Origin of the sequence: Rickettsia endosymbiont of Nabis limbatus, from assembly GCF_965196655.1 — a bacterium.
In the GTDB taxonomy this organism is placed as follows: domain Bacteria; phylum Pseudomonadota; class Alphaproteobacteria; order Rickettsiales; family Rickettsiaceae; genus Rickettsia.
Genome location: NZ_OZ239771.1, coordinates 57672 through 288357 on the forward strand (window position 1 = coordinate 57672; position 230686 = coordinate 288357).

The window sequence follows — 230686 nt, forward strand, 5'->3', positions numbered from 1 at the left end:
CATACCTTAGGAACTCACAATTTTTAAATATTGCCGAATCATACATGGTAATTAATAACGCTATAAAGCCTGCTACTATAGCTGGTTGTAATGCACATGATAAAGATACTTTTAGCCATCCATCGAAATAACCTTTTGTACGATTAAATAACATCATAGGGATAAATATTGGTGAAACATATGTCATTACATAAATAGTAATCATACAAACTAAATAATGCGTGATAAAATATAAAAGTATAGAAAGGAATATTACTGCAAATACTAAACCACTTATAAGAATAATGACGTTTCCTGCCATGAAGAAACCAAACATAACAGTAAAGAACCTTAAAGACCCTACTGAAGTTAAAGCATTTGGGCTATTTTTATCAGGATCTCCAAGATTTGGAATAGATATACTGCCGCTACTATTACCACCATCACCACGTGCAAAACTTTTCAATATATCGTTTTTATCTACATTATAAAGTAAATCTAAACCAAGATAATAACCTATACGACAATCTATAGAATCCCATAAAGCATAAAATTGATAACCACTTTGGTATTTTGAAGTATCAAATACACATAATCCTTTTGAACCCGCAGCATTAAAAATAATTTGTGCAAATTCCGGTGCTATTCCCGTTAAAAGAGGTAGTCCGTATTTTAACATACCATTCTCTTGAGTTGGCTGACCGCTACTAAAATTTAGAGGACCAAGCCCTATAGAAAAATAAGTAACAAATAAAAGTTTTATTATAAAAAGGGCTATTTTATCTGGATTGCCATATTCTTTATTAAGCACCATATTAAATGCAAAAAACATTACGTACAGAATCAGGGCAGATCCAATAGCATTTTTTAAATATCCTTGAAAGGTAGGAAAAGCAGTAAGATTAATTATTTCAGAACTTTGATCTTGTGAACCGCAATTATTTCCCACAAAAAATATTTTATCAAGAGTTTCTTTTAAACACTGGACAGCAAGACCGGAAAAGTTAATTAATGATTGACTATAATTTGCTCCAGTATAGCAACTTTGCCCTATATTACTACAGCTAGGATCATCAGGGGGAGGAGTAGGTGGAGTGTTACTTAATGCTTTACATGCCACCGGCATTGGTCCTCTTGACGTTGGCATAAGCAAACATATGTCATTTTGCCATGTTTGAACTGTTAAGATTATATTTTTTAATATAGGATTTGCACCAAGATCGGGATTATTATCTTTGCTTAAATCGCTAATTTTTTTAGAATCACCTTGATTTAAAGTATACATAGTACAAGGATCACTACTGCCATCTTTATTCTTAAAGCAAAAAGTTATACCCGGCTTGCTTGCATCACAATTCCCTCCGGTTGCTTTCATATCAATACTACGAATTATGTAACCATACGCCGTATCAGATTCTAAATACCCATCTGTAGTAGTCGGCAACGAGGCACAAGAATCTCCAAAGCCGGCAAAACTAGTTAAAGCAAAACCTTCCAAACAAACGACAATAATAATTTTTATAATATTAAGGATTTTCATCGGAACCGCTATCTATTTTCTTGCTTCTATTTTCAATCGTTCCATCATTTCGCTCGGTCGCTTTATCTTTTGCTCTACCTCCCCCACTACGATATAACTCTTCCGTTTCTTTCTCAAACGCTGCTCTTCTATCACGAATTTGAGCATTTCTCATCTCTTGCTTTACGTATCCTGCCTCACCTATCTTTAACTCATGACTTTCTTGTTCGGTAAATTTTCTATCCTTATCGAGCCCTCTGATAGTACGTGTAACTCCAAGATTTTCATCTAGATTAAGTTCCGGTTCTACCTCAGCAGTATGTTTTACTCTTGGTTCTTTTTGTTCTTCTTTTTGAGATTCAGTTACAGCTTCTTTAATTTCTTTTGTAACATTAAGCTTACCTGATAAATCTTCAAACTTATCTTCGGCAGTACTTCTTACAACTTCTGCTGCACTTACTTTCGGTGGCTCAGTTTTAATAGCAGTATCAATTTGCGTTGAAACTGTCGTTGGTTGAGACACAGGTGCTTCTATAGGTTTTCTATTACTAAAGCTAGTATCAAGCATTTCTTCAGAAGCACTACTTGGTGCTGCTGTGCCGCCTACACTTTTACCAACAGAACTTAGTGCAGAAGATGGAGTTGCAGCCGTACTAGAAGGTTCTATAAGACCACCTGATGTGAAAGAATCACCTCCTTCACTACCACCGCCCCCGCCGCTACCTTTTACTAAATCACCGGCTCTTCCACCTTTAGTGCTGAGTAAATCACCACCGCCACCACCTTTGGTAGCGAATTGGTCAAGACCTTTGGTTGCAGCACCTGCAGCAGCAAGCCCTGCCATTGCGGCTTTAAATATCGCTTGTGGTTTTATGGCAACACTGCTAAGAGCTACCCCTTCCGTCATATCTGCTGCAAAATTAGCTAACTGACTACTAAAATTATACATTAAATATAAGGTAAAACAGGCTGTAACTAGAGCAAGTAAAATATCTTTAATCTTCTCAAAAAGTACCTTAGGAGAAACAAAGAACATTCCAGGACCTAAAATTACTCCTGATAAAAACTGGAATTTAGAAAGGAAACTACTTGTACTACTATCTCCTGGCTTTGGATTACATTTAGTATCTGCATCTGCTGCCTTTGGATCACAAGTCTCATTCGGCTTACTTCCTACTATTTGTTCTACACTGTCTTTGGCAAAGTTAAAAGCTGTTGAAATCGGATTATTTAACATATAGCCTAAGCTATTTTGACAACTAGCTGCGTCATCCTTACTATATTTAGTCCAATCATTATCAACAAAAAATACTAAAACATCCCTTTTAAAAGTTTGTCCTTGTAGGGCACTTTCCACACTATTATGGATCAATTTACTTTCATATTGGCATTTTCCATAAAAACCAAAATCATAAACCGCAAACATAGTAATCATAAAAGTAACTACTACCATAGGCTGAAGCAAAAATGAAATCATTAGCTTAACCCAACTATCAAAATAACCTCGTGTATAGTCAAATAAAAACATTGGCACGAAAAGAGGTGCTAAAATACCAAGTATTACTATAGATACCATACACATAACAGTGGCATTAACCATAAAGGCAGCAACTGAGATCACAAGCAACGGATAGGCAAGAGCTAGTGATACTAACATCATATTACCAGATATTATAGCGGGTATTAGTAAGTAGATATATGGAGGAGCACTAAAGCTAAAAAAGTCAAAATTTGCAAAATTATGGCTTTTATAAGTATTTTCTACTAATAGCGTAGACAACATATCTAACCCCAAATAATGGGCTACACGACAATCTAATGCGTCCCATAAGGCAATATATGCAACACTATTATCATATGAAATATCCGGACCATTAAATTTACATAGCCCAGATGGTGCAGCATTCATAACCCAACTTGCTAATCCGTTTATACCATTAAGCAAGAAAGGAAATGCCCATTGAATCATCCCATCCATACGATCATAAGGGGAAGTACTACCGGGTGTTATGTTCAACCCTATTGAAAAATAAGTTACAAATATTATTTTCAATATAAAGTTTATATACTCATTTTTTGGTGGAACTTGACCTGAAAGAAGTATCTTAGCACCAAAAAGCATAACATATAAAGTTAAGAAAGCCGTAACTATTCTATACATTCCTACCTGGAACTGGAATAAAGCACTAGTCTTCCTTGAAGCTGAATTAACTACTGAGTTTACATCATCAAAGCTACACACATCTTGACTAATTAATAACCTTGCGATCATTTGTCTTATGCATTCTATAAGCGGAGAAGTCATAACTACCGCAGTTCTTGAAGCATTATAAGCTTTTTGATAGCATCCTCCACCTGCTGCACTACAAGAAACTAACGCTAAAGGATCAACAGCTTTATTATTGGGATCGTCAATAAAATTTGTATCGTTTACATCCATAAAGCTATTATACATAGATTTTGGAAATGGCTCTTTTATATATTTACATCCTACTGGTACTACACCCGTAAAACCATATGTCCCAACGCATATACGATCATTATCTTGAACAACTTTCCAAAAAATCGGCACTCCTAAATCCCACATTGTACCACTATCTTCGGGCTTTTGGGTATATGTATTATAATAATCTGCTTTATTGTTTTTCCAAGCTTCCTTTATATCATCCCATGGATCAGTGCCGGTTAATACAGCCTTAGCAATGGCAAGTGCTGAATCTACAACTGCTTTTGCTCTTACCCCTGCAAGTTTTAAATTACTACATAAACTAAAAGTTAATTTAAGATCATTGGGGTCAGCTCTGTTTTCACGCGTACATTGCCCTCCTGGGAATTGTGTACCAAATAATTCATTATCATTTATTCTAAGCTTTAAAAATGTATTCATGTATAAAACAGGAGATACAAGATTCATTATAGCAAAAGTAAAAAATGGAGCGACAATACAGGTTTGAGAAAATTCGGTACGTAATAAGTCGCCGACTCCTTGTGTTTCACAGGTTAAATTTTGTAGTGTATTGACGATAGTATCAAGGGTATCATCGGCATATGATTTGCTTGTAATTCCAAAATTGAGGATAAAACTGACTATTAGAATTTTAAGTAAAGTACAAGGAAATAATTTCATGGCTAATTACTTGCCCTCGTATGTGATAAACGTCATTGCGAGGAAAAATTGAAAATTTTGACGAAGCAATCCAGTAAAAAATTCTAATTTTAGCATTTTTTTATTATTTCTTCTGGATTGCCACGCTCCTTTTAGTCGCTCGCAATGACGATTTTTTAGGCTTACAACAACAAGTAACCATAATACATTAAATCTACAATGTCTTAACTGCTTCATAGAATATAGGCAACCATTTTTCCGGATCATTCCCGTATTTTTCTCTAATTTGATCGAGTAGTATAACAGTTTCCACTCTACCCGATAAAACACTAATTATATTATTCATACCGTCTAAATTTACTTTAGCAACTACTGCATCTACTCCTTGTTTTATTAAAAAGTAACGTGTTGTAGGATCGGTAGTTTTAATTAAAACATATTCTCTCTGACTTAACATAAAAGCACTACGATAAATATCGGTAGCTTTAAGGTTAGGCAGGAAGATTTGCGTAGCCGTCTGCTGAATTAACGTATCACTAATTCTACTTTTTGCTGCATCTTCTACGCTTTGAGTAGCAAATATAACAAAAGTATTTAGTTTTCTCAACACTTTTAACCAATCTTTGATTTTAGGAGCAAATACTGGATTATCAATTAAAGCCCAAGCCTCATCAAGTACTATCATAGTTTTTTGTCCATCCAAAGAAATATTTATACGATGAAAAATATACAACAACACCGGAGCAAGGCTTGTTGGGTCTTTAAGTAATTCAGTCATATCAAAACCAAATACCCTAGCTTTTTGCAAATCAATATCATCTATTTCGTTATCGAATACTTTAGCGTGAGAGCCATTTCCAACCCACATCGCAATTCTACTTGCTATACTATCTGGTGTATCGATGCCAAGAAACGCTACTACATTACTAAGCCGTCTATCTTTTTTCTCCAGCCTAAAATTACCACTCACTGCTTGCGATAATATCTTATTATCTTGTGCTGTTATACTCTCACCATTAGAAGTTACAAGAACCCTTAACCATTCTAAAATAAACGTTCTATTTTCACTAGTGTCTTCAAGCTGCAATGGGTTAAAGTTACATTTTAAACCTGGATCTATAATTGTATAAACACCGTTTAAAGCTCTGATAAATATTTCAGCACCACGATCTTTATCAAAAAAGAACATACGTGGTTTGAATTTTTGTGCTTCAGCACATAAGAAATTCATAAGAACAGTTTTACCGGCACCAGTCGGACCTATGATTAAAGTATGCCCAACATCTCTTACATGGAAATTAAAATAGAACGGAGTACCTGAAGTTGTATCGAGCACTGTGACATATTCGCCCCAATGGTTATCTCGCACTTTTCCAATAGGATAGTTATGTTGAGAGGCAAAACTAGCCATATTAAGGGTATTTATAGTGGATGTACGAACTATATACTCCATATTTCCTGGAAGCTGTCCCCAATAGCTAGGTTCCATGTTAATTTTTTCTCTAACAGGCTGAATTCCTGAATTAGAAAGTTCAACAGATGCCATTGATAATATATCTTCTAAAGCTTTAATACTATTTGCAGAACATAAAAGTGATAGATGATGTTCTCCAAAACCAATATCACCACTAGTTGCCATATCAAGTGCTGTTGATATTTCAGCAATTTGTGAAGTAGCCTTATCACCTGCCTGTATCATTCTATTTTGCTGTAATTGCATTTTACCAATTGCTACGGTTCTGTTAGCAAATATAAAACTTTGAGTCATCACAAACTCAAATGGCATTTGCAAAAATCCATCAAAAATCCCTGCAGAAGTATTAGGTCCATATTCAAGAATACTTATTATTCCAGCATATTTAGTTCCAATCGAACTTCTTGTCTCAATAGTACGAGACTCAAAAAACAAGCGATGTGTTGGTAAATATTCATCAATAGTACCACGCGGTACTGCTACTGGACCTGGTGAGTCGCCGCAATTAACCAAAGATGAGAGAAATTCTAGCATTTCACAATAATTACCTGTAGGAGTTTTACGAACTCCAAGAATCCTAGCCCCATAACTTCTAAATGTATTAACTATTCTGTTTGATATTTCTTGGAGATTGTCTTTCATCTCTTTCATGTCATTTTCCCAAGCATTTTTATTAGATTTTTGTCTAAGCTTCTTTAAAAAATACTCAACTATAGCAGCACCACCAGTATCAGGCTTGTATAAAATACTGACATATAATTCATTAAAAAATGATCTAGCCCCTGCGTGTTTTTTACGCCATTCTGCTCCGAGATACGTAATAAAATTATTTGGTACTTTTACAGTAGGATCATAAGTAAATTCTGTGTCATCAAATATTACTGCTTTACGTCTTCTGATAGTATGGAAATATACCACAATATTTCCTGAAGCCATGTTTTTAAGTAAGGCATTCCGTATATTCTTTTTAATATCTAAATCTTCATCATCGGCTGTTTCAAAAGAAAAGCCGTTTATTTTAATAACTTGTAAAAGCGAATTATCTTTAGTTAAAATGGTATTACTATCCCAATGACATTTATAAGGGATAAAATGTGAAGTAGGTCTATCTTGTTTAGACCTTAATTCTTTAGCGGCTCTAGTTCTAAATAACTTCATTACATAACCTAATTTAACTATTTTGATTTTTGGTTCTTATGATGTCATACTGTGGCTTGTACCTGTGGTATCTTAAGACGGAATCTATAACATAAGATCCCTTGATCAAGTCACGGGGTGACAATAAAATCTAGACTCTGTAGACAAACTACGAAATGCCATCAAATTCAAATTCCGTATGAATTTGCCCCATAATAAAATTTATTAGGACATTGGCTAGTTCTTGACATCTTATTTAAATATAATTCTATAAATCGTGGCTCTTTAAAGCATATAATATAGGCTATTAAATGTAGACCTGCTGCAATGAATAAAATCATAATGCCGTTATTCCAAATAAATACTATCATAGTCATGATCATATTTAACGCCGCAAATTTAATACTCACACCGAATATCATGGGCGGTCTAGTTAGCCCTACAAATAAAAGATCGGTTGCTAATGTTCCTGCCATATACTTTTCCTCTTTTATATTTTTTATTCAATAATAAACATAAACTTAAAAATTATTAATATAAATTTATATTTTTATTTGCAAACATAGTTAATAATATTGAGTTTGGTATTTTACTATTAACAAAATGTACATTATTACCTATACTTTCAATCACCTTAATTGCTATTTTAATTAATTCTTCTTCTAAATAGTGATTACTATCATTTAGCATTGATTTTAATAAATTAGCATTTTGTATTTTCATATTATACTGAAATCCTCTAAATATCTGGGACATTTCATATGGAAATATTAGATGTTCTGCTCCTAAAGTAACAGCAATTGTTGCAGCAGTTAAATTAACATTTAGTAAATGGGTCTTTTCTTGGTCATCATTAGCGAAAGGAGTTATCACAGGTATAATATTACTATCTTCAAAATTTAATAGAATTTCTGGATTAACTATAATAGGCTCGCTTACAAAGCCAATATCTATAACGTCACGATTTGCAACTCTTCTATTTGATAATTTTGATTTTCTTGCTTGTAGTAAATTTGCATCTTTCCCTGAAATACCAACCGCATAACAACCTTTATTATTAAGTTTTGTCACTATAAGCCTGTTGACATAATTTGATAATATTTCCATAATAATAGGATTATCTACGGAACTATTTTCACTTACTTTATTAAATTTTTTACTGAAATTTTTATCTAATTGTGATATTAAAGATAGATTTCCTAAATCTATCTGGTCATGTATTATATAGATTTTAGCACCGCACATCTCAAGCAGTTTGATAGATTCTATAAAAGAGGCAAATAACTTCTCATTAATAATAATATTGATTGGTAACTTTAGAACTATCGCTTGATTTCTAAGCTCATTACTACATGTGATTATATCCCTAATTATAGTAATGTCGCCTAATTCAGAAATATTATCTATTTCTTTACTTTTCAAGTTTGATGCATTTTGCCAAACTAGTTTTAAGTTCTCTTGCACCTTCTTTACTCCTACTACTTACATAAATAAGATTACATGAGTAGTTTAAAGTTGCAAGAAAATTCTGTGCTTCTAGGTTAAGGTTTTTACGATCCGTAGCTTTATCAGATTTTGTAAAAATAATTTGAAAATCTCGCTGATTTGCAAGTAATAACTCTGCTACTTTTTTATCGTTTTCCTTAATTCCCCTTCTTGAATCTATCAATAAGTTAACTAATTTTAGATTGTCACTATTGCGTAAGTAATGATTAATTAATATTTCCCACTGCTCTTTAACTTGATTTGGAACTTCTGCAAAACCATAACCTGGTAGGTCAACTATTATAAGTTTATCTACAAGATTAAAAAAATTAATTTGCCTAGTACGCCCCGGGGTATTAGAAACTTTAGCAAGGTTTTTGTTATTACATATAGTATTTATTAAGCTTGATTTACCAACATTCGATTTACCGACAAAAGCGACTTGTGGCAACGCAAAATTAGGAAGTTGCTTTATATCCATAGCACCAGCTACAAATTTGGCTTGATGACGAAAAAGCTTATTATTACCTACTACTTTTTTATTAATTACTTTTTCATCAATCATAATTTTGCAACCTATATTATATGTCCTGTGTTATCCTGTAGCACGATTGCCGGCGCGGATCAGTTTCTCCGTCATTGCGAAAAGAAACTGTAAGTTTCAACGAAGCAATCTTAAGAATGTTGTATTACTCCATAAGATTGCCAATAGTATCGGGCAATTATTATTCTATGTCATTCCGACTTAAGGCTTGCTTGCGTAGATTGAAAAACGTAGTCGTTGTCATCCTGTGGCGGCATTGCCTGCGTGATTCCGATGTCATTCCTACGAAAGCAGGAATCCAGGAAAAAAAGCATAAATACAGCAAATTTTTAAAATTAAAAGCTTAGGTTATCTCGCTTTATACTAGATTCCTGCTTTCGCAGGAATGACATCCAGGACTTTTTTGATCCACGCAACAATGCCTCCTGTGACTTAGAAACTAGATCCAAAAAATAATAAAAAATACTGATTTTATTAGTATTTTTAATTGGATCTAGTTCATAAATCACGGGATGACAGGGGAAAATGATCTAGGCGGGCAAAGCCAACCCGTTCTACACAACAATTTTACCACAAGGTAACAATAAAAAAATTGAAATAAAAATATGGTAGCGGGGGCTGGATTTGAACCAACGACCTTCAGGTTATGAGCCTGACGAGCTACCGAGCTGCTCCACCCCGCAATAATAGAAAATTGATTACTTTGTTTATTAATGTTGTAAACAAAGATTGATGACATAAATGATTAGAGCAAACTAATCTCTAACATCATAAACTACGCAAATGAAATAAGCGTGGTAGCCTCATAAAGCAGAATTTTTGAAATTGCCTCCACCCTCTACAATGCATCTCCTCGCAATGACGATCTTAACTAGCTTCTTTTTTTTGACTACCGAAAGAAAGACCGGAGAATCTTTTATTAAAATCACTAACGCTTTTGTTAGACTGATTTACTACATTTCCAATATCTTTATTCCATGCTGGGTGTTTTCTGAAATCAACATCCATTAAAATCTCACCTGCAGGATGAGTTGACATTGTTTTAAAAACATCACTTCCAACCTTAATTAAAAACTTTTTATAGTCTGGATGTATCCCATTTTTCATAATGATTTTGCCACCTTAGTCTGAATTATTTTTTTCTTAATAGCTTTAGCTGTAGTGGATAAAGCATCATTATTAGCTTTTAACATATATGCATCAAACCCGCCAGCTTTTTCAACTGAACTTATACATCTAGCACTAACTGATAATCTATATTCTGCGGTTGTTATATCACTTATAAACTTAACCGATCTTAAATTAGGCTCAAAACGCCTTCTAGTTTTACGCTGTGAATGCGATACATTATTGCCATATAGAACACCCACTCCAGTGAGTTCACATTTACGAGACATAAGCTTAACCTATCAAACTTTGACTTATATAATAGATAAAATATAAAGTAATACTTTTATACTGTCAAGAAGTAATTACTAACATTACTTACTTAAATTCAAATAGATAAAGAGAATGAAGCCTTATCTCTTTATCTATATTTGTTCTACAAATTAACTTTTAATTTCACTACCCCTTGACGGCTTTTATATTTTTTATGGGTATAATGATTATACTCAAATATTACATTTATATTCTTCTTCGTCAAAAGGACATTACCTCCAATATTATAACCAAATTTAGGCTGTTTTGATAGAATAATCTTCTCTTTTATTATTTGATCATTTAAAATTGCCTTAGCACTAACTTTTGTATCTTTATTATAAAAATGATTTTCTATACTCCCATACAAGCTTGGCATCAGCGTTATATCATTTAAAATCTTTATCGATTTAAATTCTACCTTACCACCTAAACTAGTTGTTAATAGACGATTTGACTTCTTTTGAATCATTAATTTTTGTACAAAATTATTTCCTTTATAACCACTACTTCTTGAATAATCGTATTTTAATCCAATATTTGGTATTAAGTATAAATCATAATTTGTACGATACTTGTAATTTAATAATGCTTCAAAATTAAAGTTATTATTTTGATATTTACTAATAATATTATTAGCAGTTGTGGCTTTATTTTTAATATAATTATGACCAACAGATGCTATAGCTTGCAATGAAAAGTTTTTCGGTAATTCTTTTAAACCATAGATACTAAATAAATGTCCATTAAGTGCGGTCTTAGCAAACCTCTTATTATATTTAAAATGCGACTCAATTCTTGAATAAGCCATACCTATTACGTCAGAGCTGTTACTAAGCTCTGTATCCATACCGATAGTTACACCGCTAGTGCATCCTTTATATTTCGGTATGCTTCTCCATGCTTTTTGATTGCTTACTCCGTATAAACCACTGATCCATACTCCTCTGTTTATTACATCCTCTTCATCACCACCAGCAATCGCAGCATTAGGCAACAACAATCTACCATGAATACCCATATGAATAGGTTTATTAGTAATAGAAGCCACTTGATTATGCAAAGTAACTTCTTCAGATATTTGTTTTTTTACAATTAAAGATTCTAGGTTTTGAGATTTTGAATCTAATAAACTTAGATCTATTATTATATTCTCATAATCTTCTGGTGGACATTTCTCTAGAAATGCTAGAACATTAGGATCATTAAATATAGTTGGAAATAAATCGGGATGTGTTCTTATTATATTAACAAAATCTGGGATCTCTTTTAAAATTTTAAATATATCTATCAAACTTTGATCAAAAGATATTGATGCATTTTCACCATTATTATTTAAAGCAAATAATCCAGTAATTTTTTTACTTTTTAATTCATCTAATTGTCTTTTTGCATCTTCAAGCTCATTAAGTATATCTAAGTTATTAATGTTATTTTCTAAAAATTCAATTCGAGCTAATAATTCTTTGATTCTTTCATTTTCAGATAAATTATTTGTATTTTTCATTACTTGAGAAAGTGGTATATTTGCTGGTGTTAAATCCCAATTATTTTCAGCCCTTATTAAATTAAATTCTGTATTATCTATATATTCTTCAGAACCATCTTCTTTTACTATTTTTAATCTTTTTCCTTTTATTTTATTATTATCTTCTATTAAAAACCTTGCGATTACAGCTCGTTTTTTTGCTTCATTTACCACTAGTTTTTCGTAATCTTCATAATTTATTTTACTGTTACTACCAGGTTTAGAAACTTGATAACTGTCCCAACTACTTTCTCCAATTTTTTCAAGTATTTCTTCACATTTTTTAATGTATTCTGCGACATTTAAGGTTGATCCATCTAGTTTATCTACCTCTCTCTTGTATAATACTGTTTTTTCTTCATAGGCACGTTTATAACCTAAAGCTTTAGTTATTACGTCTTTTTCATATTTTGTAAAATATTTTTTATAACTATTATCACTTATATTATTATTATAATAGTCATTATACTCTATATTATTACCATAAGCTGATTTTATTAATGATTCAGCTTCTGATTTTATTAAATTATAAACTCTTTCTTGTTCTATTTGCTTAAGTTTTGTTGCATCAAAATTCCTATAAGAATTTCCTTTAGAATCTTTTTCAAAACCTTTAATAATATCAATAATTTCATGGGTGAGATCTTTTTCTAAAATCTCTGTTGGCGTACTATACAAAATTATATATTTATAATTTGGATTAAAATTAGAAATATACGTTGAGTTACTACTAGAGCTATTAAAAATTGGATCTACCTGTATATCACCATTAGCACCTTTGGTATAAACTCCTTTAGCTGAGTTTATTCTTTCTAGTAAATCTACTTTAGAATCAAATGATAAATTCTTATTGTTTACTACATCTTTTACTACTGATAAGCGTTTTTTAGCATCATAAAAATCTCCTAAAAGTAGATTTAATAGGATCCTTGTTTCTTCTTTAGCACCAAGTTTAAAACCATAATTATTAGTCTGCTTTTTAGTTTTCCTTTTTAAGCTACTAAAAAAATCTGTTGTACTAAATTCTCCACCTAATTCATCCTTAATATCTTTTGCTGCTGATTTAGGATCAATAGTAGGCGTTGGAGTTACCGGTGGTGGTGGTGGCGGTGGCGATGGCGGTGGCGGTGGCGGTGGCGGTGGCGGTGGCGGTGGCGGTGGCGGTGGAGTTCCAGCTTCTGCTTTATTATTCAAAGTAAGCAATAATATTCCTGAATTAATTGTCAATAAATTTATTGATATGGCAACAATGAAAGAGTATTTTAACAATTTAGATTTTAGTTTATATGTTAGACTCATCTAGGTTTATCTCATTAATATTAATTTAAAGAGAGGCATTATATAATTTTCATTAACTAGAGTCAACAAAATTTATTAATTCTTATTAACTATTAGATTTTTCAGTTATACTATGGCTAAAAAGCCTCACAATAAGATAAAATTTAATTTTTTATAAATAGGGCAAACCTTATGCAAATTTACTTATTTAGCACCATCACCCAAAACAAAGAACTTTTTAAACCTCAAGATCAGACTAATGTAAAAATGTATGTCTGCGGACCTACTGTTTATGATAACCCACATATAGGCAATAGTAGATCGGTGGTAGTATATGATTTACTCTACCGCATACTTATAGAAATATTTGAAGCTAAATCTGTAAAATATGTACGGAATATTACCGATGTAGATGACAAGATAATTGAGAGAGCAGCAACCTCAGGCATTAGCATTAATGATTTAACAGACAAAGTTACAAAAGAATTTCATACGAATATGGAATATCTATTTTGTTTACCGCCTACTATAGAACCAAAGGCTACACAGCATATTGATGTAATGATCGAAATAATAGAAAAGCTAATTAAATCTGGGCATGCATATATTGCAGATGATCATGTTTATTTTGATGTTTTATCAGCTCCTAATTATACGGAACTATCTAACCGAAAATTAGAAGATATGTTTGAGGGTGTGCGGGTAGAAAATAGTAAAACTAAAAAGCATCCGCAGGATTTCGTTTTATGGAAACCAGCGAAACCAGATGAAGATGCAAATATGAACTTCAAAAGCCCATGGGGACTAGGACGTCCCGGATGGCATATTGAGTGTTCAGCAATGAGCTATAAATATTTAGGTAAAAACTTTGATATTCATGGCGGTGGTGCTGATTTAATATTTCCGCATCATACTAACGAGATCGCACAAAGTAGATGTGCATTTCCAGATTCCAATTACGCAAAATACTGGGTTCATAATGGTTTTTTAACGGTTAACGGCGAAAAAATGAGTAAATCTCTTGGTAATTTTATTACTGTCAGGGATTTAATGGATAAACAAATTAAAGGAGAGATAATGAGATTATTTTTATTAAGTACTCATTATAGGCGTCCTCTTGATTATAACAATAAGGCTATAGAAGATGCTAAAAAAACTCTAGATTATTGGTATAGAGCTGTCCAAAATATAAACATGCGGGGGATAGATCACTTACCAAATAATTTCATGGAAGCACTACTTGACGATATGAATAGTACGCTTGCTATTAAAATAATTAACGACTATGCCAAAGCTATTTTTACAGCTACAAACGACGAAGAAAAGATATCTAATGCCTCTAATCTTATTGCTTGTGCTAATTTTATTGGATTAATGAATGAAACACCTCATGAATGGTTTAATAAAGATGTAGACAAAAATTATATAAGTAATCTTATTAATGAACGCTTAGAAGCAAAAAAGCAAAAAAATTGGCAATTAGCTGATCAAATTCGTAATAAATTATTAAATGAAAAAATTATTTTAGAAGATAAGCCTGATGGCACTACTATATGGAGGAAAGAATAAGGGCTTGTAAATTATGGAATATAGGTATATAATTTGTAGGCTTATATTTTTAAGCAAATTCACACGTAAGATAAATGTTAGTTCATTAAAATAAATAGTGAATAAGTAGACGAGGGTCAATTTCAAAAAGAGCAAAGAGAATGTAAGCCGGGGAACGGAAGCAGCTACTTAATATAGTTTCGTACCAGAGAACTTACAAAGTCGACGCAGCCAATTTTTGAAATTCTACCTTAGTATACATCTTACGGAGGTATAAACTAACAATACTCAGGAGAAATAAATGTCAAAAATACCACCAGTTAGCGTTAAAGATTTATTAGATGCCGGCGTGCATTTTGGTCATAAGACTTCACGTTGGAATCCTAAAATGGCACCTTATATATATGGTGAGCGTGATGAGGTACATATAATTGATTTAAGACAAACAGCATCTTTAATGAATGTCGCTTTAAATGCAATATATGAAACTGTAAAAAATGATGGCAAAGTATTATTTGTAAGTACAAAAATACAAGCAAGCAATATTATAGCAGAATATGCTGAAAAATGCGGACAATACTATGTAAATCATAGATGGCTTGGCGGAATGCTAACTAACTGGAAAACTATTTCAGGTTCTATAGAAAAATTAAATAAATTAGAACAAACTTTAGAAAATGAAGAAGCTTGCATCGGTTATACTAAGAAAGAAATACTTGATATGAACCGCAAGAAAGATAAATTACTTCTATCACTTGCTGGAATCAGAGAGCTACATTCTAAGCCAGATTTAATAGTAATTATCGATACTAATAAAGAACATATTGCAATTAGTGAAGCTGTAAGGCTTAATATACCTATCGTGGCTGTTGTGGATACTAATTCTAATCCTGACCATATAGATTATCCAATTCCAGGTAATGATGATGCAATAAGATCAATTAGGTTTTATTGTAGTTTATTTGCTGATGCTGCACTACAAGGTTTAGAAGAATCAATGAAAGCTTCAGGAGTCGATTTAGGTAGTATCCAAGAACATGGCGATAAAAATTTAGCTCCTAAAAATGTTTCTAAATTAAAACAAGCTAAAAAGTTCTCTAAAACAAAAAATATCAATGAAGAAGCAAATACAGAATTTGAGCAAGCATTAAGTGATGCTGATGAAGATAAAAACTAAATATTCTTGGGATTGTTATATATCATCATTGCGAGCAGCCAAAGTACTTGCGTGGCAATCTAGAAAAAATAATAAAAAATGCTAGCTCATAGTATTTTTAACTGGATTGCTTCGTCAAAACTTACAGTTTTCTCTTGCAATGACGGAAAAACCAAGCCATCCGACAAAATTGCAATTTTTTAAAAAGTATAATTAATTATAGAGATAGGTAAAATATGAGTGAAGTAAATATAAGTGCTAGTGACGTTAGAGAGCTCAGAGAAAAAACTGGTGCCGGAATGATGGATTGTAAAAAAGCCTTAATCGAGACTAAAGGCAATCTTGAAGAAGCTGTTGACTTTTTACGTAAAAAAGGTCTTGCTGCTGCTGCAAAGAAAGCTGGACGTATTGCTGCTGAAGGTTTAACAGCTTCTAAAGTTAACGGATTAACCGGAGTTGTTGTTGAAATAAATTCTGAAACCGATTTTGTCGCAAGAAATGAGCAATTCCAAAGTCTGGTTACAAATATTGCTAATCTTGCAATAAATGTTAAAGATATAGAAGAACTAAAAGCAGCTAAAATGCCAAACGGCAAATCAGTAGAAGAAGACATTGTAGAAAATATTGCTACAATAGGTGAAAACTTAACACTACGCCGTATGGAAGTACTTAAAGTATCCGAAGGAGCGATTGGCTCTTATGTACATAATGAAGTTGTACCAAACTTAGGTAAAATTTCTGTATTAGTAGGTCTACAATCAAGTGCAAAAGATACAGCAAGATTAGAAGCTTTAGCTAAGCAAATCGCTGTTCACGTGGCAGGAAATAACCCACAAAGTATAGATGATTCTGGTTTAGATCAAGCCCTTGTAGAACGAGAGAGAAAAGTATTCTTTGAGAAATCAAAAGAAGAAGGTAAGCCTGACAATATCATCGAAAAAATGGTTGAAGGAAGAATTCGTAAATTCTTTGCTGAAGTTGTACTATTACAGCAAAATTTCTTATTTGATAATAAATTAACTGTTGCTGAAGTAATCAAAAATGCTTCTAAAGAACTTGGTGCAGAAATCCAAGTTACTAAGTTTATCAGATATGAACTTGGTGAGGGTATAAAGCAGGAAGAAAAAAACTTTGCCGATGAAGTAGCAGCTGTGATAAAAGGCTAAATACTTACCTTTTTTATGCAATATCCGTTTTTATTGCATTACGTACAATGTCTTTCCCGCAGAAGTATAATAATATTTTCGCGTAAAATTGTAATATTATTAAAATCGTCATTGCGAGGAGCGAAGCGACATAGCAATCTAGAAAAATAATAAAAAATGCTATGCATTTTACTAGATTGCTTTGCCGAATTACTTTGTAATTCTTCTTGCAATGACGGGAAACATACTAATAAAGTTTATTTTTCCTTAACACTACCCTACTTCTGTGAGAATGATATAAGCGATTCATGTAACAACCCCGATTTGATTGCGTGAGCCAGGATAAGCCAAACTTTTATATTTGTATTTCTTATCACTATAGTAAACTTAGTTGAATTTTGTAACAGGCGTGAGAGTAGAACATATACTAATAGGCGAAACGATGAACAACTTGCTATATGCATTTAAATCAGTTTACTATAACTCCAGTTCACAAGCAGCATTATCATATACATCAAAAAAAATTTTTACTCCACAGTTTATAATTTATAGAAGTCAAGATTTGATCTTACAGGCACTATAAAAATTATATCTGAATATCTGATAAATTATGACTGTCAGATGAGTATTCAAGATATAAGATTTCATTGTTCTTTTCAATAGCTAATTTCTTACTATCCTTAAAAGTTTGCATAGGCGTTTTACCATAACAATATTTTCCTGAATGTGGTCGCTCATTATTGAAATGCTCTAACCAAATATCAAGATCTAATTGTAAATCATCAAGATCAGTGTAGATCTTTTTCCGCATAGCTGTATCAAAGAATTCTTGTTTCATAGTTTTATTAAAACGTTCACACATACCATTTGTTTGAGGAGAATATGCTTTAGTAATAGTATGTTCTATACCTTCGATACTTAGAAATAATTCAAAAGCATGATGCTCTATATTTCCCTTATATTCTGACCCACAATCTGTCAGAATACGAAGTATTGGTATGCCTTGAGTTTCATACCATGGTAACACGCGGTCATTAAGCATATCAGCAGCAGTTAAAGCTGTTTTATCAGTATGGGACTGTTGCGAGATGAGAGGGTAGCAGGTATAATAAAAAAATAAAAAATATGTTTATATGTCAGAGTATCAAATGCTAATGGTAAGTTTAGATGAGTTAGTAAATGCGGATCATCAATATCGTAAATTCAAAAGTTTATTCAAATTCAAAGCAGTTGAAGCTGAGTTATTAGCATTAGAATGCGAAGCTAATTATAAAGGATATGGTATAGAGAGGCTGTTTAAATGTTTGCTGCTACAATTTATGGAAGACTTATCTGATCGGGAATTAGAACGTTATTTAGCTGATAGCACAGCGGCGAAATGGTTTTGTAATTTTGCTCTTACAGAAAAGACACCTGATTATAGTGTATTTAGTAAAATACGTAAAAAAATAGGTACTAATTTACTATCAAAAATATTTACAAAATTCCGCGATCAACTACGAGTACAAGGCTATATGGGTGAAGTATTTACCTTTGTAGATGCTTCTCATTTAATCTCAAAAGCTAATCTCTGGGAGGAACGTGATAAACTAAGAGCACAAAAATATGATAAATTGAATAATGAGACTTTGCCTAAGGTTGCAAAGGATAAACAAGCCAAAATTGGCTGTAAGGGAGGGAATAAATTTTGGTATGGTTATAAAAAACATGTGAGTGTTGATATTCAATCAGGCATGATCAATAAGGTTGCAGTTACCCCTGCAAATGTTACCGATAGCAAAGGTTTTAAGCATGTTATGCCAAGTTCTGGTGCTACATATGTTGATAAAGGTTATTGTACAATCTCTACCAAGAATGCAGCAGCTAAAAAGGGAGTCCATCTTTGTGCAATAAAGAAAAATAATATGAAAGATAAGAATTTTGACCTTGATAAATATTATACGAAAATCAGAGCACCTTTCGAGATGGTATTTTCAAAAGATAATAAGCGGGTTAGATATATAGGAATTGCCAAAAATCAATTCTCCGAATTTATGAATGCCATATGTTTTAATTTAAAACGATTAGTGGTTTTAACAACTTTAATGGCTTAAAGAAATTTATTAATAAAAATTCTAACTCTGTAAACAAATCTCTATTAAATTACTACACTATTGAATAACATTTATCTCTATATTAAACAGAATTTCTTTTTTAAAATATTTATTACCTCCTTTCCTCTTATTTTACTAACGCGAGTTTCGAATTAATATAGCATAGGATTTAGCATATCAAGAGAGATGTAATAGAAGGTTTATTATCAGACATTTGATAATTTATCAGTGCTGCAACCATATGCACAAAGGCATTTGTAACTGATCTATGCCTTGAATGCTCAAACTTCCCCAATAGTTTAATTTTACTAAACACAGATTCTATTAATGCTCTTTTAAGCAATAATATTTTATCCAACATAGACATAAGTTTATTTTTCATATTTTTCTTTACCCTAGTTACCATAAAAATTCCTTGCTCTAAAAGTTGTTGAAATAATTGTTGTGAAATATAACCACGATCTCCGAATACTTTACCAAAAAGATTTTTGATCATCAGTTCCAGCTGTTTTCTATCATCCTTATTGCCAGGGCTAAAAGATGCTTTAACTATACCACCGGCTCTATTAATTATTAGATGTAGTTTAAGTCCATAGAACCAACCTTTTGTTGTCTTACTGCGTGCTGCTATGCCGGCGAACACTTTATTCATTGAAATACGGTATCTCTTACATACCTCTATACTACTTGAATCTACAAAAGAAAGGCCATCACACTGATCCAAAATAGAATTGAATATCAGTACTAATAGTGGTAAATGTGGACCTATTATTTTTATAAATTGACTATAGCTTACTAATTGAAAATCTCTTTGATGATAAATCCATATTTGCTTCAGATAATAATTCTTAAAACAATCATAAGATGACTGCCAGTAGCCTATTATAATTGTTATTACCTCACTTCTGTTAAGTCGACTTTTAGGACCAGATTTGTTGTTATGGTTAGTAATTGAATTTGTATGCTTGTCTAATTCTTGAAAAAAATCATCGACGTAACAAAATATTTCTGTAAAATCCATTATCATAGGTTATTGCTCTTAAAGTTTTTTCAATAACCTATAAACTTTTTTCTTATACTATAAATACCATATTTTAATTAGCAATTTGTATTTTGTACTCACTTTATAACAAAAACAGTATTATCAATATCCCCGTAACCCACTGTTTATCAGCTATACAGCGACTTTTTGAATACGAAACTCGCGTTAAAAGAATAATTAGGATTGAAGTTTTAGAAGGCTCTATAAGTGTACTACTTTCCCACATAATATTTTCTTATTCCTAAAACGTTTTTTTGTCAAATTAATGGAGCAGCGTTAATTAGATTTTACAAGCTGAGTGAGTAGAGGATTGATGTTGTGTAGTATCAATGGAATTAAGTGAACTGTCTACTAAATTATAATATAGTAGACAGTGCAAAAAGACCTTAATTTACTGTACACTAAATCGTAAAAACGTTATTAGTAGACTGATGTCTACTAATCGATATAATATACAATATATTAGAAGAAATATAGATGAAAGTAGTAGTGGATACTACTAGGCTCTGTCCAAATAAGTGTGGAAATTCTAAAATAGGCATTAAATTCGACCCTCAAATTTTATCAAAAAGTGAGCCATAGCCTCGCCCCAATTTTGGATAGGCATAGTCCATTTTCGCGTAATATAGTCAATTGTCAAGTATAAAGTCTTAAATACAGAGTCGTCGTTAGGAAAAACCCTTTTGTTATTAGTCACCTTGCGTAATTGGCTATTTAATCCTTCAATCGCATTGGTTGTATAAATGATACGCCTAATTACCTCTGGGTATTGTAAAAACATTATCAAATTCTGCCAATTATTTTGCCATGATTTTGCAATATGTGGGTACTGTTTGCCCCATTTCATATCAAAATCAGATAAGGCAGTAAGTGCTTCATCCTCAGTGATAGAGCTATATACTAGCTTCAAATCTGCTGAAAGTTCTTTACGATCTTTATAGCTTACATATGACAAACTATTTCTGATTTGATGTACAATGCACAGCTGATGCTCAGTTTGTGGATATACTGCAGATATCGCCTCACTCATGCCCGTTAGATTATCGCTACAAGCAATTAAGATATCTTTTAATCCCCTGTTTTTCATTTCAGTAAAATTATTTAACCAAAATTTAGCACCATCATTCTCGCTAATCCACAAGCCTAAAATATCTTTCCTTCCTGTTCAATCTACACCTAAAGCTACATATACCGCCTTATTGATAATTCTCTTATCTTGACGTACTTTAACTATAAGTGCATCAAAATATACTATAGCATATATGGCTTCCAGAGGCCTATTCTGCCAACTCCTGACCTCATCCATAACATTATCGGTAACCCGACTAATAAGGCTTTCACTGATCTCTGCACCATATAGCTCATGAATCTGAATCTTAATGTCAGAGCGGCTCATCCCTTCAGCATATAAGGATAATATCTTCTGATCTAATCCATCAATCCTAGTCTGACGTTTCGGTATTAGTACAGGAGAAAATTCAGCATTTCTATCACGTGGTACTTCAAGTTCCAATACTCCACCTTCAGTAATTAGGCTTTTTTTGCCTACACCATTTCTACTATTGTCAGTCTCTATCCTGCCATATTTGTTATAGCCAAGATGCTCATCCATCTGAGCTTTTAAGGCCCTTTCAAATATATTTTTAGTTAACTGCTTTAATATCCCGTCTTTGGCAAAAAAACTCGTTAAATCAGTATCTTTATCTATTAGCAAATCTACTGCTTGCTTTATCTTCTCTTGGTTACTGTTACTCATATTATTCCTGATAAATTATATTATTGTTAATATAACCTTTGAGAAATTTGGTGAGTAGGCCAGTAGAATTTTCTTCCCCCTAGCCTCTCTCAAAACCGTACGTAAACCTCTCAGCTTATACGGCTTCCATTAAACAACCACTCTTGTTATCCCTATTTTCCAATGTGCAAATAAATTTGGGTTATGCAACGCAATATTTTGGATATACTTTATTGCTTTAATTTTATGCCTCGTATACCGTTTATATTTTCTCATTGCCCATTTTACTAAGATCTTAGTAAAATGTTGTAAAACCCATGCCAATTCTGATATACCATACTTACCATAATAGTTAATCCAACCTACTAGTTTAGGGTTACATACCCTAGCAATATCTTCTAAGCTTGATCCACTTCTTTTATATATTTGGTAGGTTCTTATCTTTTGGCGTATTTCTTTACAAGACTGTTTGCTAATTGCTGGATTAAATCCAGTAAAAATCCTATTCTCTTTACTATTCTTTACTGTTCTAGGTCTGAAAGTGTATCCAAGAAAGTCAAAAGATATGCTTGGATAATTATCCTTCCGTCTATTATCCTTACAGTAGATTATCTTTGTCTTCTCTAAATTCATTTCAATGCCACACTCTATAAATCTTTCAACTAGCTTAGATAATATTTCTTTCGCTTGATTTTCTGTTTTACAGTGAACAAGACCATCATCTGCATATCGACACCATTCAACTTTTGGATAATTTCTTTCCATCCATTTATCAAATGCATAATGCATGAACAAATTACTTAGCATTGGACTAATTACTCCTCCTTGAGGTACACCACAACTCTTAGTAACTATTTTCCTATCTGATTTTTGCATTGCTGCTTTTAACCATCTTCCTATGTATAATTCTATCCATTTATTATTATTGTGTTTCTTCAATGCGCTCATGATAAGTGCATGCTGTATATTGTCGAATAATCCCTTGATGTCAAACTCCAGTACCCAATTATTTTTCCAGCATCTCTGCCTTGTTACCTCTATAGCTTCTAAGGCTGATTTATTTGGACGATATCCATATGAATCCTTTAAAAAGTGAGGTTCAATTTTTGGTTCAAGTTCTAACTTTACTACCATCTGAGCTATTCTATCTTCTACTGTAGGCACTCCTAAAATTCGTTGATCTCTATTTCTCTTAGGTATGGCTACAGCTTTAACAGGCTGTGGCATATAACTTCCTGAAGACATACGATTCCAGATCTTGTATAAATTCTTTTTCAAGTTTTCTTCAAAATCTTTTATCGTTTGTTGATCAACTCCTGCAGCTCCAGCATTTGCTTTTATAAGCTTGTATGCTTGCAACACTAACAGTTTCGAAATCTTAAATGGTTTCGTCATTACCTCTATCTCATCCCTTTAAAAAAAAGTTGAATATTAGTTAGACAGTTTAATTCACTTCCTTCGCTCCATCGTCATTACAACAACTTCAATACTACTACAAAGTGATCCGCCCCAGTGCACTGCTTTAGTATTCTTTATCTTGCAGTCACCCTGCTTGATATTCTACTTTTACATCAGTACGACTGGTTCCCGCAGTTCCATAAAAGAGCCTAGATTAGATTCATGCCACCTATACACCGAGTACCGCTTACCCAACATCCGAGTAGCCGATAAGCTTATCCCTAGAGAATGTGTAGCCCTAGGTTTTGATACTATTATCATTTACGACGCTTATAGTAGTTCACTCTCATTCATCTCTCTAATCCTTACTTCACCAAAAAGTTTTTTTTGATTTTCCTTAATGCTCACGACCATCGCTCTTAACCACAGCCGCTTAAGGTAGTTTGAGACCAACTCTCGATAACCGATCTCGGTGGACCTACCACCATCTCTTCTATAGCTTTGCTACGGCACACACACACTTATTTGTACAGAGCCTAGGATTGGAGTGTATCCAATACACTGGTCTCATTTGCTATCTCAATTAGCAAAACTTACGCTATGTTTGACAACCACCCCTTAAATCATGGGTTTTTATCAAAAACTTCACTATAAAATATACCTTTTCGCGAAGGGTTTTAGTATATTTGCCATAACATAGCGTAAGTCTTGCTTATTTCCTTAACTTGACGGATATGGTTCTATGAACGTTCTCACAACGGAAGCAAGAGATATAACGCTCCTAAGAATATTTGGGTTCACACCGTCCGTCTCAGCACCCATCCAATCCATGAGTGCTATCTAAGCCGCTCAAATCTGTGTGCTCATCATTATTTAAGAAATGGGAGCAAGATGCAAGTATGGCATCAACCTCTTGCCACATAACACTATAAGTATCTCTATTAGATTGTGGTAACGCTTCAGCAATAGGTATCTCGGATATATCATTTCCTTTTGTGACTACAGCTTGAGGAGACTCTAATTCATCACATTCTGTATTGTGATCATTTGACATATCGCGATCCATACTTTGCTTCGCTGTCTTCTTTAAATTGCTCAGTTGCTTTCGCAATATATCGGGTGTAAGGTGAAAATTATTAGGTACACAGGTATCTTCTGATAACTTATAGTGTTGTTTTTGCGCTGATGCAAGAGTTACAAGATTAAATTTTGAAAATCTAGATACTACATTTATTTGCTGTAGTTCATCTTGAGATAATTCTGTTTTCTGCATGGTCTCTTGTGCATCTGAATCGTCCTCTGGTGATATGCATTTTAGGTGTCTAAAAAATTTGGATTTCATTATTTCTCTTTGTTTAGTTAATAGGATTAATATGGATTATGTAATTAATAAAATTATTATAAATGATGCCAATTCATACTTTTTCCAACAAGTATATCGGTTCCGTCCTTACGTTAATCTAAAATAGCTCCTGTGTTGCCCATAGTGTCTATATTCTCATAGAGTGGTTCTTCTATACTGTGTTCTGCGTTATGCATTTGTATTGCATCTTTAGGAGTGCCTAATACTACCTGTGCGCCTGTCAAAACTGTGAGTTCTTGTAGATCAGTATTGTCATTAGGATTCGGTATACAATATTTTCTTTGTACATAATCTATTATTTTCTGAGTACAATATCCGGTTAAAAAGATTGCCGCTCCTGCAATAACCCCATAAATAAACATGTCACCATTTGAATCATCATCACTAGTAGTATTGTTGCTATAATAGTTATTCGTAACATCGATGTTATTTGTAACATCGAAACTAATACTAGGATTAGCCGTAGTATCAGTAGTATCATGATGACAGAAAGTGCGATCTATGCTTGAGATGAGTTGTTGAGATATGGATAAGATCTCTTGATGATGGTTTGCACGACAGTAATTCGCAGTGTCCGTACAAATATGGTGATATAAGCTCTCCAGCTGACTTGATATCCAATTAGACCACGATTCACTACTACCATGGCATGATACATCTGCTGTATTATTAAAAGCTATGTGTTGATACCCAAAATCTGTATTATTGTACTGTTTCAACATATTAACCATATCATTTTGATCTGAGATGAGTACGGTTCTAGGAAATGGGATTGCATCGATATGTTGCTTTGTGAGCAGGGAACAAGATTTTTCTACAAAAGAATCGAGATAATTATGGTCCTCATGCAACTCTGCCCTATGCTCCTTTATGTCATTGTATATTTCATCGTCACATCGCAATACTCTGTCTTTTGCTACGTCAGCACTATTAAATGTCTTATTGAATAGGATAAGAATAAAATTTTTCATTGATTTTCAGCATATAAATTAATAAAGCGTGCATTATATGCATAATATCTTAAATATCAAATAAATTTTTATAATAGAGCAAGAATGCACCAGTCATTGGAATATCTTACTCCGGAACAGGTGTATTTTATGTAACATGACAAGTGCAGGCCAAATCCGACATCATAGAATATATTTTGGCAATTTTCCTTTTTGTGGCCTATTTTAATCAATCACTTTCATCTGAGAGATGAAAGTGATTGATTTTATATGAAAATGCAGATTCACTTGCATTTTTACTTTTCCTATACCTCCATTCTTTCTCTACATATACTCCCATTATACTTCCGCCTATTTTGACTTTTTATTAACTAAAAATCGTTCTTCACTTTCTTGAATTATTTTCTCTATTTGCTTATTTAATTTTAGTATAAGACCTAGTAAATCTTTGCATACGTTCTTGCCTTCTTGGTCTACTGTGCGACCCTCTCTAATTATTCTATTAATGTTACGCCCTAATGCATTAATTGCATTTCTATTCTCTCTTATTTCACGCATCTCTTCACCGCTTATTTTACCTTTTTTGCTGAGGCTCCCTATTACGCGATATCTTATTTCTTGTGTTAATTTCCATCCGTTTTCTTGTGCGTATTGCTGAAGTATTTGCGCTTCATCTTCGGTAAGTCTTATTCTTTTTTCTATAATCTTTTGTACAGTTTTATTTTGTTTCTCTGTCAGTAACGGTTTGTCTGTAAGGGTTATTTGTTGTTTTAATAACTCTACTACCCCTCTATTTACTGATACGCCACAATTAGACATAGTCGCTTTTAGACTATTATGCAAATCTTCGCTTACTCTTAATTTGATCTCTTTTTTCTTACTCATTCCCTGTCTTTCTGTTGGTGTTTTTTTGTTTTGAAATTTGTATAAACAACTTTGCTCTATCTTTTGTAACGCGAGTTTCGTATTAAGATGCCTAAATTATAGTTAAGGAATTTGCCACAATCCTGATTTTTTAAGGCTTTTGGGAGATTGGATAAGTTTCATACTGTAATAATTGGAGTCAAAAAAGACAAATTGCTGAAAATTTATGCATTTTAAGCCCATTTTATAACAAAAACAGTATTATCAATATCCACCGTAACCCAGTATTTATCAGCTATACAGCGACTTTATGAATACGAAACTCGCGTTTACTATCAAAAATTATCTTTCAACGACCCCAGTATATATAGTTTAGCATCAGCTACTCTGCTATAGCTATCAATAAATACCTGAGAATAAACCTTACCTATACCCTTAAAATTTCCTACATAATATGTATCTTGGCATCCTAGATAACCTGAATGCTGTGTCTCAATCTCGCCATGGGCTTCTTTTTCGCTACGTCGTTTCTCTAGTACTTGTAACTGAGATTCAGTAAGTACAATACCATCCTGAGCCATCCTTGCTTCTAATGCTTTAAGCCTTTTATTGATATTGTTTAAATCATTACGTAACCAAATTGATCTCACTCCTCCAGGTGATACAAGTATACCGCTCTTCTTAAGCTCATTTGATACTCGAATCTGTCCATATGCTGGATATTCTATTGCCATATCCATTACTGCCTTCTCTATCGCTGGATCAACTCTATTCGCTATTATTGGCTTCTTCCGGCTAATCTCATACAACGCTTCTTCACCACCAGTTTCATACAGTTCTTTAAATCTGTAATAACTATCTCTACTATATCACATCGCTTTACATGCTGATGATATGCTACCAAGACTCTTAGCGAGTTCTAGTAATCCTAATTTTGGCTTTATTATTTTTTGATTTAAGTTCATTTCTTATCTCCATTTAATAATTATTTGACCAAAAACAAGATTTGTTACAAAAAAAGAAGAGAAGAATTAAATAGAAGAGTAAAAAGTTTACTTGAGCAAAAGAAGCAAGCCGCAAACACAACAAATTAATCTCTTAGGGTTTAATTCCCCGAAGCTCTGCTTCGTGATATACTAACGCGAGTTTCGAATTAATATAGCATAGGATTTAGCATATCAAGAGAGATGTAATAGAAGGTTTATTATCAGACATTTGATAATTTATCAGTGCTGCAACCATATGCACAAAGGCATTTGTAACTGATCTATGCCTTGAATGCTCAAACTTCCCCAATAGTTTAATTTTACTAAACACAGATTCTATTAATGCTCTTTTAAGCAATAATATTTTATCCAACATAGACATAAGTTTATTTTTCATATTTTTCTTTACCCTAGTTACCATAAAAATTCCTTGCTCTAAAAATTGTTGTGAAATATAACCACGATCTCCGAATACTTTACCAAAAAGATTTTTGATCATCAGTTCCAGCTGTTTTCTATCATCCTTATTGCCAGGGCTAAAAGATGCTTTAACTATACCACCGGCTCTATTAATTATTAGATGTAGTTTAAGTCCATAGAACCAACCTTTTGTTGTCTTACTGCGTGCTGCTATGCCGGCGAACACTTTATTCATTGAAATACGGTATCTCTTACATACCTCTATACTACTTGAATCTACAAAAGAAAGGCCATCACACTGATCCAAAATAGAATTAAATATCAGTACTAATAGTGGTAAATGTGGACCTATTATTTTTATAAATTGACTATAGCTTACTAATTGAAAATCTCTTTGATGATAAATCCATATTTGCTTCAGATAATAATTCTTAAAACAATCATAAGATGACTGCCAGTAGCCTATTATAATTGTTATTACCTCACTTCTGTTAAGTCGACTTTTAGGACCAGATTTGTTGTTATGGTTAGTAATTGAATTTGTATGCTTGTCTAATTCTTGAAAAAAATCATCGACGTAACAAAATATTTCTGTAAAATCCATTATCATAGGTTATTGCTCTTAAAGTTTTTTCAATAACCTATAAACTTTTTTCTTATACTATAAATACCATATTTTAATTAGCAATTTGTATTTTGTACTCACTTTATAACAAAAACAGTATTATCAATATCCCCGTAACCCACTGTTTATCAGCTATACAGCGACTTTTTGAATACGAAACTCGCGTATACTAGATGCATGGAAGAAAGCAGTTATATACATAAAAGTGATAATGTCACAGTACTAATATATCATTTAGTAACACCGGCAAAGTATAGAAGAGTAATATTCAAAGAGGAACTAGACGATTATTTATGTAAAATTTGTGAGGACATAGAAGCTCGTTATGAAATTAGATTTTTGGAAATAGGAGTAGATAAAGATCATGTACATTTTTTACTACAGTCAATACCAATGTATAGCCCAACAAAAATAACTCAAATCATAAAAAGTATTACATCTAAGGAAATGTTTAAGAAATATCCAAATCTTAAAGAAAAATTATGGGGAAGTGAGTTTTGGAGTAAAGGATATTTTATGAGCACAGTAGGTAAACATGGTGATGAGCGGAAATTACGTAATTATGTAAAAAATCAAGGTTCAGGCAAACCTTCTTATAAAGCATTTCAACAAAAACAGTTAAAACTTTTTGGATAGATACCTCGTAGCTCTGCTGCGAGGAGTATCATTAATCTACAAATTTTTCCTTTTCTTTCTACACAATGAATGATTACTTTCGTTAGATCTTCAATATGGATAGGTTGAAATTGTTGTAAACCTTCACCTATTAGAGGAATAAAATACGGTAATGTTGCTAAAGCCCTAAATAATGATGTACCACCATAGCAACCGTTCGCATAAATGAGAGAAGGTTGTAAAACTACCCAATCTATATTTTCTAATTTTTGTAAATATCTTTCTGTTACTTTTTTGGCTAAAGCATAAGCAGTGTTTTTTTCATCATCTATTCCAAGAGCTGAAATATGAATAATTCTTTTTACGTTAGTAATAGTGCAAGCCTTAAATAGAGCTTTTGGATCATTAACATGAACATTTTCAATATTATTAGCACGACTAGACGTTAATACATCTGAGGCATTAATAACTATATCTATTTTCTCTAATTTATTTATCCAATCTTGAGGGCTAAGAGCTGTATTAAAATCACAATGTATAATTTCTGTAGTAGGGAATTTTTTCTAGTGGATTCAATATCCCTAACGGCACATACTACTTTATAATTACTTTTTAATAATGCAGCAGTAATATATGATCAAATAAAGCCGTTAGCTCCAATTACTAATATTCTCATGTTCAATGCCAATTATCTATATCAATTTGTAATTCTTATAAGGTGGAATAAAACTTTTTACGGGATAAATATGATGAAATTTTTTCTGCATAGTTTTGTGGGATCGTTCACATATTCCATTAGTTTGAGGACTATAGGCTTTAAATAAGCTTTATTCTAGTAATTCAAAATTAGTAGATCCTTGTCAATTCTAAAGCCTTTAAAGCGTTCAAGTACTGACATACCAAGAAGAGAAACATCAAGATCACCAAGTCCGATATGTCCACTAACATTCTTAAATTCTTTACCGATTACTACACTATCTAATTTTATAGGAGCAGCTTTATTCTCACCATTAGCAGTTAGATAGGTTCTAGTATATTTTAACTGAGTTAGATCAAATCCTAATTTTTGAGCATCTTCTTTTGTTAAAGCTACATCACTTGCTCCAGTATCAACCATGAAGCTTATCTTAACATTATTCACATCAGCATCAATATAAAAATGTCCATCTCCACTACGAGCTATGATTATTTCGCCAGCTTCTGTAGACCAATTATATGATGGAATCAACACTGATGCTACTCTTTGGTAAGCATAATTTAGCTCAAATCTAAAAGCATAACCGATAATTATAACTAAAAAAACTGCTGCCCAAGCTGCTAACTGCAAGCAAAATTTACGTATTTCATTTTGACTTATAGTGCTATAAATTACACTAAATAATATTAATAACGACGCACAAAAACTTCCGATATTCTGTGGCTCTTTAAAAAACTTTGGATAGTGCTGATTGATATATTTGTATGCTAAGCCAGTTACGAATATAGTACTGCAAATTATAAATATAAGTTTTATGTATTTTCTGTCCATATTGAAAGTATAACAATTAATATAAAAAGTGGAAGTCACCTTTTATTTTTGATACTTTTTGATTTATTCTTTTCCATAAGGAGGTGCAGAAATGCACTTCTTTATAAAAAATCCCCGATATTTTCTAAAAACAACCTAGCCCTATGAGAAGCTGGTTTGTTAAAAAACTCTTGTGCCGGCTGATTTGCTAAAATCTGTCCTTGATCCATAAAAATAATACGATCAGCTATTAGTTTGGCAAATTTTAAGTGATGGGTTACTACTACCATACTCATCTGCTCTTTTAGTAAATTAATATTCTCGATCACATCCTTAATATTTTCAGGATCTAACGCTGAAGTTGGCTCATCGAACAATAAAATTTCCGGCTTCATCATTAAAGCCCTTGCTATTGCAATACGCTGCTTCTGCCCACCTGATAGATTTGCGGGATACGAGTTAAACTTCTGGCTTAGCTTAAACTTTTCAAGCAATTCCTTTGCTTTTGATATAGCTTCATCTTTTGGAATTTTTAAAACATTCACCGGTGTATAAATCAGATTATCACCCACACTTAAATGCGGAAAGAGATTAAAATTCTGAAAAACCATCCCAACTTTTAGCCGCAATTTTCTTCTATCTTTTGGCAATAGCTTTTTGCCATCTACAAGCAAAGTTCCACTAGTTGGCTCTTCTAAATTATTTAAAACACGTAACAAAGTAGTTTTACCACCTCCTGACGGACCAATTATTACAGTGGTTTCTTTAGCAGTAAAACTTAAATCTATATTTTTTATTCCGTAATTTTTGCCGTAACGCTTACAGACTTTTTCTAAAATAATCATATATTAAATTTATAACCATCATAAAGTGGCTTAGCATTATCTGGAAGTATTTTTATAATTTCATGATAATCTATAGTATGCCGCATATTTGTCAATAATATTTGCTCTGGTTTATATTTCTCTTGCCACTCTAAGACCTTATCAAGCCCTGCATGGTTTTTATTTGAAGTAAAATCCATACAATCTAAAATCCATACTTTTATATTTTGTAAAAATTTTTCTGACTCTGGCGGGAAATTAATAACATCAGGCGAATACACAAAATCACCTATCCGTAAACCTAAACTATCAATAGGACCATGATTTTGCCTAAAAAATTGTATTTCAATTGTGTTAATCTTAATCTTGTCAGAAAAATTAACTTGTTTAGTTTCAAATATCTGACCTTGTACAAATAAATCAGAATTAAATAAATAGTCAAATTTCTTATGTAAATTTGCCGCAGTACTCTCGTCTGTATAGATTTCTAGTGCCTTTTTTTCCATAAAAGAAAATATTCGTAAATCATCAATTCCATTAACGTGATCAGAATGATAATGCGTTAATATCGCACAATCAAGTTTATTTACCTTTTCTCTTATTAGTTGATGTTTAATATCAAAACCAAAATCAACTAATATTTGACTATTTTCATCGTTGATATATATTGCTGATCTAGTTCTTTTATTGTACTTTGAATCTGATAGACATACAGAGCAATCGCATCCGATAACCGGTACGCCTATAGATGCTCCGCAGCCCAGTATTGTTACTTGTAACATAAACTAATAAAATAATGTTTGAAGTTTTTTATAATTTTTGCGGCTTAAATCAAGAAATATTCTTATTTTTAAATAAAATTACTAATATTGGGCTATTTGCTTACTTTTTAAGAATAATTTCTTTTTGTTTTAATATCGCTAATTTTGCCATTATATATATTTTATACTGTATATATCTTTATATTCAACTAAAGAAAATTAAAAATGATAATGAGCGACAAAATAAATTTTGGCATAATTATAATAAATTAGTCGAAGTCGGGATAATATACAGCATATTTGGTTTGGTCTTTACTGCTCTTAAATTTACTGTTAATTTACCACGCCCTTATTGCATCCTCCATGAAGGAAGTTTTATCACTATATTAAATACTACAAGTGAAAGATGTTTATCGAGTTTTCCAAGTAGCCATACGGCACTTAGCGTTTTAGTAACGTATTTTATTTGGAATTATATTAAATTACCAGTTAAAATATTAATGATTTGTGTTGTTATATTAGTATCTTTATCTCGCATTAGTCTTGCTATGCACTATCCAAGCGACATAATTTATGGTATTATAACCGGACTTATAACAATATTAATTGGTAAGCTAATTTACCGAATTTTTAAAAATAATGTAATAAAGTGGGTGGGTCGGTTTATTCTTAGTCATTGCGAGGAAAAACTGTAAGTTTTGTACGTGTGCAATCTCAGGAGTTTTGCTTCACGAGATTGCCACGTCGCTACGGCTCCTTGCAAAGCATTGTTGCGTGGATCAAAAAACGCCCTAAGGTAGTCATACCGTGGCTTGACCACGATATCCAGAAAAGCAAATCTTAACACTAACAATTTTAGTATTTTAAGCTGGTTCCCGCTACAAGCTCGCGGGATGACAGAGGAAAAATTGATCCACGCAACAATGCCTCCTCGCAATGCCGGCGATTAAGTCATGGGACGACACACATTTGGAATAAATATATGTTACTATATCGAAAATATTTTATAAAAAATATCCTACCTCTGCTTATAGTCATTACTTTTTCAATGACTAGCTTGGTATGGATTACTCAAGTATTAAAGCTTTTATATTTATTTGACAAAGGTATAAAAGTTATGGATTTCCTGAGTTTAATAATTTTAGTCCTACCTACCTTACTATTTATTTTATTACCCATCATAACAGTTATTACAATAATTTATATTTATAATAACCTAAAAATTGAGAGACAATTAATTATATTACAAACTTCGGGAGTAGGTAACCTACAATTAGCACTACCTGCTTTATATGTAGCATTGATAGTTGCATTACTTGCTTATTACATATCTTCTACCATCATGCCTTTATCTCATATAAATTTAAAATCACGTTTAAGCTTTATAAAGAATAACTATATATCAAGTATGATTGAGGAAAAGACTTTTAACAAAATAACAAAAGATATTACTGTTTATATAGATAAAAAATCTGTAGGGAATGTTATGAAAGGAGTAATCATATTTGATAACCGCAATACTGATAACCCATCCGTAGTATTTGCAAATTCTGGAATACTTGATATATACAAGAATGATCCTATTTTTGAGCTTAGTAAGGGTAGTAGGCAAGAATATGATATAAATGGGAATATAACGCAGCTAACTTTTGATTCATTGATGATAAAGCTACAAAATGATAATCCGTTAATATCACAAAGAACAACACATAATAAAGAAGCAAATGAATATTATATTGACGAATTGCTTGCACCTCCTATTGATCTAAACCCTATGAAAAAAATTAAATTAATTGCCGAAGCCCATCAACGAATCATTTGGCCTTTATATAATTTTGTATTACCATTTTTAGCATTGGCAGTTTTCTTAAAATATCCTTATAGTAAAAAAACAACTTTCATGCCGATATTATTTGCTGCTTTATCAGTATTAATAGCTACTTCTGCTCACTTTACACTACAAAACTTTGCTTCAAAAAATTTAGCTTTTATTACTGCTTGTTACTTGAATATATTCTTTATTTTATCAATAGGATTATATTTATTTACACGTAAAAGAATATAGCTAAAATATATTATTAGTATTTTTAACTGGATCCCGCTACAAGTGAGCTAGATGACAACTGGAAAACTGTTCCACGCAATAATGTCCCCACCGCATGACACAAAGAGTGGTTTTCAAGTTATATGACTCTGTATTTCGTTATTGCCTCCTAAACAATCAACTTCGCTTTGATTAATTGGTGGTATAGCTTAATGCGATAAGGTAGTGACTTTTTTAAGAGCATAGTAAACCGCATCAAAAAAGTGCTCAAATGCAGAAGTCAAGATTTGATCTTACAGACACTATAAAAATTATATCTGAATATCTGATAAATTATGACTGTCAGATGAGTATTCAAGATATAAGATTTCATTGTTCTTTTCAATAGCTAATTTCTTACTATCCTTAAAAGTTTGCATAGGCGTTTTACCATAATAATATTTTCCTGAATGTGGTCGCTCATTATTGAAATGCTCTAACCAAATATCAAGATCTAATTGTAAATCATCAAGATCAGTGTAGATCTTTTTCCGCATAGCTGTATCAAAGAATTCTTGTTTCATAGTTTTATTAAAACGCTTATAATCATCTTCTTTATTTGTATTATCTGGGTTAACTGGGTTGTTTTGATTGCTTTGATTATTTGGATTATTGTCGATGATTTGGCTATGCCTTATCTTTTTGTAATATTCAGAATCTATAGGTTTTAATTTATTTAATTCTGTTACTGTAAATTTTTCTGCATCTGTAGAATTGCTTAATTGACACCCAATTACTGTTTTTCCCACTTCTTCTAGTCCAAATAACATCAATACTTTATCTAAATTTCCTCTCCCGATAATTTCATTATAACTTTCCGTAATAAGCCTAAAAAGTATCCCAGCATTCTTATGTACTTTCTCTTCTAACGCAGAACGTGTTGTATTAACTCGTAAATTTTTACTTTCAATAGTATAGTCTAAATTTTTTTCTTGTAATTTTTTTAGATAAGCATTTATGGCTTCTTTATCAAAAATATTTATTCCGTTATTATTACTTATCCGAAATTTATCTGAAGTATTCTCTATAGAATAAAACTCAATACGATTTTTATATTGATTTGGGAGATGAACTAGTAATTCTTGTAATACTTTATTGTATTCTTTTATATTTAATAAAGTTTTGATTCCAAACGCAGTTATTTTTTCATTGTCTGCTAAAGATAGATGCCGTATCTTATCATTATACCAGAAAATATTTGCAAAATATCTCGCATCTCCATCATCAAAATTACAATATTTTAACACTACTTTTTCAATAGTTATATTATTCCTTAAGCAGTCTGCTAAAAGTTCTCTATCTTCTTTTATTGAGGAATTATAACTAAACTCAAAAGATGTAGCAGAAATAAATTTTTCAATAGCACCAGCTGGTTTTTCTAATTTTTTATTAAACTTATTACGAAAATTATTAAATAACGCGAATAGTGAATTAATAAGAATAAAATAGAGGAGAAGAAAAGGTAGACAGGATAAGTGTTCATAGGCTATTTTCTGGATTTGAAAAATAAAGAGAATAACCTATGAAAACTGATTTTACCGCATTATTTTGTTTTGTCGATGATTTGTTTAAAGACTTTGATAGAAATACTCTAGTAATTAATAGTAGTAAAACTAAACCTGGTCCAAAAAGTTCTTTAACTAAAAGTGAAGTTTTAACCATATTAATAGGCTATTATCAATCATCGTCAGACTGCTTTAAAAACTATTATAAACACATAATTTTACCTATGCATTCTAAAGATTTTAAATTAGTTTGTTATGAACATTTTAATAAATTGATAGGAGAATATCTACCTCATTTAACAATTTTACTAAATCATTTATTTGATAAATGTAATGGTACTTCATTTGTAGATTCAACATCAATTAGCGTTTGTAAAAATTATCGAATTTATTCACATAAGGTTTTTAATGGCTTAGCTGCTCGAGGAAAAACAACAAAAGGATGGTTTTATGGATTGAAATTACATTTAATCATAAACCCAAAAGGTGGTTTAGTAAAGGCATCTTTTAGCTCAGGCAATAAAGATGATCGTAAACATTTTTCTTCTATGGTTAAAGATATTTTTGGTAAGGTGGTTGGTGATCGTGGTTATATAAGTAAAGGGTCATTTAATGATTTATTTGATAAAAATATTCAGCTTATTACACGAATTAAGAAAGGCATGAAAAATATTTTAATGCCTCTGAGTGATAAAGTACTTCTGCTAAAACGAGCTTTGGTCGAAACTGTTATCAGCAAAATAAAATTGTTAAATAAATTTGAGCATTCAAGGCATAGATCAGTTAAAAATGCCTTCTCTCACATGATCGCTTCTCTTATCAATTACCAGTTGCTTCCTATCAAACCTTCTATAGACTCTTTCCTTAATTTTTGATTCATTTTAATTCGCTATTCGCGTTAAATAAATAATTAATAACATCTTTGTTTGCTGGAGGTTTATGAGATATTGATTCAGGAGTTAATATCTTTCTAATATTAATATTTTCTATCCTAGACTGAGCTGTATCATCCTTATTTTTTTCTTTGCTAAATAAATAATTAAAATATTCTGGAAATTCGTCTATATTATTTACTGTTTTCTCTATTTCTGTTTTATGTTCTTGCTTAGGACTTCCAATAAAACTAGTCATCAATTTATACATGGCATTAACTCTAAAATATTTACCATTACAAATAAAATCATCTTTAATCTGTAAGTTGAATAAATAAATATTAACACTACTTAAAAAATTTTCATAAATAAGTAAATTTACAACAAGAATTAGAAAGGTGTCATTGCGAGGAAAGTTTGTTGTCACCTAGTTGCTTGTCCACGGGATGACAACTAGAATGCTGGATTCCTACTTTCGCAGGAATGACATATAAACGTACTAATCCTTAATAGTCTGAAGGGCTAGTTTGATTATTTTTGTGATACCAGTATTGGTATAGGTAGAGATAGGGAAAATTTCTTTACCGGTGATTTTTTGTAACTCAGTTATTTTTGCTTCTATTTCCTCATCAGTTAAAACATCGATTTTGTTAAGGCAAATAATTTGGGTTTTATCTTTTAAATAATCTGAATAAGATTCAAGTTCCGTGCGTACTATATTATAATCAGCCACAACGTCCTCACTACTGCCATCTATTAAATGAATCAGCACGTTACATCTTTCAATATGCTTTAGGCATTTATCACCCAAACCATGCCCTTGACTAGCTCCCTCTATTAAGCCTGGAATATCAGCTATAACAAACTCTTCATCATCAATATACACTACTCCAAGATTCGGCACTAAAGTAGTAAATGGATAATCGGCGATTTTAGGTTTAGCTGCCGATACCACTGATAAAAAGGTAGACTTACCGGCATTAGGAAGACCAACAAGCCCAACATCGGAAAGAAGCTTTAGGCTTAACTGAATCCACATTTCTTCAGCAAATTCTCCCTCTGTTCTACGTCTTGGTGCTTGATTGACGGATGTTTTGAAATGGCTATTGCCAAGACCACCATTTCCGCCTTTAATTATTTCAAAAGTCTGATCATCTTCAGTAAAATCATATAGTAATATATCGCTATCTTCTGCAAAAATTTGCGTACCGATCGGCACATCAAGAGTTAGAGATTTACCAGATTTACCGCTTTTATTTGAGCCTTTACCATTTTCACCACTATCTGCGATAAAATGCTGCTTATATCTATAATTTACTAGCGTATTGAGATGGTGATTGCTTCTAAAAATAATACTACCACCACGTCCGCCGTCACCACCATCAGGACCACCTCGGTCAATAAATTTTTCACGATGAAAACTAACGCAACCATTGCCGCCATTTCCACCTTTTATATATATCTTAACTTCATCAATAAAATTCATATGTTCTTTATTATATCTTGGTGTTGTTGTATTGTTGTGTCATCCCGTGGCTTGTCCACGGGATCCAGCATAAAGCGAGAGAAATCGAGCTTTTAATGTAAATCTTACTATTGTTTGTATGTTTATTTTTCTAGATTCCCGCCTTCGCGGGAATGACATAGAAGACATGTAAAAACGTTCTCTACTCTTCGCAATGACGATACGCTGTTTAAAAACACATTATATCAAAATTTATCTCTCTTTAATAGTCTTATATTCTCGATGAACTTGACCGGTATAAAGCTGCCTTGGTCTACTGATTTTTTGCTCTGGATCTTCATGCATTTCTTTCCATTGTGCCATCCAGCCTACTGTTCTTGGTGTGGCAAAAAGCACTGTGAACATCTGTGGAGGTATACCCATCGTTTTATAAATAATACCTGAATAAAAATCAACGTTTGGATATAATTTTCTCTCAATAAAATACTCATCTTTAAGAGCGATTGCTTCAAGCTCTATAGCAATTTGTAATAACGGATTATTATCTAGCTGCCCAAGTTCTTTTAACACCTCTTTGCAGGTTTCTTTAAGTACTGCCGCCCGTGGGTCATAATTTTTATATACACGATGACCAAAACCCATTAGCCTAAAATTATCATTTTTATCTTTAGCTTTAGCGATATATTTAGGAATGTTCTCTACACTGCCTATTTCTTTCAGCATATTTATCACGGCTTCATTAGCTCCGCCATGAGCAGGTCCCCAAAGCGATGCAATACCAGTGCTGACACACGCAAAAGGATTAGCCCCCGAAGAGCCAGCAATTCTAACTGTTGAAGTAGAAGCATTTTGCTCATGATCAGCATGTAAAATAAATATCTTGTTTAAGGCATTCTTTACCACCGGATTTACTTTATATTTCTCACAAGGTGTTGCAAACATCATATGCAAAAAGTTTTCGGTAAAATCTAAAGAATTATCAGGATAGACAAAGGGTTGACCTATAGAATATTTATAAGACATAGCCGCAATAGTTGGGATTTTAGCTATCATTCTAATAGCTGTAAGCTCATAATCTGCTTCTTTAAAGAAATTCAGTAAATCAGGATAAAATGCAGAAAGAGAACCAACTGCCGCAAGCATAATAGCCATAGGATGCGAAGAGCTGCAAAACGTTTGGAACAAATAATGTAATCTTTCATTAACTAACGCATGATGAGCAACCTTTTTAGTAAAATCATTATACTGCTTACTATTTGGTAATTCTCCATAAATCAATAAATATGCCACCTCTAAAAAGTCGCTTTTTTCGGCTAAATCTTTTATATCATAACCACGATGCCGCAAAATCCCTTGATCGCCATCTATATAAGTTATAGTTGATCTACACGAAGCAGTAGACATAAAACCCGGATCGTAAGTAAAGCAATCCGCTTCAGAATATACTTTACTAATATCAATTACATCCTGCCCAATACTTGCCTTTAATATAGGTAATTTGAATATTTTATCTCTAATCTTTAATTCAGCAAATTCTGTATTATTATTTTCACTGGTCATATATACCCTTAATGTTGTTATATACTAGAAGTATAAACCTACTTTAAGAAAATGAGAAATTATTTTTGTCTTTATGGGATTCTAAAGTATAGTATAAACTAAAAGCCGCAATACTTAAAAAATCATTTTTTATAATTATACCATTATACAATTTTATCTCTTGGTAAGATTTTTTATATATTTGTGTATTAACTAAACCAAGCAGATATAAAGGGACTGTTGCGAGATGAGAGGGTAGCAGGTATAATAAAAAAATAAAAAATATGTTTATATGTCAGAGTATCAAATGCTAATGGTAAGTTTAGATGAGTTAGTAAATGCGGATCATCAATATCGTAAATTCAAAAGTTTATTCAAATTCAAAGCAGTTGAAGCTGAGTTATTAGCATTAGAATGCGAAGCTAATTATAAAGGATATGGTATAGAGAGGCTGTTTAAATGTTTGCTGCTACAATTTATGGAAGACTTATCTGATCGGGAATTAGAACGTTATTTAGCTGATAGCACAGCGGCGAAATGGTTTTGTAATTTTGCTCTTACAGAAAAGACACCTGATTATAGTGTATTTAGTAAAATACGTAAAAAAATAGGTACTAATTTACTATCAAAAATATTTACAAAATTCCGCGATCAACTACGAGTACAAGGCTATATGGGTGAAGTATTTACCTTTGTAGATGCTTCTCATTTAATCTCAAAAGCTAATCTCTGGGAGGAACGTGATAAACTAAGAGCACAAAAATATGATAAATTGAATAATGAGACTTTGCCTAAGGTTGCAAAGGATAAACAAGCCAAAATTGGCTGTAAGGGAGGGAATAAATTTTGGTATGGTTATAAAAAACATGTGAGTGTTGATATTCAATCAGGCATGATCAATAAGGTTGCAGTTACCCCTGCAAATGTTACCGATAGCAAAGGTTTTAAGCATGTTATGCCAAGTTCTGGTGCTACATATGTTGATAAAGGTTATTGTACAATCTCTACCAAGAATGCAGCAGCTAAAAAGGGAGTCCATCTTTGTGCAATAAAGAAAAATAATATGAAAGATAAGAATTTTGACCTTGATAAATATTATACGAAAATCAGAGCACCTTTCGAGATGGTATTTTCAAAAGATAATAAGCGGGTTAGATATATAGGAATTGCCAAAAATCAATTCTCCGAATTTATGAATGCCATATGTTTTAATTTAAAACGATTAGTGGTTTTAACAACTTTAATGGCTTAAAGAAATTTATTAATAAAAATTCTAACTCTGTAAACAAATCTCTATTAAATTACTACACTATTGAATAACATTTATCTCTATATTAAACAGAATTTCTTTTTTAAAATATTTATTACCTCCTTTCCTCTTATTTTACTATCAAAAATTATCTTTCAACGACCCCATAAAGTACTAAGTACTGTTGTCAGAATAATACTATTTGGATTATTTAACAATTTATCCTCAACTAATACTGTAATGGTTGTAGATGCATCTTTTGTTTGAATGATACTCCTCGCAGCAGAGCTACGAGGTATCTATCCAAAAAGTTTTAACTGTTTTTGTTGAAATGCTTTATAAGAAGGTTTGCCTGAACCTTGATTTTTTACATAATTACGTAATTTCCGCTCATCACCATGTTTACATACTGTGCTCATAAAATATCCTTTACTCCAAAACTCACTTCCCCATAATTTTTCTTTAAGATTTGGATATTTACGCGAGTTTCGTATTAAGATGCCTAAATTATAGTTAAGGAATTTGCCACAATCCTGATTTTTTAAGGCTTTTGGGAGATTGGATAAGTTTCATACTGTAATAATTGGAGTCAAAAAAGACAAATTGCTGAAAATTTATGCATTTTAAGCCCATTTTATAACAAAAACAGTATTATCAATATCCACCGTAACCCAGTATTTATCAGCTATACAGCGACTTTATGAATACGAAACTCGCGTGATATTTCTTAAACATTTCCTTAGATGTAATACTTTTTATGATTTGAGTTATTTTTGTTGGGCTATACATTAGTATTGACTGTAGTAAAAAATGTACATGTTCTTTATCTACTCCTATTTCCAAAAATCTAATTTCATAACGAGCTTCTATGTCCTCACAAATTTTACATAAATAATCGTCTAGTTCCTCTTTGAATATTACTCTTCTATACTTTGCCGGTGTTACTAAATGATATATTAGTACTGTGACATTATGACTTTTATATATATAACTGCTTTCTTCCATGCATCTAGTATATCACGAAGCAGACCTTCGGGGAATTAAACCCTAAGAGATTAATACAAAATGCACTAAATCCAATTCGTATAAAAAGCTATAAAACCATTGAAAAACAACTATTTTCATTATTCACTTATGGCTTTGATTTGTAATAGTTGAGATTTTATCTTACATTTAGTAAAATAAATTAATTATTAAATGGAGATAAGAAATGAACTTAAATCAAAAAATAATCAATCACTTTCATCTGAGAGATGAAAGTTTGTTTTATAGCGACTAGAAGTCGCATATCAAGCTAAAGCTTATTCAAGCCGTATGTGAGAGAAATCATGTCTGGTTCATGTACCTCAATATGTCTTTAATCATATAATCGGTACATTACCACTATTAGATCTACAGTCACTGCGTGCACAAACAATTTCTACCACACTGTATGATAAAGACGATAGTAAACTGTTAGGTGATTTCCTGAAGTGTTGAACTCATGGTGCTTATGATGCAATGCATCATGGCGCACATGGCAAGCTAAAGCTTTTCCATCTGGAAGATGGAGGTTTTAACCACCAAAGGGACTATAAAGCCAAAATTAGGATTACTAGAACTCGCTAAGAGTCTTGGTAGCATATCATCAGCATGTAAAGCGATGGGCTATAGCAGAGATAGTTATTACAGATTTAAAGAACTGTATGAAACTGGTGGTGAAGAAGCGTTGTATGAGATTAGCCGGAAGAAGCCAATAATAGCGAATAGAGTTGATCCAGCGATAGAGAAGGCAGTAATGGATATGGCAATAGAATATCCAGCATATGGACAGATTCGAGTATCAAATGAGCTTAAGAAGAGCGGTATACTTGTATCACCTGGAGGAGTGAGATCAATTTGGTTACGTAATGATTTAAACAATATCAATAAAAGGCTTAAAGCATTAGAAGCAAGGATGGCTCAGGATGGTATTGTACTTACTGAATCTCAGTTACAAGTACTAGAGAAACGACGTAGCGAAAAAGAAGCCCATGGCGAGATTGAGACACAGCATTCAGGTTATCTAGGATGCCAAGATACATATTATGTAGGAAATTTTAAGGGTATAGGTAAGGTTTATTCTCAGGTATTTATTGATAGCTATAGCAGAGTAGCTGATGCTAAACTATATACTGATAAAACAGCTTTAACTGCTGCTGATATGCTTAATGACCGCGTGTTACCATGGTATGAAACTCAAGGCATACCAATACTTCGTATTCTGACAGATTGTGGGTCAGAATATAAGGGAAATATAGAGCATCATGCTTTTGAATTATTTCTAAGTATCGAAGGTATAGAACATACTATTACTAAAGCATATTCTCCTCAAACAAATGGTATGTGTGAACGTTTTAATAAAACTATGAAACAAGAATTCTTTGATACAGCTATGCGGAAAAAGATCTACACTGATCTTGATGATTTACAATTAGATCTTGATATTTGGTTAGAGCATTTCAATAATGAGCGACCACATTCAGGAAAATATTATTATGGTAAAACGCCTATGCAAACTTTTAAGGATAGTAAGAAATTAGCTATTGAAAAGAACAATGAAATCTTATATCTTGAATACTCATCTGACAGTCATAATTTATCAGATATTCAGATATAATTTTTATAGTGCCTGTAAGATCAAATCTTGATTTCTACATTTGATTATATTAAAAATGCCTTCTATCAATCTATAATAGCTAAACTCAACTCATAGATACCTTATTACTACCTCCAAAAAAAGAGCTTTTTCACACTCTCAACGCCCCATTACAAAAATTGTAGGGTACTATGCTTCGTAACTTACTAAATCTCTTATAAATTCTATTTTACCAAAAAATATTTCTTCCGAAGCATTAAAATGCACCGAGCCAAAATAACCTTTATAACTTATAAAATCGTTTTTTGTCATATTAACTATTATTGTTATTATTGTCATCCCGTGATGGCATTGCCTGCGTGGATCAAAAAACGTCCTGGATGTCATTCCTACGAAAGCAGGAATCTAGTATAAAGCAAGATAACCTAAGCTTTTAATCTTAAAAATTTGCTGTATTTATGCTTTTTTTTTTCCTGGATTCCTGCTTTCGCAGGAATGACATCGAAACCACGCAACAGTGCCCTCGTGGTAAAGCAAATAGATGACACATTTGTAATCAAAGGTTGAATATACACACCAATTAGTATAAAGCAACTAAAATTAACCAGTTACCAAATTCTTACTTTCAAGATACTCTTTGATCTTCAGCAAATCATACCAAGAGGTGCGTTTTTGGCTAGGTTGTCGAAGTAAATAGGCAGGGTGGAAAATTGCCGTAGTCTGGATAGGAGCGGTTAGATATTTATTGGTGTAAAAATAATATTCTTGTCTAATTTTGGTAATACCGGCATTTTTCCCAAGTAGACTAGTTGCAGCGGTACTACCGACTAAAATAATGAGTTTTGGGTTAACTAAAGCAATATGCTTCTCAACAAAAGGTCTACAAACGTCAACTTCCTCTAAAGTCGGCTGCCTGTTGGCAGGTGGACGCCAAAACACTGTATTGGTAATATAAGCATTATCTTTTCGTGAAATCCCGATTACACGCAGCATATTATCAAGTAAATTACCACTTTCACCGCAAAAGGGTATACCTTTTAAATCCTCATTACTGCCAGGAGCTTCACCTATTAACATAATCTTAGCTGCCGGATTACCATCACCAAAAACAGTATTAGTAGCAAGTTTCTTAAGTTCACAGCCGTTAAAATTTAGTAGAGATTCTTTTAGTTCTGCTATATTATTAGCTTTATCGGCAAGTGATCTTGCAAGACTTATATTATCATGCGTTTTATCATTCATATTGAACTCAATTTCTTTTTGAAGCATAGGTTTTGCTTGTGATTTTTCAACCGGTTTGGTATTATCGCTTGCTTTTAATTTTGGCGGATGCTCTGAGCAATAATATTCAATACCGATTGCATTTAACCATTTAAATGTATCATTCATTATCTTAAATAAAATATGTTAAAATACTCCGTACCTATCGAACTATCTGGCTTAAGGCTTGATAAAGCTTTATCTCAGCTTCTTGAAAATGTATCAAGGAATCAAATCCAAAAAGCAATTAAAAGTTCCTGTGTACAAATTAACAATGTGATTATTCTCGATTCTGATATTTTGGTCAAGGAGAATGATATTATATTATTTTCTTTCAAAGAACCAGAAGAGTTAACAATAGAGGCAGCTGATATAAAACTTGATATAGTTTATGAAGATGAAGATTTAATAGTTATCAACAAAGCTGCCGGTATGACTGTCCACCCAGGAGCAGGACATCATGACGATACGCTTGTTAATGCCCTACTCCACCACACAAGAAATTTATCTGATATCGGCTCATCAGAAAGACCTGGCATAGTGCATCGTTTAGATAAGGACACAACAGGCTTGATGGTAGTTGCTAAAAATAATAAGGCACATATGTTGCTTGCCAATCAGATTGAACAAAGGCAGGTCGTACGGAAATATAAGGCTTTAGTTTGGGGCGTAATTAATCCGCTAGAGGGAACTATTAAGAATAATATAGGTCGTAGTCGAAGCGATCGGCAAAAAATGACAATATTAAAATATGGCGGGAAAGAGGTCGTGACCTACTACAAAACTCTAGAACTATTTTATGGAGGTAGTATTAGTATGGTAGAATGTAAGCTTGCTACCGGCAGAACTCATCAGATTAGAGTGCAGCTAAGCAACCTAAAGCACTCGGTGGTTGGTGATCAAACATACGGCAATAACGATCGAAAAATTAATCATTTACCCTCGGAGCTAAAAGCAAAATTAGTTAATTTTAAACGCCAAGCCCTGCATTCTTGGTACTTAAGCTTTACTCATCCAACCAGTAACGAAGTTATGGAATTTTCTTGCGATTTGCCTGATGATATGGAGGAAATTATAGCTGCCAATACATTGCATAAATTTATTGAGCTTAAAAAACAAGTTCCTTTAGGTAGCGTAGAGGATATTCTAGAGATGAAAAATCTAGGTAGAAAATAATTTCCATGCAATATTCTATACAAGAGTTTCTTAACGAAGGAGCTTATAAATTAAATAAAGTAGGCATTAAATCATCGCAATTAGAAACACGAATTTTATTGCAGCATGCTATAAATAAACCTCATGAATATCTGGTTGTTAATCCTGAAAAACAACTAAACCAGCTAGAAATAGAAACTTTCGAAAAAGCATTAGAAAGAAGGCTAAAGCACGAGCCGATAGCTTATATTTTAGGGACAAAAGAATTCTACTCACATGAGTTCATCGTTAATAAACATGTACTAATTCCAAGAAGTGATACGGAGTTATTGGTTGAAGTATGTATAAAATCGTCATTGCGAGCGACTGCAAGGAGCGTGGCAATCTCGAGAATTCTGCCTGAGATTGCTTCGTCGACACCTATAGTGTCTTCTCGCAATGACGAATATACAAGAATCCTCGAGCTCGGTACAGGAAGCGGCTGTATTGCTATTAGTCTATTGCTTGAGCTACCAAATAGTCAAGTAACTGCAACCGATATAAGCTTTGATGCGATAGAGGTTGCTAGAAGTAATGCAGTAAAGCACAACGTAGCAGATCGCTTAAAGATTATTCACAGTAATTGGTTTGAGAACGTTGAAAAGAGAAAATTTGATTTGATTATTAGCAACCCACCTTATATATCTGAGACCGAAAAATCAGAAATGGCAATAGAGACAATAAATTATGAGCCATATATTGCTTTATTCGCCGAAGAAGATGGTTTGCAGGGCTATAAAATTATTGCAGAGAATGCTAAAAAATTCTTAAAGCAAAATGGTAAAATTATATTAGAACTAGGCTATAAGCAGGCAAAGCAAGTTAGCCAAATCTTTTTAGATCACGGTTATATTATTGATAATATCCATCAAGATTTACAATCACATAATAGAGTAATAGAAATATCTTTAATTCAGCTAAATCGCTCATATGCAAGACGCATCGGGAAGAGCCTGTCAGGAATACAACAAAATTTATTAGATAACGAACTGCCAAAATATTTATTTTCAAAAGAAAAGCTTATTGGTGAAAATTATAACTCCTGTAAAATTAAAAGTAATTATACGAAGTTCAACTTGGAAAAGAGCAAGGAGTCTGTAAGCCGAGGAGCGGAGCGTATAAAAATACGTGAGCATCTGAGGACTTACAAAGAGGACGTAGCCAATTTTTCAAGTTCAACGAGTATATTTCTAGAGATTGGCTTCGGCATGGGCGAGCATTTCATCAATCAAGCTAAAATGAATCCGGATAAGCTTTTTATCGGTGTGGAAGTATATTTAAACGGCGTTGCAAATGTTTTAAAACTTGCAGAAGAGCAAAATATTACAAATTTTTTGTTATTTCCTAACAATCTAGATTTTATATTACATGATTTACCGGATAATAGATTAGACGGAATTTATATTTTATTTCCCGATCCATGGATAAAAAATAGGCAGAAAAAGAAACGTATTTTGAATAAAGAACGCTTAACGATTCTACAAACTAAACTAAAAAATAAAGGTAGCTTGATCTTTGCTTCTGATATTGAAAATTATTTTGAGGAAGTAGTAGAGTTAATTAAACAAAATGGTAATTTTCAAATTACTAATGAGGATAATTATGCAAAACCACACGATAATTATATAATAACGAAATACCACCAAAAAGCTATTAATGAAAGTAGAACACCCCAATTTTTAAAGGCTATATTTTCAAATGTTATTTCTATAAATTGCAGAAGTCAAGATTTGATCTTACAGGCACTATAAAAATTATATCTGAATATCTGATAAATTATGACTGTCAGATGAGTATTCAAGATATAAGATTTCATTGTTCTTTTCAATAGCTAATTTCTTACTATCCTTAAAAGTTTGCATAGGCGTTTTACCATAACAATATTTTCCTGAATGTGGTCGCTCATTATTGAAATGCTCTAACCAAATATCAAGATCTAATTGTAAATCATCAAGATCAGTGTAGATCTTTTTCCGCATAGCTGTATCAAAGAATTCTTGTTTCATAGTTTTATTAAAACGTTCACACATACCATTTGTTTGAGGAGAATATGCTTTAGTAATAGTATGTTCTATACCTTCGATACTTAGAAATAATTCAAAAGCATGATGCTCTATATTTCCCTTATATTCTGACCCACAATCTGTCAGAATACGAAGTATTGGTATGCCTTGAGTTTCATACCATGGTAACACGCGGTCATTAAGCATATCAGCAGCAGTTAAAGCTGTTTTATCAGTATATAGTTTAGCATCAGCTACTCTGCTATAGCTATCAATAAATACCTGAGAATAAACCTTACCTATACCCTTAAAATTTCCTACATAATATGTATCTTGGCATCCTAGATAACCTGAATGCTGTGTCTCAATCTCGCCATGGGCTTCTTTTTCGCTACGTCGTTTCTCTAGTACTTGTAACTGAGATTCAGTAAGTACAATACCATCCTGAGCCATCCTTGCTTCTAATGCTTTAAGCCTTTTATTGATATTGTTTAAATCATTACGTAACCAAATTGATCTCACTCCTCCAGGTGATACAAGTATACCGCTCTTCTTAAGCTCATTTGATACTCGAATCTGTCCATATGCTGGATATTCTATTGCCATATCCATTACTGCCTTCTCTATCGCTGGATCAACTCTATTCGCTATTATTGGCTTCTTCCGGCTAATCTCATACAACGCTTCTTCACCACCAGTTTCATACAGTTCTTTAAATCTGTAATAACTATCTCTGCTATAGCCCATCGCTTTACATGCTGATGATATGCTACCAAGACTCTTAGCGAGTTCTAGTAATCCTAATTTTGGCTTTATTATTTTTTGATTTAAGTTCATTTCTTATCTCCATTTAATAATTATTTGACCAAAAACAAGATTTGTTACAAAAAAAGAAGAGAAGAATTAAATAGAAGAGTAAAAAGTTTACTTGAGCAAAAGAAGCAAGCCGCAAACACAACAAATTAATCTCTTAGGGTTTAATTCCCCGAAGCTCTGCTTCGTGATATACTAGATGCATGGAAGAAAGCAGTTATATACATAAAAGTCATAATGTCACAGTACTAATATATCATTTAGTAACACCGGCAAAGTATAGAAGAGTAATATTCAATGAGGAACTAGACGATTATTTATGTAAAATTTGTGAGGACATAGAAGCTCGTTATGAAATTAGATTTTTGGAAATAGGAGTAGATAAAGATCATGTACATTTTTTACTACAGTCAATACTAATGTATAGCCCAACAAAAATAACTCAAATCATAAAAAGTATTACATCTAAGGAAATATTTAAGAAATATCCAAATCTTAAAGAAAAATTATGGGGAAGTGAGTTTTGGAGTAAAGGATATTTTATGAGCACAGTAGGTAAACATGGTGATGAGCGGAAATTACGTAATTATGTAAAAAATCAAGGTTCAGGCAAACCTTCTTATAAAGCATTTCAACAAAAACAGTTAAAACTTTTTGGATAGATACCTCGTAGCTCTGCTGCGAGGAGTATCATTAATTAATTAATTTATTTTACTAAATGTAAGATAAAATCTCAACTATTACATATAAATAATAAAAAATACTAATCTTATTAGTATTTTTTAGCTGAACCCCGTGGTCAAGCCACGGGTTGACAAGAGGAAAACTGATCTATGCAAGAACGCATAGACGAATTTTTAAGAACGGCTTTGTAGGCTTTGTACTAAAGCATCAAAACCTTGGTCTTTTAAAGTCGAAGTAAAATCTTGTTGTTGAGCACCGATAAGACTTACACCTTCTGTAATAACGTCGGAAACTTTAAATTTTCCATTTTCCATTTTACGCACTAAATATTCTACTTTAATATCTTGTCCTTTATTATTAATATTCATGCTAACCATAGAATCTTTTGGGCTTAAAACACGTACTCCTGTTACTTGAGGTTTTTCACCTTTGTAATCTTTTATCAGATCAGTATAAGCTTTAGTAACATATTTAGAATAAACTTCTGTAAACTTTGCAATTTGTTCATTAGATAAAGTTTGCACCCCATTACGTCCTAATGTATACCTAGCCATCCAATCAAAATCTAGATTATTATGCATTAGTTCATGTGCTTTGGCAACTTTTACATCTTGGGATAAGTTAGGGTTGTTTAAGGTAGTAGAAGCTTCATTTACTAAGTTAGTAACATAATCATTTAAACCCGCAGGTGCATTATCGTCTGCATAAGATGAAAATGTAAAAATCAATAAAAATAAGCTAGTAATAATTTTTTGCATAAGAACCTCTTTTAATTAGAATTTATGTTTTTAGGTTAGGGCATTTAAAGTTTTTGGGATATTGAACAGATGCTTCACGAGCTTGGTGTAATGCCGATCTGATAGTAGCATAAGGGTCTAACGAATTCTTCATAACATAATCACTAAATGATAATACATTATATCTATCATTTATTTTACTAATCGCTAAAACACTTAATTCAAAATCTTTATGGGTATAATACATTAAAGGATTAAGTGCATAATTAGTAAATATTGGGTCAGTCATATCCCTTGCATTAGTACTACCTATTATCGGTAACACCAGATAAGGACCTGGACCTACTCCATAATGTGCAAGAGTATTACCAAAAGTCTGACGATCTGATGTCAGCCCTACTTTACTAGCCACATCAAATAACCCACCAACACCAAGCGTAGTGTTAATAATGAATCGCCATAAGCTTTTCATAGTCTTATCGTAATTAAGCTGCAACCCGTAATTTACAGTAGTAAGAGGCATATCAATATTACCAACAAAACTATTAACCCTTGCTTTCATATAATCATTTGTAAGATTTTTATACCCAACAGCTAAAGGACGTAAGAATATATAATCTAACACTGAGTTAAACGCAAATATTTTACGGTTAAATTTTTCGTATGGATCGTAAACTTCTCGGCAACCATTAATATTACTGCTACCATTATAGGTGTATATGTCATCGTCCACATATTCAAGATCAGCTTTTGCGAATAATGAACATATGATAATCGAAAGTATAATTAGTGTTCTCATGATTTATTTTCAGTTTTCTTATGAAGCTATCTGTAGATATATTTTGATTGATAATTAAAGAGCTTTTTTAGCGAAAATTAATAAGATTTTTGAAGGAATAGTTATTCATATTTCAAAAAAATCTTATAATTTGCAGCAAAAAAGAATTTAATTAGCGTTAAGATATATCTACAGATAGCTTCTTACATACAATAATACCGTATTTATTATTTTCTGCTAGAATTATTTCTTCAGAAGTTAATATAACAAAATTATTTTTTTGTAAAAAATTATTTATTTCATTTAAATTAAAAATAAATTCTTTACGTTTTACTGAAAAGTGCGTATTAGGATTAGTAGGTAAACAAAGAGAAAAATACCCATCTTTATTAAGCGATGAATATATTACATTGAAATATGCAGAAAGATCTTTAGTAAAAGTTAATCCACAAAAGCTTAAAATAATATCAAATTTATTTGAATTTTGTTTTAGAAATTCACTTATGGAAACATTATATATCTGATCATAAATTTTAAGGTTGGCATAATATTCTTCTTGAATATCATTCATTAAATTAGAAATTTCTACAGCTGTTAAAGTAAAGCTCTCCGGAAAACGCTTTTCTAATTCGTATCCGACAAGTCCTATATTACTACCAAGTTCTAGGATAGAATAATCATCTGGCAGGTCAGTTATTTGCTTCAAGCTCTCATTTATAAATCTATAAGGCAAATGAATATTTTTATCATTGTTAAAAATACTTGGATAATTTTTTGCAGTTAAGTCCCTGTATTTTCCCCAAATTTCCACAGGTATTTCGGCAGCATTTTTATAATTTTTTAAAAAATTTATAAAAATTGTTTTATATTTTTCATTTGATTTTTCTAAATATTTTATGGCTTTTGGATAGTCATTTTTTAAAAAATAAGTCCAACCTAATTGGTAATATACTCTAGAATCATTAGGACTAAAAAAGTTATCAACTAATTTAAATCTAAGTAACGCATCGTTTAAATTACCTCTATATAAATGTTCAAGTCCAAGCTCATAATTGGTTTCACTTAAATGATTCATTTTATATTTACAATCATTTAAATATTTTTTAAATTCTAGAATTTTGTTTTTAATAAAATTTGGTATATTTATTATCGTTAAGCAAAAATGTTTGATTTTATCCTTTATTTTACTAAGCATAGCTATTTTTAAATTAAATATTATCCAATATAATAAAGCATATCTTTATAAATTTTTAAATAAAATAATTTTAATATTGATGAAGTTAATATATTATTTCTTTTGGAAAAGTGTTTAATGTCATTCCCAGCAGTGTGTTATTCCTTGGCTTGGAAATTAGATCTGGTAAAATAACTAATTAATTATTAGTATTTTTATTGGCTATATGATTCCGTGGACAAGCCACGGAATGACAATATGGGAGTTTAAGCCATAAGCCTATAATAAAAAACCAAATAATAATCCTAAGTACGGACTAACGTTATGTCAATTATTTCTACTCGATTAAATGCTATAAAACCATCTACAACGCTTGCAGTTGTTAGGAAAACGCTTGATCTTAAAAGAGCGGGCATTGATATTATTGCACTTGGGGCAGGTGAGCCTGATTTTGATACACCTAATAATATTAAAGAAGCGGCTATCAAAGCTATTAAAGATGGGTTTACTAAATATACGAATGTTGAAGGGATGCCAGCTTTAAAAGAAGCAATAAAGGCTAAATTTAAGAGAGAAAACAATATAGATTATGATCTTGATGAAATAATAGTTAGCACCGGTGGCAAGCAAGTTATATATAATCTATTTATGGCATCTTTAAATAAAGGTGATGAGGTTATTATTACTGCTCCTTATTGGGTATCTTATCCAGATATGGTTTTACTTGCTGAAGGTACTCCGGTTTTTGTAAATTGCGGTATTGAAAGTAACTTTAAACTAAGTGGTAAGGCTTTAGAGCAGTTAATTACGCCTAAAACAAAATGGCTTATTATTAATTCGCCTAGCAATCCGACAGGTGCAAGCTATAGCCATTCAGAGTTAGAAAATATTGCTGAGATTTTAAAAAAGCATCCGCATGTAAACGTCATGTCTGATGATATTTATGAGCATATTACTTTTGATGGTTTTAAATTTTATACTTTAGCAGAAATAGCACCTGATTTAAAAGATCGGATATTTACTGTTAACGGAGTATCAAAAGCATATTCTATGACAGGTTGGCGTATAGGTTATGGTGCAGGTTCGAAAGCTTTAATCAAAGCTATGACTATTATTCAGTCACAAAGTACTTCAAACCCCTGCTCAATAAGCCAAGCAGCAGCCGTTGAGGCACTAAATGGCGTGCAAGGTTATATTGTGCAAAATGCTTTAAATTTTGAGAAAAAACGTGATCTTGCTTTGTCGATTCTACAAAGAGTGAAATATTTTGAATGTTATAAACCTGAGGGAGCTTTTTACTTATTTATTAAATGCGATAAGATTTTTGGAGCTAAAACTAAATCAGGCAAAGTAATTAATAATAGTAACGGTTTTGGTGAATATTTACTCGAAGAAGCAAAAGTTGCCGTAGTACCAGGCATTGCTTTCGGATTAGAGGGGTATTTCAGGATTTCTTATGCTACTTCTATGGAAGAGTTGGAAGAGGCTTGTTTGAGAATTGAAAGGGCTTGTAATTCTATAGCGTCATTTCGAGGAGATGTGTAACATCGACGCGACAATCTTATCGAACTTCCTGAGATTGCTTCGTCAAATTACTTTATAATTTTCCTCGCAATGACGTTACAACTACTAAACTAATAAAAAATCAATGCGTAAAGCTTTTAAAAAATTTTTAAAACGTAACAAATTTATACTCAGTTTAATTACTATTTTACTATATTGGTATTTGCGGTTTGTTTATTTCACTTCAAAACAAAAATTTATATTTTACGACAATGGCAATAAAGAAAAGTTTTTAAACGAACAAGGAGCAATTTTTGCTTTTTGGCATAATATGCTTGCATTGAGTCCTGCTATGTTTAAAGGACATAGAGATGTCTACGCATTAATATCTCCGCATTTAGATGGCAAGATTTTAAATGATTTAGTCGGTAAATTTAGCTGCAAAGTTATAGTCGGCTCTAGCAATAAAAATCCGCTTGGAGCATTGCGGAGTATTATCGAAAAGCTTTCTCAAGGTGCAAATGTAATAATTACGCCCGATGGTCCTAAAGGTCCTGTATATAAAGTAAATAGCGGAATTACCGAAATTGCTTATAAATACAACAAAAAACTAATTCCTATCGTTAGCACTACTTCCAGATGTTTTAGGTTAAAAAGCTGGGATAAGCTAATAATACCTTTGCCATTTTGTACGATTAAAATAATAGTAGGGTCACCTTTAAAACTGACAGATAATAAGGTACAAAATCATATGAATCTTGAAAAATATTTAGTTAATTTAACTGAGAACTTAATAAAATGATGCGTTTATATTACTTTTTAAGTTTTTTGTTGTTACCTATTTATTTTATTATAATCTTCATTCGCTTATTAATAGGCAAAGAAGATATAAGACGTGTTAAGGAGCGTTTTGCCATCGGTAAACATAGGCAAGATAATAGATTTTTAGTTTGGATTCATGCGGCTAGCGTCGGCGAATCTATGATTGCTTTAAATTTAGTTGATAATATAAGTAAGCGTTATCCTGATATCCGTTTTTTAGTTACTTCTTGGACACAATCTTCCGCTAAAATATTAAGTAGCAAATTACCTAAAATAGCTATTCATCAGCTACTTCCAATAGATAATATTATTTTCACTAAAATATTTTTAAAAAACTGGCAACCTAACTTAGGTATTTTCATAGAATCGGAATTATGGCCCGCTACTATCAATGAAGCAGCAAAAGAGTGTAAATTACTACTTGTGAATGCTCGTATGTCCGATAAATCCTTTGAATCTTGGAAAAAAAGAAAAGGCTTTTTTCAGCTTATTGTTAAAAATTTTAGTAAAGTTATTGTGCAAAGTGAACGGGATTTACAAAAATTTAATGAGCTTAGAATATCAAACACAACTAATCTGGGTAATATTAAATTTGCCAATGAAAAGCTTCCGGTTAATCAAGAAGAGCTTGTAAAGCTGAGTGAACATCTAAAAGACAAGCGAGTTATTGTATTTGCTAGTACTCATCCGGAAGATGAGGAAATTATTTTACCCATTATAAAAAACTTAAAAAAACAAGTTACAGACTGCTATATTATCTTAATCCCGAGACATCCTGAGCGTATTAAATCAATTCTTGATAACTGCATAGCACAAGATTTATTAGCTACTGCTAAATCACAGAATGACTTACCTGTTTTAACCGATGATCTTTATATAGTTGATAAATTCGGTGAAATGGGTTTATTTTTCTCTGTAGCATCAATTTCATTCATTGGCGGCTCTTTCAAACAAGGCGGGCATAATATTTTAGAAGCGGCACACTTTTCTAATTGTATTATCTTTGGTCCTGACATGAGTAAAAACACTGATATTGCTAAAGGTGTGTTGCAAAGTAAAGCAGCTATTCAAATCAGAAACGATCAAGAGTTATTAAATACACTGGAATATTTGCTTGATCCTAGTAATTCTATAGAGTTAAAAAACTATCAAAAAAATTCACTAAAATTTGTTGAAAGAAATCAAAAAATACTTGATGAATATCTCCAAATAATTACAAAATTTTTCCCACAAATATAACGATAAGTAGAATTTCTAAAAATAATATTTGACTTTTGATTGTTAAATGATTAAATAGCTCTACTTAACTATAAATAGAGGATATTTTATGTGGAGTGCAGCACAATGGGAAAATCATCGCGAACAAGAAAGAGAAAGAGCAAAAATCTACGCTGCTGATGAGCAGCATAGTAGGCAGAGAAATAAATCTTCATCTGGTAGTGATGATGGAGAACTACTTGGGACATTAATAGTAATCGGATGTTATGCAGCATATCAAGGAGCAAAGTTTGCTGGAAAAGCTGCTATAGCAGGCGGGAAAATGGCTGTGGATGGAGGAAAGATAGCAGGTAAAACAGTAATAAATGCTCGTAAATTGCATAAAGGAGAAGTAGAAATTGTAAATACCGATAACCAAGGAAATATTATAGAAAAAGCTCCTGAATATGGTCCTACACTTACTGAATCTCAAGAAAGCCCTACATTTTCTAAAAGAGAAAAAGTAAAAGAATGGATTGGAAAAGGAATTAAAAAGAGTAGATCAGCTAGCGAGCTATTAACAAGTGCTTATAAATTAACTACTAGCACAACAGAAGAAGTTGTTACGGATGCAGGAGATAAAACCAAAGTTATTATTAAACCTAATAATAGTAATACTGTTAATACCGAAGACCATAAGATTAGATGTAGAAGTCAAGATTTGATCTTACAGGCACTATAAAAATTATATCTGAATATCTGATAAATTATGACTGTCAGATGAGTATTCAAGATATAAGATTTCATTGTTCTTTTCAATAGCTAATTTCTTACTATCCTTAAAAGTTTGCATAGGCGTTTTACCATAACAATATTTTCCTGAATGTGGTCGCTCATTATTGAAATGCTCTAACCAAATATCAAGATCTAATTGTAAATCATCAAGATCAGTGTAGATCTTTTTCCGCATAGCTGTATCAAAGAATTCTTGTTTCATAGTTTTATTAAAACGTTCACACATACCATTTGTTTGAGGAGAATATGCTTTAGTAATAGTATGTTCTATACCTTCGATACTTAGAAATAATTCAAAAGCATGATGCTCTATATTTCCCTTATATTCTGACCCGCGATCTGTCAGAATACGAAGTATTGGTATGCCTTGAGTTTCATACCATGGTAACACGCGGTCATTAAGCATATCAGCAGCAGTTAAAGCTGTTTTATCAGTATATAGTTTAGCATTAGCTACTCTGCTATAGCTATCAATAAATACCTGAGAATAAACCTTACCTATACCCTTAAAATTTCCTACATAATATGTATCTTGGCATCCTAGATAACCTGAATGCTGTGTCTCAATCTCGCCATGGGCTTCTTTTTCGCTACGTCGTTTCTCTAGTACTTGTAACTGAGATTCAGTAAGTACAATACCATCCTGAGCCATCCTTGCTTCTAATGCTTTAAGCCTTTTATTGATATTGTTTAAATCATTACGTAACCAAATTGATCTCACTCCTACAGGTGATACAAGTATACCGCTCTTCTTAAGCTCATTTGATACTCGAATCTGTCCATATGCTGGATATTCTATTGCCATATCCATTACTGCCTTCTCTATCGCTGGATCAACTCTATTCGCTATTATTGGCTTCTTCCGGCTAATCTCATACAACGCTTCTTCACCACCAGTTTCATACAGTTCTTTAAATCTGTAATAACTATCTCTGCTATAGCCCATCGCTTTACATTAGTAATCCTAATTTTGGCTTTATTATTTTTTGATTTAAGTTCATTTCTTATCTCCATTTAATAATTATTTGACCAAAAAAATCTTAAAGAAAAATTATGGGGAAGTGAGTTTTGGAGTAAAGGATATTTTATGAGCACAGTAGGTAAACATGGTGATGAGCGGAAATTACGTAATTATGTAAAAAATCAAGGTTCAGGCAAACCTTCTTATAAAGCATTTCAACAAAAACAGTTAAAACTTTTTGGATAGATACCTCGTAGCTCTGCTGCGAGGAGTATCATTTAATTTATTTTACTAAATGTAAGATAAAATCTCAACTATTACAGATTAGACCTCTTATTAATAAACAAAATAAATATTATGGTGAAGTACAAGAAGACACTATAAATACTATGCTGAAATATAAATTTAATGATAAAAAAATTATTGAGGTAACAAAATATAAATCATTTACTATTCCGAGTACCATAACCAGGAGAAAAATTTGAGCTAAATTGTCCTAATGGTGAAAAAATACGTGCAGATGATACTGCTTCTTCAAGTTAACTATTATCTTCAAGTTAACTATGATACGCGAGTTTCGTATTCAAAAAGTCGCTGTATAGCTGATAAACAGTGGGTTACGGGGATATTGATAATACTGTTTTTGTTATAAAGTGAGTACAAAATACAAATTGCTAATTAAAATATGGTATTTATAGTATAAGAAAAAAGTTTATAGGTTATTGAAAAAACTTTAAGAGCAATAACCTATGATAATGGATTTTACAGAAATATTTTGTTACGTCGATGATTTTTTTCAAGAATTAGACAAGCATACAAATTCAATTACTAACCATAACAACAAATCTGGTCCTAAAAGTCGACTTAACAGAAGTGAGGTAATAACAATTATAATAGGCTACTGGCAGTCATCTTATGATTGTTTTAAGAATTATTATCTGAAGCAAATATGGATTTATCATCAAAGAGATTTTCAATTAGTAAGCTATAGTCAATTTATAAAAATAATAGGTCCACATTTACCACTATTAGTACTGATATTCAATTCTATTTTGGATCAGTGTGATGGCCTTTCTTTTGTAGATTCAAGTAGTATAGAGGTATGTAAGAGATACCGTATTTCAATGAATAAAGTGTTCGCCGGCATAGCAGCACGCAGTAAGACAACAAAAGGTTGGTTCTATGGACTTAAACTACATCTAATAATTAATAGAGCCGGTGGTATAGTTAAAGCATCTTTTAGCCCTGGCAATAAGGATGATAGAAAACAGCTGGAACTGATGATCAAAAATCTTTTTGGTAAAGTATTCGGAGATCGTGGTTATATTTCACAACAATTATTTCAACAACTTTTAGAGCAAGGAATTTTTATGGTAACTAGGGTAAAGAAAAATATGAAAAATAAACTTATGTCTATGTTGGATAAAATATTATTGCTTAAAAGAGCATTAATAGAATCTGTGTTTAGTAAAATTAAACTATTGGGGAAGTTTGAGCATTCAAGGCATAGATCAGTTACAAATGCCTTTGTGCATATGGTTGCAGCACTGATAAATTATCAAATGTCTGATAATAAACCTTCTATTACATCTCTCTTGATATGCTAAATCCTATGCTATATTAATTCGAAACTCGCGTTATGATATAAGTGGTAAATTAGTAAAATTAGCTGTACCTAATCAACCTGTAGTTTGTCATAATCCGAGTTATCCTGAACTAATTGCTTATCACAATGAATTATATGTTTTACCGGTAAATAGTGGGCATTATAATTATTTAACATATAAAGTCCATGAAAATGGCGGAGTAGTAGAAATAGGTAATGCCGATCCTGGCTATCACATAGAAGCTATCTCATAGTAACATTAAATATTTAAAATCTGAATATAAAAGGTGGAAAACGACTTCCACTTTTTATATAATTATTCCTAATAAACAAGTACTTTCGTAATTTGCTAACCATAAAATAAAAATTTCTAACCAAATAGCGGATTATTTAATAATTCGCTATTTGCATTATAACTAACTTAACATGAAAATAATAGCCGGCAGTAGTAATAAGCTACTTGCAACACGTTTAGCTATAACGTTAAACATCAAGTATATTGAACCTAAAATCACTTGTTTTAATGATTCAGAAATAAAGGTAGAAATTCAAGAATCGCTACATAATGAAGATATCATCATAGTACAATCTACTTCAAAACCTGTTAATAATCGTTTAATTGAGCTATTTTTACTTGTAGATACTGCAAAAAAAAGCAGGAGCAAATAAAATAATTTTAGTGATGCCTTATTTTGGTTATGCAAGGCAAGATAAAGCATCAAATCAAGCTGCTATGCCAGCACAATTAATAGCTAATTTTCTAGAAAAACTAGGAGTAACTCATTTAATTACCATTGATTTGCATTCTAACAAAATAGAAAAACTTTTTAACCTCCCTATTTCTAATCTCAAACCTATCGAATTATACTTACCATTTTTGCAAAATTATAAAAATTGTATTATAGTTGCACCCGATAAAGGAAGCATACATAAGGTAGAAGCCATTAGAAACTTGTTAAGCATAGATGTAGCTTATATAATTAAAGAAAGGGATATAAACAATAATTGTAATATGATATCTATAGCAGGTAATGTTGAGAGCAAAAATTGTATATTAATTGATGATATTATCGATAGCGGTGAAACTATTTATAAAGCTGCCAATTTCTTAAAGCAACACGGAGCTTTATCGGTCAATGCTTTTATTACGCATGCTGTACTTTCAAGAAGTTATAATATACCAGCAGTATTAGACTGTATTTTTATTACCGATACTATAGAAACAGATGACTTATCTTCTAAATTTCATATAATACCTATACTACCTGTCTTAGTAAAAGAGTTAAAAAATATAATATGAGTTTATGCACTCTTGAAATAAATTTGTCAGCTATAAAAGCTAATTATCGTTTATTAAAAAATATTTGTGAAATGACTGAAGTAGGAGCGGCAGTTAAAGCTAACTCTTATGGACTCGGTGCAATAGAAATTACTAAAGCCTTGCTAGAAGAAAATTGCCGATATTTTTTTGTTGCCTCAAGCAATGAGGGAATTATTTTGCGTAAAGCTATAGGCAACGAAGTAAATATTCTTATTCTTAACGGCGTATTTGAACATGATGCTTTAGAACTTATAGAAGTTAATTTAATACCTGTTCTAAATAACTTAAACCAAATCAAGATTTGGCAAAAATTTAGTAGTCTAAAAAATCAATTACTACCTTGCTACCTGCATTTTAATACTGGTATTAATCGCCTTGGGCTAAACCATAATGAGATAGAACAGCTAATTAATAATCGTGATTTGTTAAAAGGGTTGAATGTGGAATATATCATAAGCCATTTATCAGCTTCTGAGGATAGCGATAACCCTTATAACCTAGAACAACTGAACAAATTTAAAGCTTATTTGGAATATTTCCCAACTGCTAAAGCAAGTCTTGCTAATTCTGGCGGTATATTTTTAGGGAAAGATTATCATTTTAATCTAGTAAGACCTGGTGCTGCTTTATATGGTTTAAATCCTTTAAACAATAACAAACCCAATCCGATGCAAAACCCTGTAACATTAAAAGCACCTATAATTCACTTACAAAAATTGACATATGGGAATCGTATCGGCTATAATATGACTTTTACAACCAAGCGTGATAGTTTAATCGCGACTCTGCCTTTTGGCTATGCTGATGGATTTAGTCGTAATTTTAGTAATCAAGGTACAGTATTTATTAATGGTCGCAACGTCCCAATAATAGGACGAATATCAATGGATTTAGTCAATATTGATGTTACCGATCTACCATCCTCGGATATTTTTCTAGGACAAGAAATAGAAATTATTGGAAATAATTGCACTCCTGATAAAATAGCAGATATTATAGGTACTATAGGATATGAGATATTAACTAGCCTTGGTAATAGATATAAGAGAATTTACACTTGATAATGTTATAACCTTATTGTTGTCTAGTTGCTTGTCCACGGCATGACAGCTAAAATAACATTAATAATTTAAAATATAAAAATGAATAATACACATGTTATTAAATATAGCTAATTCTATTGGTGAACGCACCATAAAACTAGCACAAAGTATCGGCAAATTTTCTATATTTAGCTTAGCTGCCATTACTAGCATTATAAGACCACCTTTATATTTTAGTTTAATTATCAAACAATTATTATTTATTGGCTTTTATTCGCTGCCTGTTGTTGCCATGACTACCTTTTTCTCAGGTGCAGTATTGGCATTACAGAGTTATACAGGATTTTCTCGTTTTTCTGCTGAAAGTTCTATCGCAACTGTAGTAGTGCTATCCTTAACTAGGGAACTTGGACCAGTGCTTGCGGGGTTAATGGTAGCAGGAAGAGTAGGAGCATCAATTGCAGCGGAAATAGGTACTATGAGAGTTACCGAACAAGTAGATGCTTTATATACTCTATCTACAGATTCTATTAAATATCTCGTTTTCCCAAGAGTAATTGCAGCTATTATTACTATGCCTTGTCTAGTTTTAATCGGCGATGTAATCGGGGTTATGGGAGGTTACTTAGTTGGCGTATATAAGCTTGACTTTAACAGCAGCACTTATTTAACTAGTACTTTTCAATATTTAGAGCCAATAGATGTAATATCTGGTCTTGTTAAAGCTGGAGTTTTTGGCTTTATTATTTCTATAATAAGTTGCTATAGTGGTTATTATTCAGGTAAAGGAGCTGAAGGTGTTGGAAGAGCAACTACTTCAGCAGTAGTAAATTCTTCCATTTTAATCCTAATTAGTAACTACTTAATAACCGAATTATTTTTTAAAGTATAAAAAATATATGAGTGTAGAAGAAATAAAAATTAAGATTCGATCGTTATACAAGTCTTTTAATAGCCATAAAGTATTAGACGGAATAGATTTAGATGTTAAAAAAGGTAGCTCTTTAGTCATTTTAGGCGGTTCAGGTAGCGGTAAGTCGGTCCTAATTAAAAATATAATAGGGTTAATTAAGCCTGATCAAGGTAAAATCTTTATTGATAATGCAGAAATTCAAGATATTTCAAGCAAAAAAAGGTTTGAGGTTATGAAAGATATTGGATTTTTATTCCAAGGTGGTGCTCTTTTTGATTCTTTAAATGTACGCGATAATATTACTTTTGATACTAATAAATTATCTAAAAAAGAAAAGAACGATCTTGCCGGAGAAAAACTTAACTCAGTAGGTTTATCACCTAGAATTCTTGAGTTATATCCATCAGAATTATCAGGAGGCATGCAAAAAAGAGTAGCACTTGCACGAGCAATTTGTAGCACTCCATCGATTTTATTCCTTGACGAACCAACAACAGGACTTGATCCTATAATGGCGAATGTTATTAATGAGCTGATTATAAAAATCCAAGAAGAGCTAGGAGCAACTACAATTACTATAACTCATGATATGATTAGTGCTGAAAAAATAGCTAAAGAAATAGCAATGATTTATCAAGGAAAAATTAAGTGGTATGGTAGCAAAGACGAAATGCGTAATAGTAATAATCCTTACTTAAAGCAGTTTATAAACGGCTTAACTACCGGTCCTATTGAGGTATAATATGTTTAAAAATTTATTATTTATACTAACGATTTTAAGTATAAGTTTTAATGTTTATGCCATAAATAATAGAGCTTATACGACATCAGATATAGTAAAAATAGCAATAGTTCTTGGAATTGTTGCTTTAATTTTTAGCCCTGCAAAATTTCGTATTATAGTTATTGGTACTGCTCTAGGTCTAACTCTTGCATATTATACCTATAAATATATAATACCTATCTTTATTTCTTCATTAAACGGTCCTTAATCTATTTTATAACCTGCTAAAGCTTGCTTAAATATTTCTACATCTTTCAGCCAATCATTAGCATCAAGACTTGAAGGTAAAATCATTTGAGGCTTAATAGAGAAATAATTTAACTTAAATCCTCATTTAATTCCTCCAATAACTTTAATAGTTTTATTTTGATGATCTACTTTTACTGCATAAGTATGGGCAGACCAATAAGTTAACGGCTTAGAAAAAAGTGTATAAGACCATAAAGGAGCATCGTAGAAATCCTGCTCCAAAGTATAAAAAGGATGTAATTCTACATTAGTATCTATAAATTTTTGTAATTTTTTATCTAAAGAATCAGTGCGAACGATCTGAAGCCAAGCATTATGCTCTTGCTTAAGCTTAATATGAATAATAGGAAAAGAAGGATTAAAACAATTTTTTTCGGCATTTGGGATATAGGAAACTTTAAATTTCCCTTGCAAAGAATTTAGTTCAAGACTCTTATAATTGCTTTTATATAAACTGTAATAGTTGAGATTTTATCTTACATTTAGTAAAATAAATTAATTATTAAATGGAGATAAGAAATGAACTTAAATCAAAAAATAATAAAGCCAAAATTAGGATTACTAGAACTCGCTAAGAGTCTTGGTAGCATATCATCAGCATGTAAAGCGATGGGCTATAGCAGAGATAGTTATTACAGATTTAAAGAACTGTATGAAACTGGTGGTGAAGAAGCGTTGTATGAGATTAGCCGGAAGAAGCCAATAATAGCGAATAGAGTTGATCCAGCGATAGAGAAGGCAGTAATGGATATGGCAATAGAATATCCAGCATATGGACAGATTCGAGTATCAAATGAGCTTAAGAAGAGCGGTATACTTGTATCACCTGGAGGAGTGAGATCAATTTGGTTACGTAATGATTTAAACAATATCAATAAAAGGCTTAAAGCATTAGAAGCAAGGATGGCTCAGGATGGTATTGTACTTACTGAATCTCAGTTACAAGTACTAGAGAAACGACGTAGCGAAAAAGAAGCCCATGGCGAGATTGAGACACAGCATTCAGGTTATCTAGGATGCCAAGATACATATTATGTAGGAAATTTTAAGGGTATAGGTAAGGTTTATTCTCAGGTATTTATTGATAGCTATAGCAGAGTAGCTAATGCTAAACTATATACTGATAAAACAGCTTTAACTGCTGCTGATATGCTTAATGACCGCGTGTTACCATGGTATGAAACTCAAGGCATACCAATACTTCGTATTCTGACAGATCGCGGGTCAGAATATAAGGGAAATATAGAGCATCATGCTTTTGAATTATTTCTAAGTATCGAAGGTATAGAACATACTATTACTAAAGCATATTCTCCTCAAACAAATGGTATGTGTGAACGTTTTAGGGACTGTTGCGAGATGAGAGGGTAGCAGGTATAATAAAAAAATAAAAAATATGTTTATATGTCAGAGTATCAAATGCTAATGGTAAGTTTAGATGAGTTAGTAAATGCGGATCATCAATATCGTAAATTCAAAAGTTTATTCAAATTCAAAGCAGTTGAAGCTGAGTTATTAGCATTAGAATGCGAAGCTAATTATAAAGGATATGGTATAGAGAGGCTGTTTAAATGTTTGCTGCTACAATTTATGGAAGACTTATCTGATCGGGAATTAGAACGTTATTTAGCTGATAGCACAGCGGCGAAATGGTTTTGTAATTTTGCTCTTACAGAAAAGACACCTGATTATAGTGTATTTAGTAAAATACGTAAAAAAATAGGTACTAATTTACTATCAAAAATATTTACAAAATTCCGCGATCAACTACGAGTACAAGGCTATATGGGTGAAGTATTTACCTTTGTAGATGCTTCTCATTTAATCTCAAAAGCTAATCTCTGGGAGGAACGTGATAAACTAAGAGCACAAAAATATGATAAATTGAATAATGAGACTTTGCCTAAGGTTGCAAAGGATAAACAAGCCAAAATTGGCTGTAAGGGAGGGAATAAATTTTGGTATGGTTATAAAAAACATGTGAGTGTTGATATTCAATCAGGCATGATCAATAAGGTTGCAGTTACCCCTGCAAATGTTACCGATAGCAAAGGTTTTAAGCATGTTATGCCAAGTTCTGGTGCTACATATGTTGATAAAGGTTATTGTACAATCTCTACCAAGAATGCAGCAGCTAAAAAGGGAGTCCATCTTTGTGCAATAAAGAAAAATAATATGAAAGATAAGAATTTTGACCTTGATAAATATTATACGAAAATCAGAGCACCTTTCGAGATGGTATTTTCAAAAGATAATAAGCGGGTTAGATATATAGGAATTGCCAAAAATCAATTCTCCGAATTTATGAATGCCATATGTTTTAATTTAAAACGATTAGTGGTTTTAACAACTTTAATGGCTTAAAGAAATTTATTAATAAAAATTCTAACTCTGTAAACAAATCTCTATTAAATTACTACACTATTGAATAACATTTATCTCTATATTAAACAGAATTTCTTTTTTAAAATATTTATTACCTCCTTTCCTCTTATTTTACTATCAAAAATTATCTTTCAACGACCCCTTTTAATAAAACTATGAAACAAGAATTCTTTGATACAGCTATGCGGAAAAAGATCTACACTGATCTTGATGATTTACAATTAGATCTTGATATTTGGTTAGAGCATTTCAATAATGAGCGACCACATTCAGGAAAATATTGTTATGGTAAAACGCCTATGCAAACTTTTAAGGATAGTAAGAAATTAGCTATTGAAAAGAACAATGAAATCTTATATCTTGAATACTCATCTGACAGTCATAATTTATCAGATATTCAGATATAATTTTTATAGTGCCTGTAAGATCAAATCTTGACTTCTGCATATAAACACTTTCCTATATCTTCAGCTACCTCATTATTTACTTTAGGACTTTGCCATTGCAAAATATAAATAAACAAAAATATACTAATGAATACGATTAATTTGAGGAGGGTTTTAAGTTTTAACACAATTTTTGACCATTAACGCGAGTTTCGTATTCAAAAAGTCGCTGTATAGCTGATAAACAGTGGGTTACGGGGATATTGATAATACTGTTTTTGTTATAAAGTGAGTACAAAATACAAATTGCTAATTAAAATATGGTATTTATAGTATAAGAAAAAAGTTTATAGGTTATTGAAAAAACTTTAAGAGCAATAACCTATGATAATGGATTTTACAGAAATATTTTGTTACGTCGATGATTTTTTTCAAGAATTAGACAAGCATACAAATTCAATTACTAACCATAACAACAAATCTGGTCCTAAAAGTCGACTTAACAGAAGTGAGGTAATGTCATTGTCAAATAAAAAGGGACCAGTAAATTGCACGAAAAAGGGACCACTATATGTAAAAATTTTTATGTCAAATGACCTCCAAATTTATAGTTATTAATACGATAACTTTTACCTGTGATGTTTAGTATATGTGCATGATGTACTACTCGATCAATAATTGCATGAGTTAATAACTCATCAGCAAATATTTCATTCCATCTTTCAAAATCCTTGTTTGTGGTAATAATGGTAGATTTATTTTCATATCGTTTAGCAATAATATTAAAAAAATCATCTACTGAATGTTTTGGTAATTGCTTAAAACCTAACTCATCAAGAATTAATAAGTCAAATGATAAGAGTAATTTAACTTTTTTGTGATAGCTATTATCTGCTCTTGCAATATGTAAATTATAAAGCATATCCGATACCGTAGTAAAATATACAGAGTATTCTCGTGTTAAAGCTTTTAATGCTAATCCAATAGCAAGATGAGTTTTGCCAGTTCCAGAATTACCTATGAATATGACATTGCCCTTAGTATTAATATAATCACAAGTAGATAAATCACTTATTACTTTGGCATCAATACTTGGTTGGAACTGAAAATCAAAGTCTTCTAAATTTTTAGTGACTGGTAATTTAGCAGCACTTTTACGACGACGGTAATTATTATCCTTACGGTGAGATTTTTCATCTTCACATAATAGTGAGAGAAATTCTTTAAATCCTAGTTTATTATTTTGAGCATAAATAATCCTTTCATTTAAGCTATTGACTATACCTGATAATCTAAAACTACGTAGGTCATTAAGCAAGTTCTGCATTCTGACCTCCAAACTCTGGCAATGGTAAGTTTACTGCATTACTATTTAAGATATTTTTAATTTTAGAGTAAGAACTTATACCGTAATGTAATGCTCTATGACAAGCTTTATCTATTAACTCATCATTGTAAACCTTACGTAAAGAAATAATACCTCTAGCACAACGTTGCCAATCATTTACTCGTGTTTGTTGTAATAACTCTAATAATAAACTGCAATTATTTCCTATCTGCTGCATTTGTTGTTGATAATGTTCACTATATTCTATAAAACCTGGGCATAGACGTTTATATTTGGCATAATGAGACGGATTAGTGGTAAATATTCCTTTGCCATCTGTTCTAACGTGCCTTGCTATTAAATCATTTTGGATAGAAAATATTTGAACAAGTTTTGGTGATAATTGTACCAGTACCTCACTGTATATATATTTTGCCGGTACGGAATAATAATTATTATCTATGGTGATATGACAATCTTTTGCTACTTTTCGATTATGCCACGATGACAAATCAAACGTTTCTAATGGTAAAGGCATTAAATTATTACTTTCTTCTTGCTCAAATAGTTCCTGAGGAATTTTTTTAGTAGTACCATGTATTCGGTTATTTGCTTTATTTAACCAGTTAGCAAGATCATGTGTTAATTCTTCATATCTATGAAATTTACGTCCAGCAAAAAAATTATTTTTGACATACTTTATTCCTGATTCTACTTTGCCTTTTTCTTGAGGTTGATATACACGACAAGGAGAAAGTAAAATTCCATAATGATCAGCTAAACGTTTGTATTCCTTCTGATATACGGGCTCATAGAAATTGCTATCTACCACTCCAGCTTTAAGATTATCAAGTTTTATTACTTTTGGACTGCCAGCAAAATAATTAAATGCATTGATATGACATTGTATCCATGTTTGACAACTTTGATCAAACACTACTTCATAATAATCAAGGCGACTATAACTTAAACGCATATTAAATACATATGCTTTAACTCTACGCCCCTTAGAATTATACTGTAAGCCTATGTCACCAAAATCTACTTGTGCTTCCTCTCCTGCTAAAGTATGAAAACGAATGCAACTGTTATTTTGTATCTTATATTTTTTGATATAACGGGTTAGCGAACCATAACTTTTTGTATAACCTTGAATTTTTAACTCTTCAAAAATTCTTATGTAACTTAGATTCTTTTCTAATAACTCAATTATTTGTTCGTGCCAAGAATCCAGTGCTGAAGATCGTTCATAGGGTGCAGGAGATTCTGTACCAGACTCTACATAACGGTTTACTATTTTTCTTACTGTTTTACGGTCTATTCTCGTTAGTTTGGCAATATTTCTTTGACTATTGCCTTGCTTATAAAGGGTGATAATTGTTGTGTACATATTTATTCTTATCATTGTATCACTAGATATTTATTTTAATTAATTATCTAGTGAATATTGCACATTATAACCTTATTAGGTTACACCAAATTCTCTGGTCCCTTTTTCGTGCAATTTACTGGTCCCTTTTACTTTAGCAATGACAGTAATAACAATTATAATAGGCTACTGGCAGTCATCTTATGATTGTTTTAAGAATTATTATCTGAAGCAAATATGGATTTATCATCAAAGAGATTTTCAATTAGTAAGCTATAGTCAATTTATAAAAATAATAGGTCCACATTTACCACTATTAGTACTGATATTCAATTCTATTTTGGATCAGTGTGATGGCCTTTCTTTTGTAGATTCAAGTAGTATAGAGGTATGTAAGAGATACCGTATTTCAATGAATAAAGTGTTCGCCGGCATAGCAGCACGCAGTAAGACAACAAAAGGTTGGTTCTATGGACTTAAACTACATCTAATAATTAATAGAGCCGGTGGTATAGTTAAAGCATCTTTTAGCCCTGGCAATAAGGATGATAGAAAACAGCTGGAACTGATGATCAAAAATCTTTTTGGTAAAGTATTCGGAGATCGTGGTTATATTTCACAACAATTATTTCAACAACTTTTAGAGCAAGGAATTTTTATGGTAACTAGGGTAAAGAAAAATATGAAAAATAAACTTATGTCTATGTTGGATAAAATATTATTGCTTAAAAGAGCATTAATAGAATCTGTGTTTAGTAAAATTAAACTATTGGGGAAGTTTGAGCATTCAAGGCATAGATCAGTTACAAATGCCTTTGTGCATATGGTTGCAGCACTGATAAATTATCAAATGTCTGATAATAAACCTTCTATTACATCTCTCTTGATATGCTAAATCCTATGCTATATTAATTCGAAACTCGCGTATTAGGTACTTTAGGATCAATCGTGATTAAACATATATCATTATTAGAATCAGGAAACCCTATTAATAAAAATTGAGATAAGAAGCCAGCAATATTCTTTTCTCCTAAATTTACACAGCCGACTATGGATTTGCCTATTAATTCTTGAGAGGTATAATGCTTTGTTATTTGTGCGGATGTTTGCAAAATTCCGATTTCTTTACCAAAAATCAGCCCAAACTTTAAATGCCGGCTTTTTGGCTCTTGGAAACTCTTCTACTTTAGTAATTGTTCCTGAATGTAGCTGAACATTCTCAAATTCTTTGTAGGTTATCATTACTGTTTTTCTTTAGTAATTTCATCATATTTTTTGAGCTTTGTAAGGACACGCTCTAAATTATCTAACCTAATCATGCATGGACCATCGCTTGGAGCATTATCCGGATCTTGGTGTACTTCCATATAAAGACCAGCAATCCCTACTGCAACCGCAGCTTTTGCAAGCAATTCTACATATTTACGCTCTCCTCCAGTGCTTCCTCCAAGCCCACCAGGTTGCTGCACAGAATGAGTAGCATCAAAAATTATAGGAGCATTTAGTTCAGCCATTACCGCAAGACTACGCATATCGGATACTAAATTAGTATAACCAAAACATGTACCACGCTCTGTTAATAATATGTCTTTTGCTCCAAACGATTCTAATTTCTTGTGTACATTTTTCATATCCCAAGGAGCTAGAAACTGTCCCTTTTTAACATTTACTATTTTTCCGGTTACAGCTGCTGCCTGAAGTAAATCTGTTTGCCTGCACAAAAATGCTGGGATTTGTAACATATCAACTATTTTAGCTACCTCAGCACATTGGTTTTCACTATGAACATCAGTAACTATAGGACAGTTGAATGCTCTTTTTACTTCTGCTAAAACTTCCAATCCTTTATCAATTCCAGGACCTCTAGCACCGTTTATAGAAGTTCTATTAGCTTTATCAAAAGAAGACTTATATATAAATGGAATATTAAGTTTAGTAGTTAATTTAATAAGTTCTTCTGCCATAAACAAAGCGTGATCTAGCCCCTCAATTTGACAGGGTCCAGCAATCAAAGTAAAAGGTAAATTATTGCCTATTTTTAAATCTTTTAACTTTATTATTTTTTGCATAATTTTTTATTTCAATTTATTTAGCTATAGGCAGACTATTATCTACTTGATTTTCTTCAATTTCATTGATTTTAGATACTAAATCCGGTTTCTTCTGAGAAGAAAGATTAGCAAGTATTATTGCATTTATTAAAAATAATGACGCAAGTATTACAGTGCTCTTAGTAAGAAAATTATTTGCTGTTTTAGCACTGATCACTCCCATATTTCCTCCACCGCTTATACTGCTAATTCCATCTGAACCGCTACGTTGCATTAGAATAACTATAATCAATAATATTGCGATAGTAATATGTACAAAAAGAAGTATGTCTAACATAATATAAAATAACCATTGGTATTGTTTTAAGGAATTATATAATAATTTTATCTTATTTGCAATGCAGCTTTAAGTAATAGATAAAATGAACCAAAAAATGTTGAACTGTATTATTCATTAATATTGTTTAAATCATTATTTATAACTGATTTGACTAATTTATTATACTTTTCTTTCATTGCAGCTAAATTATAGTCACCATCATAGTATCCCTCTATACTAATAATTTTTTGTATGTAGAAATTTAATTGTTCCACTTCTGATGAACCAACATTACTAAAATAAGATTTGATTTGTTTTATTTGCCTAATAAGCATCGGGATATCATCAGGTTTTATTACAAACAATCCTATAAAAAAAACTATTAATGTTTGTGTTAGTGACATATTTAAATTAATTTTTTGTGCTTATATTTTGGATTTAAAGTATTTTCTCCGTTTATTTTTAACATATACTCGTGATAATCCTGATAATTTCCTTCAAACCAAGTGGCATTACCTTTTATATCATACGCAATAATGTGAGTAGCTATCCTATCTAAAAACCACCTGTCATGACTAATTACTAATACACAACCTGCGAAATCTAAAATTGCATCTTCAAGAGCTCTTAACGTGTCAATATCTAAGTCATTAGATGGTTCATCTAACAATATAACATTTGCCCCTTCTTTTAATAATTTTGCTAAATGCACTCTGTTACGCTCTCCTCCAGAAAGCTGTCCAACTTTCTTTTGCTGATCACCTCCTCTAAAGTTAAAAGCTGCACAATATGCTCTACTTTTAACTATTCTGCTACCAAGCTGCAATTCATCTAATCCTTCTGCAATTTCTTCCCAAACAGTTTTATTACCATCCAAATGATCACGCGATTGGTCAACATATCCTAATTTTACTGTTGAACCAATTTTAATAGAGCCTTTATCAGGTTCTACTTTACCTGTAATAATATTAAATAATGTAGTTTTACCTGCACCATTTGGTCCAATTATTCCTACAATCGCTCCACGTGGAACTTTAAAACTAAAATCCGATAAGAGCATTTTATCATTGTATTTTTTGGCTATATGTTCTGCTTCAATAACTAAATCACCAAGACGCGGACCATTAGGTACAATTATTTGAGTAGGATCACTTTTTTGTTCCTGCTGTTTGTTTAACAACTCTTGATAAGCAGTAATACGAGCTTTATTTTTAGACTGCCTTGCTTTTGGAGTTTGACGAATCCATTCTAGCTCACGATTTAATTGTTTTTTTCTAACGTCTTCTTCTTTACTTTCTAGAGCCAATTTTTCTTGTTTTTGTTCCAACCACGAACTATAATTTGACTCCCACGGTACACAATGACCTCTATCTATTTCTAATATCCATTCTGTAACATTATCTAAAAAATAGCGATCATGTGTAATAACTATTACAGTACCTTTATATTCTTTAAGATAGTTCTCAAGCCAAGAAACTGACTCTGCATCTAAATGATTTGTCGGCTCATCAAGTAATAACATATCAGGTTTCTCTAAAAGAAGTTTACATAAAGCAACTCTTCTTTTTTCTCCTCCAGAAATTTCATTAATATTTGCCTCTTTTGATGGGCAACGCAATGCTAGCATTGCAATTTCTATTTCCCGCTCTAAATCCCACGCATCACAATTATCTATTTTTTCTTGTAATTCTGCCTGTTTATTAAAAAGTTGATTCATTTCTTCATCAGAAATTTCAGTAGCTAGCTTATTACTTATTTCATTAAATTCATCGATAAGTTTCTTTTTCTCATGCAGACCTTCCATGATATTATTAAATACATTTTTATTTGGATTAAGATGCGGTTCTTGAGGTAAATAGCCTACTTTTATATTTAGTGCTGCCATTGCTTTACCATCAAATTCCTTATCTATACCTACCATAATTTTTAATAAAGTAGACTTACCTACTCCATTTGGCCCTATTATTCCAATTTTAGCACTTGGTAAAAAAGATAAATTTGTTTCTTTTAAAATTTTTTTACCGTTTATAGTTTTGCTTAAACCATTTATTTCATAAATATATTGAGATGACATAAATTATTTATTTCCTTGTATTAACTTAACTCTAACAAAATTTTATCTAATTCTTTTAAATCTTTATAATGAAATATTAACTTTCCTCCTAAAGAATAATTCTCTATTGTCACTTTTATATTAAATTTTTCTGACAAAACTTTTACTAATGACTGCAAGTCGTCATTTTCTGTTCTTTGTTTAAAAAGACGTTTTCCTAGCTTATTATTATCAGGATACTTCGTATATTCATTTTGAGACCATTGTCTTACTAGTTCCTCTGTTTGACGTACATTTAAATCATTATCTATAACATGATTTGCTATTACTTCTGCATGCTCATGATTTATTAAGCATCTAGCATGACCCATACTAAGTGTATCTTCATCTAATTTTTTTTGGATAGATTGTGGTAAATTATTGAGCCTCAACAAATTAGCTATATGACTACGGCTTTTACCAAGTCTTTCTGCTAGCTTTTCTGCCGTGTAACCAAAATTTTCCACCAAATATTTAAAGCCTCGAGCTTCTTCCATGACTGTTAAATCCGATCTTTGTATGTTCTCAATTAATGCTATTTCCATACTCTCTTTAGCATCTAAATTTTTTATAATTACTGGTATCTCAGAAATTTTTGCTAATTTACATGCACGCCAGCGTCTTTCACCTGCTATAATCTGAAAACTATTATCAATAATAATAGGCTGTAGTAAACCATTATTTAATATAGAATCCGATAATTCTTTTATTTTATCATATTCAAAATGCTTTCTAGGCTGATTTTCATTTGGTTTTATTCTATCAATATTTACGATTTGTACTATTTCTAAATTTTCTTTTTCTATAGATATAACCTCTTCACCTAATAATGAAGACAAGCCTCTACCTAACCCTTTATTTTTCATTATATCTTCCCAAAATTTCTTTTGTAAGTTCCATATACGCCACTGCCCCTGCACATTTATAATCATATATAATAGCAGGTTTTCCATATGAAGGAGCTTCAGATAATTTAATGTTTCTAGGAATTACAGTTTTGAACACTAATTCTCCTAAACAACTTCTTACATCCTCTTCTACTTGCTCAGTTAAACGGTTACGCCTATCATACATTGTAAATAATATGCCTGCAATCTTTATCTTAGGGTTTAATCTTTTTTCTACAATTTCAACTGTCCTTAGCAAGTGGCTTAACCCTTCTAAAGAATAAAAATCACATTGCATTGGAATTAATACCTCATCGCCTGCAACTAAAGCATTTATTGTTAGTAAATTTAATGAAGGAGGACAATCAATAATTATATAATCATATGATAATTTTATTTCTTCTAATAACTTCATTAAAATATATTCTCGTTCTTCTAATTCTATTAAATCTAGTTCAGCAGCAGATAAATTAGTATTTGAGGTTATTATTTCTAAATTTGGAATATTAGTAGAGATTATTGTATCTTTTAATTTGATTATATTTGTTAATGCTTGATATATAGTATTTTTTCGTTGTTGTTGACTAACACCAAAACCAGTACTACTATTGCCCTGAGGGTCAAGATCTATTACCAAAACTTTTTTATCCATAGCTGCAAGAGCAGTAGCTAAATTTACAGTAGTAGTAGTTTTAGCTACCCCTCCTTTTTGATTAACTACAGAAATTACTTTTACAGTCATATTATTTTTGTTAAGTCGCTAATTTCTAAAATTCTACTTTCTTTTGAAGTTATACTTTGGTTTATTAAACAATTAAATAACCATTTTTTTTTAGCTTCTTTTATTTCAGATAAATAGCTTTTTCCTTTTGGAAGCAAAAATTTATTTTGCACCGAGATATTTTTTGTGCAATCAAATATTGTATTTAAATTAGAAAAAGCTCTACAGGTTAATATATTACATCTTATTTCTGTTTTTTCAATTCTTTGATTAATTATTTGTATATTATTATTTGATATTTTTGCTGCTTTCTCTAAAAAGATGCATTTACGTAAATCAGCTTCTATTAAACTTGTCTTTGCTACTCCAGCGATAGATAATATTATACCTGGAAAACCTGCTCCACTTCCTATATCAACTAAATGTATTTCTTTATCGTTAATATACTGTATTAATTGCAAGGAATCTAATATATGACGTTTCCAAAAATTTTGCGTACTATTTTCTGATATAAGGTTAATAGATTTACTCCACTTTTGTACTAATTCCTGAAAAATTTGTAATTTTTCAATTACTTCATGTGGAACTTCTATCATTATATTTAGTCTTCAGATAAATTATAATAGCAGTAATTGCAGCAGGAGTAACACCAGAAATTCGTCGTGCTGCAACAATAGTAATGGGTTTATGATAAGAAAGTTTTTCTTGTATTTCTAATGAAATACTTGGTATTTTAAAATAGTCAATATTTTTAGGAACTAAATGAGCCTCTTCACTTTGGAATAAATTAATGTCTGCATATTGCCTGGCTAAATATGAAGCATATTTAGCTTCAATATAAAGTAGTTGTAAAATATTATTATCTATATCTTTAAGTACAGGAAAAACTTTAATAGCCTGTTCAACATCAAAATTAGGTATTTTAAATAAATCTAACACTGTTTTATGTGCACCATCCTGTGCAACTTGAATCCCAATTTTAGCGAGTTTACTAGTAGTTAAAGATAAAATATTTAATAATGATTTTGTACTTTCTATATTTTTACATTTTATCGTAAATATTTCTTTACGCTTTTCAGATATAACACCAATACTTATTCCCATCTCTGTCAAACGTAAATCAGCATTATCTGCTCTTATAGATAATCTATATTCTGAACGCGAAGTAAACATACGATATGGCTCCAAAGTTCCAAACGACGTTAAATCATCTATCATTACTCCAATATAACTATTTGCTCTTGTTAATACAAAAGGCTGTTGATTTTTTACAGCTAGAGCAGCATTAATGCCTGCTATTATACCTTGCCCTGCTGCTTCTTCATATCCTGTAGTACCATTAATTTGACCTGCAAAATACAGACCTGTTATTTTTTTTGTTTCTAGCGTACTATTTATTTCACGTGGATCAACATAATCATATTCTATAGCATAACCTGGACGTAAAATTATTACATTCTCTAAGCCTGGGATAGTTTTTATTAATTGACGTTGTACTTCTTCAGGTAAAGAAGTAGAAATTCCGTTTGGATAAATTGTATGGTCATCTAACCCTTCAGGCTCTAAAAAAATACGATGCTCTGATTTTGTACTAAATCTAACTATTTTGTCTTCTATAGAAGGACAATAACGTGGACCTTTTCCTTCTATTTGACCAGAATACATTGCGGATTTATCAAGATTTGCTCGGATAATATCATGCGTTTCTATAGTAGTTTTTGTTACAAAACAATTTATTTGAGGAACATTTACAGTATTAGTTAATTCTGAAAAAGGTCTAGGTACTTTATCTCCGGGTTGTGATTCTACTTTACTGTAATCAATAGTACGTCCATCAATTCTTGGAGGTGTTCCTGTTTTTAATCGAGAAAGTTTAAAACCTACTCTCTTTAAGGTATTTGATAACCCATAAGATGGTTCTTCATCTACTCTACCAGCAGGGATTTTTTTTGATCCAATATGAATTAGCCCTGATAAAAATGTACCTGTAGTTAATATAATTTTTTGACACGGTATTTTACTACCATTATTTAAGATAACTGCTTTTATTTCTGAAGATTTAATCTCAATATCTTCTACTTTTGCATATAGTATTTCTAAATTTGGGTAGTTTGTTAGTACTCGATACATTGCTTTTTTATAAAGCTTTCTATCGACTTGTGCTCTAGGTCCCCAAACTGCTGGTCCTCTAGTTTCATTAAGCATTTTATAGTGTATACCAGCTTGATCTATAACATATCCCATTAATCCATCAAGTGCATCAATTTCCTTAACTAATGTACCTTTTGCAATTCCACCAATTGCAGGATTACAGGACATTTCACCCAAATTTTCTGGTTTTGGCGTAATTAATAGAGTAGAAACTCCAAGACGTGCGGAGGCGGCAGCAGCTTCGACACCAGCATGCCCACCTCCTATCACTATTACGTCATATTTTTGCATTAATTATTCTATAATTTCAGATTTTTTAAAGAAAAACTTAATTTCTCTTTTTGCACTATTTTCACTATCAGAACCATGAATACTATTAGCTTCAATTGATTCACCTATATCCTTTCTAATAGTTTCAACTTCAGCTTCTGCTGGATTAGTTGCTCCCATAACTTTACGGTTTAAAGTTATAGCGTCCATACCTTTAAGAACTTGCAGTATTACAGGACCTGAAGTAATATATTCAACTAAACTATCAAAAAATGGTCTTGCTCTATGTTCATCATAGAAACATTCTGCTTCATATTTAGTTAAAATTGTCATTTTTTGAGCTACTATTTTTAATCCAGCATTTTCTAAGTAAGTATTAATTTGCCCTATTTTATTCCTTTTAATAGCATCAGGCTTGATCATTGAGAAAGTATATTGTATTGTCATTTTAACCTATTTATATAATTATTAAATTTATTTCTTTGCCGAACGATTCCATGTTAAAGCGAATAAGCTACTTCCTAAAAGAGCAGAAATACTAAAAAATATAAATACTCCGTCCCATCCATAATTATCACTTATCCATCCAACACCAACTCCTGCAATTGCTGCTCCTAAATAACCAAACAAACCTGATAATCCATTAGCTGTACCAACAGCCCCGCGAGTACTAAAATCAGCCGCAGCAATACCTACAAGTAGTTGTGGACCTGAGACAAAAAAACCAACAAGAGAAAGAATTATTATACTTAGCAACTCGCTTTGGATAGGAAGCTTCCAAAATAAGATTAGCAATAAACTAAGTGCTAGCATACATATTGTACTTACAGGACCTCGTCTTCCTTGAAATAATTTATCTGATAAAAAGCCCGCTATTAATGCTCCTGGAATACTTATCATTTCATATAAACCTATTTGTAAACCGGCATTTAAAAGACTTATACCTTGTAAATCCTTTAAAAATGTGGGTGCCCAATAAATTACTCCTAAACGTATTATATATACAAACATGTTTGCTAAACAAACATACCATATTAACTTATTGCAAAATACTATTTTAAGTAATTCAGTAGTTGGCAATGTACCATAATCACTTATTAATTCAGGAGGGTAGTTTTTATATTCTTCAACTGTAGACAAACCTACTTCTTTTGGAGAATTGCGAAGTCTATTATATAAAAAAATTGATACTACACAAGCAACCACCCCAGGTACAAAAAAAGCAGATCTCCAACCAAACTTATCAATTAGGTAACCACAGCTCACCATAGCAAGAGCACCACCTATTTGGTTAGAAGTTGTTCCCATTGCCCATTTAGTTCCAAGCTCTTTAGAAGCAAACCAATGAGTCAACATTTTTGTAGCAGGAGGCCAACCCATTGATTGAAACCAATTACTTGCTATCCACAAAATACCAATAAGGAATAAAGAATCTGAAAAGCCTATTAGAATAGTGATAATACCAACGAACAGAAGACCCAGAACCATAAATATCCGAGCATTAGTTTTATCACTGATAAATCCGTTACAAAATTTACTAACTCCATACATTATGGAAGAAGCAGTTAATATCCAACCAATTTGAGTTTTTGTAACATCAAAATATTCTCTAATAGCCGGTGTTGCTATATTAAAATTTTGACGACAAAAATAAAAAGTTGCATAACCTATAATGATAGAGTACAGAACCCTTATTCGCCAACTGTTGTATTTCTTAACATATGGTGTTCTTGGAATTTTAACTTCAGATTTTGTACTTCTCATATCATAAATCCTATAATTACAAAGAAAACAAGCCTCTAAAAACCTATTTCTTATATTGATACTATTTTTCAATGATATTCACTAAAACTTGATATTCTTTATTTAACCCTTTAACAGCGTAGACCCATAATATTACTATCACAAAGAATATAGAAGCAAAAAATGGTGTTGCTTCTACAAAGCCTAATGCTGGAAATAAAATAAAGAAAGTGGATTGAATAATAGCACCGCCTGATTTACCGAATCTTCCACCAATAACTTCAACGGCAGCTTGTCCCTTGACTCGTAAATCTTTATCAAGTGGAATATAAGCCATATTTTTAGTAGCATCAAATAAAGAATATTTCACACCTTTACTTAAAACATTTTGAATTGTACCGATCATAACCGCAAGTGCTAAAGGACCTGATGCTAAAATACCTGTTAGATACATAGCAATTACACTATCAAAAAAGATAAACGCAAAAAACGCAATACCAGTAATTAGCATCATTAAAGGCGTAATCATCGCAGCAGTTAACCAAGATACTTTCCTTAAAATATTACTTCCTATAATCATAAAGGCTATAGCAACCCAACCTTGATAAGCTTGAAACTGCCCCATATACATAGTATAAGCTTCTTTTGTCGGGTGTAATTCTTTTAACTTTGATTTCCAAACACCTTCAACTAGATTTACAGAAACTCCATAAGCAATAAGTAGTAATGCAATATAACCTACATATTTAGAAGTAAAGATCATCTTAAAGCTCTCTATTAACGACATCTTAGCTTTAGCCTTTTTCCCTTTTACAAGAGTAGGGTCATAAAGTTTAGGATCTGTTAATACATTTTTATTCATCCATCTATACGTAAGTATTACAGCCAAACTGCTTATTATCATAATAACAAATAATGGGGTAAACTTTAAATGCTCTGCTACTATTTGGGTTTTTTCATGTAAGAAATAACCTATAATAATGGAAGTTACAGGCAATGCTAAATTAGCAAGCAATCCAAACATCGAATAAAAACGTTTAGCTTCATCAGTTTTAGTAATTTGGTTAGCAAATTGCCAAAATAATAAGCTTAGCATTAATGTTCCCCAAAGCTCAGCAATAGTATAGAAAGATGCAAAACTCCATTTCCCTACTATTCTTATAAACCATTTAAAATTAGGATAAGCTAAACTTAAAGATTCTGTAGTATCAGGATTTGGATGAACTAAATCAGGATTAGGGTAAAGAACAAATGCAAATAGTGCAAAATATACTAGGAAAAAAGAAGTAATTACGTAAAATACGTTTTCTTGCTTTAAAATATCGCATAGTTTAACGTAAATTATCATAGCAATTACCGCCGAAGGAAGTACTATATAAGTTTTTAAGAAGCTTATTGCTTCAGCCCCTATATCAGTTACTACAAAACCGTCTTTAATTGAACGAAGTGTTGAGTAATTCAGTAAAATACAAAACATCATAAATGCCATTGGTAAGAACTTTTTATTTTCATACCTTTCAATAGGCCAAATTACTTTTCTTAGTTCCGAGATATAATTATCGCTTTTCGTAGTACTCATAAATTAAATTTTTCTATTTGTTTCAAAGATAGGTATTATACTAAAATATGTTAGAAAAGTCAAACATGATGATTATTTATAATAGACTGCAATCAATATTATCCAAGAATTTTTATGAATTACTTTTTTAATCTCAAAACCTATTTTTTCATAAGCGTTTCTAACCTCTTCTATTTGATTGTCAAGAAAACCAGATAACACTAAATAACCATTTTTATTCATAAGGTTGCTAATCTGAATAGATAACTCAATTAAAGGTAAAGTGTAGAAGTCAAGATTTGATCTTACAGACACTATAAAAATTATATCTGAATATCTGATAAATTATGACTGTCAGATAAGTATTCAAGATATAAGATTTCATTGTTCTTTTCAATAGCTAATTTCTTACTATCCTTAAAAGTTTGCATAGGCGTTTTACCATAATAATATTTTCCTGAATGTGGTCGCTCATTATTGAAATGCTCTAACCAAATATCAAGATCTAATTGTAAATCATCAAGATCAGTGTAGATCTTTTTCCGCATAGCTGTATCAAAGAATTCTTGTTTCATAGTTTTATTAAAACGTTCACACATACAATTTGTTTGAGGAGAATATGCTTTAGTAATAGTATGTTCTATACCTTCGATACTTAGAAATAATTCAAAAGCATGATGCTCTATATTTCCCTTATATTCTGACCCGCGATCTGTCAGAATACGAAGTATTGGTATGCCTTGAGTTTCATACCATGGTAACACGCGGTCATTAAGCATATCAGCAGCAGTTAAAGCTGTTTTATCAGTATATAGTTTAGCATCAGCTACTCTGCTATAGCTATCAATAAATACCTGAGAATAAACCTTACCTATACCCTTAAAATTTCCTACATAATATGTATCTTGGCATCCTAGATAACCTGAATGCTGTGTCTCAATCTCGCCATGGGCTTCTTTTTCGCTACGTCGTTTCTCTAGTACTTGTAACTGAGATTCAGTAAGTACAATACCATCCTGAGCCATCCTTGCTTCTAATGCTTTAAGCCTTTTATTGATATTGTTTAAATCATTACGTAACCAAATTGATCTCACTCCTCCAGGTGATACAAGTATACCGCTCTTCTTAAGCTCATTTGATACTCGAATCTGTCCATATGCTGGATATTCTATTGCCATATCCATTACTGCCTTCTCTATCGCTGGATCAACTCTATTCGCTATTATTGGCTTCTTCCGGCTAATCTCATACAACGCTTCTTCACCACCAGTTTCATACAGTTCTTTAAATCTGTAATAACTATCTCTGCTATAGCCCATCGCTTTACATGCTGATGATATGCTACCAAGACTCTTAGCGAGTTCTAGTAATCCTAATTTTGGCTTTATTATTTTTTGATTTAAGTTCATTTCTTATCTCCATTTAATAATTATTTGACCAAAAACAAGATTTGTTACAAAAAAAGAAGAGAAGAATTAAATAGAAGAGTAAAAAGTTTACTTGAGCAAAAGAAGCAAGCCGCAAACACAACAAATTAATCTCTTAGGGTTTAATTCCCCGAAGCTCTGCTTCGTGATATACTAGATGCATGGAAGAAAGCAGTTATATACATAAAAGTCATAATGTCACAGTACTAATATATCATTTAGTAACACCGGCAAAGTATAGAAGAGTAATATTCAATGAGGAACTAGACGATTATTTATGTAAAATTTGTGAGGACATAGAAGCTCGTTATGAAATTAGATTTTTGGAAATAGGAGTAGATAAAGATCATGTACATTTTTTACTACAGTCAATACTAATGTATAGCCCAACAAAAATAACTCAAATCATAAAAAGTATTACATCTAAGGAAATGTTTAAGAAATATCCAAATCTTAAAGAAAAATTATGGGGAAGTGAGTTTTGGAGTAAAGGATATTTTATGAGCACAGTAGGTAAACATGGTGATGAGCGGAAATTACGTAATTATGTAAAAAATCAAGGTTCAGGCAAACCTTCTTATAAAGCATTTCAACAAAAACAGTTAAAACTTTTTGGATAGATACCTCGTAGCTCTGCTGCGAGGAGTATCATTAATTAATTTATTTTACTAAATGTAAGATAAAATCTCAACTATTACAGCTTATGACCAAATCAAACTTACTATTCAAAACTTACGCTATGAGTGGAAGAGTGATAAATTATTGTAAGAATAATTAAACATGTCAAAGAGGAACAGATTGCAAGCAATACCAATTAATAGAACAGATTACTGTCAATTTTTAACAATTAGCCAAAAGAATTATAGTTTAACCTACTACGCTGAACATGCCAAGAAATGTAGCCATGATGTTATTAATAGATTTTTAGAAAATGAAAAATATACTCCTTCTTTGTTATGGGAACACATTAAGAATGATGTTATCTTTTCATCTAACGGATATACAATATTTGATGATACGGTGTTAAACAAAAGGAACACAAAGAAAATAGAGGTTGCTAGATCGCAGTATAGTGGAGCTACAGGTGGAGTTACTACCGGTATAGGAGTAGTGAGTCTTGTATATTATAACCCCGATATTGATAAGTTTTGGGTAATAGATTATCGCATTTTTTCACCTGATCATGATGGAGCGACGAAACTAGATCACCTACTAAAGATGTTCAATAATGCTGTTTATAGTAAAAAGATTCCTTTTCAAACTGTACTTTTTGACACATGGTATGCTACACACAAAATTATGCAACATGTTGACTCCTTGGGCAAATATTATTATGCCCCTATTAAAGCCAATAGAAATGTTAGTAAAACGTGTGATTACGAGCCTTATAAAGCTGTTAGCAAGTTGACGTTTTCAGATGAAGAAATTAAGAATGGAATGGAGATTCATATAAAAGGATTTGCCAAAAATAAGCATGTTAATTTGTTTAACATTTACTGTTTCTACCAACAGAGTTGATTATGTTGTTACCAATAACAAAACTCAAAAATCTTCTAAAGCTGCACAAGATGAGTTTGGCTTGCGATGGGTAATTGAGAGCATGCATAGAAAAATTAAGCAACTGACTGGTATAGAACGTTGCCAATGCAGAAAACAGCGTATCCAACGTAATCACATTAGTTGTGCATTTCTAGTTTGGGCTTTTCTCAAAAGAACTGCAAATAAAATAGGTAAAACGGTCTACCAAATAAAGTTAGGGCTTTTAGATGACTATATGCAACAACAGCTTCGTTCTCCATCTTTACGATATTTAGAACCAAACATAGCGTAAGTTTTGTATTATAATAACTATTTGATAAAATATTTTCAGAAGTGTTTTGATAGAATTGTACATAAGAATCATTAAAGCCAGCATTTTCTTTTGCAATCTCTACTGATGCATTATCAATATCACAAGCTAAAATATCTGCCTCATTCCATAATTTTTCAGCTATAAATGAAAGAATTCCACTACCAGTACCTATATCTAAAATTTTATCTGCCTTAATAGCTTTAAGATATTCTAAAGCCTCTATACATCCTGATGTAGTCTCGTGAGTACCAGTGCCAAAAGCTCTAGAAGCTTCAATTAATATAAGTATTTTATCTTTAGGGCATTTATCTTGATGTAATGTTGTACAAATAAAGAAACTACCTGTTTGAATTGGTGCTAATTGGTTTTGATAAAGTGCTACCCAATCTTTATTTTCAATTTTTTTACTAATTATGTCACTAATGATTTCTATATTGTTTAATTTTGCTAATTCCTGCACTTCTTTTTTTAAAGAAATCAGATTTATTTCATCATCACAATAAATTTCAAAACACCAAATATCTTCAGATTGTGATTCTAAAGTTTTTGATTTTATTTCATAAACAGAAGTAGCACTTACTTTTTCTGTAAAAAATTCTTCAAGTATATTTATATCCTTATATTGAATATTAAATGAAATTTTAAAAATATCTTTTGATTGACTATCAGATTTAAACATGATCTACTTATGTGATAAAATTTTAATAAGGTCTATATGATAAGAACTATAATTATTACTATTTCTGCAATATTATTGTTAACTTCAAACAGCTTTGCAGATGATACTATACCTAATACTTCAAAAAAAGATACCACAACAGATAGTACAACACAAAAAATTCTAGATGAATTTTATTCCTATGCTGGTACTATTAAGCCAGAAATACGTGAAGAAATACAAAAATATAGAATAGAAGTAGTTAACATTAATAAAAAGAAACGTGAACTATATGACAAGCTTTCTAAAGAAGCACAAAATTTTTTAGCAAAAGAACAAGAATATAAACAAAGATTATCTTCCTCCAGCATGGCTACCGAAGATAGTAAAGATAATATGTAGAAGTCAAGATTTGATCTTACAGACACTATAAAAATTATATCTGAATATCTGATAAATTATGACTGTCAGATAAGTATTCAAGATATAAGATTTCATTGTTCTTTTCAATAGCTAATTTCTTACTATCCTTAAAAGTTTGCATAGGCGTTTTACCATAATAATATTTTCCTGAATGTGGTCGCTCATTATTGAAATGCTCTAACCAAATATCAAGATCTAATTGTAAATCATCAAGATCAGTGTAGATCTTTTTCCGCATAGCTGTATCAAAGAATTCTTGTTTCATAGTTTTATTAAAACGTTCACACATACAATTTGTTTGAGGAGAATATGCTTTAGTAATAGTATGTTCTATACCTTCGATACTTAGAAATAATTCAAAAGCATGATGCTCTATATTTCCCTTATATTCTGACCCGCGATCTGTCAGAATACGAAGTATTGGTATGCCTTGAGTTTCATACCATGGTAACACGCGGTCATTAAGCATATCAGCAGCAGTTAAAGCTGTTTTATCAGTATATAGTTTAGCATCAGCTACTCTGCTATAGCTATCAATAAATACCTGAGAATAAACCTTACCTATACCCTTAAAATTTCCTACATAATGTCATTGTCAAATAAAAAGGGACCAGTAAATTGCACGAAAAAGGGACCACTATATGTAAAAATTTTTATGTCAAATGACCTCCAAATTTATAGTTATTAATACGATAACTTTTACCTGTGATGTTTAGTATATGTGCATGATGTACTACTCGATCAATAATTGCATGAGTTAATAACTCATCAGCAAATATTTCATTCCATCTTTCAAAATCCTTGTTTGTGGTAATAATGGTAGATTTATTTTCATATCGTTTAGCAATAATATTAAAAAAATCATCTACTGAATGTTTTGGTAATTGCTTAAAACCTAACTCATCAAGAATTAATAAGTCAAATGATAAGAGTAATTTAACTTTTTTGTGATAGCTATTATCTGCTCTTGCAATATGTAAATTATAAAGCATATCCGATACCGTAGTAAAATATACAGAGTATTCTCGTGTTAAAGCTTTTAATGCTAATCCAATAGCAAGATGAGTTTTGCCAGTTCCAGAATTACCTATGAATATGACATTGCCCTTAGTATTAATATAATCACAAGTAGATAAATCACTTATTACTTTGGCATCAATACTTGGTTGGAACTGAAAATCAAAGTCTTCTAAATTTTTAGTGACTGGTAATTTAGCAGCACTTTTACGACGACGGTAATTATTATCCTTACGGTGAGATTTTTCATCTTCACATAATAGTGAGAGAAATTCTTTAAATCCTAGTTTATTATTTTGAGCATAAATAATCCTTTCATTTAAGCTATTGACTATACCTGATAATCTAAAACTACGTAGGTCATTAAGCAAGTTCTGCATTCTGACCTCCAAACTCTGGCAATGGTAAGTTTACTGCATTACTATTTAAGATATTTTTAATTTTAGAGTAAGAACTTATACCGTAATGTAATGCTCTATGACAAGCTTTATCTATTAACTCATCATTGTAAACCTTACGTAAAGAAATAATACCTCTAGCACAACGTTGCCAATCATTTACTCGTGTTTGTTGTAATAACTCTAATAATAAACTGCAATTATTTCCTATCTGCTGCATTTGTTGTTGATAATGTTCACTATATTCTATAAAACCTGGGCATAGACGTTTATATTTGGCATAATGAGACGGATTAGTGGTAAATATTCCTTTGCCATCTGTTCTAACGTGCCTTGCTATTAAATCATTTTGGATAGAAAATATTTGAACAAGTTTTGGTGATAATTGTACCAGTACCTCACTGTATATATATTTTGCCGGTACGGAATAATAATTATTATCTATGGTGATATGACAATCTTTTGCTACTTTTCGATTATGCCACGATGACAAATCAAACGTTTCTAATGGTAAAGGCATTAAATTATTACTTTCTTCTTGCTCAAATAGTTCCTGAGGAATTTTTTTAGTAGTACCATGTATTCGGTTATTTGCTTTATTTAACCAGTTAGCAAGATCATGTGTTAATTCTTCATATCTATGAAATTTACGTCCAGCAAAAAAATTATTTTTGACATACTTTATTCCTGATTCTACTTTGCCTTTTTCTTGAGGTTGATATACACGACAAGGAGAAAGTAAAATTCCATAATGATCAGCTAAACGTTTGTATTCCTTCTGATATACGGGCTCATAGAAATTGCTATCTACCACTCCAGCTTTAAGATTATCAAGTTTTATTACTTTTGGACTGCCAGCAAAATAATTAAATGCATTGATATGACATTGTATCCATGTTTGACAACTTTGATCAAACACTACTTCATAATAATCAAGGCGACTATAACTTAAACGCATATTAAATACATATGCTTTAACTCTACGCCCCTTAGAATTATACTGTAAGCCTATGTCACCAAAATCTACTTGTGCTTCCTCTCCTGCTAAAGTATGAAAACGAATGCAACTGTTATTTTGTATCTTATATTTTTTGATATAACGGGTTAGCGAACCATAACTTTTTGTATAACCTTGAATTTTTAACTCTTCAAAAATTCTTATGTAACTTAGATTCTTTTCTAATAACTCAATTATTTGTTCGTGCCAAGAATCCAGTGCTGAAGATCGTTCATAGGGTGCAGGAGATTCTGTACCAGACTCTACATAACGGTTTACTATTTTTCTTACTGTTTTACGGTCTATTCTCGTTAGTTTGGCAATATTTCTTTGACTATTGCCTTGCTTATAAAGGGTGATAATTGTTGTGTACATATTTATTCTTATCATTGTATCACTAGATATTTATTTTAATTAATTATCTAGTGAATATTGCACATTATAACCTTATTAGGTTACACCAAATTCTCTGGTCCCTTTTTCGTGCAATTTACTGGTCCCTTTTACTTTAGCAATGACAATTAATTGGTATTGCTTGCAATCTGTTCCTCTTTGACATGTTTAATTATTCTTACAATAATTTATCACTCTTCCACTCATAGCGTAAGTTTTGCTAATTTATTAAGCAATCTTGATATCGTACTTGCAGATACTTTTTGACTCCAGTTGTTAGCTAGTTCCATGGTGGTTTTATCAAAATTTAATTCTATAAATTTTTTAAATCCCTCTATGTCTCTTATTATTCTACGATGTCCTGTATGATAACCACTCTTTGCTTTGATATCGCCGGTTTGTTTCTTTAATTTTTTCCATTCTATTATAGTCTTCCTACTAATAGAGTATATCTCAGAAGTCTCTTTTATTGTTTTACCATCTGTTAAACTTTTTATTACTCGTATTCTTAAATCGTATGAATATGCCTTTGCCATAAGTTTTTCATTTAGTATAATCTAACTCATACTCTAAGTCACTATCTTATCGCATTAAGCTATAGATAAATTCGCAAGTGAACGCTTAAAGCAACGTCGTATTGCAATAGGTCTTAGTCAAAAAGAACTCGACGAAACTTTAGACATTAGTGCTATTCAAATAAAAAAATATGAAGAGGGAATAAGTACTATACCAGTAAGTAGATTATATGTTTTAGCAAAAGTTTTAAATACGCCGTTAAAGCATTTTTTCAACGCTTCTATTTCCGAAGAAGAAAAATTAAATATTGATGATAATATTTTTGATAATGTGTAATAGTTGAGATTTTATCTTATATTTAGTAAAATAAATTAATTATTAAATGGAGATAAGAAATGAACTTAAATCAAAAAATAATAAAGCCAAAATTAGGATTACTAGAACTCGCTAAGAGTCTTGGTAGCATATCATCAGCATGTAAAGCGATGTGATATAGCAGAGATAGTTATTACAGATTTAAAGAACTGTATGAAACTGGTGGTGAAGAAGCGTTGTATGAGATTAGCCGGAAGAAGCCAATAATAGCGAATAGAGTTGATCCAGCGATAGAGAAGGCAGTAATGGATATGGCAATAGAATATCCAGCATATGGACAGATTCGAGTATCAAATGAGCTTAAGAAGAGCGGTATACTTGTATCACCTGGAGGAGTGAGATCAATTTGGTTACGTAATGATTTAAACAATATCAATAAAAGGCTTAAAGCATTAGAAGCAAGGATGGCTCAGGATGGTATTGTACTTACTGAATCTCAGTTACAAGTACTAGAGAAACGACGTAGCGAAAAAGAAGCCCATGGCGAGATTGAGACACAGCATTCAGGTTATCTAGGATGCCAAGATACATATTATGTAGGAAATTTTAAGGGTATAGGTAAGGTTTATTCTCAGGTATTTATTGATAGCTATAGCAGAGTAGCTGATGCTAAACTATATACTGATAAAACAGCTTTAACTGCTGCTGATATGCTTAATGACCGCGTGTTACCATGGTATGAAACTCAAGGCATACCAATACTTCGTATTCTGACAGATTGTGGGTCAGAATATAAGGGAAATATAGAGCATCATGCTTTTGAATTATTTCTAAGTATCGAAGGTATAGAACATACTATTACTAAAGCATATTCTCCTCAAACAAATGGTATGTGTGAACGTTTTAATAAAACTATGAAACAAGAATTCTTTGATACAGCTATGCGGAAAAAGATCTACACTGATCTTGATGATTTACAATTAGATCTTGATATTTGGTTAGAGCATTTCAATAATGAGCGACCACATTCAGGAAAATATTGTTATGGTAAAACGCCTATGCAAACTTTTAAGGATAGTAAGAAATTAGCTATTGAAAAGAACAATGAAATCTTATATCTTGAATACTCATCTGACAGTCATAATTTATCAGATATTCAGATATAATTTTTATAGTGCCTGTAAGATCAAATCTTGACTTCTACAAATAATGAAACTGAATATTTATCTAACGAAATAGGCGAAAATCTCTTAAGTAACGTGACTGAAGAAGATGCGGAGTATGAATATAATATTCCTTTTAATAGAGAAGACTTAACTAGAACTTTAGAAAGAGAAATCCTATCATTAACTAGAGCGTTTACTAAAATACAGAATCCAGATGTTAGAAAAATAATCATTGAACTTGTTAGATCACTCGCTATTTGCGTATAAGTATTTTTACCCTGCATTGCTTATTGCAAGAAAGCGTTGTAATATGAATCGATTCTATTCCGTGATGGGGTTGTTACGTGGATACCAAGTCGTCATTGCGAATGAGTGAAGCGAATGTGGCAATCCAGGAAAAATAATAAAAAATACTATAAATTAGCATTTTTTAGCTGGATTGCGTACCTACAATTACTTCATAATTTCCTTAGCTCAGACGGAAAAAATGATTCACTAGGGCAATGCCACCACGGCATGACAAGGATTGAACTGAATCATCCAACAACATTAATTTTTTCTTGTAATAAGAGGAAAACAACCCACATAGGCAATAAATCTTTATCTATAATCTATATTATGCTAAAATGCTGTCTTTAATACTTAAAATAAAAGGGCAGCTATTAGTGTCAAAATTTTCCTTTGATATTCATAATCAACATAAAAAAGCAAGAAGCGGGATTATTACTACTGCTCACGGCAATATTCGTACGCCTGCTTTTATGCCAGTCGGAACAAGAGGAACAGTTAAAGCAATGCTACCTGAATCGGTAGCTAAGACCGGTAGCGATATTCTACTCGGTAACACCTACCACTTAATGCTACAACCAAGTGCTGAACGTATTGCTAAACTCGGTGGTTTGCATAAATTTATGAATTGGAATAAGCCAATACTAACCGATTCTGGTGGGTTTCAAGTAATGTCGCTATCAAAATTACGCAAGATAACCGAAGAGGGAGTAAGTTTTAACTCACATATTAATGGTGATAAATATTTGCTGACGCCTGAACGTTCTACCGAGATACAACATCTGCTTGGCAGCACTATTACCATGGCTTTTGACGAATGTACGCCTTATCCTGCAACGTTTGAGGAGGCCAAAACCTCTATGCAGCTCACAACTAGATGGGCACATAGATCAAGAGAGGCGTTTATCAAGCAAGATGGTTATGCACAGTTCGGTATTATTCAAGGAAGTGTTTATGAAGAATTACGTGAGCAATCGGCTAAAGATTTAATAGAGCTTGATTTTGAAGGGTATGCTATAGGCGGACTTGCTGTTGGGGAGGGGCAAGAACTTATGTTTAAAGTTCTTGATTACACCCCTGATTTTCTACCGCAAAATAAACCTAGATATTTGATGGGGGTCGGTAAACCTACTGATATTATTGGGGCAGTCAGCAGAGGGGTAGATATGTTTGACTGCGTAATCCCGACTCGGTCAGGTCGTAATGGTCAGGCTTTTACAAAATACGGCACAGTAAATATCCGCAATAGTAAATATGCTGAAGATAATGAGCCTTTGGAAACTGATTGCCTTTGCCCTGCTTGCAAAAATTATAGCAAGGCCTATTTGCATCATTTAGTTAGAATAGGTGAGATACTTGGAGCGATGCTAATGACTTGGCACAATCTTACATATTTCCAAAACCTTATGAGCCGTATTAGGAAGTATATTGCCTTAGGTAAAGACTTTGATTTTACTACGTGATAAACTTCAAAAATTGGCTATAGCAAAAAACAATAAGGTTCAGACATTAAATTTGCGAGCGAGATTGCGGAGCGTATATTAAATTGTTTTATTTAAATAGAAAAATTATTGTTATTATTTTTTTATAAATTACATATTAAAATGAAAAAATCTATAAAATCAAATAAACATTCTAAGGCTGAAAAAGAAACTTTATATTTGCTAAAAAGCTCTAAAAATGCTCAGAGATTAAAGCAAGCAATTAAGGATTTTGAAGTAAATAAAAATTTTAAAATGACTTTTTTACAAAAACTCAAATGAAAAAAATTTTAGGAATTGAATCGAGTTGTGATGATACTAGTGTTTCTATAATAACTGAAGATAGGAAAATCTTATCGAATATAGTCATATCACAAAATACAGAACATGCAGACTATAAGGGAGTAGTGCCGGAAATAGCTGCACGTTCTCATTTAGCTAATCTCGAAAAAGCTATGAAGCAGGCTTTACTTGAAAGCAATACTAGCTTAGATAAAATTATGGCAATAGCTGCCACTTCAGGACCTGGTTTAATTGGCGGCGTTATAGTTGGCTCAATGTTTGCAAAGTCCCTCTCTAGCATTTTAAGTAAGCCTTTTATTGCAGTAAATCATTTAGAAGGACACGCATTAACTGCAAGATTAACCGATAACATCCCATATCCATATTTGCTTTTATTAGCTTCCGGTGGGCATTGTCAATTTGTAGCAGTACTTGGGCTTGGAAAATATAAGATTCTTGGTAGTACTATAGACGATGCAGTAGGTGAGGCTTTTGATAAAGTGGCTAAGATGCTTGACTTGCCTTTCCCAGGTGGTCCTAAAATTGAAAAAATGGCAAAGCTGGGTGATCCTTACAAATATAAATTCCCAAAACCGATTATTAATAGCGGCGATTGTAATATGTCTTTCTCAGGACTTAAAACGGCAGTGCGTACTCTGATAATGAGTTTACAAGAGATTAACGATACTATAATTAACGATATAGCAGCAAGTTTTCAGTTTACTGTAGGGGAAATTTTAAGCAACAAAGTGTTAACTGCTATTAAGGCTTATGAACAGCTAATAAATAATTCTAATAAAAATATAGTAATAGCCGGCGGGGTGGCTGCTAATAAATATTTGCAAGAAGTATTAAGTAATTGTACCAAAATACATGGTTATAAGCTTATTTATCCGCCCCCAACGCTATGTACTGATAATGCTGCGATGATTGCTTATGCCGGACTTGAGCGTTATAATAATAGGTTATTTACGCCTTTAAATTTCTGTCCTAAAGCTAGATGGAGTTTAGAAGAAATATAGAAGTTGACCCCCCTAAATTTACTAATACAATTACCATAAAATATGGTAGATTTTATATAGAAAGAGGTAAGCTTATGAAAAATAAAGATTACGGGAATATATATAAAGCTTGTAATAGTTTTTCTAAAGCAATAACATTCGCTCAATCCGCACTAAGTTATATCTTTAAATTATCTAATACACCAACATATTATAGTATAATAAAAGTAATATTATTGAAAGCATCTAAAATAGATCTTACAAATTTTAAAATTAAGGGTATAGCTACGAATGCTTTTCTTATTTATGAAATATTAAAGCAAGTTGAAAAAGTTATAAATACTTTTTATGAAAAGCAGCAATTAACAAGCAAAATTCTTGACGATTCACAAAATACTATTAAGAAAATTTATGAAACAACGGGTTATTTATTAGCTGAGGTAAGTGAAACAGAAAGCATAATAGAACCATTATCTAATGATACTCCTCGCAGCAGAGCTACGAGGTATCTATCCAAAAAGTTTTAACTGTTTTTGTTGAAATGCTTTATAAGAAGGTTTGCCTGAACCTTGATTTTTTACATAATTACGTAATTTCCGCTCATCACCATGTTTACATACTGTGCTCATAAAATATCCTTTACTCCAAAACTCACTTCCCCATAATTTTTCTTTAAGATTTGGATATTTCTTAAACATTTCCTTAGATGTAATACTTTTTATGATTTGAGTTATTTTTGTTGGGCTATACATTAGTATTGACTGTAGTAAAAAATGTACATGATCTTTATCTACTCCTATTTCCAAAAATCTAATTTCATAACGAGCTTCTATGTCCTCACAAATTTTACATAAATAATCGTCTAGTTCCTCATTGAATATTACTCTTCTATACTTTGCCGGTGTTACTAAATGATATATTAGTACTGTGACATTATCACTTTTATGTATATAACTGCTTTCTTCCATGCATCTAGTATATCACGAAGCAGACCTTCGGGGAATTAAACCCTAAGAGATTAAGATAGACGAAGTTTTATTTGGAAAAGAGCAAGACGTTTTGATATTTTTAACCGCAGCGTATACTTAATACTTAAGGATTAAAAATGAAAAACAACGTAGCCAATTTTTCAAATTAAACGAGTCTACCCGCCGAATTGCTCTTTAATAATACGATCTTCTAAAGTATGGTTTTTATTAAAGAGCAGTTTGATAGATTTATCGTTAGTTGATTTGATAGTAACTGATTTTATATTACTAAATTCCTGAAAATCGGCAGTGGCGTTTACTGGTCTTTTATTTGTATTAAGTATTTCAAATTTAATGGAAGCCGAAGACGGTAATAATGCACCGTGCCACCTACGTGGTCTGAATGAACATATAGGAGTTAGGCATAACATATTTGACTCTAAGGGTAGAATATGACCACCAGCAGATAAATTATAGGCACTACTACCTGCTGGCGTTGCAACTAAAGCTCCATCTGCTACTAGCTCACTCATTCGCTCTACGCCGTTTACTTCAATTCTAAACTTAGCAGCTTGATTAGTTTTGCGGAATATTGATACTTCATTAATCGCAAGAGCTTCATATATTTGACTATCCACAGCTTCAGCTTGCATTAAAAGTGGATTAAGAATAGAGGCTGTACTTTCTTGCATATTTTGCAATATATTTTTAATATCTAAAGGATTCATCAGAAAGCCGAGACTACCTAAATTAATACCATAAAAAGGTATGTTTAAATGCATATAACGATGTATGTTATGCAGTAACTCCCCATCCCCGCCGGCTACCATGATTACATCTGCATCTTCCACGTCACAATAAGCATAAAGCTTTTTTATTTTCTCTATATTATCTGAAGATTTAGAACTTTGGCTATAAACTAATGCTATTTTATTTATATTCATTGTGAATTTCTTTTTTTAAGATAGACGCTTAAGCAATAATAAGTTATAAGAATAAATACATAAGTATAATAATTATAGAAATTAATATGTCATCATTCAATATCAAAAATCATAAAAATGATTTACTATTTATACCTCTTGGTGGTTCTAACGAAATAGGTATGAATTTTAATCTGTATCACTATAAAGGTAAATGGCTAATTATTGATTGTGGCAGCGGTTTTGCTGATGATTATTTACCAGGCGTTGATATGATGATTGCGGATAGCAGCTTCATTGAAAAACATAAAAAAGATATAGTTGGAATGATCATAACTCACGCTCATGAAGATCATTTGGGCGGAGTACAATATCTATGGAATAGGCTCAAATGTCCTATTTATACTACTACTTTCACGGCAAATTTCTTAAAAATTCGTTTAAATGAATATGATTTTGCTAAAAATATTAAAATTCATGAAGTAAAACCAGGAGGTAAAATAGATTTAGCTCCTTTTTCACTGGAAATGGTACCATTAACCCACTCAGCACCTGAGATGCAAGCAATTATGATCCGAACGGAAGCTGGTAATATTTTACATACAGGAGATTGGAAATTTGATAACGATCCGGTGCTAGGCAAAAAAGCCGATGAAGAGCTTTTAAAATCTTATGGGGACGAGGGAGTGCTTGCGTTAGTTTGCGATTCCACCAACGTCTTTAATAAAGGAAGTTCCGGCTCTGAGGGTGATGTTAGAAAAAGTTTAATAGATATTATAGCTGGCTGTCCACAAATGGTGGTAGTTTCAACTTTTGCCTCTAATCTAGCACGCCTTGATACCATAATTCATGCAGCTCAGCTTGCAGGTAGAAAAGTAGCCCTAACCGGTAGAAGCTTGCACCGAATTAAGCTTGCAGCCGAAGAAAGCGGCTATTTCAAAGATATTGCACCTTTAATTAGTGAACGTGATGTTAGTAGATTCAGAAGAGAAGAGCTATTAATAATTGCTACCGGCTGCCAAGGTGAGCCGCTAGCTGCTACTGCAAAACTAGCCTCTAACTCACATCCATCAATAAAGCTTGCTCCTAAAGATACTATGATTTTTTCTTCAAAAATTATCCCTGGTAATGAAAAGAAAATATTCAGGCTGTTTAATATATTTGTCAAATCCGGCGTGGAAGTTATCACTGAAAGAGATCATTTTGTACATGTATCAGGGCATCCATCTATCGACGAGCTGCAAAAAATGTATTCTTTAATTAAACCAAATATTGGTATACCTGTACATGGTGAGCCAGTACATATTCATGAGCATGTTAAACTTGCTAAGAAAAACGGCATAAAACAAGCAGTGGAAGTTGAGAATGGTAGCGTGGTGCTACTTGAGCCTAATAATGCTAAAGTGATTGCAAAAGTTGGAAGCGGTTATTTAGCTGTCGATGGTAACTATTTACTCCCTATAGAATCACCTATTTTTAAAGCTAGAAGACGTATACGTGAGTCTGGTATAGTAATAGCCTCGATTGTAATTGATCAAAAAAATATGCTTGCTGCAAAGCCGATATTATCTATGCCAGGTTTACTTGACGCAAATGAAGATATGCAATTGATTAATATAATTAAAAATGACATCGCAGAGCTTATTAAGACGCAGCAGAGTCAAACTAAAAAAGTTTTATCTAATGAACAGATAGAAGAAAGAATAAAATCTACAATACGAAAAACTCTTAAACAAGAAATTAATAAATCCCCTGTAATAATAGTCAATATCGAAAAAACTATGGAGTAGTTTTTTCTTTGTCATCCTATGTGAGTCAAAAAACTTCATTGCAATGAGCTGCAAGCATTGTTACATAGATCGCTTATGTCATTCCTGTATGAGGCTTGCTTGCGTGGATACTAAGTCGTCATTACGAGCGAATGAAATGAGCGTGGCAATCCAGAAAAAATAATAAAAATGCTATAAGCTAGCATTTTTATACTGGATTGCGTACATACAATTACTTCATAATTTCCTTAGCTCAGACGGAAAAACTAATCCACGCGGGCAATGCTTTCCCGCATAGGCGGGAATCTAGGAAAAAAGCATAAATTGTAATAGTTGAGATTTTATCTTACATTTAGTAAAATGATACTCCTCGCAGCAGAGCTACGAGGTATCTATCCAAAAAGTTTTAACTGTTTTTGTTGAAATGCTTTATAAGAAGGTTTGCCTGAACCTTGATTTTTTACATAATTACGTAATTTCCGCTCATCACCATGTTTACCTACTGTGCTCATAAAATATCCTTTACTCCAAAACTCACTTCCCCATAATTTTTCTTTAAGATTTGGATATTTCTTAAACATTTCCTTAGATATAATACTTTTTATGATTTGAGTTATTTTTGTTGGGCTATACATTAGTATTGACTGTAGTAAAAAATGTACATGATCTTTATCTACTCCTATTTCCAAAAATCTAATTTCATAACGAGCTTCTATGTCCTCACAAATTTTACATAAATAATCGTCTAGTTCCTCTTTGAATATTACTCTTCTATACTTTGCCGGTGTTACTAAATGATATATTAGTACTGTGACATTATCACTTTTATGTATATAACTGCTTTCTTCCATGCATCTAGTATATCACGAAGCAGACCTTCGGGGAATTAAACCCTAAGAGATTAAAAGCTTAGGTTATCTCGCTTTATACTAGATTCCTGCTTTCGCAGGAATGACATCGGAGCCACGCAACAATGCCGCCACCACCATGGAGCGGCAACTTAACTCACTATCTTATTACTGCCCATAACGTTATAGCCGCAATCTACATAATGAATTTCGCCGGTCACACCAGAAGCAAGCTCGCTAAATAAATATACAGCTGCTCCTGCTACGTCTTGCTGAAGAGTATTGCGTCTTAGTGGAGCAGTTGCCGCATGAGATTTAAGCATAGTATTAAAGTCACCGATAACGCTACCTGAAAGAGTCTTAATAGGACCTGCTGAAATAGCATTTACACGGATATTATTTTCACCCATATCATTTGCTAAATATCTAACACTCGCCTCTAATGCCGCTTTAGCTACTCCCATAACATTATAATTTGGTATAACTTTTTCAGCCCCATAATAACTTAATGTTACTATACTTCCGCCATCATTCATTAACTTTTCAGCTTCTCTTGCAAGTTCTACCAAGGAGTAACATGATATATGCAAACTATTATTGAAATTGCCAAGGCTAGTATCTATATAACGTCCTTTAAGTTCGTTTCTATCTGAAAAAGCCATGCCGTGAAGCAAGAAGTCAAAAGTTCCCCATTTTTCTTTTACTTCAGCAAATAAATCAGTAATTGACTTTGGATTTGTAACATCAAGCTCGCTAACAAAATTGCAGCCAACTTCTTCAGCAAGAGGTTTAACTCTCTTTTCTAAGATTTCTGATTGATAAGTAAAGCAAAGTTCAGCACCATGTTTATGAGCAAGCTGTGCTATCGCCCATGATATAGACATATTATTTGCAATACCGGTAATTATACCCCTTTTCCCCTGTAATAATCCTGTAGTCATAATACTCCTGTATAAATATAAAACATCAAGTAGACGAAGTTCAACTTGGAAAAGAGTTTTCAAGTTCAACGAGTATACCTAAATATAACTTGCCTGGATGATAGCATGATGTATTATTTTGTAAATAAAATAATTTTGATGAAAAAATGTATAAACCGAAGATTAGCTGTTTATTATTAGGTCTATTAAGTGGCTTGGTTTTTGCTCCAACTTTCCTTGTTCCTGCTTTACTCACCTTATCTTATCTGTGTTATTTAGTACAAAAATCTAAAAGCTGGCAAGAAGCAGCAATACTAGGATACATATTCGGTTTTGGGCATTTCTTAAGCGGCATATATTGGATCAGCCTCGGCGTTAGCGTTTATATATCAGATTTCTGGTGGGCAATTCCTTTCGCATTATTTGGCTTACCTATAATTTTAGCTTTTTTCATATCTGCAAGTTGCGTGTTTAGTTTTTTTGTTAGAAATAACAACTATTATCATTTTATATTTTGCTTATATTGGGTGTTATTTGAGTGGGTAAGATCCTGGATATTTACTGGTCTTCCTTGGAATTTAATAGGTTATGCTTTTTCATTTTCAGATATTTTAATTCAACCTTTAAATATAATTGGAATATATGGGCTTAGTTTTATAGTAATATATATTTTTACTTCCTTTTACCCATTTTTTACCAAACAATTTAATCAGTTAAAAGTCTTATTACTGACTTCAAGCATGACCCTAGCCGTGATAATTACTTATGGCAGTGTAAGGCTACATAATCATCCTACAAATTTTACCGATATAAAAGTGCGTTTAGTACAACCATCAATCCCTCAAACCGATAAATGGAATGAAGAAGAATTTTGGCATAATTTAATGCTGCATATTAATTTATCCAAAAATTCAGAATCTATAGTCAATTCAGTTGGGCTTGGATACAATGAGCAAGGAACAAAGCCTATAGATAATAGGAGAGCGACGAGTGACGATGTAGACGAGCCTAAATCAATTGACTTAGTTATTTGGTCGGAGGCAGCCTTAGTAGTGCCTTATGACATACCGGCAGTTAAATCAGAATTGTTAGGACTGCTAAATTCGGTAGACGCTACTTTAATTACAGGCGGAATATCGGATAATAAAAAACGAATAGAAGAGTTTGAACTTTATACTGCTATGTATGCTCTTGAAAAAAACGGCAATAAGTTATTTGAATACCATAAATCTCATCTAGTGCCTTTTGGTGAGTATATGCCACTTAAAAAGATATTACCTTTTAAAAAGCTAACTCATGGCTTCATTGATTATACTGAAGGAAATGGCGGGCTTGTCTATCTTGACAAATACAATTTAAAAATAAAACCTTTGATTTGTTACGAATCTATTTTTCCCGATTTCGTTCGAACAAATAATGAGGCAGCCGATGTAATAATTAATGTTACAAATGATGCATGGTATGGTAAATCTAGTGGACCATACCAACATTTTTATATTAGCAAAAGTCGAGCTGTAGAAAACGGTTTGCCAATGATTAGAGTAGCAAATAATGGTATTTCTGCAATAATAGACCCCCTTGGTAGGGTAATAAAAAAATTAGATTTAAATGAAACAAATTATATTGATGGTTTAATTCCTAAAAAATTAGATTCTCCCACAATTTCTTCGAGATTTGGAAATATTACTATTCTGTTAATCATATTTTTGATATTTTTAGTTAATTATTTATTGGACAAAAAGCTTAATGATACTCCTCGCAGCAGAGCTACGAGGTATCTATCCAAAAAGTTTTAACTGTTTTTGTTGAAATGCTTTATAAGAAGGTTTGCCTGAACCTTGATTTTTTACATAATTACGTAATTTCCGCTCATCACCATGTTTACCTACTGTGCTCATAAAATATCCTTTACTCCAAAACTCACTTCCCCATAATTTTTCTTTAAGATTTGGATATTTCTTAAACATTTCCTTAGATGTAATACTTTTTATGATTTGAGTTATTTTTGTTGGGCTATACATTAGTATTGACTGTAGTAAAAAATGTACATGATCTTTATCTACTCCTATTTCCAAAAATCTAATTTCATAACGAGCTTCTATGTCCTCACAAATTTTACATAAATAATCGTCTAGTTCCTCATTGAATATTACTCTTCTATACTTTGCCGGTGTTACTAAATGATATATTAGTACTGTAACATTATCACTTTTATGTATATAACTGCTTTCTTCCATGCATCTAGTATATCACGAAGCAGACCTTCGGGGAATTAAACCCTAAGAGATTAATAGATTTTTAGAAAATGAAAAATATACTCCTTCTTTGTTATGGGAACACATTAAGAATGATGTTATCTTTTCATCTAACGGATATACAATATTTGATGATACGGTGTTAAACAAAAGGAACACAAAGAAAATAGAGGTTGCTAGATCGCAGTATAGTGGAGCTACAGGTGGAGTTACTACCGGTATAGGAGTAGTGAGTCTTGTATATTATAACCCCGATATTGATAAGTTTTGGGTAATAGATTATCGCATTTTTTCATCTGATCATGATGGAGCGACGAAACTAGATCACCTACTAAAGATGTTCAATAATGCTGTTTATAGTAAAAAGATTCCTTTTCAAACTGTACTTTTTGACACATGGTATGCTACACACAAAATTATGCAACATGTTGACTCCTTGGGCAAATATTATTATGCCCCTATTAAAGCCAATAGAAATGTTAGTAAAACGTGTGATTACGAGCCTTATAAAGTTGTTAGCAAGTTGACGTTTTCAGATGAAGAAATTAAGAATGGAATGGAGATTCATATAAAAGGATTTGCCAAAAATAAGCATGTTAATTTGTTTAAATTTACTGTTTCTACCAACAGAGTTGATTATGTTGTTACCAATAACAAAACTCAAAAATCTTCTAAAGCTGCACAAGATGAGTTTGGCTTGCGATGGGTAATTGAGAGCATGCATAGAAAAATTAAGCAACTGACTGGTATAGAACGTTACCAATGCAGAAAACAGCGTATCCAACGTAATCACATTAGTTGTGCATTTCTAGTTTGGGCTTTTCTCAAAAGAACTGCAAATAAAATAGGTAAAACGGTCTACCAAATAAAGTTAGGGCTTTTAGATGACTATATGCAACAACAGCTTCGTTCTCCATCTTTACGATATTTAGAACCAAACATAGCGTAAGTTTTGTAAGAAAACCAACACGAAATATTTAGGCAATATCAAACTACCGTCTAATCTACAAGCTACCACTAATCTAGATAAAATTAAGGATTTTGAGCTAATTATTATTGCAGTACCGTCTTATGCTTTTGATGATGCAATAAAATTATTAAAAACTCATATCTCAAACGATAATATTCTTCTAATTACTACAAAAGGTTTTGCACGTAATCCTACGGAATTGTTTTCTGATAGGCTTAAAACTTTATTACCAAATAATCCTATAGCATTCTTATCTGGTCCGAATTTAGCAAAAGAGCTAGCAAAGGGCTTACTTGCTTCTGCAACTATTGCAAGCTTAGATATAGCTTTAGCAAATAAAATATCTTATAATCTATCTTCAGAAGCTTTCATTATTAGTACTACTAATGACGTTATAACATTACAAGTAGCAGGGGTGCTTTAAAAAATATTTTTGCCATTAAAAGCGGCACTGATATGGCAAAGGAGCAGGGTGAGAATGCAAAAGCAACCCTAATTGTATCTGCCTTAAAAGAAATAGCGATATTGTCTAAAGCTCTAGGTGGCATAAAAAATAATATGAATATTTTGCTAGAAGCTGGTGTGGTTGGTGATTTAGTGCTTACTTGCTACTCGATGGGCTCACGTAATACAAAGTTTGGTTACGAGTTTGGCGTAAGTAAAGACAAACAGAAATTTTTACAAGAATATAAAGAGCTAGTGGAAGGAAGAGAGGAGATAAAGCTTGTTTTGGAGTTGATAGAGAAATACGATTTGGATATGCCGATTGTCTCTTCGCTTACTGATGTCATTGGATAAGTGCATCGTCATTGCAAGGAAAGACCTAGCCTTGACGTGGCAATCTCATGAAATAATAATAAAATCCTGAGATTGCTTTGTCAAAACTTACAGCTTTTCCTCGCAATGACAATCTATAGCTTAATGCGATAAGATAGTGACTTAGAGTATGAGTTAGATTATACTAAATGAAAAACTTATGGCAAAGGCATATTCATACGATTTAAGAATACGAGTAATAAAAAGTTTAACAGATGGTAAAACAATAAAAGAGACTTCTGAGATATACTCTATTAGTAGGAAGACTATAATAGAATGGAAAAAATTAAAGAAACAAACCGGCGATATCAAAGCAAAAAGTGGTTATCATACAGGACATCGTAGAATAATAAGAGACATAGAGGGATTTAAAAAATTTATAGAATTAAATTTTGATAAAACCACCATGGAACTAGCTAACAACTGGAGTCAAAAAGTATCTGCAAGTACGATATCAAGATTGCTTAATAAATTAGGTTATAGTTATAAAAAAAACTTTTCTTCATCCCAAAAGAGATGTTGGTCTAAGGAATGAGTTTATATTGAAACTAAAAACTATAGACAAACAAGATTTAGTATTTATCGATGAATCTGGGATAGAAGATAATAGCTGTAGAGAACACGGGTGGAGCATTATCGGTCAAAGATGTTATGGTGAAAGGGTCTATCAACATAAATCACTGATTAGTATGATTGCTGGGGTGTCTGCCAAAGATATTATTGCCCCAATAATATTTGATGGGACATGTAATAAGGACATTTTTGAAACTTATGTACAAGAGATATTGATCAAAGAGTTAAAGCCTGGTCAGATAGTAGTAATGGATAATATTAATTTTCATAAAAGTACAAAAGTGAAAACGTTAATTGAATCTTTTGGTTGCAGTATTTTATTTTTACCAACTTACTCTCCTGATTTAAATCCTTACTATTACCCACAATTATAAAATGCTGCTAGAGTATTCACTGATCATTTTAAATAAGAAGGATAGGCGATATGCAAGATATAGTAACATACGGGATAAATATATCAAGCACTGGTTGGTTAGAGAATGAGCTCAGGCATGTTGACTTTAAAGATAAAAGACTTATAAATCGGCTTATTAAAACCAGTAACTTACTTGATAGCAAAGCATCCGGCACAATAAATCAAAGTTGCAGATCCTGGAAAGATGCGAAGGGAGCTTACAGACTATTTAGCAATGATAAGTTTGATATAGATGAAGTCTATTCTTCGCATCATGTGGAAACACAAAATAGAATCCAAGGCAAAAATTTAGTGTTTGCAATTCAGGATACAACTTACCTGGATTATGACACTCATATTAAGACAAAAGGGCTAGGCAGTATCTCCAAAGCTTATACAAAGCACAAACAGGGTCTTATTATGCATAGTACTATTATAGTGACGCCAGGAGGTCTGCCTTTAGGCCTTACCTCTCAGCAATGTTGGGCACGTATCGCAAGGGAAGAGGATCAGAAGGAAAAAGCAAGGCGTAAGTATATCACTCACATCAAAGATAAAGAAAGCTATAAATGGATTAACGCGTTTGAGGAAACAATTGCCAATATTCCTGAAAATACTAGAGTTATTACGGTTGGAGATAGAGAAGCAGATATCTTTGATTTGTTATGGAAAATTGAAGAATCAGCTGCAGAATTTGTAATTCGCAACAGACAGGATAGGAAATTTATTTGCCCGGAAAATGGTAAAACAAAAATACAAACGAAAATAAGTAAGCTACAGTCCAAGAAAGAGATTAGACTGAAAATCCCAGGCAATGGACTTCATAAAGCAAGAAAAGCAAATGTTGAAATTAAATACACATATGGGCACATACCAATTAGGTCTGTATCTTTATATGGCCCTGAAAATACTGATCACAAAATCAGTGACAAATTAGCTGTTTATGTTGTAAGCGCTAAAGAAATTAATGCCCCTGTTGGAGTAGAGGCAATCGATTGGACTATACTGACCAACATCCCCGTGAGTAGCTTTGAAGATGCTGTTGAGCGTATAACTTGGTATAAGCTAAGATGGAAAATAGAAGAATATTTTAGAGTTCTGAAATCAGGATGCAAGATAGAAGCCTCTCGCTTATCTGCCGAAACAAAGCTACAAAAATTAATTGCCATAAAAAGCCTCATTGCTTTTAAAATTTTATATTTATCAAAAATAGCCTCAACTTGTCCTGAAGAGAGCTGCGATAGCATACTTACCACCCAAGAATGGAAAACGCTTTATATGCGCGTGCACAGAACAAATAATACTCCTGGCAAGCCTCCAAATATAAAAGAAGCTATTATTTTGCTTGGTAAATTAGGAGGCTTTATGGCAAGAAAGAGTGATGGGTTGCCCGGAGCAATGTCTTTATGGCGGGGATATGAAATCCTTCAAGAGAGCGTAATGATGCTATCAATTGTTAGTGGTAAAATTTGTGGGTAATAGTAAGATTTAAATCCTATTGAGCATTACTAGTTTAAAATCAAGAACGAAATAAGAAAAACTGTTTCTAATTTTGAGCACTTTTTTGATGCGGTTTACTATGCTCTTAAAAAAGTCACTACCTTATCGCATTAAGCTATAGAAGCCACAAAATTAAATTTATTAATATGTTCAAAATAAAACAAGAAATATTAAACAACACTGTACAAATAGTATTAAAATTACTATTTGCGTTATTATGTTTTTTTATGATATTATTTCCTGAATTTGCTTATAAAATTGGCATTAAAAGCAGAATTTTTCCTGCAATAGAAATCATATTTATTTATTATTTTATGACTTTATATTCCTTAAATATGCTCGGAATATTTTTGATAGGATTACTGCTCGATCAAATAAACTCTATGCCTATTGGGACAAATTCTTTAGTTTTTTTATCAGCTTATATAATTTTAAAATTATCTTCAAAATTTTTTGTGGTAAAAAATTATTTAATAAACTTCATCGTATTTTGTGTTTACTGTTTATTTATCTTGAACTTTAAATATTTCCTTGTAACAATGAAAAAGTTAGAAATAGATGGATATTTAACAATTTTGCTTCAATATTTAACAACTATATTTTCTTATAATTTAATTCGTCTTATATTTGACTCTCCTCTAAGTTATTTTAAAAAGCATGCTAAACAAAAAAATATTACATAATGAGCTAATCTCGCGTCGTGCTTTTATAATTGGAGCAAGTAAACTTGGGCTTTTATCTTTACTTGGAATGCGGATGTTTTATTTGCAGCTTATAAAAAGCGAAGAATACAAAACGCTATCAGATAAAAACCGTATTAATTTTGTTGTCCTACCTCCTAGCAGAGGTAGAATTTATGATTTGGAAAACAATATTCTAGCTACTAATAAGCCATGTTATCAGCTATTAATAGATCGAAGTGTTAATAATAATTACAAAAATGAGTTAGAAATAGTTAGTAATGTTTTAAACTTATCTGAAGAAAAATATAATTATATCCAGCAAAAAATTAAGAAATCTAGCCGTCACGTGCCTTTGATGATACTTGATCAACTTGATTGGCAACAAGTATCTTTAATTGAAGAGCAAAAACATAAATTAACTAATATATTTATTGATATAGGATATTTGAGATCCTATCCTTTTTCAAATGTGACTTCTCACCTAATCGGTTATCTCGGGCAGATAAATGAACAGGAAAAACAAGGATTGAACGCATATAATTTAAGTGATTTTAATATAGGTAAATCTGGGATCGAAAAATATTATGATGATAAATTGCGAGGGGAGTTCGGTTATAAAAAAGTTGAAGTTAATGCTTATGGTAAACAAGTAAGAGAGATTTCAGGCGTTTCCAGTAAATCAGGCAATGATATTCATTTGAATATCGATGTAAACCTTCAACAAAAAATACAAGAATATCTAAATCCTCAAGGTTCTTCCGCAATAGTTATGGATACTGAAAACGGTAATGTGTTAATTTGTACTTCTTCACCTGCGTTTGAGTCAAATAATTTTAGTAAATTATCCGAGAGTTATTGGCAAAGTCTCACTAACGATCCTTATAAGCCTTTAATAAATAAAGTAGTGCAGAATTCTTATCCACCTGGATCTGTTTTTAAAATAATTACCATACTTGCAGCATTAGAAGCAGGCATTAAGCCAAACAAAACTTTTTTTTGCAGCGGTACTTCTGTACTTGGTACTAATAGTTTTAGATGCTGGAAGAATACTGGTCATGGTACTCTTGATATGTCATCTGCCCTTAAACATTCTTGTAATACTTACATGTATGAGATATCTAGGATAGTAGGACCTGATAAAATCCTTGAAGTTGCTAGAAAATTTGGACTAGGCTCAAAAACCGGTATTGATTTAGCCCCTGAAAGTTCAGGATTTGTACCCTCAAAGGAATGGAAAAAGAAAAAACTAAAGCTTCCTTGGTCAATAGGTGATACTTTTAATTTAGCAATCGGACAAGGTTATTTAGGTGTTACGCCCATCCAGCTTGCAAGGTTTATTACAGCTATTGCAAGCACAGGAAAATTATATACACCAAGAATAGTGAAAAACGATCTGGAATTCCAAAATATTGATATTAACCCTGAAAATATTAAAATAGTGCAGGAAAGCTTATATAACGCAGTTAATGTTGCAGGCGGAACTGCTTATTATAATAGGATACTTGGGGAAGATAGACAACTTGCTGGTAAAACAGGCACTTCTCAAGTGCAAGGCAAAGCAAATGCTAACGATGATCTTAGCCGTGATTCTATCGCTTGGGAGCGACGGAATCATGCTTTATTTGTAGGTTTTGCCCCTTATCATAATCCTCGCTACTCTATTACTGTTTTTGTCGATCATGGAGGCGGCGGAAGTAAAACTGCTGCTCCCATCGCCCGCAAAATCATGTCTGACGTACTGGATAAGTATACTCGGTAAATTTCAAAAAAATTGTTGGCGTTGCATGGATCAAATAATGCGTGCAGTGTCATTCCCGCATGGCATTGTTGCGTGGGAATGACATATAAGGTCACCTACACCTGAATAAGGCTTTGAGGCTGTCCGGTACTATTAACAGTAACACCCTTAATACCAAAAGTTATATTAATTTCTACTAGTAATTTTATATGTATAGGAATTGACTATACCATATATAATATGCTAGTATATCAGAGAAATTAATATTTGTTAGGTAATTTATGGCTTCATTTGATATATCAGATCTAGAATCAAGATTAAGAAAATTACAAGATAGGGATAACGTTCCATCATTAGATGAATTAGAAGCAAGACTTGCTAGGTTACAAGATAAGCCTTATGTGCCATCCAAAAAGCCTAGTAGTGAAGCAGATAAGTTAATAGAGCAAATAAAATCTGAAATTAAATTAGAAAATAAAAGTAAAGAGCTTAATGATAGACCTAATCAAGAATTACGTGATAGGCTGACAAGATTAAAAGAAGATAGACCTAAAAAGCCCGTAGTAAAGAACCCCAAAAATTTAACTTTTCAGCAGGCTAAATCAATTATTGCTGATAGTTTAGATAGGCAAGCTAAAATAGCTAGTAGAGCAACTAAACAAGTAAATGAAGAGGAAACAAAAATACCTTTAATGGACTTTACTACTAAACTATATGATATGAGAGATATAATAGCAAATACTCCTGACATACCTAAAGAACAGGAGCCAAAGCTATTAGATATTGTAGCTAATACTTTAAGTAAAATTTATGATGGAATAAAGAAAATAACAACACCTGCTATTAATACTCTTAAAAAAATAGGTAGTATTTTCACTGATTCTATCAAATCTCTTTCTAAAAAATCTTCTGATAAACAAATGGCAGAATCTAAAGCACAATTAAAAGAATTATATAAATCATATGTTGATTTAAAGGGAGTTGATGCAAAGGTAAAAAAAGAATTTCTTAAAAATCATTATAGTCAAATTGATCAGTTACAAACTCCACAACAAATTTTCTTAGAAACTGCTAAAGTTATTAGATCAATAGCAACTGCCGGAGCAAAAAAAGTACAACAGCATAGCCAAGCTATCAATAGACTTGGCAATTTGCACCCGTCTAACACCCCTAATAATAGAACAAAAACATCAAAGAATATACAAAGATAATCAAGCAATTAATTTTATTGCAAAATTCTTGATTAATAATTAGTACCGGACAATTAAAAAAACACGTTATGGGCTATGCGGTTGAAGCGAGCGTGGCAATCCAGAAAAAATAATAAAAATGCTATAAATTAGCATTTTTTAGCTGGACCTAATTCCCAAGTCACGGGGGCATTGCCCGCATGGATCGGAAAATGTCTTAATATGTCATTCTTAGCTAAAAGCAGGAATCCAGTATAAAGCGAGATAAATAGAGCTTTTAATTTAAAAAATTTGCTGTATTTATGCTTTTTTTTCTAGATTCCTGTGATCAACGGAATTACATTGAAGCCACACAACAATACCGCCGCGTGGTAACAGGGGGGAATGACGACAGAAAAAACTTAAGCCTTGGCTACTTTAGCTTTAGGTGTTTTAGCAATATGCATGTGTCTTTCTTTGATTCTCGCTGATTTACCACTTCTCTCTCTTAAATAGTAAAGTTTAGCACGACGAACAACGCCATATTTTACTACATCAATAGCATGTACTACTGGTGAATAAGTCATGAAGCGTCTCTCAATACCCTCACCATGGCTAATTTTACGCACTAAAAACGAAGAGGTAATGCCACGATTTCTTTTAGCAATAACCACACCCTCATAAGCTTGGAATCTTTCAGTTAGCTTTTCTTTACCATCTTTCTCAACTGATCTATCAACTATTTTTACGGTAACTTTAACTGTATCACCAGCTTTGAAATCAGGAATTTTTTTATTTTCAATAAGCTTTGAAATATTTTCCTGTTCAAAGCGGTCAATAATATTCATTTGTTAACTCCTTTCCTTGTCTCTTAAATCTTTTAATAATCCCGGACGACGTAATTTTGTAATCATAAGTGATTGTTCTTTTTTCCATTCATTAATCAATTTATGATTACCGGATAATAAAACACTCGGCACTTTTCGGTTACGCCAAACATCAGGTCTTGTATATAAGCCGCATTCAAGTCCTCCCTCAAACTCCCCGTCTTTCTCAAAAGACTCAGAAGAAAGAGTTTTTTGGTTCATTAAAACCCCAGGCAGCAGCCTAATTAAGCAATCAAGAATGGTGAGAGTGGGTATTTCCCCGCCGGATAAAATGTAGTCGCCTACACTAATTTCGGTTATATTATACTCTTCAATTACACGTTCGTCAATCCCTTCGTAACGTCCACACAAGAATATAATGTTTACAGCGTCATTCAGCAAACTTGATACAAGCAAATTTTGCGGCATTCGCCTTTGCTCACGTATTATTATGCACTCCGCAGGCTCTTCCTTAAATTCACCTTGTCTAAAGCTTTCTGAATTTAGCTGTATATCTCTCAACATCTCTTTAGCAAAGCTTTGAGTAAAGACTTTACCACGAGGTGAGGGGTAGTAAATTTTAGCTTTTGGATTTAAGGATAAGGCGTAATCTATCGCATTACCAAGCACATCAGGACGCATTATCAGCCCATCACCACCGCCATAAGCTTCATCGTCAACATTTTTATGCTTAGTCAGACCAAAATCACGAATATTAACAACGTCATACGACCAGATATTTTTTTGCAGAGCTTGCCCAGCTAAAGAATGCCCTAAAGTTCCAGGAAACATTTCAGGAAAAACAGTTAAGATAGTAGCGTGTAATATAGACATTGGTAGTTAGTTTAGTCTATAGTGCTAACAAATGCAAATGAATTATATTTTATCTTCCATGATAATCGTCTCTTCTCTGCTTTCTAGCAGCAGCTGTTTTTCCGCTAACAAAATCCTTATGAGCTTGCTGATTTTTTGCATACGCTTGATCGCTTTGATATTTATTAAAATCATCTTTTTTGGTAGCTTTTGTATATCGATCTTTTATTTTATCTAAACGTCTCATCGTATCTTTGTCTAGTTTAACACCAGTTTCTTTTGCTTCTATTTTTAATGCTTGTTCATAACCCTTTTTTGCTTTGTTCTTAAGTGCATTTGGTATTGTAGATTTTTGTTCTGAAGATGTATAGTTTTACTACCTGTTGTTTTATTAAAAAATGGATTTACCTTTTCATTTTTAATATCTTGTATCGCCTTTCCTGCTTTTTTTGCATCGAATTTTTCTACCATAGCTTCCTCCAAAAATATAAGTTGAAATATACCTATAGTTGTATATTCTAGATTTTAAGAAAAGTTAATAGTTATGATATATTACAAAAAAGTTAAAAAATTCATATAATGTGCTATAAAAACCTCATTACCTCTTCTGCGATGATCAGTTCTTCATTTGTAGGTAAGGCGAAAACTTTAACCTTACTGTTTTCAGTACTTATTATATATTCGTTTTTTTGATTTTTTGTATCATCTATTTTAATCTCTTAGGGTTTAATTCCCCGAAGGTCTGCTTCGTGATATACTAGATGCATGGAAGAAAGCAGTTATATACATAAAAGTGATAATGTCACAGTACTAATATATCATTTAGTAACACCGGCAAAGTATAGAAGAGTAATATTCAAAGAGGAACTAGACGATTATTTATGTAAAATTTGTGAGGACATAGAAGCTCGTTATGAAATTAGATTTTTGGAAATAGGAGTAGATAAAGAACATGTACATTTTTTACTACAGTCAATACCAATGTATAGCCCAACAAAAATAACTCAAATCATAAAAAGTCAAAACTTACGCTATGAGTGGAAGAGTGATAAATTATTGTAAGAATAATTAAACATGTCAAAGAGGAACAGATTGCAAGCAATACCAATTAATAGAACAGATTACTGTCAATTTTTAACAATTAGCCAAAAGAATTATAGTTTAACCTACTACGCTGAACATGCCAAGAAATGTAGCCATGATGTTATTAATAGATTTTTAGAAAATGAAAAATATACTCCTTCTTTGTTATGGGAACACATTAAGAATGATGTTATCTTTTCATCTAACGGATATACAATATTTGATGATACGGTGTTAAACAAAAGGAACACAAAGAAAATAGAGGTTGCTAGATCGCAGTATAGTGGAGCTACAGGTGGAGTTACTACCGGTATAGGAGTAGTGAGTCTTGTATATTATAACCCCGATATTGATAAGTTTTGGGTAATAGATTATCGCATTTTTTCACCTGATCATGATGGAGCGACGAAACTAGATCACCTACTAAAGATGTTCAATAATGCTGTTTATAGTAAAAAGATTCCTTTTCAAACTGTACTTTTTGACACATGGTATGCTACACACAAAATTATGCAACATGTTGACTCCTTGGGCAAATATTATTATGCCCCTATTAAAGCCAATAGAAATGTTAGTAAAACGTGTGATTACGAGCCTTATAAAGCTGTTAGCAAGTTGACGTTTTCAGATGAAGAAATTAAGAATGGAATGGAGATTCATATAAAAGGATTTGCCAAAAATAAGCATGTTAATTTGTTTAACATTTACTGTTTCTACCAACAGAGTTGATTATGTTGTTACCAATAACAAAACTCAAAAATCTTCTAAAGCTGCACAAGATGAGTTTGGCTTGCGATGGGTAATTGAGAGCATGCATAGAGAAATTAAGCAACTGACTGGTATAGAACGTTACCAATGCAGAAAACAGCGTATCCAACGTAATCACATTAGTTGTGCATTTCTAGTTTGGGCTTTTCTCAAAAGAACTGCAAATAAAATAGGTAAAACGGTCTACCAAATAAAGTTAGGGCTTTTAGATGACTATATGCAACAACAGCTTCGTTCTCCATCTTTACGATATTTAGAACCAAACATAGCGTAAGTTTTGAAAGTATTACATCTAAGGAAATGTTTAAGAAATATCCAAATCTTAAAGAAAAATTATGGGGAAGTGAGTTTTGGAGTAAAGGATATTTTATGAGCACAGTATGTAAACATGGTGATGAGCGGAAATTACGTAATTATGTAAAAAATCAAGGTTCAGGCAAACCTTCTTATAAAGCATTTCAACAAAAACAGTTAAACCTTTTTGGATAGATACCTCGTAGCTCTGCTGCGAGGAGTATCATTATCGAGCCATAAAAGTTTTTCGCTAATCATCTCACGTATTATAGCAGAATTTTCCCCAACACCGGCAGTAAATATTAAGCAATCAAGCCCTTCTAGTGCTGCCGCTAATTTACCTATTTCAAGCACAATACGATGTACAAATAAATCTACTGCAAACTTAGCATCAGGATTATTACTTGCAAGCAAAGTACGCATGTCGGAGCTTCGCCCGATATACCAAGCAATCCCGATTTCTTATATAACAAATCAGTTATCTCTGAAGTGGTCATTTTTTCGTGATCAATAAGATATAGCACTACTCCTGGGTCAAGGCTACCCGTTCTAACGCAAGTTTCGAATTAATATAGCATAGGATTTAGCATATCAAGAGAGATGTAATAGAAGGTTTATTATCAGACATTTGATAATTTATCAGTGCTGCAACCATATGCACAAAGGCATTTGTAACTGATCTATGCCTTGAATGCTCAAACTTCCCCAATAGTTTAATTTTACTAAACACAGATTCTATTAATGCTCTTTTAAGCAATAATATTTTATCCAACATAGACATAAGTTTATTTTTCATATTTTTCTTTACCCTAGTTACCATAAAAATTCCTTGCTCTAAAAGTTGTTGAAATAATTGTTGTGAAATATAACCACGATCTCCGAATACTTTACCAAAAAGATTTTTGATCATCAGTTCCAGCTGTTTTCTATCATCCTTATTGCCAGGGCTAAAAGATGCTTTAACTATACCACCGGCTCTATTAATTATTAGATGTAGTTTAAGTCCATAGAACCAACCTTTTGTTGTCTTACTGCGTGCTGCTATGCCGGCGAACACTTTATTCATTGAAATACGGTATCTCTTACATACCTCTATACTACTTGAATCTACAAAAGAAAGGCCATCACACTGATCCAAAATAGAATTGAATATCAGTACTAATAGTGGTAAATGTGGACCTATTATTTTTATAAATTGACTATAGCTTACTAATTGAAAATCTCTTTGATGATAAATCCATATTTGCTTCAGATAATAATTCTTAAAACAATCATAAGATGACTGCCAGTAGCCTATTATAATTGTTATTACCTCACTTCTGTTAAGTCGACTTTTAGGACCAGATTTGTTGTTATGGTTAGTAATTGAATTTGTATGCTTGTCTAATTCTTGAAAAAAATCATCGACGTAACAAAATATTTCTGTAAAATCCATTATCATAGGTTATTGCTCTTAAAGTTTTTTCAATAACCTATAAACTTTTTTCTTATACTATAAATACCATATTTTAATTAGCAATTTGTATTTTGTACTCACTTTATAACAAAAACAGTATTATCAATATCCCCGTAACCCACTGTTTATCAGCTATACAGCGACTTTTTGAATACGAAACTCGCGTGTTCTAGTTCCCATCATAACGCCATCAAGTACGCTAAACCCCATAGAACTAGCTAAACTTATACCATTTTTAATAGCACATAAACTACTACCGCTTCCTAAATGAGCTATGATAGTTTTTTCAGGTAAATCTTTTTTAGTCATTTCTTTAAAATGACTGCTAACATATTTATATGATAAGCCATGGAAGCCATAACGGATAATACCTTTATTATAATATTTTTTTGGCAAACCGAAAGCTTTTGCGATTGGTGGATTAGTAAAGTGAAACGATGTATCAAAACAAGCTATATGATGGACTGTTTTGTATTTTTGTAAGAATAAATCTAATACTTTTAGATTATAAGGTTGATGTAGTGGACTTAAAGGTATCAATTCTCTAAGGCTTTCACTAACTTTTTTATCAACAAGAACAGGTTTATTGTCCCAAATTTGGGAGAAAAACCCCGCACTTGCAGTGCGTCGTTTTAACATATAGAATGTAGAGATGCAGTATTACAAGAAGATAAGCCACACAGTTTACGATTGCACTTATCATATAGTATGGGTGACTAAATATCGATATAATATATTGGTTGGTGATATTGGTAGGAGAGTCAAGGACCTAACCCAAGAGATATGTAAGGATAATGGAGTAGAGATATTAAGAGGGAAGATAGCTTCAAATCACGTACATATCTATGTATCTGTGCCACCTTATCAAAGTATTAGTAAGGTGGTACAGTATCTAAAAGGAAAGAGTTCAAGGAAGATTCAGCAGGAATTTCCAGAATTACGGAAACAGTATTGGGGTAAACACTTATGGGCTGTTGGATATTTTGTCAGAACCACAGGCAATGTGACTGACCAAATGATCAAGGATTATATTGATAAACATGAATCGAGAGATGATAAGTTTGGAAACTTTCAAGTTGAAAACTAGCTATAGCTAAGGCATTGATGCCGTAATCTTAAGCCCTGCATTTGCAATGCAGGGTGGTTAACTAAAATTTTTCCCGCCATGGACAATTCTATGACCAGTAGCAATCAAATGTAAATCTTTTTGATTCTTCCACCACTTCTCAAAAAGCTCAATCATCGCTGAAATAGCATCGCCAGTGATTTCGGTGATAGCTTCTTGCTTCTTATTTATATGAAATACTATTTTAACGCGAGTTTCGTATTAAGATGCCTAAATTATAGTTAAGGAATTTGCCACAATCCTGATTTTTTAAGGCTTTTGGGAGATTGGATAAGTTTCATACTGTAATAATTGGAGTCAAAAAAGACAAATTGCTGAAAATTTATGCATTTTAAGCCCATTTTATAACAAAAACAGTATTATCAATATCCACCGTAACCCAGTATTTATCAGCTATACAGCGACTTTATGAATACGAAACTCGCGTATTTTAGTATCGTTTTTTTCTAAAAAAATATTATAAATTTTATCTTTTATTTTTTTATCTTGAACTTCAAAAATAGAGATTTTTAAACTAGACGAGCCGGCATTAGCTATTAAAATAACATCTTTCATTATTTGCTACCTTTTTTTTGTACAGCATATTTCAGAAAGGTTTAGATAAGATGAATTTAAAGGCGAGCCTGCGGAGCGTATTTAAATACGTGAACAAAGGCAAGTCCTACAAAATTCACTTGTATCAACCTTTTTGAACATGCTGTACATGTAATTTTGCTTTGGAATGGTTATAAATAAACGAAGCAAGTACGCAAGAAATCACACGCATATCCATAGGATCAGATCTACTTGTTAAGATAATTGGGACTTTAGCTCCAAGTACGATACCTGCCATAACGGCTTGACCTAAATATTTAAGCTGCTTTGCAAGCATATTACCCGACTCAAGGTCTGGAACTACTAATATATCGGCATTCCCTGAAACAGATGAGCTAATGCCTTTTGCCTCTGCTGCAAATAAAGATATAGCATTGTCAAAAGCAAGAGGACCATCCACTATAGCATTGGTGATTTGTCCGCGATCTGCCATCTTAGATAGGCTAGCTGCATCAAGAGTAGTAGGGATTGCAGAAGTAACAGTCTCAACAGCTGATAATACTGCGACTCTAACCTGCTTATCTTCTTTTAAGATATGCATCAAATCTATAGCATTCTGCACTATATCACGCTTGTCTTCCAAAGTAGGGCGGATATTAATAGCAGCATCGGTAATGATAAAAGGTTTAGGGAAAGTAGCCACTGCCATTAAGAAAGCATGACTTATTCGGCGTTCAGTACGTAAGCCGTTTTCTTTATGAACTACCACTGACATAAGTTCGTCAGTATGCAGCGATCCTTTCATAATAGCAGCAACTTCTCTTTTCTTTGCAAGCTCTACAGCTTTTTTTGCCGCATCGTGACTATGCTCAACATTAATAGCCTGATAATTAGCAAGGTCGACATTATTAACTTTTGCTACTGCTTCGATTTTATGCTGCGGTCCAATCAAGACGGGGGTTATTACACCAAATTGTGCCGCTCTAACTGCACCAAGTAACGACTCTTTGTCAATAGGATGAACTACCGCTGTTTTGACAGGTTTGAAACCATCAGCTCTAACAAGCAGATTAATAAAATGTTTGGCTGCTTCATCAAAATCAGGGTCGTTAATTTCTTTTGGAGGAGTATAGGAAGTACCTAATTTTTTGGCTAAGATTGCGTCTAAGAGCCTGTCTTGAAAAGATATAAGAAATAATTTATATTGTCAAAAAATAATAAAGTAGGAATATGTATCCCAGTGATATAGTGGAAGAAGAAAGGATACATTTAGCTCCATTTGTTGGTCCTTGCAAGATAGGACGGTCACCATAGTACCCTACAATTTTTGTAATGGGGCGTTGAGAGTGTGAAAAAGCTCTTTTTTTGGAGGTAGTAATAAGGTATCTATGAGTTGAGTTATAGCTATTATAGATTGATAGAAGGCATTTTTAATATAATCAAAGCCATAATAAGTAAATAATGAAAATAGTTGTTTTTCAATGGTTTTATAGCTTTTTATACGAATTGGCAAAACTTACGCTATGTTTGGTTCTAAATATCGTAAAGATGGAGAACGAAGCTGTTGTTGCATATAGTCATCTAAAAGCCCTAACTTTATTTGGTAGACCGTTTTACCTATTTTATTTGCAGTTCTTTTGAGAAAAGCCCAAACTAGAAATGCACAACTAATGTGATTACGTTGGATACGCTGTTTTCTGCATTGGCAACGTTCTATACCAGTCAGTTGCTTAATTTTTCTATGCATGCTCTCAATTACCCATCGCAAGCCAAACTCATCTTGTGCAGCTTTAGAAGATTTTTGAGTTTTGTTATTGGTAACAACATAATCAACTCTGTTGGTAGAAACAGTAAATGTTAAACAAATTAACATGCTTATTTTTGGCAAATCCTTTTATATGAATCTCCATTCCATTCTTAATTTCTTCATCTGAAAACGTCAACTTGCTAACAGCTTTATAAGGCTCGTAATCACACGTTTTACTAACATTTCTATTGGCTTTAATAGGGGCATAATAATATTTGCCCAAGGAGTCAACATGTTGCATAATTTTGTGTGTAGCATACCATGTGTCAAAAAGTACAGTTTGAAAAGGAATCTTTTTACTATAAACAGCATTATTGAACATCTTTAGTAGGTGATCTAGTTTCGTCGCTCCATCATGATCAGGTGAAAAAATGCGATAATCTATTACCCAAAACTTATCAATATCGGGGTTATAATATACAAGACTCACTACTCCTATACCGGTAGTAACTCCACCTGTAGCTCCACTATACTGCGATCTAGCAACCTCTATTTTCTTTGTGTTCCTTTTGTTTAACACCGTATCATCAAATATTGTATATCCGTTAGATGAAAAGATAACATCATTCTTAATGTGTTCCCATAACAAAGAAGGAGTATATTTTTCATTTTCTAAAAATCTATTAATAACATCATGGCTACATTTCTTGGCATGTTCAGCGTAGTAGGTTAAACTATAATTCTTTTGGCTAATTGTTAAAAATTGACAGTAATCTGTTCTATTAATTGGTATTGCTTGCAATCTGTTCCTCTTTGACATGTTTAATTATTCTTACAATAATTTATCACTCTTCCACTCATAGCGTAAGTTTTGCAAGTTCACTATTTTCAAATAGTTCCCATAGATTTCGTGGAGTATTATATTTTTGTACACCGTTATAAAATATCAAAGGATATATGAAAGGAAACTTTTTGCTTTTCGTTGATTTCTTATGGTATTCAGCAATTTTAAACATATACCGAAATAACCTCAAAGCCATATCATACTCAGGCGTGCTTTGATGTTCTAAAAGTAAATACAAGTAACCTTTTTTCTCTCCAAACCTAGTGGAAAATAAAATATCTACTATAGATTTCTTGAGTCTTTTATCTACAAAACTATCTTTTTCCATTTTTAGCTTTTCGAGGGAAATCAAGTTTTGTATATGGGGAGGTAAGTGCATCTCAAAAAACTCTTTCTAAAGGATTTTCAAATGCACTTCGGATAATTTCGTCGTGTTTAGGCTTTGTAGACACTTATAATCGTTTACTATTAATCTCTTAGGGTTTAATTCCCCGAAGGTCTGCTTCGTGATATACTAGATGCATGGAAGAAAGCAGTTATATACATAAAAGTGATAATGTCACAGTACTAATATATCATTTAGTAACACCGGCAAAGTATAGAAGAGTAATATTCAATGAGGAACTAGACGATTATTTATGTAAAATTTGTGAGGACATAGAAGCTCGTTATGAAATTAGATTTTTGGAAATAGGAGTAGATAAAGAACATGTACATTTTTTACTACAGTCAATACCAATGTATAGCCCAACAAAAATAACTCAAATCATAAAAAGTATTACATCTAAGGAAATGTTTAAGAAATATCCAAATCTTAAAGAAAAATTATGGGGAAGTGAGTTTTGGAGTAAAGGATATTTTATGAGCACAGTAGGTAAACATGGTGATGAGCGGAAATTACGTAATTATGTAAAAAATCAAGGTTCAGGCAAACCTTCTTATAAAGCATTTCAACAAAAACAGTTAAAACTTTTTGGATAGATACCTCGTAGCTCTGCTGCGAGGAGTATCATTACATAGCGAATTAACTTGGACTCGGGATAGTCAATTTAAACGTGAGACTGCGGAACGTATACTTAATACGTGAGCACAGGCGAAACTTGCAAAATTGACTATCCCGAGTCCAAGTTAAAAAACTATAAAAGGCATTATATACATTTTCTATTAATAGCACAATAATAATATTGTTTTTTTAAAATGATACTCCTCGCAGCAGAGCTACGAGGTATCTATCCAAAAAGTTTTAACTGTTTTTGTTGAAATGCTTTATAAGAAGGTTTGCCTGAACCTTGATTTTTTACATAATTACGTAATTTCCGCTCATCACCATGTTTACCTACTGTGCTCATAAAATATCCTTTACTCCAAAACTCACTTCCCCATAATTTTTCTTTAAGATTTGGATATTTCTTAAACATTTCCTTAGATGTAATACTTTTTATGATTTGAGTTATTTTTGTTGGGCTATACATTAGTATTGACTGTAGTAAAAAATGTACATGATCTTTATCTATTCCTATTTCCAAAAATCTAATTTCATAACGAGCTTCTATGTCCTCACAAATTTTACATAAATAATCGTCTAGTTCCTCTTTGAATATTACTCTTCTATACTTTGCCGGTGTTACTAAATGATATATTAGTACTGTGACATTATGACTTTTATGTATATAACTGCTTTCTTCCATGCATCTAGTATATCACGAAGCAGACCTTCGGGGAATTAAACCCTAAGAGATTAATAGTAGTAATTTGCTTTTAAGAGAACAACTTTCCGAGTCCACTACGAAGCAAGTTTTTAGGGTTCATGTTGCTTGCTTTTTTCATCATATCACTTACTTGCTTGAATTGTTTTAATAAAATATTTACTTTCTGTACTGTAGTTCCGGCACCAAAAGCTATACGTTTTTTGCGAGAAGCATTAATAATATCAGGATTTCTTCGTTCTTTTAGAGTCATAGATAAAATAATTGCTTCTTGATGCTCGATTATTTTACTATTTAACTTTGATTGATCTATTTGATTCATAATCTTACCGCTACCAGGAAGCATACTAAGTATACTACCAAAACCACCCATCTTTTTTATACTTCTCATTTGTTGTAGATAATCATTTAAATCAAACTTACCTTTTTTTAATTTAGCTACTGTTTTTTCTGCTTGTTCTCTATCTACTATACTTGCTGCTTTTTCAACAAAGGAAATAATATCTCCCATATCAAGTATTCTAGATGCTATACGCTTAGCATCAAATTCTTCTAAATCGGTTAATTTCTCACCACTGCTTAAAAACTTAATTGGTCTTTGCGTAATATATTTTACGCTTAATGCTGCACCGCCTTTAGAGTCACCATCAATTCTTGACAAAATTAACCCAGAAATTTTTAGCTGCTCATTAAAGCTACTAGCCGTAACTACTGCATCTTGCCCTATCATACTATCGATTACTAACAACGTTTCGGTTGGCTCTACTAGCTTTTTAATCGCTATTGCCTCATTCATCATTTCTTGATCAATTTGCGTTCTTCCGGCAGTATCATAAATTACCACATCATATGCCGATAATTTAGCTTCAGCCATTGCTCTTTTAACTATATCAAGAGGCTTCTCACCTTTAACAATTGGCAGTGAATTAATTTTTACCGAATTTGCAAGTATCTCTAACTGCTCTTGTGCTGCCGGTCTATAAGTGTCAAGAGAAACTAATAAGACTTTTTTATTCTGGTTTTTAAGACGTAATGCTAGTTTACCGCTTGCTGTAGTTTTACCACTACCTTGCAAGCCTACCATTAAAAGATTTACCGGCGGTTTTGCATTTAGATTTAGTTTTATTTCATCTTCACTAGAGGATAAAATATTTATCATCTCTTCATGAATAATTTTAATTATCATCTGCCCGGGCGAAACAGATTTGATAACTTCCTGCCCTAAGGCTTTTTGTTTAACTTCTGCTACGAAATTTTTTATTACGGTTAGAGCAACATCTGATTCTAAAAGAGCAACTCTTATATCCCTCAAAGCAGCATCTATCTGCTCTTCAGTTAGAAATCCTGAACTTACTAACCGATCAAAAATCTTCGTTAAATTTTGCGTTAAAGTTTTAAACATAAAAATACATATTTGAATCAAGTTTTAATCTAATATATTTCTCTAAACATATTTTGGCAATAATAATATTTGTGGCTTTTATGTAACATATTAGTTTTTTGATAAAAATATATACTTTTAAAAAACCTTATAAATTAAAGCAATATTATGTAAAAATATCTTGAAATGAGATAAAGATTATTTTAAATTACAAAAATATTAAGATATATTAATGATTTAAATACTAAATAATTAATATACGCTTATAATGCTCGCTTAAAATTTTAGATCAAACTTAAATTATGAGGGCTATATGATTGCTAAAATTAAAAGTCTTTGTTATTTTTTGATAGGAAAAAACCTATATTCTTTAGGTCAGTACAAAAAAGCCCTAAATGCTTTTGACGAAGCAGCTAAATTAAACCTCACCTCTGATATTTCTCGCTACCAAAAAAAAACCTTAAAACAAATAAAAATTGCTGAAGCTGCCTTAAATAACAAACAAAAATCTGAAAAACTTACAAATAACCAAATAAATCGACAACTTTCTAAACAGCTGGAAGATATGGAAAGTAAATTTCAAACTTTGCAAAAACAAATATCTGATTTACATAACAGTACTAAGTTAAAAAGTGCAGTAGCAGCTTTTAATGAATCCGAAACTGAAAATTTGGTAAAAGAATTACGACAAGAAGTAATAGAATTAAAATATCCTGATTATAAAAACGAAATGTTCTTTCAGTTTACAGAAATGCAAGAGCAAGTTACCAAGCTTCAAGACCAATTAGAAGAGCATGGAGAAAAAGCTGAGCAAGATAGAGTTAGATTAAGAAAAAACAGCAATCAAATGAAAGGATTGCAAACACAGATATATAACTTGGAAAGTAATACCTCAGCACAAGTTATAGACCTACAAGTTCAAGTAAATGAAAATGGTAAAAGAGATCAAGAAGATAGAGATAAACTGAATGAAAATACTCAGCAACTGAAAGACCATAATTTGATTTTGCAAAATACAAACGCTATAGATAAAGCAAAAGCTGATGAATATATTAATTATTTAAAATTAGAAGAACCTTTATTATATATTTATTACAAAACTTTTTATTGGACTATACATGGCTTCTTTCACGCTCATCGCATTTTAAGCACAGATTTAATAACATATAACACTGACTACGCAGAAACTAAAAAGACAAATATTTAAATAATACCAAAGCAACAATTGATAAAGTACATATTATTACAAAGCATATACCTTTAGTAAGTAATTTTACCGAAATTGCAAACGATATAACTCATTTAGTACATGATGTTGTCAAAACTAAAAAGCTTAAAGATATTACAAATACAATCATTGATGTGGCTGAAAGCTATAACACTATAGAAAAGCTAGATAATACCTTACTAAATTCTGCCATTTTCATTACCGATAATAGAAAAGAACAGATTTTAAATTTGGAAGATCATTTTAATAATAATCTGCCAAAGCAAAATAATGGGAACTTACTAAAAATTAAAAATTTAAAAAAACTAATAAACTTTGAATCTTACCCTAAATCTATAAACGATCAAATAGCAAAGCTAGCTGTTCAAGATACAGTATTATTAATATGCAAATTACTTAATAATAATCCAGATATTATTAATTGTACTAAATCAATATTACAAACTGATAATTTTAAAGCCTCCATTGAAACTAATATAGATAATATTCTATTATTTGAAAGAAATATAGAAACAATAGGCAATACCGTACTTAGTAACACCATATTTGATGAATAGATACCTTAAGAAAACTCTTCCATCACTAATATATAGCTTGTTTTTAAATCAAGATCATAATCGATTGTATTATATATCAGCTTTTTTATATCGGCAAATTTTTGAATTAGATAAGAAAGGTTACGATTCGGTAATGCATGAAATATTTTATTTTCTAAATCAGAAAACTCAATATCAATATTTGAAGTTTTTTTTAGAATTCTATTCATTAATAGGAGTATATTATCAGTAAAATCTAACCATAACTCTCTATCTTTAGCGTTAAATTGCTTAATAAACTCTAATTTAGAATTTAAGTTTTCATTATTTGCTATGGGCTGAATAAATTTAGAATATAATTCTTCTTCAGAATGTCTTTCAGATGATTTAGTACTAATTTTAAAACATCTAGATCTGATTGTAGAAATTATACTTGAAGCTCTTGAAGTAATTAAAAATATATAACTATTTTTAGGTGTGTCTTCTAAAATCTTTAAACATGAATTTGCAGCATTCAGATTCATAAGATCTGCTGAATAAATTACAGCAACCTTACAACCTGAAATTGCAGAAGTTTTACTTAAGAACTCCTGTAATTTTCTTATTTGCTCAATAGAGATATTCTTAGCATTAGACGTAGCAGAAACTTCCCTAACAATAAGATGATAATCTGGATTATTTTCAAGAGGGATATTATTCTTTAAAAGCTTTAAACATACGAATTTCTCTATATCTTTTAAAGCTTGTTCTATATTTTCTGCTTCAATAAGCCAGCTATTATGTAGCTTTTTATGTTTTAAACTAAACTCTAGATGCTCAATTATCATATAAACTAATAGTTAAGGCTTCCTGTAATACCATGATCCTTGAAAATTATATTACTAAAGCTATAGGACTGCTAACAGTCCCACGACTGCACCTCAGGCTTAACTGCGGTACTATAGGAAAAGAATATAAATTACTTATTATTACAAGCTTCTTTAATTTTACTTCCAGCTTTAAATACAGGTTGCTTATAAGCAGGTATGGTCATTTTTTCTCCTGTTTTTGGATTACGACCTTCTCTTGATTTTCTGCTTTGTATTCCAAACGAACCAAAACCTGTGATATTAACACTATGTTGATGTTTAGTAGCAGAAATTATAGATTCAAGCACCCAATTAAGTGCCTTTTCTGCATCAGCTTTTGTAAATGATTTATGCCCCTGATGTTTATGGTGGTGACCATGCTCAGTCATAAAAGCAATAAATTCTGTCTTATTCATTTTTTTAGGTTGTGTGCTCATAAAAAATCAACTCTCTTTTAATGGGTTAATACATTACTGTCGTAGTACGATATATACAACTAGCAATAATGCACATCAATATATTTTTTTATTTTTTAACTAGGTTATTTAATTATAACAAACTCTTAGTTTACTGCAAATATCCGTTATTTATAAAGTTTTAAAGATATATATATAATTGTATAATTGATAAAAAAATGTAGCCATTTTACATCAGTTATGCTTTTAAAGCTGGATATAATTAAATAATTCAAGTAAAAATTTACAATAAATATATCAAAGAGAGCATCAAATCAAATGTTATTATCTGAAATTTGCATAAAACGTCCGGTATTTGCAACCGTTTTAAGTTTAGTTATTTTAGTTCTTGGAACAATTTTTTTTACTAAGCTACAAATTAGAGGTACGCCAGATATTTCAATTCCTATTATAAACGTCAATGCTTTTTATGCTGGTGCTGATGCTTTATATATGGAAAAAGAAATAACAACTCGAATAGAAAAGGCTTTAAAAACAGTTAAAAACCTAGATTATATAACTTCACAAAGTAGCACTGGACAAAGTAGTATTACTTTATCTTTCTTATTATCTACAGATATTGAAGTGGCATTAAATGATGTACGCTCTAAAATATCAGATATAACTTATATGTTTCCGCAGGATATGAAAGCACCTTCAGTTGCAAAACTTGATGCTGATAGCTTTCCAAGTCTCTTTATAAGCGTTGAAAGTGAACAATATAACGATTTAGAGTTAACAAAAATAGTTGAAGATTACTTACAAACTCCTTTAGATAAGCTTGAGAGCGTAGGACAGTCACAAATTTATGGCGGCAATGAATATATAATGCGAATAGAGCCTGATCCTAAAAAATTATACCAACATAAAATTTCTTTATTAGATATTGAGGTTGCCATAAAAGAGCAAAATAAAGATTATCCTGCCGGCAATATTAAAACAGGAATAAATAATTTTATAGTAACTCTTGAAGGCTCTTTATCTAAACTGGAAGAATTTGGCAATATTATAATAAAAGTCCAAGATAATAGTATAATCAAGCTACAAGATATAGCTAAAGTATATTTAACTGCCCCAGATAATGAAGTACTATTTAGGTATAACGGGAAAAATTCTATTGCTCTTGGACTTATAAAGGAGTCTAAGGCTAACGTTATAGATTTATCAAATGATGTTGCAAAAGAACTTGAAAAACTAAAAGATTCATTTCCTAAAGGAATAAGCTTAAATATTGCGTATGACGGAGCAAAACCTGTTAGAGCCTCCATTTATGCAGTATTTCAAACCATTTTTGAAGCTTTAATATTAGTGATTTTAGTAACATATTTATTTCTTGCCTCTGCTAAAATTACCTTAATTCCATTTGTTACTATTCCTGTATCGTTAATAGGTACTTTCAGCGTAATGTATGCTATGGGATTTTCTATCAATATCTTTACGCTACTTGCCATGATCCTTGCAATCGGACTTGTGGTAGATGATGCAATAGTTATGCTCGAAAATATATTTAGATATAATGAAATGGGTCATAAACCTATGGAAGCGGCATTGCTCGCCTCTAAAGAAATAGGGTTCGCAATTATTGCGATGACTATCACACTTGCTACTGTATTTTTACCTGTTGGATTCATAGATGGGTTTGTCGGAAAATTATTCATAGAATTCGCATGGACTCTAGCATTCTGTGTTTTATTTTCAGGGTTTGTAGCTCTAACCTTAACACCTATGATGTCAAGTCGTATGATTACTAAACATAATGCTCCAACTCTCAAATTTTTAGTTAAATTTAACGAGCTTTTACAATTAATACAGGACAGATATATCTATTATCTAAACTTAACTTTTGATAATAAAAAGAAATTTGTTCTAATTATTGTTGCATCATTTGTGGTATTAATTATTAGTTTTAAATTTGTGCGAAAAACTTTTATACCTCAAGAAGATGATGGATTTTTGCAACTTTCTTTTAAAGGACCGGAAGGATCTAGCCTAGAGCATTCTACTGAAATAGTAATAGAAGCCGAGAAAATCCTTGCTAATTACAAAGACATAGCAGGTTACTTAATGGTAATAGGAGCAGGCAGTAGTGATAATGTCTTGTCTTTTGTCCCGTTAAAAGATTGGAAGCAGCGTTCTAGATCGCAAGAAACAATTAAGAATATGCTAAATAAGCAGTTTTCTGAGATAGCAGGTATGAAAGTTTTTGCTATGGATCCTCGCTCAATGGTCAGTAGTGGGGGAGGTAGTAGTCCTATCGAATTTACTATTCAAACGAATCTTGAATATGATGATTTAGATAAAATATCACAGCAATTTATAGATATAATGAAAGCAAATCCAATATTTTTAAATGTAAATAGGAATTTACAATCGGCAATGCCAACTATTGCTATCGAAATTAATCGTGATAAAGCTTATTTATATGGAATGAATATGGCAAATATAGGTAAAACAGTGCAGTATTTGCTGGCAGGTCAACAAGTAGGTGATTTTAGAATGGGTAACGATCTATATGAAGTAATGTTGCAATTTAATCAAAAAGATCGTAGTAGTATTAGTGATTTCAGTAAAATCTTGATACCAACAAAGAACAATAATATGTTACCACTTGAATCAATAGCTAATATCACAGAAAAAATATCCGTGAAATCATATAGCCATTATAACAACTCAAAATCCGTTACCATCTCTTCCGACCTTAGCCCTGATAGTAAAATCGAAGATGCGATTAATGAAATTAATAAAATAGCAGCTAAGTTACTTGATTCAAGTAATACTATACTCGAATATATCGGAGAAATTAAGCAAATGAAAGAAGCAGATAGTAATATGCTTCTAACATTCGGCTTTGCTCTCATATTCATTTATTTAGTACTTGCAGCACAATTTGAAAGCTTTGTTGATCCGTTATTAATATTGCTTGCCGCACCTTTTTCTATAACCGGCGGTGTGCTTGCTCTTTGGATCTCAGGTAACAGCCTTAATATGTATAGTAATATTGGACTTATTACTTTAATTGGGTTAATTACTAAAAACTCCATTATGATAGTAGAATTTGCTAACCAATTAAAAGAAAAAGGAGCAAATATTAGAAATGCTATAATAGAAGCTTGTACTCTTCGCTTGCGACCAATCTTAATGACTACACTTGCCGCAGTCGTCGGTAGTATGCCATTGATTTTTGCAACAGGGGCGGGTGCTGCTGCTCGTAATTCTATTGGTCTTGTAATAGTTGGTGGCTTAAGTATTGGTACTATATTCACAATTTTTGTTATACCTGTAATATACCAAACATTTAAGAAAAGTTAATCTCTTAGGGTTTAATTCCCCGAAGGTCTGCTTCGTGATATACTAGATGCATGGAAGAAAGCAGTTATATACATAAAAGTGATAATGTCACAGTACTAATATATCATTTAGTAACACCGGCAAAGTATAGAAGAGTAATATTCAAAGAGGAACTAGACGATTATTTATGTAAAATTTGTGAGGACATAGAAGCTCGTTATGAAATTAGATTTTTGGAAATAGGAGTAGATAAAGAACATGTACATTTTTTACTACAGTCAATACTAATGTATAGCCCAACAAAAATAACTCAAATCATAAAAAGTATTACATCTAAGGAAATGTTTAAGAAATATCCAAATCTTAAAGAAAAATTATGGGGAAGTGAGTTTTGGAGTAAAGGATATTTTATGAGCACAGTAGGTAAACATGGTGATGAGCGGAAATTACGTAATTATGTAAAAAATCAAGGTTCAGGCAAACCTTCTTATAAAGCATTTCAACAAAAACAGTTAAAACTTTTTGGATAGATATAGCTTAATGCGATAAGGTAGTGACTTTTTTAAGAGCATAGTAAACCGCATCAAAAAAGTGCTCAAAATTAGAAACAGTTTTTCTTATTTCGTTCTTGATTTTAAACCAGTAATGCTCAATAGAATTTAAATCTTACTATTACCCACAAATTTTACCACTAACAATTGATAGCATCATTACGCTCTCTTGAAGGATTTCATATCCCCGCCATAAAGACATTGCTCCGGGCAACCCATCACTCTTTCTTGCCATAAAGCCTCCTAATTTACCAAGCAAAATAATAGCTTCTTTTATATTTGGAGGCTTGCCAGGAGTATTATTTGTTCTGTGCACGCGCATATAAAGCGTTTTCCATTCTTGGGTGGTAAGTATGCTATCGCAGCTCTCTTCAGGACAAGTTGAGGCTATTTTTGATAAATATAAAATTTTAAAAGCAATGAGGCTTTTTATGGCAATTAATTTTTGTAGCTTTGTTTCGGCAGATAAGCGAGAGGCTTCTATCTTGCATCCTGATTTCAGAACTCTAAAATATTCTTCTATTTTCCATCTTAGCTTATACCAAGTTATACGCTCAACAGCATCTTCAAAGCTACTCACGGGGATGTTGGTCAGTATAGTCCAATCGATTGCCTCTACTCCAACAGGGGCATTAATTTCTTTAGCGCTTACAACATAAACAGCTAATTTGTCACTGATTTTGTGATCAGTATTTTCAGGGCCATATAAAGATACAGACCTAATTGGTATGTGCCCATATGTGTATTTAATTTCAACATTTGCTTTTCTTGCTTTATGAAGTCCATTGCCTGGGATTTTCAGTCTAATCTCTTTCTTGGACTGTAGCTTACTTATTTTCGTTTGTATTTTTGTTTTACCATTTTCCGGGCAAATAAATTTCCTATCCTGTCTGTTGCGAATTACAAATTCTGCAGCTGATTCTTCAATTTTCCATAACAAATCAAAGATATCTGCTTCTCTATCTCCAACCGTAATAACTCTAGTATTTTCAGGAATATTGGCAATTGTTTCCTCAAACGCGTTAATCCATTTATAGCTTTCTTTATCTTTGATGTGAGTGATATACTTACGCCTTGCTTTTTCCTTCTGATCCTCTTCCCTTGCGATACGTGCCCAACATTGCTGAGAGGTAAGGCCTAAAGGCAGACCTCCTGGCGTCACTATAATAGTACTATGCATAATAAGACCCTGTTTGTGCTTTGTATAAGCTTTGGAGATACTGCCTAGCCCTTTTGTCTTAATATGAGTGTCATAATCCAGGTAAGTTGTATCCTGAATTGCAAACACTAAATTTTTGCCTTGGATTCTATTTTGTGTTTCCACATGATGCGAAGAATAGACTTCATCTATATCAAACTTATCATTGCTAAATAGTCTGTAAGCTCCCTTCGCATCTTTCCAGGATCTGCAACTTTGATTTATTGTGCCGGATGCTTTGCTATCAAGTAAGTTACTGGTTTTAATAAGCCGATTTATAAGTCTTTTATCTTTAAAGTCAACATGCCTGAGCTCATTCTCTAACCAACCAGTGCTTGATATATTTATCCCGTATGTTACTATATCTTGCATATCGCCTATCCTTCTTATTTAAAATGATCAGTGAATACTCTAGCAGCATTTTATAATTGTGGGTAATAGTAAGAATTTAAATCAGGAGAGTAAGTTGGTAAAAATAAAATACTGCAACCAAAAGATTCAATTAACGTTTTCACTTTTGTACTTTTATGAAAATTAATATTATCCATTACTACTATCTGACCAGGCTTTAACTCTTTGATCAATATCTCTTGTACATAAGTTTCAAAAATGTCCTTATTACATGTCCCATCAAATATTATTGGGGCAATAATATCTTTGGCAGACACCCCAGCAATCATACTAATCAGTGATTTATGTTGATAGACCCTTTCACCATAACATCTTTGACCGATAATGCTCCACCCGTGTTCTCTACAGCTATTATCTTCTATCCCAGATTCATCGATAAATACTAAATCTTGTTTGTCTATAGTTTTTAGTTTCAATATAAACTCATTCCTTAGACCAACATCTCTTTTGGGATGAAGAAAAGTTTTTTTTATAACTATAACCTAATTTATTAAGCAATCTTGATATCGTACTTGCAGATACTTTTTGACTCCAGTTGTTAGCTAGTTCCATGGTGGTTTTATCAAAATTTAATTCTATAAATTTTTTAAATCCCTCTATGTCTCTTATTAACGCGAGTTTCGTATTCAAAAAGTCGCTGTATAGCTGATAAACAGTGGGTTACGGGGATATTGATAATACTGTTTTTGTTATAAAGTGAGTACAAAATACAAATTGCTAATTAAAATATGGTATTTATAGTATAAGAAAAAAGTTTATAGGTTATTGAAAAAACTTTAAGAGCAATAACCTATGATAATGGATTTTACAGAAATATTTTATTACGTCGATGATTTTTTTCAAGAATTAGACAAGCATACAAATTCAATTACTAACCATAACAACAAATCTGGTCCTAAAAGTCGACTTAACAGAAGTGAGGTAATAACAATTATAATAGGCTACTGGCAGTCATCTTATGATTGTTTTAAGAATTATTATCTGAAGCAAATATGGATTTATCATCAAAGAGATTTTCAATTAGTAAGCTATAGTCAATTTATAAAAATAATAGGTCCACATTTACCACTATTAGTACTGATATTTAATTCTATTTTGGATCAGTGTGATGGCCTTTCTTTTGTAGATTCAAGTAGTATAGAGGTATGTAAGAGATACCGTATTTCAATGAATAAAGTGTTCGCCGGCATAGCAGCACGCAGTAAGACAACAAAAGGTTGGTTCTATGGACTTAAACTACATCTAATAATTAATAGAGCCGGTGGTATAGTTAAAGCATCTTTTAGCCCTGGCAATAAGGATGATAGAAAACAGCTGGAACTGATGATCAAAAATCTTTTTGGTAAAGTATTCGGAGATCGTGGTTATATTTCACAACAATTATTTCAACAACTTTTAGAGCAAGGAATTTTTATGGTAACTAGGGTAAAGAAAAATATGAAAAATAAACTTATGTCTATGTTGGATAAAATATTATTGCTTAAAAGAGCATTAATAGAATCTGTGTTTAGTAAAATTAAACTATTGGGGAAGTTTGAGCATTCAAGGCATAGATCAGTTACAAATGCCTTTGTGCATATGGTTGCAGCACTGATAAATTATCAAATGTCTGATAATAAACCTTCTATTACATCTCTCTTGATATGCTAAATCCTATGCTATATTAATTCGAAACTCGCGTTTATTATTCTACGATGTCCTGTATGATAACCACTCTTTGCTTTGATATCGCCGGTTTGTTTCTTTAATTTTTTCCATTCTATTATAGTCTTCCTACTAATAGAGTATATCTCAGAAGTCTCTTTTATTGTTTTACCATCTGTTAAACTTTTTATTACTCGTATTCTTAAATCGTATGAATATGCCTTTGCCATAAGTTTTTCATTTAGTATAATCTAACTCATACTCTAAGTCACTATCTTATCGCATTAAGCTATACCTCGTAGCTCTGCTGCGAGGAGTATCATTCTTAATGTTCATTTTATCTTAATGCCATTTATCAGTTGGCTTCCGCTCTCTCCTTCTGATAACATCTTGAAAATAAACTGCAAATTTATTGCACCAAAATCTTACTGTCTCATGACTCAAAATAATACCTCGATATGCCATCTGTTCTTGAACATCTCGGTAGCTACTATTAAAACGATGATATAACCATACTGCATGGCTAATGATGCTTGCTGGAAAACGATGTCTCTTCGGAGCTTGAGTAATACGCATAATGGTGAAATTTAGAGATAAATGGTTACTGCTATTCTATAAATTATTCCATGCATTTGCTCAATACTTAATTTACATCTCTCTTAACTTGACGGTGCCTCTATAGGTGCTATAAATTGGGGACTAATTGGATTATTCAATTTTAACTTAGTAACACTTTTATTCGGTTCTTTTCCAATTGTTGTTAAGTTACTTTATATAATTATTGGTTTTTGTGGAATATATTCATTTTTATGCTTAGGTAAACTACTCTGTAAACCAGGTGTAGAAAAAGGAAAATAATTACTAAAGTGTTACCCGTCATGAAAAGTGCGGGTAATACTGTCTTTAGTCATTGTCAGGAGTTTCGCACTTAGAGCCTGTCTTGAAAGTGTATTGAGAACAAAAACAATACACTAATTCATAGCAAGCAGTTTACAATTTGTATAAAAAAGCAGTAATTTTGCTAAAAATTGTAAATTTTTTGATACATCAAACAGTGCTAAAGTAATATGTTGCAGTACTATTTAATGAGCATATTCGTCTTTCAAGATAGGCTCTTAGCAAAGAATATGGTAATCTAGAGAAAAATAGTTTTAGATAAAAATGACAAGATCAAAATGTAGCAAAGATTTATATCAATCGTTTTTACAAGCAAGTAGTGTAAGATATACTGGCAAAGCATTATCTGAAGTAAGCCCAGTAGATCTATCGCACGATAGTGCAAGTCGATGGTTAAAGAGTAAAGATTTTCGCCCTAGCGAAATCTATAGCAAAGTGTCAAAATATCTTGATCTAGAGGAGCCTTGTTTATTAGTAGGAGATGACACCTTATTGTCAAAGCAATACAGTAAGAGGATCGAGCTTGTAAAGTATCAATATTCTGGGGCTGTACATGATGTTATACCTGGTATAGGAATGGTAAACTTACTGCATTACAATACTCAAATTGATCAATCTACTCCTGTAGATTATAGAATATATGATAAAGAAACTGATGGCAAAACAAAGAACGAGCATTTTTGTGATATGCTTACTTTAGCTAAAGAAAGAGGTATCAATCCTGATGCCATAGTCATGGATGCTTGGTATAGTGGTTTGGATAATTTAAAACATATACGTAATTTAGGTTGGATATGGGTTACTAACCTAAGAAGAAATAGAAAAGTTAATCGTAATGTTAGCTTGGACACTTTGGAGATTCCCGATGAAGGGCTAAAAATTCATCTACGTGGATACGGTTGGGTAACGGTATTTAAGTTTGTGGCAAAAAATGGTCGCATTGATTACATAACAACTAATTTAGAAAACCCTACACGTGAGCAAATAGAGAAAATTGTTAAGGCACGTTGGTCTATAGAAGTTTATCATCGAGAATTAAAACAAACTTGTGGTATTGAAAGCTGTCAGGCACGCACGGGTCGAGCTCAAAGAAATCATATTTGCCTTGCTGTATTGGCATGGCTTGATATGAACAAAAGGAGGATAAATGAAAAAATTACTTTATATCAACAAACTTGGGAAGTTATAAAAACATCAATTCAGAATAACATTAGATGGCTTCTAACTGATATGCAATTTTCCTAAGTGCGAAACTCCTGATTGTAACAAGATTCTATATCTTTTTTAAATGATACTCCTCGCAGCAGAGCTACGAGGTATCTATCCAAAAAGTTTTAACTGTTTTTGTTGAAATGCTTTATAAGAAGGTTTGTCTGAACCTTGATTTTTTACATAATTACGTAATTTCCGCTCATCACCATGTTTACCTACTGTGCTCATAAAATATCCTTTACTCCAAAACTCACTTCCCCATAATTTTTCTTTAAGATTTGGATATTTCTTAAACATTTCCTTAGATGTAATACTTTTTATGATTTGAGTTATTTTTGTTGGGCTATACATTGGTATTGACTGTAGTAAAAAATGTACATGTTCTTTATCTACTCCTATTTCCAAAAATCTAATTTCATAACGAGCTTCTATGTCCTCACAAATTTTACATAAATAATCGTCTAGTTCCTCATTGAATATTACTCTTCTATACTTTGCCGGTATTACTAAACGCGAGTTTCGTATTCAAAAAGTCGCTGTATAGCTGATAAACAGTGGGTTACGGGGATATTGATAATACTGTTTTTGTTATAAAGTGAGTACAAAATACAAATTGCTAATTAAAATATGGTATTTATAGTATAAGAAAAAAGTTTATAGGTTATTGAAAAAACTTTAAGAGCAATAACCTATGATAATGGATTTTACAGAAATATTTTGTTACGTCGATGATTTTTTTCAAGAATTAGACAAGCATACAAATTCAATTACTAACCATAACAACAAATCTGGTCCTAAAAGTCGACTTAACAGAAGTGAGGTAATAACAATTATAATAGGCTACTGGCAGTCATCTTATGATTGTTTTAAGAATTATTATCTGAAGCAAATATGGATTTATCATCAAAGAGATTTTCAATTAGTAAGCTATAGTCAATTTATAAAAATAATAGGTCCACATTTACCACTATTAGTACTGATATTCAATTCTATTTTGGATCAGTGTGATGGCCTTTCTTTTGTAGATTCAAGTAGTATAGAGGTATGTAAGAGATACCGTATTTCAATGAATAAAGTGTTCGCCGGCATAGCAGCACGCAGTAAGACAACAAAAGGTTGGTTCTATGGACTTAAACTACATCTAATAATTAATAGAGCCGGTGGTATAGTTAAAGCATCTTTTAGCCCTGGCAATAAGGATGATAGAAAACAGCTGGAACTGATGATCAAAAATCTTTTTGGTAAAGTATTCGGAGATCGTGGTTATATTTCACAACAATTATTTCAACAACTTTTAGAGCAAGGAATTTTTATGGTAACTAGGGTAAAGAAAAATATGAAAAATAAACTTATGTCTATGTTGGATAAAATATTATTGCTTAAAAGAGCATTAATAGAATCTGTGTTTAGTAAAATTAAACTATTGGGGAAGTTTGAGCATTCAAGGCATAGATCAGTTACAAATGCCTTTGTGCATATGGTTGCAGCACTGATAAATTATCAAATGTCTGATAATAAACCTTCTATTACATCTCTCTTGATATGCTAAATCCTATGCTATATTAATTCGAAACTCGCGTTACTAAATGATATATTAGTACTGTGACATTATGACTTTTATGTATATAACTGCTTTCTTCCATGCATCTAGTATATCACGAAGCAGACCTTCGGGGAATTAAACCCTAAGAGATTAATAGTTTTATTTCTTCAAAAGAAATGTTTTTAACCGGTTTACGTATAAAATTTTTCAAATATATATTTATTGTTTGATTATATAAATCTTCATTAAAGTTGAATATATAAGCTTCTAAAATGTTAGATCTTTCTAGATCATAATAACACATTGTCATTGTCAAATAAAAAGGGACCAGTAAATTGCACGAAAAAGGGACCACTATATGTAAAAATTTTTATGTCAAATGACCTCCAAATTTATAGTTATTAATACGATAACTTTTACCTGTGATGTTTAGTATATGTGCATGATGTACTACTCGATCAATAATTGCATGAGTTAATAACTCATCAGCAAATATTTCATTCCATCTTTCAAAATCCTTGTTTGTGGTAATAATGGTAGATTTATTTTCATATCGTTTAGCAATAATATTAAAAAAATCATCTACTGAATGTTTTGGTAATTGCTTAAAACCTAACTCATCAAGAATTAATAAGTCAAATGATAAGAGTAATTTAACTTTTTTGTGATAGCTATTATCTGCTCTTGCAATATGTAAATTATAAAGCATATCCGATACCGTAGTAAAATATACAGAGTATTCTCGTGTTAAAGCTTTTAATGCTAATCCAATAGCAAGATGAGTTTTGCCAGTTCCAGAATTACCTATGAATATGACATTGCCCTTAGTATTAATATAATCACAAGTAGATAAATCACTTATTACTTTGGCATCAATACTTGGTTGGAACTGAAAATCAAAGTCTTCTAAATTTTTAGTGACTGGTAATTTAGCAGCACTTTTACGACGACGGTAATTATTATCCTTACGGTGAGATTTTTCATCTTCACATAATAGTGAGAGAAATTCTTTAAATCCTAGTTTATTATTTTGAGCATAAATAATCCTTTCATTTAAGCTATTGACTATACCTGATAATCTAAAACTACGTAGGTCATTAAGCAAGTTCTGCATTCTGACCTCCAAACTCTGGCAATGGTAAGTTTACTGCATTACTATTTAAGATATTTTTAATTTTAGAGTAAGAACTTATACCGTAATGTAATGCTCTATGACAAGCTTTATCTATTAACTCATCATTGTAAACCTTACGTAAAGAAATAATACCTCTAGCACAACGTTGCCAATCATTTACTCGTGTTTGTTGTAATAACTCTAATAATAAACTGCAATTATTTCCTATCTGCTGCATTTGTTGTTGATAATGTTCACTATATTCTATAAAACCTGGGCATAGACGTTTATATTTGGCATAATGAGACGGATTAGTGGTAAATATTCCTTTGCCATCTGTTCTAACGTGCCTTGCTATTAAATCATTTTGGATAGAAAATATTTGAACAAGTTTTGGTGATAATTGTACCAGTACCTCACTGTATATATATTTTGCCGGTACGGAATAATAATTATTATCTATGGTGATATGACAATCTTTTGCTACTTTTCGATTATGCCACGATGACAAATCAAACGTTTCTAATGGTAAAGGCATTAAATTATTACTTTCTTCTTGCTCAAATAGTTCCTGAGGAATTTTTTTAGTAGTACCATGTATTCGGTTATTTGCTTTATTTAACCAGTTAGCAAGATCATGTGTTAATTCTTCATATCTATGAAATTTACGTCCAGCAAAAAAATTATTTTTGACATACTTTATTCCTGATTCTACTTTGCCTTTTTCTTGAGGTTGATATACACGACAAGGAGAAAGTAAAATTCCATAATGATCAGCTAAACGTTTGTATTCCTTCTGATATACGGGCTCATAGAAATTGCTATCTACCACTCCAGCTTTAAGATTATCAAGTTTTATTACTTTTGGACTGCCAGCAAAATAATTAAATGCATTGATATGACATTGTATCCATGTTTGACAACTTTGATCAAACACTACTTCATAATAATCAAGGCGACTATAACTTAAACGCATATTAAATACATATGCTTTAACTCTACGCCCCTTAGAATTATACTGTAAGCCTATGTCACCAAAATCTACTTGTGCTTCCTCTCCTGCTAAAGTATGAAAACGAATGCAACTGTTATTTTGTATCTTATATTTTTTGATATAACGGGTTAGCGAACCATAACTTTTTGTATAACCTTGAATTTTTAACTCTTCAAAAATTCTTATGTAACTTAGATTCTTTTCTAATAACTCAATTATTTGTTCGTGCCAAGAATCCAGTGCTGAAGATCGTTCATAGGGTGCAGGAGATTCTGTACCAGACTCTACATAACGGTTTACTATTTTTCTTACTGTTTTACGGTCTATTCTCGTTAGTTTGGCAATATTTCTTTGACTATTGCCTTGCTTATAAAGGGTGATAATTGTTGTGTACATATTTATTCTTATCATTGTATCACTAGATATTTATTTTAATTAATTATCTAGTGAATATTGCACATTATAACCTTATTAGGTTACACCAAATTCTCTGGTCCCTTTTTCGTGCAATTTACTGGTCCCTTTTACTTTAGCAATGACAACATAGCTTTATATTGTTTTTCTTTAACAAGTACCCTACAACTATATACACCCTATTGAATACTATAAGGAACTATAGAAATATTAGCAGTTGGAATATCTAGCTTCCTTGCTTCTTGCTTGCCTTTAATTACTATCCCTTGAAATGAATTTGAATTCTTATAAATCTTTTTATTACTACAACTTAGGTAGAATAAATACACAAAAAATTATAAAAACTATTAATCTAAGATGCATATATTTAACCGCATAGCGAAAATCTAGGGAGCTTGCTCCCTAGATGGATAGCGTTATAATATAAGCGTTGGCATATTATAATTTAGTAGAATGGAATTGAGGCGTAATAGTCATCATGTTTTTAGAATAATGTATCACTTTGTGTGGATACCAAAATATCGTCATAAAGTGTTTATTGAACCTTATAGAGAAAGCTTAAGGTTAATAATAAAGAAGATTGGTTACGATTATAATATAGAAATAGTGGAGTTAGAGATACCTACTGATCATATTCATATGGTAGTAAAATCTGAGCCAAAAGTTTCTCCGTCGTATATTATGCAAATAATAAAAAGCATATCTGCAAGAAATTTTTTCAAGCTTTATCCAAAAATAAAGCGTAAATATTTTTGGGGTGGTAAACTTTGGACGCAAAGTTTTTTTGTAGAAACTGTAGGTAACGTTAATGATGAGGTAATTCGTGAATATGTACGAAATCAAATAAACGCAATGGATAAAATTGAAAAAGAAACAAAGCAGTTTAACCTGTTTTGAAACTCGGTCGCTTGCGGCCGAGTTCTTCATAGATTTTAAACGTCATTACTAAGTTTTGACGAAGCAATCTCAGGGATATACTTCCTTATGAGATTGCTGTAAGTTACGCACAAATCTTATGCATTTTCTTCATCAAGCTTTGCTGCTACTTTACGCATTTTGTCCATAAAGAAGCCTGTTCCTGCAGGTACTAAACGCCCAACTATAACATTTTCCTTAAGTCCTCTTAGCTTATCAACTTTACCAGCAATAGCAGCTTCAGTTAAAACCCTAGTGGTTTCTTGGAACGATGCAGCAGATATAAATGATCTAGTTTGCAGAGAAGACTTAGTAATACCTTGTAATATTAACTGAGCATCAGCAGCTCTTAAACCATTCTTAATTGCTTTTTCATTTATTTCGTCAAATTCACGTCGATCTATCTTCTCACCTACTAATAATGTAGTGCCGCCTGAGTCTGTTATTTCTACTTTCTGTAACATCTGACGAATAATTACTTCTATGTGCTTATCATCAATTTTTACACCTTGTAGACGATAAACAGCCTGAACCTCTTTAACAATATAGCTTGCAAGAAGCTCTACCCCCATCACTTTTAAAATATCCTGAAGTACTGGATTACCATCAATTAATAAATCACCTTTCTTAACAAAGCCTCCCTCATTAATCACAACATGCTTACCTTTTGGCACCATATACTCAAGACCCATCGAACCATCAACTGGGTGTATAATAATACGTCTTTTAGATTTATAATCTTTACCAAACTCTACTCGACCATCTATCTCAGCAATCACTGCGTGATCTTTTGGACGTCTTGCTTCGAAAAGCTCGGCTACTCTTGGTAAACCACCGGTAATATCCTTAGTAGTAGTTGACTCTTTCGGAATACGTGCAATTATATCACCTACTGATATTTGTACCCCTTCTTCTACACTTAAAACCGCTCCAACTGGTAAGTAATATCTTGCTTCTAAACCATTTGATAACATGATAATTTCACCTTTGGCGCCAAGAAGCTGGATTCTTGGTCTTAGTTCTGCTCCACGTGAATATTGTTTTGATTCAATGATAACTTTACTTGGAATACCAGTTGCCTCATCAGTTACATCACGTACCGAAATTCCCTCAACCATATCTTTAAATAATACTTTACCAGATTTTTCAGTAATAATAGGTATGGTATATGGATCCCATTCTGCAAGCTTCTGCGTCTTAGTAACCATATCACCCTCATCAACAAGTAATCTAGCACCATATGGGATTTTACTACGAGCTTTTTCATTGCCGTTATTATCAAGTAATAATAACTCACAGTTACGGCTCATAACAATTTTTCGTTCTTCGGAATTAATAACCACGTTACGGCTAAGAATTTTTACTTTTGCATCATACGAGGCTTCTACAGAAGATACTTCAGCTCCTTTTGTTGCCGCTCCTCCGATGTGGAAAGTTCTCATTGTAAGCTGTGTACCTGGCTCACCAATAGATTGAGCAGCGATCACCCCTATAGCTTCCCCTTCGGAAACTAACGAACCGGTAGCAAGGTCTCTACCATAGCATATAGCACATATACCGGTGGAACTTTCACAGGTTAGTACCGACTTAATCATAATTCTATCTAAACCTGCAGATTCAATTTGCTCTAATTTAGATTCATTAATTAATTCACCTTTGGTGAGGATTAAATCATTAGTTACTGGATGATATATATTAATAGCTGCTGTACGACCTAAAATCATTTCAGCTAAAGGCACTATTACTTCACCACCTTCTATAATACTCTTTACTTCAATACCCTTATCGGTGTTACAATCTTTTTCAGTAATAATACAATCTTGTGCAACATCTACTAATTTTCTTGTTAAGTAACCTGAGCTTGCGGTTTTTAAAGCCGTATCTATTTGTCCTTTACGCATTCCATTAGCGGAGTTAAAGCACTCAAATACAGTTAGCCCTTCCTTAAAGTTAGCGATAATAGGCGTTGGTATAATTTGACCATTTGATTTAGTCATAAGCCCACGCATACCACCAAGCTGTTTGATTTGCTGGAAAGACCCTCTAGCACCTGAAATAGCCATCATATAGATGGAGTTTATCTTTTGTTGATTTGAATCATCACTAACAGGTGGTTTAGCAATTTCTTTCATCATGTCATTAGCTACTCTATCAGTACATCTTGACCATGCATCAATTACTTTGTTATATTTTTCGCCGTAAGTAATTAAACCATTTGAATATTGCTGCTCAAATTCCTTGATCTCAAGCTGTGTTTCATCAATATGAACAATTTTAGATTTTGGTACAACCATATCATCCATACCAAAAGAAATACCTGAAGAACAAGCATATTTAAAGCCAAGTTTCATCAGCTGATCAGCAAAAATTACTGTAGCTTTTTGACCGCAGTGACGATAGACTAAATCTATTACTAAAGAGATATCTTTTTTAGTTAAAGGCTTATTAATAAACTTATATTCTATATTAGGATTAGAAGGCAATAACTCACCAACCATTAATCTTCCATAAGTAGTATCAACTATTACAGGAACTATTTTGCCCTCGGCATTTAACTGATTACGACGATATTTTATCTTAGTATGAATCGTTATAAATTTGTTATATAAAGCATGCTCCATTTCAGTTAAGTCTGAGAACATCATACCCTCGCCTACCTCATGATCAAAAGCAAGCGTTAAATAATATAAGCCGAGTACTATATCTTTATCTGGTACAATAATAGGACGTCCATTAGCAGGGCTTAAGATATTATTAGTAGACATCATAAATACCCTAGCTTCAAGCTGGGCTTCAATCGATAAAGGAATATGTACAGCCATTTGATCCCCGTCAAAGTCCGCATTGAAAGCAGCACAAACGAGCGGATGAAGCTGTATTGCCTTACCTTCGATTAATAACGGCTCAAATGCTTGAATGCCAAGGCGGTGCAATGTCGGAGCTCTGTTAAGTAACACAGGGTGTTCTCTTATAACTTCTTCAAGTGCATCCCAAACTTCAGGCTTTTCAGCCTCAACCATTCTTTTAGCTGCTTTAATAGTTGTAGCAATACCATATAACTCAAGCTTTGAATAAATGAACGGCTTAAATAATTCTAAAGCCATTTTTTTAGGTAAACCACACTGATGAAGTTTAAGCTCAGGTCCTACTACGATAACTGAACGTCCTGAGTAGTCCACCCTTTTACCAAGTAAGTTTTGACGGAAACGACCTTGCTTACCTTTCAGCATATCACTTAATGACTTAAATGGACGCTTATTAGCATTTTTTGCTGCTCTACCGCGGCGTCCGTTATCAAATAACGCGTCCACTGCTTCTTGCAGCATTCTTTTTTCATTTCTAACAATTATATCAGGTGCTTTCGACTCTATAAGCTTCTTTAGACGATTATTTCTATTAATTACTCTTCTATAAAGTTCATTAAGATCTGAAGTAGCGAATCTTCCACCATCTAACATAACAAGCGGTCTAAGTTCAGGAGGCATGACCGGCAATACGTTCATAATCATCCATTCTGGCTTGTTTTCAGATTCTAAAAAGTCTTCTACTAATTTTAAACGCTTTACTAACTTTTTCTTTTTTACTTCTGAAGTCGTGTTTTGTAGTTCTTCGTACAGCTCTTGCTTTAATGTTGAGAAATCAAGCTCTTTTAGCATTTGTTGTACTACTTCTGCACCAATAGACGCAGTAAATGCATCTTCCCCGTATTTATCCTTTGCTTTTTGCAGCTCTTCTTCAGTTAAAAGCTCACCTTTTTGTAGAATAGATAATCCAGGATCAACTACCACATAATTTTCAAAATAAAGAATTTTTTCTATATCTCGCATCGTCATATCAAGAAGCGTACTAATTCTTGAAGGAAGAGACTTTAGAAACCAAATATGGGCAACGGGAGCCGCAAGTTCTATATGCCCCATTCTTTCACGTCTTACTCTAGAAACAGTAACCTCAACACCGCACTTTTCACAAGTAATACCACGATTTTTCATTCGCTTATACTTGCCGCAAAGACATTCATAATCTTTTACTGGACCAAAAATTCTTGCACAAAATAAACCATCTTTCTCAGGTTTAAAAGTACGATAATTAATAGTTTCAGGTTTTATTACTTCACCGAAAGACCATGAACGCACTTGTTCTGGACTTGCTATATTAATTCTTATCTGATCAAATTGTTGAGTATTACTTAATTGTCCGTAAAAATTTACTACACTCATAAATACTTTTTCCTTAAAATTGCTCTTATATACCTTGATGCTTCAAGATTTTGGTACTTAGTTTTGCTCACGTAGTTTTCTACGCTTTGCTTTACCGCTTATTTGACTTCCAACTTTTGAAGTATCTGCATTTTACTTCTTTATTAGAGTCATTGTGTGAGTATACTTCTTTTCTTTTAAAAGCAGCACTACTTGCTCCTCCTAAAAGAAAATTTTAATATTTTTATTCAATAATCCTTAAGAAGTCACTTCAAGTTTTACATTAAGACATAAAGATCTAAATTCTTTTATCATCACATTAAATGACTCAGGGATACCAGATTCAAAATTATTTTCACCACGCACTATAGAGTCATAAATCTTAATTCTACCATTTACGTCATCTGATTTAACAGTTAACATTTCTTGTAACGTATAAGCAGCTCCATATGCTTGTAATGCCCAGCATTCCATTTCCCCAAAACGCTGACCACCAAAATGCGATTTTCCTCCAAGAGGTTGTTGAGTCACTAAACTATAAGGACCTATAGAACGAGAATGAATTTTATTATCTACTAAGTGATGTAGCTTTAATAAATATTTTTGCCCTACAGTTACTAAGCGATCAAAATACTCACCAGTTCTACCATCAATTAACTTTACTTGCCCTGAAAGATCTTGACCTGCAAGCCTTAGCATATCCTTAACGTCTTCAACCTTTGCACCATCAAATACTGGAGTTGCAAAATATACTCCCTTAGCAGCTTCATTACAGAATGAAATAATTTCCTCTTCAGATTTTTCAAGTATATGATTAATATTCTCACCATATAGCTCGATTAAAAACTTCTTAATCTTCTCAATACTTGCATGTTTAGTTTTATGTTCTTCTACTAAACCTGCTATTTTTTTTGCTAGATTCACCGATGCCCAACCAAGATGAGTTTCAAGCACCTGCCCTATATTCATACGAGAAGGAAGACCTAAAGGATTGAGAACAATATCAACTACAGTTCCATCTTCTAAGAATGGCATATCCTCTTCTGGCACAATACGTGAAATAACACCTTTATTTCCGTGTCTTCCTGCCATCTTATCACCAGGCTGTAATTTATGCTTAGTTGCAATAAATACTTTTACAACTTTTAAAGCACCTTGAGGTAAATCATCTCCACTTTGTAATTTTTCTACTTTAGTAGCAAACCTTTTATTAAGAGCTTCTTTCTTACCATCATAATGACTTTTGAGCTGTTCTATTTCGTTCATTACATTTGCATCTTCAACAGTAAGCTGCCAAAGCTGTCCTTTAGATAAACCTTTTAAGGTTTCGCTTATAATAGTTTGTCCAGCTTTCACTGTCTTAGGACCATTAATGCTTACCTGCCCTACTAAAAGCTTTTCAAGCCAACGGAATACAAAATGCTCGATAATTTCTAACTCATCATCACGATCTTTTGCTAGTTTTTCAATTTGCTGCTTTTCGATAGCAATAGCACGCTGATCTTTTTCAACACCTCGACGAGAAAACACTCTTACCTCTACTACTGTCCCACTAACTCCAGAAGGAACATGCAGAGATGAATCTTTCACATCAAAAGCTTTTTCTCCAAAAATGGCTCTCAGTAATTTTTCCTCAGGAGTAATAGGTGATTCACTTTTCGGCGTTACTTTCCCTACTAAAATATCACCTGCTTTTACTTCTGCACCTACATAAATTATTCCGACCTCATCAAGATGACGAAGTGCTTCTTCACTTACATTAGGTATATCACGCGTAATTTCTTCAGGACCAAGGCGAGTATCTCTTGCTATTACTTCAAACTCTTCAATATGGACAGAAGTAAATACGTCTTCTTTTACTATTCGCTCTGATATTAAAATTGAATCTTCAAAATTGTATCCATTCCAAGGCAAGAAAGCGACTAAAACGTTTCTACCTAAAGCAATTTCACCATTATCAGTACTAGGTCCATCAGCTATAATATCATTCTTCTTAACATAATGACCTACCTTAACTAGAGGCTTTTGATTGATACAAGTATTATGGTTAGACTTTTGGAATTTTAATAAGTTATAAATATCAACTGAAGGTGCACTTTCGGTTTTTTGACCAATAGCTCTAATTACAATTCTATTCGAATCTACCTGCTCAACTATACCATCATTTAATGCAAGTACAGATGCTCCAGAATCTTTTGCTACTACACCCTCAACTCCTGTACCAACAAAAGGTGCATCAGTTTTAATTAAAGGAACCGCTTGTCTTTGCATGTTTGATCCCATCAAAGCACGGTTAGCATCATCATTTTCTAAGAACGGTATAAGGGAAGCTGCAACAGATACAACCTGCATAGGCGTTACATCAATGAAGTCCACTTCTTGCGGCTCTACCATTACAAAATTGCCACCTTCAACTCGGCAATTAATAAACTCGCCCTGCAATACTCCGTCTTTATCAACCTTAGAATTTGCTTGACCGATCTTATACTTCCCTTCTTCAATAGCTGAAAGGTATACTACTTCATCGGTTACATGTCCGCCTTTGACTTTTCTATATGGGCTTTCTATAAAACCATGCTTATTTATTCTAGCATAAGTTGCCATAGAGTTAATTAATCCGATATTTTGACCTTCAGGTGTTTCAATAGGACAAATACGACCGTAGTGAGTTGGGTGCACGTCACGCACTTCAAAGCCGGCTCTATCACGACTAAGACCACCAGGACCTAATGCTGATAATCTTCTTTTATGAGTTATTTCAGATAATGGATTTGTTTGATCCATAAATTGGGATAATTGCGAAGTACTAAAAAATTCCTTTACTACTGAGACTAAAATCTTAGAATTCACTAAATCGTGAGGCATTACTGTATCAATATCACCTGCCGACATTCTTTCAACCACTGACTTTTCCATCCGGACAAGACCTATTCTGAATTGATTTTCTATCAATTCACCAACCGATCTAACCCTTCTGTTACCTAAGTGATCAATATCATCTATAATCCCTTTGCCATCTTTAAGCTCTACTAATACTCTTAGTATATTTTTTATATCATCTGTAGTTAAAATTGTAGTTTCATCAGAAATATTCAATTCTAACCTTGAATTCATTTTTATTCGGCCTACTTCTGAAAGATCATATCTTTCAGGGTCAAAGAATAAATTATAAAATAAACTTTCAGCAGCTTCAATATTAGCAGGCTCTCCTGGTCTTAATACTCTAAAAATATCAAATAATGCTGATTCACGATCTTGATTCTTATCAGAAAATAAAGTATTTCTGATATATGGACCGGATTGAGGATTAATTACTAATACACTAATATTTTTAATTTTAAGATCACTAATTACACTAAGTAACTCAACAGTAACCATTTCACCGATTTTTGCTAATATTTCATCACTTTCAGGATCTTTTAAATCCACAGATAAATATTTACCAGTTAAAGCCTCATGAGATACTAAAATATTATTAAGTCCTTCTCCAGCATATTTTTTAGCTAGGCGAGGAGTAATTTTTTGTCCTGCTTTAAGCAAAACATTTCCTGTATCAGCATCTATTAAATCACTTGTTAATCTATGTGCAGTAATATGGCTAGGCATAAATTTAACTGCCCACCCCTTATTTTTAACAGCTTTATAATTTACTGAATCATAATAAAATTTTATAATTTCTTCTGTACTCATGCCTATTGCTTTAAGCAAAGTAGTAGCATAAAGTTTTCTTTTTCTATCTATTCTAAAATAAATAATATCTTTAGCATCAAACTCTAAATCAAGCCATGACCCTCTATATGGAATAACACGTGCAGAATATAAAAGTTTTCTAGAAGAATGAACTTTGCCCTCATCATGATAGAAGAACACCCCAGGTGAGCGATGCATTTGCGATACAACTACTCTTTCTGTACCATTAATGATAAAAGTACCATTTTTAGTCATTAATGGGATATTACCCATATATACTTGCTGCTCTTTTATACTTTTAATTTCTCGGCTACCAGTATCTTCATCTATATCCCAGATACTTAACCTTAAGGTTACCTTAAGAGCAGAATCATAGCTTAAGCTTCTTTGAGTGCATTCTTCCACATCATATTTTGGAGTATCAAATTCATATTTAACGAATTCTAAATTAGCTATATTAGAAGGATCAGAGATAGGAAAAATTGAATTTAATATAGATTGTAAGCCTTTATTTTTTCTTTCGGAATCTTTTGTATCTAGCTGTAGAAAATTCTTTTCATATGAATTTTTTTGAATTTCAATCAAATTCGGTATATCTGCTACTAAATTTATATGACCAAAATTTTTTCTTACTCTTTTATTATGTGACAAGGGTTGTACTTCAATATTATCCCTTAATGAAACCATATAATCTCCTGACTGATAAAAAATTAACTATCAACATTGAAGTTAACAGTTAAAGAAACTTAATAGACTTATTATTAAACTTTATTAACGCAAGCATTAAGATAAGATTTTAAAAATCTGTCTTAATACTGATAAAAACAAGGAAATAATAGCTTAAGGTAGCTTTTGCTATAATTTTTATACTGTAAATTTTTTTAATATAATTTACTGTAAATCTTCATTTAATTAAGGACAATTCTTGTCAAAACCTTAATCTTTTTAGTCGAATTTAAGATTAAATTTTTATCTTAAAATCTGCATCATTAATACTTGCAAGTGTATATATTTTAATGCTTAAGGTTTAAGTTACGTAAATATGGTGCTACACTTTTATAACTTAAATACATTAACTAAAATTTTTGTTAAATGAATATAATTTTGATAAAAATTTTTAATGGTAATGTTTAACTTAGCGTTAACTACTAGAAATTACTAACAAATTGCTTTATGAAAAAGTAATCCATTAACAAAATAGCTAAAAGCCTTATTTAAATTTAACTACTAAAATAAGGCTTTTAAAAATTCTAATAAGCAATTTTAAATTTTATATTAACGTAAAAAATTTATTATAAAAATAAAATTACTTTAATTCTACTTTTGCTCCAGCAGCTTCTAATTTGCTTTTAATTTCTTCTGCTTCTGCTTTTTTCACATTGCTTTTAATTGGTTTTGGAGCTTCATCAACTAATTTTTTAGCTTCAATTAAACCAAGACCAGTAATTTCTTTTACAACTTTAATTACTTCCACTTTTTTATCACCACTAGAAGCTAAAACTACTTCAAAATCAGTTTTTTCAGCAGCTGCTTCAGCAGCAGGAGCGGCAGCTGCTGCTACAGCTACAGGTGCTGCTGCAGATACACCCCATTTTTCTTCTAACATTTTTACAAGCTCAGCTGCTTGCATTAATGTTAAAGATGATAATTGTTCTTCAATTTTAGCTAAATCTGCCATAATTTTTTCCTTTTTACTTATTATATATTATTATCTGAATTAATTTTTACTAGCATTTGCTTGTACCACCCTGGCTAAGCTTGAAGACGGTGCTTGTAAAACACCTGCAATCTTAGTAGCCGGAGCTTGTAATAACCCAACAATTTTACTTCTAAGCTCATTTAATGAAGGTAACTTAGAAAGTTCTTTTATTGAATGTTCATTTAATACTTGTTTATCGACTATACCGCCAACAATCTTAAGATTTTCATTGCTTTTAGCAAAATTAACTACTAACTTTGCCATTTCAACCGGCTCTTTAGAATAAACAATAGCGGTAGGACCTGAAAATAAGCTTACGATATCATCAAGACCTGCTTTATTTGCTGCTATTTTTGCTAAAGTATTTTTAACAACTTTAAAACCTGCATCTTTAGACTTAAGAGACTCTCTAAGTGAATTGACTTCACTAACAGTTAATCCGTGATAATGAGCAACGATTACAGATGATGAATCTTTATAAATACTTACTATTTCTTCTACAGCTTCCGGTTTTTCTGATCTTAACACTTTATTAATTCTCCTTGTTACAACACTTAAGATGTTTCTATACTTTTCTTAATAACTTATTATTTATTAAGATTACTATTCTTTCATACTTTATTAGTCTACTTACAAAAATCTAGATCAATATTTGAAGTTTTACTTTAAGATATATTTATAAAATTTGGTACAAATGAGTTTAATATATACTAAGCTTTACATAAATTAATAGGTTAGGTAGCTAAAGAATATAGATTCAAATGTAATAAATTTAGTTTATGCTATGCTAGCTAAATCTATTTGTACTGATGCACCCATAGTAGAAGATAAATATATTGCTTTTAAATAACTTCCTTTCACTCCAGTAGGTTTTGCTTTAATTACTGCATCAATAAACGCTTTCAAATTTTTTAATAAATCTTGATCTGAAAAAGATAATTTTCCAAGACCTGCGTGAATTATACCTGCTTTTTCCGCTCTATATTCTACTTGACCACTTTTAGCATTCTTAACAGCACCCTTAATATCTAGTGTCACTGTTCCAAGTTTAGGATTAGGCATTAAACCTTTTGGTCCTAAAATTCTTGCAACTGAACCTATAACTGCCATCATATCAGGGGTAGCTATACATACATCAAAATTGATCTTACCAGCTTTAATTTCATCAATAATATTGCTTGAACCTACTAAATCCGCACCCGCAGCTTTAGCTTCTTCTTCTCTTTCTTCTTTACAAATAACGGCAACTCTTACAGTTTTACCTGTACCTGCTGGCAAATTCACTACACCACGTACCATTTGATCAGAGTGTCTTGGATCAATTCCAAGCTTCATAACTATTTCTAAAGTTGGATCAAACTTAACATAAGAAGCGGATTTTAATTTCTCAACCGCAGTTGTTAAATTACATAAACTATCCGATCTTACTTTAACGCGTGCTTCTCTTATTTTCTTACCGCCGCTAGATTTTATAGCAACATCTTTGTTATTTGACATAATAATTAATTCCCTACAACTTCAATTCCCATAGATGCTGCACTACCACAAATAATCTTTGTTGCTGCATTAATATCTTTTGTATTTAGATCAGGCATTTTTAACTTTGCGATCTCACGACAATCTTCCATGGTGATCTTGGCTACAACAGTTTCTTTTTTAGTAGCACTAGAACCTTTTTTAACTTTAGCAAATTTCTTTATATAATACGACGCTGGAGGTGTTTTAACTCTAAAAGTAAAACTTTTATCTGCGTATACAGTAATGACAGTTGGAAGAGGAGTTCCTTTTTCTGTACCTTGTGTAGCAGCATTAAAAGCTTTACAAAATTCCATAATATTAACTTTTCTTTGCCCCAATGCTGGTCCTATAGGAGGAGCAGGGGTAGCTTCGCCAGCATGTACAATCAAATTAATATAACTTTCTATTTTTTGTGCCATTTACGAATATCCTTCTTTTCTCTCTTAATTATAGCCTTAACTTTTTTATCTTTAAAGATAATCAAATAATAATTCTATTTATTTACAATCTATTTACATTAGTCGGTTTTCTTTACTTGGGTAAAGCTTAACTCTATCGGAGTTGCTTTGCCAAATATTGATACTGAAACTTTTAATCTAGCTTTTTCTTGGTCTACTTCTTCTACAGTACCTGTAAAGGTTTCAAAAGGTCCTTCCGTAACAGTTACTATTTCGCCGACTTCATATAATTTCGCATCTTTTGCTTCTTTAGCTTCGGTTTCTAATCTAATATTCTGTATTTCACTTTCCGTAAGAGCCTTTGGAGTAGTTTTACTACCTAAAAAGCCTGTTACTCCTGGTATATTTTTTACTAAATGCCAAGATTTATCTGTCATATTCATTTTTATTAGAATATAACTAGGCATTAATTTTTTTTCTACCTTGACGTTTTTACCACGCTTAACTTCGGAAACACCAAAAACCGGTACTAATATATCATCAAAAAAATCTGACATTTTCTGCTTGCTAATTCTCTCAAGCATCATTCGTTTTATACGATTTTCTGCTCCTGATGCAGTATGTATAACATACCACTTTTTTGTATCTTTTTCAGAATTTGACAATATATCATCTATATTTTGTTCTGCCACAATTTATTCCTTGATAACTTATTTACCGATGTTAAGTAAAATTTGTATTATATTATGTATACCATAATCGAGCACTAAACAAATTAGGCTAAAAACAAAAACTGCTACTATGACTACTAAAGTCGAAGCAGTTAACTCTTTTTTAGTGGGCCAAACTACTTTATAAGCTTCTTGTTTAACTTGTTCAAAAAACTTATATATTTTATACTCTTTAAACATATTTATTAAGTTATTTTTAGTAAAAAGCCCTATTACCTGTAATGGCAGGAGCGACAGGTATCGAACCCGCAACCTCCGGTTTTGGAGACCGGCGCTCTACCAATTGAGCTACACTCCTATCATATTTTAAATAAAAAATCAACAAAATTTATTGAAAACCTTTTTATTTAAATATAATATTTTTAATCTTACTTTACTTTTAAGCTAATAATAAATATTATTTTTTAGCTTTAATAGTATCCGCAACTTGAGTTGGCACTTGGTCATAATGATCAAATACCATGCTATACTGAGCTCTACCTTGCGATAAAGATCTAAGCGTATTAACATAACCGAACATTTCAGCTAAAGCAACATGTGCCTTAATCACTTGAGCATTACCTCTTGGCTCCATACCTTGAACTTGTCCTCTACGACTATTTAGATCACCAATAACATCACCCATATACTCATCTGGTGTAATCACTTCAACTTTCATAATAGGTTCAAGTAATTTAGGATTACCTTTAGGCATTCCCTCTCTAAATGCTGCTTTTGCGGCAATTTCAAATGCAAGTACGCTAGAATCCACATCATGGAAAGCTCCATCAATTAATGTAGCTTTAAAATCAATCATAGGATAACCTGCAATTACGCCTGTTTCTCTAATGTTATTTAATCCTTTCTCTACACCAGGAATATATTCTTTAGGTACAGCACCACCAACAATTTTACTTTCAAAAATAAAGCTCTTATTTTTATCTTCTTCTTTTAAATCTTTTACGTCTTTTAAAGGTTCAAAAATAATTTTTACACGTGCAAATTGTCCTGCACCACCTGATTGCTTTTTATGGGTATAATCAATTTCACAAGATTTAGTAATTGTTTCACGATATGCAACTTGAGGAGCTCCTATATTCGCTTCAACTTTAAACTCTCTTCTCATACGATCGATGATAATTTCCAAGTGAAGCTCACCCATTCCCTTGATAACAGTTTGTCCTGTTTCTTGATCAGTTGAAGTTCTAAATGAAGGATCCTCGGCTGCTAAACGAGAAAGAGCTAGACCCATTTTTTCTTGATCGACCTTTGATTTAGGCTCTACTGCAAGTTCAATAACTGGCTCAGGGAATTCCATTCTTTCAAGTATTACTTTTTTATCTTCATCCGATAATGTATCACCAGTAGTAGTATCTTTAAGCCCTGCTAATGCTACTATATCACCGGCTGATGCTTCTTTTACATCCTCACGGTTATTAGCATGCATTAATAACATTCTACCTATTTTCTCTCTTTTATTCTTTACAGTATTAATAACGCTAGTTCCTGACGTAATCTTACCTGAGTACACTCTAATAAAAGTTAATGAACCAACAAAAGGATCATTCATAATTTTAAATGCTAAGGCAGAAAATGGCTCAGACACAGAAATAGGAAAATCTTTTTCCTCACCTGTGCTAACTTCAACGCCTTTTACTGTAGCAATATCAATAGGTGATGGTAAATAATCTACTACAGCATCAAGTAAGGGCTGTACGCCTTTATTTTTGAATGCACTACCACATAAAACTGGATAAAAAGCTGCTAAAATAGTACCTTTTCTTATTAATTTCTTAATTTCTTCTTCTGTTACTTCCTCACCAGACAAATATTTTTCCATGATTTTATCGTCTAGCTCAACAACCATATCAAGTAAATTAGCACGATATTCTTCTGCCTTTGCTTTCATATCATCAGGAATTTCTTGATAAAAATACTCAGCACCTAAAGACTCATCTTTCCAAACTATTGCTTGCATTTTAACAAGGTCAACAACTCCTTTGAAATTTTCTTCAATGCCTATTGGAAGCTGAATAACTAAAGGCTTTGCTCCTAAACGATCCTTGATCATCTCAACGCATCTATAAAAATCTGCTCCCATTCTGTCCATTTTATTGACAAAACACATTCTAGGAACATTATATTTATCAGCTTGTCTCCATACCGTTTCAGATTGTGGTTCCACACCTGCAACGCCGTCAAATACTGCAACAGCACCATCAAGAACACGTAAAGAACGCTCTACTTCAATAGTAAAGTCAACGTGTCCAGGAGTATCAATAATATTAATTTGTTTATCTTGCCATCTACAAGTAGTAGCAGCCGAGGTAATTGTTATACCACGCTCCTGCTCCTGCTCCATCCAGTCCATGGTAGCACCACCCTCATGAACTTCACCTATTTTATGAGATTTACCTGTATAATATAGAATACGTTCTGTAGTAGTAGTTTTACCTGCATCAATATGAGCACATATACCGATATTACGGATGTTTTCAAGCTTTTTACTCATATTTAGTTACCCTGCTTTGTTTTTTTAGGGCTAAAGTGTGAGAAAGCTTTATTAGCTTCAGCCATTTTATGAGTGTCTTCTTTCTTCTTAATAGCAACACCTCTATTATTTGAAGCTTCAAATAATTCTTCAGCGAGTTTATCAATCATCATTTTTTCAGAACGTTTTGTTGCTGCTGTAATAATCCAACGAGATGCAAGAGCATAGCCTCTTCTTTCATCAACCGGAGTTGGAACTTGATAATTAGCTCCTCCTACTCTTACAGAAGCTACTTCCAAATATGGCTTTACATTATTCATAGCATTATTGAAAGTCTGATACGGATCAGCTTTATGTTTCTTTTCAATTTTATCGAAAGCAGAATAAACTATTTTTTCTGCGAGAGCTTTTTTTCCCTCTTTCATAATATTATTGATAAACCTAGAAAGTAAAACACTGTTATACTTCATATCAGGTAAAATTACTCGCTTTTCTGCGGCATGACGACGTGACATTTGACTTTTTCTCTCTAACTTAATAATTATTTTTTTGTAGCTACAACTTGTTTGCGAGGAGCACCATAACGTGAACGACCTTGTTTACGTCCTTTAACTCCAGCAATATCATAAGCACCGAGTACCACGTGATATTTTACCCCTGGAAGATCAGGAACCTGACCGCCTCTTACTAACACTCTATCATGCTCTTTCACACTATGCTTCTCACCAGGAATATAAACATTCACAGTTCTTTTATTACTTAAACGCACAGTTGCTACTTTACGAAGAGCTGAGTTAGGCTTTTTAGGAGTAACAGTTTTTACTACTAAACAAACTCCACTTTTAAAAGGATTAGCCTCTAACGCAGGAGATTTAGTTTTACGAACTTTTGATTTTCTTCCAAAACGTACTAATTGATTATATGTTGGCATTAAAAAAACACTCCAAAAAAACTTATATATACGATGATTAAAGGGCAAAAACTACTTTTGCCCTTTGAATTTTAAATGATTTTACAAATGCAAATAATATATTTGCCCTGTTAAATTAAATTACACTAAATTTAAATTATAATTACTTTTTCCATAAAAGCAAGTATGTTTTAACTAACAATTAGTTTTTTCTCTATTATTCTTGCTATAAAACTTATTAGCATCACTAAAATATAGTAACAACAAGCGGCAACAATCATTGGGAAAAAATAATTATATGTCTCAAGCGATACAATTTGTGCCCTTTTCATTAGATCCATTTCTCCAAACATTGAAATAATGGCTGACTCTTTAATTAAATTGATAAGCTCATTGGTTAACGATGGAAAAATATTTTTAATTGCTTGTGGCAAAATTATATCTTTCATAATCAAAAATTTGGGGATAGCAAGAGCTTCAGCTGCTTCAAACTGCCCTTTATCAACTGCATTAATTCCTGCTCTTATTACTTCCGAAACATAAGCACCTGAATTAAGAGAAAAAGAAATAGCACCTGCCATAAATACAGTAAATTTAATACCTATTAAATAAGGCGATGCAAAATATATAATACTTAACTGAATTAATAAAGGTGTGCCTCTAAAAATGGAAGTATAAAAATCTGCGAAAAGTCTTAATGCACGATTTTTATTTACCTTACAAAGTGCTAGCAATACTCCTATAACTAGACCAAATATAACAGCAATAACGCTATATTTTAAAGTGATCAAAGTTCCTTCTACAATAAAAAGAATTTTTGGAGAAAATTTTATTAAATATTCAAACATATTTTATATACTTAATGATAAACAAAAAACCCGTAGACGAAGTTTTATTTGAAAAAGAGCAAGGCATTTCGAAGCTTTTAACCGTAGCGTACATATTAGTACGTGAGGATTAAAAGCGAAAAATAACGTAGCTAATTTTTTAAATAAAACGAGTATATATTAATATACTCTTTTCGCCGGTGGAACTGCCTTTACTTCATCACTCAAAGTAGTTAAAGTAATAGGTTTGTAATCAAGCACCACCTTGCCGGCTTCATCAACCCCGCTAAGAGTGTGCTGCATCCATTCTTTATCATTACGATCAGGATAATCTTCTCTTGCGTGTGCTCCTCTGCTTTCTTTTCTTGCAGCTGCTGAATATACAGTTACTAAAGCTTGATCGAGTAAATTATCCAGCTCTAAGGCTTCAACCAAATCACTATTCCAAATTAAAGATCTATCATTAATTTTTATGTCCTTATAGCTACTTCTTATCTCGCTAATCATTTTTGTCCCTTCATTTAAAACTTCTTGAGTTCTAAATACCGAAGCATGGCTTTGCATAGTTCTTTGCATTTTAAGCCTTAAATCTGCAACCGAAATATTACCACTACTATGACGAATTATATCAAATCTACTAACAATTTTTTCAAGTGATTCTTCTGATACAGGCTTATGCGGGCTTGCTGGCTTAATAAGCTCAGCTGCTTTTAGTGCTGCACTTCTGCCGAATACCACCAAATCAAGCAAAGAATTTGAACCTAAACGATTAGCACCATGCACCGATACACAAGCAGCTTCTCCGATTGACATAAGACCTTTTACTATACTATTATGATTTTTACCATCTTTAATTATTACCTGACCATGATAATTAGTAGGGATCCCGCCCATGTTATAATGCACTGTAGGAAGCACTGGTATCGGCTCTTTGGTTACATCAACACCAGCAAAAATTTTAGCTGTTTCAGAAATACCAGGCAAACGACTATGTAAAATTTCAGGTGATAAATGATTTAAATGTAAGAATACATGATCTTTATGCTCTCCAACTCCTCGCCCCTCACGGATTTCAATAGTCATTGCTCTTGAAACTACATCCCTTGAGGCTAAATCCTTTGCAGCCGGCGCATAACGCTCCATGAAACGCTCACCATTAGCGTTAACAAGATAACCACCTTCACCTCTTGCTCCCTCTGTTATAAGACAACCAGCTGAATATATTCCGGTTGGATGGAACTGGACAAACTCCATATCTTGCAACGGCAAGCCTGCTCTAATCGCCATACCACCCCCATCACCTGTACAAGTGTGAGCCGAAGTTGCCGAAAAATAAGCACGCCCATATCCGCCCGTTGCAAGCACTACGTTATGAGCTCTGAAACAATGCAGGCTACCATCATCTAAATTCCATGCAACCACCCCTCTACATTCACCATCTTCCATCAATAAATCAATAGCAAAATATTCGATAAAAAACTGTACTTTATGCTTTAATGACTGTTGATATAAAGTATGAAGTATAGCGTGCCCAGTACGATCAGCTGCCGCACATGTACGTTGTGCTGCCTTGCCTTTGCCGTACTCGGTAGTCATGCCGCCAAAAGGACGCTGATAAATTTTTCCCTCTTCGGTTCTTGAAAAGGGTACTCCATAATGCTCAAGCTCTAAAATCGCATCCGGAGCATTCTTGCACATATATTCAATAGCATCCTGATCTCCTAACCAATCAGAACCTTTAACCGTATCATACATATGCCAACGCCAATCATCCGCCCCCATATTACCAAGAGCCGCACTAATACCGCCTTGTGCTGCAACAGTATGGCTACGAGTTGGGAATAGCTTAGATATACAAGCCGTATTAAGACCCTCTTTAGCCATACCGAACGCAGCACGTAAACCTGCACCACCAGCACCTACGACTATTACGTCAAATTTATGATGAATTATATTATACGAATTGGTCATTGAATTAATTTTTTATTTTTAAATATTTACTCTCTATGTCATTCCTGCGAAAGCAGGAATCCATTTTAAAGCAAGATAAATCAAGCTTTTAACTTTAGAGAGTTGCTGTATACCTTTCTATTACTGGATTCCTGCTTTCGCAGGAATGACATAGGACTCATATTTATCCCTTATAAAACAAAGCTACTATAAAAGCTACTATAGTTAAAATACTAAATAGCTTCACTGCTATAATTAATGTATTACGCAGTTTATTACAGCCTATATAATCCTCAATTACTACCTGCATACCGAGCATTGCATGATATAAAGAAGTAATTACTGCAATTAATAAAGGCACCAAATTAATAGGTCTTTTTAGTTCCCAGATAATAATGTTTACATCACTATTTTTATTGGCTAGCGTAAAATATATTAGCCACACAGAACACAAAGCTAATATAATAGCCGTAATTCTTTGTAGCAACCAATGATGCGAACCGCTTTTAGCAGAACCAGTATTTTTTGCTTTTACAATCTCTGCTCTAAAATCATATGTCATTAATTTTCTCTAAACACATTTTTTTTGTTATTAAGTATGCCATCCCGCGTGCTTGTAGCGGGATCCAAAAAACGCCCTCGGTGTCATCCCGTGGACAAGCCACGGGATGACACCGATTCTATAAAATTAAGCCTAACCCTAATTTTTAAAGAACGTTCAGGTAAGGTAGTTTTCATAATAGGTTTTCATATCCATAGCAATATCGTAAATAAGATGGAACAAATAACCACACTCCAGCCTGATAAATTAACTGCTTTTATAGAAAAGCCATAACCGATATCCCAAAATAAATGCCGAATGCCATTACATAAATGATAAAACCAAGCAAAACTAGTTAGAATCAAACATATTTTTATAATGCAACAACAATTAGCTAGCTGTATATAATTACTATCAAATTTACTAAAAATAAACCACCATGCCAAAATTGAAACTGTAAAAAATAAAGCTACGCCTGTCATACGATGCAAAATCGACAAGGTAGAACTTATTTGCGGCTTATATATAGTTAAATGCGGCGAAGTCGGACGCTTATTATAAATTTCTTGTTTGGTTTTAGTCATAAAATAATACATTAATGATACTCCTCGCAGCAGAGCTACGAGGTATCTATCCAAAAAGTTTTAACTGTTTTTGTTGAAATGCTTTATAAGAAGGTTTGCCTGAACCTTGATTTTTTACATAATTACGTAATTTCCGCTCATCACCATGTTTACATACTGTGCTCATAAAATATCCTTTACTCCAAAACTCACTTCCCCATAATTTTTCTTTAAGATTTGGATATTTCTTAAACATTTCCTTAGATGTAATACTTTTTATGATTTGAGTTATTTTTGTTGGGCTATACATTGGTATTGACTGTAGTAAAAAATGTACATGTTCTTTATCTACTCCTATTTCCAAAAATCTAATTTCATAACGAGCCTCTATGTCCTCACAAATTTTACATAAATAATCGTCTAGTTCCTCATTGAATATTACTCTTCTATACTTTGCCGGTGTTACTAAATGATATATTAGTACTGTGACATTATCACTTTTATGTATATAACTGCTTTCTTCCATGCATCTAGTATATCACGAAGAAGACCTTCGGGGAATTAAACCCTAAGAGATTAATTTGTGTAGCACTGCATAACTCTATGTCACTTGATCATCATGAGCTACGCGAATGAAATGAGCGTGACAATCTCAGGAGTATTAGTATTATTTGATGAGATTGCTTCGTCGCTTTGCTCCTCGCAATGATGGAAAAATTGATCCATGCAGCTACGGTATGACATTACTTTCTCTCGAGCCAGTACCCCTCAGCAGGCACTAAATCATCTGCTACTGCTCTTCTGTCATCAAAAACAAAGCACTCACCTTGCCATAAATTATTCTTATTTTGCGTATCTTCTAGATATTGCAATATACCGCCTTTTAAGTGATATACTTCTTCATGTCCCATACTTTTCAGTAAGCTAGTAGATTTCTCACAACGTATGCCGCCAGTACAGAACATTGCAATTTTCTTACCTTTAAGTAATTCGGCATTTTGTTCAGCCCAAGCCGGAAATTGTTTAAATGTTTCAGTATACGGATTAATTGACGATTTAAATGTACCAACTTCTACTTCATAGTCGTTACGTGTATCTACTACTATAACATCTTTTTGTGTAATAAATTTATCCCAATCTTTTGTCTCTATATACTCGCCTTTAAATAGATTAACATTTAAATTGTCAACATTCATAGCAACTATTTCTTTTTTAAGTCTGACTTTTAATTTTTGAAAAGGATGTATTGCACTGTAATTTATTTTAACATTCACCTCTTTCGCATTAGTTAGCTTTTTTAATTCCTCAAGTACAAGATTTACACTTTCACATGAACCTGAAAAAGAACCATTAAAACCCTCTTTCGATAATAAGATAGTACCTTTAACATATTTTCTTTTACCGACAAATAATAGTTTCGGTATTAAGCTTTCCGGCTCTTCTATATTTACAAAACTATATGCACTTAAAATTGCAATTTTTTCACTCATAAATTATGGTATTGGTTGTTTTTATTGTCATTGCGAGGAGCAAAGCGACGTGGCAATCTCATAAAAATCTCCTAAGATTGCCACACTCCTTACAGTCGCTCGCAATGACGTATTTGGTATCCACGCAGATAACACCGCCACGACATGATACTTAATTAGTAACCGATAATGGCACGAACATACTACTATCACCTCTCTCAATCAAAAGCAAAATATTTTGCTTTTCTGATTTTTTAGCATTTTCGTATAATTCTTCTAGTTTATTTATATCGCTTATGCTTTCTTGATTAACATTACTTACTAAATCACCAACTCTAAAGCTACTATCTTCTTCTTCAACATTTGTAATAACTAATCCTACTTTATCAGCAGATATAGCAAATTTTTGCTTTAATTCCTCAGTCAAATTACTAAAAGTGATATTACTTTTTACAATAGACGTACCATTATCTTCTTTCTTAGTAACTTTTTCTATATTTTCTTCTATAGCTTCTTGTTTAACTTCTTCATTATCTGCTGTCATTTTTATTGGTAGTTCTATTGCTTCTCCATCTCGTAATACTTTTACTTTCACTTCTTGATCAACAGGAATATCAGCTACAATTACACGTAATCTTTTAGTATTTTTAACTGTTTGCCCTGCAAACTCTAATATTATATCACCTGTTTTGATACCTGCTTTATCACCTGGATCATCTTTTTGTATTTTAGCAACTAACACACCATTAGTGTCTTTTAACCCTAATCCTTCTGATATTTCTTCGGTCAAATCTTGTATTGTTACACCAAGACGCCCTCTATTTATTTTACCATCTTTTTTAAGACGCTCAATTATAGGCTTTGCAGTATTTGAAGGGATAGCAAAACCAATACCTATATTAGTACCAAGTGGCGAGAAAATTGCAGTATTTACACCAATTACTTTTTGATCCAAATTAAACATTGGTCCACCAGAATTGCCGTTATTAATTGCCGCATCTGTTTGGATAAAATTATCAACTATATTATTAGTGTCAATATCAATATCCCGTCCTTTTGAAGAAATAATACCAGCAGTAACAGTACCACCAAGATTACCGAAAGGATTACCGATTGCAATAACCCAGTCCCCTACTCTTGCGTCATTTGAGTCACCAAATTCAACAAAAGGCAGCGGTTCTTCAACATCTATTTTTAAAAGAGCTAAATCAGTTTTAGTATCACTACCTATTAATTTAGCTGGTAATTCAGTGTTATCAGCTAATTTTACATTAATTTTACTAACATTAGCAATCACGTGATAATTTGTAACTATCAAACCATTAGGCTCAATAATAAACCCAGAACCGAGCGGCATTGCTTTTGGAGTAGGGTCAACTTCTTCGAGATTGAGAGGTATGTTAAGACGTTCTAGAAAATAATTAATGAAATCCAAAGGTTTTTTTTCTTGTAAAGGATCTTTTTCCACAGCTTCTGACTTACTATTAACATATTCTATAGTAGAAATATTAACAACAGCAGGGATTAAAGGCTCAACTATATCAGCAAAACTATAACGTGATGCATTATTTACTTTTAGAGGTATGGAATTTATTTCAGTAAATTCACTTTCCTCTTCCGAATCTATTGCTTTTGAAGATTTATTATTTTCTTTCGCTAAAACATTGTTATTAAATATTAAAATTATTATAACAAAAAATATTTTCAGATTCATATACTACTTAGCTAAATTAAGATATTTTAAAACTTCAGCATCGGGCGAAATGATAAAATTAGTATCTTCTTTCTTTAAAGAATTTTTATATACTAAAAGCGACTTATAAAATTTGTAAAATTCCGGATCGGCAGAATAAGCAGAATTATATATTTTAGCCGCTTTCTCATCACCATCACCTTTGATAATTTGAGCATCTTTGTAAGCTTTAGCAAGTGTTATCTTGCTTTCTTTATCTGCTTTTGAGCGAATACGAACACTTTCTTCCTGACCTTCTGCCCTAATTTGTGTTGCTTCTTTTTCACGAGCAGTTTGCATACGACGATAAATAGCCGCACTATTTTCTTTTGGTAAGTCAGCTCTTAAAATTCTAACATCAACCACATCAATACCAAAGCTTTTAGCTTCACCGTCTACTTGATTTAAAATATTAAGCATTACATTACTACGCTCTTGGGATAATAAGCTACTTAGTGAAATCTTACCTATTACTTTTCGCATTGAGGATTCAAGGTTACGAGTCAGCCTAATTTTGACTCCTTGATAATCATGAACAGTTTTATAAAACATTACAGGATTATTAATTTGGAACTTAGCATAAGCATCAACGATAACTCTTTTACCATCAGCAGCTGTTAACTCTTTTGCTTCAACTTCAACATCTAAAAGACGCTTATCAAAAAATTCAACATTTTGAATTAACGGAATTTTAATATGTAGCCCAGGTTTTTCTATGGTTCTTACTGCTTCACCAAATTGGAATACTACAGCAGATTGACGTTGATCAACTGAAAATAGTGAGCTAGAAATTAATATCAGCCCAAAAAGAACCGTAAAAATTATATAGTAAATCTTTTGCATTTAATTTAACATTTTTTGTTGTTTGATTAGCTTCGTCATTGCGAGGAGATGCATAGCAGAGGGCGGAGGCAATCTTCTCAAGTATCCTGAGATTGCTTCGTCAATTACTTTGTAATTTCCTCGCAATGACGAGACGACGCAACCAATTTTTGAAATTCATCTACTTAATAACCATATGCGGAAGTAACGCATTATTAATAATAGTCTTACTTGACCCGCTTAATACTTCTTCAGCTACTTCTAAATATAGCCTGTCTCTAGTTACTTGCTTGTTTACAGCATATTGCTTGTAAATTGCATTAAATCTCTGGCTATCTCCCTCAGCCTTTGATATTATTTCCTCTCTATAGGCTTCTGCTTCTTCTGTAATTCTAGCTGCTGCACCTCTGGCTTCGGGCAATACTTTATTAGTATAGGCTTGAGCTTGATTTATTTCCTTTTCTTTATCTGCTTTTGAAGTTTGCACATCTCTATAAGCATCTATAACCTCAGCAGGTGGCTCAGCTTTTAATAATTGCACCTTTTCAATCATTACTCCAACGTTATAACTATCTAGAATTTTTTGTGCTAATGTTTCTATTTTATGAGTAATTTCTTGTTTCTGATCAGATAATACCCAAGAAATAGGCGTGTTCCCTATCACTTCTCTAACGGCACTTTCTACTGTTGACTTAACTGTTTCTTCAGGCTTTTGTACATTAAACATAAAATCCTCAAGGTTATTAATATGCCATATTACGTCACAATTTAAAGCAACAATATTCTCATCACCAGTTAACATAATACTTTCACCGGCAATATTTTTGGTATCACCACCACTACGCACAGAATTATTTGTACGATATCCGATCTCAATTCGTCTTGATTGTTTAACTTTCTCGACTATTTCTTTTTCGAATGGGGCAGGCAAACGATAATTAAGACCAGCGTAACCTTTACGAACAAAACGTCCAAACCTTGTTACAGCCGCTTCTTCACCTTCTTTTACTTCATAAATACCTGAAGCAAGCCACAAAACAAAAGATGCTAGAGCAACTAAAATTATTGTTTTTGTACTGAAATTAAATTGAAACTGAAATTTATCAAAATTAAATTGATTTTTTCTTGGTCTTGTGAATATGTTATCATCTTTATCGTTATCAAAATCTTTCCACGGAGATTTTTTGAAAATTGGGATATATTTTTTATTAAGCATTTGCTTTTTATATTAATTTTGAAATTTGAAGATTTAATGATTATATATATTATAGTATTTAACGTCAAGTTGCGAACTTATAGCAGACTTAAAAAGGAATTTTAATTATGGCTGATTTACACCAAAACCAAATCATCAATAAACTGCATAATATTGCTTTTAAAGACGGTACTTTTTTAAAAAAAGTTATATCAAATATTATAATTAAACACAATAATATTGGTTTTTCAATAGATATATCAGGTATCGACAAATTAGAAGCCGAAGAAATAAAGAATGAAGCCATTAAGAAGCTTAACGAAATAGTTGACATAGGTAAAATAACTATCGTTTTTACTGAGAGTAAAACAGTAGAGAAAAAACCTCAAAAACCAAAACATTTGGTGGAGAATGTTAAAAAAATTATTTTAGTTGCTTCAGGTAAAGGAGGGGTTGGTAAATCTACAATATCGGCTCTCATTGCTCAGCAATTAAGTCTTGAGAATTACCGAGTTGGCATAGTTGATGCTGATATTTACGGACCTTCAATTCCGCATATATTTGGTATTAACGAGGTTCCGCAAACAATTGATGGACGAATAATACCGGTAAGAGCAAAAAATATTGATGTAATATCTATAGGCTTCTTTGTTAAAGATCATTCAGCAATTATTTGGCGTGGTCCTATGGCTAGTAAAACTATTTATCAATTATTATCAGTGACGAAATGGGATAACCTTGACTATTTAATTATTGATATGCCACCAGGAACAGGCGATATTCATTTAAGTATGCTTGAGAATTATCATTTAGACGGCGTGGTAATCGTCACTACTCCGCAAAAAATGTCAGAGATAGATGTCGTACGCTCTATAGATTTATATCAAAAATTAAATTTACCGATACTCGGAATAATCGAGAATATGAGCAATTTCTTTGAAGGGAATAGCGGCAGTCATTTATCACAAAAATATAATATACCTTTAATAGCCCAAATTCCTGTTATGCCAAAAATAGCTAATGCTTGCGATAAATCACTCCTGCTTACCGACTTATTAACACTACCTTTAAAGGAATATTTATGATCTGGGTGCTTACAGATAGTAGAACAGGCAATAACCATCAAACAATTGCACTTGCTGAAAAACTAGCTAGAGAATATACAATCATTGGACTTGAATATAATTGCTTAGCTAAGCTGCCAAACTTTTTACTTAAATATTATCCTGTACATATAAAGAAAGAGATATTACGGAATATTTTAGATAAGCCTCTAGCTGATATAATTATTACTGCTGGAAGAAGAACAGCAGCTTTGGCATTTTATTTAAAAAACAAGTTAAAAAAAGAAATTAAACTGATTCAAATAATGCAACCTAATTTATCTTATGAGGTGTTTGAGGCAGTCATTTTACCTTATCATGATCAACGTCATTGCGAAGCCATGAAGTGGCTGTGGCAATCTCAGAACTTTTTCGCTAGATTGTTTCGTCAATGCTACGCATTTCCTCGCAATGACAAGATCATCCCAATAAACGGAGCTATTAATAACGTAACTGCTAAATTTGCTATAGCAGAGGCAGAACTACAAAAACATTACCCTAAGCTTAAAGAATTTATTGCCGTAATAATCGGTGGAAATAATAAGAAATTTAATTTTACTGAAAAAGAAGCTATTCATTTTTCTTCATTATTAAAAATAATATATGATAATCAAAAAATTCCTTTTTTCATTAGTTTTAGCAGACGCACACCTGATCCGGTAAAATCAATTATCAAAGATAATATGCCAACTTCAACAATTATATATGATCCAACTGTTGATATTAGACATATTTCCAAATTCGCTTACAGAGAGAAATTTGTAGGAAACACGGAACACAGTACCACAGCGTACACTTTAGTACGTGAGGATACGAGTACCGGATTGACACACAAATTACCTCTAGAAGTAGAGTTTGGGAGTATGTCTAATGGATATAATCCTTACATAGCTATGTTAGCTAAAGCAAAATATATAATCTCTACAGCCGATTCTATATCAATGTGCAGCGAGGCAGCTTCAAGCGGCAAACCTCTTTATATATTCTGCCCATCAAATTTTAACTCCTCAAAACACAAAATTTTTGTAAAAAAACTGGTTGAACTGAAAATAGCAAGAATGTTTGATAAGTCTGTAACGAAATTAGAAGAGTATAGCTATCCACCTTTAGATGAAGCAGGAAGAGTAGCTGAGATTATTAAACCTTTAATATAAAAGCTGGTAATTAAATGAATAAAGATATACAATCCTACATATTTATCAAAAAGCTAAAATCTTTACCATTTATCGAAGAAATATGGCTTTTTGGTTCTCGTGCTAGAGGCGATAACAACAAGCGTTCCGATATTGATCTTGCTATCATTTGCCCTAATATTACAGATCAAGAATGGTTAAAAGTTGTAGATATTATAAATGATGCTGATACGCTTTTAAAGATAGATTGTGTCAGGTTCGATAACACGAAAATAAGCCGTGAGCTTTATGAAAATATAATAAGAAATAAAAAGATTTTATATGTTAAAAGTAAACAATGATACTCCTCGCAGCAGAGCTACGAGGTATCTATCCAAAAAGGTTTAACTGTTTTTGTTGAAATGCTTTATAAGAAGGTTTGCCTGAACCTTGATTTTTTACATAATTACGTAATTTCCGCTCATCACCATGTTTACCTACTGTGCTCATAAAATATCCTTTACTCCAAAACTCACTTCCCCATAATTTTTCTTTAAGATTTGGATATTTCTTAAACATTTCCTTAGATGTAATACTTTTTATGATTTGAGTTATTTTTGTTGGGCTATACATTAGTATTGACTGTAGTAAAAAATGTACATGTTCTTTATCTACTCCTATTTCCAAAAATCTAATTTCATAACGAGCTTCTATGTCCTCACAAATTTTACATAAATAATCGTCTAGTTCCTCTTTGAATATTACTCTTCTATACTTTGCCGGTGTTACTAAATGATATATTAGTACTGTGACATTATCACTTTTATGTATATAACTGCTTTCTTCCATGCATCTAGTATATCACGAAGCAGACCTTCGGGGAATTAAACCCTAAGAGATTAAGCTTGAAAAATTTCGTAAGGCTCTCATTAAACTTGAAGCTATTTATCTAAAGGAAGTAACAGAGGATGAAGCTTATGTAGACGCAACAATTCAAAGATTTGAATTTACTTTTGAATTTGCTTGGAAATTTTTAAAAGAGTATTTTGCTCAAATGGGTATAGTTCTCAATTATCCCAAAGAAGTCATTAAAGAAGCTTACGCAGTGGGCATTATAAATGATGAAGCTTTATGGGTTCATATGCTACTTGACCGCAATATGACCTCACACACTTATAATGAAAAACTTGCCGATGAAATCTATAATCGAATAAGAACTTATGTTCCTGAGCTCAAAAAGCTTCTAGACATCATTGATAGAATTCATGAAAATCATTAAAAATTATTCAAAGATTTTATGATACCTTGTAGGGTTTGGATTTCGGGGGTAGAGAGGTTATTTATACGCATAAATATATTGGTGATGTTTTGCTGCATAATAGGCTTTCTTTCCGGAATTTTAAAGAATCCGGTTTTGTCTAATTTACCGAATAAATTTGTCAAGAAATGATCTATTTCCTCTTTAGTAGCGAGTTTTTGGACATTATAAATATCTTCTCTTGACTCGGAATTACGAAACAATTCATAGCATACAATAATAACTGCCTGAGCAATATTTAGTGAACTAAATTCCGTGGTATTAATAGTGATAATCTTATTGGCAAGTGCAATTTCTTCATTGCTAAGCCCGTTATTTTCTCGCCCAAACATTATCCCGATTTTTGCAAGACTCGGATAATCGGAAGTTAGATTTTGTGAGAATACATAATCTTTATTCATCGCCCGTTTGATACAAGTAGTCGCATACAGATATTCAAGGTCTTTAATACACTCCTCAAGGCTATCATAAATTTTTGCATTATCTATTATATTGACCGCTCCAACTGCGTTACTACGTGCTTGCTCGTTAGGCCAGCCATCTCTCGGGGCTATGATTCTAAGCTCATTTAAGCCAAAATTCTTCATGGCTCTTGCGGTAGCACCTATATTCTCACCCATTTGCGGTGCAACTAATATTATTATAGGCTTCATTTCAGTAATTCTTTGTAACTAGACAAGTATAAGCGATTGCCACGGCATCAGCCTCATCAGAGTTGGTAATTGCCGAAGTACCAAGCAGCAATAACTTAATCATATGCAAAATCTGATCCTTTTCAGCATGACCATAACCTGTGACAGTTTTTTTTATTGTATTGGGTTTAAACTCCCGCATACCCAAGCTGTGCTTACCTATAAGCGACATTATAGCACCTCTTGCATAGCCAAGCTTTAAGGAAGTTACGCTATTAGTATTAACAAACGTTTCTTCAATCGCCGCCATATTCGGCTTATATTCTAATATCACCTTTTCTAGTACGTCATTGATAAAGGCAAGCCTGTTATGCATTTCGTCTTTACTACTTGTTTTGATAACGCCGCTAGCTAAATATTTCAGCTTTGTAGATTCCTTTGCTACTACTGCCCAACCAAGACTCCCAAGTGCCGGATCAATCCCAAGTACTATCATTGTTTTTTTGTATAATGTTATTTTTCTAAACCCGTCATTGCGAGGAAATTACGAAATAATCTCAGGAATTTAGTATTATTTCATGAGATTGCCACGTCGAGGCTTTGCCTCTTTCTTAGCTCATGACGTTTAAACTCCTCATATCTTCATATACTGATAATAATCACGATTATCTTCCCATAGCTCACGTACTTTAACGAATAGAAACAAATGCACGGGGAAGCCAAAAAATTGCTGCATTTGCATACGAGATTTTGCCCCTAGCTCTTTAATTTTTGAGCCGTTTTTACCGAGTATTATAGTTTTATAGCTCTCTCTTGAAACTACTATAATCTGATTAATTTTTACGGATTTATCTTTAAGCTCTTCCCATTTTTCGGTTTGCACAGTTAGCTTATAAGGTAGTTCCTGCTGCAAACCTAAAAATAATTGCTCTCTCGTAATTTCCGCAGCAATAAAACGCATCGGCAAATCGGTTATGTCATCCTCTTCATAAAGCCAAGGAGCTATTTTTGCTTTACTTGTTATATATTCAAGTAGCTTATCAACATTCTCACCTGAAATAGCAGAAATAGGGAAAAGCAAACTATCAGGATAATTTTCAGCTAAAAAAGCTTTAGTGTCGTCTATATATTTCGATTCGACATCTATTTTGTTTAACAAAAATACCGGCACAACATTAAGTGAGCGAAGCTTATTTAAGATATCATGCGTTATGTTATCTAGCGGCTTTAAACTATCAATAATTAACATGACAATATCGGCACTATGCAGGCTAGACCAAGCACATCTAACCATTGCCTTTTCTAAAGTTCCTTTCGGCTCAAATATCCCGGGAGTATCATACAAAATTATTTGCGTATCTTTTAAGGTAATGATACCGGTAATAATCGACCTAGTTGTTTGAACTTTGGGAGTAACTATCGAAAGCTTTTCACCGATTATTCTATTTAGCAAAGTAGACTTGCCGCTATTAGGTCGCCCGATAATACAAACAGAAACTGTTTTTTGTTTAATCATTTTTAAGCCTATGCAATAAACTTCTTGCGGCGTTTTTTTCAGCTTCTTTTATAGAGTGTCCTTTACCTGTTTGCTCATAGCCGTTTATTTTTACTGATACTGTAAAGGTTGATAAGTGAGCTACGCCCTCTCTTTTAATAAGTCGATATATCGGGATATGATGATCTTTGCTTTGTGCCCATTCTTGCAAGGCGGTTTTAGGGTCGTAATCTGTTAAATCTTTGACTTTTATAAATTCTGCCCATAATTTCCCTATAATATTATGAATTGTAGTAATATCACTATCGAGATATATAGCTGCAATTAAAGCTTCCGTAACATTTTCTATATTATTAGGATTATCACGTCCGCCGGCTATTTCTTCGCCATGAGTCATAATAATATAATCTTTTAAACCGAGCTTAGCCCCTACAACACAAATTGTTTCCTTACAAACTAGATATGATCTGATTTTAGCTAAATTTCCTTCGTTATATTCTTTGAAATTATTAAATAAAATTTCTGTGATGACTAAATTTAATACCGCATCACCTAGAAATTCTAATCTCTCATAATCTTTATTAGCCTTATATTCATGATGCTGTCTTAAAGATGGATGACTTAAAGCTTCTGTTAAAAGTGCCTTATTCTTAAAACTATAATCAAGTAATTTTTCTAACTCCTCAAATGACTCCATCAATCCTCTATGCTGTATAGATTTCTAAATATCCTATTAAACCTAATAGACTCTACCCAGGGCTTTAACTTTAATATTAGATTAATAACCCCTATATCACTATCCCACCATGTTATTTTTGTTGAAAACCAAATAAATTGTGCTTTGGCAATAAAATTCTCAAACGGCACAAAACCTAAATCTATCCTACTATCATTTGACTGATCTCTATTATCTCCTAAAAAGAAATATTCCCCCTCTGGTACATAAAAAGCGTCTGTGTTACCATACTTATCATTAGACATAATTCCTAAAACAGGAGCAAGCTTATAAGAAAAATATGTTTTGCCATTTGGTAGTGTTTCCTTAAATTTTAAATATTTTCTTCCCTCTTCACTAACATAAATTCCTGACTCTATACGCTCTATTTTTTCATCGTTAATATATATTACATCGTCAATTAATTGCACTTTATCCCCAGGTAGCCCTATCAAACGCTTTATATATCTAGTACTCATCTCATGAGGAGGACGAAAAATTATGATATCACCACGCTCTGGAGTGCGAGCAAATATTCGTCCCTTAAATAAATGAATAAAATCAAAAAAAGATAAAGAATAATTACTATATCCATAACTATATTTTGTACCAAAAATCCGATCATTTTCAAGTATAGTAGCTTTCATTGACCCAGTCGGAACAACAAAGGATTCTATTATTAATATTCTAATCATTAGTGCAATAACTACTACAAAAATAAAAGATTTCCATTCTTGGTCAGTTGTTTTAGTATTATTTGATTCAGTATTTGTTTGCATAAAGTTTTTTTAGTTATTTATAAGTTGTCATCCTGCGACTTCTATGTCATTCCGGCGGGAGCGGGAATGATCTAGAAGCTATTGTATTCTGCTTTCAATCTCATCTCTAAAATGCTTTATTAGCCCCTGAATTGGCCAAGCGGCAGCATCACCGAGTGCACAAATAGTATGCCCCTCTATCTCCTTTGTAACTTCAAGAAGCTGATCTATCTCGGATTTTTTGGCATCACCTTTAACGAGCCTCATCATAACACGCCACATCCATCCTGTACCCTCACGGCACGGGGTACACTGCCCGCAAGACTCATGCATATAGAACTTACTAAGACGTGCTATTGCATAAATAATATCAGTAGATTTATCCATAACAATAATCCCGCCAGTACCTAAACTAGAACCTGCTGCTTTTAAGCTATCAAAGTCCATATAGGCAGTTTCGCATAAGGATTTAGGAAGCAAAGGAACGGAAGAGCCACCCGGTATTATAGCTTTGAGGTTATCCCAACCGCCACGAACACCACCCGCATGTTTTTCAATGATTTCTTTTAAAGGAATCCCCATTGCCTCTTCAACATTACAAGGCTTATTAACATGACCCGATATACAAAAAATCTTAGTGCCGGTATTATTAGGTTTACCGATGGATGCAAACCAAGTAGCTCCACGCCTTAAAATAGTTGGTACTACTGCGATAGATTCAACATTATTTATAGTGGTTGGGCAACCATATAACCCGAAGCCTGCCGGAAAAGGCGGTTTTAGTCGTGGCATGCCTTTTTTACCTTCTAAACTTTCAAGCAGTGCGGTTTCTTCGCCGCAAATATAAGCCCCAGCTCCACGATGCAAATAAATATCACAATTAAAGCCTGAACCGCAAGCATTTTTTCCTATCAAACCATCTTTGTATGCTTCATCTAAAGCACGCTGAATATTGGAAGCTTCGTTGTAAAACTCCCCTCTAATATAGATATAACAGCTATTTGCTCCTATGGCAAAACTGGCGAGCAAACACCCCTCTATTAACTTATGCGGTTCATATCTTAATATATCTCGATCTTTGCAAGTACCTGGTTCAGATTCATCAGCGTTAACCACTAAATAAGATGGCTTTTTTGATTCTTTGGGCATAAAAGACCATTTAGTACCGGTAGAAAATCCTGCACCTCCTCGCCCTCTAAGCCCTGATTTCTTAACCTCTTCAATAATCCATTCTTTGCCCTTATTAAGCAAAGCTTTAGTATTATACCAATCACCACGCTTCTTGCTAGATTTCAAATCATGGCTCTGTTCGCCGTGTAAATTGGTAAAAATTCTATCTTCTTTTTTCAGCATAAATTACTCTTGTTTTGTCATTGCGAGGAGTGGCAAAGCCTTATTATGTCATATCGTGGGCATGGATCGAAAAACATCCTCATTGTCATCCCGTGGCTTGACCACGGGATCCAGTAATAAGGGGTACATCCTCGTAATGACAATATTTTTTATATTTTCTTCTCAAATTTTCTATTAGCAAATATCGTAAGTATTGGAGCAGAAATAAAAATTGATGAATAAGTACCCGCTATTATTCCAAAAAATACAAGTACGCTAAAACTACGAATCGCTTCACCACCAAAAAGAACAAGTGCCAAATTAGCAAGCAAAGTAGTTACTACTGTTAAAATTGTTCGCGATAAAGTCTCATTGATACTTAGATTTATAATTTCTGTTATGCCTTTTTTATGATATTTACGTAAGTTTTCCCTAATCCTATCATATATTACTACCGAATCATTAACAGAATATCCTATGATAGTTAACACTGCCGCAATAGTACTTAAGTTAAAATCTAGCTTTGTTATACTCATAAATCCGAGTGCTAATATAACATCATGCACTAAAGCTATAAGTATACCAAGCCCGAAATACCATTCAAAACGCACCCAAATATAAACCATAATTGCCGCAAACGAAAATAGCATTGCCATAGTCCCTGCCTCAATTAATTGCCTACCGACCTGCGGACCAACGAAATCCACTTTTCGATATTCAAAATTATAAGGAAAATTATTTTTAAGAGTTGATTTAATTAGTTCAATATTTTTCATTAAATTATCTTCGCTACTACTACCGAATCTGATCGATAAATCACGCTCACTACCGAAATTTTGTAGCACTACCTCACCAATTCCAAGCTCGCCTAAAACTTGACGCATTTTTGGTAAATCTGGCGTTTGGTCAAGCCTTACTTCTATAACTATACCTCCGGCAAAATCAATACCGAAATTAAATTTGTACATACCAATCCAAATAAAGCTAATGAGTGATAAAATAATTGAGAAAGTGTAACTGACTTTTTTAAAATTCATAAAATCAAAATCGATTTTATTAGGCAAAAGCCTCAAAGGATAAATTTGCATTATTATTATTTTATTGAATGTAAAGTGTATTTGTATTATATAGTAAATTCAAAAAGGTTAAATAATTTTTTATGTCTGAAGTAGTAGTAAAAGAACAATTAGAGCAATATTTAAGCAAAATAGAAAGATTAGAGCAAGAAAAAGCTGACCTATCTGAAGAAATTAAGGATATTTTTCAAGATGCTTCTTCGCACGGATTTGATGTTAAGGCAATGAAAACTGTTTTAAAGCTGAAAAAACTTGATAAAGATAAGCTAGCTGAGCAGGATGCTATGCTTGAGCTATATAGAGATACTTTAGGAATATAAGTATACTCGTTTTATTTGAAAATTGGCTTACGTCATCTTTTCATTTGTGAGAAATAACCACTATAGTAAAATTACTTCTCAAAAGAACAAAACGATCTATTACTACCCTGCTCAAGGAAATCAATAATTTGCATTACTATAGAATTATTTTTATATTTTTCTTGAGCTTGCTTAATTCTATCAGTGAAATTACCCTCACCTAAAAAGATTTCCTGAACTACTTTTAAAGCATTTAAAGACTCTGCTTTATCAAACCCTTTCCTATTCATTCCAACTAAGTTTAGCCCCTCAAGTACTGCACGTTTGCTGCTTGCAAGACCAAAAGGTATTACATCCGCTCCAACCGGTGATAAACCGCCAATCATTGAATGCTTTCCAATTCTTGCATATTGATGCACCGCAGATAAGCCACCAATTATAACATAGTCTTCTACTTCTATATGTCCCGCTAAGCTTACATAATTAGCAAATACTACATTATTACCGATTTTACAATCATGACCGATATGAACACCAACCATAAATAAATTATTATTTCCTATGCTTGTAATCATTCCGCCACCTTGGCTTCCTGCCTGCACTGTAACATATTCTCTAATAGTATTGTTAGAACCGATTATCGTATTTGACCGCTCATTATTATATTTTAAGATTTGCGGAGGTTGACCAATAGACGCAAACGGATAAATTACTGTGCTTTCGCCAATTTCAGTAATCCCCTCAATAACTACGTGAGACTTTAGCTCTACATTATCATGCAGTACTACTTCTGGACCAACAATACAATATGGACCAACTTTTACGTTCTTACCAAGCTTTGCACTTTCGGCAATTATGCTAGTTGGGTGTATATTAGAATTTGACACTACTAATACCCTTAAGATTTATCTTTGATCATTGCGGTAAATTTACTTTCCGCTGCCATTTCACCATCAACTTTAACTGTGCTTGAAAACTTCCAAACATTAGCCCTCTGCTGATCAATAGTAGCATGAATGTGCATTGTATCCCCTGGCTGGACAACTTTACGAAATTTTGAGTTTTCGATAGCCATTAAAAATACTTCTTTATTTTTAGTAGAGCCGAGAGATTTAGCAACTAATATAGCTGCAAGCTGTGCCATAGCCTCAACCATTAAAACCCCAGGCATAACAGGTCTTGCCGGAAAATGCCCTGTAAATTGCGGCTCATTAACAGTAACATTTTTAATACCAGTTATTGATTTATTAGGGTCAATTTCAACTACTTTATCCACTAATAAAAAGGGATAACGATGAGGTATCAAATCCATAATTTCGGTAATATCGATAGTCATTTATTTAGATCTCTTATTTATTAATTGTTTCATAATAATAGATTGCCTATGCCAATCCATAACAGGTACAGCTGGACTACCGCCAACAATCTTACCCGCTTCTATATTTTGTGCTACACCACCTTGTGCTGCTACCTGAGCTCCATCACCTATATTTAGATGTCCGGCGACTCCCACTTGTCCCCCAAGAGCACAATATTTACCAATTACACTACTTCCAGCTATTCCCGCTTGTGCTACAATAATAGAGCCTTTACCTATTTTAACGCTATGCCCGATCTGCACTAAATTATCTATACGGCATAAATCTTCTATAATAGTGTCTTGCAGCGATCCCCTATCGATAGTAGTGTTAGCACCGATTTCAACATTATTACCGATTTTAACAATTCCAGTATGAAATATTTTATGATGCATACCTTTTTCAGTAGAAAAGCCGAATCCGTCTTGTCCGATTCTTGCTCCTGAAAGGATTACAGCGTCATCTCCTATAACAGAATAATTTATTGATACATTAGATTCAATTCTAGCATTTCTGCCGATAATCACCCCAATGCCTATAAAACTGCCTGCTTCTATTATGCTATTATCGCCTATAACAACATTATCCTCAATAACTGCATTATGACCTATATAACAATTTTTACCTATAGTTGCTGAATCTGCAATATAAGCTGATTTCATTATTTTAGTAGAATACGATTTTACTGGAGCATAGAAAAAATCTATTAGCTTGCCGTAAGCAAAATATGAATTCTTAGCACGCAGTAAGACAGTATTGGGATTTGCTTCTCCAGTAAAGTCTTTTGGCACGATACAAGCTACAGCTTTAGTATTTTTTAAAAACCGAGAATATTTAATATTGCTCAAAAAGCTAATATCATTAGAAGAAGCTTCTTGTAAAATTTTAATATCATGAATAGCTGCATCTTCATGAATTTTAGGAGCTTCTATAAAATCTTGTAGGAAATCTGCAATTGCCGTTAGCTTTCTTGGTCCCAGATTCCTATAAAAATTACTATTTACCATGCAGAATTTTAGCGGATTTAATTTGTCCCGTAAAGTATATAAGTGATAGCTTTATTATGCAACAACATTTGCAAGAAGAATAATTATTTAAGGGATAACTTATTAGATAAAGCTTTGTCTGCGTAGATTAAAAAGCACGCTTGATGTCATCTAGTTGCTTGTACCTATGTTATTCATGAGTTACGTGTCATTCCTGCGAAAGCAGGAATCTAGTATAAAGCGAGATAACCTAAGCTTTTAATTTTAAAAATTTGCTGTATTTATGCTTTTTTTTCCTGGATTTCTGCTTTTAGCTAAGAATGACATCAGAACCACGCGGGCAATGCCTCCCGTGGCTTGACCACGGGATTTAGAAAAAAGCGAGATGAATCGAGCTTTATTATATGTATTTTTTATTACTGGATCCCGTGGACAAGCAACTAGATAACACCGAAGATGTTTTTCGACCTACGCAACTATCAATCCATTAAACAAGACTTATAAAATCAGATTGACTTATTTAAAGTTTTGCTTAGAATCATTTTGGAGCAGCTAAGGCTGTTTCGGGGCTTGACATCCCTTAACTAACAAGTGGCTTCATCTACCAATGATACTCCTCGCAGCAGAGCTACGAGGTATCTATCCAAAAAGTTTTAACTGTTTTTGTTGAAATGCTTTATAAGAAGGTTTGCCTGAACCTTGATTTTTTACATAATTACGTAATTTCCGCTCATCACCATGTTTACATACTGTGCTCATAAAATATCCTTTACTCCAAAACTCACTTCCCCATAATTTTTCTTTAAGATTTGGATATTTCTTAAACATTTCCTTAGATGTAATACTTTTTATGATTTGAGTTATTTTTGTTGGGCTATACATTGGTATTGACTGTAGTAAAAAATGTACATGTTCTTTATCTACTCCTATTTCCAAAAATCTAATTTCATAACGAGCTTCTATGTCCTCACAAATTTTACATAAATAATCGTCTAGTTCCTCTTTGAATATTACTCTTCTATACTTTGCCGGTGTTACTAAATGATATATTAGTACTGTGACATTATCACTTTTATGTATATAACTGCTTTCTTCCATGCATCTAGTATATCACGAAGCAGACCTTCGGGGAATTAAACCCTAAGAGATTAATTCTTTTAGTTTATTATCTATGCTCATACTATTTAATATTATATCGAGATTATTAATATAAATTATTGAAGTTTTTTAATAAAGTTAAAGTATAGTTTTTAATAGTAATTTATTCTTATAAATAGGAGAAAAGTTGCTTTTATGCTTAAGTACTATTATAGTCTTGTATGATTTAATTCAAAACTTACGCTATGAGTGGAAGAGTGATAAATTATTGTAAGAATAATTAAACATGTCAAAGAGGAACAGATTGCAAGCAATACCAATTAATAGAACAGATTACTGTCAATTTTTAACAATTAGCCAAAAGAATTATAGTTTAACCTACTACGCTGAACATGCCAAGAAATGTAGCCATGATGTTATTAATAGATTTTTAGAAAATGAAAAATATACTCCTTCTTTGTTATGGGAACACATTAAGAATGATGTTATCTTTTCATCTAACGGATATACAATATTTGATGATACGGTGTTAAACAAAAGGAACACAAAGAAAATAGAGGTTGCTAGATCGCAGTATAGTGGAGCTACAGGTGGAGTTACTACCGGTATAGGAGTAGTGAGTCTTGTATATTATAACCCCGATATTGATAAGTTTTGGGTAATAGATTATCGCATTTTTTCACCTGATCATGATGGAGCGACGAAACTAGATCACCTACTAAAGATGTTCAATAATGCTGTTTATAGTAAAAAGATTCCTTTTCAAACTGTACTTTTTGACACATGGTATGCTACACACAAAATTATGCAACATGTTGACTCCTTGGGCAAATATTATTATGCCCCTATTAAAGCCAATAGAAATGTTAGTAAAACGTGTGATTACGAGCCTTATAAAGCTGTTAGCAAGTTGATGTTTTTAGATGAAGAAATTAAGAATGGAATGGAGATTCATATAAAAGGATTTGCCAAAAATAAGCATGTTAATTTGTTTAAATTTACTGTTTCTACCAACAGAGTTGATTATGTTGTTACCAATAACAAAACTCAAAAATCTTCTAAAGCTGCACAAGATGAGTTTGGCTTGCGATGGGTAATTGAGAGCATGCATAGAAAAATTAAGCAACTGACTGGTATAGAACGTTGCCAATGCAGAAAACAGCGTATCCAACGTAATCACATTAGTTGTGCATTTCTAGTTTGGGCTTTTCTCAAAAGAACTGCAAATAAAATAGGTAAAACGGTCTACCAAATAAAGTTAGGGCTTTTAGATGACTATATGCAACAACAGCTTCGTTCTCCATCTTTACGATATTTAGAACCAAACATAGCGTAAGTTTTGCTAGATATAAAAGCCTTAAAAAGTAATGAAAATTACTTCTGGTCTTATAAAATCAACTACTTTAAAAAATTGATTAATTGGTAGTGATTATTCTATGGAATAGAAATAATTTAATTGAATAATACTTTTCCTTACTTTATTATATTAAGTAAGAATTTATATTTGAAGTAAGGTAATTATGAAAAATTATTATTCTACACTTACTAGTAAGGGGCAGTTAACTATACCAATTTTTATAAAAGAACAGCTAAATTTAACCTCAGGTATTAAACTTGAGTTTATTATCCAAGATAATTACATAACTCTTGTCCCGATTAATAATTCAGTAAGCAAGTTAAAAGGTATTTTGCCTAAGCCTAAAAAGCTATAAATTGTGATGAAATGAATGAAATTATTAGAGATCGATATGATAGGAGTGGATACTAATATTTTAGTCAGATATTTAACGCAAGATGATGAAAAGCAGGCAAATATAGTAAATTAACATAGCCCAATATGAGCATCAAACAGGATCAATATTTATTAATAATATAGTAATCTGTGAACTTATTTGGGTTTTAGAAAGAGTCTATAAAATTGTAATAGTTGAGATTTTATCTTACATTTAGTAAAATAAATTAATTATTAAATGGAGATAAGAAATGAACTTAAATCAAAAAATAATAAAGCCAAAATTAGGATTACTAGAACTCGCTAAGAGTCTTGGTAGCATATCATCAGCATGTAAAGCGATGGGCTATAGCAGAGATAGTTATTACAGATTTAAAGAACTGTATGAAACTGGTGGTGAAGAAGCGTTGTATGAGATTAGCCGGAAGAAGCCAATAATAGCGAATAGAGTTGATCCAGAGATAGAGAAGGCAGTAATGGATATGGCAATAGAATATCCAGCATATGGACAGATTCGAGTCTCAACCACTACCGGCTGAGAGCCGGTAGGTTGATGATAGGCACTAGAAGTGCCGTAGAGTTTAAGCTAAAGCTTATTCCAATCTAATGTTAGAAATAGAAGTTGGTTTATGAGCTTCTGTATGGTTATTTATATACTCATTAATTACTTCATCTGTGATATGACCACTTGTTGTACTAAAATAACCTCTTCCCCAAAAATGCTTCCCCCAATATCTCTTTTTTAATTCTGGGAATTCTTGTTGTATTCTACGTGAAGTTCTACCTTTTGCTCTTTGTACAAATTCACTTACTGCTATATTAGGAGGTATCGATACTAAAATATGTACATGATCAGATGATATCACCCCATTTACTATCCTAATATTCATTTCCTCTGAAACTTGAGCTATGATTTCCCTAATCCTTTCTTTGATAACTTGGGTTAATACTTTATAACGGTATTTTGTTATCCATACTATGTGATACCTGTGATAATATACCGTATGTTTCCCTTTTTCATATTCTGTCATAGTCATCCTATAAAATAAGTCCTACTTACTTATTTTATATAAGACGACTATGACTTATTCAAACTAAAGTTTCTCCACCTGAAGGTGGAGGTTTGAACCATCAGCTGGATAATCAAATGAGCTTAAGAAGAGCGGTATACTTGTATCACCTGTCATTGCTAAAGTAAAAGGGACCAGTAAATTGCACGAAAAAGGGACCAGAGAATTTGGTGTAACCTAATAAGGTTATAATGTGCAATATTCACTAGATAATTAATTAAAATAAATATCTAGTGATACAATGATAAGAATAAATATGTACACAACAATTATCACCCTTTATAAGCAAGGCAATAGTCAAAGAAATATTGCCAAACTAACGAGAATAGACCGTAAAACAGTAAGAAAAATAGTAAACCGTTATGTAGAGTCTGGTACAGAATCTCCTGCACCCTATGAACGATCTTCAGCACTGGATTCTTGGCACGAACAAATAATTGAGTTATTAGAAAAGAATCTAAGTTACATAAGAATTTTTGAAGAGTTAAAAATTCAAGGTTATACAAAAAGTTATGGTTCGCTAACCCGTTATATCAAAAAATATAAGATACAAAATAACAGTTGCATTCGTTTTCATACTTTAGCAGGAGAGGAAGCACAAGTAGATTTTGGTGACATAGGCTTACAGTATAATTCTAAGGGGCGTAGAGTTAAAGCATATGTATTTAATATGCGTTTAAGTTATAGTCGCCTTGATTATTATGAAGTAGTGTTTGATCAAAGTTGTCAAACATGGATACAATGTCATATCAATGCATTTAATTATTTTGCTGGCAGTCCAAAAGTAATAAAACTTGATAATCTTAAAGCTGGAGTGGTAGATAGCAATTTCTATGAGCCCGTATATCAGAAGGAATACAAACGTTTAGCTGATCATTATGGAATTTTACTTTCTCCTTGTCGTGTATATCAACCTCAAGAAAAAGGCAAAGTAGAATCAGGAATAAAGTATGTCAAAAATAATTTTTTTGCTGGACGTAAATTTCATAGATATGAAGAATTAACACATGATCTTGCTAACTGGTTAAATAAAGCAAATAACCGAATACATGGTACTACTAAAAAAATTCCTCAGGAACTATTTGAGCAAGAAGAAAGTAATAATTTAATGCCTTTACCATTAGAAACGTTTGATTTGTCATCGTGGCATAATCGAAAAGTAGCAAAAGATTGTCATATCACCATAGATAATAATTATTATTCCGTACCGGCAAAATATATATACAGTGAGGTACTGGTACAATTATCACCAAAACTTGTTCAAATATTTTCTATCCAAAATGATTTAATAGCAAGGCACGTTAGAACAGATGGCAAAGGAATATTTACCACTAATCCGTCTCATTATGCCAAATATAAACGTCTATGCCCAGGTTTTATAGAATATAGTGAACATTATCAACAACAAATGCAGCAGATAGGAAATAATTGCAGTTTATTATTAGAGTTATTACAACAAACACGAGTAAATGATTGGCAACGTTGTGCTAGAGGTATTATTTCTTTACGTAAGGTTTACAATGATGAGTTAATAGATAAAGCTTGTCATAGAGCATTACATTACGGTATAAGTTCTTACTCTAAAATTAAAAATATCTTAAATAGTAATGCAGTAAACTTACCATTGCCAGAGTTTGGAGGTCAGAATGCAGAACTTGCTTAATGACCTACGTAGTTTTAGATTATCAGGTATAGTCAATAGCTTAAATGAAAGGATTATTTATGCTCAAAATAATAAACTAGGATTTAAAGAATTTCTCTCACTATTATGTGAAGATGAAAAATCTCACCGTAAGGATAATAATTACCGTCGTCGTAAAAGTGCTGCTAAATTACCAGTCACTAAAAATTTAGAAGACTTTGATTTTCAGTTCCAACCAAGTATTGATGCCAAAGTAATAAGTGATTTATCTACTTGTGATTATATTAATACTAAGGGCAATGTCATATTCATAGGTAATTCTGGAACTGGCAAAACTCATCTTGCTATTGGATTAGCATTAAAAGCTTTAACACGAGAATACTCTGTATATTTTACTACGGTATCGGATATGCTTTATAATTTACATATTGCAAGAGCAGATAATAGCTATCACAAAAAAGTTAAATTACTCTTATCATTTGACTTATTAATTCTTGATGAGTTAGGTTTTAAGCAATTACCAAAACATTCAGTAGATGATTTTTTTAATATTATTGCTAAACGATATGAAAATAAATCTACCATTATTACCACAAACAAGGATTTTGAAAGATGGAATGAAATATTTGCTGATGAGTTATTAACTCATGCAATTATTGATCGAGTAGTACATCATGCACATATACTAAACATCACAGGTAAAAGTTATCGTATTAATAACTATAAATTTGGAGGTCATTTGACATAAAAATTTTTACATATAGTGGTCCCTTTTTCGTGCAATTTACTGGTCCCTTTTTATTTGACAATGACACTATAGCTTACTAATTGAAAATCTCTTTGATGATAAATCCATATTTGCTTCAGATAATAATTCTTAAAACAATCATAAGATGACTGCCAGTAGCCTATTATAATTGTTATTACCTCACTTCTGTTAAGTCGACTTTTAGGACCAGATTTGTTGTTATGGTTAGTAATTGAATTTGTATGCTTGTCTAATTCTTGAAAAAAATCATCGACGTAACAAAATATTTCTGTAAAATCCATTATCATAGGTTATTGCTCTTAAAGTTTTTTCAATAACCTATAAACTTTTTTCTTATACTATAAATACCATATTTTAATTAGCAATTTGTATTTTGTACTCACTTTATAACAAAAACAGTATTATCAATATCCCCGTAACCCACTGTTTATCAGCTATACAGCGACTTTTTGAATACGAAACTCGCGTTAAAATAAGAGGAAAGGAGGTAATAAATATTTTAAAAAAGAAATTCTGTTTAATATAGAGATAAATGTTATTCAATAGTGTAGTAATTTAATAGAGATTTGTTTACAGAGTTAGAATTTTTATTAATAAATTTCTTTAAGCCATTAAAGTTGTTAAAACCACTAATCGTTTTAAATTAAAACATATGGCATTCATAAATTCGGAGAATTGATTTTTGGCAATTCCTATATATCTAACCCGCTTATTATCTTTTGAAAATACCATCTCGAAAGGTGCTCTGATTTTCGTATAATATTTATCAAGGTCAAAATTCTTATCTTTCATATTATTTTTCTTTATTGCACAAAGATGGACTCCCTTTTTAGCTGCTGCATTCTTGGTAGAGATTGTACAATAACCTTTATCAACATATGTAGCACCAGAACTTGGCATAACATGCTTAAAACCTTTGCTATCGGTAACATTTGCAGGGGTAACTGCAACCTTATTGATCATGCCTGATTGAATATCAACACTCACATGTTTTTTATAACCATACCAAAATTTATTCCCTCCCTTACAGCCAATTTTGGCTTGTTTATCCTTTGCAACCTTAGGCAAAGTCTCATTATTCAATTTATCATATTTTTGTGCTCTTAGTTTATCACGTTCCTCCCAGAGATTAGCTTTTGAGATTAAATGAGAAGCATCTACAAAGGTAAATACTTCACCCATATAGCCTTGTACTCGTAGTTGATCGCGGAATTTTGTAAATATTTTTGATAGTAAATTAGTACCTATTTTTTTACGTATTTTACTAAATACACTATAATCAGGTGTCTTTTCTGTAAGAGCAAAATTACAAAACCATTTCGCCGCTGTGCTATCAGCTAAATAACGTTCTAATTCCCGATCAGATAAGTCTTCCATAAATTGTAGCAGCAAACATTTAAACAGCCTCTCTATACCATATCCTTTATAATTAGCTTCGCATTCTAATGCTAATAACTCAGCTTCAACTGCTTTGAATTTGAATAAACTTTTGAATTTACGATATTGATGATCCGCATTTACTAACTCATCTAAACTTACCATTAGCATTTGATACTCTGACATATAAACATATTTTTTATTTTTTTATTATACCTGCTACCCTCTCATCTCGCAACAGTCCCATAATCATATTTTCAAAACTTACGCTATGTTTGGTTCTAAATATCGTAAAGATGGAGAACGAAGCTGTTGTTGCATATAGTCATCTAAAAGCCCTAACTTTATTTGGTAGACCGTTTTACCTATTTTATTTGCAGTTCTTTTGAGAAAAGCCCAAACTAGAAATGCACAACTAATGTGATTACGTTGGATACGCTGTTTTCTGCATTGGCAACGTTCTATACCAGTCAGTTGCTTAATTTTTCTATGCATGCTCTCAATTACCCATCGCAAGCCAAACTCATCTTGTGCAGCTTTAGAAGATTTTTGAGTTTTGTTATTGGTAACAACATAATCAACTCTGTTGGTAGAAACAGTAAATTTAAACAAATTAACATGCTTATTTTTGGCAAATCCTTTTATATGAATCTCCATTCCATTCTTAATTTCTTCATCTAAAAACATCAACTTGCTAACAGCTTTATAAGGCTCGTAATCACACGTTTTACTAACATTTCTATTGGCTTTAATAGGGGCATAATAATATTTGCCCAAGGAGTCAACATGTTGCATAATTTTGTGTGTAGCATACCATGTGTCAAAAAGTACAGTTTGAAAAGGAATCTTTTTACTATAAACAGCATTATTGAACATCTTTAGTAGGTGATCTAGTTTCGTCGCTCCATCATGATCAGGTGAAAAAATGCGATAATCTATTACCCAAAACTTATCAATATCGGGGTTATAATATACAAGACTCACTACTCCTATACCGGTAGTAACTCCACCTGTAGCTCCACTATACTGCGATCTAGCAACCTCTATTTTCTTTGTATTCCTTTTGTTTAACACCGTATCATCAAATATTGTATATCCGTTAGATGAAAAGATAACATCATTCTTAATGTGTTCCCATAACAAAGAAGGAGTATATTTTTCATTTTCTAAAAATCTATTAATAACATCATGGCTACATTTCTTGGCATGTTCAGCGTAGTAGGTTAAACTATAATTCTTTTGGCTAATTGTTAAAAATTGACAGTAATCTGTTCTATTAATTGGTATTGCTTGCAATCTGTTCCTCTTTGACATGTTTAATTATTCTTACAATAATTTATCACTCTTCCACTCATAGCGTAAGTTTTGTTTTTTATAAAACTTATTAAATGTAACTTCTATATTTTGTTCTTGCTCTGTTATCCCTGCTGCTCCATGATCAATTTTAGCAACAATACAAAACTTACGCTATGTTATCTCAAATGTAACTAAACAGCTTGACTGGAAGCTGTTTATTCATATTAGAGGATTTTAGTTAACCACCCTGCATTGCAAATGCAGGGCTTAAGATTACGGCATCAATGCCTTAGCTATAGCTAGTTTTCAACTTGAAAGTTTCCAAACTTATCATCTCTCGATTCATGTTTATCAATATAATCCTTGATCATTTCGTCAGTAACATTACCTGTTGTTCTGACAAAATATCCAACAGCCCATAAGTGTTTACCCCAATACTGTCTCCTTAATTCTGGAAATGCTTGCTGAATCTTCCTTGAACTCTTTCCTTTTAAATACTGTACTACCTTACTAATACTTTGATAAGGTGGCACAGATACATAGATATGTACATGATTTGAAGCTATCTTCCCTCTTAATATCTCTACACCATTATCCTTACATATCTCTTGGATTAGGTCCTTGACTCTCCTACCAATATCACCAACCAATATATTATATCGATATTTGGTCACCCATACTATATGATAAGTGCAATCGTACACTGTATGGCTTATCTTTTTGTAATACTGCATCACCACATTCTATATGTTAAAACGACGCACTGCAAGTGCGGGGTTTTTCTCCCAAATTTGGGACAATAAAACCCCAGTATTAAACCATTTATCATAAAACATAGCGTAAGTTTTGAATATTTTTTGTTATACCATTTTCTTGCTTAGTTATTATTCCTAAATTACCTGGATTTAAATCACTATCCCCACAATATAAAGAAGTGACAACAGCCTTTTCTAGCCCTTCTATAATTATTTCACCATTATGGGACTGTTGCGAGATGAGAGGGTAGCAGGTATAATAAAAAAATAAAAAATATGTTTATATGTCAGAGTATCAAATGCTAATGGTAAGTTTAGATGAGTTAGTAAATGCGGATCATCAATATCGTAAATTCAAAAGTTTATTCAAATTCAAAGCAGTTGAAGCTGAGTTATTAGCATTAGAATGCGAAGCTAATTATAAAGGATATGGTATAGAGAGGCTGTTTAAATGTTTGCTGCTACAATTTATGGAAGACTTATCTGATCGGGAATTAGAACGTTATTTAGCTGATAGCACAGCGGCGAAATGGTTTTGTAATTTTGCTCTTACAGAAAAGACACCTGATTATAGTGTATTTAGTAAAATACGTAAAAAAATAGGTACTAATTTACTATCAAAAATATTTACAAAATTCCGCGATCAACTACGAGTACAAGGCTATATGGGTGAAGTATTTACCTTTGTAGATGCTTCTCATTTAATCTCAAAAGCTAATCTCTGGGAGGAACGTGATAAACTAAGAGCACAAAAATATGATAATTTGTAGATGCTTCTCATTTAATCTCAAAAGCTAATCTCTGGGAGGAACGTGATAAACTAAGAGCACAAAAATATGATAATTTGTAGATGCTTCTCATTTAATCTCAAAAGCTAATCTCTGGGAGGAACGTGATAAACTAAGAGCACAAAAATATGATAAATTGAATAATGAGACTTTGCCTAAGGTTGCAAAGGATAAACAAGCCAAAATTGGCTGTAAGGGAGGGAATAAATTTTGGTATGGTTATAAAAAACATGTGAGTGTTGATATTCAATCAGGCATGATCAATAAGGTTGCAGTTACCCCTGCAAATGTTACCGATAGCAAAGGTTTTAAGCATGTTATGCCAAGTTCTGGTGCTACATATGTTGATAAAGGTTATTGTACAATCTCTACCAAGAATGCAGCAGCTAAAAAGGGAGTCCATCTTTGTGCAATAAAGAAAAATAATATGAAAGATAAGAATTTTGACCTTGATAAATATTATACGAAAATCAGAGCACCTTTCGAGATGGTATTTTCAAAAGATAATAAGCGGGTTAGATATATAGGAATTGCCAAAAATCAATTCTCCGAATTTATGAATGCCATATGTTTTAATTTAAAACGATTAGTGGTTTTAACAACTTTAATGGCTTAAAGAAATTTATTAATAAAAATTCTAACTCTGTAAACAAATCTCTATTAAATTACTACACTATTGAATAACATTTATCTCTATATTAAACAGAATTTCTTTTTTAAAATATTTATTACCTCCTTTCCTCTTATTTTACTATCAAAAATTATCTTTCAACGGCCCCATTATCTAATTTTTGTTGGTTGTCTTTGCAAAATACGTCAATTGGAACAAAATTATCTAAAAACTTTGAAGTCATAAATACTTCATCTTTTTCCTTATCTATTGCTAAACCTATTATAGGAGCTTGGTCTTTTAGTACTGCTTGAACACACCGCCAAAAGTATATTCAATTAAAGCACTACTGCGTTCTATTTTTTCATCATATTCGTCTTGGCGATATTTAGGTCCTTGTTCCTCGATAATTTCTTCGGATTTTATCATAGGTTTAAACATATAAGTACCTTTGCTTGGTCCATCATTTATATGTTTTATAAAACCAGAGTTTACTCCAGAAATTTTTGTATCCTTGCTTTTATTAAATTCTTCTATATCAATAATAGTATTATTTTTTTCTTTCATAATGATACTCCTCGCAGCAGAGCTACGAGGTATCTATCCAAAAAGTTTTAACTGTTTTTGTTGAAATGCTTTATAAGAAGGTTTGCCTGAACCTTGATTTTTTACATAATTACGTAATTTCCGCTCATCACCATGTTTACATACTGTGCTCATAAAATATCCTTTACTCCAAAACTCACTTCCCCATAATTTTTCTTTAAGATTTGGATATTTCTTAAACATTTCCTTAGATGTAATACTTTTTATGATTTGAGTTATTTTTGTTGGGCTATACATTAGTATTGACTGTAGTAAAAAATGTACATGTTCTTTATCTACTCCTATTTCCAAAAATCTAATTTCATAACGAGCCTCTATGTCCTCACAAATTTTACATAAATAATCGTCTAGTTCCTCTTTGAATATTACTCTTCTATACTTTGCCGGTGTTACTAAATGATATATTAGTACTGTGACATTATCACTTTTATGTATATAACTGCTTTCTTCCATGCATCTAGTATATCACGAAGCAGACCTTCGGGGAATTAAACCCTAAGAGATTAACCCCTTAATTTATTATAAGCTATTGAATACTTCTCCTAGAACTTCCATATTTTCTTTTGAATTACCAATTATATGATATAAAAAGGCATCGCTTTCTTGATAAAAACTAACTTCGTAATTACCTTTAAATTCTTTACTTATAGGGTCAACTTCTTTTATTATTATCTTTGCTTCTTTACTATCAGGGCTAATAGATTTGTAAGTTATACTAAAACCTCCTTTTTGTTTTAGTAGGTTGCTTTTTAATAAATCATTATAAAATGTAACTAAGCTTTTGTTTATTTTACCATTTTGAATAAATTGTTTTTGTTTCATAAAAATCTCAATGAATATTTATTTCTTAATTTAAATTAACATGTGTTATTAATTTAATAAATATAATTATTACTTTTACTTTTCTTATTTAATACTATTTTTACTAGTATATATAAAAATGACACTATTATGAATTATTGAATAAAAAATTAGTTAAAAAATATATAAAATTAAAATTAATTATTTTCGTTTGTTGACAAGGAACTTAGATCGTTCTATTTACTTAAAAATAAAATATGAGGTAGCTTATGCAGCTTAGTTCAATCTCTTTCCCAGTAATTAAAAGGCAAGTAATAGAAGTAGCTTTAGGAGTAGCGTTGCTTGCAATTTGTTCACAAATAATAATACCTATGAAACCTATATTTATTTCATTGCAAACCGTTGCGGTTATGTTTATCGGACTTACTTATAATAAAACTACAGCTCCTTTAACTATATTATCTTATATAACTCTTGGCGTAGTAGGAGTGCCGGTATTCGGAGAATTTTCCAGCGGAGCTTATATATTATTTGGTCCTACAGCCGGATATTTAGCAGGCTTTTTAATTGCTGTATATGTTATGGCAAGCTTAAAAGATAAAATTTTTACTTCTAATAAATTGTTAAATCAAATATCATTATGTTTAATCGGTAATATTATTATTATGAGCTTAGGTTGGATGTGGCTTACTAAATTAATAGGAGCAAGTGGTGCATTTTACGGCGGTGTGTTACCTTTTATAATACCAGGTATTATAAAATCAATATTACTAATTGGGCTTATTAATGTGGTAAAGCCAAAAATTAAATCTACTTAGTTAGAACTTGAAGAATTGGCTATATTTCAAAAAGCTCAATATAGAAATGTTAACAACATGTAATTCAAATACAGTGTAATTGATAATATAATATGTTATAATTATATTATCAATTATGTTGTGTAGGTATAAAATGATGGTGCTAGGCAAAGCGGGTAAATTACAGTTGGTGAAAATCCAACCTACGTAAAGTTTAGCCAACAGCGTAGAACCAAATTTCACATATATGGAGGTAACGAATTATGTGAAGCTGAGAGGAGGGATGTAGTGGGTTGTAACGCAAGTGAAGGATATAAGCTCCGAAATATACGATATCGTAGAGGTTGACATGCTTCATTTCATGGAAAACAGGATGTGTAGTTGCGGTAAGGCAAGCAACTATCGCTCTACCGGAGTCGCAGGCCATGACACGCTACAAGATGGAATTTACCTGAACCTAGGAGATCCATTGTATTCTTACGCAAGTTAGTACTTTAAAACAAGCTGTTAAGAGCAAGAATTAAAGGATGATACAATGGAAGTCGGACTGACTCATAGTACTCTGAGCATGGGAAAGCCATGTACATGGGGAAGGGGTCAGCAATATAGCGTTAGTATAAGTACGCTTAATTCACTAATACACGGAGGTTAGAGAGTAGAATGGAAAGTAAACTTAAACTTATATCTGCTAAAGCTAAGGAAGATAAGAAGCTAAAATTTACAGCACTTGTGCATCATGTAAATAAGGAGAATCTTATTAAATGTTACAAAGAGCTGAAAAAGAACAGAGCTTGTGGCATAGATGAAGTAACGGTTGAAGAATATGGCAAGAATCTAGAGGAGAATGTAGAAAACCTTGTGCAGAGACTAAAAGATAGAAGCTACAGAGCTAGTGCAGTTAGAATGGTATATATACCTAAAATTAACAGCAGAGAAAAGCGAGGGCTTGGTATTTCAACAGTTGAAGATAAAATAGTGCAATTAGCAGTGAAGAAATTGTTAGAAGCAATATATGAACAAGATTTTCTAAAATGCTCTTATGGATTTCGTCCTAACTTAAGCTGTCATTCAGTAATAAAAGCCTTAAATGAAGTAGTGATGAAAAAGCCAATCAACTATGTTGTAGAAGTTGATATTAGAAAATTTTTCGATAACATAAATCATTATTGGTTGCAAAGGTGTTTAGAAGAAAGAATATTAGACAAGAATTTTATGTGGCTAATAAGAAGGCTTTTAAAAGCTGGAGCAACTAAGGATGGTGTTGTTAGTAGCAGTGATCAAGGTACACCGCAAGGCTCAGTAGCAAGTCCAATACTTGCAAATATTTACTTACATTATGTCTTAGATCTATGGTTTGAGAAAGTCTTTAAGTCAAAAGCTAAAGGCTATGTAGAGTTAATAAGATACTGTGATGATTTTGTGGTGTGTAGTGAAAGTGCTAAAGATGCAGAAGAATTTTTAAACTTACTACAAGATAGGATAAAAGCTTTTGGATTAAGCATATCAGAAGAGAAAACAAGGAAGGTTAAGTTTGGTAGACGCCCTTGGCAACTAGCAAGTAAAAGGAAAGAGAAAGTGGAGACATTTAACTTTCTTGGTTTTACTCACTATTGTGGAAAAAGTAGGCAAGGATACTTTGTAATGGGTCATAAGACAATGAAGAGTAGTTTTGCAAGAAAACTAAAAGAAACTCAAGAATGGTTAAAGTCAATAAGATCTCAAATAGCTTTGAAAGAATGGTGGCCAACACTAAAATCAAAACTAACAGGACATTATAATTATTATGGTATTAGCGGTAATTTTCAATCGATCTCTAAGTTTTACTATAGAACTGTACAAATGGTACATAAGTGGATAAACCGAAGAGGTAGTAGAAAAGTAAGCTATAAATGGTTTAATAACTATTTGCAGTGGAATCCGCTACCAATGCCAAAAATAAAGTTTTCTTTATATGGTACTACTTCAAAGCAGAATAGCTATATTGAAGAGCCGTGTGTGGGAAAACCACAAGCACGGTTGTGTGAGGGCTATCATAGCAATGAAACTTTATTAATTAAAGGATGGTAAGAGCTATGATTTCTACTCGGCCAAAAAAATACTTTAACTAATCTGCAATTAGAGCCGCAATTAAGCAAAGCGCTTACATTAATCTCTTAGGGTTTAATTCCCCGAAGGTCTGCTTCGTGATATACTAGATGCATGGAAGAAAGCAGTTATATACATAAAAGTGATAATGTCACAGTACTAATATATCATTTAGTAACACCGGCAAAGTATAGAAGAGTAATATTCAAAGAGGAACTAGACGATTATTTATGTAAAATTTGTGAGGACATAGAAGCTCGTTATGAAATTAGATTTTTGGAAATAGGAGTAGATAAAGAACATGTACATTTTTTACTACAGTCAATACTAATGTATAGCCCAACAAAAATAACTCAAATCATAAAAAGTATTACATCTAAGGAAATGTTTAAGAAATATCCAAATCTTAAAGAAAAATTATGGGGAAGTGAGTTTTGGAGTAAAGGATATTTTATGAGCACAGTAGGTAAACATGGTGATGAGCGGAAATTACGTAATTATGTAAAAAATCAAGGTTCAGGCAAACCTTCTTATAAAGCATTTCAACAAAAACAGTTAAAACTTTTTGGATAGATACCTCGTAGCTCTGCTGCGAGGAGTATCATTTAGCTAATTTATCACATCGTGATATACAAGAGTTGGTTAATGAAGCTATACGTTTATTTGTTGAATCAGAAAGTAAAAAATTAGCTAATGAAGCCAAACGACAATCTTTATTAGCTAGTAAACAAAAAAATCTAGAAGAAGAATGGGAAGCAAATCAAGATCACAAAGATTGGATTTAAATGATACTCCTCGCAGCAGAGCTACGAGGTATCTATCCAAAAAGTTTTAACTGTTTTTGTTGAAATGCTTTATAAGAAGGTTTGCCTGAACCTTGATTTTTTACATAATTACGTAATTTCCGCTCATCACCATGTTTACCTACTGTGCTCATAAAATATCCTTTACTCCAAAACTCACTTCCCCATAATTTTTCTTTAAGATTTGGATATTTCTTAAACATTTCCTTAGATGTAATACTTTTTATGATTTGAGTTATTTTTGTTGGGCTATACATTGGTATTGACTGTAGTAAAAAATGTACATGTTCTTTATCTACTCCTATTTCCAAAAATCTAATTTCATAACGAGCTTCTATGTCCTCACAAATTTTACATAAATAATCGTCTAGTTCCTCTTTGAATATTACTCTTCTATACTTTGCCGGTGTTACTAAATGATATATTAGTACTGTGACATTATCACTTTTATGTATATAACTGCTTTCTTCCATGCATCTAGTATATCACGAAGCAGACCTTCGGGGAATTAAACCCTAAGAGATTAATGGACAAAACAGAAATTAAGAAAGGTGATATTGTAGTCTGTGTGTTAAGTGGAAATTATGGCAAGCCTCGTCCTGCTGTTATTGTCCAATCTAATTCACTAAATAAAACTCTTTCAAGTATATTAGTTTGCCCTATAACAAGCTATCTAATAAATACCTCAAATTATCGTTTGCCATTAAATCCTACAAAGTTAAATGGTCTTAAGTCACAATCTTGTATTATGGTTGATAAAATTAATATGAAAATTGGTAAATTATCCTCTAAAGAAATAATAGAATTGAATAAAGCCCTAAAATATTGTCAAGATTTAGATTAGTTATTGATAAATATTTCTTTAAACCTATCTTAAGCCTTTTTAGTATTATATAACTCTATTGTTCCTAAAAAAACCAATAAAAATGTTTATGCCGCACTTTCCAGTACCAAAACCAAACTGGAAAAATCAAATTAAATACGATCTTGAAAATATAAATAGTCTTTTAAAAGCTTTAGGTGATCCTCACTTAAGGCTTCCTCCTGTAATACATATAGCAGGTACGAATGGCAAAGGCTCAAGCAGTGCTATGCTAAAAAGCATTTTTGCGACTGCCGGCTATAAAGTACATTGCTACACTTCCCCACATTTATTAGAATTTAACGAGCGAATTATAGTAGCAGGCGAGAAAATCTCAGATAATGAATTATGGCAAGTTTGTGAGCAGGTGAGGGTAGTATGCGAGAAGTTCAATATTGAACCTAGTTTTTTTGAAGGAACTACGGCGGCAGCTTTTCTAGCATTTGCAAGTAATAAAGCTGATATATTAATTTTAGAAACAGGGCTGGGTGGTAGGTTAGATGCAACAAATGTAATAGATCAGCCATTAATTACGTTAATTACTCCCATCTCATATGATCATATGCATATGCTAGGGTCAACATTGCCGTTGATAGCTTTTGAAAAAGCTGGCATCATGAAGCAGGGCGTGCCTTGTGTTATAAGCGTGCAAGTTCCCGAAGTTCATGAAATATTATTTGCAAAGGCAGAAAATTTAGCAGCTCCCACCTTTTGTTATGAGTATGATTTCGGCATACAGAAAACGGATAATGGATTTATTTACTCATCACGAAATTTTACACATGAATTTCCTGGTCCCTCTTTAGCCGGTGATCATCAATTAATCAATGCAGCAAGCGTTATTGCACTAATAAGTCTTATTAATAAGCAATTTAATATTAATAATGAGGCTATTTCTAAAGGTCTACAAAATACTATTTGGTCTGCTAGAATTGAGAAAATTAATCCGCAAAAATATTCTAGATTAATAGGTGATAACGTACAAATTTGGGTGGATGGAGCTCATAATAATAGTGGAGCACAAGCCTTAACAGCGTGGATTCATGATAATTTAAAATCACCGATATATTTAATACTCGGCATGACTAAAAACCGCAATATAGAAGAGTTTTGTGCTTACTTTAAAGATTTGGCAATTAAAGGTTATAGTGTTAAAGTTTTATCTGAAGTATTAAGCTATAATGCAGAAACAATAGCTTTAGAGGCAAATAAAACCGGTATCGATTTTACTGCTAGTGAAAGCCTTGAAGAAGCAATTATGGACATAAAAAAAATAAACGGCGATAATAAAGCAAATATCGTAATAACCGGATCGCTTTTCTTGGCTGCTGATTTTTACAAGCTACTGCAATCACTCATCTAATCCAACATATACTCATTTTATTTAAAAAATTGGACATGTCGCCACATGGGTAATACTGCCACGGGATGACACTAAGGACGTTTTTCGACCTACGCAACTATCAATACATTAAACAAAACTTATAAAATCAGATTGACTTATTTAAAGTTTTGCTTAGAATCTTTTTGGGGCAGCTAAAGGCTGTTCTGGAGTGTAGAAACCTCTTAAGAACCGATTTATCATTTTATCGTAAAAATGTAATCCTCGATTTTTTTTGATCGGGGGGATAGTAGGGTATGTTCAGGGCTTATAGCATTTGCTTTAAGCCTAAAGCCTATTATAGCTGTTGTTCTTACGGTGTTTCTAACTCCCCGGTCACCAAATAAGTTTTGCTTTTTGGTGATCAAAATTAAATTAATTTAAAGGAGATTAAACCGTTATGAACAATATTGTAGAAAAAAGAATAACCCTTATTGAACCATATTTAGATTTTATTATTAAAAACGAAGAATTATTACGGGAAATTTATCCCAATGGTTTAGATAGGGATTTAATGATAGAGTTTATTTTAGCTAAGAAACCCTATAAATCTTATGCTTATTATACTTTAATTCGTAGTTTATTTAAATCGCCATGCAATAAACTATACTTATAATTGATAAACAATTGCCAAAATCTTATTTTGGTTTATTTCGTTCTATTATTTTTGGTACTTTATCATATCTCAAATTAATCTCTTAGGGTTTAATTCCCCGAAGGTCTGCTTCGTGATATACTAGATGCATGGAAGAAAGCAGTTATATACATAAAAGTGATAATGTCACAGTACTAATATATCATTTAGTAACACCGGCAAAGTATAGAAGAGTAATATTCAATGAGGAACTAGACGATTATTTATGTAAAATTTGTGAGGACATAGAGGCTCGTTATGAAATTAGATTTTTGGAAATAGGAGTAGATAAAGAACATGTACATTTTTTACTACAGTCAATACCAATGTATAGCCCAACAAAAATAACTCAAATCATAAAAAGTATTACATCTAAGGAAATGTTTAAGAAATATCCAAATCTTAAAGAAAAATTATGGGGAAGTGAGTTTTGGAGTAAAGGATATTTTATGAGCACAGTAGGTAAACATGGTGATGAGCGGAAATTACGTAATTATGTAAAAAATCAAGGTTCAGGCAAACCTTCTTATAAAGCATTTCAACAAAAACAGTTAAAACTTTTTGGATAGATACCTCGTAGCTCTGCTGCGAGGAGTATCATTTAAAATTTTTATCTATGATGAGAATGATTTTGCTCTAGATATAAAAGTCTTAAAAAGTAATGAAAATTATTTCTGGTCTTAATAAAATCAATTACTTTTAAAAGCTAATTAATGGGGAGTGATTAAGAAGTGGTGGCCATGGTCGGAATCGAACCAACGACACAAGGATTTTCAGTCCTTTGCTCTACCAACTGAGCTACATGACCGTACACTTGATGAACTTCGAAAATTGGCTACGTCGTCTTATAAGATCTGCGGTACTCACGTTACTTGCATGTACGCTGCACTCCGAGGGCTTTAGACTACTTGCTCTTTTTGAAGTTGATCGTCGTATACTTTTTTATTTATTTGCGATGTATATCTTCATTAATGATTTTATACAACAATGTATATAAAGAAAAGTAATCTAATCCTTATAATAGATTAATTGGCTTTTGTCTATTCCTAAATTACTAGTATTAGACAAAAATAAGAAATTATAGTATAATATACCGCAAATACTTCAAAAGTTGGTAGGTCAAATAAGCGGTGACTCTGCGGAACGTAGATAAACTACGTGAGCACAGACGAATCCCGAAATTTGGCTTGCCAAATCTTGAAGTATTAAAGGTATACATAATTATTTATACAGCATTTTTTATGATTAAGATTGGTAATATTGAACTCACTTCAAACGTAATCCTTGCTCCGATGTCCGGTGTGACGGACTTGGAATTTAGAAGATTAGTGAAAAGATTTGGTGCGGGGCTTGTGGTGTCAGAAATGATTGCAAGTAGAGCGATGATTGTAGAATCTAGGCAGTCACTGCAAAAATGTTCTATTATGCAAGACGATGCAACAAGTGCCTGCGTACAGCTTGCCGGTTGTGAGCCAAACGTTATAGCTGAAGCTGCTAAGATGAACGAGGATATGGGAGCAAAAATTATTGATCTGAATTTTGGTTGTCCAGCGAAAAAGGTAGTAAATGGCTATTCAGGTTCGGCTTTGATGAGAGATGAAGGGCTTGCGGCTAAGATTTTTGAAGCAGCTGTTAAAGCAGTAAAAATTCCTGTAACTGTTAAAATGCGTATGGGCTGGGATGATCAGACAAAAAACGCTCCAACGCTAGCTAAGATTGCAGAAGATTCAGGGATTCAAATGGTGACAGTTCACGGCAGAACTAGATGTCAATTTTATTCAGGTAATGCCGACTGGGAGTTCATCAGAAACGTTAAAGAAGCAGTAAAAATTCCAGTTATTGCTAATGGCGATATCACTAATTTTACCAAAGCTAAAGAAGCATTAGAGAAATCCGGTGCAGATGGGGTTATGGTCGGTAGAGGGGCATATGGCAAACCTTGGCTTATTTCGCAAATTGACCACTATCTTAAAACAGGTGAGGAAAAACCGGCACCCTCTATAGAGAGTCAATTAGATGTAGTACTTGAGCATTATCAGGCTATCGTCGATTATTATGGCGAATCTGCGGGTGTGTCTATCGCTCGTAAACATATGGATTGGTATAGTAGTGGGCTGCCTAACTCGGCAGAATTTAGGGGAGCTGTTAATTTAATGAATGATCCAATAGCGGTAAAATATAAGATCGTAGAGTTTTATACAAGCGTTATAAATAGGGAGCAATGAGAAAAATTTTAAGTTTTATTTCTATAATATTGTTTTTTAATTTGAGTTATGCAGCTGAAGAAATAGTTGACTATAAAACGATTTTTTTGCCAGTAGTTACTAGCGATAAGGAAGCAAAGATTGCTATACGTTCATACTTAAGTAATTCTAAAAAATATTAAGTATTGTAGAATGACGCGAGGTAGTAGAATCAAATTCCGCAAGCAATGTGCCTTTAAAGTATTACTATCTCTATATTATTTTCCTTATTATTTTTTTATTTATTAGTTTTAGTAAATACAGTATGCTTATATATGATATAAGTTTTTTGATTATTCGTACAAAAAACTATTCTCTATATATTTTTTCTAGAGACTAATAATAAACAGGAGAAAAATAACATGACATATTGTGATAAATCTAATCAAACTTCCTATCCCTTTGTGCTACCTAATTTACCTTATGACAAAGAAAGTTTTAAACCACATTTTACTGCTGAAACTTTTGAATATCATCATGGCAAACATCATAATTCTTACGTGCAGAATTTAAATAATTTGCTAAAAGATAAAGAAGAATTACAAAAAAAGAATTTAGAAGAAATTATAGAATGGTCATCACAAAATCAGAATATTACAATTTTTAATAATGCTGCACAAGTTTGGAATCATACATTTTTTTGGCATTCAATAAAACCAAATGGTGGAGGAAAGCCAAGTGGTAAGATATTAAACCAAATCAATGAGGATTTTGGTAGTTTTGAAGAGTTTTGTGAGCAGTTTAAAGCGGAAGCAATGGGGCAGTTCGGTAGTGGCTGGGCTTGGCTTGTATGTCATAACAATAGGTTACAAATTGTAAAAACTGCAAATGCTGGTACGCCTATAGCTAATGGTATGCAACCGCTTCTTGCATGTGATGTTTGGGAGCATGCTTATTATATTGATTATCGTAATAAACGTCCTGATTACGTCGACATTTTCATTAAACATATGATCAATTGGGAATTCGTAGAAAATAATTTAACTAAATAAATATAAATTATGACAGAAATAGAAAACTTTAGAAAAAATCGAAATTTCATTAAACCTATTATTGATTTAAAGGAAGTTCAAGGAAATCAAGTCAAATATATAGACGATCTAAAAGAAGTTCAAGAAATTCCAGTTAAAAATATAGAAAATTCTAAAGAAGCTCTTATAGAATATGTAGCTTTTAGTGGCGGTGGAGCTAAAGGGGCTATATATTCAGGTGTTTATGCTGCACTAAAAAAAGCTGATCTTTTAGATAATGTAAAAGCTGTTGCAGGTTCATCAGCTGGTGCTATAACTGCAGCAATTGTAGCGTTCGGGACTAAGCCTGAACGATTTGAAGAAATATCTAAAACCACTAATTTACAAGATTTATTAGGGCAAAAAGGATTTTCTGCTGGCGTTTTGCAATTAAATAAAGATGGTAAACCTTTATATGATTTGCTTGATAAAACTATAAAAGATAATGTAGGTGATTTTTTACAAAGACCAGATATTAAAATTGTCAAAGATGATGAAGCTTTAGATAAGTTAAGAGAAAGGCATAAAAGCGGCGGTAAAATATATTTTAGAGACTTAGCATTACTTCGAAAATATGATCCTGCTAGCTATAAAGATTTAGTGGTTACAGCTGTTGAGAAAGATGCAGGCGTGCTAACTATTTTTAGCAGCCTTAATACGCCTGATGTTGAAGTTGCTTTAGCATGCCGTGCTTCTGCTTCTATCCCACTTGTTTTTGAACCTGTAGAAATTAATGGTAAAAAATATGTTGATGGTGGTTATTTAGATAATGTCCCGACAAAATATTTTAAAGATAATGAACCAGAATTTGATGTAAAAGAAATAACGAATGATACAGATGAAATTATATTAGCTAAAAAGCAAGGAAGAACTCTTTCTATGGCTTTTGGTGTTGGTATGGAAGCGGATGCAAATATTGCGATATATAGTGCTAAAGAATTTAAAAGTCCAGGTGAAATTGTAAAATTTTTAGCTGACGTATTATTTAAAATGCTTGCAAAAATAGGCGGAAAATTTAAATATACCGATACTCTAAAAGAAACAAATGAACAGCTACGTGAAAATGCTTTAAATACTGTTGTTTTAGATACTCAAGGAATTGATACTCTTGATTTCAAAAATGCCCAAAAATATGCTAATTATCTACATATTAAAGGATATTGCCAAACTATGGAATATGCCAATAATCATGGGCTTGCTAAAGAAAAAGATAAAATGCTTGAATGCCAAAAATTCCTATTAAATGTTTATGAAGTTTATGACAACAAGAATTTAAATAAAACCTTTGGTGCTAAGTTGTTAGAGATGTTTATTCCATCAAAGGAAAATAATGATTCTAAATGGCAGCAAGGAATTGTTGAAAATCATAATGATAAAGCAAAAATACTATTATCATTTTGTAATGTTAATGCACTAACTGAAGAAAATTTACAACCGCTTCTTACAGAATATGTAATAGCGGTTGCAACTAGTCACAATGGTACATTAAAAGACAATACAAACTCAGTAAAAGCTTTATTACATGTATTGAATGATTTAAGCACTTCTAATAAAGTAAAAGAAAGTTTTATAGAGGTATTTGCTATAGATAAAAACAAAGATACAAGGTTTAATAAAACTAAAACTTATGATGAAAATATTGCTAAGTTCAAATTTACTAAAGAAGATTTAGAATCGTTTATAAATAAAAATAAAAGTGCTGCAATAAAAGTTCAAGATAAATATGCTCCACGTAAGCATAGAACGCATGGTTAAAAGTATTGCTATTTATCTTTCTCTAAGGATATTAATAGGGTCATCAAACTCTTTTAAATTTAAAGCTTTACTATCAAAGCTTATAGTAAAATCACACCCAGATATTTTATTAATTTTACTCAATAAAATATCTGAAAAGTCAGCATTATATTTTTCATAATCATTGAGAGAGAGCCATAATATTTCAGCTTGCTCAAATGTAAATTCCGTAGTAGATAATATAACTCTTACTACTGAAATAATTTCTTTTTTAGAGTATTTATGTGTAGAAGTCAAGATTTGATCCTACAGACACTATAAAAATTATATCTGAATATCTGATAAATTATGACTGTCAGACAAGTATTCAAGATATAAGATTTCATTGTTCTTTTCAATAGCTAATTTCTTACTATCCTTAAAAGTTTGCATAGGCGTTTTACCATAACAATATTTTCCTGAATGTGGTCGCTCATTATTGAAATGCTCTAACCAAATATCAAGATCTAATTGTAAATCATCAAGATCAGTGTAGATCTTTTTCCGCATAGCTGTATCAAAGAATTCTTGTTTCATAGTTTTATTAAAACGTTCACACATACCATTTGTTTGAGGAGAATATGCTTTAGTAATAGTATGTTCTATACCTTCGATACTTAGAAATAATTCAAAAGCATGATGCTCTATATTTCCCTTATATTCTGACCCACAATCTGTCAGAATACGAAGTATTGGTATGCCTTGAGTTTCATACCATGGTAACACGCGGTCATTAAGCATATCAGCAGCAGTTAAAGCTGTTTTATCAGTATATATAGTTTAGCATCAGCTACTCTGCTATAGCTATCAATAAATACCTGAGAATAAACCTTACCTATACCCTTAAAATTTCCTACATAATATGTATCTTGGCATCCTAGATAACCTGAATGCTGTGTCTCAATCTCGCCATGGGCTTCTTTTTCGCTACGTCGTTTCTCTAGTACTTGTAACTGAGATTCAGTAAGTACAATACCATCCTGAGCCATCCTTGCTTCTAATGCTTTAAGCCTTTTATTGATATTGTTTAAATCATTACGTAACCAAATTGATCTCACTCCTCCAGGTGATTGTCATTGTCAAATAAAAAGGGACCAGTAAATTGCACGAAAAAGGGACCACTATATGTAAAAATTTTTATGTCAAATGACCTCCAAATTTATAGTTATTAATACGATAACTTTTACCTGTGATGTTTAGTATATGTGCATGATGTACTACTCGATCAATAATTGCATGAGTTAATAACTCATCAGCAAATATTTCATTCCATCTTTCAAAATCCTTGTTTGTGGTAATAATGGTAGATTTATTTTCATATCGTTTAGCAATAATATTAAAAAAATCATCTACTGAATGTTTTGGTAATTGCTTAAAACCTAACTCATCAAGAATTAATAAGTCAAATGATAAGAGTAATTTAACTTTTTTGTGATAGCTATTATCTGCTCTTGCAATATGTAAATTATAAAGCATATCCGATACCGTAGTAAAATATACAGAGTATTCTCGTGTTAAAGCTTTTAATGCTAATCCAATAGCAAGATGAGTTTTGCCAGTTCCAGAATTACCTATGAATATGACATTGCCCTTAGTATTAATATAATCACAAGTAGATAAATCACTTATTACTTTGGCATCAATACTTGGTTGGAACTGAAAATCAAAGTCTTCTAAATTTTTAGTGACTGGTAATTTAGCAGCACTTTTACGACGACGGTAATTATTATCCTTACGGTGAGATTTTTCATCTTCACATAATAGTGAGAGAAATTCTTTAAATCCTAGTTTATTATTTTGAGCATAAATAATCCTTTCATTTAAGCTATTGACTATACCTGATAATCTAAAACTACGTAGGTCATTAAGCAAGTTCTGCATTCTGACCTCCAAACTCTGGCAATGGTAAGTTTACTGCATTACTATTTAAGATATTTTTAATTTTAGAGTAAGAACTTATACCGTAATGTAATGCTCTATGACAAGCTTTATCTATTAACTCATCATTGTAAACCTTACGTAAAGAAATAATACCTCTAGCACAACGTTGCCAATCATTTACTCGTGTTTGTTGTAATAACTCTAATAATAAACTGCAATTATTTCCTATCTGCTGCATTTGTTGTTGATAATGTTCACTATATTCTATAAAACCTGGGCATAGACGTTTATATTTGGCATAATGAGACGGATTAGTGGTAAATATTCCTTTGCCATCTGTTCTAACGTGCCTTGCTATTAAATCATTTTGGATAGAAAATATTTGAACAAGTTTTGGTGATAATTGTACCAGTACCTCACTGTATATATATTTTGCCGGTACGGAATAATAATTATTATCTATGGTGATATGACAATCTTTTGCTACTTTTCGATTATGCCACGATGACAAATCAAACGTTTCTAATGGTAAAGGCATTAAATTATTACTTTCTTCTTGCTCAAATAGTTCCTGAGGAATTTTTTTAGTAGTACCATGTATTCGGTTATTTGCTTTATTTAACCAGTTAGCAAGATCATGTGTTAATTCTTCATATCTATGAAATTTACGTCCAGCAAAAAAATTATTTTTGACATACTTTATTCCTGATTCTACTTTGCCTTTTTCTTGAGGTTGATATACACGACAAGGAGAAAGTAAAATTCCATAATGATCAGCTAAACGTTTGTATTCCTTCTGATATACGGGCTCATAGAAATTGCTATCTACCACTCCAGCTTTAAGATTATCAAGTTTTATTACTTTTGGACTGCCAGCAAAATAATTAAATGCATTGATATGACATTGTATCCATGTTTGACAACTTTGATCAAACACTACTTCATAATAATCAAGGCGACTATAACTTAAACGCATATTAAATACATATGCTTTAACTCTACGCCCCTTAGAATTATACTGTAAGCCTATGTCACCAAAATCTACTTGTGCTTCCTCTCCTGCTAAAGTATGAAAACGAATGCAACTGTTATTTTGTATCTTATATTTTTTGATATAACGGGTTAGCGAACCATAACTTTTTGTATAACCTTGAATTTTTAACTCTTCAAAAATTCTTATGTAACTTAGATTCTTTTCTAATAACTCAATTATTTGTTCGTGCCAAGAATCCAGTGCTGAAGATCGTTCATAGGGTGCAGGAGATTCTGTACCAGACTCTACATAACGGTTTACTATTTTTCTTACTGTTTTACGGTCTATTCTCGTTAGTTTGGCAATATTTCTTTGACTATTGCCTTGCTTATAAAGGGTGATAATTGTTGTGTACATATTTATTCTTATCATTGTATCACTAGATATTTATTTTAATTAATTATCTAGTGAATATTGCACATTATAACCTTATTAGGTTACACCAAATTCTCTGGTCCCTTTTTCGTGCAATTTACTGGTCCCTTTTACTTTAGCAATGACAATGAGAAGCTATAAAACTAATCAGACATCAGGAGCGTTATCAGAATTTATTGAAAGATTAAAAGAAAAAGGGAAATCGTTCAATGTAATTGCAGTAGCTACAGCTAATAAATTGGCTAGAATCGCTTATGCCTGTCTGGTAAAGAACAGAAATTACCAATTGGTATAATAGTACTTAAGATTTAGGATAAATTATAAACTATATAATTTTTAAACTAGATAGGGGTAAAGAAATAAAAACAAAGTAGAATAATAAAACGGCGGGTTAAAGAGATAATACATAATCATTCTGGATGAAATCCGAGCTAACGTCATGGTACCTAGATACCGCTAACTTGAGTGAATCTCTCTAACGCGAGTTTCGTATTCAAAAAGTCGCTGTATAGCTGATAAACAGTGGGTTACGGGGATATTGATAATACTGTTTTTGTTATAAAGTGAGTACAAAATACAAATTGCTAATTAAAATATGGTATTTATAGTATAAGAAAAAAGTTTATAGGTTATTGAAAAAACTTTAAGAGCAATAACCTATGATAACGCGAATAGTGAATTAATAAGAATAAAATAGAGGAGAAGAAAAGGTAGACAGGATAAGTGTTCATAGGCTATTTTCTGGATTTGAAAAATAAAGAGAATAACCTATGAAAACTGATTTTACCGCATTATTTTGTTTTGTCGATGATTTGTTTAAAGACTTTGATAGAAATACTCTAGTAATTAATAGTAGTAAAACTAAACCTGGTCCAAAAAGTTCTTTAACTAAAAGTGAAGTTTTAACCATATTAATAGGCTATTATCAATCATCGTCAGACTGCTTTAAAAACTATTATAAACACATAATTTTACCTATGCATTCTAAAGATTTTAAATTAGTTTGTTATGAACATTTTAATAAATTGATAGGAGAATATCTACCTCATTTAACAATTTTACTAAATCATTTATTTGATAAATGTAATGGTACTTCATTTGTAGATTCAACATCAATTAGCGTTTGTAAAAATTATCGAATTTATTCACATAAGGTTTTTAATGGCTTAGCTGCTCGAGGAAAAACAACAAAAGGATGGTTTTATGGATTGAAATTACATTTAATCATAAACCCAAAAGGTGGTTTAGTAAAGGCATCTTTTAGCTCAGGCAATAAAGATGATCGTAAACATTTTTCTTCTATGGTTAAAGATATTTTTGGTAAGGTGGTTGGTGATCGTGGTTATATAAGTAAAGGGTCATTTAATGATTTATTTGATAAAAATATTCAGCTTATTACACGAATTAAGAAAGGCATGAAAAATATTTTAATGCCTCTGAGTGATAAAGTACTTCTGCTAAAACGAGCTTTGGTCGAAACTGTTATCAGCAAAATAAAATTGTTAAATAAATTTGAGCATTCAAGGCATAGATCAGTTAAAAATGCCTTCTCTCACATGATCGCTTCTCTTATCAATTACCAGTTGCTTCCTATCAAACCTTCTATAGACTCTTTCCTTAATTTTTGATTCATTTTAATTCGCTATTCGCGTTATGATAATGGATTTTACAGAAATATTTTGTTACGTCGATGATTTTTTTCAAGAATTAGACAAGCATACAAATTCAATTACTAACCATAACAACAAATCTGGTCCTAAAAGTCGACTTAACAGAAGTGAGGTAATAACAATTATAATAGGCTACTGGCAGTCATCTTATGATTGTTTTAAGAATTATTATCTGAAGCAAATATGGATTTATCATCAAAGAGATTTTCAATTAGTAAGCTATAGTCAATTTATAAAAATAATAGGTCCACATTTACCACTATTAGTACTGATATTTAATTCTATTTTGGATCAGTGTGATGGCCTTTCTTTTGTAGATTCAAGTAGTATAGAGGTATGTAAGAGATACCGTATTTCAATGAATAAAGTGTTCGCCGGCATAGCAGCACGCAGTAAGACAACAAAAGGTTGGTTCTATGGACTTAAACTACATCTAATAATTAATAGAGCCGGTGGTATAGTTAAAGCATCTTTTAGCCCTGGCAATAAGGATGATAGAAAACAGCTGGAACTGATGATCAAAAATCTTTTTGGTAAAGTATTCGGAGATCGTGGTTATATTTCACAACAATTATTTCAACAACTTTTAGAGCAAGGAATTTTTATGGTAACTAGGGTAAAGAAAAATATGAAAAATAAACTTATGTCTATGTTGGATAAAATATTATTGCTTAAAAGAGCATTAATAGAATCTGTGTTTAGTAAAATTAAACTATTGGGGAAGTTTGAGCATTCAAGGCATAGATCAGTTACAAATGCCTTTGTGCATATGGTTGCAGCACTGATAAATTATCAAATGTCTGATAATAAACCTTCTATTACATCTCTCTTGATATGCTAAATCCTATGCTATATTAATTCGAAACTCGCGTTCTCTAGGATCTTAGGCAGAATGCAGAAACCATTATGGCACTTTGATGCCGAATATATGACTGCTTCATTTATCATTAACTGTTTTTTATTTTTAGTACTTGTTTTTAACCAGGCGTCCATATATGACGATGCCTCTTTATAGGCTTCAAATGTAATTGAATAAAAAATAGGGATAAGGTGCTGGGAATTAAGCTCAGCCATTAATACAACGACTTCCGCTATACTTCTTATTTTAAAAATAATTATAATAGCAGAATCCCAGCATAAAGCTTACACTTGGATTTGGTTTATATTAATAGTAGAGTTCAAATACTATTAGATAACTTAGATTATAGATAAAATTATTGATTAGTCAATCCCAAATTTAAATTTATTTGATATTTTTATATATTATTTTTTATTTCATCTATATTTAAGCGTTATTTTTTTAATTTTTGAATCCTTTTGCATTGCTTGAATGCTCCCATAGAATAAAGTTAATAATTCGAAGTAGTAATATTAGCAACTTCATCGGTGTCATATCATAGCGTGGCTTGGAAACTAGATCTAGCATAAAGCTTAGGTTATTTCGCTTTATACTAGATTCCTGCTTTTAGCTAAGAATGACATCGAAACCATGCAACTAGGAATACTTAATTCCCTACTCGTTTAGTCCGTGGCAATATTTATATTTCTTACCTGAACCACAAGGGCATAGCTCGTTTCTCGATACTTTTCCCCAGCTTATAGGGTTTTTAGGGTCTCTATCCTCTGGGTTAATGCGTGATATGACAGGTCTAAGATCAGTTTCTAAGTTACTACCTGCATTATATTTACTAAATGCAGGATCTTCTCGACTTTCATGCATATTATTTTGCAGCTTTTTATTTTCAAGCGATACGTCTTCTTTTTGAATATGCTTTAAGCCAATGTGGAAGTGATATACTGTTTGAATAAAGAGTTCTTTTAGATTATTAAGCATATGCTCAAATAAGTTAAATGCCTCTCTTTTATATTCACTTAAAGGATCTTTTTGGGCATAAGCTCTAAGAGATATACCTTGTCTTAAGTGATCTAAGCTATGCAAGTGATCTTTCCAAACCTGATCAAGAGTAGTTAATAAAATATACTTTACAGCATTATGCATTAAGTCAGGACTATAGGCTTCCTCCTTAGACTTATATATACTATCCGCTGTTTGAATAACAATTTTTGTAACTTCTTCTTCTGTTACATCATTTTTGCTTATTAGATTTTGCTCAAGCTTTATAGCAAAAGTGCGGTGTAGCTCTACGCTTAAATTCTCTATATCCCAATCTTCTCTATAAGAACCCGCTGTCATAAAAGTTAGCACTATCTTTTTAGCTAATTCTTCAGTAGTACTACTTAAGAAATCATAACTATCTTTAGATTTAATAATTTCAGTTCTTTGCTCATATATTATTTTACGCTGATCATTCATCACATCATCAAAACGTAATAAATTTTTACGTATTTCATAGTTATGCCCCTCAACTTTTTGCTGAGCTTTCTCAAGTGATCGGCTAATCATTGGGTGATGTATAGCCTCACCATCTTTCAAGCCAAGCGTCCGAAGCACCCCTGAAATACGTTCTGAGGCAAAAATACGCATTAAATCGTCATCAAGCGATAAGAAAAATTTAGTATTACCTGGGTCACCTTGCCTACCTGATCTACCACGTAGCTGGTTATCTATTCTACGGCTTTCATGGCGTTCTGTACCTATTACAAATAACCCGCCTGCTGCAATTACTTGCTTTTTTTCTTCAGTTGTTTGAGCTTTTATCTCATTTACTTTTTCTTTATAAGCAGCATTAGTTAAAGATTTTCTATCTACCTGCTCTATCAGCATTTCAGGATTACCGCCAAGCATAATATCAGTGCCTCGTCCTGCCATATTAGTTGCAATTGTTACTGCTTTAAACCTACCAGCTTGGGCAATAATAAATGCTTCTTGCTCGTGGAACTTAGCATTTAATACTTTATGAGGTATTTTGTTTTTATTTAAAATATTAGAAATTTCTTCTGACTTTTCTATACTTACAGTACCGACAAGCACCGGCTGACCACGATCATAACAATCTTTGATTAGCTTTAAAATAGCGTCATATTTCTCTTTTTTGCTCCCATAAATTTCATCATCAAGGTCACGTCTTGTAACTTTATTATGAGTCGGCACTGCTACTACATCAAGATTATATATGTCTTTTAGCTCTGGTGCTTCAGTCATAGCTGTACCAGTCATGCCTGATAATTTAGGGTAATTACGGAAATAATTTTGGAAAGTAATAGATGCAAGCGTTTGGTTTTCGTTTTGGATTTTTACGTTTTCTTTTGCCTCTAATGCTTGATGTAGCCCTTCAGAATATCTACGCCCTTCCATTACACGTCCCGTAAACTCATCTATGATCATTACTTTACCATCACGTACTAAATAATCCACATCGATTGTAAACATGTTGTGAGCTCTAAGGGCCTGATTAACGTAATGTACTAAGCTTAAATTTTCAAAATCGTATAATCCAGAATCGGGCTTTATAATATTTGCTTGGCTTAAAAGCGATTCTACATGACTAATGCCGCTTTCCGTTAAATTGATAGTTTTTAATTTTTCATCTTTTTCAAAATCACTTACATTAAGCCTACGTACAAGCTTATCAACTTTACCATATAACTCTGAATTATCATTAACTGGACCAGAAATAACCAAAGGAGTTCTTGCTTCATCTATTAAAATTGAATCTACTTCATCGATAATAGCAAAGTTAAAAGGACGAAGTACCCGCTCCTGCAAGCTATATTTCATATTATCTCTTAGGTAATCAAAGCCAAGCTCGTTATTTGTGGCATATGTAATATCAGAGTTATAAGCTTCTCGCTTAGCTTCATCTGGCATGCCAGCAATAATACATCCAACCGATAGACCTAAAAAATTATAAATTTTACCCATGGAAGCAGAGTCACGGCTGACAAGGTAATCATTAACTGTTACTACATGTACACCTTTCCCAGCTAAAGCGTTTAAATATGCAGGAAGTGTTGCGACCAAAGTCTTTCCCTCCCCTGTACGCATCTCGGTAATCATTCCTCTATGTAATACCAACCCACCTATAAGCTGCACGTCAAAATGACGCATCCCATATACTCTTCTCGAAGCTTCTCTAACTACTGCAAATGCTTCATACGCTATATCGTCTAAAGTAGCACCATTTTTAAGTTTTTCCTTAAATTCTAAAGTTTTATTTTTTAATTCTTCATCTGATAATTTTTGAATTGCTGGTTCAAGTGAATTAATTTTTGCAATGTCAGAAAATAGTTTTTTTATCGTACGATCATTCGCCGTACCAAAAATTTTTTTCAATATAGAAAACATCAAAATCCTTAAATATATTTTTGTACTTAAAATATAAGTGATTTTATAAAATTATCAATGACATTATAATTAATCTCTTAGGGTTTAATTCCCCGAAGGTCTGCTTCGTGATATACTAGATGCATGGAAGAAAGCAGTTATATACATAAAAGTCATAATGTCACAGTACTAATATATCATTTAGTAACACCGGCAAAGTATAGAAGAGTAATATTCAATGAGGAACTAGACGATTATTTATGTAAAATTTGTGAGGACATAGAAGCTCGTTATGAAATTAGATTTTTGGAAATAGGAGTAGATAAAGATCATGTACATTTTTTACTACAGTCAATACTAATGTATAGCCGAACAAAAATAACTCAAATCATAAAAAGTATTACATCTAAGGAAATGTTTAAGAAATATCCAAATCTTAAAGAAAAATTATGGGGAAGTGAGTTTTGGAGTAAAGGATATTTTATGAGCACAGTAGGTAAACATGGTGATGAGCGGAAATTACGTAATTATGTAAAAAATCAAGGTTCAGGCAAACCTTCTTATAAAGCATTTCAACAAAAACAGTTAAAACTTTTTGGATAGATACCTCGTAGCTCTGCTGCGAGGAGTATCATTTATTCTTACAATAATTTATCACTCTTCCACTCATAGCGTAAGTTTTGAATATATTTTGTTGCAGAATAATCCGTAAATAATTATTAATAAATAAATTTATAAAATAGCTGTTGACGGGTATTTATTATTTTTATAGGATTTAAACTTATATTTAACAAATTATGAGTCATAAATAATGAAAAAACTATCAATTGTACTTTTATCCGTTAGTATGCTTTCTAGCATAGCTTTTGCAGATAACTCAGACAGAGTAGTTGCTACTTACAAAAATGGTGAAGTAAGAGAATCACAAATAATGAAAGAATTTAAACCGCAACTTAATCTTCCTTCGGGTGAAACTATTAAAAATTTTGACGATTTTCCACCGCAAGATCAGGATAAATTGATAAGAATTTATGTCAATAATATTTTGTTAAAAGAAGAAGTTGCAAAGTCAAATATTACCTCTTCTAAGGAATTCCAAGAAAAGCTTGAAAATGCAAAAAATCAATTAGCTCAAAAAGAATTATTAGAAAATTATGTAAAATCTAATCTTACTGATAAAATGTTTGATGATGAATATAACAAATATGTAACTAGCCTAAAAGGTAAAGAACAAATAAAAGTTGCTCATATTTTAGTTAAATCTGAAAAAGAAGCTAATGATTTAAAAAATAAATTAAATAAAGGTGCAGATTTTGCTAAACTTGCTGGAGAATCTTCTCTTGATAAAGCTTCAGCTACAAATGGTGGTGTAATCGGTTATATTTTATTAAATCAACCAGGACAGTTAGTACCTGAATTTGAAAAGAAAGCTTTTGCTTTAAAAGTAAACGAAGTTTCAACACCAGTAAAAACTGACTATGGTTGGCATATCATTAAGGTTCTTGAGAAAAAACCTGTACCTATCCCAACTAAAGAAGAAGCTAAAATGACTATTGATAATGTATTAGCAGCCGAAATACTGAAAAAATACATTAGCGATTTAGAAGCTAAAGCTGATTTAAAAATTATGTTACCTCCAGCTGCAAATAACGAAGCTAAAAAGTAGTTATACTCTATCCTATGTCATTCCCGCGGAGGCGGGAATTCAGAGGAGTAAGCATCAATACAGCGAGTTTTAAAATTAAAAGCGTAGGTTATCTCGATTTACGCTGGATTCCCGCCTCCGCGGGAATGACATTAAACATTAAAAAATGTAGTCTAATTTTAAAATAATATATCTTTTAAGCTAAGCGACTATTGACAATCTAGCAAAAAAAAATTATATTCTACAAAAATCTAATTTAAGTAAAGAAATTATTAAGCTATGTCTAAAGCAAAAACTGCTTCTAAAAACAACCCAACCGCTAGGGAATCAGCTAAAGTACATTTTTATAAAGGTGAGGAAATCGTACCTTCAAAATATATCCCTCAACAAGGTTCTTCTTTTTTAGCTGCAGAAATTAAATCTTCTGGAGATTTGGTATTAGGGAATAACGGGCAAGTGCTACCTTGGAACTTAGTCAAAAATTTAGCTTAGTTTGATTTAATTACTCACAAATATAAAAATTTCACTTCAGTAGCTTATATAATAAGTCATATATTGGGGGCATAGCTCAGGGGTAGAGCATCTGCTTTGCACGCAGAGGGTCAAGGGTTCGATTCCCTTTGCCTCCACCATTCTCCATTTTTCGGTATTTTTACAAACACATCAAACGGCGAACACAAGGTATAATCAAGCTTTTGAGGTTTTATTGTTAGGTTAGCAAATACTAAATCTATCAAGGCACCGTCATATATGGACGCCTGGTTAAAAACAAGTACTAAAAATAAAAAACAGTTAATGATAAATGAAGCAGTCATATATTCGGCATCAAAGTGCCATAATGGTTTCTGCATTCTGCCTAAGATCCTAGAGAGATTCACTCAAGTTAGCGGTATCTAGGTACCATGACGTTAGCTCGGATTTCATCCAGAATGATTATGTATTATCTCTTTAACCCGCCGTTTTATTATTCTACTTTGTTTTTATTTCTTTACCCCTATCTAGTTTAAAAATTATATAGTTTATAATTTATCCTAAATCTTAAGTACTATTATACCAATTGGTAATTTCTGTTCTTTACCAGACAGGCATAAGCGATTCTAGCCAATTTATTAGCTGTAGCTACTGCAATTACATTGAACGATTTCCCTTTTTCTTTTAATCTTTCAATAAATTCTGATAACGCTCCTGATGTCTGATTAGTTTTATAGCTTCTCATCAATAAAGACCTACCAGCCTGTATTAGCATTGTTCTTGCATATCTATCACCTTGCTTGGTTATTCTTCCTAGAATAATCTTACCTCCAGTGCTATTTTGTTTCGGGACAATTCCAAGTGAAGCAGCAAAATCCTTAGCAGAATCGTATGCTTCAACCGGTTTGATGCTTAAAATACTTGCGTTAATTGTACCAATTCCTGGAATAGTTTCTAAAATTTTTGCCTTCTTGGAACTCCGATTCTTTGCTGCTAATTCTTTATCTAAGCTTTGTTCACGAATCATCAATTGTTCAATTTCTTTACAATCCAGCAACATTTGTTCAGCAATAGTGTTGTTAATAAATCCTTCTTCTAGGGCAAAATTTACAAAATTTTGACAAGATTTTGCAAATGTAGATTTTCCGCATGTTACCAAATAGCCAAATTCAAATAATGAAGTCATCAGAGAGTTGCTGTACTGAATCCTTTGTTGTATTATATTTTGTCTTGCTTTATGCAGGTAAGATATTTCTTGCTCTTCTATTGTTTTAGCTTTGACGTGTATTAAATCGGGATCACATGATGCTTTGCAAATTGCAATTGAATCATTAATGTCATTTTTTTGTCGAGTTTTTGCATATGCTTTCACATCTTTAGGTTTAAGCAAGATGGCTTTATGTCCTATTGATTCAAGCCTTTGAGCCATATAATGAGCTCCACCACAAGCTTCAAATACAAAGGTTTCTGACTCTGGAAACATTGTTGATAAATTTTCAAAAAAGCTTCTTCGATCCATTGCTTTTTTTAATACAACTTTATTGTCTAAATTTATTGCTGCAAAATGCAACTTTCTTTTTGCTAAATCAATTCCTATTACTTTATAATTACTCATGGTATGGACTCCTTTATAAAATTATTAAAAATTACAAACCTATCTTAGGTTTTGGTTCTTTGATATCTTAATATCACTTAAAACCGTTGATAAGTTCTTTCTTATCATTGGCGTCCATACCATCAAGTTAAGAGAGATGTAAATTAAGTATTGAGCAAATGCATGGAATAATTTATAGAATAGCAGTAACCATTTATCTCTAAATTTCACCATTATGCGTATTACTCAAGCTCCGAAGAGACATCGTTTTCCAGCAAGCATCATTAGCCATGCAGTATGGTTATATCATCGTTTTAATAGTAGCTACCGAGATGTTCAAGAACAGATGGCATATTGAGGTATTATTTTGAGTCATGAGACAGTAAGATTTTGGTGCAACAAATTTGCAGTTTATTTTCAAGATGTTATCAGAAAGAGGGAGCGGAAGCCAACTGATAAATGGCATTTAGATAAAATGAACATTAAGAATGATACTCCTCGCAGCAGAGCTACGAGGTATCTATCCAAAAAGGTTTAACTGTTTTTGTTGAAATGCTTTATAAGAAGGTTTGCCTGAACCTTGATTTTTTACATAATTACGTAATTTCCGCTCATCACCATGTTTACCTACTGTGCTCATAAAATATCCTTTACTCCAAAACTCACTTCCCCATAATTTTTCTTTAAGATTTGGATATTTCTTAAACATTTCCTTAGATGTAATACTTTTTATGATTTGAGTTATTTTTGTTGGGCTATACATTGGTATTGACTGTAGTAAAAAATGTACATGTTCTTTATCTACTCCTATTTCCAAAAATCTAATTTCATAACGAGCTTCTATGTCCTCACAAATTTTACATAAATAATCGTCTAGTTCCTCATTGAATATTACTCTTCTATACTTTGCCGGTGTTACTAAATGATATATTAGTACTGTGACATTATCACTTTTATGTATATAACTGCTTTCTTCCATGCATCTAGTATATCACGAAGCAGACCTTCGGGGAATTAAATCCTAAGAGATTAAGTATAGAGCAAATTCAATTCTTTGGTCAGGTGCTGTTTTAGTATATCTTCCAACATTTACGGCAAATATATTTCTAACTTTTCCCATCAGTGATAATGTACATTGTGCTGTATTAGGATGCTTAAATTTAATCAATATCTTCTCTTTTCGCCTAGTTGGTTGATGTGCATTCTCAACGCGATTATTTAATCTCTTATTAGTTCGATGTTTAGTCCTAGGACACTTAAGCTTAATCGGTTTAATGTAACTCTTGAGCTTATCAGTAACAATTACTCTTGGAGCTGGGTAATTGCCCAATAATCTTAATAAAAAGCGAATAGCTGATTTCTTGTTGCGTCGCTTCTGTAGCAATACTTCTAATTCATGTCCCTCAGAGTCAACAGCCCTCCATAGTATGAATACTTCACCTTTAATCTTAATGTTCATTTTATCTAAATGCCATTTATCAGTTGGCTTCCGCTCCCTCTTTCTGATAACATCTTGAAAATAAACTGCAAATTTGTTGTACCAAAATCTTACTGTCTCATGACTCAAAATAATACCTCGATATGCCATCTGTTCTTGAACATCTCGGTAGCTACTATTAAAACGATGATATAACCATACAGCATGGCTAATGATGCTTGCTGGAAAACGATGTCTCTTCGGAGCTTGAGTAATACGCATAATGGTGAAATTTAGAGATAAATGGTTACTGCTATTCTATAAATTATTCCATGCATTTGCTCAATACTTAATTTACATCTCTCTTAACTTGATGGTATGGACGCCAATGATAAGAAAGAACTTATCAACGGTTTTAAGTGATATTAAGATATCAAAGAACCAAAACCTAAGATAGGTTTGTAATTTTTAATAATTTTATAAAGGAGTCCATACCATGAGTAATTATAAAGTAATAGGAATTGATTTAGCAAAAAGAAAGTTGCATTTTGCAGCAATAAATTTAGACAATAAAGTTGTATTAAAAAAAGCAATGGATCGAAGAAGCTTTTTTGAAAATTTATCAACAATGTTTCCAGAGTCAGAAACCTTTGTATTTGAAGCTTGTGGTGGAGCTCATTATATGGCTCAAAGGCTTGAATCAATAGGACATAAAGCCATCTTGCTTAAACCTAAAGATGTGAAAGCATATGCAAAAACTCGACAAAAAAATGACATTAATGATTCAATTGCAATTTGCAAAGCATCATGTGATCCCGATTTAATACACGTCAAAGCTAAAACAATAGAAGAGCAAGAAATATCTTACCTGCATAAAGCAAGACAAAATATAATACAACAAAGGATTCAGTACAGCAACTCTCTGATGACTTCATTATTTGAATTTGGCTATTTGGTAACATGCGGAAAATCTACATTTGCAAAATCTTGTCAAAATTTTGTAAATTTTGCCCTAGAAGAAGGATTTATTAACAACACTATTGCTGAACAAATGTTGCTGGATTGTAAAGAAATTGAACAATTGATGATTCGTGAACAAAGCTTAGATAAAGAATTAGCAGCAAAGAATCGGAGTTCCAAGAAGGCAAAAATTTTAGAAACTATTCCAGGAATTGGTACAATTAACGCAAGTATTTTAAGCATCAAACCGGTTGAAGCATACGATTCTGCTAAGGATTTTGCTGCTTCACTTGGAATTGTCCCGAAACAAAATAGCACTGGAGGTAAGATTATTCTAGGAAGAATAACCAAGCAAGGTGATAGATATGCAAGAACAATGCTAATACAGGCTGGTAGGTCTTTATTGATGAGAAGCTATAAAACTAATCAGACATCAGGAGCGTTATCAGAATTTATTGAAAGATTAAAAGAAAAAGGGAAATCGTTCAATGTAATTGCAGTAGCTACAGCTAATAAATTGGCTAGAATCGCTTATGCCTGTCTGGTAAAGAACAGAAATTACCAATTGGTATAATAGTACTTAAGATTTAGGATAAATTATAAACTATATAATTTTTAAACTAGATAGGGGTAAAGAAATAAAAACAAAGTAGAATAATAAAACGGCGGGTTAAAGAGATAATACATAATCATTCTGGATGAAATCCGAGCTAACGTCATGGTACCTAGATACCGCTAACTTGAGTGAATCTCTCTAGGATCTTAGGCAGAATGCAGAAACCATTATGGCACTTTGATGCCGAATATATGACTGCTTCATTTATCATTAACTGTTTTTTATTTTTAGTACTTGTTTTTAACCAGGCGTCCATATATGACGATGCCCCTTATCGCATTAAGCTATATATGGTGCTAGTGTTTTATCTTTATTAAATTCCATTATTTGTTCAACTATATCTACTGTTTTTATTTTTGGTTTTTGAGTTATTGGTAAAAACAGCAACCGGTGTATTATGCTTACAAATATTAACTTTATTAGATAAATTTTGCTTCATATAAATAGACTAGCTTAATATTAGCCTATTTATGATATCTTGTAAAGAGAATTACGTATTACTTATATAATCTAAGATTGTTTAACCATTTTTTCAGGTACTACTATTTTATCGAATTCTTGTTCTGATAAAAGATCAAGTTTTTTTGCAGCTTCTTTTAAAGTGATTCCGTGCTTATGAGCTTCTTTAGCAATTTTAGCGGCATTATCATAACCTATATGCGGATTAAGGGCGGTTACAAGCATTAGAGATTTATCACGTAGCTCATCAATGCGTGATATGTTAGGCTCTATTCCATCGATGCAATGAGTAACAAAGCTATTTACGCTATCTGATATTAGCTCGATAGATTGTAAAATATTATATATTATTACCGGTTTAAAGACGTTAAGTTCAAGATGCCCGTTTGAGCCAGCAATAGTAATTGTAACATGATTGCCCATAACTTGAGTGCAAACCATTGTTAAAGCTTCAACTTGCGTAGGGTTTACCTTGCCAGGCATAATTGAAGAACCAGGCTCATTTTCTGGTAAATGCAGCTCACCAAGACCGCATCTTGGACCTGATCCAAGCAATCTTATATCGTTTGCTATTTTCATTAGACTTACGGCTATAGTATTAAGAGTCCCTGAAAATTCTACAAGTGCATCATGGCTAGCCAAGCTTTCAAATTTATTAGGTGCTGTTTTAAAAGGTTGTTTTGTAAATTCTGCCACTTTTTCAGCAAATTTTATATCAAATCCTTTATGCGAATTGATACCTGTTCCGACTGCTGTTCCACCTTGAGCAAGTAAATAAACTTTTTCTAATGCATTTTTTATTCTCTCTAAAGCATATTCTATTTGTGTAATATATCCGGAAAATTCTTGCTTAAGTGTTAGAGGAGTTGCGTCTTGTAAATGAGTGCGTCCAATTTTTATAATATTTCCCCAATCTTTTGATTTATCCTGTAAAGCTGTGAGTAAATTATTTAAAGCCGGTATTAGTTTTTCTTTGGTTGCAAGTACGGTTGCTATATGCATAGCCGTTGGGAATGAATCGTTTGATGACTGTCCTTTATTGACATGATCGTTGGGATGTACAGGAGATTTACCACCTTTTGTACCGGTTAGCTCTTCATTTGCAATAGAGGCGATTACCTCATTCATATTCATATTTGTTTGCGTTCCAGAGCCTGTTTGCCAAACTACTAAAGGAAAATTATTGCTAAATTCACCATTTAAAATTCTGCTTGCAGCTTTGTCTATACTTTCAGCTATTTTAGGTTCTAGATCACCAAATTCGAGATTAACTTTTGCAGCACATTTTTTTAATATAGCAAGGGAGCGGATTAGAATTTCTGGCATTTTTTGTTTGCCTATTTTGAAATTTTCTAATGATCTTTGTGTTTGTGCTCCCCAATAAAATTTATCCTCTATTTGAATTTCGCCAAAAGAGTCGCTTTCTGTTCTATAGTTTGTCATAAATCGTTAAATGTTATATAATTATTTATCTTATTCATAAAATGATCACTGATAGCTTTTAAATCTAATTGCTCGGATAATTTAGCAAAACTATAGTATAATTTATCTTTAATGGAAGCTTTTTTTAAATTTTTAGCAATAAATCCGATTGTGTTTTCTATCATGATATCACGATTAAAACTATAAAATTTTTGCCAATTTTCGTCACATGTTTGTTTAGGTGATCGAGGGTAATCTGTATGTAATGGTTTAGCAATTACTGCTTTACCTTGATATACTTCAAGTAGTGTATCGCTAATTAATTTTTCATGCTTTAAATTATTAATTACTTTATCAAAAAAATTGCTTAGAACAATATTTGTAATCTCTTCTTCTTTAGATTCATTTAAGAATATATTGAGTTGCTTTTCAAAGCTCTTAATAATTTGTTTGTTTTGTAATATATTTTGTGACATAACGCTACCGATTAGAACCAAATTAATAGTAGTAACGTGAGAATTAGTATAAATTTTATCTTAATCTCTTAGGGTTTAATTCCCCGAAGGTCTGCTTCGTGATATACTAGATGCATGGAAGAAAGCAGTTATATACATAAAAGTGATAATGTCACAGTACTAATATATCATTTAGTAACACCGGCAAAGTATAGAAGAGTAATATTCAAAGAGGAACTAGACGATTATTTATGTAAAATTTGTGAGGACATAGAAGCTCGTTATGAAATTAGATTTTTGGAAATAGGAGTAGATAAAGAACATGTACATTTTTTACTACAGTCAATACTAATGTATAGCCCAACAAAAATAACTCAAATCATAAAAAGTATTACATCTAAGGAAATGTTTAAGAAATATCCAAATCTTAAAGAAAAATTATGGGGAAGTGAGTTTTGGAGTAAAGGATATTTTATGAGCACAGTAGGTAAACATGGTGATGAGCGGAAATTACGTAATTATGTAAAAAATCAAGGTTCAGGCAAACCTTCTTATAAAGCATTTCAACAAAAACAGTTAAAACTTTTTGGATAGATACCTCGTAGCTCTGCTGCGAGGAGTATCATTACTGAAAAAATAAAGAATAATGATAACGCAAACAGTTTTACGTTATCATTTTAGTAAATATATATATACTTATTAAGTAGACTAAATATTTATATGAAAGTAAACAAAAAACAATATTTGATTTGTTAAAAATATTTCAACTTTGTTAATGATCCCATAATGAGTGAAAAATTATAGAAGCAGCATTCGATACGTTAAGGCTGTCTACTTTATCAGAAATAGGAATTTTGGCTAAATGATCACAATTTTCTTGAACCAATCTTCGCATGCCTTTATCTTCCGAGCCAAATACTAAAGCTACTTTATCTGAGATTAATTTATCGGTAAAATAATCATTGGCTTCTCCGGTTAGCCCTATAACCCAAAAACCGTGTTTTTTTAGGTAATTTATACAAAAGTTTAGATTGGTTACTTTAATAATTTTTATTAATTCTAAAGTTCCACAAGCTGCTTTAGCTATAGTGCCATTTTCATTCGGCGAATTATCTAATGGTAAGATTATAGCATCCATATTAAAAGCTGCTGCACTGCGAATAATTGCCCCAATATTTTGCGGATCAGTTATTTGATCAAGAATTGCAATCTTACATTTTGGATTTTTTATGTTGATATCTTCTATATTATGGGAAAAAATTGGCTTAACTTTAGCAGCTATTCCTTGGTGAGTTTGGTTTTCTAGTAATTTAGATAAAACATCATTATTAACAATTTTATAAGGCTTGGAACTTATTAATTTTTTATTTGCATCAAAGATCATTTGAGTGCATAAAATATCCTCAATTTGACGTTTTGGATTGTTAAGAGCTGAAAATACAGGATGTTTTCCATAAATATAGTAGTAATTTTTAGAATCCAGCTTTTTATTTTGCATGTTATTGAAAACCTTTGGTAATTTGTTCTTGACAGAAACTACTATTTATTATAGAAAGTTACAACTAAATAAATGTGCAAGCTGCTATTTGTTTATTTGATGATTCGGCGAGAAGTTTTATTAAGTCCTAATACTAATTTATATTGTCTTTTAAAGTGTATTAGTCTATTTAATACAGTAAAGTTCTTTAGGAGGGGTGGCCGAGTGGTCAATGGCAGCAGACTGTAAATCTGCCCGCGTAAGCGTTCGAAGGTTCGAATCCTTCTCCCTCCACCACTTGAATGGTTCAGGGAAGCGTATCATTTTTTAAACTTATCATTTTATATCATAAATTATATTTAAAAATAAAATATAATCGTGTATAATTGTAAGTCTGAATAAAATTGGTGTTAGTTGCGGGTGTAGCTCAATGGTAGAGCTCCAGCCTTCCAAGCTGGCTGTGTGGGTTCGATTCCCATCACCCGCTCCATTAAATATAGTGGTGACAAATAAATTTAGCAAAAAACGCACTTTAAATTAACTTGTATTAAACTTAAAAAATTGTAAGAGAGTAAAAATATGGCAAAAGCAAAGTTTGAAAGAACCAAACCGCATGTTAATATCGGTACTATCGGTCACGTGGATCATGGAAAAACTTCTTTGACAGCAGCAATAACAATGGTGCTTGGAAAAGATAATAAAGATATTAAAGTTAAAAAATATGATGAAATTGATGCCGCTCCTGAGGAAAAAGAAAGAGGTATAACAATATCAACTGCTCACGTAGAATATGAAACTAAAAGTAGGCACTATGCACACGTAGACTGTCCAGGACATGCTGACTATGTAAAAAACATGATCACAGGTGCTGCTCAAATGGATGGTGCTATATTAGTTGTTTCTGCTGCTGATGGTCCAATGCCACAAACTAGAGAACATATATTACTAGCAAAGCAAGTTGGTGTGCCTAAAATGGTAGTGTTCTTAAACAAAGTTGATATGGTTGATGATGCTGACCTACTGGAATTAGTGGAAATGGAAGTAAGAGAGTTATTATCAAAATATGATTTCCCTGGTGATGAGATACCAATAATCAGAGGTTCTGCTCTTCAAGCTTTAGAAGGAAAGCCTGAAGGTGAAAAAGCTATCCATGAATTAATGGATGCAGTAGATAGTTATATACCACAACCTACTAGAGAAACTGAAAAGCCTTTCTTAATGCCTATCGAAGATGTGTTCTCTATTTCAGGAAGAGGAACAGTTGTAACAGGCAGAATTGAAGCTGGTAAAATTAAAGTTGGTGAAGCCGTTGAAATAGTTGGAATAAAAGACACTCAAACTTCTACATGTACTGGTGTTGAGATGTTTAAAAAACTTCTTGATAGTGGTGAGGCTGGAGATAACGTTGGTATATTATTACGTGGTATAGATAGAGAAGCTGTACAAAGAGGACAAGTTCTTGCAAAACCTGGTAGTATAACACCTCATGATGAATTTGAAGCTGAAGTATACGTACTTAGTAAGGATGAAGGTGGACGTCACACTCCATTTACCAATAACTATCGTCCACAATTCTATTTTAGAACAACAGACGTTACAGGTACAATAGAATTACCGGCTGATAAACAAATGGTTATGCCTGGTGATAATGCTACTTTCAAAGTTAAGTTAATTTATCCTATTGCTATGCAGCAAGGTTTAAAATTCTCTATTCGTGAAGGTGGTAGAACAGTAGGTGCTGGTGTAGTTTCTAAAGTAATTAATTAGTCTATTTTATAAATACCTATTATTTTTTAATAATAGGTATTTATGTTTTAAGATGTAAAAACATCTTGCTGTTTATAATTAAGGTTTGTTAAATGAAAAATAAAATCAAAATTCGTTTAAAGTCATTTGATCATCGTAGTCTTGATCAGGCTACTAAAGAGATAGTTAGTGCTGTTAAAAGAACATTCGCAAGTATTAGTGGTCCTATTCCTTTACCTAGAAAAATTCAAAGATTTACTGTAAATAGATCTCCCCATGTGCATATAAAATCAAGGGAGCAATACGAAATTAGAACACAAAAAAGATTATTGGTTATAGATGATCCAAATCCATCAGTTGTTGATGCTTTAAGTAAAGTTGATTTAGCAGCGGGTGTTGATGTAGTGATCGAATTAGAGAGTGGGGAGTAATGAGAACCGGAATAATTGCTCAAAAAGTTGGGATGACTAGTGTTTTTAATAATAATGGGAAGAGAGTTCCATTAACACTAGTGAAAGTTGATGATTGCCAAGTAGTAGGACATAAAATTGTTGAAAAACATGGTTATAATGCTTTAGTTATCGGGATAAAAGATAAAAAAATATCTAGAGTAACTAAGCCTATGAAACAAGTTTTTGCTAATGCTAAAGTATCTCCTAAAGCTAAATTAAAAGAATTTAGAATCTCTGAAGATAATTTTATTGATATAGCAGCAAGTTTAGAAGTAGATCATTTTACGGCAGGACAATTTATAGATGTAACAGCTACTACTATAGGTAAAGGATTTGCTGGTAGTATGAAGAGACATAATTTTAAAGGGCTTGAAGCTTCTCACGGTGTTTCAATATCGCATCGTTCGCATGGTTCTACTGGTCAAAGACAAGATCCGGGAAAAGTCTTTAAAGGTAAAAAAATGGCTGGACATATGGGGTGTAGTCAAGTTACTATCCAAAATTTAAAAATATTTGCAATTGATAAAGAGCAAGGACTTATTATGATTCAGGGAAGTGTCCCAGGACATAAAGGTTCATATATTTCAATAACAGATGCAATAAAGAAGATTTCAATAACTGCATAAAAATAACTATTTGTATAAAAGATTTTATATAAGACTGTATAGGTTGAAAAAATGAAAACTAAAATGTTAAATCTTGCTAATGAAGAAGTTGGTGAGGTTAGTTTAAACGAAGATATATTTGCTGTAGATTTTATTAGGGATGATATAATAAAGCAAGTTGTTGATTGGCAGCAGGCTAAAGCAATGGCTGGTACGCATAAAACTAAAACTGTATCAGAAGTATCCGGTACTACAAAAAAACCTTTTAAGCAAAAAGGTACAGGGAATGCAAGACAAGGCTCTTTAAGATCTGTACAAATGCGTGGTGGTGGTGTAATTCATGGTCCTGTAGTACGTAGTCATGCAACTAAATTACCTAAAAAAGTACGAAAACTTGGTTTAATCCATGCTTTATCCGAAAAATTTTCTGAAGGAAAATTACTAGTCATAGATTCTTTAAAATTAGAAACGCCTAAAACCTCTAATCTTGTTAATATATTAAACAAGTTTCAAGGAAAAAGTTTCTTCGTAATAGATGGTAATGAAGTAGATGTTAATTTTTCTTTAGCAACACAAAATATTTATAATACAGTAATTGTTCCGCAAATAGGTGCAAACGTCTATGACATAATAAGACATGAATATGTATTATTATCACAAGAAGCAGTGAATGTTTTAGAAGAGAGGTTAAAATGAGTTCTTATAAATATTACGATTTAATTAGAAGACCTGTTATTACAGAAAAAACCACACTTCTTTCAGAACAAAATAAATATACTTTTTATGTAGATAAGCTTGCTGAGAAGCTTGCTGTTAAAAAAGCCATAGAAGAAATATTTAAAGTAAAAGTAAAAAAAGTAAATATCTTAAATGTTAAAGGTAAAAAGAAGAGATTTAAGGGAGTTATCGGGCGTCAAGTTGATAGGAAAAAGGCTGTGGTAACATTAGAAAAAGATCATAATATTGATTTTGCCGGAGGAATTAAATAAATGGCTTTAAAAAGTTTTAATCCAATTACCCCTTCTTTGAGAGAGTTAGTTCAAGTTGATAGAACTAGTTTATGGAAAGGTAGACCTTTTAAGGTTCTAACTAAAGGGATATCTAAAACAGGTGGAAGAAATAATCAAGGTAGGATCACTTCTTGGCAAAGAGGTGGTGGGCATAAAAGGCTATATCGTGTTATTGACTTTAAGAGAAACAAACTAGATATTTCTGCTATAGTTGAAAGAATAGAATATGATCCTAACAGAACTGCTTTTATTGCTTTAATTAAATATGAAGATGGTGAGCATGCTTATATTCTAGCTCCACAAAAATTAGTAGTAGGGGACAAGGTAATATCAAGCAAAGATGCAGATATAAAAATTGGTAATTGTTTGCCTTTAAGATATATCCCTATAGGTACTACTTTACATAATGTTGAAATGAAAGTTGGTAAAGGTGGTCAAATTGCAAGATCAGCAGGTACGTCTGTAGGTTTAGTAGGTAAAGATTCAGGATATGCACAAATTAAATTAAAGTCTGGTGAATTTAGATTAGTACCTTTAGATTGTATAGCTACGATAGGTGCGGTGTCTAACCCTGATCAAAAAAATATTAACTTAGGTAAAGCTGGTAGAAATAGATGGCTTGGTTGGAGACCTCATGTAAGAGGTGTTGCAATGAACCCTGTAGATCATCCACATGGTGGTGGTGAGGGTAAAACCTCTGGTGGGCGTCATCCAGTTACTCCTTGGGGATTCCCGACAAAAGGTAAAAAGACGCGTAAAAATAAGCGTACTTCTAAGTTTATTATAAAGAAAAGAAAGTAAATTAATTAGGTATTAATTATGGCACGTTCGGTGTGGAAAGGACCTTTCGTAGATGGTTATTTAATAAAAAAAGTTCAAAAATTAATGGAATCTGGCAAGTCAGAAATGATTAAAACTTGGTCTAGAAGATCAACCATTTTGCCTATTTTTGTTGGTTTTACGTTTTCTGTTCACAATGGAAATAAATTTATTCCAGTTTCTGTAAATGAAGAAATGGTTGGTAGAAAACTAGGGGAATTTTCTCCTACTAGAACATTTCATGGGCATGGAGCAGATAAAAAAGTTAAAAGAAAATAAAATCATATGGTACAGGAAAACAAAAATTTTGCCACGGCAAAAGCTAAATCAATTAGAGTTAGTCCAAGGAAATTAAATTTAGTTGCAGCTTTCATTAGGAACATGAAAGTTTCTGAAGCGTTAGTGCAACTAACTTTTTCGCCAAAAAGAATTTCAAAAGTTGTAAAAGCTTGTTTGCAATCTGCTGTAGCAAATGCTGAAAATAATTTAGGTTTAGATATAGATAGACTGGTTATAACTAACGCAACAGTAGGCAAGGCTTTAGTAATGAAAAGAGTTATGCCAAGAGCAAAAGGGAGAGCTACTAGAATAAATAAGTTTTTTAGTAATCTCTATATAACTGTTACAGAAAAAGAGGATAATTAAGATGGGGCAAAAAGTTTGTGCACATGGTTTTAGGGTTGGACCAACTTTAATTAAAGGTTGGGATTCCGTATTCTATGCAGAAAAGCAGTATAAAACTCTTTTTATACAAGATTTAAAGATTAGAGAATTAGTTAATAAAAGTTTTACTCAAGCTCAAGTTAGCAGAATTTTAATTGAACGCCCTTCTAACAAAAGTATTATTATCAATATTAATGCAAAAAAGCCAAATATAATTATCGGTAAAAATGGTAGTGAAATTGATAAGCTAAAAAAAGCTATTGAAAAAATGACTTCTTTAAGCGAAGTTTATATAAATATTCATGAAGTTAGAAAGTTTAATATAGATGCGGCGATAGTAGCTCAGACAATAGCATCACAGCTTGAAAAAAGAGTGTCCTTTAGAAAAGCAATGAAGACAGCAATTCAGGCTTCATTTAAACAAGGTGGACAAGGTATAAGAGTTAGTTGCTCAGGACGTCTTGGTGGAGCTGAGATTGCTAGAACAGAATGGTATATAGAAGGCAGAATGCCATTGCATACTTTAAGAGCCGATATTGATTATTCGACTGCTGAAGCTATAACTACTTATGGAGTTATAGGAGTTAAAGTTTGGATTTATAAAGGCGAATATACGGAAAATAAAAGATATAATTAATTTTTAAGTATTAAAATGTTAGCTCCAAAAAAACAAAAATTTAGAAAAGCTCATAAAGGTAGAGTTGTTTCAAAATCAAAAGCAGGTACAACACTTGCCTTTGGATCATTTGGTTTAAAATCTATAGATGGTTGGCGTGTTACTGCTAGACAGATAGAAGCAGGAAGAAAAGCGGCTACTAGATGTATGAAACGTCAAGGAAGATTATGGATACGAATCTTTCCTGATCTTCCGGTTTCCAAAAAGCCTGCTGAAGTAAGAATGGGTAAAGGTAAAGGAAATCCTGAATTTTTTGCAGTAAGGGTATCACCTGGAAGAATTATGTTTGAAATTGAAGGGGTTGAGGAAGATGTTGCAGTTAAAGCTTTAGAGCTTGCAAGTGCAAAATTACCTGTTAAAACAAGGATAGTGAGGCGTTATGAATGATTTAAAATCATTAAAGAGTGAATTGACAAGTAAAACAATTGAAGAGCTTTTTAAGCATCTTAATCTTTTAAAAAAAGAGCTATTTAATTTAAGATTTCAGCAAACTCTGGGCGAATTAAAAAATACTAGTAGGTTTTTATTAGTTAAAAAGTCTATAGCACGTATTAAAACTGAATTAACAAAAAGATCTAGTAGCGGAGAGTAATTAAAATGCCTAAAAGAGTCCTACAAGGGGTGGTTATAAGTTCAAAAACTGATAAAACAGTTACAGTAAAAGTAGAAAGAAGATTTAAGCATCCTATTTATAAAAAATTTATAAAAGTATCTAAAAAATACGCAGCTCATGATCCAAATAATAAGTTTCAAGAAGGCGATAAAGTTAATATAATTGAAAGTCGTCCTATTTCAAAAACTAAAACATGGGTAGTAATAAATGAAGAGTAAAGGTTTTATCCTTTGACTTTATTAGGAAAATTGTTTATTTTATCTTTCGTGAATAAAATTGGAAGTGATATATGATTCAAATGCAAAGCATTTTGGAAGTGGCAGACAATTCCGGTGCCAAAAAAGTTATGTGTATTAAAGTTCTAGGTGGCTCCCATCATATGGTAGCAAAGCTAGGCGATGTTATAGTTGTATCTATTAAGGAAGCTATACCTGGTGGTAAAGTTAAAAAAGGTGACGTTTATAAAGGCGTTATTGTTCGTACAAAAACAGGAGTTGTAAGAGCTGATGGTAGTACAATAAAGTTTGACAAAAACGCATTAGTACTTTTAAACAAACTAGATGAGCCTATAGGTACTAGAGTTTTTGGTCCTGTGACAAGAGAACTTAGAGCCAAAAAATATGTTAGAATTATGTCGCTCGCAGAGGAAGTGTTATAAATGATAAAATTAAAAGTAAAAAAAGGTGATGAAGTTATTGTTATTACTGGCAAATATAAAGGGAAAAAAGGGGAAATATTAAAGGTTTTTCCCGAAAAAAATAAAATAGTTGTTTCAGGAATAAATTTAGTTAAAAAACATACTAAACCTACCCAAGTAAGCGAAGGTGGCATAATAACTAAGGAATTACCTATAGATATTTCAAATGTTGCACATGTTGATCCTAAAACTGGTAATCCTACTAAGGTAGCTTTTAAATTTTTAGAAGATGGTTCTAAAGTTAGAATAGCAAAAAAATCTGGAGAAATTATTGGTAAGGAAGGCAAATAATGTTAAGATTTAAAGAATTATATCAAAAGGAAATTATTAGCAATTTGCAAAAGGAATTTTCTTATAAAAATAAACATGAAATCCCAGCTATTGAAAAAATTGTCATAAATATGGGTGTAGGGGAAGCAATAGCTGATTCAAAAGTGATTGATAAAGCGGTAAATGATTTAACTTTAATCTCCGGTCAAAAACCTGTTGTAACTCTAGCAAGAAAATCTATTGCAACATTTAAGTTACGTGATGGTATGAAAATAGGTTGCAAAGTTACTTTGCGTAAAGATAGAATGTATGATTTCTTAGAAAGGCTAGTAATTGTTGCATTACCTCGTGTTAAAGAGTTTCGTGGTTTTTCTTACAAAAGTTTTGATGGTAAAGGTAATTTTACTTTCGGACTAAAGGAGCAAATAGTTTTTCCTGAGATTAATTATGATAAAATTGATACTATAAGAGGAATGGATATTACAATCGTTACATCCGCTAAAACAGATAAAGAAGGTAAATCCTTGTTATCGGGATTTAATTTACCTTTTTATAATTAAGTTTAAGGTATATAATGGCAAAAGTAAGTTCTATAAAAAAGAATGAAAAAAGAAAGAAATTATCACAAAGCTTACATAATAAGCGTGAGAAATTAAAAAATAAAATCTACGATAAGAATATTTCATTAGAAGAGCGTTTTTCTTTGGTAATGTCATTAGCACAATTATCTAGAAATTCATCAGCCACTAGAATTAGAAATAGATGTGAGCTTACAGGTAGACCAAGAGGGGTTATAAGAAAATTTGGCATATCAAGAAATAAACTCAGAGAATTAAGTGGCAGGGGTTTAGTTCCAGGGATAATTAAGTCAAGTTGGTAAAAATAATAGGTGAATAAATATGTCAATGACAGATAATGTAGCAGATATGTTAACTAGAATTAGAAATGCTTATAAAAGTAAACTAATAAATGTTTCTTTTCCTAGTTCTAAAATTAAAACTTCAATTTTAGAAGTGCTTCAAAAAGAAGGTTATATAAAAAATTATACAAGTACTCCAAAAGATAACATTAGCTATACTGAGATAACCTTAAAATATTCTGCTAATGGTGATGCTTCTATACGTGAAATTCATAGAGTATCAAAGCCAGGTAAAAGAGTGTATTCTGCAATTAAGGACTTAAAAGGATACTACAATAATATGGGAATATATATTCTATCTACTCCTTATGGTGTTATGTCCGATAGAGAAGCTCATATTAAAAATGTTGGTGGTGAAGTAATTTGTAAAGTATTTTAAGGTAAAAAATGTCACGCGTTGGAAAGTTACCGATTATTATACCTGAAGGTGTAAAAGTCGGGTTAAATGATTTAGAAGTAAAAATATCAGGACCTAAAGGTGAGTTATCAAAAAGCTTTAAAGGTAGTATAGGAATTTCATTAGCAGAGAATAAGCTTTTAGTAAAGCCATTATCTTCAAGTAAAACTGCACGTGCTATGTGGGGTACAGCTAGAAGTATAATATCAAATATGGTTACCGGAGTTAAAGAAGGCTTTAAGTTAAAGCTTGAAATTAATGGCGTAGGGTATAGAGCAATGATGAAAGGCAAGTATTTAAATCTGATGCTTGCTAAAAGTCACAATACAAAAATTGAAATACCTTCACATATTAAAGTTGAAGTACCTAAGCAGAATATAATTATTCTTGAAGGTACAGATAAGGAAAAATTAGGTCAATTTGCTTCAATTATTATAAAACAAAGACAACCTGAACCTTATAAAGGAAAGGGAATTAAATTTGAAGATCAATTTATACCACGCAAAGAAGGTAAGAAAAATTAATTTAAGAGTTAAATATGCGTAGTGCTAAGCTAAAATTTGAAAAGAGAAGAAGTAGAATAAGACATAAAATAGCTAAAACAGCTAACAGAGCTAGGTTGTCAATATTTAAATCAGGTAGACATATCTATGCACAGATCATTGATGATACTAAATCAGTAACAATTGCTTCTGCTTCAACTTTAGATGAAAAGATTAAAAAATTAAAAAAATCTCATTGTAATGTTGAAAATGCTACAAAAATAGGTGAATTAATAGCTGAAAAAGCTGCATCTTGTGGTGTAGAAGAGGTAGTGTTTGATAGAAGCGGATATAAGTATCATGGTGTTGTAAAGGCTCTTGCTGATGCTGCTAGAAAAAAAATAAGATTTTAGGTTAAGGTTTAAAATATGTCTAAAGTTAGAAAAAACGAAGAAGCTTTAAGTGAAGTTTTAGTTGATGTAAATAGAGTTACAAAAGTAGTAAAAGGTGGTAGAAGATTTGCTTTTTCTGCTTATGTAGTAGTTGGTGATAAAGCTGGAAGAGTTGGAGTGGGTCACGGTAAAGCAAAAGAAGTAAACGAAGCTAGAGAAAAAGCAAAACAAGCTGCTAAAAAGAAAATGATGAAAGTGTCTTTATATCAAAATAGAACAATTCATCACGATGTTACAGGCAGAAGTGGAGCAGCTAAAGTGATTTTAAGAAGAGCTAAAGCAGGTACAGGCGTTATAGCTGGTGGGTCTATGAGAGCAATTTTTGATTCTTTAGGGGTTCATGATATTGTTGCTAAGTCGATAGGGTCCACAAACGTTTATACAATGATAGCTGCAACGTTTGATGCATTAAAAAAACTTTCGTCACCGAAATCTATTGCGGCAAGAAGAGATAAAAAAATGAATGAAATTTTTATAAAATCTTCTGATATACAAGTTAATGAATAATATTTTAAGGTAAGATGTATACGCTATGAATAATAAAAATTTAGTTAATGATGTAAAAGTTACTCAAGTTAAAAGCAGTATAGGTCGTAAATATGATCAAAAATTAACATTAATTGGACTTGGTTTAAATAAAATTAATAAATCTGTTGTTCTTAAAAATACTGATTCAGTTCAAGGTATGCTCAAAAAAGTAGGGCATTTATTAAAAATAGAAAATGTGTAATTAGAGTTTTTCAATGAAATTAAATGAATTATATAATAATATAGGTGCTAAAAAAAATAAGAAAAGAGTAGCACGTGGTATTGGTAGTGGAAAAGGAAAAACTGCTGGAAGAGGTGTTAAAGGTCAAAAATCTAGAGCAGGTGTTGCAATAAAAGGTTTTGAAGGTGGTCAAACTCCAATGATTAAAAGGCTACCTAAGAGAGGCTTTAATTGTATCTCATCTAAAAAATATAATGTTATTAATATTTATAATATTGAAGCAGCACTAGCAGAAGAGCGTTTAAATCCAACTGATGTTATTACCAAGGAAAAGTTAATAGAAATTGGTTTAATTAATAAAAGTAATAAAAAGTTAATAAAATTATTATCTATTTGTAGTGATGATTTCAACTATCCTTTGTCGTTTAAATTGGATGCTTATTCCTCTAAAGCTAAAAAAATAGTTGAAAAAGCAGGCGGAAAATTATTATAATTTATGAACCAAAATTTCTCTAAAAAATCTAGCAATGATTTAATTAATCGTATTATTTTTACTATTTTTGTTCTTATAATATGCAGATTTGGTTCGTTTATACCTATTGCAGGTATAGATGCTATTGCCTTAGGTAGTATTGCTGAAAAAAACCAGTCAGGGATACTTGGTATGTTTAATATGTTGTCAGGTGGTTCACTAGGCAGAATGTCTATTTTTGCTTTAGCGATTATGCCATATATAACAGCATCAATAATTATCCAACTAATGTCTGTAGCATATAAGCCTTTAGAAAATTTAAAAAAAGAAGGAGAAGCTGGTAAAAGGAAAATAAATCAATTATCTAGATATTTAACAGTCTTGCTTGCTTCACTTCAAGCTTATGGTGTTGCGGTAAGTTTAGAGTCAATTGTAACAAATACT

At 32.2% G+C, this 230686-nt stretch carries 239 protein-coding genes, 6 tRNA genes and 27 pseudogenes (2 of these 272 only partly in view); 127 read left to right on the forward strand and 145 right to left on the reverse strand.

The window, feature by feature from the left end:
• The 10 genes from ACOAL3_RS00315 to ACOAL3_RS00360 form a co-directional block, all read right to left on the reverse strand.
• Positions 1–1519, reverse strand: partial view of a TrbL/VirB6 family protein gene (locus tag ACOAL3_RS00315; protein WP_419235085.1) — the 5' portion only. It extends 509 nt beyond the left edge of the window; only the first 1519 of its 2028 coding nucleotides appear in the window; its start codon is at positions 1517–1519; its stop codon lies beyond the left edge, outside the window.
• A complete protein-coding gene (locus ACOAL3_RS00320; RefSeq protein WP_419235086.1) occupies positions 1506–4625 on the reverse strand; it encodes a type IV secretion system protein in 3120 nt (1039 codons plus the stop codon). The genes ACOAL3_RS00315 and ACOAL3_RS00320 overlap by 14 nt, the downstream gene beginning before the upstream one ends.
• A 193-nt stretch (positions 4626–4818) precedes the next feature.
• A complete protein-coding gene (locus ACOAL3_RS00325; RefSeq protein WP_419235087.1) occupies positions 4819–7236 on the reverse strand; it encodes a VirB4 family type IV secretion/conjugal transfer ATPase in 2418 nt (805 codons plus the stop codon).
• Positions 7237–7403: 167 nt separating this feature from the next.
• Positions 7404–7691 carry a type IV secretion system protein VirB3 gene (locus ACOAL3_RS00330; protein WP_395476740.1) on the reverse strand — a complete coding sequence of 96 codons (288 nt, stop codon included), beginning with the start codon at positions 7689–7691 and terminating at the stop codon, positions 7404–7406.
• A 55-nt stretch (positions 7692–7746) separates the two neighbouring features.
• Complete coding sequence (locus ACOAL3_RS00335; protein WP_419235088.1) at positions 7747–8679, reverse strand: amino acid kinase family protein; 933 nt, start codon at positions 8677–8679, stop codon at positions 7747–7749.
• On the reverse strand, positions 8627–9265 hold the full coding sequence (gene yihA, locus ACOAL3_RS00340) for a ribosome biogenesis GTP-binding protein YihA/YsxC (protein ID WP_419235089.1): 639 nt from the start codon (positions 9263–9265) through the stop codon (positions 8627–8629). The genes ACOAL3_RS00335 and yihA overlap by 53 nt, the downstream gene beginning before the upstream one ends.
• Positions 9266–9850: 585 nt before the next feature.
• A tRNA-Met gene (locus ACOAL3_RS00345) sits at positions 9851–9927 on the reverse strand.
• Positions 9928–10111: 184 nt separating this feature from the next.
• Positions 10112–10351 (reverse strand): 50S ribosomal protein L31, encoded by a 240-nt coding sequence (gene rpmE, locus ACOAL3_RS00350; RefSeq protein WP_419235090.1) that lies wholly within the window; start codon positions 10349–10351, stop codon positions 10112–10114.
• Complete coding sequence (gene rpmB / locus ACOAL3_RS00355) at positions 10348–10641, reverse strand: 50S ribosomal protein L28 (protein WP_341788463.1); 294 nt, start codon at positions 10639–10641, stop codon at positions 10348–10350. The genes rpmE and rpmB overlap by 4 nt, the downstream gene beginning before the upstream one ends.
• Before the next feature lie 146 nt (positions 10642–10787).
• Positions 10788–13490: an autotransporter outer membrane beta-barrel domain-containing protein gene (locus ACOAL3_RS00360; protein WP_419235091.1), complete on the reverse strand. Its 2703-nt coding sequence runs from the start codon at positions 13488–13490 to the stop codon at positions 10788–10790.
• A gap of 171 nt (positions 13491–13661) precedes the next feature.
• Here ACOAL3_RS00360 and cysS point away from each other — a divergent pair, with 171 nt between their 5' ends.
• From cysS to tsf, 3 genes are all read left to right on the forward strand, one after another.
• Entirely contained in the window at positions 13662–15038 is a 1377-nt protein-coding gene (gene cysS / locus ACOAL3_RS00365; RefSeq protein WP_419235092.1) for a cysteine--tRNA ligase, read from the forward strand.
• 280 nt (positions 15039–15318) lie between these two features.
• Positions 15319–16194, forward strand: coding sequence for a 30S ribosomal protein S2 (gene rpsB / locus ACOAL3_RS00370; RefSeq protein WP_419235093.1), 876 nt, complete (start codon positions 15319–15321; stop codon positions 16192–16194).
• A 215-nt stretch (positions 16195–16409) separates the two neighbouring features.
• A complete protein-coding gene (gene tsf / locus ACOAL3_RS00375; RefSeq protein ID WP_419235094.1) occupies positions 16410–17339 on the forward strand; it encodes a translation elongation factor Ts in 930 nt (309 codons plus the stop codon).
• Positions 17340–17904: 565 nt separating this feature from the next.
• Here the strand turns inward: tsf and ACOAL3_RS00380 are convergent.
• Positions 17905–18393: pseudogene (locus tag ACOAL3_RS00380) on the reverse strand (integrase core domain-containing protein); the annotation flags it as partial.
• 58 nt (positions 18394–18451) lie between these two features.
• Between ACOAL3_RS00380 and ACOAL3_RS00385 the strand changes: the two are divergent.
• The gene (locus tag ACOAL3_RS00385) at positions 18452–19411 is read left to right on the forward strand and encodes a transposase (RefSeq protein ID WP_419234543.1); all 960 of its coding nucleotides are present in this window, start codon (positions 18452–18454) and stop codon (positions 19409–19411) included.
• 169 nt (positions 19412–19580) lie between these two features.
• Here ACOAL3_RS00385 and ACOAL3_RS00390 read toward each other — a convergent pair whose 3' ends face one another.
• The 8 genes and pseudogenes from ACOAL3_RS00390 to ACOAL3_RS00425 all read right to left on the reverse strand — a co-directional run bounded on the left by ACOAL3_RS00390 (position 19581) and on the right by ACOAL3_RS00425 (position 28779).
• On the reverse strand, positions 19581–20438 hold the full coding sequence (locus ACOAL3_RS00390) for an IS982 family transposase (RefSeq protein ID WP_419234519.1): 858 nt from the start codon (positions 20436–20438) through the stop codon (positions 19581–19583).
• Between the two features lie 556 nt (positions 20439–20994).
• A pseudogene (locus tag ACOAL3_RS00395) lies at positions 20995–22209 on the reverse strand (IS256 family transposase).
• A gap of 129 nt (positions 22210–22338) precedes the next feature.
• Positions 22339–23583, reverse strand: a complete 1245-nt coding sequence (gene ltrA, locus ACOAL3_RS00400; protein WP_419234633.1) for a group II intron reverse transcriptase/maturase — start codon at positions 23581–23583, stop codon at positions 22339–22341.
• 814 nt (positions 23584–24397) lie between these two features.
• Positions 24398–24859 (reverse strand): hypothetical protein, encoded by a 462-nt coding sequence (locus ACOAL3_RS00405; protein ID WP_419235095.1) that lies wholly within the window; start codon positions 24857–24859, stop codon positions 24398–24400.
• Between the two features lie 182 nt (positions 24860–25041).
• Positions 25042–25920, reverse strand: coding sequence for a hypothetical protein (locus ACOAL3_RS00410; RefSeq protein ID WP_419235096.1), 879 nt, complete (start codon positions 25918–25920; stop codon positions 25042–25044).
• 330 nt (positions 25921–26250) lie between these two features.
• Positions 26251–26784 (reverse strand): hypothetical protein, encoded by a 534-nt coding sequence (locus ACOAL3_RS00415; RefSeq protein WP_419235097.1) that lies wholly within the window; start codon positions 26782–26784, stop codon positions 26251–26253.
• A gap of 344 nt (positions 26785–27128) precedes the next feature.
• A pseudogene (locus ACOAL3_RS00420) lies at positions 27129–27728 on the reverse strand (helix-turn-helix domain-containing protein); the annotation flags it as partial.
• A gap of 205 nt (positions 27729–27933) precedes the next feature.
• The gene (locus ACOAL3_RS00425; protein ID WP_419235098.1) at positions 27934–28779 is read right to left on the reverse strand and encodes an IS982 family transposase; all 846 of its coding nucleotides are present in this window, start codon (positions 28777–28779) and stop codon (positions 27934–27936) included.
• Positions 28780–28971: 192 nt separating this feature from the next.
• Here ACOAL3_RS00425 and tnpA (ACOAL3_RS00430) point away from each other — a divergent pair, with 192 nt between their 5' ends.
• Positions 28972–29430 (forward strand): IS200/IS605 family transposase, encoded by a 459-nt coding sequence (gene tnpA / locus ACOAL3_RS00430; RefSeq protein WP_419235099.1) that lies wholly within the window; start codon positions 28972–28974, stop codon positions 29428–29430.
• Here the strand turns inward: tnpA (ACOAL3_RS00430) and ACOAL3_RS00435 are convergent.
• The 5 genes and pseudogenes from ACOAL3_RS00435 to ACOAL3_RS00455 form a co-directional block, all read right to left on the reverse strand.
• Positions 29400–29951, reverse strand: coding sequence for an NAD(P)H-binding protein (locus tag ACOAL3_RS00435; protein WP_419235662.1), 552 nt, complete (start codon positions 29949–29951; stop codon positions 29400–29402). The two genes, tnpA (ACOAL3_RS00430) and ACOAL3_RS00435, sit on opposite strands and share 31 nt — an antisense overlap.
• Before the next feature lie 172 nt (positions 29952–30123).
• A pseudogene (locus ACOAL3_RS00440) lies at positions 30124–30227 on the reverse strand (IS481 family transposase); the annotation flags it as partial.
• Between the two features lie 14 nt (positions 30228–30241).
• Entirely contained in the window at positions 30242–30937 is a 696-nt protein-coding gene (locus tag ACOAL3_RS00445; RefSeq protein ID WP_395477707.1) for a TIGR02281 family clan AA aspartic protease, read from the reverse strand.
• A 101-nt stretch (positions 30938–31038) separates the two neighbouring features.
• Entirely contained in the window at positions 31039–31761 is a 723-nt protein-coding gene (locus ACOAL3_RS00450; protein WP_419235100.1) for an amino acid ABC transporter ATP-binding protein, read from the reverse strand.
• Entirely contained in the window at positions 31758–32522 is a 765-nt protein-coding gene (locus tag ACOAL3_RS00455) for an MBL fold metallo-hydrolase (RefSeq protein ID WP_395476787.1), read from the reverse strand. Before ACOAL3_RS00455 ends, ACOAL3_RS00450 begins: the two co-directional genes overlap by 4 nt.
• A gap of 14 nt (positions 32523–32536) precedes the next feature.
• Between ACOAL3_RS00455 and ACOAL3_RS00460 the strand changes: the two genes are divergently transcribed.
• Both ACOAL3_RS00460 and ACOAL3_RS00465 read left to right on the forward strand, forming a co-directional pair.
• Positions 32537–33196, forward strand: a complete 660-nt coding sequence (locus ACOAL3_RS00460) for a phosphatase PAP2 family protein (protein WP_419235101.1) — start codon at positions 32537–32539, stop codon at positions 33194–33196.
• Between the two features lie 287 nt (positions 33197–33483).
• Positions 33484–34566 carry an LptF/LptG family permease gene (locus ACOAL3_RS00465; RefSeq protein WP_419235102.1) on the forward strand — a complete coding sequence of 361 codons (1083 nt, stop codon included), beginning with the start codon at positions 33484–33486 and terminating at the stop codon, positions 34564–34566.
• A 290-nt stretch (positions 34567–34856) separates the two neighbouring features.
• Here the strand turns inward: ACOAL3_RS00465 and ACOAL3_RS00470 are convergent.
• Positions 34857–35126: pseudogene (locus ACOAL3_RS00470) on the reverse strand (integrase core domain-containing protein); the annotation flags it as partial.
• A gap of 980 nt (positions 35127–36106) precedes the next feature.
• Between ACOAL3_RS00470 and ACOAL3_RS00475 the strand changes: the two are divergent.
• Positions 36107–36964, forward strand: a complete 858-nt coding sequence (locus tag ACOAL3_RS00475) for an IS982 family transposase (RefSeq protein WP_419235103.1) — start codon at positions 36107–36109, stop codon at positions 36962–36964.
• 1 nt (position 36965) lies between these two features.
• On the opposite strand, the gene ACOAL3_RS00480 is transcribed toward ACOAL3_RS00475, so the two are convergent.
• The 3 genes from ACOAL3_RS00480 to ACOAL3_RS00490 all read right to left on the reverse strand — a co-directional run bounded on the left by ACOAL3_RS00480 (position 36966) and on the right by ACOAL3_RS00490 (position 39986).
• On the reverse strand, positions 36966–37388 hold the full coding sequence (locus ACOAL3_RS00480; RefSeq protein WP_419235104.1) for a hypothetical protein: 423 nt from the start codon (positions 37386–37388) through the stop codon (positions 36966–36968).
• A gap of 72 nt (positions 37389–37460) precedes the next feature.
• The gene (obgE, locus tag ACOAL3_RS00485) at positions 37461–38447 is read right to left on the reverse strand and encodes a GTPase ObgE (RefSeq protein WP_419235105.1); all 987 of its coding nucleotides are present in this window, start codon (positions 38445–38447) and stop codon (positions 37461–37463) included.
• Between the two features lie 231 nt (positions 38448–38678).
• Positions 38679–39986: a citrate synthase gene (locus tag ACOAL3_RS00490; RefSeq protein ID WP_419235106.1), complete on the reverse strand. Its 1308-nt coding sequence runs from the start codon at positions 39984–39986 to the stop codon at positions 38679–38681.
• A gap of 271 nt (positions 39987–40257) precedes the next feature.
• On the opposite strand from ACOAL3_RS00490, the gene ACOAL3_RS00495 reads away from it, so the two are divergent.
• On the forward strand, positions 40258–41217 hold the full coding sequence (locus tag ACOAL3_RS00495; protein ID WP_419234543.1) for a transposase: 960 nt from the start codon (positions 40258–40260) through the stop codon (positions 41215–41217).
• 296 nt (positions 41218–41513) lie between these two features.
• Here ACOAL3_RS00495 and ACOAL3_RS00500 read toward each other — a convergent pair whose 3' ends face one another.
• Both ACOAL3_RS00500 and tnpA (ACOAL3_RS00505) read right to left on the reverse strand, forming a co-directional pair.
• Complete coding sequence (locus tag ACOAL3_RS00500) at positions 41514–41714, reverse strand: transposase (RefSeq protein ID WP_419235663.1); 201 nt, start codon at positions 41712–41714, stop codon at positions 41514–41516.
• Positions 41715–41940: 226 nt separating this feature from the next.
• A pseudogene (gene tnpA / locus ACOAL3_RS00505) lies at positions 41941–42219 on the reverse strand (IS200/IS605 family transposase); the annotation flags it as partial.
• Between the two features lie 541 nt (positions 42220–42760).
• Between tnpA (ACOAL3_RS00505) and ACOAL3_RS00510 the strand changes: the two are divergent.
• A complete protein-coding gene (locus tag ACOAL3_RS00510; protein ID WP_419235107.1) occupies positions 42761–43852 on the forward strand; it encodes an IS481 family transposase in 1092 nt (363 codons plus the stop codon).
• Between the two features lie 168 nt (positions 43853–44020).
• Here ACOAL3_RS00510 and ACOAL3_RS00515 read toward each other — a convergent pair whose 3' ends face one another.
• Together ACOAL3_RS00515 and ACOAL3_RS00520 are read right to left on the reverse strand one after the other, a co-directional pair.
• Positions 44021–44143 (reverse strand): hypothetical protein, encoded by a 123-nt coding sequence (locus ACOAL3_RS00515; RefSeq protein ID WP_419235108.1) that lies wholly within the window; start codon positions 44141–44143, stop codon positions 44021–44023.
• A gap of 288 nt (positions 44144–44431) precedes the next feature.
• A complete protein-coding gene (locus ACOAL3_RS00520) occupies positions 44432–45220 on the reverse strand; it encodes a uracil-DNA glycosylase family protein (protein WP_395476806.1) in 789 nt (262 codons plus the stop codon).
• Between the two features lie 15 nt (positions 45221–45235).
• On the opposite strand from ACOAL3_RS00520, the gene ACOAL3_RS00525 reads away from it, so the two are divergent.
• Both ACOAL3_RS00525 and trmB read left to right on the forward strand, forming a co-directional pair.
• Positions 45236–46267, forward strand: coding sequence for an RluA family pseudouridine synthase (locus ACOAL3_RS00525; RefSeq protein ID WP_419235109.1), 1032 nt, complete (start codon positions 45236–45238; stop codon positions 46265–46267).
• A gap of 5 nt (positions 46268–46272) precedes the next feature.
• A complete protein-coding gene (gene trmB, locus ACOAL3_RS00530) occupies positions 46273–48036 on the forward strand; it encodes a bifunctional peptide chain release factor N(5)-glutamine methyltransferase PrmC/tRNA (guanosine(46)-N7)-methyltransferase TrmB (RefSeq protein ID WP_419235110.1) in 1764 nt (587 codons plus the stop codon).
• A 3-nt stretch (positions 48037–48039) separates the two neighbouring features.
• Here the strand turns inward: trmB and ACOAL3_RS00535 are convergent, their stop codons facing one another.
• Positions 48040–49125: an IS481 family transposase gene (locus ACOAL3_RS00535; protein WP_419234789.1), complete on the reverse strand. Its 1086-nt coding sequence runs from the start codon at positions 49123–49125 to the stop codon at positions 48040–48042.
• A gap of 179 nt (positions 49126–49304) precedes the next feature.
• Between ACOAL3_RS00535 and tnpA (ACOAL3_RS00540) the strand changes: the two genes are divergently transcribed.
• Positions 49305–49763: an IS200/IS605 family transposase gene (tnpA, locus tag ACOAL3_RS00540; protein WP_419235111.1), complete on the forward strand. Its 459-nt coding sequence runs from the start codon at positions 49305–49307 to the stop codon at positions 49761–49763.
• A gap of 195 nt (positions 49764–49958) precedes the next feature.
• Here the strand turns inward: tnpA (ACOAL3_RS00540) and ACOAL3_RS00545 are convergent, their stop codons facing one another.
• The 3 genes from ACOAL3_RS00545 to ACOAL3_RS00555 form a co-directional block, all read right to left on the reverse strand.
• A complete protein-coding gene (locus tag ACOAL3_RS00545) occupies positions 49959–50543 on the reverse strand; it encodes an MlaC/ttg2D family ABC transporter substrate-binding protein (protein WP_419235112.1) in 585 nt (194 codons plus the stop codon).
• 22 nt (positions 50544–50565) lie between these two features.
• On the reverse strand, positions 50566–51321 hold the full coding sequence (locus ACOAL3_RS00550; RefSeq protein ID WP_419235113.1) for an MlaA family lipoprotein: 756 nt from the start codon (positions 51319–51321) through the stop codon (positions 50566–50568).
• A 157-nt stretch (positions 51322–51478) separates the two neighbouring features.
• Entirely contained in the window at positions 51479–52495 is a 1017-nt protein-coding gene (locus ACOAL3_RS00555) for a methyltransferase domain-containing protein (RefSeq protein ID WP_419235114.1), read from the reverse strand.
• 303 nt (positions 52496–52798) lie between these two features.
• Here ACOAL3_RS00555 and ACOAL3_RS00560 point away from each other — a divergent pair, with 303 nt between their 5' ends.
• The 4 genes from ACOAL3_RS00560 (at position 52799) to ACOAL3_RS00575 (ending at position 56738) form a co-directional block, all read left to right on the forward strand.
• The gene (locus ACOAL3_RS00560; RefSeq protein WP_419235115.1) at positions 52799–54019 is read left to right on the forward strand and encodes a pyridoxal phosphate-dependent aminotransferase; all 1221 of its coding nucleotides are present in this window, start codon (positions 52799–52801) and stop codon (positions 54017–54019) included.
• A gap of 103 nt (positions 54020–54122) precedes the next feature.
• A complete protein-coding gene (locus ACOAL3_RS00565; RefSeq protein WP_419235116.1) occupies positions 54123–54779 on the forward strand; it encodes a lysophospholipid acyltransferase family protein in 657 nt (218 codons plus the stop codon).
• Complete coding sequence (gene waaA / locus ACOAL3_RS00570) at positions 54776–56038, forward strand: lipid IV(A) 3-deoxy-D-manno-octulosonic acid transferase (RefSeq protein WP_395476815.1); 1263 nt, start codon at positions 54776–54778, stop codon at positions 56036–56038. Before ACOAL3_RS00565 ends, waaA begins: the two co-directional genes overlap by 4 nt.
• An 88-nt stretch (positions 56039–56126) precedes the next feature.
• Positions 56127–56738 carry a hypothetical protein gene (locus ACOAL3_RS00575; RefSeq protein ID WP_419235117.1) on the forward strand — a complete coding sequence of 204 codons (612 nt, stop codon included), beginning with the start codon at positions 56127–56129 and terminating at the stop codon, positions 56736–56738.
• A gap of 3 nt (positions 56739–56741) precedes the next feature.
• Here ACOAL3_RS00575 and ACOAL3_RS00580 read toward each other — a convergent pair.
• A pseudogene (locus ACOAL3_RS00580) lies at positions 56742–57792 on the reverse strand (IS481 family transposase).
• 83 nt (positions 57793–57875) lie between these two features.
• On the opposite strand from ACOAL3_RS00580, the pseudogene ACOAL3_RS00585 reads away from it, so the two are divergent.
• The 8 genes and pseudogenes from ACOAL3_RS00585 to ACOAL3_RS00620 all read left to right on the forward strand — a co-directional run.
• Positions 57876–57998, forward strand: a pseudogene (locus ACOAL3_RS00585) (IS200/IS605 family transposase); the annotation flags it as partial.
• Positions 57999–58501: 503 nt separating this feature from the next.
• The gene (locus ACOAL3_RS00590; protein WP_419234519.1) at positions 58502–59359 is read left to right on the forward strand and encodes an IS982 family transposase; all 858 of its coding nucleotides are present in this window, start codon (positions 58502–58504) and stop codon (positions 59357–59359) included.
• A 425-nt stretch (positions 59360–59784) separates the two neighbouring features.
• Positions 59785–60027, forward strand: coding sequence for a ribose-phosphate pyrophosphokinase-like domain-containing protein (locus ACOAL3_RS00595; protein ID WP_395476817.1), 243 nt, complete (start codon positions 59785–59787; stop codon positions 60025–60027).
• 13 nt (positions 60028–60040) lie between these two features.
• Positions 60041–60658 carry a ribose-phosphate diphosphokinase gene (prs, locus tag ACOAL3_RS00600; protein WP_419235118.1) on the forward strand — a complete coding sequence of 206 codons (618 nt, stop codon included), beginning with the start codon at positions 60041–60043 and terminating at the stop codon, positions 60656–60658.
• Entirely contained in the window at positions 60655–61740 is a 1086-nt protein-coding gene (locus ACOAL3_RS00605) for an alanine racemase (RefSeq protein ID WP_419235119.1), read from the forward strand. The genes prs and ACOAL3_RS00605 overlap by 4 nt, the downstream gene beginning before the upstream one ends.
• Before the next feature lie 94 nt (positions 61741–61834).
• The gene (locus ACOAL3_RS00610; protein WP_419235120.1) at positions 61835–62614 is read left to right on the forward strand and encodes an MlaE family ABC transporter permease; all 780 of its coding nucleotides are present in this window, start codon (positions 61835–61837) and stop codon (positions 62612–62614) included.
• Between the two features lie 7 nt (positions 62615–62621).
• Positions 62622–63377, forward strand: coding sequence for an ABC transporter ATP-binding protein (locus ACOAL3_RS00615; RefSeq protein ID WP_419235121.1), 756 nt, complete (start codon positions 62622–62624; stop codon positions 63375–63377).
• Position 63378: 1 nt separating this feature from the next.
• Positions 63379–63627, forward strand: a complete 249-nt coding sequence (locus ACOAL3_RS00620; protein ID WP_395476821.1) for a DUF5510 family protein — start codon at positions 63379–63381, stop codon at positions 63625–63627.
• A gap of 122 nt (positions 63628–63749) precedes the next feature.
• Here the strand turns inward: ACOAL3_RS00620 and ACOAL3_RS00625 are convergent, their stop codons facing one another.
• The gene (locus ACOAL3_RS00625; RefSeq protein ID WP_419235122.1) at positions 63750–64082 is read right to left on the reverse strand and encodes a hypothetical protein; all 333 of its coding nucleotides are present in this window, start codon (positions 64080–64082) and stop codon (positions 63750–63752) included.
• A 105-nt stretch (positions 64083–64187) separates the two neighbouring features.
• Between ACOAL3_RS00625 and ACOAL3_RS00630 the strand changes: the two are divergent.
• From ACOAL3_RS00630 to ACOAL3_RS00645, 4 genes and pseudogenes are all read left to right on the forward strand, one after another.
• Positions 64188–65012 (forward strand): annotated as a pseudogene (locus ACOAL3_RS00630) (helix-turn-helix domain-containing protein); the annotation flags it as partial.
• Positions 65013–65072: 60 nt separating this feature from the next.
• Positions 65073–66032, forward strand: coding sequence for a transposase (locus tag ACOAL3_RS00635; RefSeq protein WP_419234543.1), 960 nt, complete (start codon positions 65073–65075; stop codon positions 66030–66032).
• Positions 66033–66196: 164 nt separating this feature from the next.
• Positions 66197–66460 (forward strand): annotated as a pseudogene (locus ACOAL3_RS00640) (integrase core domain-containing protein); the annotation flags it as partial.
• A gap of 369 nt (positions 66461–66829) precedes the next feature.
• Complete coding sequence (locus ACOAL3_RS00645; RefSeq protein WP_419235123.1) at positions 66830–67057, forward strand: hypothetical protein; 228 nt, start codon at positions 66830–66832, stop codon at positions 67055–67057.
• Here the strand turns inward: ACOAL3_RS00645 and istB (ACOAL3_RS00650) are convergent.
• Both istB (ACOAL3_RS00650) and istA (ACOAL3_RS00655) read right to left on the reverse strand, forming a co-directional pair.
• Positions 67023–67766, reverse strand: a complete 744-nt coding sequence (gene istB, locus ACOAL3_RS00650; RefSeq protein ID WP_419234522.1) for an IS21-like element helper ATPase IstB — start codon at positions 67764–67766, stop codon at positions 67023–67025. The two genes, ACOAL3_RS00645 and istB (ACOAL3_RS00650), sit on opposite strands and share 35 nt — an antisense overlap.
• Positions 67750–69156 (reverse strand): IS21 family transposase, encoded by a 1407-nt coding sequence (gene istA / locus ACOAL3_RS00655; protein ID WP_419234561.1) that lies wholly within the window; start codon positions 69154–69156, stop codon positions 67750–67752. The genes istB (ACOAL3_RS00650) and istA (ACOAL3_RS00655) overlap by 17 nt, the downstream gene beginning before the upstream one ends.
• A gap of 145 nt (positions 69157–69301) precedes the next feature.
• On the opposite strand from istA (ACOAL3_RS00655), the pseudogene ACOAL3_RS00660 reads away from it, so the two are divergent.
• Positions 69302–70030 (forward strand): annotated as a pseudogene (locus ACOAL3_RS00660) (IS982 family transposase); the annotation flags it as partial.
• 13 nt (positions 70031–70043) lie between these two features.
• Here the strand turns inward: ACOAL3_RS00660 and ACOAL3_RS00665 are convergent.
• The 14 genes from ACOAL3_RS00665 to ACOAL3_RS00730 all read right to left on the reverse strand — a co-directional run bounded on the left by ACOAL3_RS00665 (position 70044) and on the right by ACOAL3_RS00730 (position 82336).
• Positions 70044–70247 (reverse strand): hypothetical protein, encoded by a 204-nt coding sequence (locus ACOAL3_RS00665; RefSeq protein WP_419235124.1) that lies wholly within the window; start codon positions 70245–70247, stop codon positions 70044–70046.
• Positions 70248–70376: 129 nt separating this feature from the next.
• Positions 70377–71204, reverse strand: coding sequence for a 3-deoxy-8-phosphooctulonate synthase (gene kdsA, locus ACOAL3_RS00670; protein ID WP_419235125.1), 828 nt, complete (start codon positions 71202–71204; stop codon positions 70377–70379).
• 16 nt (positions 71205–71220) lie between these two features.
• Positions 71221–71523, reverse strand: coding sequence for a preprotein translocase subunit SecG (secG, locus tag ACOAL3_RS00675; RefSeq protein WP_011477996.1), 303 nt, complete (start codon positions 71521–71523; stop codon positions 71221–71223).
• 110 nt (positions 71524–71633) lie between these two features.
• Positions 71634–71909: a DUF2672 domain-containing protein gene (locus ACOAL3_RS00680; protein WP_419235126.1), complete on the reverse strand. Its 276-nt coding sequence runs from the start codon at positions 71907–71909 to the stop codon at positions 71634–71636.
• Positions 71910–71911: 2 nt separating this feature from the next.
• Entirely contained in the window at positions 71912–73579 is a 1668-nt protein-coding gene (ettA, locus tag ACOAL3_RS00685; RefSeq protein ID WP_419235127.1) for an energy-dependent translational throttle protein EttA, read from the reverse strand.
• Positions 73580–73599: 20 nt separating this feature from the next.
• Complete coding sequence (locus ACOAL3_RS00690) at positions 73600–74466, reverse strand: ParB/RepB/Spo0J family partition protein (RefSeq protein WP_419235664.1); 867 nt, start codon at positions 74464–74466, stop codon at positions 73600–73602.
• Positions 74453–75226, reverse strand: coding sequence for a ParA family protein (locus ACOAL3_RS00695; protein WP_419235128.1), 774 nt, complete (start codon positions 75224–75226; stop codon positions 74453–74455). The genes ACOAL3_RS00690 and ACOAL3_RS00695 overlap by 14 nt, the downstream gene beginning before the upstream one ends.
• Positions 75223–75801: a 16S rRNA (guanine(527)-N(7))-methyltransferase RsmG gene (gene rsmG / locus ACOAL3_RS00700; RefSeq protein WP_419235129.1), complete on the reverse strand. Its 579-nt coding sequence runs from the start codon at positions 75799–75801 to the stop codon at positions 75223–75225. Before rsmG ends, ACOAL3_RS00695 begins: the two co-directional genes overlap by 4 nt.
• Complete coding sequence (gene mnmG, locus ACOAL3_RS00705; RefSeq protein WP_419235130.1) at positions 75782–77647, reverse strand: tRNA uridine-5-carboxymethylaminomethyl(34) synthesis enzyme MnmG; 1866 nt, start codon at positions 77645–77647, stop codon at positions 75782–75784. The genes rsmG and mnmG overlap by 20 nt, the downstream gene beginning before the upstream one ends.
• A 3-nt stretch (positions 77648–77650) precedes the next feature.
• Positions 77651–78073, reverse strand: a complete 423-nt coding sequence (gene ndk, locus ACOAL3_RS00710; RefSeq protein WP_419235131.1) for a nucleoside-diphosphate kinase — start codon at positions 78071–78073, stop codon at positions 77651–77653.
• Positions 78074–78100: 27 nt separating this feature from the next.
• Complete coding sequence (locus ACOAL3_RS00715) at positions 78101–79390, reverse strand: MFS transporter (RefSeq protein ID WP_395476830.1); 1290 nt, start codon at positions 79388–79390, stop codon at positions 78101–78103.
• 61 nt (positions 79391–79451) lie between these two features.
• Positions 79452–80948 carry an ATP/ADP exchange transporter Tlc1 gene (gene tlc1 / locus ACOAL3_RS00720; RefSeq protein WP_395476831.1) on the reverse strand — a complete coding sequence of 499 codons (1497 nt, stop codon included), beginning with the start codon at positions 80946–80948 and terminating at the stop codon, positions 79452–79454.
• A 72-nt stretch (positions 80949–81020) separates the two neighbouring features.
• Positions 81021–81170 (reverse strand): 50S ribosomal protein L11 methyltransferase, encoded by a 150-nt coding sequence (locus ACOAL3_RS00725; RefSeq protein ID WP_395476832.1) that lies wholly within the window; start codon positions 81168–81170, stop codon positions 81021–81023.
• A gap of 80 nt (positions 81171–81250) precedes the next feature.
• Positions 81251–82336 carry an IS481 family transposase gene (locus ACOAL3_RS00730; RefSeq protein ID WP_419235132.1) on the reverse strand — a complete coding sequence of 362 codons (1086 nt, stop codon included), beginning with the start codon at positions 82334–82336 and terminating at the stop codon, positions 81251–81253.
• Positions 82337–82515: 179 nt separating this feature from the next.
• On the opposite strand from ACOAL3_RS00730, the gene tnpA (ACOAL3_RS00735) reads away from it, so the two are divergent.
• From tnpA (ACOAL3_RS00735) to ACOAL3_RS00745, 3 genes and pseudogenes are all read left to right on the forward strand, one after another.
• Positions 82516–82974, forward strand: a complete 459-nt coding sequence (gene tnpA / locus ACOAL3_RS00735; RefSeq protein ID WP_419235133.1) for an IS200/IS605 family transposase — start codon at positions 82516–82518, stop codon at positions 82972–82974.
• A 160-nt stretch (positions 82975–83134) separates the two neighbouring features.
• A complete protein-coding gene (locus tag ACOAL3_RS00740; protein ID WP_419234737.1) occupies positions 83135–83872 on the forward strand; it encodes a hypothetical protein in 738 nt (245 codons plus the stop codon).
• Between the two features lie 67 nt (positions 83873–83939).
• Positions 83940–84039 (forward strand): annotated as a pseudogene (locus tag ACOAL3_RS00745) (IS701 family transposase); the annotation flags it as partial.
• 21 nt (positions 84040–84060) lie between these two features.
• Here the strand turns inward: ACOAL3_RS00745 and ACOAL3_RS00750 are convergent.
• Positions 84061–84885, reverse strand: a complete 825-nt coding sequence (locus ACOAL3_RS00750; RefSeq protein WP_419235134.1) for a 50S ribosomal protein L11 methyltransferase — start codon at positions 84883–84885, stop codon at positions 84061–84063.
• A 36-nt stretch (positions 84886–84921) separates the two neighbouring features.
• Between ACOAL3_RS00750 and ACOAL3_RS00755 the strand changes: the two genes are divergently transcribed.
• Positions 84922–85266, forward strand: coding sequence for a hypothetical protein (locus ACOAL3_RS00755; protein ID WP_419235135.1), 345 nt, complete (start codon positions 84922–84924; stop codon positions 85264–85266).
• A 34-nt stretch (positions 85267–85300) separates the two neighbouring features.
• Here ACOAL3_RS00755 and ACOAL3_RS00760 read toward each other — a convergent pair.
• The 4 genes and pseudogenes from ACOAL3_RS00760 to ACOAL3_RS00775 form a co-directional block, all read right to left on the reverse strand.
• Positions 85301–85876 (reverse strand): annotated as a pseudogene (locus ACOAL3_RS00760) (integrase core domain-containing protein); the annotation flags it as partial.
• A gap of 64 nt (positions 85877–85940) precedes the next feature.
• Positions 85941–86684 carry an IS21-like element helper ATPase IstB gene (gene istB / locus ACOAL3_RS00765; protein ID WP_419234522.1) on the reverse strand — a complete coding sequence of 248 codons (744 nt, stop codon included), beginning with the start codon at positions 86682–86684 and terminating at the stop codon, positions 85941–85943.
• Entirely contained in the window at positions 86668–88074 is a 1407-nt protein-coding gene (istA, locus tag ACOAL3_RS00770; RefSeq protein WP_419234561.1) for an IS21 family transposase, read from the reverse strand. Before istA (ACOAL3_RS00770) ends, istB (ACOAL3_RS00765) begins: the two co-directional genes overlap by 17 nt.
• A 221-nt stretch (positions 88075–88295) precedes the next feature.
• On the reverse strand, positions 88296–88628 hold the full coding sequence (locus ACOAL3_RS00775) for an IS630 transposase-related protein (protein ID WP_419235136.1): 333 nt from the start codon (positions 88626–88628) through the stop codon (positions 88296–88298).
• 145 nt (positions 88629–88773) lie between these two features.
• Between ACOAL3_RS00775 and ACOAL3_RS00780 the strand changes: the two genes are divergently transcribed.
• From ACOAL3_RS00780 to ACOAL3_RS00810, 7 genes and pseudogenes are all read left to right on the forward strand, one after another.
• Entirely contained in the window at positions 88774–88944 is a 171-nt protein-coding gene (locus ACOAL3_RS00780) for a hypothetical protein (RefSeq protein ID WP_419235665.1), read from the forward strand.
• 59 nt (positions 88945–89003) lie between these two features.
• Positions 89004–90089 (forward strand): annotated as a pseudogene (locus ACOAL3_RS00785) (IS481 family transposase).
• A 27-nt stretch (positions 90090–90116) separates the two neighbouring features.
• On the forward strand, positions 90117–90356 hold the full coding sequence (locus tag ACOAL3_RS00790; protein ID WP_419235137.1) for a hypothetical protein: 240 nt from the start codon (positions 90117–90119) through the stop codon (positions 90354–90356).
• A 398-nt stretch (positions 90357–90754) separates the two neighbouring features.
• A complete protein-coding gene (gene tgt, locus ACOAL3_RS00795; protein ID WP_419235666.1) occupies positions 90755–91840 on the forward strand; it encodes a tRNA guanosine(34) transglycosylase Tgt in 1086 nt (361 codons plus the stop codon).
• Positions 91841–91981: 141 nt separating this feature from the next.
• Positions 91982–92140: a type II toxin-antitoxin system Phd/YefM family antitoxin gene (locus ACOAL3_RS00800; protein WP_395476730.1), complete on the forward strand. Its 159-nt coding sequence runs from the start codon at positions 91982–91984 to the stop codon at positions 92138–92140.
• Complete coding sequence (gene tsaD / locus ACOAL3_RS00805) at positions 92137–93162, forward strand: tRNA (adenosine(37)-N6)-threonylcarbamoyltransferase complex transferase subunit TsaD (protein ID WP_419235138.1); 1026 nt, start codon at positions 92137–92139, stop codon at positions 93160–93162. The genes ACOAL3_RS00800 and tsaD overlap by 4 nt, the downstream gene beginning before the upstream one ends.
• A 74-nt stretch (positions 93163–93236) precedes the next feature.
• Positions 93237–93668, forward strand: coding sequence for a DUF5424 family protein (locus ACOAL3_RS00810; protein ID WP_419235139.1), 432 nt, complete (start codon positions 93237–93239; stop codon positions 93666–93668).
• On the opposite strand, the gene tnpA (ACOAL3_RS00815) is transcribed toward ACOAL3_RS00810, so the two are convergent.
• Together tnpA (ACOAL3_RS00815) and ACOAL3_RS00820 are read right to left on the reverse strand one after the other, a co-directional pair.
• Entirely contained in the window at positions 93651–94109 is a 459-nt protein-coding gene (gene tnpA, locus ACOAL3_RS00815) for an IS200/IS605 family transposase (RefSeq protein ID WP_419235140.1), read from the reverse strand. The genes ACOAL3_RS00810 and tnpA (ACOAL3_RS00815) overlap by 18 nt on opposite strands.
• A 176-nt stretch (positions 94110–94285) precedes the next feature.
• A complete protein-coding gene (locus ACOAL3_RS00820) occupies positions 94286–95053 on the reverse strand; it encodes an NAD kinase (RefSeq protein ID WP_419235141.1) in 768 nt (255 codons plus the stop codon).
• A gap of 86 nt (positions 95054–95139) precedes the next feature.
• Here ACOAL3_RS00820 and ACOAL3_RS00825 point away from each other — a divergent pair, with 86 nt between their 5' ends.
• Positions 95140–96822, forward strand: coding sequence for a ribonuclease J (locus ACOAL3_RS00825; protein ID WP_419235142.1), 1683 nt, complete (start codon positions 95140–95142; stop codon positions 96820–96822).
• Positions 96823–97193: 371 nt separating this feature from the next.
• Here ACOAL3_RS00825 and tnpA (ACOAL3_RS00830) read toward each other — a convergent pair whose 3' ends face one another.
• A complete protein-coding gene (gene tnpA, locus ACOAL3_RS00830; RefSeq protein WP_419235143.1) occupies positions 97194–97652 on the reverse strand; it encodes an IS200/IS605 family transposase in 459 nt (152 codons plus the stop codon).
• A gap of 149 nt (positions 97653–97801) precedes the next feature.
• Complete coding sequence (gene fabI / locus ACOAL3_RS00835) at positions 97802–98590, reverse strand: enoyl-ACP reductase FabI (RefSeq protein WP_395476726.1); 789 nt, start codon at positions 98588–98590, stop codon at positions 97802–97804.
• Between the two features lie 146 nt (positions 98591–98736).
• Here fabI and lnt point away from each other — a divergent pair, with 146 nt between their 5' ends.
• Positions 98737–100365, forward strand: a complete 1629-nt coding sequence (lnt, locus tag ACOAL3_RS00840) for an apolipoprotein N-acyltransferase (protein WP_419235144.1) — start codon at positions 98737–98739, stop codon at positions 100363–100365.
• On the opposite strand, the gene tnpA (ACOAL3_RS00845) is transcribed toward lnt, so the two are convergent.
• A complete protein-coding gene (gene tnpA, locus ACOAL3_RS00845) occupies positions 100348–100806 on the reverse strand; it encodes an IS200/IS605 family transposase (protein WP_419235145.1) in 459 nt (152 codons plus the stop codon). The two genes, lnt and tnpA (ACOAL3_RS00845), sit on opposite strands and share 18 nt — an antisense overlap.
• A gap of 49 nt (positions 100807–100855) precedes the next feature.
• Here tnpA (ACOAL3_RS00845) and ACOAL3_RS00850 point away from each other — a divergent pair.
• The 8 genes and pseudogenes from ACOAL3_RS00850 to ACOAL3_RS00885 all read left to right on the forward strand — a co-directional run.
• Positions 100856–101773: pseudogene (locus ACOAL3_RS00850) on the forward strand (IS701 family transposase); the annotation flags it as partial.
• A 7-nt stretch (positions 101774–101780) separates the two neighbouring features.
• Positions 101781–102592, forward strand: a pseudogene (locus tag ACOAL3_RS00855) (NAD(P)H-dependent glycerol-3-phosphate dehydrogenase); the annotation flags it as partial.
• Between the two features lie 178 nt (positions 102593–102770).
• Positions 102771–103145 carry a helix-turn-helix domain-containing protein gene (locus ACOAL3_RS00860; RefSeq protein WP_395476636.1) on the forward strand — a complete coding sequence of 125 codons (375 nt, stop codon included), beginning with the start codon at positions 102771–102773 and terminating at the stop codon, positions 103143–103145.
• Between the two features lie 7 nt (positions 103146–103152).
• Positions 103153–103557 carry an IS630 family transposase gene (locus tag ACOAL3_RS00865; protein WP_419234855.1) on the forward strand — a complete coding sequence of 135 codons (405 nt, stop codon included), beginning with the start codon at positions 103153–103155 and terminating at the stop codon, positions 103555–103557.
• A 50-nt stretch (positions 103558–103607) separates the two neighbouring features.
• Entirely contained in the window at positions 103608–105056 is a 1449-nt protein-coding gene (locus ACOAL3_RS00870; RefSeq protein ID WP_419234585.1) for an IS4 family transposase, read from the forward strand.
• A gap of 167 nt (positions 105057–105223) precedes the next feature.
• The gene (locus ACOAL3_RS00875; protein WP_419235147.1) at positions 105224–105760 is read left to right on the forward strand and encodes a hypothetical protein; all 537 of its coding nucleotides are present in this window, start codon (positions 105224–105226) and stop codon (positions 105758–105760) included.
• A complete protein-coding gene (gene mrdA, locus ACOAL3_RS00880; protein ID WP_419235148.1) occupies positions 105735–107519 on the forward strand; it encodes a penicillin-binding protein 2 in 1785 nt (594 codons plus the stop codon). The genes ACOAL3_RS00875 and mrdA overlap by 26 nt, the downstream gene beginning before the upstream one ends.
• 260 nt (positions 107520–107779) lie before the next feature.
• A complete protein-coding gene (locus tag ACOAL3_RS00885; protein ID WP_419235149.1) occupies positions 107780–108709 on the forward strand; it encodes a hypothetical protein in 930 nt (309 codons plus the stop codon).
• Between the two features lie 380 nt (positions 108710–109089).
• Here ACOAL3_RS00885 and rplS read toward each other — a convergent pair whose 3' ends face one another.
• From rplS to ACOAL3_RS00910, 5 genes and pseudogenes are all read right to left on the reverse strand, one after another.
• Positions 109090–109515, reverse strand: coding sequence for a 50S ribosomal protein L19 (rplS, locus tag ACOAL3_RS00890; protein ID WP_419235150.1), 426 nt, complete (start codon positions 109513–109515; stop codon positions 109090–109092).
• Between the two features lie 3 nt (positions 109516–109518).
• Positions 109519–110367, reverse strand: coding sequence for a tRNA (guanine(37)-N(1))-methyltransferase (locus ACOAL3_RS00895; protein ID WP_419235151.1), 849 nt, complete (start codon positions 110365–110367; stop codon positions 109519–109521).
• Positions 110368–110416: 49 nt separating this feature from the next.
• Complete coding sequence (locus ACOAL3_RS00900; protein WP_395476707.1) at positions 110417–110593, reverse strand: hypothetical protein; 177 nt, start codon at positions 110591–110593, stop codon at positions 110417–110419.
• Positions 110594–110637: 44 nt separating this feature from the next.
• Positions 110638–110817 carry a hypothetical protein gene (locus tag ACOAL3_RS00905; RefSeq protein ID WP_419235152.1) on the reverse strand — a complete coding sequence of 60 codons (180 nt, stop codon included), beginning with the start codon at positions 110815–110817 and terminating at the stop codon, positions 110638–110640.
• Positions 110818–110930: 113 nt separating this feature from the next.
• A pseudogene (locus tag ACOAL3_RS00910) lies at positions 110931–111062 on the reverse strand (acetate/propionate family kinase); the annotation flags it as partial.
• 49 nt (positions 111063–111111) lie between these two features.
• On the opposite strand from ACOAL3_RS00910, the pseudogene tnpA (ACOAL3_RS00915) reads away from it, so the two are divergent.
• From tnpA (ACOAL3_RS00915) to ACOAL3_RS00930, 3 genes and pseudogenes are all read left to right on the forward strand, one after another.
• Positions 111112–111390 (forward strand): annotated as a pseudogene (gene tnpA, locus ACOAL3_RS00915) (IS200/IS605 family transposase); the annotation flags it as partial.
• Positions 111391–111438: 48 nt separating this feature from the next.
• Positions 111439–112471, forward strand: a pseudogene (locus tag ACOAL3_RS00920) (IS701 family transposase).
• Between the two features lie 26 nt (positions 112472–112497).
• Positions 112498–112686 (forward strand): transposase, encoded by a 189-nt coding sequence (locus ACOAL3_RS00930; protein ID WP_419235154.1) that lies wholly within the window; start codon positions 112498–112500, stop codon positions 112684–112686.
• Positions 112687–112722: 36 nt separating this feature from the next.
• Here the strand turns inward: ACOAL3_RS00930 and ACOAL3_RS00935 are convergent.
• The 3 genes and pseudogenes from ACOAL3_RS00935 to ACOAL3_RS00945 all read right to left on the reverse strand — a co-directional run.
• Positions 112723–113042 (reverse strand): annotated as a pseudogene (locus tag ACOAL3_RS00935) (acetate/propionate family kinase); the annotation flags it as partial.
• Positions 113043–113074: 32 nt separating this feature from the next.
• Positions 113075–113932, reverse strand: coding sequence for an IS982 family transposase (locus ACOAL3_RS00940; protein ID WP_419234519.1), 858 nt, complete (start codon positions 113930–113932; stop codon positions 113075–113077).
• Between the two features lie 183 nt (positions 113933–114115).
• Positions 114116–114535: pseudogene (locus ACOAL3_RS00945) on the reverse strand (acetate/propionate family kinase); the annotation flags it as partial.
• A 64-nt stretch (positions 114536–114599) separates the two neighbouring features.
• On the opposite strand from ACOAL3_RS00945, the gene tnpA (ACOAL3_RS00950) reads away from it, so the two are divergent.
• Positions 114600–115034, forward strand: coding sequence for an IS200/IS605 family transposase (tnpA, locus tag ACOAL3_RS00950; RefSeq protein WP_341794258.1), 435 nt, complete (start codon positions 114600–114602; stop codon positions 115032–115034).
• 57 nt (positions 115035–115091) lie between these two features.
• On the opposite strand, the gene ACOAL3_RS00955 is transcribed toward tnpA (ACOAL3_RS00950), so the two are convergent.
• From ACOAL3_RS00955 to ACOAL3_RS00980, 5 genes and pseudogenes are all read right to left on the reverse strand, one after another.
• A complete protein-coding gene (locus ACOAL3_RS00955) occupies positions 115092–115256 on the reverse strand; it encodes a hypothetical protein (protein ID WP_419235667.1) in 165 nt (54 codons plus the stop codon).
• Between the two features lie 243 nt (positions 115257–115499).
• Positions 115500–115628, reverse strand: a pseudogene (locus tag ACOAL3_RS00960) (acetate/propionate family kinase); the annotation flags it as partial.
• Positions 115629–115752: 124 nt separating this feature from the next.
• The gene (locus ACOAL3_RS00965) at positions 115753–116796 is read right to left on the reverse strand and encodes a phosphate acetyltransferase (RefSeq protein WP_419235668.1); all 1044 of its coding nucleotides are present in this window, start codon (positions 116794–116796) and stop codon (positions 115753–115755) included.
• Between the two features lie 327 nt (positions 116797–117123).
• Positions 117124–118156, reverse strand: a pseudogene (locus tag ACOAL3_RS00975) (IS701 family transposase).
• Between the two features lie 55 nt (positions 118157–118211).
• Positions 118212–118577 carry an Rpn family recombination-promoting nuclease/putative transposase gene (locus ACOAL3_RS00980; protein ID WP_419235155.1) on the reverse strand — a complete coding sequence of 122 codons (366 nt, stop codon included), beginning with the start codon at positions 118575–118577 and terminating at the stop codon, positions 118212–118214.
• Positions 118578–118720: 143 nt separating this feature from the next.
• On the opposite strand from ACOAL3_RS00980, the gene tnpA (ACOAL3_RS00985) reads away from it, so the two are divergent.
• On the forward strand, positions 118721–119179 hold the full coding sequence (gene tnpA / locus ACOAL3_RS00985) for an IS200/IS605 family transposase (RefSeq protein WP_419235156.1): 459 nt from the start codon (positions 118721–118723) through the stop codon (positions 119177–119179).
• Positions 119180–119427: 248 nt separating this feature from the next.
• On the opposite strand, the gene tnpA (ACOAL3_RS00990) is transcribed toward tnpA (ACOAL3_RS00985), so the two are convergent.
• Positions 119428–119886, reverse strand: coding sequence for an IS200/IS605 family transposase (tnpA, locus tag ACOAL3_RS00990; protein ID WP_419235157.1), 459 nt, complete (start codon positions 119884–119886; stop codon positions 119428–119430).
• A 70-nt stretch (positions 119887–119956) separates the two neighbouring features.
• Entirely contained in the window at positions 119957–121306 is a 1350-nt protein-coding gene (gene ffh / locus ACOAL3_RS00995; RefSeq protein ID WP_419235158.1) for a signal recognition particle protein, read from the reverse strand.
• Positions 121307–121598: 292 nt separating this feature from the next.
• On the opposite strand from ffh, the gene ACOAL3_RS01000 reads away from it, so the two are divergent.
• Positions 121599–122492, forward strand: a complete 894-nt coding sequence (locus ACOAL3_RS01000; RefSeq protein WP_419235159.1) for a tetratricopeptide repeat protein — start codon at positions 121599–121601, stop codon at positions 122490–122492.
• A gap of 155 nt (positions 122493–122647) precedes the next feature.
• Positions 122648–123070, forward strand: coding sequence for a hypothetical protein (locus tag ACOAL3_RS01005; protein WP_419235160.1), 423 nt, complete (start codon positions 122648–122650; stop codon positions 123068–123070).
• Positions 123071–123075: 5 nt separating this feature from the next.
• On the opposite strand, the gene ACOAL3_RS01010 is transcribed toward ACOAL3_RS01005, so the two are convergent.
• Both ACOAL3_RS01010 and ACOAL3_RS01015 read right to left on the reverse strand, forming a co-directional pair.
• Entirely contained in the window at positions 123076–123876 is an 801-nt protein-coding gene (locus ACOAL3_RS01010; RefSeq protein WP_419235161.1) for a DNA polymerase III delta subunit-related protein, read from the reverse strand.
• A 131-nt stretch (positions 123877–124007) separates the two neighbouring features.
• Positions 124008–124313 carry an HU family DNA-binding protein gene (locus tag ACOAL3_RS01015; protein ID WP_395476652.1) on the reverse strand — a complete coding sequence of 102 codons (306 nt, stop codon included), beginning with the start codon at positions 124311–124313 and terminating at the stop codon, positions 124008–124010.
• A 318-nt stretch (positions 124314–124631) separates the two neighbouring features.
• On the opposite strand from ACOAL3_RS01015, the gene ACOAL3_RS01020 reads away from it, so the two are divergent.
• Positions 124632–127661: an efflux RND transporter permease subunit gene (locus tag ACOAL3_RS01020; protein WP_419235162.1), complete on the forward strand. Its 3030-nt coding sequence runs from the start codon at positions 124632–124634 to the stop codon at positions 127659–127661.
• A 50-nt stretch (positions 127662–127711) separates the two neighbouring features.
• Positions 127712–128170, forward strand: a complete 459-nt coding sequence (gene tnpA, locus ACOAL3_RS01025) for an IS200/IS605 family transposase (RefSeq protein WP_419234569.1) — start codon at positions 127712–127714, stop codon at positions 128168–128170.
• Positions 128171–128312: 142 nt separating this feature from the next.
• Here tnpA (ACOAL3_RS01025) and ACOAL3_RS01030 read toward each other — a convergent pair whose 3' ends face one another.
• On the reverse strand, positions 128313–129761 hold the full coding sequence (locus tag ACOAL3_RS01030) for an IS4 family transposase (protein WP_419234585.1): 1449 nt from the start codon (positions 129759–129761) through the stop codon (positions 128313–128315).
• A 74-nt stretch (positions 129762–129835) separates the two neighbouring features.
• Positions 129836–130403, reverse strand: a pseudogene (locus ACOAL3_RS01035) (IS630 family transposase); the annotation flags it as partial.
• A 189-nt stretch (positions 130404–130592) separates the two neighbouring features.
• On the opposite strand from ACOAL3_RS01035, the gene ACOAL3_RS01040 reads away from it, so the two are divergent.
• Positions 130593–131450, forward strand: coding sequence for an IS982 family transposase (locus tag ACOAL3_RS01040; protein ID WP_419235163.1), 858 nt, complete (start codon positions 130593–130595; stop codon positions 131448–131450).
• Between the two features lie 8 nt (positions 131451–131458).
• On the opposite strand, the gene ACOAL3_RS01045 is transcribed toward ACOAL3_RS01040, so the two are convergent.
• Positions 131459–131674: an IS630 transposase-related protein gene (locus ACOAL3_RS01045; RefSeq protein ID WP_419235164.1), complete on the reverse strand. Its 216-nt coding sequence runs from the start codon at positions 131672–131674 to the stop codon at positions 131459–131461.
• 112 nt (positions 131675–131786) lie between these two features.
• On the reverse strand, positions 131787–132020 hold the full coding sequence (locus tag ACOAL3_RS01050; RefSeq protein ID WP_419235165.1) for a hypothetical protein: 234 nt from the start codon (positions 132018–132020) through the stop codon (positions 131787–131789).
• Between the two features lie 102 nt (positions 132021–132122).
• Here ACOAL3_RS01050 and ACOAL3_RS01055 point away from each other — a divergent pair, with 102 nt between their 5' ends.
• Both ACOAL3_RS01055 and ACOAL3_RS01060 read left to right on the forward strand, forming a co-directional pair.
• The gene (locus ACOAL3_RS01055) at positions 132123–132302 is read left to right on the forward strand and encodes a DUF378 domain-containing protein (RefSeq protein WP_419235594.1); all 180 of its coding nucleotides are present in this window, start codon (positions 132123–132125) and stop codon (positions 132300–132302) included.
• A gap of 303 nt (positions 132303–132605) precedes the next feature.
• Positions 132606–133586 carry an IS701 family transposase gene (locus ACOAL3_RS01060; RefSeq protein ID WP_419234551.1) on the forward strand — a complete coding sequence of 327 codons (981 nt, stop codon included), beginning with the start codon at positions 132606–132608 and terminating at the stop codon, positions 133584–133586.
• A 75-nt stretch (positions 133587–133661) separates the two neighbouring features.
• Here the strand turns inward: ACOAL3_RS01060 and tnpA (ACOAL3_RS01065) are convergent, their stop codons facing one another.
• Positions 133662–134078: an IS200/IS605 family transposase gene (gene tnpA, locus ACOAL3_RS01065; RefSeq protein WP_419235593.1), complete on the reverse strand. Its 417-nt coding sequence runs from the start codon at positions 134076–134078 to the stop codon at positions 133662–133664.
• 166 nt (positions 134079–134244) lie between these two features.
• Here tnpA (ACOAL3_RS01065) and ACOAL3_RS01070 point away from each other — a divergent pair, with 166 nt between their 5' ends.
• Positions 134245–135102, forward strand: a complete 858-nt coding sequence (locus ACOAL3_RS01070) for an IS982 family transposase (RefSeq protein ID WP_419234519.1) — start codon at positions 134245–134247, stop codon at positions 135100–135102.
• Positions 135103–135238: 136 nt separating this feature from the next.
• Here the strand turns inward: ACOAL3_RS01070 and ACOAL3_RS01075 are convergent, their stop codons facing one another.
• The 4 genes from ACOAL3_RS01075 to ACOAL3_RS01090 form a co-directional block, all read right to left on the reverse strand.
• Entirely contained in the window at positions 135239–135406 is a 168-nt protein-coding gene (locus ACOAL3_RS01075; RefSeq protein ID WP_419235166.1) for a riboflavin kinase, read from the reverse strand.
• Between the two features lie 60 nt (positions 135407–135466).
• A complete protein-coding gene (gene istB / locus ACOAL3_RS01080) occupies positions 135467–136210 on the reverse strand; it encodes an IS21-like element helper ATPase IstB (RefSeq protein ID WP_419234522.1) in 744 nt (247 codons plus the stop codon).
• Positions 136194–137600 carry an IS21 family transposase gene (gene istA / locus ACOAL3_RS01085; protein WP_419234561.1) on the reverse strand — a complete coding sequence of 469 codons (1407 nt, stop codon included), beginning with the start codon at positions 137598–137600 and terminating at the stop codon, positions 136194–136196. The genes istB (ACOAL3_RS01080) and istA (ACOAL3_RS01085) overlap by 17 nt, the downstream gene beginning before the upstream one ends.
• Before the next feature lie 197 nt (positions 137601–137797).
• Positions 137798–137947, reverse strand: a complete 150-nt coding sequence (locus ACOAL3_RS01090; RefSeq protein WP_419235167.1) for a riboflavin kinase — start codon at positions 137945–137947, stop codon at positions 137798–137800.
• 163 nt (positions 137948–138110) lie between these two features.
• Here ACOAL3_RS01090 and tnpA (ACOAL3_RS01095) point away from each other — a divergent pair, with 163 nt between their 5' ends.
• Complete coding sequence (gene tnpA / locus ACOAL3_RS01095) at positions 138111–138515, forward strand: IS200/IS605 family transposase (RefSeq protein WP_419234538.1); 405 nt, start codon at positions 138111–138113, stop codon at positions 138513–138515.
• A 116-nt stretch (positions 138516–138631) separates the two neighbouring features.
• Here tnpA (ACOAL3_RS01095) and rpoC read toward each other — a convergent pair whose 3' ends face one another.
• From rpoC to hflK, 21 genes are all read right to left on the reverse strand, one after another.
• The gene (gene rpoC, locus ACOAL3_RS01100; protein ID WP_395476659.1) at positions 138632–142750 is read right to left on the reverse strand and encodes a DNA-directed RNA polymerase subunit beta'; all 4119 of its coding nucleotides are present in this window, start codon (positions 142748–142750) and stop codon (positions 138632–138634) included.
• 237 nt (positions 142751–142987) lie between these two features.
• Positions 142988–147106 (reverse strand): DNA-directed RNA polymerase subunit beta, encoded by a 4119-nt coding sequence (gene rpoB, locus ACOAL3_RS01105; RefSeq protein WP_419235168.1) that lies wholly within the window; start codon positions 147104–147106, stop codon positions 142988–142990.
• A 619-nt stretch (positions 147107–147725) separates the two neighbouring features.
• Positions 147726–148097 (reverse strand): 50S ribosomal protein L7/L12, encoded by a 372-nt coding sequence (rplL, locus tag ACOAL3_RS01110; RefSeq protein ID WP_011477813.1) that lies wholly within the window; start codon positions 148095–148097, stop codon positions 147726–147728.
• A gap of 39 nt (positions 148098–148136) precedes the next feature.
• Positions 148137–148646: a 50S ribosomal protein L10 gene (gene rplJ, locus ACOAL3_RS01115; RefSeq protein WP_419235169.1), complete on the reverse strand. Its 510-nt coding sequence runs from the start codon at positions 148644–148646 to the stop codon at positions 148137–148139.
• A 249-nt stretch (positions 148647–148895) separates the two neighbouring features.
• Entirely contained in the window at positions 148896–149615 is a 720-nt protein-coding gene (gene rplA / locus ACOAL3_RS01120) for a 50S ribosomal protein L1 (protein WP_395476662.1), read from the reverse strand.
• Positions 149616–149620: 5 nt separating this feature from the next.
• A complete protein-coding gene (gene rplK / locus ACOAL3_RS01125; protein ID WP_419235170.1) occupies positions 149621–150055 on the reverse strand; it encodes a 50S ribosomal protein L11 in 435 nt (144 codons plus the stop codon).
• Positions 150056–150153: 98 nt separating this feature from the next.
• Complete coding sequence (gene nusG, locus ACOAL3_RS01130; protein WP_395476664.1) at positions 150154–150726, reverse strand: transcription termination/antitermination protein NusG; 573 nt, start codon at positions 150724–150726, stop codon at positions 150154–150156.
• 18 nt (positions 150727–150744) lie between these two features.
• Positions 150745–150945, reverse strand: a complete 201-nt coding sequence (gene secE, locus ACOAL3_RS01135) for a preprotein translocase subunit SecE (protein ID WP_011477818.1) — start codon at positions 150943–150945, stop codon at positions 150745–150747.
• Positions 150946–150987: 42 nt separating this feature from the next.
• Positions 150988–151063, reverse strand: a tRNA-Trp gene (locus ACOAL3_RS01140).
• A gap of 99 nt (positions 151064–151162) precedes the next feature.
• Positions 151163–153256 carry an elongation factor G gene (fusA, locus tag ACOAL3_RS01145; RefSeq protein WP_419235171.1) on the reverse strand — a complete coding sequence of 698 codons (2094 nt, stop codon included), beginning with the start codon at positions 153254–153256 and terminating at the stop codon, positions 151163–151165.
• 2 nt (positions 153257–153258) lie between these two features.
• On the reverse strand, positions 153259–153750 hold the full coding sequence (gene rpsG / locus ACOAL3_RS01150; protein ID WP_395476666.1) for a 30S ribosomal protein S7: 492 nt from the start codon (positions 153748–153750) through the stop codon (positions 153259–153261).
• A 26-nt stretch (positions 153751–153776) separates the two neighbouring features.
• A complete protein-coding gene (rpsL, locus tag ACOAL3_RS01155) occupies positions 153777–154166 on the reverse strand; it encodes a 30S ribosomal protein S12 (RefSeq protein ID WP_341788384.1) in 390 nt (129 codons plus the stop codon).
• A gap of 170 nt (positions 154167–154336) precedes the next feature.
• Entirely contained in the window at positions 154337–154993 is a 657-nt protein-coding gene (locus ACOAL3_RS01160) for an amino acid ABC transporter permease (protein WP_011477822.1), read from the reverse strand.
• Positions 154994–155152: 159 nt separating this feature from the next.
• Complete coding sequence (sdhA, locus tag ACOAL3_RS01165; RefSeq protein WP_419235172.1) at positions 155153–156943, reverse strand: succinate dehydrogenase flavoprotein subunit; 1791 nt, start codon at positions 156941–156943, stop codon at positions 155153–155155.
• 163 nt (positions 156944–157106) lie between these two features.
• Positions 157107–157484: a succinate dehydrogenase, hydrophobic membrane anchor protein gene (sdhD, locus tag ACOAL3_RS01170; RefSeq protein ID WP_419235173.1), complete on the reverse strand. Its 378-nt coding sequence runs from the start codon at positions 157482–157484 to the stop codon at positions 157107–157109.
• A gap of 185 nt (positions 157485–157669) precedes the next feature.
• Positions 157670–158047: a succinate dehydrogenase, cytochrome b556 subunit gene (sdhC, locus tag ACOAL3_RS01175; RefSeq protein ID WP_395476669.1), complete on the reverse strand. Its 378-nt coding sequence runs from the start codon at positions 158045–158047 to the stop codon at positions 157670–157672.
• A 46-nt stretch (positions 158048–158093) separates the two neighbouring features.
• Positions 158094–158552, reverse strand: a complete 459-nt coding sequence (tnpA, locus tag ACOAL3_RS01180) for an IS200/IS605 family transposase (RefSeq protein ID WP_419234544.1) — start codon at positions 158550–158552, stop codon at positions 158094–158096.
• 217 nt (positions 158553–158769) lie between these two features.
• Positions 158770–159516 carry an oxygen-dependent tRNA uridine(34) hydroxylase TrhO gene (trhO, locus tag ACOAL3_RS01185; RefSeq protein ID WP_419235174.1) on the reverse strand — a complete coding sequence of 249 codons (747 nt, stop codon included), beginning with the start codon at positions 159514–159516 and terminating at the stop codon, positions 158770–158772.
• A 151-nt stretch (positions 159517–159667) separates the two neighbouring features.
• On the reverse strand, positions 159668–161209 hold the full coding sequence (locus ACOAL3_RS01190; protein WP_419235175.1) for a Do family serine endopeptidase: 1542 nt from the start codon (positions 161207–161209) through the stop codon (positions 159668–159670).
• Positions 161210–161212: 3 nt separating this feature from the next.
• The gene (gene hflC, locus ACOAL3_RS01195) at positions 161213–162070 is read right to left on the reverse strand and encodes a protease modulator HflC (protein ID WP_395476672.1); all 858 of its coding nucleotides are present in this window, start codon (positions 162068–162070) and stop codon (positions 161213–161215) included.
• Positions 162071–162230: 160 nt separating this feature from the next.
• Positions 162231–163265 carry an FtsH protease activity modulator HflK gene (gene hflK / locus ACOAL3_RS01200; protein ID WP_419235176.1) on the reverse strand — a complete coding sequence of 345 codons (1035 nt, stop codon included), beginning with the start codon at positions 163263–163265 and terminating at the stop codon, positions 162231–162233.
• A gap of 107 nt (positions 163266–163372) precedes the next feature.
• Between hflK and ACOAL3_RS01205 the strand changes: the two genes are divergently transcribed.
• The 3 genes and pseudogenes from ACOAL3_RS01205 to ACOAL3_RS01215 all read left to right on the forward strand — a co-directional run bounded on the left by ACOAL3_RS01205 (position 163373) and on the right by ACOAL3_RS01215 (position 165821).
• The gene (locus tag ACOAL3_RS01205; RefSeq protein ID WP_419235177.1) at positions 163373–164329 is read left to right on the forward strand and encodes an Mrp/NBP35 family ATP-binding protein; all 957 of its coding nucleotides are present in this window, start codon (positions 163373–163375) and stop codon (positions 164327–164329) included.
• Positions 164326–165511 (forward strand): annotated as a pseudogene (locus ACOAL3_RS01210) (ELM1/GtrOC1 family putative glycosyltransferase). The gene ACOAL3_RS01205 and the pseudogene ACOAL3_RS01210 overlap by 4 nt, the downstream one beginning before the upstream one ends.
• A gap of 4 nt (positions 165512–165515) precedes the next feature.
• Complete coding sequence (locus ACOAL3_RS01215) at positions 165516–165821, forward strand: nucleotidyltransferase domain-containing protein (RefSeq protein WP_419235178.1); 306 nt, start codon at positions 165516–165518, stop codon at positions 165819–165821.
• Positions 165822–165849: 28 nt separating this feature from the next.
• On the opposite strand, the gene tnpA (ACOAL3_RS01220) is transcribed toward ACOAL3_RS01215, so the two are convergent.
• A complete protein-coding gene (tnpA, locus tag ACOAL3_RS01220; RefSeq protein WP_419234857.1) occupies positions 165850–166308 on the reverse strand; it encodes an IS200/IS605 family transposase in 459 nt (152 codons plus the stop codon).
• Between the two features lie 94 nt (positions 166309–166402).
• On the opposite strand from tnpA (ACOAL3_RS01220), the gene ACOAL3_RS01225 reads away from it, so the two are divergent.
• A complete protein-coding gene (locus ACOAL3_RS01225) occupies positions 166403–166738 on the forward strand; it encodes an HI0074 family nucleotidyltransferase substrate-binding subunit (protein WP_419235669.1) in 336 nt (111 codons plus the stop codon).
• On the opposite strand, the gene ACOAL3_RS01230 is transcribed toward ACOAL3_RS01225, so the two are convergent.
• From ACOAL3_RS01230 to secF, 7 genes are all read right to left on the reverse strand, one after another.
• Positions 166735–167430: an RNA methyltransferase gene (locus ACOAL3_RS01230; RefSeq protein ID WP_395476678.1), complete on the reverse strand. Its 696-nt coding sequence runs from the start codon at positions 167428–167430 to the stop codon at positions 166735–166737. The genes ACOAL3_RS01225 and ACOAL3_RS01230 overlap by 4 nt on opposite strands.
• A 1-nt stretch (position 167431) precedes the next feature.
• Positions 167432–167905, reverse strand: a complete 474-nt coding sequence (gene ruvC, locus ACOAL3_RS01235; protein WP_419235179.1) for a crossover junction endodeoxyribonuclease RuvC — start codon at positions 167903–167905, stop codon at positions 167432–167434.
• Positions 167906–168043: 138 nt separating this feature from the next.
• Complete coding sequence (gene era, locus ACOAL3_RS01240) at positions 168044–168925, reverse strand: GTPase Era (RefSeq protein WP_395476680.1); 882 nt, start codon at positions 168923–168925, stop codon at positions 168044–168046.
• Complete coding sequence (gene rnc, locus ACOAL3_RS01245; RefSeq protein ID WP_395476681.1) at positions 168918–169601, reverse strand: ribonuclease III; 684 nt, start codon at positions 169599–169601, stop codon at positions 168918–168920. The genes era and rnc overlap by 8 nt, the downstream gene beginning before the upstream one ends.
• Positions 169601–170398: a signal peptidase I gene (lepB, locus tag ACOAL3_RS01250; RefSeq protein ID WP_395476682.1), complete on the reverse strand. Its 798-nt coding sequence runs from the start codon at positions 170396–170398 to the stop codon at positions 169601–169603. Before lepB ends, rnc begins: the two co-directional genes overlap by 1 nt.
• A gap of 78 nt (positions 170399–170476) precedes the next feature.
• Positions 170477–171730, reverse strand: a complete 1254-nt coding sequence (nuoF, locus tag ACOAL3_RS01255) for an NADH-quinone oxidoreductase subunit NuoF (protein ID WP_419235180.1) — start codon at positions 171728–171730, stop codon at positions 170477–170479.
• 149 nt (positions 171731–171879) lie between these two features.
• Positions 171880–172797, reverse strand: coding sequence for a protein translocase subunit SecF (gene secF / locus ACOAL3_RS01260; protein ID WP_395476684.1), 918 nt, complete (start codon positions 172795–172797; stop codon positions 171880–171882).
• Between the two features lie 71 nt (positions 172798–172868).
• Between secF and ACOAL3_RS01265 the strand changes: the two genes are divergently transcribed.
• Entirely contained in the window at positions 172869–173105 is a 237-nt protein-coding gene (locus ACOAL3_RS01265) for a DUF2312 domain-containing protein (RefSeq protein ID WP_011477844.1), read from the forward strand.
• A gap of 71 nt (positions 173106–173176) precedes the next feature.
• On the opposite strand, the gene lpxA is transcribed toward ACOAL3_RS01265, so the two are convergent.
• The 4 genes from lpxA to tnpA (ACOAL3_RS01285) form a co-directional block, all read right to left on the reverse strand.
• Positions 173177–173971 (reverse strand): acyl-ACP--UDP-N-acetylglucosamine O-acyltransferase, encoded by a 795-nt coding sequence (lpxA, locus tag ACOAL3_RS01270; protein WP_419235181.1) that lies wholly within the window; start codon positions 173969–173971, stop codon positions 173177–173179.
• An 11-nt stretch (positions 173972–173982) separates the two neighbouring features.
• Entirely contained in the window at positions 173983–174420 is a 438-nt protein-coding gene (fabZ, locus tag ACOAL3_RS01275; protein WP_011477847.1) for a 3-hydroxyacyl-ACP dehydratase FabZ, read from the reverse strand.
• Positions 174421–175449, reverse strand: a complete 1029-nt coding sequence (gene lpxD, locus ACOAL3_RS01280) for a UDP-3-O-(3-hydroxymyristoyl)glucosamine N-acyltransferase (protein WP_419235182.1) — start codon at positions 175447–175449, stop codon at positions 174421–174423.
• A 618-nt stretch (positions 175450–176067) separates the two neighbouring features.
• Complete coding sequence (tnpA, locus tag ACOAL3_RS01285; RefSeq protein WP_419234605.1) at positions 176068–176526, reverse strand: IS200/IS605 family transposase; 459 nt, start codon at positions 176524–176526, stop codon at positions 176068–176070.
• A 304-nt stretch (positions 176527–176830) separates the two neighbouring features.
• Here tnpA (ACOAL3_RS01285) and ACOAL3_RS01290 point away from each other — a divergent pair, with 304 nt between their 5' ends.
• From ACOAL3_RS01290 to ACOAL3_RS01300, 3 genes and pseudogenes are all read left to right on the forward strand, one after another.
• Positions 176831–177862, forward strand: coding sequence for an IS701 family transposase (locus ACOAL3_RS01290; RefSeq protein WP_473198145.1), 1032 nt, complete (start codon positions 176831–176833; stop codon positions 177860–177862).
• 184 nt (positions 177863–178046) lie between these two features.
• Positions 178047–178238 (forward strand): AbrB/MazE/SpoVT family DNA-binding domain-containing protein, encoded by a 192-nt coding sequence (locus tag ACOAL3_RS01295; RefSeq protein WP_419235184.1) that lies wholly within the window; start codon positions 178047–178049, stop codon positions 178236–178238.
• A gap of 271 nt (positions 178239–178509) precedes the next feature.
• Positions 178510–178782, forward strand: a pseudogene (locus ACOAL3_RS01300) (helix-turn-helix domain-containing protein); the annotation flags it as partial.
• A 69-nt stretch (positions 178783–178851) separates the two neighbouring features.
• Here ACOAL3_RS01300 and tnpA (ACOAL3_RS01305) read toward each other — a convergent pair.
• Entirely contained in the window at positions 178852–179289 is a 438-nt protein-coding gene (gene tnpA, locus ACOAL3_RS01305; RefSeq protein ID WP_419235588.1) for an IS200/IS605 family transposase, read from the reverse strand.
• A gap of 295 nt (positions 179290–179584) precedes the next feature.
• Here tnpA (ACOAL3_RS01305) and istA (ACOAL3_RS01310) point away from each other — a divergent pair, with 295 nt between their 5' ends.
• Together istA (ACOAL3_RS01310) and istB (ACOAL3_RS01315) are read left to right on the forward strand one after the other, a co-directional pair.
• Complete coding sequence (gene istA, locus ACOAL3_RS01310) at positions 179585–180991, forward strand: IS21 family transposase (RefSeq protein ID WP_419234561.1); 1407 nt, start codon at positions 179585–179587, stop codon at positions 180989–180991.
• Positions 180975–181718, forward strand: coding sequence for an IS21-like element helper ATPase IstB (gene istB / locus ACOAL3_RS01315; protein WP_419234522.1), 744 nt, complete (start codon positions 180975–180977; stop codon positions 181716–181718). The genes istA (ACOAL3_RS01310) and istB (ACOAL3_RS01315) overlap by 17 nt, the downstream gene beginning before the upstream one ends.
• A 50-nt stretch (positions 181719–181768) precedes the next feature.
• On the opposite strand, the gene ACOAL3_RS01320 is transcribed toward istB (ACOAL3_RS01315), so the two are convergent.
• The 4 genes from ACOAL3_RS01320 to tnpA (ACOAL3_RS01335) all read right to left on the reverse strand — a co-directional run bounded on the left by ACOAL3_RS01320 (position 181769) and on the right by tnpA (ACOAL3_RS01335) (position 185146).
• Positions 181769–182020 (reverse strand): hypothetical protein, encoded by a 252-nt coding sequence (locus ACOAL3_RS01320; protein ID WP_419235185.1) that lies wholly within the window; start codon positions 182018–182020, stop codon positions 181769–181771.
• Between the two features lie 322 nt (positions 182021–182342).
• Positions 182343–183302 carry a transposase gene (locus tag ACOAL3_RS01325; protein WP_419234543.1) on the reverse strand — a complete coding sequence of 320 codons (960 nt, stop codon included), beginning with the start codon at positions 183300–183302 and terminating at the stop codon, positions 182343–182345.
• Between the two features lie 78 nt (positions 183303–183380).
• Positions 183381–184412, reverse strand: a complete 1032-nt coding sequence (locus tag ACOAL3_RS01330; RefSeq protein WP_473198145.1) for an IS701 family transposase — start codon at positions 184410–184412, stop codon at positions 183381–183383.
• Positions 184413–184711: 299 nt separating this feature from the next.
• The gene (tnpA, locus tag ACOAL3_RS01335; RefSeq protein ID WP_419235186.1) at positions 184712–185146 is read right to left on the reverse strand and encodes an IS200/IS605 family transposase; all 435 of its coding nucleotides are present in this window, start codon (positions 185144–185146) and stop codon (positions 184712–184714) included.
• 305 nt (positions 185147–185451) lie between these two features.
• Between tnpA (ACOAL3_RS01335) and ACOAL3_RS01340 the strand changes: the two genes are divergently transcribed.
• Both ACOAL3_RS01340 and ACOAL3_RS01345 read left to right on the forward strand, forming a co-directional pair.
• Positions 185452–185937 (forward strand): transposase, encoded by a 486-nt coding sequence (locus ACOAL3_RS01340; RefSeq protein ID WP_419234524.1) that lies wholly within the window; start codon positions 185452–185454, stop codon positions 185935–185937.
• Positions 185938–186091: 154 nt separating this feature from the next.
• Complete coding sequence (locus ACOAL3_RS01345; RefSeq protein ID WP_419234525.1) at positions 186092–186571, forward strand: transposase; 480 nt, start codon at positions 186092–186094, stop codon at positions 186569–186571.
• A 294-nt stretch (positions 186572–186865) separates the two neighbouring features.
• On the opposite strand, the gene ACOAL3_RS01350 is transcribed toward ACOAL3_RS01345, so the two are convergent.
• The 3 genes from ACOAL3_RS01350 to ACOAL3_RS01360 form a co-directional block, all read right to left on the reverse strand.
• Positions 186866–187132 carry a hypothetical protein gene (locus tag ACOAL3_RS01350; RefSeq protein ID WP_395476697.1) on the reverse strand — a complete coding sequence of 89 codons (267 nt, stop codon included), beginning with the start codon at positions 187130–187132 and terminating at the stop codon, positions 186866–186868.
• A gap of 33 nt (positions 187133–187165) precedes the next feature.
• A complete protein-coding gene (tnpA, locus tag ACOAL3_RS01355; RefSeq protein WP_419234946.1) occupies positions 187166–187624 on the reverse strand; it encodes an IS200/IS605 family transposase in 459 nt (152 codons plus the stop codon).
• Positions 187625–187690: 66 nt separating this feature from the next.
• Positions 187691–187993 carry a hypothetical protein gene (locus ACOAL3_RS01360; RefSeq protein WP_419235187.1) on the reverse strand — a complete coding sequence of 101 codons (303 nt, stop codon included), beginning with the start codon at positions 187991–187993 and terminating at the stop codon, positions 187691–187693.
• Positions 187994–188241: 248 nt separating this feature from the next.
• Here ACOAL3_RS01360 and ACOAL3_RS01365 point away from each other — a divergent pair, with 248 nt between their 5' ends.
• From ACOAL3_RS01365 to ACOAL3_RS01380, 4 genes are all read left to right on the forward strand, one after another.
• Entirely contained in the window at positions 188242–188790 is a 549-nt protein-coding gene (locus tag ACOAL3_RS01365) for a biotin transporter BioY (RefSeq protein ID WP_419235188.1), read from the forward strand.
• Positions 188791–189429: 639 nt separating this feature from the next.
• Positions 189430–190836, forward strand: coding sequence for a group II intron reverse transcriptase/maturase (gene ltrA / locus ACOAL3_RS01370; protein WP_419234521.1), 1407 nt, complete (start codon positions 189430–189432; stop codon positions 190834–190836).
• A 132-nt stretch (positions 190837–190968) separates the two neighbouring features.
• Entirely contained in the window at positions 190969–191427 is a 459-nt protein-coding gene (gene tnpA, locus ACOAL3_RS01375) for an IS200/IS605 family transposase (RefSeq protein ID WP_419234569.1), read from the forward strand.
• Between the two features lie 65 nt (positions 191428–191492).
• Positions 191493–191639: a hypothetical protein gene (locus ACOAL3_RS01380; RefSeq protein ID WP_419235189.1), complete on the forward strand. Its 147-nt coding sequence runs from the start codon at positions 191493–191495 to the stop codon at positions 191637–191639.
• 32 nt (positions 191640–191671) lie between these two features.
• Here the strand turns inward: ACOAL3_RS01380 and tnpA (ACOAL3_RS01385) are convergent, their stop codons facing one another.
• A complete protein-coding gene (gene tnpA / locus ACOAL3_RS01385; RefSeq protein WP_419234618.1) occupies positions 191672–192130 on the reverse strand; it encodes an IS200/IS605 family transposase in 459 nt (152 codons plus the stop codon).
• A gap of 53 nt (positions 192131–192183) precedes the next feature.
• On the opposite strand from tnpA (ACOAL3_RS01385), the gene ACOAL3_RS01390 reads away from it, so the two are divergent.
• The 4 genes from ACOAL3_RS01390 (at position 192184) to tnpA (ACOAL3_RS01405) (ending at position 195103) form a co-directional block, all read left to right on the forward strand.
• Positions 192184–192501 carry a type II toxin-antitoxin system PemK/MazF family toxin gene (locus tag ACOAL3_RS01390; RefSeq protein WP_395476693.1) on the forward strand — a complete coding sequence of 106 codons (318 nt, stop codon included), beginning with the start codon at positions 192184–192186 and terminating at the stop codon, positions 192499–192501.
• A gap of 82 nt (positions 192502–192583) precedes the next feature.
• Positions 192584–193882, forward strand: coding sequence for a bifunctional folylpolyglutamate synthase/dihydrofolate synthase (locus ACOAL3_RS01395; protein ID WP_395477693.1), 1299 nt, complete (start codon positions 192584–192586; stop codon positions 193880–193882).
• A 418-nt stretch (positions 193883–194300) separates the two neighbouring features.
• Positions 194301–194516, forward strand: a complete 216-nt coding sequence (locus tag ACOAL3_RS01400) for a hypothetical protein (protein ID WP_395476692.1) — start codon at positions 194301–194303, stop codon at positions 194514–194516.
• A 128-nt stretch (positions 194517–194644) separates the two neighbouring features.
• Positions 194645–195103: an IS200/IS605 family transposase gene (gene tnpA / locus ACOAL3_RS01405; RefSeq protein WP_419235156.1), complete on the forward strand. Its 459-nt coding sequence runs from the start codon at positions 194645–194647 to the stop codon at positions 195101–195103.
• Between the two features lie 163 nt (positions 195104–195266).
• Here the strand turns inward: tnpA (ACOAL3_RS01405) and ACOAL3_RS01410 are convergent.
• Positions 195267–195342, reverse strand: a tRNA-Phe gene (locus ACOAL3_RS01410).
• 433 nt (positions 195343–195775) lie between these two features.
• On the opposite strand from ACOAL3_RS01410, the gene dusB reads away from it, so the two are divergent.
• The 4 genes from dusB to ACOAL3_RS01430 all read left to right on the forward strand — a co-directional run bounded on the left by dusB (position 195776) and on the right by ACOAL3_RS01430 (position 199542).
• Entirely contained in the window at positions 195776–196759 is a 984-nt protein-coding gene (gene dusB / locus ACOAL3_RS01415; RefSeq protein WP_419235670.1) for a tRNA dihydrouridine synthase DusB, read from the forward strand.
• Positions 196756–196920 (forward strand): hypothetical protein, encoded by a 165-nt coding sequence (locus ACOAL3_RS01420; RefSeq protein WP_419235678.1) that lies wholly within the window; start codon positions 196756–196758, stop codon positions 196918–196920. Before dusB ends, ACOAL3_RS01420 begins: the two co-directional genes overlap by 4 nt.
• Positions 196921–197139: 219 nt before the next feature.
• The gene (locus ACOAL3_RS01425; RefSeq protein WP_419235190.1) at positions 197140–197769 is read left to right on the forward strand and encodes a superoxide dismutase; all 630 of its coding nucleotides are present in this window, start codon (positions 197140–197142) and stop codon (positions 197767–197769) included.
• A 9-nt stretch (positions 197770–197778) separates the two neighbouring features.
• Entirely contained in the window at positions 197779–199542 is a 1764-nt protein-coding gene (locus ACOAL3_RS01430) for a patatin-like phospholipase family protein (RefSeq protein WP_419235191.1), read from the forward strand.
• A gap of 12 nt (positions 199543–199554) precedes the next feature.
• On the opposite strand, the gene ACOAL3_RS01435 is transcribed toward ACOAL3_RS01430, so the two are convergent.
• The 4 genes and pseudogenes from ACOAL3_RS01435 to istA (ACOAL3_RS01450) all read right to left on the reverse strand — a co-directional run bounded on the left by ACOAL3_RS01435 (position 199555) and on the right by istA (ACOAL3_RS01450) (position 202831).
• Positions 199555–199818 carry a hypothetical protein gene (locus ACOAL3_RS01435; protein ID WP_419235192.1) on the reverse strand — a complete coding sequence of 88 codons (264 nt, stop codon included), beginning with the start codon at positions 199816–199818 and terminating at the stop codon, positions 199555–199557.
• A 27-nt stretch (positions 199819–199845) separates the two neighbouring features.
• Positions 199846–200630, reverse strand: a pseudogene (locus ACOAL3_RS01440) (integrase core domain-containing protein); the annotation flags it as partial.
• Positions 200631–200697: 67 nt separating this feature from the next.
• On the reverse strand, positions 200698–201441 hold the full coding sequence (gene istB, locus ACOAL3_RS01445; protein WP_419234522.1) for an IS21-like element helper ATPase IstB: 744 nt from the start codon (positions 201439–201441) through the stop codon (positions 200698–200700).
• Positions 201425–202831 (reverse strand): IS21 family transposase, encoded by a 1407-nt coding sequence (istA, locus tag ACOAL3_RS01450; RefSeq protein ID WP_419234561.1) that lies wholly within the window; start codon positions 202829–202831, stop codon positions 201425–201427. The genes istB (ACOAL3_RS01445) and istA (ACOAL3_RS01450) overlap by 17 nt, the downstream gene beginning before the upstream one ends.
• Positions 202832–202970: 139 nt before the next feature.
• On the opposite strand from istA (ACOAL3_RS01450), the gene ACOAL3_RS01455 reads away from it, so the two are divergent.
• The 4 genes from ACOAL3_RS01455 (at position 202971) to ACOAL3_RS01470 (ending at position 205534) form a co-directional block, all read left to right on the forward strand.
• Positions 202971–203144 (forward strand): hypothetical protein, encoded by a 174-nt coding sequence (locus ACOAL3_RS01455; protein WP_419235193.1) that lies wholly within the window; start codon positions 202971–202973, stop codon positions 203142–203144.
• Positions 203145–203619: 475 nt separating this feature from the next.
• Positions 203620–204477: an IS982 family transposase gene (locus ACOAL3_RS01460; RefSeq protein WP_419235103.1), complete on the forward strand. Its 858-nt coding sequence runs from the start codon at positions 203620–203622 to the stop codon at positions 204475–204477.
• Positions 204478–204502: 25 nt separating this feature from the next.
• On the forward strand, positions 204503–205360 hold the full coding sequence (locus ACOAL3_RS01465) for an IS982 family transposase (RefSeq protein WP_419234519.1): 858 nt from the start codon (positions 204503–204505) through the stop codon (positions 205358–205360).
• 51 nt (positions 205361–205411) lie between these two features.
• Complete coding sequence (locus tag ACOAL3_RS01470; protein ID WP_419235194.1) at positions 205412–205534, forward strand: hypothetical protein; 123 nt, start codon at positions 205412–205414, stop codon at positions 205532–205534.
• A 498-nt stretch (positions 205535–206032) separates the two neighbouring features.
• On the opposite strand, the gene secA is transcribed toward ACOAL3_RS01470, so the two are convergent.
• Positions 206033–208765: a preprotein translocase subunit SecA gene (secA, locus tag ACOAL3_RS01475; protein WP_419235671.1), complete on the reverse strand. Its 2733-nt coding sequence runs from the start codon at positions 208763–208765 to the stop codon at positions 206033–206035.
• A gap of 123 nt (positions 208766–208888) precedes the next feature.
• On the opposite strand from secA, the gene tnpA (ACOAL3_RS01480) reads away from it, so the two are divergent.
• From tnpA (ACOAL3_RS01480) to ACOAL3_RS01495, 4 genes are all read left to right on the forward strand, one after another.
• On the forward strand, positions 208889–209347 hold the full coding sequence (gene tnpA, locus ACOAL3_RS01480) for an IS200/IS605 family transposase (RefSeq protein WP_419235195.1): 459 nt from the start codon (positions 208889–208891) through the stop codon (positions 209345–209347).
• 208 nt (positions 209348–209555) lie between these two features.
• Complete coding sequence (locus ACOAL3_RS01485) at positions 209556–210410, forward strand: peptidylprolyl isomerase (protein ID WP_395476506.1); 855 nt, start codon at positions 209556–209558, stop codon at positions 210408–210410.
• Positions 210411–210668: 258 nt separating this feature from the next.
• Complete coding sequence (locus tag ACOAL3_RS01490; RefSeq protein ID WP_395476507.1) at positions 210669–210881, forward strand: hypothetical protein; 213 nt, start codon at positions 210669–210671, stop codon at positions 210879–210881.
• Between the two features lie 65 nt (positions 210882–210946).
• Positions 210947–211021, forward strand: a tRNA-Ala gene (locus ACOAL3_RS01495).
• Here ACOAL3_RS01495 and ACOAL3_RS01500 read toward each other — a convergent pair.
• Positions 210992–211240, reverse strand: a complete 249-nt coding sequence (locus tag ACOAL3_RS01500; protein WP_419235196.1) for a hypothetical protein — start codon at positions 211238–211240, stop codon at positions 210992–210994. The genes ACOAL3_RS01495 and ACOAL3_RS01500 overlap by 30 nt on opposite strands.
• A gap of 197 nt (positions 211241–211437) precedes the next feature.
• Positions 211438–212475 (reverse strand): IS110 family RNA-guided transposase, encoded by a 1038-nt coding sequence (locus ACOAL3_RS01505; protein WP_419234517.1) that lies wholly within the window; start codon positions 212473–212475, stop codon positions 211438–211440.
• 214 nt (positions 212476–212689) lie between these two features.
• Between ACOAL3_RS01505 and ACOAL3_RS01510 the strand changes: the two genes are divergently transcribed.
• Together ACOAL3_RS01510 and ACOAL3_RS01515 are read left to right on the forward strand one after the other, a co-directional pair.
• A complete protein-coding gene (locus tag ACOAL3_RS01510) occupies positions 212690–212812 on the forward strand; it encodes a hypothetical protein (RefSeq protein ID WP_419234769.1) in 123 nt (40 codons plus the stop codon).
• Between the two features lie 9 nt (positions 212813–212821).
• Positions 212822–212992, forward strand: a complete 171-nt coding sequence (locus tag ACOAL3_RS01515; RefSeq protein ID WP_419235197.1) for a hypothetical protein — start codon at positions 212822–212824, stop codon at positions 212990–212992.
• On the opposite strand, the gene tnpA (ACOAL3_RS01520) is transcribed toward ACOAL3_RS01515, so the two are convergent.
• Positions 212975–213433: an IS200/IS605 family transposase gene (gene tnpA / locus ACOAL3_RS01520; RefSeq protein WP_419235198.1), complete on the reverse strand. Its 459-nt coding sequence runs from the start codon at positions 213431–213433 to the stop codon at positions 212975–212977. The genes ACOAL3_RS01515 and tnpA (ACOAL3_RS01520) overlap by 18 nt on opposite strands.
• A 42-nt stretch (positions 213434–213475) precedes the next feature.
• The gene (locus ACOAL3_RS01525) at positions 213476–214153 is read right to left on the reverse strand and encodes an IS6 family transposase (protein WP_419235199.1); all 678 of its coding nucleotides are present in this window, start codon (positions 214151–214153) and stop codon (positions 213476–213478) included.
• Between the two features lie 214 nt (positions 214154–214367).
• On the opposite strand from ACOAL3_RS01525, the gene ACOAL3_RS01530 reads away from it, so the two are divergent.
• Positions 214368–215405, forward strand: coding sequence for an IS110 family RNA-guided transposase (locus ACOAL3_RS01530; RefSeq protein ID WP_419234517.1), 1038 nt, complete (start codon positions 214368–214370; stop codon positions 215403–215405).
• 197 nt (positions 215406–215602) lie between these two features.
• Positions 215603–215764: a hypothetical protein gene (locus ACOAL3_RS01535; RefSeq protein WP_419235200.1), complete on the forward strand. Its 162-nt coding sequence runs from the start codon at positions 215603–215605 to the stop codon at positions 215762–215764.
• Between the two features lie 193 nt (positions 215765–215957).
• Here the strand turns inward: ACOAL3_RS01535 and fumC are convergent, their stop codons facing one another.
• Together fumC and ACOAL3_RS01545 are read right to left on the reverse strand one after the other, a co-directional pair.
• Complete coding sequence (gene fumC, locus ACOAL3_RS01540; protein ID WP_419235201.1) at positions 215958–217349, reverse strand: class II fumarate hydratase; 1392 nt, start codon at positions 217347–217349, stop codon at positions 215958–215960.
• The gene (locus ACOAL3_RS01545) at positions 217346–217804 is read right to left on the reverse strand and encodes a hypothetical protein (RefSeq protein ID WP_395476547.1); all 459 of its coding nucleotides are present in this window, start codon (positions 217802–217804) and stop codon (positions 217346–217348) included. The genes fumC and ACOAL3_RS01545 overlap by 4 nt, the downstream gene beginning before the upstream one ends.
• 114 nt (positions 217805–217918) lie before the next feature.
• Here ACOAL3_RS01545 and tnpA (ACOAL3_RS01550) point away from each other — a divergent pair, with 114 nt between their 5' ends.
• Positions 217919–218377: an IS200/IS605 family transposase gene (tnpA, locus tag ACOAL3_RS01550; RefSeq protein ID WP_419234569.1), complete on the forward strand. Its 459-nt coding sequence runs from the start codon at positions 217919–217921 to the stop codon at positions 218375–218377.
• A 178-nt stretch (positions 218378–218555) separates the two neighbouring features.
• Here tnpA (ACOAL3_RS01550) and rlmB read toward each other — a convergent pair whose 3' ends face one another.
• Entirely contained in the window at positions 218556–219281 is a 726-nt protein-coding gene (gene rlmB, locus ACOAL3_RS01555; RefSeq protein WP_419235202.1) for a 23S rRNA (guanosine(2251)-2'-O)-methyltransferase RlmB, read from the reverse strand.
• Positions 219282–219471: 190 nt separating this feature from the next.
• Here rlmB and ACOAL3_RS01560 point away from each other — a divergent pair.
• The 25 genes from ACOAL3_RS01560 to secY all read left to right on the forward strand — a co-directional run.
• Positions 219472–219557 (forward strand) — tRNA-Tyr (locus ACOAL3_RS01560).
• 119 nt (positions 219558–219676) lie between these two features.
• Positions 219677–219750, forward strand: a tRNA-Gly gene (locus tag ACOAL3_RS01565).
• A gap of 89 nt (positions 219751–219839) precedes the next feature.
• Entirely contained in the window at positions 219840–221027 is a 1188-nt protein-coding gene (gene tuf / locus ACOAL3_RS01570) for an elongation factor Tu (protein ID WP_395476545.1), read from the forward strand.
• A 92-nt stretch (positions 221028–221119) separates the two neighbouring features.
• Positions 221120–221437 (forward strand): 30S ribosomal protein S10, encoded by a 318-nt coding sequence (rpsJ, locus tag ACOAL3_RS01575; RefSeq protein WP_395476544.1) that lies wholly within the window; start codon positions 221120–221122, stop codon positions 221435–221437.
• Entirely contained in the window at positions 221437–222084 is a 648-nt protein-coding gene (gene rplC, locus ACOAL3_RS01580) for a 50S ribosomal protein L3 (RefSeq protein ID WP_419235203.1), read from the forward strand. Before rpsJ ends, rplC begins: the two co-directional genes overlap by 1 nt.
• Before the next feature lie 51 nt (positions 222085–222135).
• Entirely contained in the window at positions 222136–222759 is a 624-nt protein-coding gene (gene rplD, locus ACOAL3_RS01585; protein WP_419235204.1) for a 50S ribosomal protein L4, read from the forward strand.
• A complete protein-coding gene (gene rplW, locus ACOAL3_RS01590; RefSeq protein WP_011477719.1) occupies positions 222756–223052 on the forward strand; it encodes a 50S ribosomal protein L23 in 297 nt (98 codons plus the stop codon). Before rplD ends, rplW begins: the two co-directional genes overlap by 4 nt.
• Positions 223053–223874 (forward strand): 50S ribosomal protein L2, encoded by an 822-nt coding sequence (rplB, locus tag ACOAL3_RS01595; protein ID WP_419235205.1) that lies wholly within the window; start codon positions 223053–223055, stop codon positions 223872–223874.
• An 18-nt stretch (positions 223875–223892) separates the two neighbouring features.
• Positions 223893–224171 carry a 30S ribosomal protein S19 gene (rpsS, locus tag ACOAL3_RS01600; RefSeq protein WP_011477717.1) on the forward strand — a complete coding sequence of 93 codons (279 nt, stop codon included), beginning with the start codon at positions 223893–223895 and terminating at the stop codon, positions 224169–224171.
• Positions 224172–224177: 6 nt separating this feature from the next.
• Positions 224178–224537 carry a 50S ribosomal protein L22 gene (gene rplV, locus ACOAL3_RS01605; protein WP_011477716.1) on the forward strand — a complete coding sequence of 120 codons (360 nt, stop codon included), beginning with the start codon at positions 224178–224180 and terminating at the stop codon, positions 224535–224537.
• A gap of 1 nt (position 224538) precedes the next feature.
• Positions 224539–225192 carry a 30S ribosomal protein S3 gene (gene rpsC / locus ACOAL3_RS01610; RefSeq protein ID WP_011477715.1) on the forward strand — a complete coding sequence of 218 codons (654 nt, stop codon included), beginning with the start codon at positions 224539–224541 and terminating at the stop codon, positions 225190–225192.
• A 15-nt stretch (positions 225193–225207) separates the two neighbouring features.
• Positions 225208–225618, forward strand: coding sequence for a 50S ribosomal protein L16 (rplP, locus tag ACOAL3_RS01615; protein WP_419235206.1), 411 nt, complete (start codon positions 225208–225210; stop codon positions 225616–225618).
• The gene (rpmC, locus tag ACOAL3_RS01620; protein ID WP_395476540.1) at positions 225611–225823 is read left to right on the forward strand and encodes a 50S ribosomal protein L29; all 213 of its coding nucleotides are present in this window, start codon (positions 225611–225613) and stop codon (positions 225821–225823) included. The genes rplP and rpmC overlap by 8 nt, the downstream gene beginning before the upstream one ends.
• Before the next feature lie 5 nt (positions 225824–225828).
• Entirely contained in the window at positions 225829–226062 is a 234-nt protein-coding gene (gene rpsQ, locus ACOAL3_RS01625; RefSeq protein ID WP_011477712.1) for a 30S ribosomal protein S17, read from the forward strand.
• Between the two features lie 71 nt (positions 226063–226133).
• Complete coding sequence (rplN, locus tag ACOAL3_RS01630) at positions 226134–226502, forward strand: 50S ribosomal protein L14 (protein ID WP_419235207.1); 369 nt, start codon at positions 226134–226136, stop codon at positions 226500–226502.
• Positions 226503–226832 (forward strand): 50S ribosomal protein L24, encoded by a 330-nt coding sequence (gene rplX, locus ACOAL3_RS01635; RefSeq protein ID WP_419235208.1) that lies wholly within the window; start codon positions 226503–226505, stop codon positions 226830–226832.
• Positions 226832–227371 carry a 50S ribosomal protein L5 gene (gene rplE, locus ACOAL3_RS01640; protein WP_419235209.1) on the forward strand — a complete coding sequence of 180 codons (540 nt, stop codon included), beginning with the start codon at positions 226832–226834 and terminating at the stop codon, positions 227369–227371. Before rplX ends, rplE begins: the two co-directional genes overlap by 1 nt.
• A gap of 14 nt (positions 227372–227385) precedes the next feature.
• Complete coding sequence (gene rpsN / locus ACOAL3_RS01645) at positions 227386–227691, forward strand: 30S ribosomal protein S14 (RefSeq protein ID WP_011477708.1); 306 nt, start codon at positions 227386–227388, stop codon at positions 227689–227691.
• Positions 227692–227710: 19 nt separating this feature from the next.
• Positions 227711–228109, forward strand: coding sequence for a 30S ribosomal protein S8 (gene rpsH, locus ACOAL3_RS01650; protein WP_419235210.1), 399 nt, complete (start codon positions 227711–227713; stop codon positions 228107–228109).
• Positions 228110–228117: 8 nt separating this feature from the next.
• The gene (gene rplF / locus ACOAL3_RS01655) at positions 228118–228651 is read left to right on the forward strand and encodes a 50S ribosomal protein L6 (RefSeq protein WP_395476537.1); all 534 of its coding nucleotides are present in this window, start codon (positions 228118–228120) and stop codon (positions 228649–228651) included.
• A 14-nt stretch (positions 228652–228665) separates the two neighbouring features.
• On the forward strand, positions 228666–229022 hold the full coding sequence (gene rplR, locus ACOAL3_RS01660; protein WP_419235211.1) for a 50S ribosomal protein L18: 357 nt from the start codon (positions 228666–228668) through the stop codon (positions 229020–229022).
• Positions 229023–229037: 15 nt separating this feature from the next.
• Positions 229038–229568 carry a 30S ribosomal protein S5 gene (gene rpsE, locus ACOAL3_RS01665; RefSeq protein ID WP_419235212.1) on the forward strand — a complete coding sequence of 177 codons (531 nt, stop codon included), beginning with the start codon at positions 229038–229040 and terminating at the stop codon, positions 229566–229568.
• Between the two features lie 25 nt (positions 229569–229593).
• Complete coding sequence (rpmD, locus tag ACOAL3_RS01670) at positions 229594–229791, forward strand: 50S ribosomal protein L30 (RefSeq protein WP_395476535.1); 198 nt, start codon at positions 229594–229596, stop codon at positions 229789–229791.
• Positions 229792–229804: 13 nt separating this feature from the next.
• Positions 229805–230263, forward strand: coding sequence for a 50S ribosomal protein L15 (gene rplO / locus ACOAL3_RS01675; RefSeq protein WP_419235213.1), 459 nt, complete (start codon positions 229805–229807; stop codon positions 230261–230263).
• 3 nt (positions 230264–230266) lie between these two features.
• A protein-coding gene (secY, locus tag ACOAL3_RS01680; protein ID WP_419235214.1) for a preprotein translocase subunit SecY crosses the window boundary here: on the forward strand, positions 230267–230686 show its 5' portion. Its footprint extends 882 nt past the window's final position; 420 of the gene's 1302 nt are visible here — the first part of the coding sequence; its start codon is at positions 230267–230269; the stop codon falls past the right edge of the window.

Bases quoted from the DNA above. Each gene is read 5' to 3' on its own strand.
- ACOAL3_RS00320 (WP_419235086.1), bottom strand. From the start codon at position 4,625: ATGAAATTATTTCCTTGTACTTTACTTAAAATTCTAATAGTCAGTTTT.
- ACOAL3_RS00325 (WP_419235087.1), bottom strand. From the start codon at position 7,236: ATGAAGTTATTTAGAACTAGAGCCGCTAAAGAATTAAGGTCTAAACAA.
- ACOAL3_RS00330 (WP_395476740.1), bottom strand. From the start codon at position 7,691: ATGGCAGGAACATTAGCAACCGATCTTTTATTTGTAGGGCTAACTAGA.
- yihA (WP_419235089.1), bottom strand. From the start codon at position 9,265: ATGATTGATGAAAAAGTAATTAATAAAAAAGTAGTAGGTAATAATAAG.
- rpmE (WP_419235090.1), bottom strand. From the start codon at position 10,351: ATGAAAAATGGGATACATCCAGACTATAAAAAGTTTTTAATTAAGGTT.
- rpmB (WP_341788463.1), bottom strand. From the start codon at position 10,641: ATGTCTCGTAAATGTGAACTCACTGGAGTGGGTGTTCTATATGGCAAT.
- ACOAL3_RS00360 (WP_419235091.1), bottom strand. From the start codon at position 13,490: ATGAGTCTAACATATAAACTAAAATCTAAATTGTTAAAATACTCTTTC.
- cysS (WP_419235092.1), top strand. From the start codon at position 13,662: ATGCAAATTTACTTATTTAGCACCATCACCCAAAACAAAGAACTTTTT.
- rpsB (WP_419235093.1), top strand. From the start codon at position 15,319: ATGTCAAAAATACCACCAGTTAGCGTTAAAGATTTATTAGATGCCGGC.
- tsf (WP_419235094.1), top strand. From the start codon at position 16,410: ATGAGTGAAGTAAATATAAGTGCTAGTGACGTTAGAGAGCTCAGAGAA.
- ACOAL3_RS00385 (WP_419234543.1), top strand. From the start codon at position 18,452: ATGTCAGAGTATCAAATGCTAATGGTAAGTTTAGATGAGTTAGTAAAT.
- ACOAL3_RS00390 (WP_419234519.1), bottom strand. From the start codon at position 20,438: ATGATAATGGATTTTACAGAAATATTTTGTTACGTCGATGATTTTTTT.
- ltrA (WP_419234633.1), bottom strand. From the start codon at position 23,583: ATGACGAAACCATTTAAGATTTCGAAACTGTTAGTGTTGCAAGCATAC.
- ACOAL3_RS00405 (WP_419235095.1), bottom strand. From the start codon at position 24,859: ATGCAGAAAACAGAATTATCTCAAGATGAACTACAGCAAATAAATGTA.
- ACOAL3_RS00410 (WP_419235096.1), bottom strand. From the start codon at position 25,920: ATGAAAAATTTTATTCTTATCCTATTCAATAAGACATTTAATAGTGCT.
- ACOAL3_RS00415 (WP_419235097.1), bottom strand. From the start codon at position 26,784: ATGAGTAAGAAAAAAGAGATCAAATTAAGAGTAAGCGAAGATTTGCAT.
- ACOAL3_RS00425 (WP_419235098.1), bottom strand. From the start codon at position 28,779: ATGATAATGGATTTTACAGAAATATTTTGTTACGTCGATGATTTTTTT.
- tnpA (WP_419235099.1), top strand. From the start codon at position 28,972: ATGGAAGAAAGCAGTTATATACATAAAAGTGATAATGTCACAGTACTA.
- ACOAL3_RS00445 (WP_395477707.1), bottom strand. From the start codon at position 30,937: ATGGACAGAAAATACATAAAACTTATATTTATAATTTGCAGTACTATA.
- ACOAL3_RS00450 (WP_419235100.1), bottom strand. From the start codon at position 31,761: ATGATTATTTTAGAAAAAGTCTGTAAGCGTTACGGCAAAAATTACGGA.
- ACOAL3_RS00455 (WP_395476787.1), bottom strand. From the start codon at position 32,522: ATGTTACAAGTAACAATACTGGGCTGCGGAGCATCTATAGGCGTACCG.
- ACOAL3_RS00460 (WP_419235101.1), top strand. From the start codon at position 32,537: ATGTTTGAAGTTTTTTATAATTTTTGCGGCTTAAATCAAGAAATATTC.
- ACOAL3_RS00465 (WP_419235102.1), top strand. From the start codon at position 33,484: ATGTTACTATATCGAAAATATTTTATAAAAAATATCCTACCTCTGCTT.
- ACOAL3_RS00475 (WP_419235103.1), top strand. From the start codon at position 36,107: ATGAAAACTGATTTTACCGCATTATTTTGTTTTGTCGATGATTTGTTT.
- obgE (WP_419235105.1), bottom strand. From the start codon at position 38,447: ATGAATTTTATTGATGAAGTTAAGATATATATAAAAGGTGGAAATGGC.
- ACOAL3_RS00490 (WP_419235106.1), bottom strand. From the start codon at position 39,986: ATGACCAGTGAAAATAATAATACAGAATTTGCTGAATTAAAGATTAGA.
- ACOAL3_RS00495 (WP_419234543.1), top strand. From the start codon at position 40,258: ATGTCAGAGTATCAAATGCTAATGGTAAGTTTAGATGAGTTAGTAAAT.
- ACOAL3_RS00510 (WP_419235107.1), top strand. From the start codon at position 42,761: ATGGAGGTTTTAACCACCAAAGGGACTATAAAGCCAAAATTAGGATTA.
- ACOAL3_RS00515 (WP_419235108.1), bottom strand. From the start codon at position 44,143: ATGACAAAAAACGATTTTATAAGTTATAAAGGTTATTTTGGCTCGGTG.
- ACOAL3_RS00520 (WP_395476806.1), bottom strand. From the start codon at position 45,220: ATGAATGATACATTTAAATGGTTAAATGCAATCGGTATTGAATATTAT.
- ACOAL3_RS00525 (WP_419235109.1), top strand. From the start codon at position 45,236: ATGTTAAAATACTCCGTACCTATCGAACTATCTGGCTTAAGGCTTGAT.
- trmB (WP_419235110.1), top strand. From the start codon at position 46,273: ATGCAATATTCTATACAAGAGTTTCTTAACGAAGGAGCTTATAAATTA.
- ACOAL3_RS00535 (WP_419234789.1), bottom strand. From the start codon at position 49,125: ATGAACTTAAATCAAAAAATAATAAAGCCAAAATTAGGATTACTAGAA.
- tnpA (WP_419235111.1), top strand. From the start codon at position 49,305: ATGGAAGAAAGCAGTTATATACATAAAAGTCATAATGTCACAGTACTA.
- ACOAL3_RS00545 (WP_419235112.1), bottom strand. From the start codon at position 50,543: ATGCAAAAAATTATTACTAGCTTATTTTTATTGATTTTTACATTTTCA.
- ACOAL3_RS00550 (WP_419235113.1), bottom strand. From the start codon at position 51,321: ATGAGAACACTAATTATACTTTCGATTATCATATGTTCATTATTCGCA.
- ACOAL3_RS00555 (WP_419235114.1), bottom strand. From the start codon at position 52,495: ATGCTTAGTAAAATAAAGGATAAAATCAAACATTTTTGCTTAACGATA.
- ACOAL3_RS00560 (WP_419235115.1), top strand. From the start codon at position 52,799: ATGTCAATTATTTCTACTCGATTAAATGCTATAAAACCATCTACAACG.
- ACOAL3_RS00565 (WP_419235116.1), top strand. From the start codon at position 54,123: ATGCGTAAAGCTTTTAAAAAATTTTTAAAACGTAACAAATTTATACTC.
- waaA (WP_395476815.1), top strand. From the start codon at position 54,776: ATGATGCGTTTATATTACTTTTTAAGTTTTTTGTTGTTACCTATTTAT.
- ACOAL3_RS00575 (WP_419235117.1), top strand. From the start codon at position 56,127: ATGTGGAGTGCAGCACAATGGGAAAATCATCGCGAACAAGAAAGAGAA.
- ACOAL3_RS00590 (WP_419234519.1), top strand. From the start codon at position 58,502: ATGATAATGGATTTTACAGAAATATTTTGTTACGTCGATGATTTTTTT.
- ACOAL3_RS00595 (WP_395476817.1), top strand. From the start codon at position 59,785: ATGAAAATAATAGCCGGCAGTAGTAATAAGCTACTTGCAACACGTTTA.
- prs (WP_419235118.1), top strand. From the start codon at position 60,041: ATGCCTTATTTTGGTTATGCAAGGCAAGATAAAGCATCAAATCAAGCT.
- ACOAL3_RS00605 (WP_419235119.1), top strand. From the start codon at position 60,655: ATGAGTTTATGCACTCTTGAAATAAATTTGTCAGCTATAAAAGCTAAT.
- ACOAL3_RS00610 (WP_419235120.1), top strand. From the start codon at position 61,835: ATGTTATTAAATATAGCTAATTCTATTGGTGAACGCACCATAAAACTA.
- ACOAL3_RS00615 (WP_419235121.1), top strand. From the start codon at position 62,622: ATGAGTGTAGAAGAAATAAAAATTAAGATTCGATCGTTATACAAGTCT.
- ACOAL3_RS00620 (WP_395476821.1), top strand. From the start codon at position 63,379: ATGTTTAAAAATTTATTATTTATACTAACGATTTTAAGTATAAGTTTT.
- ACOAL3_RS00635 (WP_419234543.1), top strand. From the start codon at position 65,073: ATGTCAGAGTATCAAATGCTAATGGTAAGTTTAGATGAGTTAGTAAAT.
- ACOAL3_RS00645 (WP_419235123.1), top strand. From the start codon at position 66,830: ATGGATTTTACAGAAATATTTTGTTACGTCGATGATTTTTTTCAAGAA.
- istB (WP_419234522.1), bottom strand. From the start codon at position 67,766: ATGCAGAACTTGCTTAATGACCTACGTAGTTTTAGATTATCAGGTATA.
- istA (WP_419234561.1), bottom strand. From the start codon at position 69,156: ATGTACACAACAATTATCACCCTTTATAAGCAAGGCAATAGTCAAAGA.
- kdsA (WP_419235125.1), bottom strand. From the start codon at position 71,204: ATGCAAAAAATAATAAAGTTAAAAGATTTAAAAATAGGCAATAATTTA.
- secG (WP_011477996.1), bottom strand. From the start codon at position 71,523: ATGTTAGACATACTTCTTTTTGTACATATTACTATCGCAATATTATTG.
- ACOAL3_RS00680 (WP_419235126.1), bottom strand. From the start codon at position 71,909: ATGTCACTAACACAAACATTAATAGTTTTTTTTATAGGATTGTTTGTA.
- ettA (WP_419235127.1), bottom strand. From the start codon at position 73,579: ATGTCATCTCAATATATTTATGAAATAAATGGTTTAAGCAAAACTATA.
- ACOAL3_RS00695 (WP_419235128.1), bottom strand. From the start codon at position 75,226: ATGACTGTAAAAGTAATTTCTGTAGTTAATCAAAAAGGAGGGGTAGCT.
- rsmG (WP_419235129.1), bottom strand. From the start codon at position 75,801: ATGATAGAAGTTCCACATGAAGTAATTGAAAAATTACAAATTTTTCAG.
- mnmG (WP_419235130.1), bottom strand. From the start codon at position 77,647: ATGCAAAAATATGACGTAATAGTGATAGGAGGTGGGCATGCTGGTGTC.
- ndk (WP_419235131.1), bottom strand. From the start codon at position 78,073: ATGACAATACAATATACTTTCTCAATGATCAAGCCTGATGCTATTAAA.
- ACOAL3_RS00715 (WP_395476830.1), bottom strand. From the start codon at position 79,390: ATGAGAAGTACAAAATCTGAAGTTAAAATTCCAAGAACACCATATGTT.
- tlc1 (WP_395476831.1), bottom strand. From the start codon at position 80,948: ATGAGTACTACGAAAAGCGATAATTATATCTCGGAACTAAGAAAAGTA.
- ACOAL3_RS00725 (WP_395476832.1), bottom strand. From the start codon at position 81,170: ATGAATAAAAATGGTTATTTAGTGTTATCTGGTTTTCTTGACAATCAA.
- ACOAL3_RS00730 (WP_419235132.1), bottom strand. From the start codon at position 82,336: ATGAACTTAAATCAAAAAATAATAAAGCCAAAATTAGGATTACTAGAA.
- tnpA (WP_419235133.1), top strand. From the start codon at position 82,516: ATGGAAGAAAGCAGTTATATACATAAAAGTCATAATGTCACAGTACTA.
- ACOAL3_RS00740 (WP_419234737.1), top strand. From the start codon at position 83,135: ATGTCAAAGAGGAACAGATTGCAAGCAATACCAATTAATAGAACAGAT.
- ACOAL3_RS00750 (WP_419235134.1), bottom strand. From the start codon at position 84,885: ATGTTTAAATCTGATAGTCAATCAAAAGATATTTTTAAAATTTCATTT.
- ACOAL3_RS00755 (WP_419235135.1), top strand. From the start codon at position 84,922: ATGATAAGAACTATAATTATTACTATTTCTGCAATATTATTGTTAACT.
- istB (WP_419234522.1), bottom strand. From the start codon at position 86,684: ATGCAGAACTTGCTTAATGACCTACGTAGTTTTAGATTATCAGGTATA.
- istA (WP_419234561.1), bottom strand. From the start codon at position 88,074: ATGTACACAACAATTATCACCCTTTATAAGCAAGGCAATAGTCAAAGA.
- ACOAL3_RS00775 (WP_419235136.1), bottom strand. From the start codon at position 88,628: ATGGCAAAGGCATATTCATACGATTTAAGAATACGAGTAATAAAAAGT.
- ACOAL3_RS00800 (WP_395476730.1), top strand. From the start codon at position 91,982: ATGAAAAAATCTATAAAATCAAATAAACATTCTAAGGCTGAAAAAGAA.
- tsaD (WP_419235138.1), top strand. From the start codon at position 92,137: ATGAAAAAAATTTTAGGAATTGAATCGAGTTGTGATGATACTAGTGTT.
- ACOAL3_RS00810 (WP_419235139.1), top strand. From the start codon at position 93,237: ATGAAAAATAAAGATTACGGGAATATATATAAAGCTTGTAATAGTTTT.
- tnpA (WP_419235140.1), bottom strand. From the start codon at position 94,109: ATGGAAGAAAGCAGTTATATACATAAAAGTGATAATGTCACAGTACTA.
- ACOAL3_RS00820 (WP_419235141.1), bottom strand. From the start codon at position 95,053: ATGAATATAAATAAAATAGCATTAGTTTATAGCCAAAGTTCTAAATCT.
- ACOAL3_RS00825 (WP_419235142.1), top strand. From the start codon at position 95,140: ATGTCATCATTCAATATCAAAAATCATAAAAATGATTTACTATTTATA.
- tnpA (WP_419235143.1), bottom strand. From the start codon at position 97,652: ATGGAAGAAAGCAGTTATATACATAAAAGTGATAATGTCACAGTACTA.
- fabI (WP_395476726.1), bottom strand. From the start codon at position 98,590: ATGACTACAGGATTATTACAGGGGAAAAGGGGTATAATTACCGGTATT.
- lnt (WP_419235144.1), top strand. From the start codon at position 98,737: ATGTATAAACCGAAGATTAGCTGTTTATTATTAGGTCTATTAAGTGGC.
- tnpA (WP_419235145.1), bottom strand. From the start codon at position 100,806: ATGGAAGAAAGCAGTTATATACATAAAAGTGATAATGTTACAGTACTA.
- ACOAL3_RS00860 (WP_395476636.1), top strand. From the start codon at position 102,771: ATGGCAAAGGCATATTCATACGATTTAAGAATACGAGTAATAAAAAGT.
- ACOAL3_RS00870 (WP_419234585.1), top strand. From the start codon at position 103,608: ATGCAAGATATAGTAACATACGGGATAAATATATCAAGCACTGGTTGG.
- ACOAL3_RS00875 (WP_419235147.1), top strand. From the start codon at position 105,224: ATGTTCAAAATAAAACAAGAAATATTAAACAACACTGTACAAATAGTA.
- mrdA (WP_419235148.1), top strand. From the start codon at position 105,735: ATGCTAAACAAAAAAATATTACATAATGAGCTAATCTCGCGTCGTGCT.
- ACOAL3_RS00885 (WP_419235149.1), top strand. From the start codon at position 107,780: ATGGCTTCATTTGATATATCAGATCTAGAATCAAGATTAAGAAAATTA.
- rplS (WP_419235150.1), bottom strand. From the start codon at position 109,515: ATGAATATTATTGACCGCTTTGAACAGGAAAATATTTCAAAGCTTATT.
- ACOAL3_RS00895 (WP_419235151.1), bottom strand. From the start codon at position 110,367: ATGTCTATATTACACGCTACTATCTTAACTGTTTTTCCTGAAATGTTT.
- ACOAL3_RS00900 (WP_395476707.1), bottom strand. From the start codon at position 110,593: ATGAGACGTTTAGATAAAATAAAAGATCGATATACAAAAGCTACCAAA.
- ACOAL3_RS00905 (WP_419235152.1), bottom strand. From the start codon at position 110,817: ATGGTAGAAAAATTCGATGCAAAAAAAGCAGGAAAGGCGATACAAGAT.
- ACOAL3_RS00930 (WP_419235154.1), top strand. From the start codon at position 112,498: ATGTTTAAGAAATATCCAAATCTTAAAGAAAAATTATGGGGAAGTGAG.
- ACOAL3_RS00940 (WP_419234519.1), bottom strand. From the start codon at position 113,932: ATGATAATGGATTTTACAGAAATATTTTGTTACGTCGATGATTTTTTT.
- tnpA (WP_341794258.1), top strand. From the start codon at position 114,600: ATGCAGTATTACAAGAAGATAAGCCACACAGTTTACGATTGCACTTAT.
- ACOAL3_RS00980 (WP_419235155.1), bottom strand. From the start codon at position 118,577: ATGCACTTACCTCCCCATATACAAAACTTGATTTCCCTCGAAAAGCTA.
- tnpA (WP_419235156.1), top strand. From the start codon at position 118,721: ATGGAAGAAAGCAGTTATATACATAAAAGTGATAATGTCACAGTACTA.
- tnpA (WP_419235157.1), bottom strand. From the start codon at position 119,886: ATGGAAGAAAGCAGTTATATACATAAAAGTCATAATGTCACAGTACTA.
- ffh (WP_419235158.1), bottom strand. From the start codon at position 121,306: ATGTTTAAAACTTTAACGCAAAATTTAACGAAGATTTTTGATCGGTTA.
- ACOAL3_RS01000 (WP_419235159.1), top strand. From the start codon at position 121,599: ATGATTGCTAAAATTAAAAGTCTTTGTTATTTTTTGATAGGAAAAAAC.
- ACOAL3_RS01010 (WP_419235161.1), bottom strand. From the start codon at position 123,876: ATGATAATTGAGCATCTAGAGTTTAGTTTAAAACATAAAAAGCTACAT.
- ACOAL3_RS01015 (WP_395476652.1), bottom strand. From the start codon at position 124,313: ATGAATAAGACAGAATTTATTGCTTTTATGACTGAGCATGGTCACCAC.
- ACOAL3_RS01020 (WP_419235162.1), top strand. From the start codon at position 124,632: ATGTTATTATCTGAAATTTGCATAAAACGTCCGGTATTTGCAACCGTT.
- tnpA (WP_419234569.1), top strand. From the start codon at position 127,712: ATGGAAGAAAGCAGTTATATACATAAAAGTGATAATGTCACAGTACTA.
- ACOAL3_RS01030 (WP_419234585.1), bottom strand. From the start codon at position 129,761: ATGCAAGATATAGTAACATACGGGATAAATATATCAAGCACTGGTTGG.
- ACOAL3_RS01040 (WP_419235163.1), top strand. From the start codon at position 130,593: ATGATAATGGATTTTACAGAAATATTTTATTACGTCGATGATTTTTTT.
- ACOAL3_RS01045 (WP_419235164.1), bottom strand. From the start codon at position 131,674: ATGGCAAAGGCATATTCATACGATTTAAGAATACGAGTAATAAAAAGT.
- ACOAL3_RS01050 (WP_419235165.1), bottom strand. From the start codon at position 132,020: ATGCGTATTACTCAAGCTCCGAAGAGACATCGTTTTCCAGCAAGCATC.
- ACOAL3_RS01060 (WP_419234551.1), top strand. From the start codon at position 132,606: ATGACAAGATCAAAATGTAGCAAAGATTTATATCAATCGTTTTTACAA.
- ACOAL3_RS01070 (WP_419234519.1), top strand. From the start codon at position 134,245: ATGATAATGGATTTTACAGAAATATTTTGTTACGTCGATGATTTTTTT.
- ACOAL3_RS01075 (WP_419235166.1), bottom strand. From the start codon at position 135,406: ATGACAATGTGTTATTATGATCTAGAAAGATCTAACATTTTAGAAGCT.
- istB (WP_419234522.1), bottom strand. From the start codon at position 136,210: ATGCAGAACTTGCTTAATGACCTACGTAGTTTTAGATTATCAGGTATA.
- istA (WP_419234561.1), bottom strand. From the start codon at position 137,600: ATGTACACAACAATTATCACCCTTTATAAGCAAGGCAATAGTCAAAGA.
- tnpA (WP_419234538.1), top strand. From the start codon at position 138,111: ATGTATCACTTTGTGTGGATACCAAAATATCGTCATAAAGTGTTTATT.
- rpoC (WP_395476659.1), bottom strand. From the start codon at position 142,750: ATGAGTGTAGTAAATTTTTACGGACAATTAAGTAATACTCAACAATTT.
- rpoB (WP_419235168.1), bottom strand. From the start codon at position 147,106: ATGGTTTCATTAAGGGATAATATTGAAGTACAACCCTTGTCACATAAT.
- rplL (WP_011477813.1), bottom strand. From the start codon at position 148,097: ATGGCAGATTTAGCTAAAATTGAAGAACAATTATCATCTTTAACATTA.
- rplA (WP_395476662.1), bottom strand. From the start codon at position 149,615: ATGTCAAATAACAAAGATGTTGCTATAAAATCTAGCGGCGGTAAGAAA.
- rplK (WP_419235170.1), bottom strand. From the start codon at position 150,055: ATGGCACAAAAAATAGAAAGTTATATTAATTTGATTGTACATGCTGGC.
- secE (WP_011477818.1), bottom strand. From the start codon at position 150,945: ATGTTTAAAGAGTATAAAATATATAAGTTTTTTGAACAAGTTAAACAA.
- fusA (WP_419235171.1), bottom strand. From the start codon at position 153,256: ATGAGTAAAAAGCTTGAAAACATCCGTAATATCGGTATATGTGCTCAT.
- rpsG (WP_395476666.1), bottom strand. From the start codon at position 153,750: ATGTCACGTCGTCATGCCGCAGAAAAGCGAGTAATTTTACCTGATATG.
- rpsL (WP_341788384.1), bottom strand. From the start codon at position 154,166: ATGCCAACATATAATCAATTAGTACGTTTTGGAAGAAAATCAAAAGTT.
- ACOAL3_RS01160 (WP_011477822.1), bottom strand. From the start codon at position 154,993: ATGTTTGAATATTTAATAAAATTTTCTCCAAAAATTCTTTTTATTGTA.
- sdhA (WP_419235172.1), bottom strand. From the start codon at position 156,943: ATGACCAATTCGTATAATATAATTCATCATAAATTTGACGTAATAGTC.
- sdhD (WP_419235173.1), bottom strand. From the start codon at position 157,484: ATGACATATGATTTTAGAGCAGAGATTGTAAAAGCAAAAAATACTGGT.
- sdhC (WP_395476669.1), bottom strand. From the start codon at position 158,047: ATGACTAAAACCAAACAAGAAATTTATAATAAGCGTCCGACTTCGCCG.
- tnpA (WP_419234544.1), bottom strand. From the start codon at position 158,552: ATGGAAGAAAGCAGTTATATACATAAAAGTGATAATGTCACAGTACTA.
- trhO (WP_419235174.1), bottom strand. From the start codon at position 159,516: ATGAGTGAAAAAATTGCAATTTTAAGTGCATATAGTTTTGTAAATATA.
- ACOAL3_RS01190 (WP_419235175.1), bottom strand. From the start codon at position 161,209: ATGAATCTGAAAATATTTTTTGTTATAATAATTTTAATATTTAATAAC.
- hflC (WP_395476672.1), bottom strand. From the start codon at position 162,070: ATGCAAAAGATTTACTATATAATTTTTACGGTTCTTTTTGGGCTGATA.
- hflK (WP_419235176.1), bottom strand. From the start codon at position 163,265: ATGCTTAATAAAAAATATATCCCAATTTTCAAAAAATCTCCGTGGAAA.
- ACOAL3_RS01205 (WP_419235177.1), top strand. From the start codon at position 163,373: ATGGCTGATTTACACCAAAACCAAATCATCAATAAACTGCATAATATT.
- ACOAL3_RS01215 (WP_419235178.1), top strand. From the start codon at position 165,516: ATGAATAAAGATATACAATCCTACATATTTATCAAAAAGCTAAAATCT.
- tnpA (WP_419234857.1), bottom strand. From the start codon at position 166,308: ATGGAAGAAAGCAGTTATATACATAAAAGTGATAATGTCACAGTACTA.
- ACOAL3_RS01230 (WP_395476678.1), bottom strand. From the start codon at position 167,430: ATGAAGCCTATAATAATATTAGTTGCACCGCAAATGGGTGAGAATATA.
- ruvC (WP_419235179.1), bottom strand. From the start codon at position 167,905: ATGATAGTACTTGGGATTGATCCGGCACTTGGGAGTCTTGGTTGGGCA.
- era (WP_395476680.1), bottom strand. From the start codon at position 168,925: ATGATTAAACAAAAAACAGTTTCTGTTTGTATTATCGGGCGACCTAAT.
- rnc (WP_395476681.1), bottom strand. From the start codon at position 169,601: ATGGAGTCATTTGAGGAGTTAGAAAAATTACTTGATTATAGTTTTAAG.
- lepB (WP_395476682.1), bottom strand. From the start codon at position 170,398: ATGCAAACAAATACTGAATCAAATAATACTAAAACAACTGACCAAGAA.
- nuoF (WP_419235180.1), bottom strand. From the start codon at position 171,730: ATGCTGAAAAAAGAAGATAGAATTTTTACCAATTTACACGGCGAACAG.
- secF (WP_395476684.1), bottom strand. From the start codon at position 172,797: ATGCAAATTTATCCTTTGAGGCTTTTGCCTAATAAAATCGATTTTGAT.
- ACOAL3_RS01265 (WP_011477844.1), top strand. From the start codon at position 172,869: ATGTCTGAAGTAGTAGTAAAAGAACAATTAGAGCAATATTTAAGCAAA.
- fabZ (WP_011477847.1), bottom strand. From the start codon at position 174,420: ATGACTATCGATATTACCGAAATTATGGATTTGATACCTCATCGTTAT.
- lpxD (WP_419235182.1), bottom strand. From the start codon at position 175,449: ATGGTAAATAGTAATTTTTATAGGAATCTGGGACCAAGAAAGCTAACG.
- tnpA (WP_419234605.1), bottom strand. From the start codon at position 176,526: ATGGAAGAAAGCAGTTATATACATAAAAGTGATAATGTCACAGTACTA.
- ACOAL3_RS01295 (WP_419235184.1), top strand. From the start codon at position 178,047: ATGAAAAATTATTATTCTACACTTACTAGTAAGGGGCAGTTAACTATA.
- tnpA (WP_419235588.1), bottom strand. From the start codon at position 179,289: ATGACAGAATATGAAAAAGGGAAACATACGGTATATTATCACAGGTAT.
- istA (WP_419234561.1), top strand. From the start codon at position 179,585: ATGTACACAACAATTATCACCCTTTATAAGCAAGGCAATAGTCAAAGA.
- istB (WP_419234522.1), top strand. From the start codon at position 180,975: ATGCAGAACTTGCTTAATGACCTACGTAGTTTTAGATTATCAGGTATA.
- ACOAL3_RS01320 (WP_419235185.1), bottom strand. From the start codon at position 182,020: ATGGATTTTACAGAAATATTTTGTTACGTCGATGATTTTTTTCAAGAA.
- ACOAL3_RS01325 (WP_419234543.1), bottom strand. From the start codon at position 183,302: ATGTCAGAGTATCAAATGCTAATGGTAAGTTTAGATGAGTTAGTAAAT.
- tnpA (WP_419235186.1), bottom strand. From the start codon at position 185,146: ATGCAGTATTACAAAAAGATAAGCCATACAGTGTACGATTGCACTTAT.
- ACOAL3_RS01340 (WP_419234524.1), top strand. From the start codon at position 185,452: ATGTCAGAGTATCAAATGCTAATGGTAAGTTTAGATGAGTTAGTAAAT.
- ACOAL3_RS01350 (WP_395476697.1), bottom strand. From the start codon at position 187,132: ATGAAAGAAAAAAATAATACTATTATTGATATAGAAGAATTTAATAAA.
- tnpA (WP_419234946.1), bottom strand. From the start codon at position 187,624: ATGGAAGAAAGCAGTTATATACATAAAAGTGATAATGTCACAGTACTA.
- ACOAL3_RS01360 (WP_419235187.1), bottom strand. From the start codon at position 187,993: ATGAAACAAAAACAATTTATTCAAAATGGTAAAATAAACAAAAGCTTA.
- ACOAL3_RS01365 (WP_419235188.1), top strand. From the start codon at position 188,242: ATGCAGCTTAGTTCAATCTCTTTCCCAGTAATTAAAAGGCAAGTAATA.
- ltrA (WP_419234521.1), top strand. From the start codon at position 189,430: ATGGAAAGTAAACTTAAACTTATATCTGCTAAAGCTAAGGAAGATAAG.
- tnpA (WP_419234569.1), top strand. From the start codon at position 190,969: ATGGAAGAAAGCAGTTATATACATAAAAGTGATAATGTCACAGTACTA.
- tnpA (WP_419234618.1), bottom strand. From the start codon at position 192,130: ATGGAAGAAAGCAGTTATATACATAAAAGTGATAATGTCACAGTACTA.
- ACOAL3_RS01390 (WP_395476693.1), top strand. From the start codon at position 192,184: ATGGACAAAACAGAAATTAAGAAAGGTGATATTGTAGTCTGTGTGTTA.
- ACOAL3_RS01395 (WP_395477693.1), top strand. From the start codon at position 192,584: ATGTTTATGCCGCACTTTCCAGTACCAAAACCAAACTGGAAAAATCAA.
- ACOAL3_RS01400 (WP_395476692.1), top strand. From the start codon at position 194,301: ATGAACAATATTGTAGAAAAAAGAATAACCCTTATTGAACCATATTTA.
- tnpA (WP_419235156.1), top strand. From the start codon at position 194,645: ATGGAAGAAAGCAGTTATATACATAAAAGTGATAATGTCACAGTACTA.
- dusB (WP_419235670.1), top strand. From the start codon at position 195,776: ATGATTAAGATTGGTAATATTGAACTCACTTCAAACGTAATCCTTGCT.
- ACOAL3_RS01420 (WP_419235678.1), top strand. From the start codon at position 196,756: ATGAGAAAAATTTTAAGTTTTATTTCTATAATATTGTTTTTTAATTTG.
- ACOAL3_RS01425 (WP_419235190.1), top strand. From the start codon at position 197,140: ATGACATATTGTGATAAATCTAATCAAACTTCCTATCCCTTTGTGCTA.
- ACOAL3_RS01430 (WP_419235191.1), top strand. From the start codon at position 197,779: ATGACAGAAATAGAAAACTTTAGAAAAAATCGAAATTTCATTAAACCT.
- istB (WP_419234522.1), bottom strand. From the start codon at position 201,441: ATGCAGAACTTGCTTAATGACCTACGTAGTTTTAGATTATCAGGTATA.
- istA (WP_419234561.1), bottom strand. From the start codon at position 202,831: ATGTACACAACAATTATCACCCTTTATAAGCAAGGCAATAGTCAAAGA.
- ACOAL3_RS01455 (WP_419235193.1), top strand. From the start codon at position 202,971: ATGACAATGAGAAGCTATAAAACTAATCAGACATCAGGAGCGTTATCA.
- ACOAL3_RS01460 (WP_419235103.1), top strand. From the start codon at position 203,620: ATGAAAACTGATTTTACCGCATTATTTTGTTTTGTCGATGATTTGTTT.
- ACOAL3_RS01465 (WP_419234519.1), top strand. From the start codon at position 204,503: ATGATAATGGATTTTACAGAAATATTTTGTTACGTCGATGATTTTTTT.
- ACOAL3_RS01470 (WP_419235194.1), top strand. From the start codon at position 205,412: ATGCAGAAACCATTATGGCACTTTGATGCCGAATATATGACTGCTTCA.
- secA (WP_419235671.1), bottom strand. From the start codon at position 208,765: ATGTTTTCTATATTGAAAAAAATTTTTGGTACGGCGAATGATCGTACG.
- tnpA (WP_419235195.1), top strand. From the start codon at position 208,889: ATGGAAGAAAGCAGTTATATACATAAAAGTCATAATGTCACAGTACTA.
- ACOAL3_RS01485 (WP_395476506.1), top strand. From the start codon at position 209,556: ATGAAAAAACTATCAATTGTACTTTTATCCGTTAGTATGCTTTCTAGC.
- ACOAL3_RS01490 (WP_395476507.1), top strand. From the start codon at position 210,669: ATGTCTAAAGCAAAAACTGCTTCTAAAAACAACCCAACCGCTAGGGAA.
- ACOAL3_RS01500 (WP_419235196.1), bottom strand. From the start codon at position 211,240: ATGCAGAAACCATTATGGCACTTTGATGCCGAATATATGACTGCTTCA.
- ACOAL3_RS01505 (WP_419234517.1), bottom strand. From the start codon at position 212,475: ATGAGTAATTATAAAGTAATAGGAATTGATTTAGCAAAAAGAAAGTTG.
- ACOAL3_RS01510 (WP_419234769.1), top strand. From the start codon at position 212,690: ATGCGTATTACTCAAGCTCCGAAGAGACATCGTTTTCCAGCAAGCATC.
- tnpA (WP_419235198.1), bottom strand. From the start codon at position 213,433: ATGGAAGAAAGCAGTTATATACATAAAAGTGATAATGTCACAGTACTA.
- ACOAL3_RS01525 (WP_419235199.1), bottom strand. From the start codon at position 214,153: ATGCGTATTACTCAAGCTCCGAAGAGACATCGTTTTCCAGCAAGCATC.
- ACOAL3_RS01530 (WP_419234517.1), top strand. From the start codon at position 214,368: ATGAGTAATTATAAAGTAATAGGAATTGATTTAGCAAAAAGAAAGTTG.
- ACOAL3_RS01535 (WP_419235200.1), top strand. From the start codon at position 215,603: ATGCAGAAACCATTATGGCACTTTGATGCCGAATATATGACTGCTTCA.
- fumC (WP_419235201.1), bottom strand. From the start codon at position 217,349: ATGACAAACTATAGAACAGAAAGCGACTCTTTTGGCGAAATTCAAATA.
- ACOAL3_RS01545 (WP_395476547.1), bottom strand. From the start codon at position 217,804: ATGTCACAAAATATATTACAAAACAAACAAATTATTAAGAGCTTTGAA.
- tnpA (WP_419234569.1), top strand. From the start codon at position 217,919: ATGGAAGAAAGCAGTTATATACATAAAAGTGATAATGTCACAGTACTA.
- rlmB (WP_419235202.1), bottom strand. From the start codon at position 219,281: ATGCAAAATAAAAAGCTGGATTCTAAAAATTACTACTATATTTATGGA.
- tuf (WP_395476545.1), top strand. From the start codon at position 219,840: ATGGCAAAAGCAAAGTTTGAAAGAACCAAACCGCATGTTAATATCGGT.
- rpsJ (WP_395476544.1), top strand. From the start codon at position 221,120: ATGAAAAATAAAATCAAAATTCGTTTAAAGTCATTTGATCATCGTAGT.
- rplC (WP_419235203.1), top strand. From the start codon at position 221,437: ATGAGAACCGGAATAATTGCTCAAAAAGTTGGGATGACTAGTGTTTTT.
- rplD (WP_419235204.1), top strand. From the start codon at position 222,136: ATGAAAACTAAAATGTTAAATCTTGCTAATGAAGAAGTTGGTGAGGTT.
- rplW (WP_011477719.1), top strand. From the start codon at position 222,756: ATGAGTTCTTATAAATATTACGATTTAATTAGAAGACCTGTTATTACA.
- rplB (WP_419235205.1), top strand. From the start codon at position 223,053: ATGGCTTTAAAAAGTTTTAATCCAATTACCCCTTCTTTGAGAGAGTTA.
- rpsS (WP_011477717.1), top strand. From the start codon at position 223,893: ATGGCACGTTCGGTGTGGAAAGGACCTTTCGTAGATGGTTATTTAATA.
- rplV (WP_011477716.1), top strand. From the start codon at position 224,178: ATGGTACAGGAAAACAAAAATTTTGCCACGGCAAAAGCTAAATCAATT.
- rpsC (WP_011477715.1), top strand. From the start codon at position 224,539: ATGGGGCAAAAAGTTTGTGCACATGGTTTTAGGGTTGGACCAACTTTA.
- rplP (WP_419235206.1), top strand. From the start codon at position 225,208: ATGTTAGCTCCAAAAAAACAAAAATTTAGAAAAGCTCATAAAGGTAGA.
- rpmC (WP_395476540.1), top strand. From the start codon at position 225,611: ATGAATGATTTAAAATCATTAAAGAGTGAATTGACAAGTAAAACAATT.
- rpsQ (WP_011477712.1), top strand. From the start codon at position 225,829: ATGCCTAAAAGAGTCCTACAAGGGGTGGTTATAAGTTCAAAAACTGAT.
- rplN (WP_419235207.1), top strand. From the start codon at position 226,134: ATGATTCAAATGCAAAGCATTTTGGAAGTGGCAGACAATTCCGGTGCC.
- rplX (WP_419235208.1), top strand. From the start codon at position 226,503: ATGATAAAATTAAAAGTAAAAAAAGGTGATGAAGTTATTGTTATTACT.
- rplE (WP_419235209.1), top strand. From the start codon at position 226,832: ATGTTAAGATTTAAAGAATTATATCAAAAGGAAATTATTAGCAATTTG.
- rpsN (WP_011477708.1), top strand. From the start codon at position 227,386: ATGGCAAAAGTAAGTTCTATAAAAAAGAATGAAAAAAGAAAGAAATTA.
- rpsH (WP_419235210.1), top strand. From the start codon at position 227,711: ATGTCAATGACAGATAATGTAGCAGATATGTTAACTAGAATTAGAAAT.
- rplF (WP_395476537.1), top strand. From the start codon at position 228,118: ATGTCACGCGTTGGAAAGTTACCGATTATTATACCTGAAGGTGTAAAA.
- rplR (WP_419235211.1), top strand. From the start codon at position 228,666: ATGCGTAGTGCTAAGCTAAAATTTGAAAAGAGAAGAAGTAGAATAAGA.
- rpsE (WP_419235212.1), top strand. From the start codon at position 229,038: ATGTCTAAAGTTAGAAAAAACGAAGAAGCTTTAAGTGAAGTTTTAGTT.
- rpmD (WP_395476535.1), top strand. From the start codon at position 229,594: ATGAATAATAAAAATTTAGTTAATGATGTAAAAGTTACTCAAGTTAAA.
- rplO (WP_419235213.1), top strand. From the start codon at position 229,805: ATGAAATTAAATGAATTATATAATAATATAGGTGCTAAAAAAAATAAG.